The 230,686-nt window shown below is 68.1% G+C and carries 207 protein-coding genes, 1 tRNA gene, 4 pseudogenes and 2 riboswitches (2 of these 214 cut by a window edge); of the genes and pseudogenes, 85 read left to right on the forward strand and 127 right to left on the reverse strand.

Translation table 11 applies throughout. The features are described from left to right. The 3 genes from C8D87_RS35830 to C8D87_RS35840 all read right to left on the reverse strand — a co-directional run. On the reverse strand, positions 1-398 hold the 5' portion of the coding sequence (locus tag C8D87_RS35830) for a MarR family winged helix-turn-helix transcriptional regulator (protein WP_233440151.1). 34 nt of this gene lie to the left of the window's left edge; only the first 398 of its 432 coding nucleotides appear in the window; its start codon is at positions 396-398; its stop codon lies off the left edge, out of view. A gap of 372 nt (positions 399-770) precedes the next feature. Then, positions 771-2,933, reverse strand: a complete 2,163-nt coding sequence (gene uvrB, locus C8D87_RS35835) for an excinuclease ABC subunit UvrB (RefSeq protein WP_112230250.1) — start codon at positions 2,931-2,933, stop codon at positions 771-773. A 55-nt stretch (positions 2,934-2,988) separates the two neighbouring features. After that, positions 2,989-4,074, reverse strand: a complete 1,086-nt coding sequence (locus C8D87_RS35840; protein WP_112230252.1) for a DUF5685 family protein — start codon at positions 4,072-4,074, stop codon at positions 2,989-2,991. Positions 4,075-4,124: 50 nt separating this feature from the next. On the opposite strand from C8D87_RS35840, the gene C8D87_RS35845 reads away from it, so the two are divergent. After that, positions 4,125-4,634 (forward strand): ribonuclease FAU-1 family protein, encoded by a 510-nt coding sequence (locus tag C8D87_RS35845; RefSeq protein WP_109641002.1) that lies wholly within the window; start codon positions 4,125-4,127, stop codon positions 4,632-4,634. Between the two features lie 88 nt (positions 4,635-4,722). Continuing rightward, complete coding sequence (locus C8D87_RS35850; RefSeq protein ID WP_109641003.1) at positions 4,723-5,241, forward strand: ribonuclease FAU-1 family protein; 519 nt, start codon at positions 4,723-4,725, stop codon at positions 5,239-5,241. Here C8D87_RS35850 and coaE read toward each other — a convergent pair. Both coaE and C8D87_RS35860 read right to left on the reverse strand, forming a co-directional pair. Next, entirely contained in the window at positions 5,217-6,365 is a 1,149-nt protein-coding gene (coaE, locus tag C8D87_RS35855) for a dephospho-CoA kinase (RefSeq protein ID WP_112230254.1), read from the reverse strand. The genes C8D87_RS35850 and coaE overlap by 25 nt on opposite strands. 5 nt (positions 6,366-6,370) lie before the next feature. Continuing rightward, a complete protein-coding gene (locus C8D87_RS35860; RefSeq protein ID WP_215732584.1) occupies positions 6,371-7,636 on the reverse strand; it encodes an MFS transporter in 1,266 nt (421 codons plus the stop codon). Positions 7,637-7,686: 50 nt separating this feature from the next. Between C8D87_RS35860 and C8D87_RS35865 the strand changes: the two genes are divergently transcribed. Continuing rightward, positions 7,687-8,082: a MerR family transcriptional regulator gene (locus C8D87_RS35865; RefSeq protein ID WP_109641005.1), complete on the forward strand. Its 396-nt coding sequence runs from the start codon at positions 7,687-7,689 to the stop codon at positions 8,080-8,082. On the opposite strand, the gene C8D87_RS35870 is transcribed toward C8D87_RS35865, so the two are convergent. Further along, positions 8,030-8,647, reverse strand: coding sequence for a hypothetical protein (locus C8D87_RS35870; RefSeq protein ID WP_170155272.1), 618 nt, complete (start codon positions 8,645-8,647; stop codon positions 8,030-8,032). The genes C8D87_RS35865 and C8D87_RS35870 overlap by 53 nt on opposite strands. A gap of 238 nt (positions 8,648-8,885) precedes the next feature. Continuing rightward, on the reverse strand, positions 8,886-10,379 hold the full coding sequence (rpsA, locus tag C8D87_RS35880; protein ID WP_109641007.1) for a 30S ribosomal protein S1: 1,494 nt from the start codon (positions 10,377-10,379) through the stop codon (positions 8,886-8,888). A gap of 180 nt (positions 10,380-10,559) precedes the next feature. Here rpsA and C8D87_RS35885 point away from each other — a divergent pair, with 180 nt between their 5' ends. The 5 genes from C8D87_RS35885 to C8D87_RS35905 all read left to right on the forward strand — a co-directional run bounded on the left by C8D87_RS35885 (position 10,560) and on the right by C8D87_RS35905 (position 15,526). Further along, positions 10,560-11,393: a class I SAM-dependent methyltransferase gene (locus C8D87_RS35885; RefSeq protein ID WP_109641008.1), complete on the forward strand. Its 834-nt coding sequence runs from the start codon at positions 10,560-10,562 to the stop codon at positions 11,391-11,393. Positions 11,394-11,403: 10 nt separating this feature from the next. After that, complete coding sequence (locus C8D87_RS35890; protein ID WP_109641009.1) at positions 11,404-12,324, forward strand: GNAT family N-acetyltransferase; 921 nt, start codon at positions 11,404-11,406, stop codon at positions 12,322-12,324. A 78-nt stretch (positions 12,325-12,402) separates the two neighbouring features. Beyond that, the gene (locus tag C8D87_RS35895) at positions 12,403-13,032 is read left to right on the forward strand and encodes an ATP-binding cassette domain-containing protein (protein ID WP_109641010.1); all 630 of its coding nucleotides are present in this window, start codon (positions 12,403-12,405) and stop codon (positions 13,030-13,032) included. Then, entirely contained in the window at positions 13,029-14,954 is a 1,926-nt protein-coding gene (locus C8D87_RS35900; RefSeq protein ID WP_112230258.1) for a YhgE/Pip family protein, read from the forward strand. The genes C8D87_RS35895 and C8D87_RS35900 overlap by 4 nt, the downstream gene beginning before the upstream one ends. Then, positions 14,951-15,526 (forward strand): TetR/AcrR family transcriptional regulator, encoded by a 576-nt coding sequence (locus C8D87_RS35905; protein WP_109641012.1) that lies wholly within the window; start codon positions 14,951-14,953, stop codon positions 15,524-15,526. The genes C8D87_RS35900 and C8D87_RS35905 overlap by 4 nt, the downstream gene beginning before the upstream one ends. On the opposite strand, the gene C8D87_RS35910 is transcribed toward C8D87_RS35905, so the two are convergent. Next, entirely contained in the window at positions 15,489-16,103 is a 615-nt protein-coding gene (locus C8D87_RS35910) for a DUF4328 domain-containing protein (RefSeq protein WP_112230260.1), read from the reverse strand. The two genes, C8D87_RS35905 and C8D87_RS35910, sit on opposite strands and share 38 nt — an antisense overlap. A 52-nt stretch (positions 16,104-16,155) precedes the next feature. After that, positions 16,156-16,521, reverse strand: a complete 366-nt coding sequence (locus tag C8D87_RS35915) for a DoxX family protein (protein WP_112230547.1) — start codon at positions 16,519-16,521, stop codon at positions 16,156-16,158. A gap of 104 nt (positions 16,522-16,625) precedes the next feature. Here C8D87_RS35915 and C8D87_RS35920 point away from each other — a divergent pair, with 104 nt between their 5' ends. Continuing rightward, positions 16,626-17,075 carry a hypothetical protein gene (locus C8D87_RS35920; RefSeq protein WP_146771963.1) on the forward strand — a complete coding sequence of 150 codons (450 nt, stop codon included), beginning with the start codon at positions 16,626-16,628 and terminating at the stop codon, positions 17,073-17,075. Positions 17,076-17,078: 3 nt separating this feature from the next. On the opposite strand, the gene C8D87_RS35925 is transcribed toward C8D87_RS35920, so the two are convergent. The 10 genes from C8D87_RS35925 to C8D87_RS35970 all read right to left on the reverse strand — a co-directional run bounded on the left by C8D87_RS35925 (position 17,079) and on the right by C8D87_RS35970 (position 24,919). Beyond that, on the reverse strand, positions 17,079-17,591 hold the full coding sequence (locus C8D87_RS35925; protein WP_233442454.1) for a Rossmann-fold NAD(P)-binding domain-containing protein: 513 nt from the start codon (positions 17,589-17,591) through the stop codon (positions 17,079-17,081). Further along, positions 17,588-18,160: a P-loop NTPase family protein gene (locus C8D87_RS35930; protein ID WP_112230264.1), complete on the reverse strand. Its 573-nt coding sequence runs from the start codon at positions 18,158-18,160 to the stop codon at positions 17,588-17,590. The genes C8D87_RS35925 and C8D87_RS35930 overlap by 4 nt, the downstream gene beginning before the upstream one ends. A gap of 83 nt (positions 18,161-18,243) precedes the next feature. After that, a complete protein-coding gene (locus C8D87_RS35935) occupies positions 18,244-18,447 on the reverse strand; it encodes a cold-shock protein (RefSeq protein ID WP_086665400.1) in 204 nt (67 codons plus the stop codon). Between the two features lie 173 nt (positions 18,448-18,620). Then, entirely contained in the window at positions 18,621-19,136 is a 516-nt protein-coding gene (locus C8D87_RS35940; protein WP_112230266.1) for a hypothetical protein, read from the reverse strand. A gap of 37 nt (positions 19,137-19,173) precedes the next feature. After that, positions 19,174-20,229 (reverse strand): Gfo/Idh/MocA family protein, encoded by a 1,056-nt coding sequence (locus tag C8D87_RS35945; protein ID WP_112230268.1) that lies wholly within the window; start codon positions 20,227-20,229, stop codon positions 19,174-19,176. 5 nt (positions 20,230-20,234) lie between these two features. Next, positions 20,235-20,711: a hypothetical protein gene (locus C8D87_RS35950; protein WP_112230270.1), complete on the reverse strand. Its 477-nt coding sequence runs from the start codon at positions 20,709-20,711 to the stop codon at positions 20,235-20,237. Further along, complete coding sequence (locus C8D87_RS35955; protein ID WP_112230272.1) at positions 20,708-21,535, reverse strand: carbohydrate ABC transporter permease; 828 nt, start codon at positions 21,533-21,535, stop codon at positions 20,708-20,710. Before C8D87_RS35955 ends, C8D87_RS35950 begins: the two co-directional genes overlap by 4 nt. Next, entirely contained in the window at positions 21,532-22,374 is an 843-nt protein-coding gene (locus C8D87_RS35960) for a carbohydrate ABC transporter permease (RefSeq protein WP_233440153.1), read from the reverse strand. Before C8D87_RS35960 ends, C8D87_RS35955 begins: the two co-directional genes overlap by 4 nt. Before the next feature lie 2 nt (positions 22,375-22,376). Continuing rightward, on the reverse strand, positions 22,377-23,642 hold the full coding sequence (locus tag C8D87_RS35965; RefSeq protein WP_170166705.1) for an ABC transporter substrate-binding protein: 1,266 nt from the start codon (positions 23,640-23,642) through the stop codon (positions 22,377-22,379). A gap of 11 nt (positions 23,643-23,653) precedes the next feature. Further along, positions 23,654-24,919: a Gfo/Idh/MocA family protein gene (locus C8D87_RS35970; protein ID WP_112230276.1), complete on the reverse strand. Its 1,266-nt coding sequence runs from the start codon at positions 24,917-24,919 to the stop codon at positions 23,654-23,656. Positions 24,920-25,034: 115 nt separating this feature from the next. Here C8D87_RS35970 and C8D87_RS35975 point away from each other — a divergent pair, with 115 nt between their 5' ends. Together C8D87_RS35975 and C8D87_RS35980 are read left to right on the forward strand one after the other, a co-directional pair. Then, positions 25,035-25,940 (forward strand): nucleoside hydrolase, encoded by a 906-nt coding sequence (locus tag C8D87_RS35975; protein WP_112230278.1) that lies wholly within the window; start codon positions 25,035-25,037, stop codon positions 25,938-25,940. Positions 25,941-25,995: 55 nt separating this feature from the next. Then, positions 25,996-26,445, forward strand: a complete 450-nt coding sequence (locus C8D87_RS35980; protein ID WP_112230280.1) for a hypothetical protein — start codon at positions 25,996-25,998, stop codon at positions 26,443-26,445. A gap of 57 nt (positions 26,446-26,502) precedes the next feature. On the opposite strand, the gene C8D87_RS35985 is transcribed toward C8D87_RS35980, so the two are convergent. The 4 genes from C8D87_RS35985 to C8D87_RS35995 form a co-directional block, all read right to left on the reverse strand. After that, positions 26,503-27,972, reverse strand: a complete 1,470-nt coding sequence (locus tag C8D87_RS35985; RefSeq protein WP_146771964.1) for a PLL family lectin — start codon at positions 27,970-27,972, stop codon at positions 26,503-26,505. 130 nt (positions 27,973-28,102) lie between these two features. Then, a complete protein-coding gene (locus C8D87_RS46410; RefSeq protein WP_170166706.1) occupies positions 28,103-28,243 on the reverse strand; it encodes a hypothetical protein in 141 nt (46 codons plus the stop codon). A 24-nt stretch (positions 28,244-28,267) separates the two neighbouring features. After that, positions 28,268-28,732: an NlpC/P60 family protein gene (locus C8D87_RS35990; protein WP_112230284.1), complete on the reverse strand. Its 465-nt coding sequence runs from the start codon at positions 28,730-28,732 to the stop codon at positions 28,268-28,270. A gap of 24 nt (positions 28,733-28,756) precedes the next feature. Beyond that, positions 28,757-29,269 carry a GNAT family N-acetyltransferase gene (locus C8D87_RS35995; RefSeq protein WP_170155276.1) on the reverse strand — a complete coding sequence of 171 codons (513 nt, stop codon included), beginning with the start codon at positions 29,267-29,269 and terminating at the stop codon, positions 28,757-28,759. Positions 29,270-29,345: 76 nt separating this feature from the next. On the opposite strand from C8D87_RS35995, the gene C8D87_RS36000 reads away from it, so the two are divergent. Both C8D87_RS36000 and C8D87_RS46415 read left to right on the forward strand, forming a co-directional pair. Further along, a complete protein-coding gene (locus tag C8D87_RS36000) occupies positions 29,346-29,792 on the forward strand; it encodes a winged helix-turn-helix transcriptional regulator (RefSeq protein ID WP_109641027.1) in 447 nt (148 codons plus the stop codon). Between the two features lie 82 nt (positions 29,793-29,874). Then, on the forward strand, positions 29,875-30,027 hold the full coding sequence (locus tag C8D87_RS46415) for a hypothetical protein (RefSeq protein WP_170166707.1): 153 nt from the start codon (positions 29,875-29,877) through the stop codon (positions 30,025-30,027). On the opposite strand, the gene C8D87_RS36005 is transcribed toward C8D87_RS46415, so the two are convergent. Both C8D87_RS36005 and C8D87_RS46420 read right to left on the reverse strand, forming a co-directional pair. Further along, positions 30,016-33,012, reverse strand: coding sequence for an AfsR/SARP family transcriptional regulator (locus C8D87_RS36005; RefSeq protein ID WP_170166708.1), 2,997 nt, complete (start codon positions 33,010-33,012; stop codon positions 30,016-30,018). The genes C8D87_RS46415 and C8D87_RS36005 overlap by 12 nt on opposite strands. A 139-nt stretch (positions 33,013-33,151) precedes the next feature. Then, a complete protein-coding gene (locus C8D87_RS46420; protein WP_170166709.1) occupies positions 33,152-33,301 on the reverse strand; it encodes a hypothetical protein in 150 nt (49 codons plus the stop codon). 74 nt (positions 33,302-33,375) lie between these two features. Between C8D87_RS46420 and C8D87_RS36010 the strand changes: the two genes are divergently transcribed. Beyond that, positions 33,376-34,590 (forward strand): aminotransferase class V-fold PLP-dependent enzyme, encoded by a 1,215-nt coding sequence (locus C8D87_RS36010; RefSeq protein ID WP_170166710.1) that lies wholly within the window; start codon positions 33,376-33,378, stop codon positions 34,588-34,590. A 7-nt stretch (positions 34,591-34,597) separates the two neighbouring features. Here the strand turns inward: C8D87_RS36010 and C8D87_RS36015 are convergent, their stop codons facing one another. The 5 genes from C8D87_RS36015 to polA all read right to left on the reverse strand — a co-directional run bounded on the left by C8D87_RS36015 (position 34,598) and on the right by polA (position 40,872). Further along, complete coding sequence (locus C8D87_RS36015; RefSeq protein WP_112230290.1) at positions 34,598-35,647, reverse strand: Hsp70 family protein; 1,050 nt, start codon at positions 35,645-35,647, stop codon at positions 34,598-34,600. A 44-nt stretch (positions 35,648-35,691) separates the two neighbouring features. Continuing rightward, a complete protein-coding gene (locus C8D87_RS36020) occupies positions 35,692-36,234 on the reverse strand; it encodes a DUF2716 domain-containing protein (RefSeq protein ID WP_215732585.1) in 543 nt (180 codons plus the stop codon). After that, a complete protein-coding gene (locus tag C8D87_RS46425; RefSeq protein ID WP_170166712.1) occupies positions 36,212-36,721 on the reverse strand; it encodes a hypothetical protein in 510 nt (169 codons plus the stop codon). Before C8D87_RS46425 ends, C8D87_RS36020 begins: the two co-directional genes overlap by 23 nt. Positions 36,722-36,760: 39 nt before the next feature. Beyond that, positions 36,761-37,924, reverse strand: coding sequence for a glycosyltransferase (locus tag C8D87_RS36030; protein WP_112230297.1), 1,164 nt, complete (start codon positions 37,922-37,924; stop codon positions 36,761-36,763). 164 nt (positions 37,925-38,088) lie between these two features. Continuing rightward, on the reverse strand, positions 38,089-40,872 hold the full coding sequence (polA, locus tag C8D87_RS36035; RefSeq protein WP_109641035.1) for a DNA polymerase I: 2,784 nt from the start codon (positions 40,870-40,872) through the stop codon (positions 38,089-38,091). Here polA and C8D87_RS36040 point away from each other — a divergent pair. Then, a complete protein-coding gene (locus C8D87_RS36040; RefSeq protein WP_109641080.1) occupies positions 40,871-41,230 on the forward strand; it encodes a hotdog fold thioesterase in 360 nt (119 codons plus the stop codon). The two genes, polA and C8D87_RS36040, sit on opposite strands and share 2 nt — an antisense overlap. Positions 41,231-41,307: 77 nt before the next feature. Continuing rightward, entirely contained in the window at positions 41,308-42,477 is a 1,170-nt protein-coding gene (locus C8D87_RS36045; protein ID WP_112230299.1) for an alpha/beta hydrolase, read from the forward strand. 52 nt (positions 42,478-42,529) lie between these two features. Here the strand turns inward: C8D87_RS36045 and C8D87_RS36050 are convergent, their stop codons facing one another. The 5 genes from C8D87_RS36050 to C8D87_RS36070 form a co-directional block, all read right to left on the reverse strand. Then, complete coding sequence (locus C8D87_RS36050; protein WP_109641037.1) at positions 42,530-43,246, reverse strand: ABC transporter ATP-binding protein; 717 nt, start codon at positions 43,244-43,246, stop codon at positions 42,530-42,532. Beyond that, the gene (locus C8D87_RS36055; protein WP_170155279.1) at positions 43,243-44,052 is read right to left on the reverse strand and encodes an ABC transporter ATP-binding protein; all 810 of its coding nucleotides are present in this window, start codon (positions 44,050-44,052) and stop codon (positions 43,243-43,245) included. Before C8D87_RS36055 ends, C8D87_RS36050 begins: the two co-directional genes overlap by 4 nt. After that, complete coding sequence (locus tag C8D87_RS36060) at positions 44,049-45,776, reverse strand: branched-chain amino acid ABC transporter permease (protein WP_109641038.1); 1,728 nt, start codon at positions 45,774-45,776, stop codon at positions 44,049-44,051. Before C8D87_RS36060 ends, C8D87_RS36055 begins: the two co-directional genes overlap by 4 nt. Further along, entirely contained in the window at positions 45,773-46,687 is a 915-nt protein-coding gene (locus C8D87_RS36065) for a branched-chain amino acid ABC transporter permease (protein WP_109641039.1), read from the reverse strand. The genes C8D87_RS36060 and C8D87_RS36065 overlap by 4 nt, the downstream gene beginning before the upstream one ends. A gap of 76 nt (positions 46,688-46,763) precedes the next feature. Beyond that, positions 46,764-47,987, reverse strand: coding sequence for a branched-chain amino acid ABC transporter substrate-binding protein (locus C8D87_RS36070; protein ID WP_233440154.1), 1,224 nt, complete (start codon positions 47,985-47,987; stop codon positions 46,764-46,766). Positions 47,988-48,439: 452 nt separating this feature from the next. Here C8D87_RS36070 and C8D87_RS36075 point away from each other — a divergent pair, with 452 nt between their 5' ends. After that, on the forward strand, positions 48,440-49,846 hold the full coding sequence (locus C8D87_RS36075; RefSeq protein WP_112230301.1) for a hypothetical protein: 1,407 nt from the start codon (positions 48,440-48,442) through the stop codon (positions 49,844-49,846). Here the strand turns inward: C8D87_RS36075 and C8D87_RS36080 are convergent. The 4 genes from C8D87_RS36080 to C8D87_RS36095 form a co-directional block, all read right to left on the reverse strand. Continuing rightward, positions 49,827-50,438, reverse strand: coding sequence for an ANTAR domain-containing response regulator (locus C8D87_RS36080; protein WP_109641042.1), 612 nt, complete (start codon positions 50,436-50,438; stop codon positions 49,827-49,829). The genes C8D87_RS36075 and C8D87_RS36080 overlap by 20 nt on opposite strands. A 42-nt stretch (positions 50,439-50,480) precedes the next feature. Continuing rightward, complete coding sequence (locus C8D87_RS36085; protein WP_112230303.1) at positions 50,481-51,299, reverse strand: hypothetical protein; 819 nt, start codon at positions 51,297-51,299, stop codon at positions 50,481-50,483. A 199-nt stretch (positions 51,300-51,498) separates the two neighbouring features. Beyond that, a complete protein-coding gene (locus tag C8D87_RS36090; RefSeq protein WP_112230305.1) occupies positions 51,499-52,101 on the reverse strand; it encodes a signal protein in 603 nt (200 codons plus the stop codon). After that, complete coding sequence (locus C8D87_RS36095; RefSeq protein ID WP_112230551.1) at positions 52,098-52,454, reverse strand: PLDc N-terminal domain-containing protein; 357 nt, start codon at positions 52,452-52,454, stop codon at positions 52,098-52,100. Before C8D87_RS36095 ends, C8D87_RS36090 begins: the two co-directional genes overlap by 4 nt. Positions 52,455-52,987: 533 nt before the next feature. On the opposite strand from C8D87_RS36095, the gene C8D87_RS36100 reads away from it, so the two are divergent. The 5 genes from C8D87_RS36100 to C8D87_RS36120 all read left to right on the forward strand — a co-directional run bounded on the left by C8D87_RS36100 (position 52,988) and on the right by C8D87_RS36120 (position 57,583). After that, positions 52,988-54,574: a thiamine pyrophosphate-binding protein gene (locus C8D87_RS36100; RefSeq protein WP_112230307.1), complete on the forward strand. Its 1,587-nt coding sequence runs from the start codon at positions 52,988-52,990 to the stop codon at positions 54,572-54,574. A 28-nt stretch (positions 54,575-54,602) separates the two neighbouring features. Continuing rightward, complete coding sequence (locus C8D87_RS36105) at positions 54,603-55,985, forward strand: ArnT family glycosyltransferase (RefSeq protein WP_112230309.1); 1,383 nt, start codon at positions 54,603-54,605, stop codon at positions 55,983-55,985. A 99-nt stretch (positions 55,986-56,084) separates the two neighbouring features. Further along, a complete protein-coding gene (locus C8D87_RS36110) occupies positions 56,085-56,918 on the forward strand; it encodes a helix-turn-helix domain-containing protein (protein ID WP_112230311.1) in 834 nt (277 codons plus the stop codon). A gap of 12 nt (positions 56,919-56,930) precedes the next feature. Continuing rightward, positions 56,931-57,101 (forward strand): DUF397 domain-containing protein, encoded by a 171-nt coding sequence (locus C8D87_RS36115; protein ID WP_112230313.1) that lies wholly within the window; start codon positions 56,931-56,933, stop codon positions 57,099-57,101. Continuing rightward, positions 57,098-57,583, forward strand: a complete 486-nt coding sequence (locus C8D87_RS36120; protein ID WP_112230315.1) for a DinB family protein — start codon at positions 57,098-57,100, stop codon at positions 57,581-57,583. Before C8D87_RS36115 ends, C8D87_RS36120 begins: the two co-directional genes overlap by 4 nt. Here the strand turns inward: C8D87_RS36120 and C8D87_RS36125 are convergent. The 5 genes from C8D87_RS36125 to C8D87_RS36145 all read right to left on the reverse strand — a co-directional run bounded on the left by C8D87_RS36125 (position 57,568) and on the right by C8D87_RS36145 (position 66,598). Beyond that, complete coding sequence (locus C8D87_RS36125) at positions 57,568-57,774, reverse strand: hypothetical protein (protein WP_112230317.1); 207 nt, start codon at positions 57,772-57,774, stop codon at positions 57,568-57,570. The genes C8D87_RS36120 and C8D87_RS36125 overlap by 16 nt on opposite strands. Before the next feature lie 21 nt (positions 57,775-57,795). Beyond that, complete coding sequence (locus tag C8D87_RS36130; protein WP_146231825.1) at positions 57,796-58,551, reverse strand: hypothetical protein; 756 nt, start codon at positions 58,549-58,551, stop codon at positions 57,796-57,798. Positions 58,552-58,635: 84 nt separating this feature from the next. Further along, positions 58,636-64,785 carry a PA14 domain-containing protein gene (locus tag C8D87_RS36135; protein WP_233442455.1) on the reverse strand — a complete coding sequence of 2,050 codons (6,150 nt, stop codon included), beginning with the start codon at positions 64,783-64,785 and terminating at the stop codon, positions 58,636-58,638. Between the two features lie 159 nt (positions 64,786-64,944). Then, the gene (locus C8D87_RS36140) at positions 64,945-65,673 is read right to left on the reverse strand and encodes a HEAT repeat domain-containing protein (protein ID WP_112230321.1); all 729 of its coding nucleotides are present in this window, start codon (positions 65,671-65,673) and stop codon (positions 64,945-64,947) included. 7 nt (positions 65,674-65,680) lie between these two features. Then, complete coding sequence (locus tag C8D87_RS36145) at positions 65,681-66,598, reverse strand: LysR family transcriptional regulator (protein WP_112230323.1); 918 nt, start codon at positions 66,596-66,598, stop codon at positions 65,681-65,683. A gap of 81 nt (positions 66,599-66,679) precedes the next feature. On the opposite strand from C8D87_RS36145, the gene C8D87_RS36150 reads away from it, so the two are divergent. From C8D87_RS36150 to C8D87_RS36175, 6 genes are read left to right on the forward strand one after another with little or no spacing between them, the layout of a single operon-like run. Beyond that, positions 66,680-68,164 (forward strand): aldehyde dehydrogenase family protein, encoded by a 1,485-nt coding sequence (locus C8D87_RS36150; protein ID WP_109641054.1) that lies wholly within the window; start codon positions 66,680-66,682, stop codon positions 68,162-68,164. Between the two features lie 43 nt (positions 68,165-68,207). Beyond that, positions 68,208-69,305, forward strand: coding sequence for an NAD(P)/FAD-dependent oxidoreductase (locus tag C8D87_RS36155; RefSeq protein ID WP_211337684.1), 1,098 nt, complete (start codon positions 68,208-68,210; stop codon positions 69,303-69,305). Between the two features lie 10 nt (positions 69,306-69,315). Then, the gene (locus C8D87_RS36160) at positions 69,316-70,446 is read left to right on the forward strand and encodes a Glu/Leu/Phe/Val family dehydrogenase (protein WP_233442456.1); all 1,131 of its coding nucleotides are present in this window, start codon (positions 69,316-69,318) and stop codon (positions 70,444-70,446) included. Next, positions 70,443-71,528 carry a CaiB/BaiF CoA transferase family protein gene (locus C8D87_RS36165; protein ID WP_112230325.1) on the forward strand — a complete coding sequence of 362 codons (1,086 nt, stop codon included), beginning with the start codon at positions 70,443-70,445 and terminating at the stop codon, positions 71,526-71,528. Before C8D87_RS36160 ends, C8D87_RS36165 begins: the two co-directional genes overlap by 4 nt. Position 71,529: 1 nt before the next feature. Further along, positions 71,530-72,690, forward strand: a complete 1,161-nt coding sequence (locus C8D87_RS36170; protein WP_112230327.1) for an acyl-CoA dehydrogenase family protein — start codon at positions 71,530-71,532, stop codon at positions 72,688-72,690. Between the two features lie 34 nt (positions 72,691-72,724). Continuing rightward, positions 72,725-73,336: a TetR/AcrR family transcriptional regulator gene (locus C8D87_RS36175; protein ID WP_112230329.1), complete on the forward strand. Its 612-nt coding sequence runs from the start codon at positions 72,725-72,727 to the stop codon at positions 73,334-73,336. Positions 73,337-73,382: 46 nt separating this feature from the next. Here C8D87_RS36175 and C8D87_RS36180 read toward each other — a convergent pair whose 3' ends face one another. Genes C8D87_RS36180 through C8D87_RS36195 form a run of 4 tightly spaced genes read right to left on the reverse strand, consistent with a single transcriptional unit; the run spans position 73,383 to position 76,213 of the window. Then, positions 73,383-74,075 carry a peptidylprolyl isomerase gene (locus C8D87_RS36180; protein WP_112230331.1) on the reverse strand — a complete coding sequence of 231 codons (693 nt, stop codon included), beginning with the start codon at positions 74,073-74,075 and terminating at the stop codon, positions 73,383-73,385. A gap of 51 nt (positions 74,076-74,126) precedes the next feature. Then, positions 74,127-74,456 (reverse strand): hypothetical protein, encoded by a 330-nt coding sequence (locus C8D87_RS36185; RefSeq protein WP_112230333.1) that lies wholly within the window; start codon positions 74,454-74,456, stop codon positions 74,127-74,129. Positions 74,457-74,516: 60 nt separating this feature from the next. After that, positions 74,517-75,143: a response regulator gene (locus C8D87_RS36190; RefSeq protein WP_112230335.1), complete on the reverse strand. Its 627-nt coding sequence runs from the start codon at positions 75,141-75,143 to the stop codon at positions 74,517-74,519. Then, positions 75,140-76,213: a sensor histidine kinase gene (locus C8D87_RS36195; protein WP_233442458.1), complete on the reverse strand. Its 1,074-nt coding sequence runs from the start codon at positions 76,211-76,213 to the stop codon at positions 75,140-75,142. The genes C8D87_RS36190 and C8D87_RS36195 overlap by 4 nt, the downstream gene beginning before the upstream one ends. A 108-nt stretch (positions 76,214-76,321) precedes the next feature. Here C8D87_RS36195 and C8D87_RS48255 point away from each other — a divergent pair, with 108 nt between their 5' ends. The 5 genes from C8D87_RS48255 (at position 76,322) to C8D87_RS36220 (ending at position 82,769) form a co-directional block, all read left to right on the forward strand. Next, entirely contained in the window at positions 76,322-77,005 is a 684-nt protein-coding gene (locus C8D87_RS48255; protein WP_233442459.1) for an ABC transporter ATP-binding protein, read from the forward strand. Next, complete coding sequence (locus tag C8D87_RS36205) at positions 77,002-78,777, forward strand: FtsX-like permease family protein (protein WP_112230339.1); 1,776 nt, start codon at positions 77,002-77,004, stop codon at positions 78,775-78,777. The genes C8D87_RS48255 and C8D87_RS36205 overlap by 4 nt, the downstream gene beginning before the upstream one ends. Before the next feature lie 54 nt (positions 78,778-78,831). Beyond that, on the forward strand, positions 78,832-79,023 hold the full coding sequence (locus C8D87_RS36210; protein WP_112230341.1) for an antitoxin: 192 nt from the start codon (positions 78,832-78,834) through the stop codon (positions 79,021-79,023). Positions 79,024-79,184: 161 nt separating this feature from the next. Continuing rightward, complete coding sequence (locus tag C8D87_RS36215) at positions 79,185-80,678, forward strand: discoidin domain-containing protein (RefSeq protein ID WP_170166715.1); 1,494 nt, start codon at positions 79,185-79,187, stop codon at positions 80,676-80,678. Between the two features lie 75 nt (positions 80,679-80,753). After that, positions 80,754-82,769 carry an NACHT domain-containing protein gene (locus C8D87_RS36220; protein WP_146771967.1) on the forward strand — a complete coding sequence of 672 codons (2,016 nt, stop codon included), beginning with the start codon at positions 80,754-80,756 and terminating at the stop codon, positions 82,767-82,769. An 867-nt stretch (positions 82,770-83,636) separates the two neighbouring features. Here the strand turns inward: C8D87_RS36220 and recQ are convergent. Both recQ and C8D87_RS36230 read right to left on the reverse strand, forming a co-directional pair. After that, a complete protein-coding gene (recQ, locus tag C8D87_RS36225) occupies positions 83,637-85,643 on the reverse strand; it encodes a DNA helicase RecQ (protein WP_112230559.1) in 2,007 nt (668 codons plus the stop codon). Between the two features lie 39 nt (positions 85,644-85,682). After that, entirely contained in the window at positions 85,683-87,533 is a 1,851-nt protein-coding gene (locus tag C8D87_RS36230) for a Xaa-Pro dipeptidyl-peptidase (protein WP_112230347.1), read from the reverse strand. 100 nt (positions 87,534-87,633) lie between these two features. On the opposite strand from C8D87_RS36230, the gene C8D87_RS36235 reads away from it, so the two are divergent. From C8D87_RS36235 to C8D87_RS36250, 4 genes are all read left to right on the forward strand, one after another. Further along, positions 87,634-88,572, forward strand: coding sequence for an iron-containing alcohol dehydrogenase (locus C8D87_RS36235; RefSeq protein ID WP_112230350.1), 939 nt, complete (start codon positions 87,634-87,636; stop codon positions 88,570-88,572). A 90-nt stretch (positions 88,573-88,662) separates the two neighbouring features. Next, positions 88,663-89,958 (forward strand): alpha/beta hydrolase, encoded by a 1,296-nt coding sequence (locus C8D87_RS36240; RefSeq protein WP_112230352.1) that lies wholly within the window; start codon positions 88,663-88,665, stop codon positions 89,956-89,958. Further along, on the forward strand, positions 89,955-92,408 hold the full coding sequence (locus tag C8D87_RS36245) for a phosphatidylglycerol lysyltransferase domain-containing protein (protein WP_112230354.1): 2,454 nt from the start codon (positions 89,955-89,957) through the stop codon (positions 92,406-92,408). Before C8D87_RS36240 ends, C8D87_RS36245 begins: the two co-directional genes overlap by 4 nt. Positions 92,409-92,472: 64 nt before the next feature. Then, positions 92,473-94,617, forward strand: coding sequence for an ATP-binding protein (locus tag C8D87_RS36250; protein WP_112230356.1), 2,145 nt, complete (start codon positions 92,473-92,475; stop codon positions 94,615-94,617). A 138-nt stretch (positions 94,618-94,755) separates the two neighbouring features. Here C8D87_RS36250 and C8D87_RS36255 read toward each other — a convergent pair whose 3' ends face one another. The 3 genes from C8D87_RS36255 to C8D87_RS36265 are packed head-to-tail and all read right to left on the reverse strand — an operon-like array spanning position 94,756 to position 96,492. Beyond that, complete coding sequence (locus tag C8D87_RS36255) at positions 94,756-95,364, reverse strand: LysE family translocator (protein ID WP_109633329.1); 609 nt, start codon at positions 95,362-95,364, stop codon at positions 94,756-94,758. A gap of 52 nt (positions 95,365-95,416) precedes the next feature. Beyond that, positions 95,417-95,908, reverse strand: a complete 492-nt coding sequence (locus C8D87_RS36260; RefSeq protein ID WP_233442460.1) for a GNAT family N-acetyltransferase — start codon at positions 95,906-95,908, stop codon at positions 95,417-95,419. Further along, complete coding sequence (locus tag C8D87_RS36265; RefSeq protein WP_170166716.1) at positions 95,908-96,492, reverse strand: DUF4232 domain-containing protein; 585 nt, start codon at positions 96,490-96,492, stop codon at positions 95,908-95,910. The genes C8D87_RS36260 and C8D87_RS36265 overlap by 1 nt, the downstream gene beginning before the upstream one ends. A gap of 118 nt (positions 96,493-96,610) precedes the next feature. Between C8D87_RS36265 and C8D87_RS36270 the strand changes: the two genes are divergently transcribed. Next, positions 96,611-97,213, forward strand: coding sequence for a DUF6506 family protein (locus C8D87_RS36270; protein ID WP_112230363.1), 603 nt, complete (start codon positions 96,611-96,613; stop codon positions 97,211-97,213). A gap of 131 nt (positions 97,214-97,344) precedes the next feature. Here C8D87_RS36270 and C8D87_RS36275 read toward each other — a convergent pair whose 3' ends face one another. Further along, a complete protein-coding gene (locus C8D87_RS36275; protein WP_109633338.1) occupies positions 97,345-98,016 on the reverse strand; it encodes a response regulator in 672 nt (223 codons plus the stop codon). Next, on the reverse strand, positions 98,013-99,572 hold the full coding sequence (locus C8D87_RS36280; protein ID WP_233442461.1) for an ATP-binding protein: 1,560 nt from the start codon (positions 99,570-99,572) through the stop codon (positions 98,013-98,015). The genes C8D87_RS36275 and C8D87_RS36280 overlap by 4 nt, the downstream gene beginning before the upstream one ends. Positions 99,573-99,717: 145 nt before the next feature. Here C8D87_RS36280 and C8D87_RS36285 point away from each other — a divergent pair, with 145 nt between their 5' ends. The 4 genes from C8D87_RS36285 to C8D87_RS36300 are packed head-to-tail and all read left to right on the forward strand — an operon-like array spanning position 99,718 to position 105,697. Continuing rightward, positions 99,718-100,692, forward strand: coding sequence for a Bug family tripartite tricarboxylate transporter substrate binding protein (locus tag C8D87_RS36285; RefSeq protein ID WP_112230562.1), 975 nt, complete (start codon positions 99,718-99,720; stop codon positions 100,690-100,692). Then, entirely contained in the window at positions 100,689-101,192 is a 504-nt protein-coding gene (locus tag C8D87_RS36290) for a tripartite tricarboxylate transporter TctB family protein (protein WP_112230367.1), read from the forward strand. Before C8D87_RS36285 ends, C8D87_RS36290 begins: the two co-directional genes overlap by 4 nt. Next, entirely contained in the window at positions 101,185-102,681 is a 1,497-nt protein-coding gene (locus C8D87_RS36295) for a tripartite tricarboxylate transporter permease (RefSeq protein WP_109633344.1), read from the forward strand. The genes C8D87_RS36290 and C8D87_RS36295 overlap by 8 nt, the downstream gene beginning before the upstream one ends. A 43-nt stretch (positions 102,682-102,724) precedes the next feature. Beyond that, the gene (locus C8D87_RS36300; RefSeq protein ID WP_112230369.1) at positions 102,725-105,697 is read left to right on the forward strand and encodes a BTAD domain-containing putative transcriptional regulator; all 2,973 of its coding nucleotides are present in this window, start codon (positions 102,725-102,727) and stop codon (positions 105,695-105,697) included. Here the strand turns inward: C8D87_RS36300 and C8D87_RS36305 are convergent. Then, entirely contained in the window at positions 105,669-106,397 is a 729-nt protein-coding gene (locus tag C8D87_RS36305) for a hypothetical protein (RefSeq protein WP_146771968.1), read from the reverse strand. The two genes, C8D87_RS36300 and C8D87_RS36305, sit on opposite strands and share 29 nt — an antisense overlap. Positions 106,398-106,502: 105 nt before the next feature. Continuing rightward, complete coding sequence (locus C8D87_RS36310) at positions 106,503-107,306, reverse strand: calcium-binding protein (RefSeq protein WP_146231431.1); 804 nt, start codon at positions 107,304-107,306, stop codon at positions 106,503-106,505. Between the two features lie 147 nt (positions 107,307-107,453). Here C8D87_RS36310 and C8D87_RS36315 point away from each other — a divergent pair, with 147 nt between their 5' ends. After that, complete coding sequence (locus C8D87_RS36315; RefSeq protein ID WP_109633352.1) at positions 107,454-107,810, forward strand: helix-turn-helix domain-containing protein; 357 nt, start codon at positions 107,454-107,456, stop codon at positions 107,808-107,810. On the opposite strand, the gene C8D87_RS36320 is transcribed toward C8D87_RS36315, so the two are convergent. The 5 genes from C8D87_RS36320 to C8D87_RS36340 form a co-directional block, all read right to left on the reverse strand. Beyond that, positions 107,807-108,394 (reverse strand): ClpP family protease, encoded by a 588-nt coding sequence (locus C8D87_RS36320; RefSeq protein WP_109633354.1) that lies wholly within the window; start codon positions 108,392-108,394, stop codon positions 107,807-107,809. The genes C8D87_RS36315 and C8D87_RS36320 overlap by 4 nt on opposite strands. Beyond that, the gene (locus tag C8D87_RS36325) at positions 108,391-109,005 is read right to left on the reverse strand and encodes a ClpP family protease (protein ID WP_109633355.1); all 615 of its coding nucleotides are present in this window, start codon (positions 109,003-109,005) and stop codon (positions 108,391-108,393) included. Before C8D87_RS36325 ends, C8D87_RS36320 begins: the two co-directional genes overlap by 4 nt. Positions 109,006-109,062: 57 nt before the next feature. Continuing rightward, a complete protein-coding gene (locus C8D87_RS36330) occupies positions 109,063-109,704 on the reverse strand; it encodes a hypothetical protein (RefSeq protein WP_215732588.1) in 642 nt (213 codons plus the stop codon). A gap of 130 nt (positions 109,705-109,834) precedes the next feature. Further along, complete coding sequence (locus C8D87_RS36335) at positions 109,835-110,749, reverse strand: cellulose-binding domain-containing protein (RefSeq protein ID WP_112230375.1); 915 nt, start codon at positions 110,747-110,749, stop codon at positions 109,835-109,837. Between the two features lie 362 nt (positions 110,750-111,111). After that, complete coding sequence (locus C8D87_RS36340) at positions 111,112-112,395, reverse strand: tetratricopeptide repeat protein (protein ID WP_112230377.1); 1,284 nt, start codon at positions 112,393-112,395, stop codon at positions 111,112-111,114. Positions 112,396-112,612: 217 nt separating this feature from the next. Here C8D87_RS36340 and C8D87_RS49000 point away from each other — a divergent pair, with 217 nt between their 5' ends. Both C8D87_RS49000 and C8D87_RS36355 read left to right on the forward strand, forming a co-directional pair. Next, entirely contained in the window at positions 112,613-113,914 is a 1,302-nt protein-coding gene (locus C8D87_RS49000) for a SigE family RNA polymerase sigma factor (protein ID WP_112230379.1), read from the forward strand. Positions 113,915-114,947: 1,033 nt separating this feature from the next. Then, positions 114,948-115,659 (forward strand): annotated as a pseudogene (locus C8D87_RS36355) (DUF2637 domain-containing protein). Positions 115,660-115,840: 181 nt separating this feature from the next. On the opposite strand, the gene C8D87_RS36360 reads toward C8D87_RS36355, so the two are convergent. The 5 genes from C8D87_RS36360 to C8D87_RS36380 all read right to left on the reverse strand — a co-directional run bounded on the left by C8D87_RS36360 (position 115,841) and on the right by C8D87_RS36380 (position 122,664). Beyond that, entirely contained in the window at positions 115,841-117,250 is a 1,410-nt protein-coding gene (locus tag C8D87_RS36360; protein ID WP_112230383.1) for a Wadjet anti-phage system protein JetD domain-containing protein, read from the reverse strand. Beyond that, entirely contained in the window at positions 117,243-120,242 is a 3,000-nt protein-coding gene (locus tag C8D87_RS36365; protein ID WP_146771969.1) for a hypothetical protein, read from the reverse strand. The genes C8D87_RS36360 and C8D87_RS36365 overlap by 8 nt, the downstream gene beginning before the upstream one ends. 68 nt (positions 120,243-120,310) lie before the next feature. Continuing rightward, entirely contained in the window at positions 120,311-120,937 is a 627-nt protein-coding gene (locus C8D87_RS36370; RefSeq protein ID WP_112230387.1) for a hypothetical protein, read from the reverse strand. Continuing rightward, complete coding sequence (locus C8D87_RS36375; RefSeq protein WP_146771970.1) at positions 120,930-121,331, reverse strand: IclR family transcriptional regulator; 402 nt, start codon at positions 121,329-121,331, stop codon at positions 120,930-120,932. Before C8D87_RS36375 ends, C8D87_RS36370 begins: the two co-directional genes overlap by 8 nt. A gap of 109 nt (positions 121,332-121,440) precedes the next feature. Beyond that, positions 121,441-122,664 (reverse strand): hypothetical protein, encoded by a 1,224-nt coding sequence (locus C8D87_RS36380; protein ID WP_112230391.1) that lies wholly within the window; start codon positions 122,662-122,664, stop codon positions 121,441-121,443. Between the two features lie 416 nt (positions 122,665-123,080). Between C8D87_RS36380 and C8D87_RS36385 the strand changes: the two genes are divergently transcribed. The 5 genes from C8D87_RS36385 to C8D87_RS45415 all read left to right on the forward strand — a co-directional run bounded on the left by C8D87_RS36385 (position 123,081) and on the right by C8D87_RS45415 (position 134,178). Continuing rightward, positions 123,081-126,494 (forward strand): helicase-related protein, encoded by a 3,414-nt coding sequence (locus C8D87_RS36385; RefSeq protein WP_112230394.1) that lies wholly within the window; start codon positions 123,081-123,083, stop codon positions 126,492-126,494. A gap of 569 nt (positions 126,495-127,063) precedes the next feature. Next, positions 127,064-128,512, forward strand: a complete 1,449-nt coding sequence (locus C8D87_RS47220; protein ID WP_215732589.1) for a DUF1156 domain-containing protein — start codon at positions 127,064-127,066, stop codon at positions 128,510-128,512. Positions 128,513-128,595: 83 nt separating this feature from the next. Next, positions 128,596-129,831 carry a hypothetical protein gene (locus C8D87_RS47225; RefSeq protein ID WP_215732590.1) on the forward strand — a complete coding sequence of 412 codons (1,236 nt, stop codon included), beginning with the start codon at positions 128,596-128,598 and terminating at the stop codon, positions 129,829-129,831. Between the two features lie 34 nt (positions 129,832-129,865). After that, positions 129,866-133,168, forward strand: coding sequence for a DUF499 domain-containing protein (locus C8D87_RS36395; RefSeq protein WP_215732591.1), 3,303 nt, complete (start codon positions 129,866-129,868; stop codon positions 133,166-133,168). 566 nt (positions 133,169-133,734) lie between these two features. Next, the gene (locus C8D87_RS45415) at positions 133,735-134,178 is read left to right on the forward strand and encodes a CpaE-like family protein (RefSeq protein WP_146771971.1); all 444 of its coding nucleotides are present in this window, start codon (positions 133,735-133,737) and stop codon (positions 134,176-134,178) included. Between the two features lie 194 nt (positions 134,179-134,372). Here the strand turns inward: C8D87_RS45415 and C8D87_RS36405 are convergent, their stop codons facing one another. Then, the gene (locus C8D87_RS36405; RefSeq protein ID WP_112230400.1) at positions 134,373-134,570 is read right to left on the reverse strand and encodes a DUF397 domain-containing protein; all 198 of its coding nucleotides are present in this window, start codon (positions 134,568-134,570) and stop codon (positions 134,373-134,375) included. Next, the gene (locus C8D87_RS36410; protein WP_112230402.1) at positions 134,567-135,424 is read right to left on the reverse strand and encodes a helix-turn-helix domain-containing protein; all 858 of its coding nucleotides are present in this window, start codon (positions 135,422-135,424) and stop codon (positions 134,567-134,569) included. The genes C8D87_RS36405 and C8D87_RS36410 overlap by 4 nt, the downstream gene beginning before the upstream one ends. 229 nt (positions 135,425-135,653) lie before the next feature. On the opposite strand from C8D87_RS36410, the gene C8D87_RS36415 reads away from it, so the two are divergent. From C8D87_RS36415 to C8D87_RS36440, 6 genes are read left to right on the forward strand one after another with little or no spacing between them, the layout of a single operon-like run. Beyond that, complete coding sequence (locus C8D87_RS36415) at positions 135,654-135,950, forward strand: hypothetical protein (protein ID WP_112230404.1); 297 nt, start codon at positions 135,654-135,656, stop codon at positions 135,948-135,950. A 34-nt stretch (positions 135,951-135,984) separates the two neighbouring features. Further along, positions 135,985-136,314, forward strand: coding sequence for a hypothetical protein (locus C8D87_RS36420; RefSeq protein WP_112230406.1), 330 nt, complete (start codon positions 135,985-135,987; stop codon positions 136,312-136,314). 8 nt (positions 136,315-136,322) lie between these two features. Beyond that, positions 136,323-136,772 (forward strand): hypothetical protein, encoded by a 450-nt coding sequence (locus C8D87_RS36425; protein ID WP_146771972.1) that lies wholly within the window; start codon positions 136,323-136,325, stop codon positions 136,770-136,772. A gap of 4 nt (positions 136,773-136,776) precedes the next feature. Beyond that, entirely contained in the window at positions 136,777-137,079 is a 303-nt protein-coding gene (locus tag C8D87_RS49315; protein ID WP_112230410.1) for a zinc finger protein, read from the forward strand. A gap of 36 nt (positions 137,080-137,115) precedes the next feature. Next, complete coding sequence (locus C8D87_RS36435; RefSeq protein ID WP_112230412.1) at positions 137,116-138,075, forward strand: Scr1 family TA system antitoxin-like transcriptional regulator; 960 nt, start codon at positions 137,116-137,118, stop codon at positions 138,073-138,075. 2 nt (positions 138,076-138,077) lie between these two features. Beyond that, positions 138,078-138,980, forward strand: coding sequence for a DUF5753 domain-containing protein (locus tag C8D87_RS36440; RefSeq protein ID WP_146771973.1), 903 nt, complete (start codon positions 138,078-138,080; stop codon positions 138,978-138,980). A 34-nt stretch (positions 138,981-139,014) separates the two neighbouring features. Here C8D87_RS36440 and C8D87_RS36445 read toward each other — a convergent pair whose 3' ends face one another. The 8 genes from C8D87_RS36445 to C8D87_RS36475 form a co-directional block, all read right to left on the reverse strand. Further along, positions 139,015-139,401 carry a hypothetical protein gene (locus C8D87_RS36445; RefSeq protein ID WP_112230416.1) on the reverse strand — a complete coding sequence of 129 codons (387 nt, stop codon included), beginning with the start codon at positions 139,399-139,401 and terminating at the stop codon, positions 139,015-139,017. A gap of 150 nt (positions 139,402-139,551) precedes the next feature. After that, complete coding sequence (locus C8D87_RS36450; RefSeq protein WP_112230418.1) at positions 139,552-140,064, reverse strand: hypothetical protein; 513 nt, start codon at positions 140,062-140,064, stop codon at positions 139,552-139,554. Continuing rightward, positions 140,061-140,435, reverse strand: coding sequence for a hypothetical protein (locus C8D87_RS36455; protein ID WP_112230420.1), 375 nt, complete (start codon positions 140,433-140,435; stop codon positions 140,061-140,063). Before C8D87_RS36455 ends, C8D87_RS36450 begins: the two co-directional genes overlap by 4 nt. After that, positions 140,432-141,508, reverse strand: coding sequence for a hypothetical protein (locus C8D87_RS36460; protein WP_112230422.1), 1,077 nt, complete (start codon positions 141,506-141,508; stop codon positions 140,432-140,434). The genes C8D87_RS36455 and C8D87_RS36460 overlap by 4 nt, the downstream gene beginning before the upstream one ends. An 82-nt stretch (positions 141,509-141,590) precedes the next feature. After that, on the reverse strand, positions 141,591-143,054 hold the full coding sequence (locus C8D87_RS36465) for a hypothetical protein (protein WP_146771974.1): 1,464 nt from the start codon (positions 143,052-143,054) through the stop codon (positions 141,591-141,593). Between the two features lie 30 nt (positions 143,055-143,084). After that, positions 143,085-143,624: a DUF3558 domain-containing protein gene (locus C8D87_RS36470; RefSeq protein ID WP_170166718.1), complete on the reverse strand. Its 540-nt coding sequence runs from the start codon at positions 143,622-143,624 to the stop codon at positions 143,085-143,087. Positions 143,625-143,643: 19 nt separating this feature from the next. Further along, positions 143,644-144,048: a hypothetical protein gene (locus C8D87_RS46430; RefSeq protein ID WP_170166719.1), complete on the reverse strand. Its 405-nt coding sequence runs from the start codon at positions 144,046-144,048 to the stop codon at positions 143,644-143,646. A gap of 101 nt (positions 144,049-144,149) precedes the next feature. After that, a complete protein-coding gene (locus tag C8D87_RS36475; protein ID WP_170166720.1) occupies positions 144,150-144,926 on the reverse strand; it encodes an ESX secretion-associated protein EspG in 777 nt (258 codons plus the stop codon). Positions 144,927-145,453: 527 nt separating this feature from the next. Between C8D87_RS36475 and C8D87_RS36480 the strand changes: the two genes are divergently transcribed. From C8D87_RS36480 to C8D87_RS45420, 3 genes are all read left to right on the forward strand, one after another. Then, positions 145,454-146,842, forward strand: a complete 1,389-nt coding sequence (locus C8D87_RS36480) for a replication-relaxation family protein (RefSeq protein ID WP_233442469.1) — start codon at positions 145,454-145,456, stop codon at positions 146,840-146,842. A gap of 283 nt (positions 146,843-147,125) precedes the next feature. Next, complete coding sequence (locus C8D87_RS36485; protein WP_112230430.1) at positions 147,126-147,347, forward strand: hypothetical protein; 222 nt, start codon at positions 147,126-147,128, stop codon at positions 147,345-147,347. Positions 147,348-147,717: 370 nt separating this feature from the next. Next, positions 147,718-148,005, forward strand: coding sequence for a hypothetical protein (locus tag C8D87_RS45420; RefSeq protein WP_146771975.1), 288 nt, complete (start codon positions 147,718-147,720; stop codon positions 148,003-148,005). A gap of 89 nt (positions 148,006-148,094) precedes the next feature. Here the strand turns inward: C8D87_RS45420 and C8D87_RS47230 are convergent, their stop codons facing one another. Continuing rightward, entirely contained in the window at positions 148,095-148,406 is a 312-nt protein-coding gene (locus tag C8D87_RS47230) for a hypothetical protein (RefSeq protein ID WP_215732592.1), read from the reverse strand. Between C8D87_RS47230 and C8D87_RS49320 the strand changes: the two are divergent. Then, positions 148,305-149,096: pseudogene (locus tag C8D87_RS49320) on the forward strand (recombinase family protein); the annotation flags it as partial. The gene C8D87_RS47230 and the pseudogene C8D87_RS49320 overlap by 102 nt on opposite strands. 827 nt (positions 149,097-149,923) lie before the next feature. Here C8D87_RS49320 and C8D87_RS36495 read toward each other — a convergent pair. After that, positions 149,924-149,997, reverse strand: a tRNA-Leu gene (locus C8D87_RS36495). Positions 149,998-150,048: 51 nt separating this feature from the next. Further along, entirely contained in the window at positions 150,049-150,330 is a 282-nt protein-coding gene (locus tag C8D87_RS36500) for a metal-sensitive transcriptional regulator (protein WP_109633365.1), read from the reverse strand. Positions 150,331-150,652: 322 nt separating this feature from the next. On the opposite strand from C8D87_RS36500, the gene C8D87_RS36505 reads away from it, so the two are divergent. Next, positions 150,653-150,994: a histone-like nucleoid-structuring protein Lsr2 gene (locus tag C8D87_RS36505; protein WP_030466676.1), complete on the forward strand. Its 342-nt coding sequence runs from the start codon at positions 150,653-150,655 to the stop codon at positions 150,992-150,994. Between the two features lie 111 nt (positions 150,995-151,105). Here the strand turns inward: C8D87_RS36505 and pabB are convergent, their stop codons facing one another. Beyond that, entirely contained in the window at positions 151,106-153,091 is a 1,986-nt protein-coding gene (gene pabB / locus C8D87_RS36510; RefSeq protein WP_112230432.1) for an aminodeoxychorismate synthase component I, read from the reverse strand. 285 nt (positions 153,092-153,376) lie between these two features. Here pabB and C8D87_RS48265 point away from each other — a divergent pair, with 285 nt between their 5' ends. The 4 genes from C8D87_RS48265 to C8D87_RS49425 are packed head-to-tail and all read left to right on the forward strand — an operon-like array spanning position 153,377 to position 154,549. Beyond that, complete coding sequence (locus tag C8D87_RS48265; protein ID WP_112230434.1) at positions 153,377-153,661, forward strand: helix-turn-helix domain-containing protein; 285 nt, start codon at positions 153,377-153,379, stop codon at positions 153,659-153,661. A gap of 34 nt (positions 153,662-153,695) precedes the next feature. Continuing rightward, positions 153,696-153,902: a hypothetical protein gene (locus C8D87_RS48270; protein WP_112230436.1), complete on the forward strand. Its 207-nt coding sequence runs from the start codon at positions 153,696-153,698 to the stop codon at positions 153,900-153,902. After that, a complete protein-coding gene (locus tag C8D87_RS48275) occupies positions 153,896-154,438 on the forward strand; it encodes an IS3 family transposase (RefSeq protein WP_112230438.1) in 543 nt (180 codons plus the stop codon). The genes C8D87_RS48270 and C8D87_RS48275 overlap by 7 nt, the downstream gene beginning before the upstream one ends. Before the next feature lie 12 nt (positions 154,439-154,450). Beyond that, on the forward strand, positions 154,451-154,549 hold the full coding sequence (locus tag C8D87_RS49425) for an IS3 family transposase (protein WP_112230566.1): 99 nt from the start codon (positions 154,451-154,453) through the stop codon (positions 154,547-154,549). A 71-nt stretch (positions 154,550-154,620) separates the two neighbouring features. Here C8D87_RS49425 and C8D87_RS36535 read toward each other — a convergent pair whose 3' ends face one another. Both C8D87_RS36535 and C8D87_RS36540 read right to left on the reverse strand, forming a co-directional pair. Then, on the reverse strand, positions 154,621-155,460 hold the full coding sequence (locus C8D87_RS36535; RefSeq protein ID WP_112230440.1) for a hypothetical protein: 840 nt from the start codon (positions 155,458-155,460) through the stop codon (positions 154,621-154,623). Continuing rightward, positions 155,457-155,954 carry a SigE family RNA polymerase sigma factor gene (locus C8D87_RS36540; protein ID WP_109633371.1) on the reverse strand — a complete coding sequence of 166 codons (498 nt, stop codon included), beginning with the start codon at positions 155,952-155,954 and terminating at the stop codon, positions 155,457-155,459. Before C8D87_RS36540 ends, C8D87_RS36535 begins: the two co-directional genes overlap by 4 nt. A gap of 202 nt (positions 155,955-156,156) precedes the next feature. Between C8D87_RS36540 and C8D87_RS36545 the strand changes: the two genes are divergently transcribed. From C8D87_RS36545 to C8D87_RS36560, 4 genes are all read left to right on the forward strand, one after another. After that, positions 156,157-157,326, forward strand: a complete 1,170-nt coding sequence (locus tag C8D87_RS36545) for a metallophosphoesterase (protein ID WP_325049747.1) — start codon at positions 156,157-156,159, stop codon at positions 157,324-157,326. Positions 157,327-157,434: 108 nt separating this feature from the next. Next, complete coding sequence (locus C8D87_RS36550; RefSeq protein ID WP_112230442.1) at positions 157,435-158,601, forward strand: type III PLP-dependent enzyme; 1,167 nt, start codon at positions 157,435-157,437, stop codon at positions 158,599-158,601. Between the two features lie 34 nt (positions 158,602-158,635). Then, the gene (gene speD, locus C8D87_RS36555) at positions 158,636-159,031 is read left to right on the forward strand and encodes an adenosylmethionine decarboxylase (protein ID WP_030466682.1); all 396 of its coding nucleotides are present in this window, start codon (positions 158,636-158,638) and stop codon (positions 159,029-159,031) included. 29 nt (positions 159,032-159,060) lie between these two features. Then, positions 159,061-159,876, forward strand: coding sequence for a spermidine synthase (locus C8D87_RS36560; RefSeq protein ID WP_109635061.1), 816 nt, complete (start codon positions 159,061-159,063; stop codon positions 159,874-159,876). 57 nt (positions 159,877-159,933) lie between these two features. On the opposite strand, the gene C8D87_RS36565 is transcribed toward C8D87_RS36560, so the two are convergent. Next, positions 159,934-161,982, reverse strand: a complete 2,049-nt coding sequence (locus C8D87_RS36565) for a S9 family peptidase (RefSeq protein ID WP_112230444.1) — start codon at positions 161,980-161,982, stop codon at positions 159,934-159,936. 9 nt (positions 161,983-161,991) lie between these two features. Next, positions 161,992-163,115, reverse strand: a pseudogene (locus tag C8D87_RS49325) (DUF1295 domain-containing protein). A gap of 159 nt (positions 163,116-163,274) precedes the next feature. On the opposite strand from C8D87_RS49325, the gene C8D87_RS36575 reads away from it, so the two are divergent. Continuing rightward, positions 163,275-163,949 carry a hypothetical protein gene (locus C8D87_RS36575; protein WP_112230568.1) on the forward strand — a complete coding sequence of 225 codons (675 nt, stop codon included), beginning with the start codon at positions 163,275-163,277 and terminating at the stop codon, positions 163,947-163,949. Positions 163,950-164,109: 160 nt separating this feature from the next. Here C8D87_RS36575 and glyA read toward each other — a convergent pair whose 3' ends face one another. The 8 genes from glyA to C8D87_RS36615 all read right to left on the reverse strand — a co-directional run bounded on the left by glyA (position 164,110) and on the right by C8D87_RS36615 (position 171,302). Continuing rightward, positions 164,110-165,375 (reverse strand): serine hydroxymethyltransferase, encoded by a 1,266-nt coding sequence (glyA, locus tag C8D87_RS36580; protein ID WP_112230446.1) that lies wholly within the window; start codon positions 165,373-165,375, stop codon positions 164,110-164,112. Between the two features lie 13 nt (positions 165,376-165,388). Beyond that, positions 165,389-166,483: a glycine cleavage system aminomethyltransferase GcvT gene (gene gcvT, locus C8D87_RS36585; protein ID WP_112230448.1), complete on the reverse strand. Its 1,095-nt coding sequence runs from the start codon at positions 166,481-166,483 to the stop codon at positions 165,389-165,391. Positions 166,484-166,582: 99 nt separating this feature from the next. Further along, positions 166,583-166,667, reverse strand: a riboswitch (glycine riboswitch). A gap of 1 nt (position 166,668) precedes the next feature. Beyond that, positions 166,669-166,771, reverse strand: a riboswitch (glycine riboswitch). Positions 166,772-166,816: 45 nt separating this feature from the next. After that, positions 166,817-167,119 carry a DUF3817 domain-containing protein gene (locus tag C8D87_RS36590; protein ID WP_112230450.1) on the reverse strand — a complete coding sequence of 101 codons (303 nt, stop codon included), beginning with the start codon at positions 167,117-167,119 and terminating at the stop codon, positions 166,817-166,819. Between the two features lie 14 nt (positions 167,120-167,133). After that, complete coding sequence (locus C8D87_RS36595; RefSeq protein ID WP_233442464.1) at positions 167,134-167,490, reverse strand: hypothetical protein; 357 nt, start codon at positions 167,488-167,490, stop codon at positions 167,134-167,136. 378 nt (positions 167,491-167,868) lie between these two features. Then, positions 167,869-168,363 carry a transcriptional regulator gene (locus C8D87_RS36600; protein ID WP_109633389.1) on the reverse strand — a complete coding sequence of 165 codons (495 nt, stop codon included), beginning with the start codon at positions 168,361-168,363 and terminating at the stop codon, positions 167,869-167,871. Between the two features lie 164 nt (positions 168,364-168,527). Then, entirely contained in the window at positions 168,528-168,725 is a 198-nt protein-coding gene (locus C8D87_RS36605; RefSeq protein WP_112230455.1) for a hypothetical protein, read from the reverse strand. 319 nt (positions 168,726-169,044) lie between these two features. After that, positions 169,045-170,169, reverse strand: a complete 1,125-nt coding sequence (locus C8D87_RS36610) for a CaiB/BaiF CoA transferase family protein (RefSeq protein WP_112230457.1) — start codon at positions 170,167-170,169, stop codon at positions 169,045-169,047. Continuing rightward, positions 170,166-171,302, reverse strand: coding sequence for an acyl-CoA dehydrogenase family protein (locus C8D87_RS36615; RefSeq protein ID WP_112230570.1), 1,137 nt, complete (start codon positions 171,300-171,302; stop codon positions 170,166-170,168). Before C8D87_RS36615 ends, C8D87_RS36610 begins: the two co-directional genes overlap by 4 nt. 107 nt (positions 171,303-171,409) lie before the next feature. Here C8D87_RS36615 and C8D87_RS36620 point away from each other — a divergent pair, with 107 nt between their 5' ends. The 3 genes from C8D87_RS36620 to C8D87_RS36630 are packed head-to-tail and all read left to right on the forward strand — an operon-like array spanning position 171,410 to position 175,137. Next, entirely contained in the window at positions 171,410-171,844 is a 435-nt protein-coding gene (locus C8D87_RS36620; protein WP_112230459.1) for a GNAT family N-acetyltransferase, read from the forward strand. Positions 171,845-171,900: 56 nt separating this feature from the next. Further along, on the forward strand, positions 171,901-173,103 hold the full coding sequence (locus tag C8D87_RS36625; RefSeq protein WP_112230461.1) for an acetyl-CoA C-acetyltransferase: 1,203 nt from the start codon (positions 171,901-171,903) through the stop codon (positions 173,101-173,103). 3 nt (positions 173,104-173,106) lie between these two features. Beyond that, a complete protein-coding gene (locus C8D87_RS36630) occupies positions 173,107-175,137 on the forward strand; it encodes a 3-hydroxyacyl-CoA dehydrogenase NAD-binding domain-containing protein (RefSeq protein ID WP_112230463.1) in 2,031 nt (676 codons plus the stop codon). Here the strand turns inward: C8D87_RS36630 and C8D87_RS36635 are convergent. Together C8D87_RS36635 and C8D87_RS36640 are read right to left on the reverse strand one after the other, a co-directional pair. After that, complete coding sequence (locus C8D87_RS36635) at positions 175,134-176,084, reverse strand: AraC family transcriptional regulator (RefSeq protein ID WP_109633401.1); 951 nt, start codon at positions 176,082-176,084, stop codon at positions 175,134-175,136. The genes C8D87_RS36630 and C8D87_RS36635 overlap by 4 nt on opposite strands. Before the next feature lie 216 nt (positions 176,085-176,300). Then, positions 176,301-176,807: a DM13 domain-containing protein gene (locus tag C8D87_RS36640; protein WP_170166721.1), complete on the reverse strand. Its 507-nt coding sequence runs from the start codon at positions 176,805-176,807 to the stop codon at positions 176,301-176,303. Positions 176,808-176,903: 96 nt separating this feature from the next. Between C8D87_RS36640 and C8D87_RS36645 the strand changes: the two genes are divergently transcribed. Both C8D87_RS36645 and C8D87_RS45425 read left to right on the forward strand, forming a co-directional pair. After that, positions 176,904-177,254 carry a hypothetical protein gene (locus C8D87_RS36645; RefSeq protein ID WP_109633404.1) on the forward strand — a complete coding sequence of 117 codons (351 nt, stop codon included), beginning with the start codon at positions 176,904-176,906 and terminating at the stop codon, positions 177,252-177,254. A gap of 137 nt (positions 177,255-177,391) precedes the next feature. Further along, positions 177,392-177,781 (forward strand): hypothetical protein, encoded by a 390-nt coding sequence (locus C8D87_RS45425; RefSeq protein ID WP_146771976.1) that lies wholly within the window; start codon positions 177,392-177,394, stop codon positions 177,779-177,781. 44 nt (positions 177,782-177,825) lie between these two features. On the opposite strand, the gene C8D87_RS36655 is transcribed toward C8D87_RS45425, so the two are convergent. Next, positions 177,826-178,854: a LacI family DNA-binding transcriptional regulator gene (locus C8D87_RS36655; RefSeq protein ID WP_112230469.1), complete on the reverse strand. Its 1,029-nt coding sequence runs from the start codon at positions 178,852-178,854 to the stop codon at positions 177,826-177,828. A 75-nt stretch (positions 178,855-178,929) separates the two neighbouring features. Further along, positions 178,930-179,952, reverse strand: coding sequence for a GNAT family N-acetyltransferase (locus C8D87_RS36660; protein WP_112230470.1), 1,023 nt, complete (start codon positions 179,950-179,952; stop codon positions 178,930-178,932). A gap of 112 nt (positions 179,953-180,064) precedes the next feature. On the opposite strand from C8D87_RS36660, the gene C8D87_RS36665 reads away from it, so the two are divergent. After that, positions 180,065-181,264, forward strand: a complete 1,200-nt coding sequence (locus C8D87_RS36665; RefSeq protein WP_112230472.1) for an esterase-like activity of phytase family protein — start codon at positions 180,065-180,067, stop codon at positions 181,262-181,264. Positions 181,265-181,335: 71 nt separating this feature from the next. Here C8D87_RS36665 and C8D87_RS36670 read toward each other — a convergent pair whose 3' ends face one another. The 11 genes from C8D87_RS36670 to C8D87_RS36715 all read right to left on the reverse strand — a co-directional run bounded on the left by C8D87_RS36670 (position 181,336) and on the right by C8D87_RS36715 (position 197,127). Next, the gene (locus C8D87_RS36670) at positions 181,336-182,757 is read right to left on the reverse strand and encodes a GH1 family beta-glucosidase (protein WP_112230474.1); all 1,422 of its coding nucleotides are present in this window, start codon (positions 182,755-182,757) and stop codon (positions 181,336-181,338) included. A 4-nt stretch (positions 182,758-182,761) separates the two neighbouring features. Beyond that, complete coding sequence (locus C8D87_RS36675; protein WP_109635069.1) at positions 182,762-183,586, reverse strand: carbohydrate ABC transporter permease; 825 nt, start codon at positions 183,584-183,586, stop codon at positions 182,762-182,764. Between the two features lie 2 nt (positions 183,587-183,588). After that, the gene (locus C8D87_RS36680) at positions 183,589-184,488 is read right to left on the reverse strand and encodes a carbohydrate ABC transporter permease (RefSeq protein WP_233439396.1); all 900 of its coding nucleotides are present in this window, start codon (positions 184,486-184,488) and stop codon (positions 183,589-183,591) included. Positions 184,489-184,562: 74 nt separating this feature from the next. Beyond that, positions 184,563-185,825 (reverse strand): ABC transporter substrate-binding protein, encoded by a 1,263-nt coding sequence (locus C8D87_RS36685; protein WP_109633415.1) that lies wholly within the window; start codon positions 185,823-185,825, stop codon positions 184,563-184,565. 464 nt (positions 185,826-186,289) lie between these two features. Continuing rightward, positions 186,290-188,806, reverse strand: coding sequence for an ABC transporter permease (locus C8D87_RS36690; protein WP_112230476.1), 2,517 nt, complete (start codon positions 188,804-188,806; stop codon positions 186,290-186,292). A 5-nt stretch (positions 188,807-188,811) separates the two neighbouring features. Continuing rightward, positions 188,812-189,570, reverse strand: coding sequence for an ABC transporter ATP-binding protein (locus C8D87_RS36695; RefSeq protein WP_112230478.1), 759 nt, complete (start codon positions 189,568-189,570; stop codon positions 188,812-188,814). Between the two features lie 118 nt (positions 189,571-189,688). Then, positions 189,689-192,670, reverse strand: a complete 2,982-nt coding sequence (locus C8D87_RS36700) for a helix-turn-helix transcriptional regulator (RefSeq protein WP_112230480.1) — start codon at positions 192,668-192,670, stop codon at positions 189,689-189,691. Between the two features lie 11 nt (positions 192,671-192,681). Next, positions 192,682-192,837 (reverse strand): hypothetical protein, encoded by a 156-nt coding sequence (locus C8D87_RS46440; protein ID WP_170154799.1) that lies wholly within the window; start codon positions 192,835-192,837, stop codon positions 192,682-192,684. 70 nt (positions 192,838-192,907) lie between these two features. Continuing rightward, positions 192,908-195,742: an AfsR/SARP family transcriptional regulator gene (locus C8D87_RS36705; RefSeq protein ID WP_112230482.1), complete on the reverse strand. Its 2,835-nt coding sequence runs from the start codon at positions 195,740-195,742 to the stop codon at positions 192,908-192,910. 321 nt (positions 195,743-196,063) lie between these two features. Further along, positions 196,064-196,255, reverse strand: a complete 192-nt coding sequence (locus C8D87_RS36710; protein WP_112230484.1) for a DUF397 domain-containing protein — start codon at positions 196,253-196,255, stop codon at positions 196,064-196,066. A gap of 23 nt (positions 196,256-196,278) precedes the next feature. Further along, positions 196,279-197,127, reverse strand: coding sequence for a helix-turn-helix domain-containing protein (locus C8D87_RS36715; protein WP_109633428.1), 849 nt, complete (start codon positions 197,125-197,127; stop codon positions 196,279-196,281). A gap of 148 nt (positions 197,128-197,275) precedes the next feature. Here C8D87_RS36715 and C8D87_RS36720 point away from each other — a divergent pair, with 148 nt between their 5' ends. Together C8D87_RS36720 and C8D87_RS36725 are read left to right on the forward strand one after the other, a co-directional pair. Continuing rightward, complete coding sequence (locus tag C8D87_RS36720) at positions 197,276-197,593, forward strand: hypothetical protein (RefSeq protein ID WP_112230486.1); 318 nt, start codon at positions 197,276-197,278, stop codon at positions 197,591-197,593. A gap of 522 nt (positions 197,594-198,115) precedes the next feature. Continuing rightward, positions 198,116-200,329 carry a SulP family inorganic anion transporter gene (locus tag C8D87_RS36725; protein WP_112230488.1) on the forward strand — a complete coding sequence of 738 codons (2,214 nt, stop codon included), beginning with the start codon at positions 198,116-198,118 and terminating at the stop codon, positions 200,327-200,329. Positions 200,330-200,372: 43 nt separating this feature from the next. Here the strand turns inward: C8D87_RS36725 and dacB are convergent, their stop codons facing one another. After that, the gene (gene dacB, locus C8D87_RS36730; protein ID WP_233442465.1) at positions 200,373-201,863 is read right to left on the reverse strand and encodes a D-alanyl-D-alanine carboxypeptidase/D-alanyl-D-alanine endopeptidase; all 1,491 of its coding nucleotides are present in this window, start codon (positions 201,861-201,863) and stop codon (positions 200,373-200,375) included. Beyond that, positions 201,860-203,290, reverse strand: a complete 1,431-nt coding sequence (gndA, locus tag C8D87_RS36735; protein ID WP_112230490.1) for an NADP-dependent phosphogluconate dehydrogenase — start codon at positions 203,288-203,290, stop codon at positions 201,860-201,862. The genes dacB and gndA overlap by 4 nt, the downstream gene beginning before the upstream one ends. 121 nt (positions 203,291-203,411) lie before the next feature. On the opposite strand from gndA, the gene C8D87_RS36740 reads away from it, so the two are divergent. Beyond that, on the forward strand, positions 203,412-203,714 hold the full coding sequence (locus tag C8D87_RS36740; RefSeq protein WP_112230492.1) for a DUF2218 domain-containing protein: 303 nt from the start codon (positions 203,412-203,414) through the stop codon (positions 203,712-203,714). Here the strand turns inward: C8D87_RS36740 and C8D87_RS36745 are convergent. Next, complete coding sequence (locus C8D87_RS36745; RefSeq protein WP_112230574.1) at positions 203,697-204,290, reverse strand: LysE family translocator; 594 nt, start codon at positions 204,288-204,290, stop codon at positions 203,697-203,699. The two genes, C8D87_RS36740 and C8D87_RS36745, sit on opposite strands and share 18 nt — an antisense overlap. Positions 204,291-204,349: 59 nt before the next feature. Between C8D87_RS36745 and C8D87_RS36750 the strand changes: the two genes are divergently transcribed. Next, positions 204,350-204,859, forward strand: a complete 510-nt coding sequence (locus C8D87_RS36750; protein ID WP_109633438.1) for an Lrp/AsnC family transcriptional regulator — start codon at positions 204,350-204,352, stop codon at positions 204,857-204,859. Between the two features lie 60 nt (positions 204,860-204,919). On the opposite strand, the pseudogene C8D87_RS48760 reads toward C8D87_RS36750, so the two are convergent. The 4 genes and pseudogenes from C8D87_RS48760 to pyk form a co-directional block, all read right to left on the reverse strand. Further along, positions 204,920-205,120, reverse strand: a pseudogene (locus tag C8D87_RS48760) (Uma2 family endonuclease); the annotation flags it as partial. A 98-nt stretch (positions 205,121-205,218) separates the two neighbouring features. Further along, positions 205,219-205,548, reverse strand: coding sequence for a hypothetical protein (locus C8D87_RS36760; protein WP_112230494.1), 330 nt, complete (start codon positions 205,546-205,548; stop codon positions 205,219-205,221). Next, on the reverse strand, positions 205,545-206,456 hold the full coding sequence (gene tesB / locus C8D87_RS36765) for an acyl-CoA thioesterase II (protein ID WP_112230496.1): 912 nt from the start codon (positions 206,454-206,456) through the stop codon (positions 205,545-205,547). The genes C8D87_RS36760 and tesB overlap by 4 nt, the downstream gene beginning before the upstream one ends. A gap of 9 nt (positions 206,457-206,465) precedes the next feature. After that, positions 206,466-207,890 (reverse strand): pyruvate kinase, encoded by a 1,425-nt coding sequence (pyk, locus tag C8D87_RS36770; protein WP_112230498.1) that lies wholly within the window; start codon positions 207,888-207,890, stop codon positions 206,466-206,468. Positions 207,891-207,954: 64 nt separating this feature from the next. On the opposite strand from pyk, the gene C8D87_RS36775 reads away from it, so the two are divergent. Beyond that, positions 207,955-208,299, forward strand: a complete 345-nt coding sequence (locus C8D87_RS36775; RefSeq protein WP_112230500.1) for a VanZ family protein — start codon at positions 207,955-207,957, stop codon at positions 208,297-208,299. Here the strand turns inward: C8D87_RS36775 and C8D87_RS36780 are convergent. Beyond that, a complete protein-coding gene (locus C8D87_RS36780; RefSeq protein ID WP_109633450.1) occupies positions 208,247-208,894 on the reverse strand; it encodes a DUF2461 domain-containing protein in 648 nt (215 codons plus the stop codon). The two genes, C8D87_RS36775 and C8D87_RS36780, sit on opposite strands and share 53 nt — an antisense overlap. A 75-nt stretch (positions 208,895-208,969) precedes the next feature. Here C8D87_RS36780 and C8D87_RS36785 point away from each other — a divergent pair, with 75 nt between their 5' ends. Further along, positions 208,970-210,889, forward strand: coding sequence for a helicase-associated domain-containing protein (locus C8D87_RS36785; RefSeq protein ID WP_112230502.1), 1,920 nt, complete (start codon positions 208,970-208,972; stop codon positions 210,887-210,889). 52 nt (positions 210,890-210,941) lie between these two features. Next, the gene (locus C8D87_RS36790) at positions 210,942-213,806 is read left to right on the forward strand and encodes an NACHT domain-containing protein (RefSeq protein ID WP_112230504.1); all 2,865 of its coding nucleotides are present in this window, start codon (positions 210,942-210,944) and stop codon (positions 213,804-213,806) included. 11 nt (positions 213,807-213,817) lie between these two features. Here the strand turns inward: C8D87_RS36790 and C8D87_RS36795 are convergent, their stop codons facing one another. Further along, positions 213,818-214,642, reverse strand: coding sequence for a DNA/RNA non-specific endonuclease (locus C8D87_RS36795; RefSeq protein WP_112230506.1), 825 nt, complete (start codon positions 214,640-214,642; stop codon positions 213,818-213,820). Positions 214,643-214,722: 80 nt separating this feature from the next. Further along, positions 214,723-215,175: a COG4315 family predicted lipoprotein gene (locus tag C8D87_RS36800; protein ID WP_112230508.1), complete on the reverse strand. Its 453-nt coding sequence runs from the start codon at positions 215,173-215,175 to the stop codon at positions 214,723-214,725. Positions 215,176-215,341: 166 nt separating this feature from the next. On the opposite strand from C8D87_RS36800, the gene C8D87_RS36805 reads away from it, so the two are divergent. After that, on the forward strand, positions 215,342-216,574 hold the full coding sequence (locus tag C8D87_RS36805) for a CHRD domain-containing protein (protein WP_112230510.1): 1,233 nt from the start codon (positions 215,342-215,344) through the stop codon (positions 216,572-216,574). Positions 216,575-216,688: 114 nt separating this feature from the next. Here C8D87_RS36805 and C8D87_RS36810 read toward each other — a convergent pair whose 3' ends face one another. The 7 genes from C8D87_RS36810 to dctA form a co-directional block, all read right to left on the reverse strand. Then, positions 216,689-218,017: a SulP family inorganic anion transporter gene (locus tag C8D87_RS36810; RefSeq protein ID WP_112230512.1), complete on the reverse strand. Its 1,329-nt coding sequence runs from the start codon at positions 218,015-218,017 to the stop codon at positions 216,689-216,691. A gap of 13 nt (positions 218,018-218,030) precedes the next feature. Then, positions 218,031-218,606: a carbonic anhydrase gene (locus C8D87_RS36815; RefSeq protein ID WP_112230514.1), complete on the reverse strand. Its 576-nt coding sequence runs from the start codon at positions 218,604-218,606 to the stop codon at positions 218,031-218,033. Positions 218,607-218,723: 117 nt separating this feature from the next. After that, positions 218,724-219,038 carry a hypothetical protein gene (locus C8D87_RS36820; protein WP_109633466.1) on the reverse strand — a complete coding sequence of 105 codons (315 nt, stop codon included), beginning with the start codon at positions 219,036-219,038 and terminating at the stop codon, positions 218,724-218,726. Positions 219,039-219,288: 250 nt separating this feature from the next. Next, complete coding sequence (locus C8D87_RS36825) at positions 219,289-219,720, reverse strand: hypothetical protein (protein WP_146771977.1); 432 nt, start codon at positions 219,718-219,720, stop codon at positions 219,289-219,291. An 89-nt stretch (positions 219,721-219,809) separates the two neighbouring features. Next, positions 219,810-221,315: a glutamate synthase subunit beta gene (locus C8D87_RS36830; RefSeq protein ID WP_112230519.1), complete on the reverse strand. Its 1,506-nt coding sequence runs from the start codon at positions 221,313-221,315 to the stop codon at positions 219,810-219,812. Further along, positions 221,308-225,831 carry a glutamate synthase large subunit gene (gltB, locus tag C8D87_RS36835; protein ID WP_112230521.1) on the reverse strand — a complete coding sequence of 1,508 codons (4,524 nt, stop codon included), beginning with the start codon at positions 225,829-225,831 and terminating at the stop codon, positions 221,308-221,310. The genes C8D87_RS36830 and gltB overlap by 8 nt, the downstream gene beginning before the upstream one ends. Positions 225,832-226,376: 545 nt before the next feature. Then, positions 226,377-227,726 (reverse strand): C4-dicarboxylate transporter DctA, encoded by a 1,350-nt coding sequence (gene dctA / locus C8D87_RS36840; protein WP_112230523.1) that lies wholly within the window; start codon positions 227,724-227,726, stop codon positions 226,377-226,379. 111 nt (positions 227,727-227,837) lie between these two features. Between dctA and C8D87_RS36845 the strand changes: the two genes are divergently transcribed. Next, entirely contained in the window at positions 227,838-228,737 is a 900-nt protein-coding gene (locus tag C8D87_RS36845) for a TAXI family TRAP transporter solute-binding subunit (protein ID WP_112230525.1), read from the forward strand. Here C8D87_RS36845 and C8D87_RS36850 read toward each other — a convergent pair. Then, positions 228,727-230,076 carry a sensor histidine kinase gene (locus C8D87_RS36850; protein ID WP_112230527.1) on the reverse strand — a complete coding sequence of 450 codons (1,350 nt, stop codon included), beginning with the start codon at positions 230,074-230,076 and terminating at the stop codon, positions 228,727-228,729. The two genes, C8D87_RS36845 and C8D87_RS36850, sit on opposite strands and share 11 nt — an antisense overlap. A 49-nt stretch (positions 230,077-230,125) precedes the next feature. Then, positions 230,126-230,686: the 3' portion of a response regulator transcription factor gene (locus C8D87_RS36855; protein ID WP_109633481.1), read on the reverse strand. 102 nt of this gene lie beyond the right edge of the window; only the last 561 of its 663 coding nucleotides appear in the window; its start codon lies off the right edge, out of view — the gene reads right to left on this strand; it ends in the stop codon at positions 230,126-230,128.

Raw genomic sequence — 230,686 nt, forward strand, 5'->3', positions numbered from 1 at the left:
AGCAGCTCCGCGAACACCGCCCGCTCCTCGTCAGTCCAGTCCGCCATGGCCGCCGCGCACGCCGTCTGCCGCGCCCGGTGCAGCTCAGCCGACGTGGCGCGCCCCCGCGGCGTGCGCACGAGCAGCACGCGCCGCCCGTCCGCCTTGTCCGCGACCCGCGACACCAGCCCGGCGTCGACCGCGCTCGTGACGAGCTTGCTGGCGCGTGGCTGATCGACGTGCAACGCCGACGCCACACTGGAAACCGTTGCCTGCGTGCCTGTTCGCTCAGCCATCTCGACAACGTCCAGCACGTCGAAAGCCGGTACGGCCAGCTCGGCGAGCGCTCGGCGTGACTGACTGCGCCGCATCGCGATCAGAGCCTGCTCCACCGCGGCGAGGTGGGAGTCCACATCCACCGTGTGATCATTGCCCTCCTGTGCCGTGACGAAAGCTGTCAGCCGACATCTCACCCCAGAGAGCGATTTCTGCCGCGGGCACTGACCGTCACCCGGCCACTCGATCACCCGCCGCATCCACCGACTTCACTAGGAGCGACACCAACTCGCTCCTAGGGGACAACGGGCGGGACGGTGCACCCGCAGGTGCCGGCGTGTTCCTGCGGACACCGGTGTCGTACCTGGGGCACGTGGCGGAGTGTGTCGCGGCGGAGGCCAAGGCGCGCGAAAGGAGCACGACAATCCATAATGGACAGTCGCGCCGGGACGCAACCACCGAACAAAGGGTTGAGACGGCCTACGGACAGAGCGCGCCACCGGAACGGCGCACTCTCACTTGACCCCTGCCGCGTCCATCCCCCGCAGTTCCTTCTTCAAATCCTGAATCTCATCCCGCAGCCGAGCCGCCAGCTCGAACTGCAGGTCCCGAGCAGCATTCATCATCTGATCAGTCAGCGACTGCACCAGATCCGCGAGCTCCGACCGAGCCATCCCGGCCCGCTCGTGCGAGTGCACAACCCCGGAAGACCTGCCGCCCTCCCCGGTGGCCCGCTTGCCCCGGGACTGGTTCCGCCCAGACCCGCCGACCGGAACCTCGTCCTCGGCCTCGGAGTACACCGCCTCCAGAATGTCGGTGATCTTCTTCCGCAACGGCTGCGGATCAAGCCCGCGTTCTTCGTTGTAAGCGATCTGCTTGGCCCGCCGCCGGTTGGTCTCTTCGATCGCGTGCCGCATGGAGTCCGTGATCCGGTCCGCGTACATGTGGACCTCACCGGACACGTTGCGAGCCGCGCGACCGATCGTCTGCACGAGAGAGGTGCCGGACCGCAGGAACCCTTCTTTGTCCGCATCGAGAATCGCCACCAGCGACACCTCTGGAAGGTCGAGCCCTTCCCGCAGCAGGTTGATGCCGATCAACACGTCGAACTCGCCGAGCCGCAGCTGGCGCAGCAGCTCCACCCGGCGCAGGGTGTCGACCTCGGAGTGCAGGTACCGCACCCGGATTCCCAGCTCCAGCAGGTAGTCCGTCAGGTCCTCTGCCATCTTCTTCGTGAGCGTCGTGACGAGCACGCGCTCGTCCCGCTCCGCCCGTTCCCGGATCGAGTGCACCAGGTCGTCGATCTGCCCCTCGGTCGGCTTCACGACCACCTCGGGGTCGACGAGCCCGGTGGGCCGGATGACCTGCTCGACGAACTCGCCGCCGGACTGCCCGAGCTCGTACGGGCCGGGCGTGGCCGACAGGTAGACGACCTGGCCGATCCGGTCGGCGAACTCCTCCCACGTCAGCGGGCGGTTGTCCAGCGCAGAGGGCAGCCGGAAGCCGTGCTCGACGAGGTTGCGCTTGCGCGAGGCGTCACCCTCGTACATGCCGCCGATCTGTGGCACCGTCACGTGCGACTCGTCGATGACCATCAGGAAGTCGTCGGGGAAGTAGTCGAGCAGCGTCGCCGGCGCCGTGCCGGGGCCGCGGCCGTCGATGTGGCGCGAGTAGTTCTCGATGCCGTTGCAGAAGCCGACCTGACGCATCATCTCGATGTCGTACTGGGTGCGCATGCGCAGGCGCTGCGCCTCCAGGAGCTTGCCCTGGCGCTCCATCTGGGCGAGCGTCGACTCCAGCTCCACCTCGATGTCGCGGATGGCGCGCTCCATGCGCTCCGGGCCCGCGACGTAGTGGGTGGCGGGGAAGATCCGCAGCTCGTCGACCTCGCGGATGATGTCGCCGGTCAGCGGGTGGAGGTAGTAGAGCTTGTCGATCTCGTCGCCGAAGAACTCGACGCGGACCGCGAGTTCCTCGTAGGACGGAATGATCTCGACCGTGTCGCCGCGCACCCGGAACGAGCCACGGGTGAACGACATGTCGTTGCGGTTGTACTGGACGTCGACCAGCAGGCGCAGGAACGCGTCGCGGTCGACCTCCACGCCCGTCTCCAGCCGGATGGAGCGGTCGAGGTACGACTGGGGCGTGCCGAGGCCGTAGATGCACGACACCGAGGCGACCACGATGACGTCGCGCCGGGTGAGCAGCGACATCGTGGCCGAGTGGCGGAGACGCTCGACGTCCTCGTTGATCGAGGAGTCCTTCTCGATGTACGTGTCCGTCTGCGGGATGTACGCCTCTGGCTGGTAGTAGTCGTAGTAGCTGACGAAGTACTCCACCGCGTTGTGCGGGAAGAGCTCCTTCAGCTCGTTCGCCAGCTGCGCGGCCAGCGTCTTGTTCGGCGCCATGACCAGCGTGGGGCGCTGCAGCCGTTCGACCAGCCAGGCCGTGGTCGCCGACTTGCCGGTACCGGTGGCGCCGAGCAGCACCACGTCGCGCTCGCCCGCACGCACGCGGCGTTCCAGCTCGTCGATGGCCGCCGGCTGGTCGCCGGCCGGCTGGTAGTCGCTGACCACGCGGAACTGCCCGCCGGTGCGGACGATGTCGCCGACGGGACGGTGCTCGGAGTGCGCCTTGACGGTGCTCTCCTCTGGCGGGAGCTCGGTTGCGAAAGCCACGGGAAGCACGTTACGCCGGGGGTCTGACAATTTCAGATCGGGCCTGGTCAGGGCCCTAATCGCACGGACAGCAGTTGCAGTCGCAGCAGTCGCACCCGTCGCAGTCGAGCGGGTTGTCCCGCCGCTTGTCGCTCCACGGGCCGGGGAACGGGTCGCGGCAGCAGAACTGGCAGGTCCCGCACATGTAGAGGAACGCCCCGCAGCCGCTGAAACACCCGCGCGGCCGTGGCTGCGGGTTCAGCCTCGGGTACGCCCACAACCCGCTGCCCGGATTCGACCAGCTCGGCTTCTCCGGAGCACGCCGGCGGCCGAACACCCGGATGATCGACTCCTCCAGCTCGTGCACCAGCAGCTTGTGCACGAGCCGCGCGTCGGTGAACTCGACCTCGTCCAGCGCCAGCCGGATCCCCGTCACGGCGTCCAGGCACAGCCTGTGCGCCTCGTCGACCGGCGTCCCGGTGGCCAGCAACGGGTTCCACGCACCCGACGCGCGGTCCTCCTCCAGGTCCTCGACGGCGTCGATCAGGTGCGCCACCCGTCCGAACAGCCGTCCCACCTCGCGCAACGGCTCCGCGTTCTGCGGCCTGCCCGCGATCAGGGCCGTCTGCCCGACGGCGAACGCGGTCGCCGTCTCCGTCGGCTCCGTGACCACCAGCACCGAGCTGCCCAGCCCCGCCGCTGCCTCCACGAGGGGCTGCCGCCGCACCGAGTCGACCATCACCGAGGCGTCGAAGCCGAGATCGGACGCCGTCCCGATCCCCTTGGCGGCCCAGCGCTGCGCCACCGCGCGCCCCGCCCACCCCAGCCGGCCGGTCAGCCCGTCACCGTCGTCCACGTGGTCGTGGATCTTCAACGACGCCAGCACCAGCGACACCGACGCCGCCAGCCGCGCACCGGATCCGATCGCCACGTCCGCGGACTTCAGCCCGCGCAACGCACACGGCCCGGCAGACCGCCGCGAGAGGCCGCTCTGCGCCTCGACCACGGCCGAGATCATCAGCCCGTCGTAGTTGGTGACGAGCCGCGACAGATGACCGTGCTCGTCACGCAACGACAGGCACATCCCGCACAGGTGCGCGAGCCACGCGGACCGCAGCTCAGCGCCCATCCTGTTGCGGCAGGGGCGAATGATCCCGAACATGCGGCGCATCCTAAGTGGCCGTCTCGGGTTTGGATGGCAGTATCGGCCCCGTGGCACACATCCATCCGCCGAAGATCGAGTACTTCGACCTGGACGCCAAGAGCAACACCGATCCCAAGGGACAGCTGCGCAGCGTCGACGAGTACCGGCTCACCCCGACGGGCCTCTACATGTTCCGGCCGCTCAGCGGTCATCCGCAGATCAGCCACTTCGAGAGCTGGTTCCTGCCGAAGCTCAACGTCCGGGTGACCCGCCAGTCCTGGCACCCCGGCCACGAGCGCGACTACGACTTCTACGTCGACGTCGTCGAGATCACCGGGGTGGGCAGCGTCTGGAAGACCATCGACCTCTACCTCGACCTGATCGTCCGAACGGGTCGCAGCGTCACCGTTCTGGACACCGACGAATTGATCACCGCAGTTCAGCACAACCTGATCACCCCGGAACGAGCCCAATGGGCGCTGGAAACCACCTACTCAGCGGTGTCCGGTATTTCAGCGCACGGTCACGATGTGGTCAGGTGGCTCACCTCTTCGGGTTGTCCCACCTCCTGGCGTTGATACACAGAGTGTGTTCGTCATCTGACCGTGACGTAACGAATCGACCCGGCGTGTAACTGCGAGCACTTATTTGACTACCCTCGGCGGCGTGGGAGCGGTCACTACACCTCAGCTGGTCGACGTTGTCGACACCATTTCGGGCGTGCGCACTTATTCGTCCGGTGGCACGCGGACGCTCAGTTCGTGCGAGGTGGAGCGCTGGGGCCTGCGGATCGAGCACCCCACCCCGGAGGACCCGTTCTCGGACGCCGAAATCACCTGGCTGATGCCGGAACTGGGCCTGCGCCTCACGACCTACCGCGCCCGCTCCCGGCACTCCCGCAGCGGCCCGAGCGTGCTGTCCGCGGTCCGGGTCGAGCGCGACCACCGCCACTGGCAGACCACGGACCTGTTGCTGGGCCTGGCGATTCCGGGCGGTACCACGCCCCGCATCGTGCGCAGCGAGGACTTCGCCGCCGCCGTGGCAGGCCGCGTCCTGCGCCCCGGCGACGCCGACCAGGCCCTGCGCACCGTGCACCGCACCCTCGAAGAGCTCAGCAACGTCAACCACAACCTGACGTCGTGGCTGACGTGGCACGGCATCTACGACACCTGGCCGCCCCTGTAGGCCTGCACGCGCGCGACGGCAGCCACCATCCACGGCTCCTTCGCCTCACCGTAGGCAAACGCCGAGGAATCGGCCGCGAATCGCTGGGACAGCTCGAGTTTGAGCGCCGCGTACTCCTCACGAGCCTGCGTGTCGTGCCGCAGCCAGTCGCGGAAGTCGATCGCCCACCGCCAGTTGGCAGCACCCTCGACGCGCAGGTGAAGATTCACCCGCCGCCCCGGATCAGCCCCGGCGTGCAGCCGCTTGCTCCAGTCACCCTCGCCGCGCGGCGTGTCCTCGTACGGCCCCACGTACGGAAACCCGGCGTGCGCCAACGTCTCCCGCAACGAGTCGGCGGTCGCCATGTCCTCGACAGCGAGCTGGAAGTCCAGCACGTCCTTGGCCGCGAGCCCTGGCACCGCCGTCGACCCGATGTGCTCGACCCGCCGCCCGCCGGCAGCCACGCTGATCCGCCGGGCAAGCCGCTTGGCCTGCGCGGGCCACCGCCCGTCGTACGGCACCACGATCGGCGACCCGGCCGCGTAGGACTGCGTCCGCACGTTCTTCTCGAACCCGACCAGCCGGTCCCACAACCCGGTGATGTCCGGAACCTCCCCGGAGTTGTCCAGCCACACGTCCGCCACGGCCCGCCGCTGCTCGTCCGTGGCCTGCGCGGTGATCCGGTTCTCCGCGTCCCGCCGGTCCATCCCCCTGCTCGTGACCAGCCGCTCCAGCCGGGTGGCCGCATCCGCGTGCACCACGATCACGAGGTGGTACGCCGCCGCCAGGTCCCGCTCCACCAGCAAGGGGATGTCGTGCACGACGATCGCGTCCTCGGGAGCCTCGGCCATCCGCTGCCCGGTCAACGCCCCGATGCGCGGATGCGTGATCCCGTTGAGCGTCTGCCGAGCCTCCTCACTGGCGAAGGCCTTGGCCGCCAACGCCGCCCGGTTCAACGTGCCGTCACCGTTGAGCACGTCCTCACCGAACGCCTCGACGACCTCCTTGAGCCCGTCCGTACCGGGCTCAAGCACCTCACGCGCGAGCTTGTCCGCATCGATGACCACAGCGCCGTTCTCGGCGAGCAGCTTCGCGATCGTCGACTTCCCGGACCCGATTCCGCCGGTCAACCCCACCCTGAGCATGCCGGTCAGGTTAGCCGGGCAAGCCCGGCGAGCAGGACCGACACCACCACGGCGACGACCGCCACCGTGCCGAAGCCGCTCGCCGCCCCGACCGTCCCGATCACCGCGACCCCCAGCGCCAGCCCGAACTCCATCCCGGTCTCCGACAACGCCGCCGCCGAGCCCGCCTTCTCCTCCGGCGCGGCACCCACGATCAGGTCCGTGCTCAACGCCATCACCGGCCCCTGTCCCAGGTAGATGACGACGATGCCGAGCACCGCGGCGTGCGGCACGATCGCTAACCCCGCGGCAGCCACGATCAGGGCCACCGACACAGTCCGCCCGGCACCGAAAGCGCCGGCGAGACGCGGAGCGAGCACCGACGTGACGATCATGGCAACAGACGCCGGAAGCAGCAGAAGCCCTGCCCGCAACGGCGAGAAGTGCTGCTGCAACTGCTGCGTCACCAGCAGATAGACCCCAGCCGTCACCGCGGCGTCCGCGACCAGCACCACGACCGCGCGCCCGAACCGCCCCCGGAACAACGCCGTCTCGATCAACGGATGCGCGATCCTCCGCTGCCGCCGCACGAACCAGCCGCCGACCGCAATACCCGCCACCGCCGCAACGACGTCGAAGTGCTTGACGCCGTACACCGTCAGCACCGTCGCCACGAGCACGAGCGCCACACTCGGCAGATCAACCCGATGCACCGGCCCGTGGTGCTCCGGCAACACGAACGGCCCCGCGACCAGCAACAACACCATGACCGGCACCGCCACCAGGAACGCCGACCCCCACCACCACGTCTCCAGCAGCGCACCACCGACCACAGGACCAAGCGCGACACCACCGGACATCGCCGCCGCCCAGATGCCGATCGCCGTACCGCGCCGGTCCCGGAACATCGTGCTGATCAACGCCAACGTCGACGGCATCAACGTCGACCCGGCAACCCCGAGCAACGCCCGAGCCGCGATCAACGTCTCAGGCGTGGGCGCGTAAGCAGCCACCACCGACCCACCTGCGAACGCCGCCGCCCCGATGAGCAACAACCTGCGTCGCCCGATCCGGTCACCGAGCACACCCATCGGAATGAGCAGCGCGGCGATCACGAACCCGTAGCTGTCGAGAATCCAGAGCAGCTCGGTACCGGTGGGCTGCAAGCTCTTCGCGAGATGCGGGGAGGCGAGGTAGAGGATGGTGACATCCATGGCGAGCATCGCCGTGGGCAGCGTGAGCACCGCGAGTCCGAGCCAGGACCGCACGCTCTCCTTTGATCGACTTGTCATGCCCAGACGCTAAAGTCTCACACGGGTGTGAGAGTCAAGGGAGAAATCGCGTGCGAATCGGGGAACTGGCACGGCGCACCGGCGTGAGCCAACGACTGTTGCGCTACTACGAGGAACAAGGCCTGCTCACGCCACAACGACTGCCCAGCGGCTACCGCGTCTACACCGACTCCGACGTGCTGCGTGTGGCACACATCCGCAGCCTCCTGGCCGCAGGCCTCTCCACCGACACGATCGCCGAAGTCCTGCCGTGCATGGGCGTGGACGGCGAGCGGCTGATCGCGTCCATCTGCCCAGAGCTGGTGGACGAACTGCTGGTGGAACGAGCCCGGATCTCCGCGTCGATCCAAGCCCTGCAGGAAGCTCAGTCCGCTTTGGACACGATCATCACCGCTAGACCGGCGGCGTCATCGACTGCTGCGCCAGCACCGGCAGGATCGCCATGAGCTTCTCCTTCGGGATGAAGTTGTGCCGGTTGCGCACCACGAACGTCGACTTGCCGAGCGACCCGACGAGCAACTGCTCCTCTTTCCCCTCGATCAACGTCCCCTTCTGCTTCCCGACGTCAACCTCGGTGATCTTCGCCCCGTCCTGCCGCTCAGCCTCGATGCTCTCCGTGACCCGAGTACGCGCCGTCAAATCGTCCGTGTAGGTGGACAGCCCGATGACGATCTTCGCGTCCGGCAGGTTCTTCTTCTCGGGAATCCCGTAGTAACAATCGATCTTCCCGGTCCGCCCGATCCCGGGCTCCTTGATCCCGATGATGATCCGAGGCTCACCAGGCAACTCCTGCCCGAGCGTCGCGTTCATCATGTCGACCGGCACCACCAACTCGCAGTCGTCCGGCAACGCCCGATCCACCATCGCCGGAACCCGCGACGCCGTGGTGGGCGGGGTGATCTTCGGGATCTGCGGCGGCGGCGCCTGAGTTTGCGGCGCAGAGCCGGAGCAGGCCGCGCAGACCGCCAGCGCCACCGCGCCCAGTGCCACGAAGAACTTGTTCCCACGCATAGGTTTGCCAACCTACACAACGAGGTTGAGCCTCCACCACAGAGTGAACGGGTGGCACCGTCGTGGCCACGCGCGGCACATCTCGCATTGGCGGGTCTGGCACGGAGCCCCAGGAAAACCCTCGCAACCGGCACGTCCGATGCCAACGCACCCACCTGCGGACCCAACAAAAACGGAGGCCCCCACACCCAAAGGGTGCAGGGGCCTCCGTCAGTCAGCTACAAGGAGCTGGAGCGGATCACATACCGCCGGACAGCTTCTCCCGAAGCGCGGCCAGCTGCTCGTCCGAAGCGAGCGTGCCACCGGACTGAGCCGGCGCACCAACGGACGTGGTGCCGGAAGTGTCCCCACCGGAGGTGTAGTTGCCCGCACCCTCGGCCGAAGCCTCTTCCTCAGCCTCAGCGGCCTTGCGGATCTGCTTCATGTGGGCCTCGTAACGAGTGTGGGCCTCAGCGTACTGACGCTCCCACTCCTCACGCTGCTTGTCGAAGCCGTCCTGCCACTCCTGGGTCTCCGGGTCGAAGCCCTCGGGGTAGATGTAGTTGCCCTGGTCGTCGTACTCGGCGGCCATGCCGTACTGGGTCGGGTCGAACTCGGTGTCGACCGTGAAGCCCTCGTTGGCCTGCTTGAGCGACAGCGAGATGCGGCGACGGTCGAGGTCGATGTCGATGACCTTGACCATGACGTCGTCGCCGACCTGGACGACCTGCTCCGGAATCTCGACGTGGCGCTCGGCCAGCTCGGAGATGTGGACCAGGCCCTCGATGCCCTCGTCCACGCGGACGAACGCACCGAACGGAACCAGCTTGGTGACCTTGCCCGGCACGATCTGGCCGATCGCGTGGGTGCGGGCGAACTGGCGCCACGGGTCTTCCTGGGTCGCCTTCAGCGACAGGGAGACGCGCTCGCGCTCCATGTCGACGTCGAGGACCTCGACGGTGACTTCCTGGCCGACCTCGACAACCTCGGACGGGTGGTCGATGTGCTTCCAGGACAGCTCCGAGACGTGGACGAGACCGTCGACGCCACCCAGGTCCACGAAGGCACCGAAGTTGACGATCGAGGACACGACGCCCTTGCGGACCTGGCCCTTCTGCAGCTGGTTGAGGAACTCGCTGCGGACCTCGGACTGGGTCTGCTCCAGCCACGCACGGCGGGACAGGACCACGTTGTTGCGGTTCTTGTCCAGCTCGATGATCTTCGCCTCGAGCTCACGGCCGACGTACGGCTGGAGGTCGCGGACGCGACGCATCTCGACGAGCGAGGCGGGGAGGAAGCCGCGGAGACCGATGTCGAGGATGAGACCACCCTTGACGACCTCGATGACAGTGCCGCGGACCGGCTCGTCCTTCTCCTTGAGGGCCTCGATGGTGCCCCACGCGCGCTCGTACTGAGCGCGCTTCTTGGAGAGGATCAGGCGGCCTTCCTTGTCCTCCTTCTGGAGAACAAGGGCCTCGACCTCGTCACCGACTGAGACAACCTCGGCGGGATCGACGTCGTGCTTGATCGACAGTTCACGCGAGGGGATGACCCCCTCGGTCTTGTAGCCGATGTCGAGCAGGACCTCGTCCCGGTCGACCTTGACGATCGTGCCTTCAACGATGTCGCCATCGTTGAAGTACTTGATCGTCTTGTCGATAGCAGCGAGGAAGTCCTCCTCCGTCCCGATGTCGTTGATCGCGACCTGCTTGGGCGCAGCGGCAACGGGGGCGGTGGTGGTGTCGGTGGACATTAGGTAGGTGGCTCCGGTACGGATTGGCATTAATGAGTGGTAGTGGTGCGCGCGCAGCGTCGCAGCGACCTGGAATCCCCGACCGTTCTGGATCATGGGCAGCACTAACCCACTACGCGGGCGTTATCGTACGCGGCCGCGAGACGTGTGAGCAAACCAGCCCCCATGTGAAGGAGCAGTGTGTCCAACCAGCACGCGAGCGCGGAACAAGCGCTAGGCACGGCCGGCATCGTCAAGCGCGGAGCTGACGCCGCCGAGTCACGTGCGGCGAACCGCATCTGGTGGGACGCGGACGCCGACGACTACCACGACACGCACGGCGACTTCCTGGGTGCGGCCGACTTCCTCTGGTGCCCCGAGGGACTGCGCGAGGAGGAGACCCGTTTCCTCGGCGAAATCGCTGGTCAGCGCATCCTCGAGGTGGGCTGCGGCAGTGCCCCGTGCGCCCGCTGGCTCAAGGCGAACGGGGCCGAAGTCACCGCCTTCGACATCTCCGAGGGCATGCTCAGGCACGCGCGAGAGAACAACGCCAAGACCGGCGTCGACGTGCCGCTCGTCCAGGCCAGCGCCGACCAGCTCCCCTTCGCCGGCGGCTCCTTCGACGCCGCCTGCTCGGCGTTCGGCGCGGTGCCTTTCGTGGCGGACGTTCAGGAGGTCTTCAGCGAGGTGGCCCGCGTCCTCAAGCCGGGCTCGCCGTGGGTGTTCTCGGTCAACCACCCGATGCGGTGGATCTTCCCGGACGACCCCGGACCGCTCGGCCTCACGGTCACGCAGTCGTACTTCGACCGCACCCCCTATGTAGAGGTCGACGAGGAGGGCCGCGCCACCTACGTGGAGCACCACCGCACGCTCGGCGACTACGTCCGGGCGCTCACGGCCACCGGATTCGTCGTCGAGGACCTCGTCGAGCCGGAGTGGCCGAAGGGGCACACGCGCGTCTGGGGGCAGTGGAGCCCGCTGCGGGGCAAGCTCTTCCCCGGCACCGCGATCTTCCGTACGCGCCTGACGTCGTAATCTCACGCTCATGACCTCGGCACGCGGACTCGTGGCGGCCCAGTCAGCACGTTTCGCGTCGCTGGACCCGTTGCTCCCGCCCGCCGTCGAACCGCCGATGGACGGCCACGTCATCACGGCGGCGCTCGCCGACGGCACGCGCGTCGCCGGGGTCATCAGCCACCAGTCGTTCGAGCCGCACTCCATCACCCGGCTGTGGTCGGCAGCGGAGGTGTGGGAGCTGCTGCCGCTGGTCGGCACGAGCCAGGGCATGGACGCGCTGCTCACTCGGTGGCGCCGGCACCTCGACACGCAGGAGATCGGCGAGGACACCGCGTGCGTCGTGCACTGGCCGAGCCGCGACACGACGGCAGCGCGCGCGTTCCTCGACCACGGCCTGGTGCCGCTGTCCGTGCTGGGCGTGCGGCTGAGGACTCCGCCGGTCCGCGTCCCGCGCACGCTCACGATCCGCCGCGCCACCCCGCACGACCTGGAAACGGTGCTGGAGCTGTCGCTCGCGGAGCTGGAGTACTCGTCGTTCGTCGGCTCCACGATCGTGCGCCCGGAGGCACGCGCCCTCAAACGACGCGCCCTGGCCGAACGGCTGACCAACGCGAGCCCGATCTGGCTGGCGGAACGGGACGGCATCGCGGTGGCGCTCGCCGAGTGCGCGATCGTCTCGTCCGAGCCGGGCACCAGCGCGGCGGCGAGGCTGCCGCGCGGGCGCTGGGGCTATGTGAACTGCGTCTCCGTGCTGCCCGGTGCCCGCGGCACCGGCATCGGCCAGCAGCTCGTCGCCTACGCCCACCAGGAACTTCACCGGATGGGCGCGGTCGGCACGTACCTCTACTACAACCCGCCGAACCCGCTGAGCAGCGTCTTCTGGCCGCGTCAGGGTTACCGGCCGCTGTGGACCGTCTGGGAAGTACGCCCCGCCACAGCCCTTAGGTGACCAATGTCCGAGTTGCCAGGCGACCTCGACTGCGCGAGAATTTGTACTGACCGGTCAGTTTAAACGGAAGGTAAAGCCGTGGAGATCCGCGCGGAACGCGCAGGCGTCAACGGGGCACATGGTCCGCTGCTCCGGCCGACTTCGCTGATCGTGAAGCCGGGCGAGCTGACGCTGGTCGCCGGCGAGCCCGGAGCCGGTCACACCGCGCTCGGCCTGCTGCTCTCCGGCCGCATCAAGCCCTCGACGGGCACGGTCTCGCCGGACGCCAGGGCGTTGCGCAAGCAGGTCGTGCTGGTCGACGCCCCCGAGGTGAACGAGCCGGAGGACGCGCTGTCCCTGGCCGCCGTCGTCGGCGAGGAGCTCGCGATGAACGGCATGTCCTCCGGCAAGAAGGCAGTGCACGACTGGCTGGTGGAGCACGCCGCCGACGAGCACGCGACGAAGCGCTTCGAGCACGTGCCGCCGCAGACGCGGTGCGCCGTGATGCTCGAACTGGCCTCCGCGCGGCCCGGCGTCACGACGCTCGTCCTCGACTGCCCCGACCGCTACCACCCCAACCCGCGCGAGTGGTTCGCATTGGCGCACGACTACGTGACCCCAGAACGGTCCGTGGTCGCCCTGTGCTCGAACTCCTCCGCCCACATCCTCGACATCCCGCACGCGCGCCTTGGTGAGGACAACGACACCAAGATGGAGATCACCGCATGAGCGCCCTTCGCATGGCCTTCAACGAACTTCGCCGGGTCACGTCCGGCACCCTGCCCCGGCTCGCGGTGCTCGCGCTGGCCCTGGTGCCGCTGCTCTACGCCTCGCTGTACCTCTACGCCAACAAGGACCCCTACGCGAACCTCAACCAGGTGCCGGCCGCGCTCGTCGTCAAGGACAAGGGCGCCAAGGACCTCAACGCGGGCAAGGAGGTCGCCGACGAGCTGCTGAACGGCAAGAAGTTCAACTGGCACGTCGTCGACAACCCCGCCGACGCCGACGACGGCGTGCGCAAGGGGACGTACATCTTCGCCCTGACGCTGCCGGAGGACTTCTCCGAGGCGCTCACGTCCGCGGAGCAGAACAAGCCCCGCCAGGGCGTGCTGACGCTGACGACCAACGACGCCAACAACTACCTCGGCAGCACGATCGCGAACCAGGTCGTCTCCGAGGTCCGCCGCGCCGTGACCGCGAAGGTCTCCACCGAGGCCGCCGACAAGCTGCTGCTCGGGTTCTCCACGATCCGTCAGGAGACCACCAAGGCGGTGGACGGTGCCACGCAGCTCGCTTCCGGCAACGCCGAGCTGCGCGACAAGCTGAAGGAGCTCGACAAAGGCGTCCAGGAGCTCCGCACCGGTTCCGTGACCGCCGCGAACGGCGCCGCACAGCTGCGCGACGGCACGCACCAGATGCGTTCGCAGGCCTCGGTGCTGCCCGACAGCACCCGTCAGCTCGCCAACGGGGCCCGCCAGGTCGCGGACGGCAACGAGACCGCCGCACGTGAAGCGGAGGAGTACGCCAAGAAGGCCCAGGCTCTCGTCGGTGTGCTCGACCAGGCCAACGGCGACATCGCGACCCGGTTGCGGGCACTGGGCTTCACCGAGGCCCAGGTGCAGAACGTGCTGGGCACGATCGGCCAGGTCCGCAAGCCCGTCGACGACGCCAACGGCAAGGTCCAGGGTGCGGCCGGCGACCTGCGCAAGCTCGCGAACGGCGCGGACCAGGTCGCCGACGGCGCCGAGACGCTCGCCTCGAAGATGCCCGGTCTGTACGACGGCATCGTGAAGGTCGACGACGGCGTCACCACGCTCGCGGACGGCAACGCGAAGATCCGCGACGGCCTGCAGCAGGCCGCGACGGGCACCCCGCAGTTCGTCGACGGCTCCACGAAGCTCGCGGACGGCTCCGCGCAGCTGCGCGACGGCCTGACCGGCGGTGTGAACAAGATCCCGAACACGGACGACCCGACGCGGGCGGCCATCGCGCAGGCGATCGGTGACCCGGTGGCGGTGAAGGGCCTCTCCCAGACGAAGGCCGCCACGTACGGCGCGGGCCTGGCCCCGTTCTTCCTCGGCCTGGCGACGTGGATCGGCGCGTTCGTGCTCTTCCTGCTGCTGCGACCGTTGTCACGCCGTGCGCTGGCCGCTGGTCAGTCCGCGCTGCGAGTGGCGCTGGGCGGCTGGTTGCCGGGTGCGCTGCTGGGCGTCGTGCAGGTGCTGGTGATGTTCTCGGTGGTGCGGTTCGTGGTGGACATCGAGCCGTCGAACCCCCTCGGCACGTTCGGGTTCCTCGTGCTGATGTCGCTGACGTTCGTGGCGATCCTGCACGCGCTCAACGCCGCGTTCGGCGCCGTCGGCAAGTTCCTCGGACTGATCCTGCTGATCCTGCAGCTGGTCAGCGCGGGCGGCACGTTCCCGTGGCAGACGATCCCCGTGCCGCTGTACCCGCTGCACTACGGCCTGCCGATGGGTTACGCGGTCGACGGCCTGCGCCACCTGATGTACGGCGGCGACCTCGGCAGCGTGGGTCACGACGCTTTGATCCTTCTCGCCTGGCTGGTCGGAGCCCTAGCCTTGTCGTCCGTGGCGGCCTACAAGCAGCGGGTGTGGACACCTTCCAAGCTGAAGCCGGAGCTCGTGCTGTGAGCGCGCGAACGACAGCGACCAAGCAGAAGCTCTTCGACGCGGCGTTGAAGCTGGTCGGCGAACGGGGCGCGGCCTCGGTGACGGTCGACGAGATCGCCGCGGAGGCAGGCGTCGCCAAGGGCACGATCTACTACAACTTCGCCTCGAAGGACGCCCTGGTCGAGGCCCTGCTGCGGCACGGTGTGGAGATCCTCGCGAGCAGGCTGCGGGCGGCCGAGGGTGCGGAGGACTCGCTGGAGGCGCTGGTCGACGCGATGCTCGGCTTCTGGGCCGAGTACCCGGCGTTCGGGCAGCTGCTGGTCTCCGAGCTGTGGCGGACACCAGGCCAATGGCACGGCACTCTCTCGCTGCTGCGCGACGACATCGTGTCGATCGTGCGCGGTCAGATGAAGCGACTGTCCGACGCGGGCCGGCTGCCGGAAGGCGTCGAGCCCGGCACCGCGTCGGCGGCGTTGTTCGGCACTCTCCTCGTGATCGCGCTGGACTGGCAGGTGTTCCAGCCGGAGCGGTCACGGGCGGAGGTGCGCGACTCGGTCATGCTGCTGGTGCGGGGGATGCGGTCGGCCCGCTGACCTGCACGGCGTTCAGCTGCCGGATCATCCGGGCGGCGAGCACCGCGGCTGCGACGGACAGGGCCGCGGAGATCGTGGCGAACACCGTGAGCTCGAACACGTACTTCGGCGGCAGGGAGATCGAGAAGTTCGGCAGCAGGAAGCAGAGCCACCACAGCAGCACCAGGCCGCTCGTATCGCGGTGCTGCAGGCCGAGCATGGGCTGTGACCGGTCGGACCCGCGCCAGATGTCCTGCATCACCGCGTAGGGGATGCAGAAGTTCTCGATCGGGATGAACCAGCCGACGAACACCCACACGTTCCTGAAGCGGTGCCGCTGGTCGGACGTGATGGCCTCGGAGTTGTGCCGAGCCCTGTTCATCCACACGATGAAGGCGATCGCCGCGCCGACGAACCCCACCAGCAAGGCCCACGAGAGCACCCGTCCCACCGCGGCGCCGAGCGGCGTGAGCTCCACGGCATCGACGGTGAGCCACGCCAGAACCGCGACGAGGACCTCGGTCAGTGCGACGACTCCGATCAGGACGGTCGCCACGACGCCTGCTCCGTGCACGGGCCGGAGAACGCCTTCGGTCATGAGAACTCCCCCAGAATCAACGAGTCCCCGACGTCGGCGCGGAGCTACCTCGTCAAACGCCCAGTCGCCCCCAGGCGACGAACACGCACAGGGCGAACAGCACCACGTTCGTCGACACGGCGCGCACCTCCTTCAGCCTGGTGTGGCTGACCGCCGCTCCCACCATCACCACGGCCAGCCCGATGGCCGCCGCCGGTGTGAGTTCGGGCGCGATCCCCGTGAGCCCCGGCAGCAGGAGCCCGGCGACCGCCGCCAGCTCCAGCGCCGCCACGATCCGGATCACCGGGAGCGGGAAGAACACCACCCCGGTCTGCCCGGTCGCGATCATGCGGTCCTTGGACTGGGTCGACTTGAGCGTGCCCGAGATGAGGAACACGACGGCCAGCACGCCCTGAGAGATCCACAATGCGATGTTCATGCCGTGGAGACGACGCGGCGTCTCGATGTGTGACAGCCGCACCGCCCGATCGAGCTACACCTTTGGTCATGCGGGGCTAAATGGCCGCCGGTACGAACGAAGACATGCCGAAACCGCCAAGCATCCTCGTCGCGCTGCTCGCGTGTGCCGCGCTCACGACGTCCCCGGCCGTCGCCGCCGAACCCGTGACCGCCACCGCCGACTTCCAGGAGGCGCTGTTCTCCCCCGTCGACGGCGTCCTCGACTTCGAGGAGACAGCCGACGGGATCAAGGTCAAGGGCACGTTCCAGAAGGGCTTCTCCTCCGGACGGCCCGACGACTACCTGCTGCAGGTCCTCGACAACGCGACGGTGATCGTGGACTTCAGCGAGGAGTTCCGCGATGTCGCCGACATCAAGTCGCCGGCGGTCGCGGAGTTCGAGTTCACCACGAAGACCAAGCAGAAGATCGCCGACATCCGCAACGAGCACGTGGTGGTCCGCCAGCTCGTGGACGTGGCGGCCGGCATCAAGGTGCAGGCGGAGATCGGCCGGGCGAAGGTCCAGAAGGGCTGACGCTCAGCGGGCGTCCTCGTGGTGCAGCGAGGGCGCCCGTCCCTCCAACGCCCGTTCGACGGCATCCAGGACGGCACGGCTCGTGCGCTGCGCGGCGTCGTGCGCGAAGTGGCCGAGCAACACCTGCTGCGTCGGGTTCGGCAGCACCGGGTCCGGCACCGGCGCGCACGTGTGCACCTCCACCACCGGCGCGCCCTCTGCCAACAGGTGCCGCACGGCCCGCAGGACGCCCTCGCGGTAGCTGTCGTGCACCCACGCGACCAGCAGGTTCACCGGCCGGCCTGCCAGCTCGTACTCGACCTCCGAGGCCAGCGCGTCAGGCTTGGTCCAGTCGGCCTTGACCCACGTCGGACGGTGTCCGCGTGAAATGGCCGCCCGCGCCGCCCTGCCAGGCCCCTCGTCGGCCATCAGGGGCCGCGTCCGTGACGGCAGCACGACCTGCCATCCGCGTTCCACCAGCCGTTGCGCGCAGCCGGCCAGCATCCCCGTCCCGCCGAGCACCAGCGCCGTTCTCACCGAGCACGCTCCCGTCCGACCGACGCCAGCGGGCCGGCCAGCCACCGCTCCACCTGCGCCTGCCCGCACAACCGCACGACCACGATCTCGTCGACCAGGGCGAGCACCCTGGCCCGGTTGCGCCGGTAGGTCTTCCAGCCCCACCGCAGTATGTGCTCGGAGTCCGTGAACACCGACCACAACGACGGTTCCTGGTTACCGTTCCACAACTCCACGCGGCACGCGCGGCGTCTGATCGTGCGGCCGACGAGCCGTCCCATCACCGTCGCGAACGGGTGGTCGAGCCACACCAACGTGTCCGCGCGGTCCAGCAGGACGGGCCGCACTTCCTTGTACTGGAACTCGGTGACCCACGTGTCGTCGTCCGCGAACGCCGCCACCTCGGTGGCGAACTCGGGTCGCGGCGTCCACCGTGGCCCCCAGTAGAGACTGTCCAGCTCCACTCGCCGCAGGTCGCGCTTCTCGGCGATGCGCAGGCAGAGCGTCGACTTGCCGGATCCGGCGTTGCCGGCGACGAGGATGCGCCGGGGCACGTGCGGCAGCGGATCGGCTGGTCCGAGCAACGGCATCGGGCCAGGGTAGGGGAAATCGACTGATCACAACACGAACGCAGGGCCCCCGGAACACCGGAGGCCCTGCGTTGTGAACGACGTCAGAGAGCGGTGACGTTCGTCGCCTGCGGGCCCTTCTGGCCCTGCGTGACGTCGAACGAGACCTTCTGGTTCTCCTCGAGGCTGCGGTAGCCGCCGCCGTTGAGGGCCGAGTAGTGGACGAAGACGTCAGCGCCGCCGTCCTCGGGGGCGATGAAGCCGAAGCCCTTTTCGGCGTTGAACCACTTGACGGTGCCGTTTGCCATGTACTGCTGCTCCTTCAATGCTGAAGAACGAACCGCACTGTGCGGCCGCTCCGTGGTTGGTCGTGAGCCGACCCGCCCCAACCGCTAAGAAGGAGAAGCGCTCGCAACTGAAGTTTGGCGAGCGTGAAATGACACGAACACAAAACTGCAACCGAAGAGTCAGTGTAGCGTACTCAGCGACGTTTGCGCTGAGGTACCGCGAACCGGAGCTGCATCAGCGTCACCCGCAAGATCAGGAAGCACGCGAGACCGGCCGCCGCCACCGCGCACAACGTGGACAAAGTCGAAAACACCACGTAGACCGGGGTGTCGAGCAGCAACGACTCGAGCACGTCACAGAGCACCATCGCGAGGAACGCGTACTGCCACGGCTTGATCAACGGGCTGGCCACCCGCTCCTCGAACGGCACGTCGCGCTGGCCGGGGTCGCTGGCCTTCCAGATCTCCCCCATCATCCGCACGCCGTGCAGGGCGATCGCCTCGGCGTTGTGCGTGGCGTTGCGGAACCAGAGGATGAACGCCACCGCCGCGGGCACGAGCAGCACGATGGCGAGGAAGCTCCACGAGGACGAGCCGCCCCGCCAGTCGACGGCCGTGCCCCAGACGGACGCGACGGCGACCAGCGCGATCAGACCCTGGCTGACGTACCCGGTCACCCGGACGTCCTTCAAGTCGATGTAGGTGTCCAACGCACAACTCCCGAACACTGGCGGACCCGGCGGGAGACTACCGCCCGAAACCGCAGCCCAGCTCGGCGAAAGTCGCGATCTTCTCCGCGGCGCGCACGACGACCTCGTCGATGCCGTCCAGCACCACGCGGTCACCGGTGCGGCGGGCGGGCACCAGCGGCACGTCCGCCTTCCCGCAGGCCTCGACGACCGACGTGAACGCCCGCGCGGCCGCCAGGGGCGCGACGAGGGGTTCGCCGGTCTGCCGGTGCCGGATCAGGTTCTCCAGGAGGTCGACGGTGGGCGGCACGGCCATCCGGTGGTCGTTCACAGTCAGCCGGTCGTCGTCGTACCACCACACGGCCTGGCCCAGCGAGCCGTGCACGAGCACCACCGGTGGCAACGATGTCGACGCACAGAGCGTGGACGCGACTACGACCGGTGGCGCGCCATCAGCCGTGACGCGCACGCACGACGTGTCGTCGGCGGTGATCGTGTCGCGGCACCGGAACAGCTCCAGCTCCACACCGATGTCCGTGCGCTCTTCCACGTCAGCCAGCAACAGGGCGTTCTGCAGGGCGTGCGCGAACGGGTTCACCAGCGTCCCGTCCTCGCCGTGCCGCCCAGCCCACGTGGCCCGCTCGTAGTAGGAGTCCGTGCGCACCCAGCGGCCGGCGGCGCCGATGCCCGAGATGTCCCCGAGCGCGCCGGAGCCGATCAGCGAGCAGAGCCGCCGGTACGAGCCGGTGCCCTGGGACTGGAACCCGACCTGGCACACCAGCCCGCGGTCGGCGGCGGCCGAGGAGATCTCGTCGAAGTCCGCCACCGAGAGCAACGCAGGCTTCTCCACCATCACGTCGCAGCCCAGCGCGAAGGCCGACAGCACCAGGTCCCGGTGCGTCGACGGCGGCGAGGAGATCACCACGACCTCGGGGTGCAGCTCGGCGGCCAGCGACGGCAGATCCGGGTAGGACGGCACCGGCACCTCGACGTCGGTGACATCCGCCACATCGACGACACCGACGAAGGTGGCAACCCCGTCGTGACCGAGCCGGAGCAGGTTCTCCACGTGCCGCGCCCCGTGCCCACGCGCCCCGACCAGCGCAACACGCATCGTCCTCACCCTTCTCGGGTGGACTCCGCAGCCAGCGCCAGGGGTCCGGCGATCACCAGCGCCAGCGGAGGCAGGGCCCACACCAGCACACCGGCGACCACCAACGCGGCCATCAGCATCGGCTCAGGTGCCTCAAATATCAATCCGCCGCGCCAACCAAGACATGCATGCGACAGCGACCAGGCCCCGATCGCGGCAGAACCGGCCACAACGGCGAGCCGGACGGGCAGCGGCGCCGGCAGCACCGTGACCACGAGGATCACGTCCACCACCAGCACCGCCCACAGCACCGCGAACACGACACCCGGCACCCACTGGACACGCAGCAACGACCAGAACCGTCCCGCCGGAAGACCGCCCCGCAGGACGGCACACCCCGCTCCGAACGCCGAGAACGCGGTCACCAGCGGGAGCGAGGCCACGAAGACGAACAGCCCGACCAGCAGGGCGTCGGCGAGAACCTCCAGCCGCTCGCGCGTCATCCCTTCAGTCCCGTCGTGGCCACGCCGGCTACCAGGAACCGCTGGAACGCCAGGAAGAACAGCCCGATCGGCACCAGCGACAGCACGGACATCGCGAACATCGGCCCATAGGAGGACGACGACGTCTGGTCGATGAACAGCCGCAAGCCCATCGGGATCGTGTAGTTCTCGGTCGACGACAGGTAGATCAGCTGCGAGAAGAAGTCGTTCCAGGTCCAGATGAACGTGAAGATCGCGGTCGTCACCATCGCCGGGCGGGACAGCGGCAGCACCACGTACCGGTAGCTGCGGATCGGCCCGCACCCGTCGATCTTCGCCGCCTCGTCCAGCTCGCGGGGGATGCCGCGCATGAACTGCACCATCAGGAACACGAAGAACGCGTCGGTCGCCAGCAGCTTCGGCAGGATCAGCGGCACGAACGTGTCGATCATCTCCAGCCTCTGGAACACCACGTACTGCGGGATCAGCGTCACGTGCGCGGGCAGCATGATCGTGACCAGCGCGAACGCGAACAGCGGGCCGGAGAGCCGGAACCGCAGCCGCGCGAACGCGTAGGCCGCGAGCGAGCACGACACGACGTTGCCGATCACCGCACCCGACGCGACGATCGTGGAGTTGCCGAGGAACGTCCAGAACGACTCGCCGCCCGCACCCTCCAGCGCGCCCGCGTACCCGTCGATGGTCACGCGGCCGGGAAAGAGCGAGCGCAGGTTGGCGACGAGGTCCTCGACCGGCGTGAGCGACGCCGAGATCAACCACACGATCGGGTACAACACCAGCGCCAGCGCGGCCAGGCACAACAGGAAGACGGCGACCCGCTTCAACGTTCGTCTCCGTAGAACACCCAGTACCGCGAGGTCCGGAACAACACCGCGGTGATCACCGCGACCGCCACCAGCAGCACCCACGCCATCGCCGACGCGTAGCCCATGCGGAACTCCGTGAACCCGCGCTCGTACAGGTAGAGCGTGTAGAACAACGTCGAGTCGGCGGGCCCGCCGCGCCCTCCGCTCACGACGAAGGCCTGCGTGAACGCCTGGAACGCGTGGATCGTCTCCAGCACCAGGTTGAAGAACAGCACCGGCGACAGCATCGGCAGCGTGATCGACCACAGCCGCCGCCACCAGCCCGCGCCGTCGACCGCGGCCGCGTCGAACAGGTCGCGCGGGATCTGCTGCAGCCCGGCCAGGAAGATCACCATGGGCGCGCCGAACTGCCACGCGGACAGCAGCACGATGGTGATCAGCGCGTGGTCCGGCGTGTCGACCCAGGTGTCGAAGATCGCCCGCCACGCCAGTGCCAGCCCGACCGAGGCACCGAGCAGCGACGGCGCGTAGAAGGCCGAGCGGAAGAACGCCTGCCCCTTGCCGCGCAACGAGTTCAGCAGCAGCGCGACGGCCAGCGCCAGCACGAGTTTCAACGGCACCGACCACGCGACGTACCGCAGGGTCACGCCGACCGAGTGCAGGTAGCGCGGGTCGTCGCCGAACAGCTTGGCGTAGTTGCCGAAGCCGACCCACCGCGGCTCGTTGAACAGGTCGTAGTCGGTGAACGACAGGTACAGCGACACGACCATCGGCGCGACCGTGAGGCCGATCGCGCCGAGCAGCCACGGACCGAGGAACAGGTACGCGACGCTCTGCGAGCGCCGTTGAGCGAGCACCACTACTTCAGTGCTTCTTCTGCGTCGCGCCAGAACTCGTCCAGCGCCTGGTCGATCGTCTTCTTGCCGAAGACGACCTCCTCGTGCTTGCGCTGCATCAGCTTGTAGATCGTGCCGTCGCCCTTGGGCGGTGCGGCCGGGGCGTTGCCGAGCTTGGCGTCGACCGACTTCTGGTACTCGAAGATGACCTTGTTGGCGCCGCTGAGGTTCTGCGCCACGGCTTCGCGGATCTTCAGGTTCGCCGGCAGGCCGCGGTTCGCGCCGAGGATCTTGCCCGCGTCGGGGTCGTTGAGCAGGAAGTCGATCAGCTTGACCGCCGCGTCCTTGTGCCTGGTGCGGGCGGACGCGCTGATCAGCTGCGACGGCTTGCGGTAGGAGCCGAGGGTTTCCTTGCTGTCACTGGGATACGGGCCCAGCTTGAGCTCGTCCGGGCGGACCGTGTTGTAGCCGCCGTAGAGGCTGTCGTAGCTGTGCTCGGACGCCGAGAGCCTCTTGCCCATCGGCGTCTGCTCGGCACCGGCGTTCAGCGTCGTCACCAGTTCGGCCGGGGTGGTGGCCCCCGCGTCGCGGAAGTCCTTGGACAACTGCCAGAACGCCTTCAGGTCGTCCTTCGCGTAACCGAGCTTGCCCTCGTCGGTGTACAACGCCTTGCCGCGCTGCCGCAGCCAGGTCTCGAAGACGTCCTCGGTGCCGCCGAAGTCCGTGGAGCCCGCGACCTTGCCGCCGGTGCTCGCCTGGATCTTGGCCGCGACCTCCTTGTAGTCGGCCCAGGTCCAGCCGATCTCCGGCGGCTTGACGCCGGCCGCCCCGAACAGCTTCGGGTCGTACACGATCGTGGTGGAGTTCTGCGCCAGCGGCATCGCGACCTGCTTGCCCTTGAGCTTGCCGCTGCCGATGAAACCCTGGTCCCAGTCCGCGGTGCGGATCTCCTTGCCCACGTACGGGGTGAGGTCGAGCAGCACGTTGCGGCCCGCGTACTCGTTGAGGTAGCGGTAGTCCATCTGGATCACGTCCGGCGCGTTGCCGCCCGCGATCTCGGTGGAGAGCTTCTCGAAGTAGTTCTGGAAGTTCTGGAACGACGTCGAGACCTTGATGTTCGCGTTGCGGCTCTCGAAGAGCCGTACCGCCTCGTCGGTCACCTTGGCGCGGTCGTCGTTGCCCCACCAGATGAACCGGATCTCGGTCTGGCCGTTGCTCGCGCCGCCGCCACAGCCGGATGCCACCAGTAATGCGCCCAGCGTCAAGCCCACAACCTTGTGCGCTTTCACGGATCTCCCTTTCAGCGGAGGTCGATGACGTCGACGACGTGCACCGGTTCCCCGGTCTCGAAGCTGCGGTTGGCGGCGAAACCAGTCAGCAGCGAGAGAGTGCCGTCGTAGTGCGTTGCCTTGCGTCCCAACGGGTCTTCCTGCCCGTCCGGCCCGTACAGCGCGTCGACCATGCGTTGGTCGGCGCCGCCGTGACCGTCCCGGTCGTACTCCAGCGGGATCTCCTCCCGCTGCTCGAACAGTCGTTGCACGGAGAGCTTCGCCCACCCCTCCTCCGGGTTGGCGTTCACGCCGTGCACGGCCGGATTCTGGCTCGACACCCAGGAGTTCTCGACGACTTCGAGTTCGAGACGCCCTTTGCTGCCGTTGACCATCAGCCGGTAGCCCTCCCACGGCGAGTAGGCCGTGAGGTGGTAGGTCAGGTTCGCCCCGCCGGCGTAGCGGACGATCACCGACATGTCGTCCTCAATGGACACACCGGGGTCGAACGGGTTCTGGTCGCGGCGGTAGCCGTCCTCGTGCCGTGCGTCGACGTAGAGCTTCTTCAGCCAGGCGTTCTGCTCCAGCTCGAGAGCGAACCGGTCGTCATGGGAGTAGCCGTGCCGCTTGCCGTTTTCCTCGCCGTAGAAGAACAACCGGCCGTGCGCGTACACGGTTTCCGGCACCGAGCCGACCCACCAGTTGAGCAGGTCGAAGTGATGCGTCGCCTTGTGCACCATCAGGCCGCCGGAGTTGGCCTTGTCACGGTGCCAGCGGCGGAAGTAGTCGGCACCGTGCCGGGTGTCGAGCAGCCACTCGAAGTGGACCGACCCGATCTCGCCGACGGCGCCGCCCGCGAGCAGCTCGCGGACCTTCTCGTGGATCGGGTTGTAGCGGTAGTTGAACGTGACGGTGACGTTGCCGTCGTTGCGGTGCACCGCGTCCAGAATCTTGCGCGCCGACGGCACGTCCGTCGTCATCGGCTTCTCCGTCACGACATCGCGGCCGGCGTCCAACGCCTCCACGATGTACGTGACGTGGTGCCGGTCGACTGTGGTCACGACGACCACGTCGACCTGCTGTTCGTCGAGCATCTTCAGAAACTCGTCCGCGCCGTACGCGGGAACCGGCTCGACCCCCAGATCAGCGAGCCGGTCGTTGTGGACGTTCATCCGGGTGCGGTTCACGTCGGCGAACGCGACGAGCTGACAGGTGTTCGCGTGCTCGACCGCGATGGCGTGCACGTGCCGCTCGGCCCGTGCCCCCGTGCCGACCACCGCGTAACGCCTGCGGACCATGCAAACCTCCCCGGTAAACGGTTTCCCCACGCTAGCCGGACCGGCCCTGACCTCGTCAAGAGTTCCGCGAAAACCTTTTCGGTTGTTTCATGGACGTGAAAGGGAGGATGGGGTCATGCCGATCCCTGTGGTGCTCGACTGCGACCCCGGCCACGACGACGCGATCGCGATCCTGCTCGCGGCAGGAGCGCCTGGGATCGACCTGCGCGCGATCACGACCGTCGCAGCAAACCAGACGCTCGACAAGGTCACCCTGAACGCTCAGCGGATCTGTTCGGCCGCCGGAATTTCGGTGCCGATCGCGCGTGGCTGCGCGCGGCCGTTGGTACGCCCGTTGTACGTGGCGGAGGACATCCACGGCGAGTCCGGGATGGACGGTCCGGCGTTCGGCGCGGTGTCCGTCGGCGTGGTCGAGGATCACGCGATCGACGTGATGCACGCGAACATGCCGGCGACGCTGGTCGCGACCGGGGCGCTGACGAACGTGGCCGCCTACCTGACCCGACACGGCACTTCCGCCGTGCGCGAGATCGTGTTGATGGGCGGGTCGACCGGGCGCGGCAACACCACGCCGTACGCGGAGTTCAACATCTTCGTCGACCCGGAGGCCGCGCAGATCGTCTTCACGAGCGGGGTGCCGCTCACGATGATCGGGTTGAACGTGACCCACCAGGCGTTGGTGACACCGGAGGTTGTCGCGCGGCTGAACGGTTTGGGCCCGCTGGGGCGGATCTGCGGTGACCTGATGACGTTCTTCGCCGCGACCTACCGCGAGGTGTTCGGGTTCGAGGCGCCGCCGTTGCACGACCCGGTGGCGGTGGCACGGGTGATCGACCCGACGCTGGTGACGTGTGTCGAGGCCTTCGTGGGCATCGAGACGACGGGGACGTTCACGCGCGGCGCGACCGTCGTCGACCTGCACGGGCGGTTGGGGATGGAACCGAACGCCCGCGTGGCCGTCGGGCTCGACGTGGACCGGTTCTTCGACGTGGTCGTCGACGCTGTGGGACGGCTCACGTAACAGCTTTGACGACGTAGCGATGACACGTACAAGTGCACAAACCTGGGGGATTTTCATGACTGACTCTGTTCAGCCTGCGCAGCCGCAGTTCGAGGCACACACGCCTGCCTTCCCGCAGCAGCCCGAGGCGGCGCTCCCGGCCCCGGTCCCGCCGGCCGCGCCGAAGCCGAAGAAGACCGGCGTCGTGGTGCTCGCGATCGCCGCGGTGCTCCTGCTCGGTGCCGCGGGCACGTTCGGCGCGCTCTACTTCACGGAGAAGGGCCGCTCGGCCGACCTGTCCAAGCAGGTCGAGGGCAAGGACCGCGAGATCACGGACCTCACGAAGAAGGCGAAGAGCGCCGACGACCTGGCGACCGCCGCCACCGACGAGCGGCGCAAGCTCGAGAACGAGATGAACTCGATGAAGGCGTGCCGCGACGCCGCGCGCGCGGTGACCGAGGCGGGTATCGCCCAGGACGAGCAGAAGATCACGCAGGCGATGCTGGGCATGATGACGAAGTGCTGAGCTGAGAACGAGAAGGGCCGCGACTCACCGGAGTCGCGGCCCTTCCTGCGTTTCAGGTCAGCTGATGCCGTGGTCGCTCAGCAGCGCCCACTGGCTCCAGCCCGCCTTCTCCTTGTAGAAGCGGCGGATCAGCTTGCCGTCGTCGGTGCGCGCGAAGACCTCGACGGTCTTGGTCTGCGCGTGGTACATCGCGCTCGGCGCCTCGGCGACCTTCGTGTTGCCGAGCTTGGCCCACGTCGTGAAGCCGTTGGCGGTGGCGCGGGAGTGCTCGACGATGCCGCCCTCACCGAGCTGCACGACGTCGATCGAGCCGGTGGTCGTGTTGAACACCGCCGACGGAGCGCCGGTGCCCTTGCCGCCCAGCGACTTCCAGACACCCGCCGCGTACTGCTCGACGCTGCCGGACGCGGTGCGCACGAAGACCTGGTCGACCGCGACGCTCGGGTCGCTCACGATCTTCGTCTCGCCCTGGTCCTGCCAGGTGGTGCCGTCCCACTTGACGAGCTTGTCGTCGGCGGAACGCGCGTAGACGTCCTTGTCGGCGACGGCCGGGTTGCCCTGGATCCTGCGGTCGCCCAGCTGCGCCCACTTGTCCGTGAAGCGCAGCAGCACACCGTCCGCGCCGCGCGCGAGCACCTCGACGGCCTTGCTCTTGTCGTTCCACACCAGCACGGGCTCGCCGGCCACGGCCGTGTCGCCGAGCGCGACCCACTTGCCGTCGACGCGGCGGTAGACCTTGCCGTCGGTGCCGCGCGCGAACACCTCGACGATCTTCGTCTGCGGGTTCATCAGCGCGACCGGGTCACCGGCGAAGAGCTCTGGCCCGAGCTGCTGCCAGCCGTTCCAGCGGCTCGTCTTGTGGAAGTTCGTGATGATCGTGCCGTCGGCGGCGCGGGCGAAGACCTCCAGCTGCTGCTGCCCGGTGTTGGAGATCTGCGGGCCGGCGTTGACGACCGGCTTGTCCGTCACCGGGGTCTCGCTGGTGGTCTTGTCGCCACCGGCCTCGACGAGGCCGTTGTAGCGCAGCGGCACGTACTGGCGCGCGGTGGCGGCGCTCCAGACCCGCTGCACCGGGCGAGAGCCGTCCGGGCCCGCCTGCTCGCGCACGATGGGACGCGTCTTGGCCGCGTCGGCCCAGCCGATGAACAGCGCGACGTGGTTCTCGCGGTCGTTGAGCGCGTCGCCGGGACGGAGGTCCTCCCAGTCGATGCGGTGCGCGACCTGCTCGAGGATGTGAGTCGTGTAGGACATGCGCAGGCCCCAGGCCATCGACACGAAGCCCGAGCAGTCCGTCCGGTAGGCGCCGTACCTGTTGCCGAAGCAGTCGCTCTGGCTGTAGGGCACACGGGCGCTGATCCACGTGCGCGAGCGCGCCAGGATCTCGGCCCGCGTGATCTTGGAGTTCGCCGCGTACGTCCCGCAGCTGACCCCGCCCTCGGCAGCGGCGACCGCGACGTCTGGCATCGCCAGCGTCGAGCCGAACGTGATGGCCGCCGCGGCGGCCGCCAACATCCCCCACGATCTCATGCCGGTCACCGTAGCAAGGTGATGTGAAGTTTTGGTCCAGTCGAACGTCCCTAGTTCGGTCCCTCCGCCCGGTCGGGTGATGATCCTGAGCTGCGGGTCGCCGCCTGGTGGCACGAGGTGAGCGGGCCGGTCAGGACCTCTCGGCGCCTTTCAGCCGGTCAACGGTGAAAGGCCGCCCGAACCCGCGGGCGGCGAACTCCGCCCGAGCGGCCGCCGCGATGCCGCCCGCACGGGCGAGGTCGCCTTCCTCCACGGCCAGGAGCGCGGTCACCGGTTGCACAGTCGGCTGGACCGTTCACGCTTCGAGAACGTTGACGTAGCGGCGTGGCGTGTACAGCCGCGCCCCGGTCTCGTAGGGGTAGGTGACGGAACGCAGGCGGGTGCGGTGACCACCCGCCTGTTCGTACGCCCAGTACCGGCCGGATTCCTCCGCCCACGCCGCGAAGATCACGACGTGCCGGGTCTCCCTGGTGCCTTCCGAGCGGATGATCACATCCCCCGCCCTGAGCTCCTCCGGCGTGATCAGGCTGCTCACGAGAACCAGGCCGCGCGTGTCCTGCCCACCGTGCCGGGCTTCCGGTTTGCCGGGCAGTCCCCACGCCATCGACACGAACCCGGAGCAGTCGGCGCGGTAGATGCCGTGCTCGTTCTGGTGAAACCTCGTCTGGCTGTACGGAACCGAGTCGCGCAGCCACGAACAGGCGCGCTCCACGATCTCGGAGCGGCTGATCAGGCGGCCGGCGGCTCGTGCGGTGGTCACGCGCCCATCGTCGGCGCGCGACCTCTAAAACTCCTGCAAGCTGTCTATAAGATCGGCATCGGTGATCTCGGCGGTCACCCAGGCGAGTGGGTAGCTCAGCCCGATCGTGTCAATTTCCCTGGTCAGACGCACACCGGGCAGGACCTTGCGGGCGAGGGCGAGCATTCCCTCGTTGTCCGGCAGCACGTCACCGCGGAGCTCGGCGACACCCATCCTGGCCGCGATCGCGGTCAGCTCCTCCAGCAGACGCCTGCCGACACCCCGGCGTTGCCACAGGTCGACGACGGCGACCGCGATCTCCGCACGGCACTCGCCGGTCTTGATCACCCTGGCGATGCCGACGGGGTCGCCACCGATGAGGGCGCACACGGCCGCGTGCCGCTCGCCGTCCACGTCGACCAGCACCCGTCGGGCGGACGCGGTCAGTCGTGGCGTCGGGGCGTGAAACCGCAGGTAGCGGCTTCGCGCGGACAGTCCTTCGAACACCGCGTCGACAGCTTCCGGCGCGGTGTCGCGGTTGAGCTCGGTGACGCGCATGAGGATCGACCCCCTGAGTTCGGAATCCGAACTGTATCTGAGTTCGAAAAACGAACGCAAGGGATATCCTGTGTTCATGCCGTACGCGAGTTTCGCCAGCATGCCCTGCGCCCTGGGCCGTCCCGCGGCGCTGCTGGGCGAGCGCTGGACGCTGTTGCTGCTTCGCCAGGTCTTCCTGGGCACCCGCCGCTTCGAGGACTTCCAGACGGCGATGGAGATCTCTCGCAGCGTGCTGACAGACCGCCTCAACGTGCTGCTGCAGGAGGGCGTGCTCAAGCGCGTGCCCTATCAGGAAGACGGCCGCACACGGCACGAGTACCGCCTCACCGAGAAGGGCAGGGACCTCTACCCGGTGCTCATGGCGCTGCGCACGTGGGGTGAGAAGTGGATGGCTCCCGAGGAAGAGGAGTCGTTCCACCTGCACCACCGCGACTGCGGCGGCGGTGTGCGCGCGAAGGTCGAGTGCACGGACTGCGGTGCGGAGCTGACCGCGCGCGATGTGCAGGTGACGGCCAGACAGTGAGCTTGTACTGACAACCGTCGAAGCAGACATCGCCGGCCACGACCACGGCGCCGACTTCTTCCCAATACGCACGGCGATGCGCATGCAGGCGACGGTCTCCGTGTCGTTCGACGGCGGCCCCGAGCTGGTCGTCCGCACCCACGACGCGGACGGCCTCGCCCAGCAGGTCTCGCTGAACGTGGCCGTCCCGCCGGGTGCCGGCAGCGCCGAGGTGTCGTGGCGGCTAGAGGGCTGAGCGCCACCGAGCGGCGCTCAGCCCTTCCAGCTCCTTCGCCTCACGCGCGCCGAGCTGGGCGAACAACTCCTTGGCCCGCAACCACATCTCGTCGTCCCGCGCGGCGGCCGCGAGATCGCGCATGGTGCGCGCCTGCCAGAGCGGCAACCCCAGTTCCCGCCACTGACCCAGCGCGTCCTCGAGGAGCGCGACGGCGTCCTCGTCCTTTCCTCGCGCCAGCGCGGCTTCGCCGAGCGTCCTCGTCACCAGCGCGACACCGAACCGGTCGTGCTGCCGCGCGCACACCTCCAGGCACTCGGCCAGGAGGTCGTCGACGCCGTCCAGTTCGCCCGCCCGCAGCGACGCCTTCGCCAGCGACTGAGCCGCATACGTGGCACCGAGCTCGTCCCCCGCCTCACGCAGGATCTGCTCGGCCTCCCGGCTCAGGGCGACGGCCTCCGCGAACGCTCCCGCCGCCCGGTGGCACAGGCTGAGTCCGCGCAACGCCAGCGCTTCTCCGCGCTGGTCGTCCTGCGCCCGGTAGAGCTCCACGCACCGCTCGAACGCCGTGATCGCCTCGCCCAGGTCGCCGTGGTCGCGGTGGATCGCCCCGACGCCGTAGCTCGCCGCGGCGACGACTCCGTCGTCGCCCAACGCGATCGCCTTGTCGAGCAGCTCACGGGCGCGCTCGAACTCGGCCAGGTCGCGGTACACCGTGCCCATGCCGACGTGCGCGACGGCGAGCGTCTCGGGTTCGCCGATCTCGGCCGCGATCTCCGCCGCCTGCTGGAAGTTCGTCAGCGCCGCCGCGAAGTCGTCCTGCTCGTACCGCAGCTGCCCGAGCCCGGCCAGCAGCACCGCCTCCGCCCGCCGGTTGCCGCGTTCCCTGGCCGACCGCAGCGCCACCTCGTGCGTGCGCTGCCAGTTGCCGAACTCGTTGCGTGCCGCGAAAGGCGACGACAGCAGCGACGTGATCACCGTCGTCGTCAGCTCGTCGACGCCGAGGTCGTGGGCCCGTTCGACGGCGCGCACCACAGCGGCCGTCTCGGAGTGCAGCCAGCCGGTGGGGTCCTCCTCGACGTCCTCCGCCAGCCGCGGGTCCACCTCGATCGTGGTGTGCAGCTGAGGCCGCAGCCCCAGCGTCACGCGTGGCAGCTTCTGCACACCGGTCTCCACCAGCGCGAGCCACGTCGCGAGCGTGCGCGTGACCGCCTCGGTGACCTCCTCCGCGGGCTCCTTCGCGGCCTGCTCGGCACCGAAGAGCTGCACCAGGTCGTGGAACCGGTAGCGCACCCTGCCGATCTGGTCGACGCCCGCGACGTCCACCAGCCGCAGGTCCACCAGGTGCTCGACGACGTCTTCCGCGTCGTACGGCGAGATGTCCAGCAACGGAGCCGCGATCCACGCGCCGAAGTCCGGCAGGTCGAGCAACGACAGCAGGTGGAACGCCTTGCGGTGCCGCACGTCAAGCTCGGAGTAGTTGAGCTTCAACGACGACCGGATCGCGAGGTCACCGGTCTCCAGCTCGTCCAGGCGCCTGCGCTCGTCAGACAACCGATTGGCGAGCGTCTTCAACGGCCAGTGCGGCCGCGCCAGCAGCTTCGCAGCGGCCGCTCTGAGCGCGAGCGGCACCCCGCCGCACAGTTTCGCGATCCCTTGCGCCGCTTCTGGTTCCGCACCGATCCGCTCGGCACCGACGATCCGGCTCAGCATCTCCTCGCTGACCGTCTCGTCGAAGAAGCCCAGCTCGATCGGCTCGGCCCCCTCCAGCCCGGTCAGCCTGCTGCGGCTGGTGATGATCACGAAGCAGTTCGCGTTGCCCGGCAGCAGCGGCCGGACCTGGGCCTCGCTGCGGGCGTTGTCGAGCACGATCACCAGCCGGCGGTCGGAGACCGTGCGCCGGTACAGCTCGACACGCTCGTCCGGTGCGACCGGCTGGTCCTGGCCGGAGATGCCGAGCAGCCCGAGGAACCGCCCGATCACCTCCTGCGGCTCCAGGTCCCTGCCCGCGCCGCGCAGGTCCGCGAACAGCTGCCCGTCCGGATACGACTTCCGCAACAGGTGGGCCGCGTGCACGGCCAGCGCCGACTTGCCGGCGCCACCGAACCCGGACACGACCACGGTCGGCGTCGCGGTGCGGTCGTCCTGCCCCCCGGTGAGGGCCAGCACGCGCTTCAACGTCTCCTCGCGTCCGGTGAAGTCGCTGATGTCAGGCGGCAGGTGGTGCGGGACGACCTGCTGCACAGGCGCGACCGGCACCATCGCCACCACCGTGCGCTGCGGGGCGGTCTCGATCGTGCCGTTGAGGATCGCCGTCTGCAGGTCCCGCAGCTTCTCGCCCGGTTCGATGCCGAGCTCGTCGCGCAGGTACTCGCGGGCCTCGCGGTAGACGTTGAGCGCGTCCGCCTGCCGTCCCGCGCGGTGGAAGGCACGCATGAGCAGCTCACGCGTGTCCTCACGGGCCGGGTGCGCGTTGGCCAGCGACGACAGCCGCGTGATGGCGTCCTCGACCCGGTTCTGCGCGAGCTCGCACCGGCCGAGCCCTTCCTCGGCGCTGAGCCTGGATTCCTCGAGCGTCATCGCGTGCCCGCGGGCGAACTGCGCGTCGACACCGTGCAACGCCGGACCGCGCCACAACGAGAGCCCGTGCTGGTAGTGCGTGATGGCCGTGGCCGGGTCGTCGGCCCGTTCCGCCTGCCGTGCCGTGGTCAGGTGCCTGTTCAACTCCTCGACGTCGCTGTCGACGTCGAGGAGGTACCCCGGAGCCCTGGTGACCAGCGCCTTGCCGACCGCACGCCGCAGCGACGACACGTAGGTGTGCACCAGCGCACCCGCTGTCTGCGGCGGTGACTCGTCCCAGATCAGGTCGATCAGCCGCTCCACCGGCACCACCTGCCGCGGCTGCAGCAGCAAGGCGGCGAGCAACGTCCGCGGTTTCGGCCCGCCGAGACTCACCTGCCTGTCGCCGACCCACACCTCGATCGGCCCAAGTACGAGCGCTCGCACGCTCACACCCCCCATCCCCCGGTCAACCCCAGGCGCTACGAGGATGCCTCATCCTCGCTCATGGCGACACGTTTCAGCGTGCGAAGGATCGGCGCGGTCTCCGACTCGCGCACACCGTCAAGGCTGCCGATGCGCTCGGTCAGGTACCGGTAGAGGTCTCCACCGAGGCCGAGCTGCGGACCGCGCTGGAGGACGCGGGCTGGGAGATCACCCGCTTCGAGCCCGGCACCATCGCCGTGGCCGGCGTCGACGCCCTGCCCGCGCTGCCGGTGTGGGTCGTGGAAGCCACCGCGACGAGTCGAGATGCCTTCGCTCCCGGCAAAACGCTGCGCAATCCGGTGCGGGAGCGGTTCTATGGGAGGCATGGATCGCCGTGACTTCCTCGTGGGGACCGGGCTACTCGCCGTCACGCCGTCCGCGGCGTCGGCCGCGCAGGGTGCGGTGGACTGGGGCGCGGTGCGCCGGGAGTTCCGCCTGGACCCCGCGCTGATCAACCTGGGGCTGTTCTACCTGGCCTCGAACCCGCGCGAGGTGCGCACCGCGGTCGAGAAGATCAAACGCGAGCTGGACGCCAACTCGCACGACTGGACCGCGGCGAGGTTCGGTGAGGTGGCAGCCGCGCTCGGGCAGTACGTCGGCGGCAGTCCCGAGGACATCGCACTCGTCCCGAACACCACGACCGGGCTCTCCATCGTCTACGGGGGCCTGCGGCTCCGCGCGGACCAGGAACTCCTGCTCAACGACCAGGACCACTTCTGGCACCGGCAGGCGGCCGAACTGGCCGCGCACCGCGCCGGCGCGCGGATCCGGGTCGGCACGCTCTACGAGAACTCGGCGAAGGCCACCGAGGACGAGATCGCGACCCGGCTGAGGAGCTCGATCACGCCGCAGACCCGTGCCGTCGGCATCACGTGGGTCCAGTCCAGCACCGGCCTGCGCATGCCGGTGCGGGCCTGCGCGCAGGTCGTGGCCGAGGCGAACCGCGGACGCGCGGAGGCCGACCGCTGCCTGCTGGTCGTCGACGGCGTGCACGGTCTGGCCGCAGTCGACGACGACGCAGCGCGCATGGGCGCCGACGTGTTCGTCGCGGGCACGCACAAGTGGCTGTTCGGGCCGCGCGGCACCGGCATGGTCTGGGTGAACCCGGCGGTCGCGAACCAGATCGACCCCTTGCTGCCCGGCCTCGACGGCCGCAGCCCCACGTCGTTGCTCGGGCCAGGCGGGTTCCACGCGTTCGAGCACCAGTGGGCGGTGCCGGCGGCAGTGCGGTTCCACCAGCGTCTCGGCCGAAACCGCGTCGCGGCGCGCATCACCGAGCTCTCGACCCGGTTCAAGGACGGCCTCGCCGAGATACCCGGCGCCGTCATCCACACGCCACGCGACCCGAAGATGTCCGCGGGCATGGTGTGCTTCGACGTCGCAGGGCAGAGCGGTCAGCAGGTCGTGGATCGCTTGGCGCAGAAGCGGATCCAGATCACCACGGCGTCGTACCGGATCCCGTACGCCCGGATCGGCACGGCCATCCTCAACACACCGCAGGAGATCGACCGCACGCTGAAGGAGATCCGCGCCCTCTAGTGCGGCACTAGAACCGGGGCAGCACCGCCGTTCCCGGTGGCGCCAGCTCCACGCTGGTCGTCTCCATCATGACCTTCGGCTGGTTCATGGCCTCGTGCGCGGCCCACCCGCCCATGACGGCGACCGCGAGCAATCCGGCGGCGATGAACGGCGTCGTCGGAATCCGCCGCTTCGGCTTGGCTTCCTCGCGCGGTGCCGGCACCCACACCGTCGGCTCGTCGGCCGGTTCGGGTTCCAGCTGCCGGGCTTCGAGGAAGGCACCCGTCGCGGCGGCGCCGTCGGGAGCACGCAGCACCGGGATGCCCAGCCGTTCCGTGATCTCCTTGACCACCAACGGAATCCGCGCCGATCCACCGACGAGCAGGATGACGTCGGGCTCGCACAGCCCCGCGGCTCTGACGACTCGTTCGAGTGCCGCGACGGCCAGCTCGACGGACGGCCGGATGATCGCCTCGAACTCCAGCCGGCTGAGCCTGACCTCACGCACCTCGGCGCCGACCACGACCGGAATCCGCACCTCGGGGTAACTGCCGAGCAGTTCCTTCGCCTCGACGCAGCTCCGCACGAGCTCGGGGCTGTGCGTCCCGATCTTCGCGGTGACGTGCTCCACCACCAGGTCGTCGAGGTCGAACCCGCCGATGTCGACCCGCTCCGGCCGCCCGGCCAGCAGGAACACCCCTTGCTTGCGCAGCATGGTGACGTCCGCCGCGGTGGCACCGAAGTCGAACACGGCGACCGCGCTGTGCTCGGGCATCCCCGCGCAGGCGTCGAACGCGATCGCCGCGGCGTGCGGCGCCGGCACGAACAACACGTCCGCGCGCCCCTCGTCGATCAGGTCCTGCCTGAGCTGTTCGAGGTGCTCGTGCGGCCAGCTCAACGGGTGCGTCATCGCGACCCGGCTCGACGCCTCCCCGTAGCGGGCGGTGAGATCGTCGAGGAGCTGCGCGATCTCCTTGGCCGGGGCGTGCGGGTGCCGCCGGGCGGCGGTCGTGACCCCCCGTTCGGTGGCGACGGTGGTACCTGCGGATCCGAGATCGAGCCCAACCTGGTACGACATGTGCGGGTCACCCCTTACGCGCGGACACCCACAACACGTACGTCTCAGTTGGCCCGGTTCACCCGGCCTCCGGTGCGCAGCCGCGGCAGCACGCGTCCAGCGCTCCCCTGCGTTTCCTGGAGGAGATCGGCACCCCACACGCACAGCGAGTCCTCCCACGGATGCGCGAACGTGCCGAACCGCAGGTCGAACGTGGTGTTGATGGCGTAGTCACCGTCGCCGGCAACGGGCTCGCGCCACCTCGGCTGACCTGGCCCGTCCACGCGGCGCAGGTCGGCCGCACTCCCGAGGTGGTACGGGTCGGCCGAGAAGATCAGCTCGCCGGGTGCGGTGCACGCGGCGATCGCCTGGATCTCGGCCGCGGCGTCGAGGTGCTCCGCCCAGGTCACCGAGTCCTCCGGCTCGGCGAGGGCGGGGAAGGTGTGCGTGCTCGGCCGGAACGTGAACTTCCGCCTGAAGCGGTCCAGCAGATCCGCGTATTCGACCTCGCCGACCGGTCTGATCGGCCGCGTCGTGGGGTGCGCTCCGCCAGGCGCCCAGCGGAACTTGCGGATCGTGGTCAGCTCACGAAATCGGTGCTCCGCCACGAGAGCGCGCACCGCACTGGTGCATTCGATGAGGAGGTACCGCTGCCACCGGGGCCGGGCTGGCACGACGAAGTGCAGGAACGGACTCGTCCTGACCTTCGAGCCTCCACAGCACACCGGCGAGCTTTTGCTCGTGCCGCAACACGTACCACGTCGGGATGGCGAGGTGGTCCGCCCAGATCCGACGCGTGGCCGGACTCGCCTGCCGGGTTTCGTCGATCTCCGCCTCGCTCTGGGCGACGCGCACCCGGCCCGGCAACCGCGTGGTGGACAGGGCCTCGCTCGGCGTGGTGATCATGACGCTGACCGGCTCGTCCTCGGTGAAGCCCGCCCGCGTCAGCTGCCCGGCGAGGCCCGGCGCCGCGTGGTGCCGGTGGATCCGCCACTCGACGGGCTGACTCCGTTGTGCGGCAAGGGCCTTCTGACTTTCGACCAACGCGTCGAGGTCGGCGGACGAGGACGCCGTCCTGCTCCCGGACCGCGCCAAGGGGCGTCCGGCTGAGTCTGCGCTCGTTGTTCGCCCGAATCATGCGTTGAGGCCCATCAGGCGTTCGGCGGCCACCCGCGCACCGTCCGTGCGGATCTGCGTGCCCACCTTGGCGGCTTCCTCCGCCAGCTCGAGGGCTTCGGCGAGGACCTCGGCCGTCACAGCTTCCGCCGAGCGGCCGATGTTCAGCCGCTCGACCTGGTTGCCCCAGTAGTACTGGTCGTACATGTGGGGCAGCACGATCTGCGGTGTGCCGGCCGCCGCGGCCGTCGTGGTGGTGCCCGCGCCGCCGTGGTGCGCGATCGCGGCGACGCGGCGGAACAGCGTCTGCTGGTTCACCTCGCCGATCGCGAGGCAGTCCGGGGCGTCGTCGGTGAGCCGCAGGTCGGCCCAGCCGTGCTGGAGGACCACCCGCTTGCCGAGTTCGCGGGCGGATTCGATGGCGTGACGGGCCGTCTCCTGGGCGCCGCGCATGCTGCCGAGGCCGAAGTAGATCGGCGGTTCGCCGTCGGCCAGGAAGGCTTCGAGCTCCGGTTCGAGCGGACGTCGGTCGTCGGTCAGCCACGCACCGGTCTGCACGAGCTCGCCGGGACCTGGCCACGGGCCGAGCACCGGGTCCGCGGCGAGCCACGGGGCGTCGCCGAAGATGTGGTCGCGGACGTCGTCGATCGGGCCGAGCCCGAGCTCGGCGCGCTCGGTGTTGAGGACATCGCGCGCGAACGCGAAGAGGTGGCGTTGCTGCTCCCACTGCGCGAGGTTCTCCTCGGGAGTTCCGTTCACCGGAACACGGCCCAGCATCGCGGGCGGCGCGTGGTGCGGCGAGGGCAGCGTGTTCGCGCAGAAGCTCGTGTACACGTAGTGCGCACCGAGGCTTTCCGCCACCGAACGCGTGGCGTGCTGCAACGCGCCGCCCGCCACCAGGACGTTCGCTCCCCGCGCCGCCTGGCCGATGACCCGGAACTGTTCCCTCACCGACTCCTCGGCCAGCCTGCGCAGCTCGTCCGGCGTGCGCTGCACGGCCGTGGCGGTGCGCAGGACCGGACCGACCGGCGTGAAGTCGATTCCGCTGCCGGTGACGAGCTCCTCGAAGTCCGGCGGCGCGACGACCCGCACGTCGTTGCCCAGCTCCTTCAGCTGCACGGCCAGCGCGGTGACCGGCTGCGCCTCTCCCCGCGAACCGATCGTGGACACCAGAAACCGCATGGTGAAACCCCCTCAATCCCCTGGTCAGGGCACGAATTGTGCGGGTTGCACGGGGTCTTGCGGCAAGTCCCCCAGTGCGTTATACGTTCCAATGGGGGGAATTCCACGACAGCGCACAGCCCGCCACCCGAGCCGGAGCTCAGGCGACGGGCTGCTTCAGTCGGCTAGTGGGCGGCGTCGTCCCAGGAGCGGCCCACGCCCACCGAGACTTCCAGCGGCACCCGGAGCGGGTAGGCGTTGCCCATCTCGTTGCGGACCAGGGCCTCCACGGCCTCGCGCTCGCCGTCGGCGATCTCCAGCACCAGTTCGTCGTGGACCTGCAGGAGCATGCGCGACCGCAGGCCGGACGACTCCAGCGCGCGGAACACGCCCAGCATGGCCACCTTGATGATGTCCGCGGCGCTGCCCTGGATCGGCGCGTTGAGGGCCATGCGTTCGGCCATCTCCCGACGCTGGCGGTTGTCCGAGGTCAGGTCCGGCAGGTAGCGGCGGCGGCCGAGGACGGTCTCGGTGTAGCCGTCCTTGCGGGCCTTCTCGACGATCTCGTTGAGGTAGTCGCGAACGCCGCCGAAGCGGGAGAAGTAGGCCTCCATCTGCTCGCGGGCCTCTTCGGTCGGGATGCGGAGCTGCTGCGAGAGACCGAAGACGCTCAGGCCGTAGGCGAGACCGTAGGACATGGCCTTGATGCGACGGCGCATCTCGCCCGTCACCTCGGAGGTGGGGATCGAGAACGCCTGCGACGCCACGTAGGTGTGCAGGTCCTCACCGCTGTTGAACGCCGCGATCAGGCCCTCGTCGCCGGACAGCGTGGCCATGATGCGCATCTCGATCTGGCTGTAGTCCGCGGTCATCAGCTCCGCGTAGCCGTCGCCGACGACGAAGGCCTGGCGGATGCGGCGGCCCTCGTCCGTGCGGATCGGGATGTTCTGCAGGTTCGGGTCCGTCGAGGACAGCCGGCCCGTGGCGGCGATCGTCTGGTGGAACGTCGTGTGGATGCGGCCGTCGTCGGCGACGGACTTGAGCAGTCCGTCCACAGTGGACTTCAGTCGCGTGACGTCGCGGTGCGCGAGCAGGTGCTGCAGGAACGGGTGCCCGGTCTGCTCGAAGAGGTTCTGCAGCGCGTCGGCGTCGGTGGTGTAACCGGTCTTGGTCTTCTTCGTCTTCGGCATGTTCAGCTCGTCGAAGAGGACCGCCTGCAGCTGCTTCGGGCTGCCGAGGTTGATCTCCTTGCCGATGACCGCGTACGCCTCCTGGGCCGCGTCCTTCACGCCAGCCGCGAAGTGCGCTTCCAGCTCCGACAGGTGCTCGACGTCGATCGCGATGCCGACGGCCTCGACCTCGTCCAGCACGTTCATCAGCGGCAGTTCGAGATCGGCCAGCAGGCCGGCGCCGCCGATGGTCACGAGCTCGGCGTCCAGGCGGTCGGCGAGCTCGGCCACCGCACGCGCGCGCAGGATCGCGCCGGTTGCGACCTTCTGCGCTTCCTCGGACTCGTCGGTCAGCAGCGACAGCTGGCCGTCGCCCGACTCCTCCGCGCGCAGCTCGCGCTTGAGGTAGCGCAGCGCCAGGTCGTCCAGGGCGAACGAACGCTGGCCGGGACGCACCAGGTAGGCGGCCAGTGCCGTGTCCGAGGTGAGGCCGCGCAGCTTCCACCCGCGGGCGCGCACCTGCCGCAACGGCAGCTTCAGGTCGTGGCCCGCCTTGGCCACGCTCTCGTCGGCCAGCCACTCGGCGAGCGCCTTGTCATCGGCCTCGTTCAGCTGCGTGACGTCGACGTAGCCGCCCTCACCGGAGGCCGTGCACAGCGCGACGCCCTCGATGTCGTTGCCCACGACCCGCAACGCGAAGCCGACGCGCTGCTTGCGGGCGTGCTGGTCGAGCCACTTGGCCAGCGTGCCTGCCGGGATCGCGCCGCCGGAGACCTCGAAGCCCTCCTCGGCCTCGGGCTCCGCGGTCGTGAGGGTCTGGAAGAGACGGTCGCGCAGGACGCGGAACTCCAGCTCGTCGAACAGCCGGTGCACGGCATCGCGGTCCCACTGCCGCACCTCGAGGCCGTCGATCTGGTACGGCAGCTCCAGGTCCTTCACCAGCTCGGTCAGCTGGCGATTCATGATGATGTTCGCCAGGTTGCCGCGCAGCGCCTCTCCGACCTTGCCCGGCACCTCGTCGATGCGGTCGACCAGCTCGTTCAGGCCGCCGAACTGGTTGAGCAGCTTGATGATCGTCTTCGGGCCCACGCCCGGCGTGTTCGGCAGGTTGTCCGACGAGTCGCCGCGCACCGCCGCGTAGTCGGCGTACTGCTCGGGCCGCACGCCGTGCTTCTCCTCGACGTACGCCGGGGTGAACCGGCCCATCTCGGACACGCCCTTGACCGGGTACAGCACCGTCACCTTGTCGTTGACCAGCTGGAACGCATCCCGGTCTCCGGTGACGATCTCGACCTCGAAGCCCTGCTCCACTGCCTGCGTGGTCAGCGTGGCGATGATGTCGTCGGCCTCGTAGCCCTCCTTCTCCATCTTGCAGATCTGGAGCGCGTCGAGGACCTCGCCGATCAGGGAGACCTGGCTGCGGAACTCGTCCGGCGTCTTGGAGCGACCGGCCTTGTACTCGGGGTACTGCTCGGAGCGGAAGGTCTTGCGCGACACGTCGAACGCCACGGCGACGTGCGTGGGCTTCTCGTCCCGCAGGATGTTGATCAGCATGGACGTGAACCCGTACACGGCGTTCGTGACCTGCCCCGTCGCCGTCTGGAAGTTCTCGGCGGGCAGGGCGTAGAACGCGCGGTAGGCCATCGAGTGACCGTCGATGAGCAGGAGCCGCTTCACGTCTGAGGGAGTCACGAGCCCGAGTCTAGGGTGGGGGTCTGACACTTTCGCTTGAGCCCTTGGAGCCCGTGTGATCCCCGACCTGCCCTCCGACCTCGAAGCCGAACAGCTGGCCTCCCGCATGGGCATCGAAATCACCCGATGGGATGTCCAGGAGATGATCGGGACGATGCCGGTGAAGGGCAACCGCCAGCCGTTCGGCCTGTTGCACGGCGGCGCGAACGCGGTCCTCGCCGAACAGCTGGGCTCCGTCGCGTCGGCGATGCACGCGGCGCAGTTCGGCTCCGTCGCGGTGGGACTGGAGCTGTCCTGCACCCATCACCGGGCCGCGACCGACGGCGTCGTCACGGGCGTCGCCCGTCCCATCCACCTCGGCCGCAGCACGACGACGTACGAGATCGTCGTGACCGACGAAGAGGGCAAGCGCACCTGCACCGCGCGCCTCACGTGCCTCCTGCGCCCCAAGGCGCCCGGAGCCTGAGCACGGGGGTGGGCCCCACCCCCGACTCTGCGGTCAGCACCACTGACTCCTCCTGATCCGAACGAGATCGTGGTGCCATGACCTTCCCGACTCGATTGACAGCAGCAGCCCTGTGCGGCGCGGTGGTCGCTTTCGTCCCGGCCACCGCGTCCGCTCACGCGGGCCGCGGCGCACTCCTCGACGTCGTCCCGGTGTCCACGATGGACACCAGCCAGCTGGTCAGCTACCTGGGGGACTACGACCTGGACGCCTCCCGCGTCCGCTTCGGTGTGGACGCGAAGCGCATCGTGTACCGCACCATCGACCCGGCCGGAAAACCGACCACGGCAAGCGCTCTCGTCGCCTCGCCGCGCAACAACGGCAGATCACCGCGCCAGGTCACCTGGTTGCACGGCACCACCGGCTACCGGGGCTCGGTGGCGTCGGTCGCGGACGGCAACGACCGCGCGGCCGCGCTGCTCTTCGCCTCGGCCGGCTACCTGACCACCGCACCGGACTACCTGGGCCTGGGCACCGGCCCCGGCTTCCACCCCTACGCCGACGCGCCGTCGACCGTCACGGCGTCGGTGGACGCCTTGCGGGCGACCAGGAAGCTGGCCGCGCGGCTGGACCTCCGTCCCGACCCCCGCGTCATGATCACCGGCCACTCGCAGGGCGGCCACGCGACCATGGCGCTGGGCCAGGCCCTGCACCGCGGCGCCGATCCAGGGCTGAAGCTCGGCGGCCTGGCACCGATCAGCGGCCCGATGAGGCCGAGCCGGCTCGTCGCCCAGGGCGCCAACGACGAGATCGCGAACGGCGTCGCGTACCTGGCGTACTGGACGGTGGCGTGGAACCGGCTGCACCACCTGTACGACCACCCCGCCGAGGCGTTCAAGGACCCTTCGATCGAGGGTCTCTTCGACGGTGAGCACCGCAACGAGGAGATCTTCTCGAAGCTGCCTGGCACGATCTCCGAGCTGTTCACCGAGTCCTACCTGGCGCGCGTCAAACACCCGACCGGCGTGCTGCGCGCGAAACTGCGCGAGGCGGACGGCTACTGCGACTGGCGCCCGCGGGTGCCGGTGTCGATCTACTCGTCCACCGGCGACGAGGACGTGACGATCGAGACCTCCGCCCACTGCGACCAGCGTCTCGAGCAGTACCACGCCCAGAGCACGCTCATCGACCTCGGCGCGGACGTGAACCACGGCAGGGCCGCCAAGCTCGCCCTGCCGCGCATCCTCGCCGAGTTCGACCGCGGGTGAACGAAAGCGGGGCGGAGGACAAGCCTCCGCCCCGCTCCCGCAACACAGAACTTCAGTGCGCCTCACCGAGGTACGCGTCACGCACCCGCTGGTCGGCAAGCAGCTGGTGACCTGGACCGTCCAAAGTGGTGCGTCCGAGGTCGATCACGTAACCGTGGTCCGACAACGCCAGCGCCGCCAGGGCGTTCTGCTCCACCAGGAGAATGGTGGTGCCCAGCGACTGCAGCTCCTTGATGGTGTCGAAGATCTTCTGCGTCATGATCGGCGACAGACCCATCGAGGGCTCGTCGAGCATCAGCAGACGGGGCTTCGACATCATCGCGCGACCGATGGCCAGCATCTGCTGCTCACCACCGGAGAAGAGCCCTGCCTTGTTGTGGCGCCGCTCCCCGAGGACGGGGAACAGCTCGTAGACCCGCTCCATGTCGGCCTGCACGCCGTCGTCCTTGCGGACGTACGCGCCGAGCTGGAGGTTCTCCTCCACGGTCATCCGCGGGAAGAGCCGCCTGCCCTCCGGGCAGTGGGCGATGCCCTCGCCGAGGATCGCGTGCGCCGGGTCGTTGTGGATCGGCTTGCCCTGGAACAGGATCTCGCCGGACGCCGGACGCAGCAGACCGGAGATGGTCCGCAGGGTCGTGGTCTTGCCCGCACCGTTCGCGCCGATCAGCGACACGATCTGGCCGGCCTCGACGGTGAAAGAGATGTCGCGGACGGCCTCGATCGCGCCGTAGGCGACCGAGAGGTTGCGGACTTCGAGCAGCGCGGTCATGCCTGCTCCCCCTTCGCTGCCTCGATGTCGAGCTCGACTTCCTCCGGGGGCTTGCCGAGGTAGGCCTCGACCACCCGCGGGTCCGCCCGCACGACCTCGGGGCTGCCCTCGACGAGCAGCTCGCCCTGCACGAGCACGGAAACCGAGTCGCACAGCCCGAAGATGAACTTGATGTCGTGCTCGATGACGACGACGGACACACCCGTCTCGCGGATGCGGAAGATCAGCTGCTGCGTCGCTTCCGTCTCCTGCGGGTTCATACCCGCCGTGGGCTCGTCCAGCAGCAGCACCGCCGGGTCCGTCGCCAACGCGCGCGCGATCTCCAGACGGCGCTGGTCGCCGTAGGGGAGGTTGCGAGAGAGCTCGTCGTCCGGTCCGCGAAGACCGACGAACTCCAGCAGCTCCCGCGAACGCTCGCGCGCCGCCTTCTCCCCGCGGTGGTAGGCGGGGCCGTGGAACAGCGACGCCAGCGGGCCCTGCTTCATCCGCACGTGCCGGCCGACGAGCACGTTCTCCAGCACGGTCATGCTGGGGAACAGGCGGATGTTCTGGAACGTGCGGGCGACGCCCGCGTCCGTCACCTTCGCCGGGTCGCCGGGCAGGGTGTTGCCCTTGAGGAGCACCTGGCCCGTGGTCGGCGTGTACAGACCCGTCAGGCAGTTGAAGAACGTCGTCTTCCCCGCGCCGTTCGGGCCGATCAGGCCGACGATCTTGCCTTCTTCGAGCGTCAGGGTGACGCCCTTCAACGCCTTGAGGCCACCGAAGACCATCGAGACGTCACGCGCTTCCAAAACCGGCGTGGTCACGCCTTCGCCTCCTTCGACGCCGCGTGCACCTCGTCGACCGGCGCACCACCAACATCCTCATCAGCCAGCTCCGCCCGGCGGTGCCGGTCGGGGATCAGGCCCTGCGGACGGAACCGCATGATCAGGATCAGCGCGAGGCCGAAGATCATCAGGCGGAACTCCTCGAAGTCACGCAGCTTCTCCGGCAGCACGAACAGCAGCGACGCACCGAGCACGGCGCCCGGGATGGAGCCCATGCCGCCGAGGATGACCGCCGCAAGCAGCGTGATCGACTCGAGGAACTTGAACGACTCGTAGGACACCGTGGCGTTCTTGTGCGCGAACACCGCACCCGCGAGGCCCGCGAGCGTGGCGCCGATGAGGAACGCCAGGATCTTCGCCTGTCCGGTCCGGATGCCCATCGCACGGGCAGCGTCCTCGTCCTCGCGGATCGCGATCCAGGCCCGGCCGATGCGGCTGAACTTGAGGTTCGCGAACACCGCCATGGTGGCGGCCACGAGAAGGACGATCAGGATGTAGTAGAGCACGCCGGCGGGCAGCTTCACCGCGCCGATCGACAGCTCCCGGTTGAACTCCTTGCCGAACAACGACAGCGCCGGAATGCCCGGGATGGCGTTGGAGCCGTTGGTCATGCCACCGATGTCGTTCTGCGCGGAGCGGGTGAAGATCTCACCGAACGCCAGCGTCACGATCGCCAGGTAGTCACCGCGGACCCGCAGCGTCGGCGAACCGACGATCGCGCCGAAGATGCCGGCGACGACGGCGGCGATCACCGCGGCGACCGGGAACGGCAGCTCGATGCCGAAGTTCGCGGCGGCCGCTCCGGAGAAGTTCGCCGCGACGAGCGCGCCGATGCCCATGAACGCCACGTACCCGAGGTCGAGCAGACCCGCGAGACCGACGACGATGTTCAGGCCGATCGCGGTGGCGGCGTAGATGCCGATGTTCGCCGCGACCGTCATCCAGTACTCGTTGCCGGCGTCGGTGAACGGCAGCAGCAACGCGCACGCCGCCAGCACGATCACGCTGAACACGCGGTGCTCTTCGGACAGCACCGAGAGCCAGCGGATGAACCCGACACCGCTCAGCGCACCGAGCACACCACCGGCGAACCCGAGGAACGACAGGAAGATCGCGCCCGCGTACGGGTTCGACGTGCCGACACCACCGGTGGTCAGCATCGCGGCGACGGCCAGGAGCACGCCCGCGAACGACACCAGCAGCACCAGGTACGCGACCGGTGTGGGGGGCTTGAACTTCCACTCGCCGACCGGCGTGATGCCGTAGCCGTAGCCCGCCAGGATCGTCAGCACACCGGCGACCAGGCCGGCGACGCTGCCGAACGCGGTCGCGCCGTCGAGGGCCGTGATGGCACCGAGGCCACCGCCCTTGGCCGTGATGTACGCGCCGTTGATGAACGAGACGACCGCGACGCCCCAGCCGAGCGCCCGCACGACGCGACCCCTGGACGGGATCGGCGCGAAGGCCGCGACCAGGATGAGCACGCCGAGCAGCAGCAGGTGCCAGCGGAACCCGGTGACGGCGAACGGAGCGTCGAAGAACTGCAGCGTCGACTTGTCCGGCCAGTTGCCGTCGTTGAGGGTGAAGGTGACCCACGGCAGCAGCGCCGCGACGATCGCGAGCACACCGCCGACCGCCGCGAGCGGCTTGGCGAAGGGTGCGAGCGCGGAACGCTTGCCAGAAGTAGTGTCGACCGTGCTCATGCGCGCACCCTTTCCGGCTCACCGAACAGACCCTGCGGGCGGAAGACGAGCACGAGGATCAGCACGATGAAGATCCACACGTAGTCGTACTGGGTGCCGCCCGGCATGTACTGACCGGCCAGGGTCTTGATCAGACCGATGATGAACGCGCCGATGACCGCACCGCGGATGCTGCCGACGCCGCCCAGGACGGCCGCCGTGAAGGCGAAGATGCCGTTCTGGAAGCCCATGTCGATGTTGATGTTGCTCAGGTACCCGCCGAACATGACGCCCGCGACGCCCGCGAGCACGGCGCCGAAGACGAACGTCAGCACGATCACGCGGTCGGGGTTGACACCCATCAGCTTCGCGGTGTCGGGGTCCTGCGCGGTGGCGCGCATCGCCCGGCCCATGCGAGACCGGTTGATGTAGGTCTGCAGGAGGATCGAGAGGCCGACCGACAGCACGACGAGCAGCACGCCGGTCCACGGCACGCTGATGGTGCCGAGGGAGAGGTTGCCCTCCGGGAAGACCTTCGGGTAAGGCAGGTTCGACGTGGCGTTCGGGTACCAGACGCGCACGGCTTCCTGCAGGAACACGGACACGCCGAGCGCTGTGATCAGCGGTGCCAGCCGGGGCGCGTTGCGCAGCGGCCGGTAGGCGAACCGTTCCATGATCACGGCGACGACGACCGCGACCACGATGCCGCCGACGAACATGAGCGGCAGAGCCACGGCAGGCGACTTCTTGAGGTCGTCAGGAAGAAGCGTGAACGTGGCGAGGCCCCCGTACGAGGCCACCATGAAAACCTCGCCGTGGGCGAAGTTGATCAGCTGGATGATGCCGTACACCATCGTGTAACCGAGAGCGATCAGGGCGATCAACGACCCCTGAACGATCCCGTTCACCAGCTGTTGGAGCAGGACTGACACGACTACCTCCGTAGACGGCGGGGGCGAGCAAACAACGCCCGCCCCCGCCGTAGCTTCAATCGTTTATCAGTAGTCGTCAGCCGGTGAACTCGCCGGTCTGAACGTCCTTCCACTTGCCAGAGGTGACCTGGTAGACGGTGAGCACCTTGTTCGTGCTGTCGCCGTACTGGTCGAACTTGATCTCACCGGTGGCACCGGAGGCGCTGTACTTGCCGACGTTGGTCAGCATGTCCTCGCGCTTCGACTCGGCCCAGTCACCGCTCGAGAGGGTCGCGCCGAGGGCACCGATGATCGCGTTCGCGGCGTCGTAGGAGAACGCACCGTAGGCGGCGTAGTCCTCCTTGCCGAACTTCGCCTTGTACGCGTCGACGAACGCCTTGGCGGTCGCGAGCGACTCGACCGGCGCGCCGACGGAGGTGGCGAGGTCGCCTTCCTTGCCGCCGAGCTCGATGAACTTGCCGTCGTAGATGCCGTCGCCGCCCATCAGCGGGACGTTCAGACCGGCGCTCGCCATCTGCTTGGACAGCGGACCCGCGGCCGGGTACTCGCCGCCGTAGTAGACGGCGTCAGGCGCGAGGCCCTTGATCTTGGCGATGACGCCGGAGAAGTCGGTGTCCTTCTCGCCGACGGTCTCCTGGCCGACGATCGTGCCGCCCTTCTTGGCGACCTGCTTCGACAGCTCGGCGGCGAGGCCCGCACCGTAGGTCTTGCCGTCGGTGACGATGGCGATCTTCTTCTTGCCGGCCTTCTCGACGAGGTAGTTGGCCGCGTACGGGCCCTGCAGGTCGTCGGTGGCGCAGACGCGGAAGTAGTTGTCGAACTGACGCTTCGGAGCGGTCAGGAAGTCGTTGCCCCTGGTCAGCGACGGGTTGGTGTTCGCGGGCGACACCTGGGGGATCTTCTTGTCCCGCAGGATCGGCTGAACGGTCTGGGCGACAGACGAGTTCAGGGTGCCGACGACACCGACGACGTTCGGGTCGGTCGCCAGCTTGGTCGCGGCCTGCGCGCCCTTGGCGGGGTTCGCCTCGTCGTCCTGCGCGGAGACGGCCAGCTTGTAGCCCTTCACCGTGCACTTCTTGTTGGCCTCGTCCACGGCGAGTTCGGCAGACTGCTTGATGCCGATGCCGAGAGCGGACAGGTTGCCGGACAGCGGGGCGACAACACCGATGGTCAGAGTGCCCTTCGACGTGTCGCAGCTGCCCCCCGCGTTGCCGCCTTCTTGCTTGTTCGACCCACAAGCTGCGAGAACGAGCAGCGTCGAGCCGACAATGGCTGCGGACTTCACAAGGTGCTTACGCACGTGAGTCCCTCCTCTATCCCTGCTCCCGGCGGGCGCGAGTTCTCCGCGCACCGCTCCACGACCCCTCCTCCTGAGGGATGGCCGGAACCTAGGCGATGATTGTGACCCCAGTCATCAAACCCAATGGGCTCGTGACCATAACGCAACGCGGCGTTATGTTTTCCTTAAGCAATCTCACATACCGTAACCTTCGTTCACTCTTTGGACCCCTGCCATAACGTGTGCATATGACTCCGCGTCGTCGGGTGATCGCTGCAGTGGGAGCCGCCGTAGTGGTCGTCGCGGCGGTGCTCGTGCTTCGCCAGACCGATGACCCGACGAAAAAGCGCAGCTCGGAGCCTGTTCGGCTGACGGAGTACGCGACGGATTTCGTCAAGTTGCCGTCTCGATCGGCGCGTCCCGAGCCGCCGTCCTCCGTATGGAGTAACCACGGCAGGGTGCAATGGACGCCCGTGCCCGGCGTGTCGGGCTACGAGGTCTTCGGCAGGCTCGTCGCGTCACCCGAGATCGCGGGGCACGGCCGGCCCGACGTGCGGGCGGTGGACGCGTTCGGCCAGCGATCGCTGCCGGTCAGGGCCGAGGAACGCGCTGACGACGACTCGTGGCGCCGGGCGGTCATGGAGTGGCTGGACGACTTCGACGACTCGCACCTGGCCCGCCGCTACCACCTGAGCGGCCGCGAGGGCTGCGTGAACCCCAGCCACGGCTCCAGCCGTCTCGTGCTCGACATGCCGTGCGGGAACGACACGGCGGTGTTGCGCGCGCGGACGCTGTTGCAGCTGAACGAGTCTGACGAGCTGGGCCGCGTCGCGGTGGTGACGGACGCGGCCGGACCGCGCGGGAAGCTGGTGCTGGACCTGGTTCCCGGCACGCCGGACCGCGTCGGACCGGTTCCTCCCGCCGACGCGGTTCGCGTGGTGGTGGACGACTCCGTTTCACCCGGCACGCGTGGCGCGGGCGTTCTCCATCGGTTCGAAGTCGTGCTGACGCGCGGCGGCCTGCTCGTTCTGCAGGACGGCGTGCAGATCGCCGGCTCCCCGGTCGTGCCCAAGTGGCGCGAAGCGAGCGTCCTGATCGGTGTCACGCCGCCGCCAGCCCGTCCAGGCCGCGTGGAGATCGACGCCGTCGGCATCACCGGGCGAACGCCGATACCCGAGGTGAGCGAGACATCGATCGTGGCGGGGACGTTGCGCGTGCTGGAGTCCGACGAGGAGGCGCCAGGCATAGGCGTGGCGCGCGCACCGTTGCACAGGGCTGAGTCAGCGCGGTTGCAGGCAACGGTGCGGCTCGGCGACGGCGGTGATCCGAACGGCCTGGTCGCCCAGCTCGGCTCGGCCCGGTTCCCGCTGCGACCGGTGGTGAGCGGCTGGTCCGGGGCGCAGGACAGCGAGCTGACGGTGGCCGGGGACGTGCCGGCCGAGCTGCTCGGCCCTGCCGGGCCGGACGCGCTGACACCGTTCGTGCTGCGCATGCCCGGTGCCTCGCAGGCCCAGGTGCTGGAGAGCTACCTGGAGGTGCCGGGGTTGTCGTCGGTGAAGCTGCCGAACGCACCGGACGAGCCCGCGCCCGTGCTGCCCGTCATGACCGCCGAGTTCGCGTCTGTGACACCGGGCGAGGCGACGCTGGTGGTCACCCTCGACGCGGCCCCCGCGCGATCAGTGGCGCCGGTAGCGGGGTTCGAGGTGTACGTCGACAGCGGTCACGTGGCGACCATGCCGATGCCGGGCGGGATCGGCGGCAGGCACGAGCTCCAGCTCTCGCTGAAAGGCAGCCACAACGTCGAAGTCCGCCTGCGCCCCGAGAACCCCGAGGCGCAGACGGACTCCGTGTGGCTGGAACTCAGCCGAAGTTCTCGATGACGGCTTCCGCGACGGCCTTCATCGTCGTGCGGCGGTCCATGGCGGTGCGCTGCACCCACCGGAACGCCTCCGGCTCGCTCAGTCCCTGCTTGGTCATGAGGATGCCCTTGGCCCGCTCCACGATCTTGCGGGTCTCCAGGCGTTCGGTGAGCCCTGCGACCTCCTGCTCGAGGGCGGCGAGCTCGCTGAACCGGCTCATGGCCAGCTCGATCGCGGGCACGAGGTCCCGCTTGGCGAACGGCTTGACCAGGTAGGCCATGGCACCGGCGTCACGGGCGCGTTCGACCAGGTCGCGCTGGCTGAACGCGGTGAGGATCACGACCGGCGCGATCCGGTTGCCCGCGATGTGCTGCGCCGCCTCGATCCCGTCGACCTTGGGCATCTTGACGTCCAGGATGACCAGGTCCGGGTTGAGCTCGGTTGCGAGCTTGATGGCCTCTTCACCATCAGCGGCCTCGCCCGCCACGTCGTAACCCTCTTCGCGCAGCATCTCCACGAGGTCGAGGCGAATCAGCGCCTCGTCCTCGGCGACGAGCACTCGGGGAGCCTTGCGCGTGGCTTCGGCTTGGGCCTCGGCAGCCTGCTGGGTCACCGGGGTCCTCCTGACGATCGTTCCTGCGGGCGAAAGCGCAGTCTACCGGCGTGCAGCCCCCTGATCAGGCTCGCCAGCCGTGACGGCAGACACGAACTCCTCAGGCCACGGGTAGGTCCGCATGTTCTCCTCGACGTCCTGAGCGGGCGCCTCGGTGCGGCGGAGCGTGATCTCGCGGGCGGTGCCGAACTCCGGATGGGCGAGCCTCGCCCTGATCTCGTCCTCGGCAGGTCCGCCCGGCCACTCGACGAACCACCCCGTTCCCATGGGAAGTGCTCGCAACCAGCTCGCGTCATGCCACAGGTGTACCCGGCGCAGTAGTGCGCTCCCAGTGGCCGCTTCCGGCGTCTCCTCGTCGTTGCCGCCGCCGTCGGTGTACTCGACGCCGCGGAACTCGTGCATCCAGCGCACGTACCGCATGCCCAGTTCCCAGGCGCTTTCGTCGACGCCGGCGAGCACGACGCCCGCGTCACCGGTGGCCAGTTCGGCCGATCGCCGGTACTGCCGGTGCGTGAGCCGCGCGACGCCCATGCCGTAACCGGCCTCGGTCCTCGGCAGCAACTCGAACAGCAACGGGCCCAGTGCGCGTTCGCTCAGGTGCAGCTTCGGGGTCTCCCTCGGTTCCACCGTCCGGAACGCGTGGGAGGGCCTGATGATGCTCGCAGGCGGCATCAGCTGGAGCATGCTCGCCGCGGTGCAGCCCGCGAGGAGCACTTTGGCCTCCAGCTGCCGCTGGGCCTCCGTGGTCGCGTCGGGCAGCAGCTCCCCGCCGCGCACGGCGGGCACCGCCTGGGACAGGTTCTCGCCCGTGTAGGCGCGCCGCAGATCGGCGAGCTGGTCCGTGATGGACAGACGTGCCATGACAGCAGTCCTCGTTTCCGCCGCCCGGCTCGGCACGACAAGGACGCATGTGCACGCGTCTACGTGGTCGGTTCGCTTCGGTGAGCAGGAGTTGCTGAACACTGCGGCGGAGTACGCCGCTCGCTGCCGGGGAGCGGCTCCAGCCTCACGTCTGCTCGGACGCCGCTGACCACGTTACCGGACCAACGCACGCGGTTTTCTAGTCGGCACCCACGATCAGCTTGTACTTGACGTCCACCTCTTTGCCGCCGGCCGAACCGCGGATGATCAGCTCGTGCTCGCCCGACGCGGGCGGGTTGATCCACGCGTACAGGCCGCACCCGACCGAGTTGATCCGGCCCGCCTGGGTGCCGAACGGGTTGCCCGCGCGCGCCTCGTAGGTGAACGGGGTGGCGGACACCCTCGTCAACGCCTGCGTGGAGCCGTCCATCAGCACCTCGCCCTGGGCGTTCTTCATGAACCGCTCGCACTCGGCGACATCGCTCGCGAGGTTCACGACCGGCGCGAGCAGCGGCTTGTCGGCCGGCACCCGGCACTGCCGCTCGACGGGGCCCCCGCCGAGCGACCCGGCGAGCATCCAGACCTCGACGGGCTGGTCGCGCATGCAGAACCGCCCGGAGGTGTCGGACACGGGGTTGCTGTTGGAGGGCTGGGAAGCCCAGGTCCACCAGAGCGCCTGGAACTCACCGGGCGCCAGTTTGTCCGAAGTGGACGTTTGAGGTGCTGTGGGTGGGGCCGCCATCTGCGCGTTGCCGCCGCAACCGGCGAGCAGAACAACTAAGAACAGCAGGACTTTCCTCACTGGTTCTCGCGTCCCTTGCGTCGTTGTTCCTCCGCGCGCTCACGGCAGCGGCGCAGGAACTCCTCGTCGTCGTCAGCATCGGTGGCCGCGAACCGCCCCGGCCGGTTGTACTCGGAAAAAGCAGAAGCATCGCGCTCGTACGCACCGAAGCGCGCGCGTCCGGCCCCCACCACCGGACGGCCCGCCACGAGCCATGCGATCGAGCCCACCAACGGGAACAGCAGGACCAGGAGAAGCCAGAGCATCTTCGGCAGATTGCGAACCGAGCCTTCGTCGGTCGTGATGACATCCACGACGGCGAAGATCGTCAGCAGCAACGTCACCACTCCGAACAGCCCACCGAAGTACAGCATCTCCCACCCCCAGGTCGTGCGGTCGCGCACATCGTGGCACAAGGGGCCACTCCCTGAACATGGTTCACCCTTCAATCACCCCCGCCCAATTCGCACAGCTGTGAAGTTCACCGAAACAAGGGCCGCAACCCCGCCTTAACACGCGCATTTCATTCCGCTATTTCCGCCCCCGCACCACCTGCGACGTCGCAGCTGGCCGCAGTGCTACCCGAGGTGGAATTCGCCTAGCCACACGGGGCGGGCGGGCATCGGCGCACTCAGCTGAACAGATCTGCGGTCATGGGCCGACCCGAGCAACCAATTCACCCCAGAGGGTGAAATGACGCGGCGGCAGGTGCCAATTCCGAGGGCACCGTCACACCGGTCCGGATTCCGCTTGCTCGATTCCGCACGGCTCGATCGAACACTTTCGCGGAGCCGATCCCCCCGCGAGTACCGGAACGTTCACACGAGCCGTGCCGTGCGTGAGGCTGAGCACCAGACCTGCTGCACGGCCGTTGCCCCAGCCGTAAGCGCGCCTTAGCGTCGAGTGCATGCCAAGGGGTGCCGAGAGTCTGCTGGAAGTGCTGGCCACGCACGACGTCGAGGTCGTGTTCGGCCTGCCCGGCGTGCACAACCTCGCCATCTGGGAGGCGCTGCGGCGGTTTCCCGGCATCCGCATGATCGGGGTGCGGCACGAGCAGACGGCGGTCTACGCGGCGGACGGCTACGCAAGGTCCACGGGCAAGCTCGGCGTGGCGGTCGTGACGACCGGTCCGGGTGCCGCCAACACGCTCGGCGCCACCGGCGAGGCGTGGTCGTCGGGCAGTCCGGTGCTGGTGATCGCCACGGACATCCCGTCCACGCTCCGGCAGCCGGGGGTCCACCGGGGCGTGCTGCACGAGACCCGGGACCAGAAGGCGATGTTCGGGCCGGTCACCAAGGCCGCGTTCGACGTGCCCGCCGCGCAGGAGCTGGGCGCGTGCACCGACAAGGCGGTCCAGCAGGCACTGCAAAGCCCGCACGGACCCGTTTATCTCGGCGTGCCAACGGATTTCCTGTCCGCCGAGGTGCCGCACCACACGCCGGTGAAGACCGAGCAGGCCGGCCTCGCCCCGGACCTCGCGGAGGCCGCGGAGCTGATCGCCGGGGCGCGGCGGCCGCTGATCTGGGCCGGTGGCGGCGCCGCGCGGTCCGGCGCCGGGACCGCGATCGCAGCGCTGGCGGCGAAGTTGCAGGCGCCGATCATCACCACGTACGGCGCGCGTGGGCTGACCGACAGCCGTTGGGTCGTGCGGGGGCCGGTGCACGCGCCGCCCGTCGGGAGGTTGTGGGACGAGGCCGATCTCGTGATCGCGATCGGCACCGACTTCGACGGCATGATGACGCAGAACTGGTTGCAGCCAAAGCCGCGCAACCTCGTCGCGATCAACATCGACAAGGCGGAGGCGAACAAGAACTACCCGGCGGACGTCACGGTCGAAGGCGACGCGGCCGCGGTCACCGCGGCACTGGCGGCCGCAGTGGCCGGCAAGAAAGCCGTCGTCGACGTCGATGCCGTCAACGCCGAAGTGCGCACGTTGGTGGAAACCGACTCTCCCGAAGCCGCGAAGCTGTTGCGGGCGCTCGAAGGCGAGACGGCCACGATCGTCGCGGACATGTGCATCCCCGGTTACTGGATCGGCGGCTTCCACCACGTCACCAGGCCGCGCGGGCTGGCCTACCCGGTCGGCTGGGGCACGCTCGGGTTCGGTTTCCCCGCGGCGATCGGCGCGGCCGTCGGGCAGCGCACGATCGCGGTGGTCGGTGACGGCGGATTCCTGTTCGCGTGCGGGGATCTCGCGACGTTGAAGCAGGAGAACCTGCCGCTCACGATCGTGCTCGTCGACGATGGCGGCTACGGGATGCTCCGGTACGACCAGCAGATCGCCGGCCACGCCATCAGCGGGGTGGAACTGACCAGGCCCGACTTCGCGAAGCTCGCGGAGAGCTTCGGGATTCCCGCGGTGACGCTCGACGGCTTCGACGGGCTGCGGGCGGAGCTGGCCGCCGCCGCGGGTCCCACCATGATCGTGGTCAACGCCGGCCTGCGGCCTCCGATCAACACTTCTCCCCGCTGGTACCGCAAAAAGGCCACTTGATCAGCTGCCCGCTCGGTAGCGTCCAGCCATGAGACGTGGGCTGGGGATCGTGCTCGCTGTGCAGGCAGTGGTGCTGACCGCGTTGTCGGGACGGTACGGCTTCCACCGGGACGAGCTGTACTTCATCGCGGCGGGCAAGCGGCCGGACTGGGGCTACGTGGACCAGCCGCCGATCACACCGATCCTCGCCCGCGCCGCCACGGAGGTGTTCGGCGAGACGCCGGTCGGGCTGCGCGTGATCGCCACACTGCTCGCGCTCGCCATCACGGTGGTGGTCGCACTGATCGCGAAGGAACTGGGCGGTGGCGCGGTCTTCGCGGCCGCCGCGTCGGCGACGTCGACGTTCGTGCTCGCGGTGAGCCACATGCTGTCCACGGCCACCGTCGACCTGTTGATCTGGGTGCTCCTCGGTTACTTCGCGATCAGGCTGCTGAAGACGAAGGACGGACGCTGGTGGCTGGCACTCGGCGCGACCGCAGGCGTCGGCCTGGCCAACAAGTGGCTCGTGCTCCTGCTGCTGGCCGCGCTGGCGATCGCGCTGCTCGCGGCCGGACCTCGCGACGTCCTCCGCACCTGGTGGCTGGCCGCCGGACTGGTGGTGTGCGCGGTGATCGCCGCTCCGGTCGTGGTGTGGCAGGCGCTGCACGACTTCCCGTTGCTCACGGTCGCACGCGGCATCAGCGAGGACGACGGCGCCGAGAACCGCATCATGTTCGTCCCCATGCAGCTGCTGATGCTGTCCCCGTCCCTCGTGCCGGTGTGGGTGGTCGGGTTCCGGAACCTGTGGCGTGACAGGACTTTCCGGTCGCTCGCCCTGGCCTACCCGATCCTGTGCGTGCTGTGCCTCATCACGGGCGGCAAGCCGTACTACGCGGTGCCGTTGTTGTTGGTGCTCATGGCGGCAGGCGCACGCCAGGCGCAGGAATGGTTGCTGCGCCGCAAGGTGATCGGCGGCGTGCTCGTGACGCTGAGCGTCGTGCCCGCCGTGATCGGTTCCCTGCCGGTCCTGCCGCCTGGTGCACTCGGCCCGGTCCTCGCCGTCAACCCGGAACAGGGCGAGCAGGTCGGCTGGCGCGAGTTCGCCATCACCGTCCAGGACGCGTTCTTCGAGAATGATCGCCCGGTCGTGATCACCCGCAACTACGGCCAGGCCGGCGCGATAGAGGCCTACACCCAGGTTCATGCGTATTCCGGGCACATGTCCTTCTACGACTGGGGACCGCCCAGGTACCCCAACATCAACAAGGTGATGCTGGTCGGATTCAACGACCCTCCGCTCACGGGCTGCAAGCGCGTTGCCCAGCACCACAACGTCGTCGAGAACGAAGAAGACGGCACGGTCATATGGGTGTGCAACGCACCATCAGAACCATGGGACGCCTTCTGGCCAAAGCTGCGCCACTACTACTGACCACATAGGACATTGGAGCACTTCCAACACCGACCCCTCTTCGGCTGAATATGGCCGAACCTGTTGGAATCGGCCAACGTTTGGCCCTAGCTTTCTTTTATGCCAAAGAGAGACTCCACGGTGCGCGGACGGGAGTTCGGCGCGGGCGTGCGCGAAGCCCTGCGCAAAGCAGGCCTCACCGGACGCGCCGCCGCAGAACTCGCCGGCTGGGATCCGGCCAAGCTGTCCGACATGCTCAACGGCAAGGGCGGCGTGACCGAGGGCGACCTCCACCGTCTGCTCGGCCTGTGCCGCACACCGCTGGACGAAACCGAGCACCTGGTCGCCCTGTTCCACGAGACCAGCCAATCCGGCTGGCTTCAGGTGCATGGCGAGAGACAGCCAGTGCTGCCGCGCACGCTCGGTGAGCACGAGGCCGTTGCCACCGAGATCATCTGCTGGAGCATGAACCTCATCCCGGGATTCCTCCAGCTACCGGATTACCTGCGCGCCCTCATCGCGGGCAATCCCAACTCTCCGCAGGAGGAAGCCGACCAGCGCGTGGCGGCTCGTGTGGCACGCCAGCAGCAGCTGATCCAGCGCCGCTGCAAGATGACGTTCTACATCCACGAGCAGGCGCTACACCTCCCTGTCGGCGGCCCCGACCTGATGGTTGATCAGCTGGACCACGTGACGACCATGAGCATGCGCCCGTACATCACATGTCGCATCGTGCCCACCTCGATCGGGGCGCACGCTGGCCAAGCCGGATCCTTCACGTTCATGAAGTTCGCCAAGCTGGAGCCGGTCGTGTTCATCGACGCCGAGAACCACGGAGTGTTCTTGGACGACAAGGACTCCGCCAAGGCGTACACGAACATCCTCAGGTCGCTCGATCAGACCGCGTTGGATGAGGAACAATCCAAGGAGTTGATGGAACGCATCATCTCGTGAGGAGCCCGTCAGATGACCGAATGGCGAACGAGCAGCTACAGCGCCAACGGCACCGACTGCGTGGAGGTTGGTCGCCGCGTCGGCATCAGGGACAGCAAGGCCCCTGTCACCCACCTCGCGATCGGAACGTCCGCGTGGTCGGCGTTCCTGGAGGCCACGAAGGCTGACAAACTCGTCCGGTGACCCGTACTTGGCCCTCAAAGCTCGCGACGGACGAAGGCGCACTCGCCTGGGAGTTCCTGGACTTCCTGCGCAAGACCGCCGTGCTGAAGGTCGAGGGCCTCACCCGCGACCAGGCCGTGGCCGCCCCGGTCGCCACCTCTGAGAAGCTGACCGCGCTGGGCGTGCTCAAGCATCTCGTGGCCGTCGAGCGCTACTGGCTGTGCATCGCGGGCGCAGGTCTGGACCTGCCGTCGTTGTGGGAGGGCACCCCGGACCCGTCCTGGGACCTCACCGACGACGACACCCCGGAATCGCTCATCCAGGCCTACCAAGAGGAATGGGCCAACGCCGAGGCCCTCAAGCAGCGCCGGCCCGACGACAACGCCGCAGACGGCGAACGCACCGTGCGGTGGATCCTGGCCCACGTGGCGCAGGAAACCGCGCGCCACGTGGGCCATCTGGATCTGCTCCGCGAGCTGGCGGACGGTCAGACCGGCGAATGACGCCTAGATCCGCACCGGGCGGGCTTCTGCTCGACCGGCCGGTCCTTGCGCCCCGAGCCCTGCCACAGCAGCTGTCCGCCGAACACCGCAACGACCACCATCACCGAGCGTTCCGGCGCTGGTAGCGCGTCGTACGCCTGCACGCAGCCGATCATGAAGGCCGCGAGGACGAGCAGTCGCAGCACCGTCATCCTCGACAGGCCCCGCCAAGCTCAGCAGGCGACCTCACCCGGCCACAGCGGAGTCAGCGCGACGACCGCGCCTGCCAGCGCGTCGTCGACCGCAGCTTCAGCTGCCGGAGAAAGACCGCCCTTCCGTCGCGTGTGGACCAGGCGCTCGCGCAACGCCGGCACGGACAGGGCCGCGGCGGCATTGCGCACCACCGCTTCATCCCCGTGCGACAAGCACCGAACGAGTCCATCACCGACCAGGTCCTCTGCCTCACGAGCCAGAGCGCCGTCCCTGGCCAGCCGTCGGACCGCCGCAGCTGCCGCCACGCGAATCTTCGGATTCCGGTCCGTCAGCCTGGTGGCGACCAGCTGCGCGGCCGCCGGATCGGCCGTGTCACCGAGCCCGGCCACCGCTACGCCCCGACGGTGCGACCACAGGTGTTTCACGTCGCGGGCCAGGTGTTCAACCGGTTTCAGCTGCCTGAGCCGGGGAATTCCGTAGGCGCACAGCACCGAGCTCCGATAGGGATTACCTCGGATCGCCCAGTCCGCGGAATCCCCTTTGCGCCCCTTGCCGAAGAACTCCAGCACGTACGACGGATCGCGATCCGGGCGACGCTCCGCGAGGATGCGGCACAGGACCGAAGCCAAACCCATCGACCGGCTGTGAGCCTCCAGCAGAGCCTCGATCCGGGCGTCGACACTCATGTCGTCGGACTCGACCAGAGCACGGATGCTCTTTCCGAGGTCCGGTGAACTCTGCACCAGCACTTCGGAAAGAGCGGCATCGATGTTCATCAGGTCCCACCACTCCACAACATGCCGAAACGACCGGGCGGGACACCTCACAGCGCCCCGCCCGGTCTGCCTATTCCTGGCCGATCATCGTCCGAAGAACCCCATCGCACATCCGATGCCCGATATGGCCATCCTGACATAAGGGGAGTTGACGGTCCCCAGCGTGCGTTCCTTGATCAGTGTCATGTTCGCTTTACATCTCTGCACGCGCGGGTGGTACTTGATGTTGTTGTACAGCCTCCCCGCCTTGCTGGCCTGGAAGCGTTCCTTTCCGCTCTTGAAGACGCCTTTGGCCCGGGTCACCACCTTCGGTGCCGTGGTCCGGATCCAGCTGCCGGCCGCGACGACCTTGCGACCGGTCCACTTCATGCCGCCCCAGATCCGGGGAGCCCACTTGACTCCCCACTTCACGCCCTGCCGGACAGCGAAGCGGGCGAGGATGGGCAGGCCGATGCGAAGCCCTGCCACGGCGAGGAAGAGACACGGCGGACACCTGCCGTCGAGGTCGTTGGCGTTGACCGGGTCGCCGTTGACGTAGTCGTAGTCGTTGGCGGACCCGCCCTCGACCGGGTCGACGGACAGGAACCGGCCGAGCAGCGGGCTGTACGGACGGGCACCCATCTGCACGAGCGACAACGCTCCGGCGTGTTCGTAGGGACGCTGGTGCTGTCCCAGCCAGCCGTAGTCCATCTGACCGGGCTGGTTGTCCGGCACGGCATCCGTGTCGACCTTGCCGTCACTGGAGATCGGCTCACCGAACGGCGTGTAGTGCCGCAGCTGGCCGACCTGGCCGCCCGCACCGTCCGTGGTGAGGATGATGTCGCCGCGCACCGACGGGTGGTCGTACGTGCGGCTGTCACCGCTGATCGTCAGCAGTACGCCACCGGCCAGCGTGATCGAGCGGGTCAACAGCTTCTTGTCCTCACCGAGCACGAGGTCTGCGGTGTCACCGTCCGCGGTGTGGGCGTACAGCACGACCTTCTGGTCATCGCCCTGTTCCACGCCGCGGCGCACGATCCGATCGCCGGCGTCGCGCTGGTACGCGACGGCGGCGGGGTCCGCGCCGACCGAACGAGCGCTGATGTTGCGGCCCGCCGTGTCCCACGACAGGTGCGTGGTGGAACCGTTGACCGTGTACTCGGTCGTGTTGCCGCTGTCGTCGTACTTGATGCCGGACACCGCGTTCGCACCGGTGGTGGCCAGCAGCCGGTCAGCGCCGTCGTAGCAGTAGTTCGTCGTCTGCGTACCGGCGGCCGTCTCGTCGATCAGCTTGACACGGTTGGTGTTCAGACCGGCGTTGCCGACCGAACCGGCGGGACACCCTTCCACCGCGGACGTGAAGTCGTAGGTGTATTTGTGCCCGTTGACCACCGCCTTGGTGAGCCTTCCAGCCGTGTCGTAGATGTAGTTGTGGCCGCCGGGTCCGGCGTCGTAGCCGTTGAGCGTCTCGTCGACGATCGTGCCCGCACGGGTGCGCGTCACGGTCGTCGGAATCTCGGCGCCCTGTTTGGTCCTCCATGTGAGCGACGTGATCTGACCAGGACCGTCCTTGCCGATCGCGGCCAACGAGGCACCGTTGGCGTAGGCCACCGACTTCAGATCACCCGCCGCGTCGTAGGTCGACGTGGCCAGCAGGGAGCCGTCGAGCGACACGGTCAGGAGCCTGTCCGCGTCGTCGTAGGTGTTGACGACGGTCTGCGCCGGGTTGAGCGGCAGGTTGACCTTCTGCGACGCCAAGCGGCCCGCACGGTCGTACTTGCTCTCCGTGCGAACGCCGTGGACGTCGGTGTACTCGACCGTGCGACCGATCATGTCGACCTTGGTGGTGACGGTGCCGTTGTGGTCCGTCACGCTCGACACGAGCGGATCGCCGTTCACCGCGTGGTTCGTGGTCACGACACGCTCGCCCGCTGAGGCGCTCGCGGGGTGCTTGACCTGGACGACCCGGTCGCGTTCGTCGTACGTGGTGCACGTCCACTTGCCTGCGGTGCCCTGAGCCACCACGCGACCCGACGCGTCGAAGATCTGCTCGTCCTCACGCGCCGCACCAGTCGCCGGAGCGGGAGACTTGGTGAGCTTGGCGAGCCCACCCTGGTTGATCGCCTCCACCTCGGGGGTGCAGGGGTTGTCCCGCGTCTCCCGGTCGCCGTAGTGGACGAAGGTCGTCTGAGCGCCTGTGGGCGAGGTCTCAGCGATCTTGCGGAGGTAACCGGTGCCCACGGCCTCGTACGTGGTCTTGACCGACTGACCCTTCTGAGTCGTGGTGGTGACCAGACCGTAGGCGGCGTCGAGCCCGTTCTCGCCGAACTTGCTGGACGAGACCTGCGGCTGCAGACCGAGGGACTCTCCCTTGGTGGTGGACGTGGTGTGGCCGTACTTCGGCTTCATCCCCGCCGCGGGCACGACCTGCTGGGTACCGCCTGGCGTGGTCCAGTGCAGTTCGAGTTGCGCGAGAGATCCGAGGTCGTAGTACTCAACGCGGATCTTCTTGGCAGCGCCGGCCGACGGGCTGTTGACCGTCGCCTCCCGCCACTTGGCACCAGTGTCGATCCAGTCGTCGATGACGATCGCATCGTCGACCCACACGCGGACACCGTCGTCGGCCACGACGCGGAGCTTGTAGTTGCCCGCCTCGGGGAACACGATGTCGCCGGTCGCCCGCAGCGAGAAGCCGTCCGCAGGGATGCCCGTGACCGGCACGGCTTCGCCCCAGTTGCGGGCGAACGTTCCGTCAGCGGCCAGGCCGGTCTGGAACACCTTCGGTGTCCCGACCATGTCCTTGTTGTCGTAGAACGACACCGCCAGACCGTTGAGTCCCTCGTCGAAGGCGGTCTTCGAGTGCGGAACGGTGGCGGCGCACTCCGCCTTGAGCTCCTGGCCGTTGAAGCACGACGCCGGACCCGGACCGAAGTTGTCGGTCGGGCGGTCCTGCGCGTCGTACAACGTGGTCGACACCCGTCCGGCGGCGTCCGTCGAGGTCAGCAGCTGATCCTTGACGCTCCACGTCTGCGAGGTCGTCTTGCCGGTGGCGTCCGTGCTGGACAACAACCGGAAGGCGTCGTCGTAGACCACCTTGCGCGAGAACCCGATGACCGGGTTGAGCCCCGCGATGTCCACGAACGACGTCTTTGCGGCGGCGTCGTACCGGTACGAGTGGTAGCCGCGTTCCTCGCCATGCGTCGTGTACGGCTGGTAGATCGTCCGGGCCACTGGCTTGGTCGCCGTGTGGTCGTAGTAGTGAACGATGTAGTTCGCCGCGTCGGTGTTCCGGTTCGCGTGGTCCTGCGAGACCCAGTCGGCGGCGCGGCTGTCCCGCATGCCGTCGAGCAGGCCGTTGGACGTGAAGCTGAACTGGGTCATCTCACGACCCGGGTCCTCCACCGCAACGAGATGTCCGCGGTAGTAGAACAGCTTCGTCTGGGTGCCGTCCCAGTAGACGATGCGGCAGAGCATCTGCGACGGCGGCAGACGTTCCGCGTCCGGCGGAGGCGTGGCGCCCGCGTAGCAGTCGTCACCCGGCCGGTTGTAGTACAGCTTGTGCGAACGACCCGAGACCGGGTCCTTGATCTCCTTCAACCGCGACGGCGAGCCGTCGTAGATGTACTGCAACGCGGCCGGCTTGCGGGTGTCGACGGCGCTCGACTGCGACTCCAGCTTGCCCGCCGAGTTGAACACGTACACGTCGGTGCCGTAGGTCAGCGTGATGCGCCCTGCCGTGTCCATCGCCAGGGTGCCCACCTCGCCGTCCGGCGGGGTGTAGCCACCGGTCGACTTCTTCGTCCAGGTGTGCTTGGCACCGGACGCGTCGGTCAGCACGACGTTCTGGTCGGTGACCTTCGCCTCCGTGAACGTCGAGCCCGTGCCGTCGAGGTCGGCGCTCAGCATCCAGCCCTTCGGCAGCGCGGGCAGGTCCGAGGAGTGCAGCCAGTCAGCGGGAATGATCTGCGCGGGCACGGTGGTGCCGTCGGTCGTGCGGGTGAACAGGCGCAGGTACGCCCAGCCACCGACCTCGGCCAGCTCGACCTTGATCGGCACGCGCTGGCCGGCGGTGAGCTGCACCTCCTTCGCGACACCCCAGTTGACGTCGCTGCAGCAGCCCTGGTCGTAGACCGAGTTGCCGTTGATCCACACGCGCAGCCGGTCGTCGTGCACACCGGCGAACTGGTAGGTGCCGGTCGCCGGTGCCTGGAAGTAGCCCTCCCACCGTGCGACGAACCAGTCCTTCGGCAGCGCGGGCGCGAACGGTGACGTGTCACCCCAGTCCACGTTCACCTGCGGCTCGGTGCGCACGAGGACCGGCTCCTGCTGCGGGCTGATCTCGCCGTTGTGCGACAGGTCCGGGAAGTACGACGCCCGCAGGCCCTTCTGCTCCTGCTGCTGCGAGTTGTAGGTCATCGACAGACCCGCTTGGCCACCGACCGTGTTGAACGTCGGTGACTTGATGGACGTGGTCACGTTGCCGTTGGCCAAGTTCACCGAGATCGGCCCCATGGTGTCGTCCGGAGCCGGTCCCCTGTTGCCGATGCGCTGATCGACCTTCAGGTGGAACACCGCACTCGGGATCCTCGACGTGGCACCGCTGACAGCCTTCGCCTGCCACGTGTAGGCGACACCGTCCTGCAGCACGCCGGACGGAACCGTCCACTTCGGAGTGTCGAGGCAGCCGGAGTCCACCACGACGCCGGACTTCGCGTCCGCGCCGGTCGCGACGGTGAAGCAGTACCTCACCTGCTCGCCATCCGGGTCGCTGACGGGGCTGACCTCGAGGGTCGGCGTCGTGTTGGTGATCACGCTGTGGTCGGCGGGGCCGACCAGGGTCGGTGCGGGTGGCGCGGAACCAGTGTCGACGGTCAGCGTCGCTGTGGCGTACTTGTACGTCCAGACACCGGGAGCCTCGTGGCCGGTGACCATGAAGGTCGCCATGTGCTTGATGTCGGCGATGTGCTGCAGGAAGCTGACGAGGCTGTCGCCGGTCAGCGTGCCGACCTGCCCCACCAAGCCGCTCGCCAGATGCCCACCGAGACCGTTGAAGTCCATGGCAGACGCGTGGTAGAGGTTCGCCGGCCAGGTCTTGTCCGGGCTTCCCGGTGTCCGCTGGTTCGCCAGGTCCAGCTTCGCACCGACGATCCGCTTGCCGTACAGGTTCTCGTAGTTGAACCGGATCGCGGAACGCCAGTACTTGTCGCCGTTGTCCTGGACGTTGCCGAACTGGACGTTGCAGTTGCTGCACCAGTAGCCGTCGGACTTGTACGACTCCGAGTACGCGACGCCGTAGGTGAACGTCGGGTCGACGCTGACCGGGTAGACGCGCTTGGAGTCCTTCAGCCACGCCTCGTCCACCGCGACGGTGAGCACCCAGTCCTTGCCGGACTTCTCGACGGTGTAGGTGCCGCCGGTCATGGCCGGTGGCTTCGTCTCACCGTCACCGGCCGAGTCCCACGTGACGATCGGCGGCATGACGATCTTCGGGGCACCGCTCGCGTCCCGCAGCTCGACCGTCTGCTGCCCGGTCACCACCGGGGTGAGAGCGCCGGTCTTGAGGGTGAATCGCCACTTGTTGGTGGACGGCGCCTTCTTGAGCTTGATCGTCTCTTTGAGAGAGCCGGGAGTGACCTCGTAGGTGAGGTCGGTGTCCGGAGTGACGTCGGAGTACTCCGCCATCTTCTCGGTCACCTTGACCTTGCGGTCCTTGGCCGGCTTCTGCTCCGGCGCCAGCGTGACCTTGTGGCCGTCGACCTCGACGGTGACCAGCGACGGATCGTCCGCGGCGCCACCGAGCGTGGGCTTGAGCGGGTGCGCCTTCGCCTTCACGCGGCGGGTCGGGGTGTCGGCGACGAGGGTGGTGTCCACCGGGCGCCAGTTGCCGAGCGCGTCCTTGACGTTGCGCGGCTCGGTCGACTGCTTGATCGTCCGCGTGCCGTCCGGGTTCTCGTACTCGTCGACGAACGTCGAGCTGGAGACCACTTTGGACTTCTGCGGGTCGAAGCTGCTCTTGCCGGTGCCCATCAGCGGCGTGAAGTCCGCCTTCGGGTCGGCGGGCTGGATCGGTGGTTGCTTGACCTCGGCGCCCTTGAGCACCGGGAGTGCGGTCGGATCGATCGCCGTGGACTTGGGCGGAGGCGCCGCGAACGCGGGTGCCTGCGCCAGTGAGAAGGTCAGAGATGCTACGAGGGCAGCCGCGATCCCCCGTGCTCTTCGAGCACGGGAAGATCGCGCCGCATCGCGACGCGTCATCAGGTGTATCCCCCAGGCTTATGGGGAGAGACGTGAGCTTCCGCCGCCCACACGCCCCCCAGCGTTGACGCGCCGTAGCATGCCGAACCCGGACATATGTGAGCAATGGGCCGTTCAGGCTAACTTGAGCTCCGTGGGCGGGGAATCACACTCTGTGCATCACTCTTCGCCCGGCCAGAGCAGCAACAGCGGTGCGAGCACGCCGTCGAGGGCGTTGTCGACGACGGCGCCGGCCAGAGGCATCAACGTTGCCCGCGCGTGCAGCAGGTCTTCGCGCAAGGCCGGGAGCGCCAGTGCGGCAGCCGCCTGTTCGATCACCTCTTGGCGGTCGTGGTGCAGGCAACCCACCAACGCCTGCGCTGCCGGCCCGACCTGGACGCCCGCTTTCGCGAGCCGGCGGATCGCTGCCGCGGCCTCGATGCGAACCCACCACTTCGGGTCGCGCAGGCGGCCGATGATCGGCGGCAGGGCAGCCGGGTCGGCGGTGTCACCGAGCGCGGTGACGGCTATCTGCCGACGAGTCGCCAGCCAGTGCGTCGCGTCGGACGTGATGCGTTCGACCGGATTCGCCTTGCGCAGCCTCGTGATTCCGTAGAGCCACACCCACGGGCTGCGGTAGACCTCGTGCCCGAGCAGACGGCGGACCGGGCCGTCGGTCTCGGCGTAGAAATGACGGAGCGCGTATTCCGGGTCCCGGAAAGGATCACGTTCCGCAAGGACGCGGCAGAGCAGCGGGCGTGCCGGGCCCGCGTCGTCGAGACTGCCGAGGATGATTTCCTCGACACCTGGTTCGTTGCTGTCGATCAAAATTCTGATGTGCGCACGAAGATCCGGCGAACCCCACTCCCGGATCCCAGCCAGCGCCCCATCGCTGCTGAGTTCCCCCATTTCTCCATCATGGCGGATTTATGTAGCCGCCCACAGCGTTTTCACAGACTTCACGGAGAGCGTTTACCGCGTCACGCAGCAACGGGTTGGTATTCGCCGTGCGGTGGACAACGTGCACGTGCCTGCGCAACGGCTTGTGCCGCAACGGCATCGCGTGCGTGCCGGGTAGCGCTTTGTAGCCGAGCGCGGGCACCAGCGCGACACCGACACCGGCCGCCACGAGCGACTGCACGACCTCGTAGTCGTTGCTACGGAAAGCAATTCTCGGCGCGAAACCCGACGCCGCGCACAGCCGCGTGAGACACGTGGCGCCGGACGTGCCGTCGCGCGACGCGATCCAGCGTTCGTCTTTGAGATCTTCGAGTTTGACGTTGTTTTTCGCTGCCGAATGATCGGCCGGAACCATGACCAGCAGTGATTCCTCCAGCAACGGCACCACCGTCAGTTCTTCCGGCCACGTGCGCGGGACGAGGTCGTAGGCGTACACCAGCGCGAGATCCAGTTCGCCGGTCAGCACGAGCGGCAGCACGTCCTCCGGCTCGGCCTCGTCCAGAAGGATCTCGGCGTCCGGCAGGTCGGCCGACAGCTTCGCCAGAGCCTTGGGCACGACCCGCGAGCTCGCCGTGGGGAACGTGCCGATGCGCAGGCGCCCGCGCAGACCCTGCACCATCGCCTTGACCTCGTGCTCGAACCCGTCGAACGCGGCCAGCAGCTCACCACCCCGGTCCGCGATCAGCAGCGCCGCACTGGCCGGCCTGATCGAGTGCGCCTCCCGTTCGAAGAGCGTCACGCCGACAGCGCGTTCGAACGCCGAGATCTGCTGTGACACGGCCGACGACGTGTAGCCGAGACGGCGGGCCGCCTCGGCGAACGAACCCGTCTTCACGACCTCGACGAGCGTGCGGAGATGCACCGGGTTGAGCATCAGGTCAGCTTATGCTCGACCTCGCGAGGTTTCATTCTGCAACCCCTGGCGGAACCACCGGGTAACTACCAGGGTGGGTGCATGCCCTATGTCTCCACGAACCCGTCGAACACCTCCGACGTGGTCACCGAGATCGAGCTCGGGACCAGCCGCACCTTCGTCGACGCAGCACAGCGGGCCAAGGCGGCACAACGCGCGTGGGCTCGCGTGCCCGCACCCGTGCGCGGACAGGTCATCGGCAACATCGGCCGGCTCGTCGAGGCGAACTTCGAGCCGCTCGCCCAGCTGGTGACCCGCGAGATCGGCAAGCCGATCGCGGAGGCACGCGGCGAGGTGCAGGAGATCGTGGACACCTGCAACTTCTTCCTCGGCGAGGGCAGGCGCCTCTACGGGCACACCGTGCCGTCGGAGATGGCGGACAAGCAGCTCTTCACCTTCCGCAACCCGGTCGGTGTCGCGGCGATCATCACTGCCGGCAACTTCCCCGTCGCCGTGCCGTCCTGGTACATCGTGCCCGCGCTGCTGTGCGGCAACTCGGTCGTGTGGAAGCCCGCCGAGTACTCCGCCGCGTCCGCCCAGGCGTTCTACGACGTGTTCCAGGCAGCCGGCATCCCCGGCGGGGTGTTCGAGATCGTCTTCGCCGAGGGGACGGAGACGTTCGACGGCCTGGAGCAGGCGCTGCAGCAGGGCCTCGTCGACAAGGTCGGGTTCACCGGGTCCAGCGAGGTCGGTGTGCGGATCGGCGAGCTCTGCGGACGCCACCTCCAGACGCCGTGCCTGGAGCTGGGCGGCAAGAACCCGATGGTCGTCACCGAGGACGCCGACCTGGACCTGGCCGTGCAGGGCGCGCTGTTCGCCGGCTTCGGTTCCGCGGGCCAGCGGTGCACCTCGCTCGGCACGGCGATCGTGCACGAGTCGGTGTACGCCGAGTTCCTGTCCCGGTTCACCGAGGCGGTCTCCGGCGCCACCGTGGGCGACCCGACCGGTGATGTCCTCTATGGACCGTTGCTGGACGAGAAGTTCGCCCTGGCGTACGAGAAGTACCTCGGCTGGATCGGCGAGCACCACACGGTGCACGGCCCGACCGGCCGCATCACGGCTTCGAACCCCCGCAAGGGCTTCACCGGGGAGAACGGTCTCTTCTACCACCCCGCAATCGTTTCCGGTGTGCGTGCCGACGACGAGCTGTTCCTCCAGGAGACGTTCGGGCCGATCGTCGGCGTCATGAAGTACTCGGACCTGGACGAGGCGATCGAGCTCGGCAACAAGCCGGGCTACGGCCTGTCGTGTTCGATCTACACCACGGACCCGAACAAGGCCTTCCGGTTCCGCGCCGGCATCTCCGCCGGCATGGTGAGCGTCAACAACTCGACGTCCGGGGCCGAAGCGCACCTGCCGTTCGGCGGCAACGGCAAGAGCGGCAACGGCTCCCGGCAGTCGGGCGTGTGGGTGCTCGACCAGTTCACCCGCTGGCAGTCCATGAACTGGGACTACTCCGGGAAACTGCAGAAGGCGCAGATGGACACGCTCGCGATCGAGGCGAACCTTGACTACCGGCTCGGCTGAGCTGCCAAGTCAGGCCGAGGTCGTCGTCATCGGCGGCGGGGTGATGGGCACATCCATCGCCTTTCACCTCGCCGAGGCAGGCGTCCGGGATGTCGTTGTCGTGGAGCGGGATGAGCTGGGTTCCGGCTCCACCTGCAAAGCAGCGGGTGGAGTGCGCGCCCAGTTCTCCGACGAACTGAACATCAGGCTCGGCGCCCGATCACTCGAAGCGTTCCAGCGCTTTCCGCAGCGTCCCGGGCAGGAGATTGATCTGCACCAGGTCGGCTACCTGTTCCTCCTTTCCACTCGGGAACACGTCACGGCGTTCGAGCGCAACGTCGACCTCCAGAACTCCCTCGGCGTACGCAGTCGCATGCTGACTGTCGAGGAAGCTCAGCGGATGTCGCCGCTGATCGAAACGGACGGCCTGCTCGCGGCGACCTTCTCGCCGGACGACGGACACTGCACTCCTGAGTCCGTGGTCCTCGGCTATGCCACCGCGGCCCGCCGGTTCGGTGTCCGTTTCCACACCAGAACCACCGTGAAAGCGATCGTAGGGACGGGGTCTGACACTTTTCGCGTCCAGACCGACCGCGGCGAGGTTTCGACGGGGACTTTGATCTGCGCGGCGGGTGCCTGGTCGCGTTCGATCGGCGAGATGGTGGGCGTTGACCTGCCGGTTTCTCCCTTGCGGCGACAGGTCATGTTCACCGAGCCCATGCCGGAGCTACACGATCGGGTGACGCCCTTCACCATCGACTTCGGCAGCACCTTCTACTTCCACCGCGAGGGCCCCGGCCTGCTGTTCGGCATGTCCGACCCGGACGAGACGCCGGGCTTCAAGCTGGACATGTCCGACGCGTGGCTGCCGCGCCTCACCGAGGCGATCGGACGGCGGGCGCCGCGGCTGCTGGACGTGGGCGTGCGCAACGGGTGGGCCGGGCTGTACGAGGTGACGCCCGACCACAACGCGTTGATCGGCTCCGTCGGCAGGTTCTTCTACGCCACCGGTTTCTCCGGGCACGGCTTCCTGCAAGGGCCCGCGGTGGGCGAGGTCGTGCGCGACCTCGTGCTGGATCGTGAGCCCTTCGTCGACGTGTCCAGTTTGGACGCCTCCCGGTTCGCCGCCGACCAGGCGCGGCCCGAACTCAACTGCGTGTGAGGGAATGCTGATGGACGTTCTTCAGCTCATGGACGAATGGGGCCCAGAGAAGGTCGTCTGCGTGTCCGACCGGCGCACCGGCATGAAGGGTGTGCTCGTCATCGACAACACCGCACGCGGCATGGGCAAGGGCGGTACGCGGATGAGCCCCGGCGTGACCGTCACCGAGATCGCCCGTCTCGCGCGCGTGATGACGTGGAAGTGGGCCGGGGTCGACCTGTTCTTCGGCGGGGCGAAGGCCGGGATCGTCTTCGATCCTTCCTCTCCCGACAAGGAAGCGGCGCTGCGGGCATTCGCTCGCAAGCTCTCCAACGAGGTGCCGCGCGAGTACGTGCTCGGGCTCGACATGGGCCTCACCGAACGGGACGCCGCGATCGTCCAGGACGAACTGTCGGACCGCGGCGCTATGATGGGCGCACCGGCTCAACTCGGCGGTCTTCCGTACGACGAGCTGGGCGTCACCGGGTTTGGCGTGGCCGAGGTGGCGGACGAACTGATGGCGGTGAACGGCTCGCTGCGCGGCAAGCGCGTCGCCGTTCAGGGTTTCGGCGCGGTTGGTGCCGCGGCGGCCCGACGCTTCGCCGAACTCGGCGCTGTCGTCGTCGCCGTGTCGTCGGTGCACGGCGCGTTGGTCGATCCCGACGGCCTGGATGTGGCGCGGCTGCTGGATCTGCGGGCTTCGTCCGGTGATCTCGCGGTCAAGGAGTACGGGCCGGTGCAGGCGCTGGATGCCGAGCTCCGGGTGCCGTGCGACGTGCTGGTGCCGGCCGCGATGCAGGACGTGATCGACGCGGATCTCGCGGGCGAGCTCGACACCACCCTGGTGGTCGAGGGCGCGAACCTGCCGACTTCCGTTGCGGCGCAGGAGGTGCTGGCCGCGCGCGGCATCACGGTGGTGCCGGACTTCATCGCGAACGCGGGCGGCGTGGTCGCGGCGGCGTTCGGGATGGACGCGCGGTACTCACCCTTCCCGGTGAACCCCGCGACCGTGCTGGACGCGGTGTCGGAGAAGCTGAGGGCGAACGCGGTGCGGATCGTCGCGGAAGCCCGGGATCGTGGCACCACGACACACGTGGCCGCGCGCGAGCTGGCGCAGGAACGCGTGCTGACCGCGATGAAGCTGCGGGGGCGGGTCGCATGAGCTCGCTCGACGGTGTCGTGATCGCGGACTTCAGCCGCGTGCTGGCCGCGCCGTACGCGACGATGATGCTGGGCGACCTCGGCGCCGAGGTGATCAAGGTTGAGCAGCCCGGTCGTGGCGACGAGACCCGCACGTGGGGTCCGCCGCACTTCGAGGGCGAGGCGACGTACTTCCTGTCCGTCAACAGGAACAAGACGTCCGTGCAGATCGACCTGTCGACGCGGGCAGGCCGGGAGCAGGCGCGCGAGCTCATCGCGCGGGCGGACGTGGTGGTCGAGAACTTCAAACCGGGCACCATGAAGAAGTTCGGGCTGGACTACGAGTCGTTGGGGCGTGACGACCTCGTCTACTGCTCGATCTCGGGGTTCGGTTCGGGCAAGGGCGCCGACCTGCCCGGCTACGACCTGCTCGTGCAGGCCGTGGGCGGGTTGATGAGCGTGACCGGGCCCGGTCCGCAGGAGCCGGTGAAGACCGGGGTGGCGCTGGTGGACGTCCTGACGGGGTTGCACGCCTGCGTCGGCATCCTGGCGGCGTTGCGGCATCGGGAGGCGACCGGGCAGGGGCAGCTGGTCGAGCTGGACCTGCTGTCGGTGTTGTTGTCCAGCATGGTGAACCAGAGCGCGGGCTTCACGCTGGCCGGTTCGATCCCGCAGCCGATGGGCAACCGGCATCCGTCGATCGCGCCCTACGAGGTGTTCCCGACGATCGACCAGCCGATCGTGCTCGCTGTCGGCAACGACAGGCAGTTCCGCCGGCTGTGCTCGGTGCTCGACGTGCCGGAGCTGGCCACGGATTCGCGGTTCCTCACGAACCCGGATCGGGTCGAGCACGTCGACGAGCTGTTCGAGGCGCTGTCGGCGCGGCTGCGGACGCGTCCGGCACAGCACTGGTTCGAAACCCTGACGCCCCTTGGTGTTCCGTGTGGTCCGGTGAACGACATCGCGCACGCGTTCGCACTGGCGGAGTCGCTGGACCTCAACCCCACCGCGACGATCGGCGACATGACGCTCGTCGCGAACCCCATCCGCCTCTCGCGCACGCCGGTCACCTACCGGCTGCGCCCGCCGAAGCTGGAGCAGTGAAGTGCAGGACCCGTTGCAGTTGCTGGACATCCCGTCGTTGCTGAGCGACGAGGAGCGCGACATCCAGGCCACCGTCGCGGCGTACCTGTCCGATCACGTGCGGCCGCACATCGCCTCCTGGTTCGAGGAAGGCGTGCTGCCGCGCGAGCTCGCGCGGGAACTCGGCAAGCTCGGGGTGCTCGGCATGCACCTCGAGGGGTACGGGTGCGCGGGGACCTCGGCGCTGGCGTACGGCCTCGCGTGCCTGGAGCTGGAGGCAGTGGACAGCGGCATCCGGAGTTTCGTGTCGGTGCAGGGTTCGCTGTCGATGTTCTCGATCTGGAAGTACGGGTCGGAGGAGCAGAAGCAGGAGTGGCTGCCGCGGCTGGCCGCGGGTGAGGCGATCGGCTGCTTCGGGCTGACCGAGCCGGACTTCGGCTCGAACCCGTCCGGAATGCGCACGCGAGCCGTGCGCGACGGGTCGGACTGGGTGCTCAACGGCACCAAGATGTGGATTACCAACGGCGGCCTCGCGGACGTCGCGACCGTGTGGGCGCAGACCGAGGAGGGAGTTCGAGGATTCCTCGTCCCCCGCGGCACGCCGGGATTCTCGACCCAGGACATCAAGCACAAGTTGTCGATGCGAGCATCGGTCACCTCCGAGTTGGTCCTGGAGGACGTGCGGCTGCCGGACAGCGCGCGCCTGCCGCTCGCGACTTCCTTGCGCGCTCCCCTTTCCTGCCTGAACGAGGCCAGGTTCGGAATCGTGTTCGGTGCTGTCGGCGCGGCGCGGGACTCGTTGCAGGCGGCGCTCAGCTACTCGGGCACGCGCATCCAGTTCGACAAGCCGATCGCCGCGTTCCAGCTGACGCAGCGCAAGCTCGCCGGCATGTCCGTGCAGGTCAACAACGCGATGCTGCTCGCGCTGCACCTCGCGAGGCTCAAGGAGTCCGGCACGCTGAAGCCGGAGCAGATCAGCGTCGGCAAGTACAACAACGTCGAGGCGGCCATCGCGATCGCAAGGGAAAGCCGGACGATCCTCGGCGCGAACGGCATCTCGCTGGAGTACTCGCCACTGCGTCACGCCAACAATCTGGAATCCGTTCTCACCTACGAGGGCACTTCGGACATCCACCTGCTATCCATCGGCCACGCGTTGACCGGAATCGCCTCATTCCGATGATCCTTCGTCCTATCCTGCAGGCCGCAACGGGTTCGTGGGGTGGGAGGACGTTCTGCCGGAAGAGACAAGCAGCCGCAGCGATGCGCGCCGCAACCGCAAACGTTTGCTGGATGCCGCGACGCACGTTCTGCGGACTGAACCAGAAACGGCGACGATGCAGTCCATCGCGCGCAAAGCGGCGCTTTCGCAAGCGACGGCCTATCGCCACTTCCCGTCCGTGGAAGCGCTCGTGGTGGCTTATCACGAGGACGTCATCGCGTCGTTGATCGAGCACGGCGAACGGTGTCGCAAGACCGGCAAGGAGTTGTTCGAACACCAGGTCGCGCGCTGGGTGAAGCTGCAGAACGTGCACGGCCCGGTGATCGTGCGGTTCTGGTCCCGGCGCGGGTTTCTGGAACGGCTGCAGTCCGCTGACGCACTGACCACGCTGTCGTGCAAGGCGTGGGACCGGGCCCTGCACGGCGTGTTGATCGACCTGGCGTTGCCGGACGCTTTGCTTTCTGTGGCGCGGTTTCTGCACAACGCGTTGTTCGACCCGCGGGAGATCATCGACCTGACGAATGCCGCCGGACTACCTGACGAACAGGTGGTCCGGCGGCTCTCGGACGCGTTCTACGGCGCGTTGTCGGGCTGGGCGGCGCACTAGTGGCTTGGCCCGGAACGTCGGCTGGGCGACGTTCCGGGCCACGCCACTAGACGCCCAGCGGGAACACCCACTTCAGCTCGGACTTGAGGTTCGGCCGGCCGTCCAGCGGGTTCTCCCCCGCGATGCCACCGGCCGCGATCTTGTCCAGCGTCTTGAGGCCCTCGGGCAGGATCTGGCCGAACACCGCGTAGTTCGGGCGCAGGATGCTGTCGGTCTGCACCAGGAAGAACTGCGAGCCGTTCGTGTCCGGGCCGGCGTTGGCCATGGCGAGCGTGCCGCGCGGGTAGATGCGGCGCAGGCCGGTCGGGTCGTTCGGCGCGGGCTTGAGGTCGGTCGGCAGCTCGTCGGCGTACTTGTAGCCGGGGCCGCCCTCACCGGTGTTGGACGGGTCGCCGCACTGCAGCACCTTCAGCGTCGGGTACGCGGTGAGGCGGTGGCACTCGGTCTGGTTGTAGAAGCCACGATGTGCCAGGTGGATGAAGCTGTGCACGGTGCACGGCGCTTTGGTGCGGTCGAGCAGCAGCGGGATGTCGCCCTGGTTCGTCTTGACCTTCACGAGGACCTTGCCCTTGGTGAACCACGGGTCGTGCGGCATGGACACCGGACGGGCAGGAGGTTCCTCCGGCGTCGCGGTGTAACCGCAGTCGGGCCGTGCTTCTGGCTGCGCGGACGCTGTTCCGGTCGTCATGAGTCCGGCGGCCACTGCCACCACTGCCAGACCAGCTGCGATTCGCCTCATGCGCGTTTCCTAGTGGAGCTGGTGGCAGTCCGGCAAGGTTTAACGGATCACTCAGTTGTCGGTGTCCTCGGTGATCTCGTACTCGCAGGTCGTCTCCTTGCCGGCGGTTGAAATTTCTTTTTCCTTCTCGACGCGGAGCCTGCAGGTCACCTGGTTGTCCGACGTCACCCTCAGCGTGATCTTGCCGAGTGCGTTGGCCAGCATCGCGCGGTTCTTCACCGGCAGGTCAACGGTTTCGGTGTAGGAGTGGCCGCCGGGGACACTGAGCGAGATCTCGGCCTTGCCGGTGCCTTCGACGTCGTAGAACGCCTCGTAGGTGTAGCTCTTCTGGCCACACGCCGTGAGCGCCAGCGCGGGAATCAGCAGGAGGAGTTTCTTCATGGCTCGAATTCTGGTGATCGGCTCGCGCTGACACTTCTGTCCGCGGACGGGTTGTGGGTCCTACTTTTGGCCGACCAGGCGGGATTCCCACGCCCAGGCGGCGATCTCGACGCGGTTGCGGGCGTCCAGTTTGGCCTGAACGCTCGCCAGGTGCGTCTTGACCGTGCCTATCGAGATGAACAGCTCCTGGGCGATCTCGGCGTTCGTCCTGCCCACGGCCGCGAGCTTCACGACGTCGAGCTCGCGCGCGGACAGGTTGTGCTGCTGATGGGGTGTCGGCGAGTTCATGTGCTGCAACAGCCGAACGGTGACTGACGGGCTGATGAGCGCATCGCCTGTGACGGCCGCACGAACCGCTTCGATGAGCAGGTTGGGGCCGGCGTCCTTCAGGAGGAACCCGCACGCACCGTTCTTCAGCGCTGTGTGCACGTACTCGTCGTGGTCGAACGTCGTGCACACCACGACGTGGACCTCGTTCGCGATCTGTTTGAGCGCTTCGAGTCCGTCCATGCGGGGCATGCGGATGTCCATCAGCGCGACGTCCGGCTTGGTGCGGCGTGCCTCGGCGACGGCCTCGACGCCGTCCCGTGCCTCCGCGACGACCTCGATGTCGGGCTCGGCTCCGAGAATCATGCCGAACCCGGTGCGCACCATCGCCTGGTCGTCCGCGACGAGAACCCTGATCACGCGGTCGCCTTTCCGGTCGGGAGTGCGGCGTCGACGACCCAGCCGCCGTCGATGCCGGGCCCCGCCTTGATCCTGCCACCGAGCGCCTGGACGCGTTCGGCGAGTCCGATGAGGCCGAAGCCGTTGCCCTGCCTCGCGGGCTTGCCGTCGTCGGCGATCCTGACGGTGACCCAGTCCGGTGTGGCCTGGATCCGGACGTCCACTCTGGTCGCTTCCCGGGCGTGTTTCCTGATGTTGGTCAACGACTCCATGACCACCCGGTGGACGGAGCTGGCGACCTCGATCGGCAAGACGCCGGTGTCGCCGTGAACTTCGAGGGTTGCTCGCGGTTCGGCCTCGACGAGAGGCTCGATGTCGACGATGCCCGCGACCGGCGCCACGGGGACGTCGTCGCGGAGCATGCCGACCATGCGGCGCATGGCTGTCATCGCCTCACCGCCGGCCTCTTCGATGCGTTCGAGTGCCTGTTTCGCCTGCGCCGGGTTGCGTTCGACGATCCGGCTCGCCCCCTGGGCCAGCACGACCATGCCGGTGATGTGGTGACCCACGAAGTCGTGCAGGTCCCTGGCGAACTCGGTCTTCTGCTCGGCTTTGACGGCCGCGACCTGTTTCTCCCGCACGTTGTCGAGCAGGCGGACGTAGCCGACGACCGCGAGCACGCCGGTGGCGACCACCAGCAGGCCCATCGCCAGGGTCAGCTCGGTGCTGCCGAGCGGGAACCGCAGGGGCTGGGTGACCAGCGCGACGCCGATCAGGCCGACCAGCGGCGCGTCCCACCACGACCTGGCCCGATGGGTGGTGACGGCCAGGACACCGGTCAGCGCCAGACCCTCGGCCAGACCGAACTCCTTTTCGAGCGGGTTGACCACGGTGAACGTGAGGCACGCGGTCGCGGCGAGAGCGGCCAGCGCCCGGTGGGGACGCAGCCAGGCGAACGAGGCCAGCACGATGCAGCCGAACGCGGCCCAACCGGTCCACGGATAGAGGCCGGGTGCGTTGAACAGGCCGTAGTAGGCGTCCACGAACGCGGTGACGACCAGTGCGGCGATCGCGCCGGACCTCCAGAGCATGGCCATGACCTTAGGCACGGGGGCACGGTCCGCAGATCGGCCGAAAGGCAGAGGCAGACCCCGCTCGGGACGGAGGTTTCCGGCTGCGTGCCGGACTTTGCTGGTCATGTGAACAACTTTGCTTCCGCCGCGGTCGACCTCGTGAAGGTGTACGGCTCCGGCGACACCGCGGTTCGAGCACTCGACGGGGTGACCGCCGGGTTCCCGCCTGCCGCGTTCAGCGCGATCATGGGGCCGTCCGGGTCCGGGAAGTCGACCCTGATGCACTGCCTGGCCGGGCTCGACACGGCCACGTCCGGCGCGGCGTTGCTGGGCGGGAAGGATCTGACACGGCTTTCGGACAACACGCTGACCAGGGTGCGCCGGGACCGGATCGGGTTCGTCTTCCAGGCGTTCAACCTGCTGCCGACGCTGACGGCCGAGGAGAACATCCTGCTGCCGTTGAACCTGGCCGGTCGGCGCGCCGACCGCGCCTGGTTTCGGCAGCTCGTGCAGGCGCTGGGGCTGTCTCCACGGCTCGCGCACCGGCCGTCGGAGATGTCCGGCGGGCAGCAGCAGCGCGTGGCGTTGGCGCGCGCTCTGGTCACGCGGCCTGAGGTGATCTTCGCGGACGAGCCGACCGGGAACCTGGACTCCACGTCGTCCACGGACGTGCTGAACCTGCTGCGGCAGGCGGTGCGGGAGTTCGGGCAGACGATCGTGATGGTGACGCACGACGACCGTGCCGCCTCGTACGCCGACCACGTCGTGCGGATGGCTGACGGACGGGTAGTGCAGGCGGTCGCGGCATGAGGAGGTTCCTGCCCGTCCTGTCGATCACGATCGCGGCGTTCTTCGCTTACTCGACGGTGCTCGCGAAGGAGATCACCGAACGCGCGCTCGCGGTCAAGGCCGCCCAGTTGGTCGAAGTGTTCGCGTTGCTCGGTGCGTTCGTCACGGTCGCGATGATCGTGGCGGCGCTGGTGTCCACTTCGACGTTCCGGATCGTGTTCGCGCAGCGGATGCGTGAACTGGCTTTGTTGCGGGCGATCGGTGCCACTCGGGCCCGGTTGGCGCGCGGGCTGGTCGTCGAGGGAGCTGTGGTCGGGTTGCTCGCGTCGATCGCGGGGGTCGCGCTGGCGGCCGGAGCCGGGCAGCTCGTGCCACTGGCCGGTCTCCCGGCGCCCGGCTTTCCGCTGATGCCGGCACTGATCGTGGTCGCGGGCTCGTTCGTGCTGACGACATTGGCCGTGCTGGCTCCCGCGTGGTCGGCGGCCAAGGTCTCGCCGTTGGAGGCACTGCGCACCTCGGCCGTTCAGGACACGGAGAGCCGGATCGGCGGGCTGCGCTGGGCGCTCGGGATTCTGATGGCCTCGGGTGCGGGCGTGCTGCTGGTCAGCGTCGTGGCGGACGGCCTCGCCACCAAGAAGCGGCCGGCTGGGATGACCGACGAACTGTTGCTGCGCACCACGATCAGCGGCGCGTTGGCGTTCGGCGCGTTGATCGCGCTCGGGCCGGCGTTGATCGCGCCGGTGCTGCGGATGATCAGCGTTCCGTTGCGGCGCAGCACGATCGGGTCGCTGGCGGTGCACGGGGTGGGTGGTGCGCCACGCCGGGCCGCGTCCGTCACCGCGGTGGTGGCGCTGGGGGTCAGCCTGATCATCGCGACGCTGACGGGCGCGAACACGTTGCAAGGCCTCGGGAAAGCCGAGATGGCGAGCGCGTACCCGGCGGAGCTGGAGATCATCGGACCGGTCGACGCGGCGGCGCTGCGGGCGGCCGGGCTCACCGACGTGTTGCCGTACCGGCGCACCGAGATCACGGTGAACGGGCGGCTCACCATGCGCGGCACCGATCTCGACCTGACCAAGCTCCGTGACCTCGAGGACTTCCGCGTCGACACCGGCACGCTGGCCGACATGGGCCCGCGCGAGATCGTCCTCTCCACCCACACCGCGAGCAGCCTCGGAGTGGCGGCGGGATCGCACGTCGACGTCAACGGCGTGCAGATGACGGTGGCGGCCACCGTGTTCGGCGGTGTTCCGCTCGGCAGCGCGCTGCTCCACGCGTCCGATGTGGACGATGATCCGGTAGGCGCACTCGCCAACGGCCCGAAGGAACGCGTGCCGGCGGGTTTCGAGGTCGAGGAGCTGAGCGAACGCCGCCTGGTCCAGCAGAACCGGTTCACCACATTGGTGGCAATCGCGGTCGGTTTGCTGTTCCTGACCATGTTGATCGCGGTCGTGGGAGTAGGCTCGACCACGGCGTTGTCGGTGCTCGAACGGACCCGCGAGTCCGGACTGCTGCGCGCGATCGGCTTGACCCGCAAGGAACTCGGCCGTCTGATCACGACCGAGGCCGGGCTGTACGGGATCGTCGGCGCGCTGATCGGACTCGCCCTCGGGATTCCCTACGCGTGGCTCGCGATCATCTCACTCGGCGTCGAATGGCCGTTGCAGGTGCCCGTGGTCGCCGTCGGCGTGGTGATGCTCGTCCTCACCGCACTCACAGCAGGTGCGGGGCTGCTGCCTGCCCGTCGTGCGGCGCGAGTGAGCCCCGTGGCAGCACTTCACTCGATCCAGTGAGGTGTGCCGGGTACCAGACCGGGTATCCACATTGCATCGGGAGGTGATGCAGTCATGGGCTTCGATGAACTGAAGGACAAGGCGAAGGACCTGATCGGCCAGCACGGGGACAAGGTCGACCAGGGTGTCGAGCGTGCCGGGCAGTTCGCCGACGAGAAGACCGGCGGCAAGCACGGCGAGCACATCGACAAGGGCGAGGACAAGCTCAAGGAAGGTCTCCGGAATTTCGGCGATCGGCAGCAGTGATCGCACGAAACCGGTACCGCGGAAAGTGATGCCTCCTCACCGTTGACAGGCCTGCCACCATCATCCGTGGGAGCGCTCTCACGCGCTCGTTCGGAGGGTTGGCAATGAGGCTCACTCGACAACGAACATCCATCGCTCTGGCAGCGGCCAGCGTGCTCACGGTGAGCGCGCTGGCCGCTGTCGCTCAGCAGACCAGCGCCGCGCTTCCACCTCCCCCTGCCGGGTGGACGCAGGTGTTCGGCGACGACTTCACCGGACCCGCGAACTCGTTGCCCAACACGGGAAACTGGCGGTTCTCCCTCGGCCACGGCTATCCGGGCGGACCACCGAACTGGGGCACCGGCGAGATCGCCGCACACACGAACAACCCCGCCAACGTGTCGCTCGACGGCGGCGGAAACCTGCGCATCACGCCGCGACGTGACGGAGCGGGCAACTGGACGTCCGCACGCATCGAGACCAACGCGCAGAACTTCAAAGCACCCACCGGTGGTGTGCTGCGGATGGAAGCGCGGATCCAGATGCCGAACGTCTCCGGTGCCGCGGCGCTGGGGTACTGGCCCGCGTTCTGGGCGCTGGGTTCGCCGTATCGCGGGAACTGGTGGAACTGGCCCGGTGTCGGCGAGTTCGACATCATGGAGAACGTCAACGGCGTCAACCGCGTGTGGGGCGTGCTGCACTGCGGTGTCTCGCCCGGCGGGCCGTGCAACGAGAAGAACGGCATCGCGAACAGCCGTCCGTGTCCCGGCGTCTCGTGTCAGGGCGGCTTCCACGCGTACCGGTTCGAGTGGGACGCCTCCACGTCACCGCAGCAGCTGCGCTGGTACGTGGACGGCGAGCTGTTCCACCAGATCAACCAGAACCAGCTGCCCGCGGACACGTGGAACGCGATGACCGGGCACGCCGGGTACTTCATCATCCTGAACGTCGCGATCGGCGGCGAGTTCCCCGACAACTACTCCGGCACGCGGACACCGGGTCCTGGCATCGTGCCGGGTATTCCGATGGTCGTGGACTACGTGGGTGTGTGGACACGGGGTTCCGGCGGCGGACCGACCACGACCACAACTCTTCCGCCGACGTGCGGGCCGTTGCTGTCGCGGAACCGGCCGACGTCGGCGTCCAGTGTGGAGAGCGGGAACCAGGCGGCGGCGTTCGCGGTCGACGGGTCGGCGTCGACGCGCTGGTCCTCCGCTCACAGCGAACCGCACTGGTGGCAGGTCGACCTCGGGTCCTCGCGCGCACTGTCCCGCGTGCGGATCAACTGGGAGGTCGCGTACGGACGGGCGTACTCGATTGAGCTGTCCGACAACGGCAGTACGTGGCGCGAGGCCCATTCCACGTTCACCGGCTCAGGTGGAATGGAGGACATCGCGATTTCTGGTACCGCGCGCTACGTCAGGTTCAACGGCACTCAGCGGGCGACCGTGTACGGGTTCTCGTTCTGGGAGTTCGAAGTGTTCGGCGCCTGCGGAACCACCACATCGACTGAACCGCCCGGTGGCGGCGCCTACCCAGCGTGGGCATCTGGGACTGCTTATGCGGTTGGTTCGCGTGTGAGTTACGCCGGATTGGACTATCAGTGCCTGCAGGCACACACGTCGATCCCCAGTTGGGAACCGCCGGACGCGGCCTCGCTCTGGCAGCGCCTCTGAGTCACTTCCGCGATCCCGGCGGCCCGGTTACCGTCGTTCGCCGGGATCGCGGAGGTGAAGGTGGATCCGAGCGGGGTGACAAGAGCTGCACGACTGACCGCGTTGGCGGCGTTGTGCCTGGTCACCGTCGTTTTACTGCTTCCCGCAGCCATCAGCGTGAGCACTGGCGGGGCCGTGCCGGGGTTGCTCGGCGAGTTCGCCCGGTGGCTGTGGCCCGCCGTCGGGGCAATGGTGCTCGTCGCGATCGGTCTTGCGATCTGGGAACGTGTGCGCGGCCACGAGACGAGCAACCGCACCGCTGCCCTTGGCCGCGTCGAGGCGCACGTGAAGGCGTTGCTCGCCTCCTCCCTGGCCGCCCAGACACAGATCAAACTCGGCGTGCTGCGCCAGCCGCGGCTCTCGGTGCGCGTGGACGGCGAGGCAGTCTCCTCTTCGGACTTGGAAGCCGTCTACGACCGTCTCGGCCACACCATGGTCCTCGTCGGACCGGTCGGCAGCGGGCGGTCGACGTTGTTGCGCGAACTCTGCCTGGTGCTGGTCGAACGAGCGCGCAACGACCCGGAAGCGCCCATTCCCGTTGTCGTGGACTTGGCGACGTGGCGCGCGTACGGCACCCGCAAGCCGACCGAGTTCACCGCGTGGCTGCTGCGCGAGATGAACCGCCGCTACGGCATCAGCCGCTCAGCGGGCACGATCTGGCTGCGCCGCGAGCGAGTGGCCGTGCTCATCGACGGGCTGGACGAGGTGCCGCGCATCGACCGCGCGCATTGCGAGTCCGAGCTCGCGCCGTTCGCCTCGGTGGTGTGCTCGACCGAGCCGATCGAGAACCTGCCGTCGGTCTACGTGGAACCGCTGTCACGCGGACAGGTGCTGGAGTACATCGCTTCCGTCAGCCCCCGCCTCGACGGCTTGGAATCAGCCCTGACGCCGGCGATCTGGGAGCGGCTGGACTCGCCGCTGGCGCTGAACCTGCTGGCGCTGACCCACCTCGATCGTCAGGTCGACACGATCGGCACCGACTTCGTCGGTTCCTTCGTGGTGGAACGGCTTTCCGCCCAGCGCGCCGCGGGCCCGACCATCCGCGCGCTGAAGTTCCTGGCGCGGTTGGGCAGGCCAGACCTCGGCGCGCCCGTACACATGCCTCACCGCCGTTGGTGGCTTCCACTGCTGCCGACACGTCCGCTCTGGTTGCTGTTCGTGCGCGCGGTGCCTGCCGCATATGCCGGTGGCGTGTGTGCCGTGGCGTTTCTGACGGGCCTGCAGCTCGGCTTGTGGCCCGCGTTGGTGTTCGTGGTCGCGGCCTCTTCGTTGCTCGTGTTGGTGAACAGGGTTCCGCGCGTCTTCCATCCGCCCGGACGCGCGCACGGCCTCCTGACTGCCGTACTGGGGTTCTTGGCGGGAGTGTTCGCCGGATTGCTGGTCGGGCTTGCCGGTTTGTGGTTGGGCGGCATAGGAACGCCGTGGCCGTACGCAGTGGCGTACGTGTTCGTCGTGGTGGCTGCTTTCTTCCTGGCGCTGGGCTTCGTACCGGGTGACGCGCCCATACCGTGGGCCGTGCTGATCGCTGCCGCGCCGGGTGTGTCGATGATCTGGACCGGCCCGTACGCGGTGCTGGCGGGCATGGGGATGGGCTTCTCGGCAGGTGTGGCGGGCGGTGTGTTCGCGGCCGCGGTGGGACGCGTGTGGCGCACGGTGCGTCCGGGACAACAGCAACGAATGCGGCTGGGGAGGCCGTGGTGGATCCAGCCGGCGGTCCCGATGCTGGGCTTGGTCGGTGCGCTGGGCGGGCTCGGTGCTGTCGGATCCTGGGGCACCGCGCTGGGCGTGGCACTGGGACTTCTGGTGACGCCGACCGCCGCCCGTGACTACGTCTGGCCGTTCGACGCACTCGCCGAGGTCGCCGCCGAGGGCCTCACCCGCCCCCTGTCGCTGGGCGAGTTGTCGTTCCGGCGCAAGGCTTTGCTGCACCTCGCCCAGGACCGGCTGCTGCTCACCCGCGTCGACGGCGAGTACCGGTTCGCGCACGTGGCGCTGCGGGATCATTTGGCATCTTGTGACCCAACCGCGCTGGTTCGCGCCACGCGCCGTTGAACCTTCCCTCTCTGCGGGCCGTACGGCCTGACAGAAGGGTCGGGTGTTGCGCATGCGCTGGTCGAAGGGCTGGATCGCGGCCGCCGGGGTGGTCTCGGTCGTCGCGGCCGTCGGGGGCACGGCCTTCGCCCTTGCTGGATCTGGAACTCCTGCTTCGCAGACCGGGGTCGCGGGGAAGGAGGTGTGCGCCGGGCAGCCCGTCGGGGTTGTCGAGTCCGGTGGACCGGCTGGGGTGTTGTCGGATCAGTTCCCGGTGGGGACTTCTTTGCGGATCACCAACTTGGCCAACGGGCGGGCTGCGACCGTTGCTGTTGCCGAAGGGTCTGTCCGGGCGGTTGCCGGGGTTCCTTCCGGTGTGGCTCCTCGGGTTTCGAACAGTGCGGCCCCTCGGGTTTCGAACGGTGCCGCTGCCGGGGCTTCTGCCGGTTGTGTTGTGGTGAACCGGGCCGCGTTCGAGTTGTTGCGGTCGTCGGATTCTGGGCAGGGTGAGAAGGAAAGCGTTCTCCGGCGTGTTCGGGTGGAGATCGTGGGAAATGCTCCTGCGCCGGTTCAGTCTTCTACACGGTCTTCTGCTGCCAGGGTTCGAGCCTCCGGGGTGGTTGGCTCGGTTGTTTGTGATGGGGCGACTGTCGGGTTGTCGACTGTTGGCGGCGCGCCTGGGGCGTTCTCGTCCTCGTTGCCGGTGGGGACTTCGATTCGGGTCACCAACTTGGACAACGGGCGGCAGGCGACTGTCCGGATCGTTGGGGTTGGGTCTGGGTGTGTGGTGTTGAACAGTGCGGCTTTTGAGTTGGTTGGGGAGGCTGGGAAGAGTTCGATCAAGCGGGCGCAGATAGAGAAGGTGACCTGACGGTTGGGCTGAGTGGCTCACCAGTCCATTGGCTCGTCCGGTTCTTCTGGTTCTGGCCACTCGTCTTCGCCCGTGCCGGAGCCCCAGGCCGCGCCGCCCTTGCTCGTGGTCTTGGGCGTCGGGCTTTTGGCTGAGGGCGGAGTGGTGGAAGCGGGTGCTGTGCCGGTGGGGGCGGCGGCTGGCGCGGCGGCCACCACTTCCAGGATCTGGTCGCCGTACTTGGTCAGTTTGGCCTGGCCCACGCCGCTCACGCCGCCCAGCTCGGTCAGGGAGGCTGGGCGGGAAGCGGCGATGGCTTTCAGCGTGGCGTCGTGGAAGATGACGTAGGCCGGGACGCCCTGTTCGCGGGCCTGTTGGGCGCGCCACTCGCGCAGGGTTTCGAAGAGCGGGGTGGCTTCTGGGCTGAGGTCGACCTTGGGCTTGGCCGAGGCGGCGGCCGAGGTGGCGGTTCTTGTGCTTGAGCGGGCCGGGGTCGGGTCCTTGCGCATCAGGACCTGGCGTTTGCCGCCCAGGACTTCGGCGCTGGTCTGCGTCAGGACCAGGGTCGAGTACTCGCCTTCCACGGCCAGGAGGCCTTGGGCCAGCAGCTGGCGGACCACGCCTCTCCATTCGCTTTCGTTGAGGTCCTCGCCGATGCCGAAGGTGCTCAGCTGGTCGTGGTCGAACTGGATGACCTTGGCGGTTTTGCGGCCCAGGAGGATGTCGATGGCTTGGCCCGCGCCGAACTTCTGGCCCCGCTCGTTGCGCAGGCGCCAGACGGTGGAGAGGACTTTCTGCGCTGCGACCGTGCCGTCCCAGGATTCCGGTGGGGTCAGGCAGGTGTCGCAGTTGTCGCAGGGGACGCCGGACTGACCGAAGTAGTCGAGCAGCATGGTGCGGCGGCACGTGATGGTTTCGCAGAGGGCGAGCATCGCGTCGAGGTGGGCCTGCGAGCGGCGGCGGAAGGCCAGGTCGCCTTCTGAGGACTCGATCATCTTGCGCTGCTGCACCACGTCGCTGAGGCCGTAGGCGAGCCAGGCGGTGGAGGGGAGGCCGTCGCGGCCCGCTCGGCCCGTTTCCTGGTAGTAGCCCTCCACGGACTTCGGGAGGTCGAGGTGGGCCACGAAGCGAACGTCCGGCTTGTCGATGCCCATGCCGAAGGCGATGGTGGCGACCATGACCATGCCGTCCTCGCGGAGGAAGCGGGCCTGGTTGCGCTGGCGGGTCTGGGCGTCGAGGCCCGCGTGGTACGGGAGGGCCTGGATGCCGTTGGCCACCAGGAACTCGGCGATCTTCTCGACCGAGGCGCGGGAGAGGCAGTAGACGATGCCGGCGTCGCCCTGGTGCTCACCGCGCAGGAGGTCGAGGAGCTGCTTCTTCGGCTCCTTCTTCCCGACGATGCGGTACTGGATGTTGGGGCGGTCGAAGCTGGAGACGAACTGGCGGCCCTCGCCCAGGTCGAGGCGCGTGAGGATCTCCTTGGCCGTGACCTCGGTCGCGGTGGCCGTGAGGGCGATGCGCGGCACCTTGGGCCAGCGTTCGTGCAGGTGGGTCAGCGAGAGGTAGTCGGGGCGGAAGTCGTGGCCCCACTGGGAGACGCAGTGCGCCTCGTCGATCGCGAACAGGGCTATCTCGCCCTGGTCGAGCAGGCGCAGGGTGGCCTCGGACGTGAGGCGTTCCGGCGCCAGGTAGAGCAGGTCCAGCTCGCCCCGGACGAACTCGGCCTCGACCATGCGGCGCTCGTCGAAGGACAGCGAGGAGTTCAGGAAGCCCGCGCGCACGCCGAGGGCGCGCAGAGCGTCGACCTGGTCCTGCATCAGGGCGATGAGCGGGGAGATCACCACGCCCGTGCCCGGCCGGACCAGGGCTGGGACCTGGTAGCACAACGACTTGCCACCGCCGGTCGGCATGAGCACGAGCGCGTCGCCGCCCGCGATCACGTGCTCGACGATGGCGGCCTGGTCGCCGCGGAACTCGGGGTACCCGAAGACGCGCTGCAGGACCTGCAGCGCGTCTCCGAGAACGACACCGTCGGTTGAACCCATGCCGCCGATGCTAGCGAGCAGCACCGACAGTCCCGGCCGCTAGCCCAGCGCGCTCGTCGTACCTGCGGAAACGCTGGTGGCGGTCATCGGATCAGCGGATGCCGCCGGCACCGAGCCGCGCATCGGGACGCGCACCGACGTGCCCGCCAGGTCGACGGTCAGCCTGGGCAGCTGGCTCGGGCGCACGATCGCGCTCGAGTCGGTTCCGCCGATCAGCAGGCCCAGCCGGTGGCCCGCCGGGATGACGTGGTCCGTTGTGGACAGTCGGAACGTCATGCTGTACTTCGTTCCCGGCGTGATCGTGCGCGGAGTGGAGAGCGACGCGTAGTTCGCGAGATCCGCCCACCCGCGCGCGATGATCTGCGCGTCGACGTTGCCCGTCGTTGCCTCCGTGTTGCGGTAACAGGCGTCATCGCCCGCACGGCTCTCACCCCAGCACGACTCCGTGGTCAGGGTCCGGATGCCCTCACCGGTCCGCACCCGAGCCGGGCCGTAGTCGACGAGGTACGCCGTCAGGTGCGCGGTCGGCGTCGACGACGACACGGTCACCGTGATCGACGACGTACCCGCGACGCGCAGGTCCGACGTCAGCGGTGCGGTCGAGTAGATCACCCGGCCGGTGTTCGAGCCGGAGAGCCAGCTCGACGGCGTCGCGCTGCCGTTGTCGGTGAACGCGGCCGTACCGGTGCCGGGCGACGTGCCGAGGCCCGAAGAAGAAGGACGCAGTACGGTGCCAACGGTGCCCGCGGGCGGCCACGTCTGGTCGTCCGCCCACTGGTTCGGCGCGCGCTCTGCGGAGACCTGCGGTTCGTTCTCGATGCCGTTCGGCACGTTCAGCAGCCAGCGGTCGAACCACCGGTGCAGCGTCGCGACCCACTCACCGCGCCGGAAGTCGAACGGGTCGACGTGCGCGGTCTGCGAGAACCAGAGCTTCTTCGGCACTGTCGCGGGCACCGCGTCCCAGAACTGGCCGTACTGCAGCGTCTTCACGTTCAGGTCGTTCAGCCCGTGGATCGCGAAGATCGAGGCCTTCACACGAGAGGCGTTGCGCACGAAGTCACGTGCCTGCCACATCGCCGTGTAGTCGCCGTTGGCTGGGGAACCGTTCGTCATCTGCGTGCGCACCGCACCACATCGTGAGCTCGCGTTGGCGTTCTCGAACCGCGAACCCAGCCCGGTCGGCGAGCTGTAACCGGGATACGCGACGCCGTCCGAGCGGAACCAGTCGTACCAGGAGCTGATGGCCGCGATCGGCACGATGGTCTTCAGCCCGTCGATGCCGGTCGCCGCCACGCCGTTCGCGATCGAGCCGTCCCACGACTTGCCGATCATGCCGACGGCGCCCGTCGACCAGGAGGCGGTCTTCGTCGCGGTGCCGGTCAGCGTGGTGTAGCCGGTGCGACGGCCGTTCAGCCAGTCGATCACGGCGGTGCCGGACGCGATCTCCGACTGGCCGCCGACGTCGACGCAGCCGCGCGACCGGTTCGTGCCGAGGAAGTCGACCAGCACGACGGCGTAGCCGCGCGGCACGAAGTAGTTGTCGTAGAAGAGCGGGAACTTCACCGGCACGCCGGCGGAGTCGTAGGTCTTGACCTCGCTCTCGTTCCCGCGGCCCGCACTCTGGTAGTACGGGCTGGCGTCCATGATCACGGGGACGCGCCCGGTCGTGGACGGCCTGATGATGTCCGCGGTCACCCGGTCACGGGTGCCGTCGCCGTCCAGGTCGAGGCCTGAGTCGACGTAGACGGTCTCGCGGACCGCGTCGGCCATCGAGTGGATCGGTGCGGACACGCCGCCGGACAGGGTGAACGCCGGTGTCGCCGCTGTGGCAGGGATTGGCGTCAGGGTCAGGGCCCCTGCTAACGCCACTACAACACGAACACGCTTCATGAAGATTCACGCTATGGAGTGACACTGTCACCCGTCAGAGCCGAAAGGATTGATCCTCAGCGGTTGCGGCAACTACTCCCGGTGGCGATATTCGACCCCTGTGAGCTTCACCTTCGAACCGGCGCGCACCCGCGTCGTCTTCGGCCGCGGCACCGCTGCCTCCGTGCGAGCCGAGGCCGAACGGCTCGGCGCGACGAAGGCCCTGCTGATCGCACGGCACGGCGGCGACAGGGTGGCGGCCGAGCTCGGCCCGCTGCTCGCGGCCCGGTTCACCGGCGCGACGATGCACACGCCGGTCGAAGTCACGGAGCGCGCGCTCACGTTGTTGCGTGAGCACGGCGCGGACTGTGTGGTGTCGGTCGGCGGCGGGTCGAGCACGGGGCTGTCGAAGGCGCTCTCAGTGCGCGCGAACGTGCCGCAGATCATCCTGCCGACGACCTACGCGGGTTCCGAGGTCACGCCTGTGCTCGGGGAGACGGCGTCCGGGCTGAAGAAGACACGGCGCGACGCGGCGGTCCAGCCCGACACGGTGATCTACGACGTCGACCTGACGCTCGACCTGCCGTTGGACATCACGGTGACAAGCGCGCTCAACGCTCTCGCGCACGCCGTCACCGCGCGAGGCAACGAGAACCCGTTGATCGACGCCATCGCCACGAAGGCGATCGAGGGCGTTCTGCACGCTTTGGCCGGAAACCCCTCCACTGTGGATGCCCGGACGGAGCTGCTGCGGTCGGCCTGGCTCGCGGGAACGTGCCTCGCCAGCGTCCCCATGGGACTGCACCACAAGCTCGCGCACGTTTTGGGCGGTTCGTTCGGTTTGCCGCATGCAGCTACACACACGGCGCTGCTCTCTCACACAGCGCCGGCCGACCTGGCCGAAAGAGTGCACAACGCGGCCACTCGGTTCGGTGCGGCGACCTCACTGCGGGAACTGGGGATCGCGGAGTCCGACTTGTCCCGTGCTGCGGAGATCGCCGAGCACCCCGACGCGCTGCGGGTGCTGACGAACGCGTGGCACGACGCACCAGCCGGTTGATGGGTTGTCATTCTTAAGGCTGATGTTCACACCCTTGGAGCAAGACCAATCTCCGATGTGAACCTGAAGATCTGCTGATGAACTGAGATCATGCTCAGCCCTCTGGATCTGTCCCTGGTAAACGGGCCGATCCCCATCGCCGCGACCGTCGCCGCCGCTGTTGCGCTGACGTGTCTCGCAATCAGGAAGAACCGGACCTGGTGGACCAGGGTCCTCCCGATCGTGGTGCTGACGTGCGCGGTGGTCGTGACCGGGCTGGCGTACGTCGTCGACCACGTGTGGAAACCCTGGCCGGAGCCGCTGCCGGTGATCCTGACGGTCTGGGCCGGCGCCGCATTGGTCGCGCTGGCGCTGGCGGTCGCACGGCTGCGCGCAGGCCGGTGGTACGTCCGGGTGCTGGGCATGGTGCTGGCGCTGGGCGTCACCGCGAGCGCGATCGTCGCCACGAACGCGCACTTCAGCCAGTACCCCACCATGCGCGCGGTGCTGGACGTCTTCAGCAACAAACAAGTTGATCTGAACCAGGCCGCTCCTCCTCCGTCCAGCGTGGTCGAGGAGCCCGCGGGCAAGAAGCTGGCCGACGTCTGGAAGAAGCCGAAAGACCTGCCGGACAAGGGCACGGTCTCGGAGACGGTGATCCCCGGCGGGTTTCCGGCGCGTCCCGCGTGGATCTACCTGCCGCCCGCGTACGCCGCGACGCCTCGTCCGAAGCTGCCGGTCATCGTGCTCATGGCGGGTCAGCCCGGCAACCCTCGCGACTGGTTCGACGGCGGCCGGATCCACGACAACCTGGACACGTTCGCGCGTGAGCACGACGGACTCGCGCCGATCGTCGTGGCGGTCGACCAACTGGGCACGCCGATGGCGAACCCGCTGTGTTTCGACTCGGTGCTGGGACAGTCCGAGTCGTACCTGGCTCGCGACGTGCCCGCGTGGATCAAGCAACGGCTGACCGTCGACGAGCGCCGCGAGGCGTGGACCGTCGCAGGCTTCTCTCAAGGCGGCACGTGCGCGATACAACTCGCCGTGCGCGCGCCGGACGTGTACGGAAACTTCGCCGCCTTCGCTCCTCAGAACGAGCCCTCACTCGGCACGCGACAGGAAACGGTGAAAGCGGCGTTCGGCGGCGACGAGGCGGCGTTCGTCCGGGTGAACCCGATGGACATCCTTGCGCGTCAACGTTTCCCGCAAAGCGCGGGCATCATCTTCGAAGGCCGGGACGACTCGTACCGCAATGCGGTGCACGAGGTGTTCGAGGCTTGCCGCAAGGCCGGAATGGACGTGCTGTGGAAAGAACTTCCCTACGGTCACGACTGGAAGGTCGCGCGGGAGGGCTTCTCCGGGCTGGTGCCGTGGTTCGCGGAGCGGGCGGGACTGGTCAGATGATCAGCCGACTGTTCCGCACCGCACCTCTGACGTGCTCATTTCTGATCGTTTTCTGGTCTGTCGGTGCGTTGACCGGAGGGGTCGCCGGGCCTGAGCACGAGCTGCTCACGTGGATCGGGTTCGGGACGGACAGTCCGCTGTGGACGGTGTTCAGCTCGGCTCTGTGGTCGATGGACCTGCTGGGTTACATGGCGACCACGGTCCTGTTGCTGGTCTTCGGACCGCTGACGGAGCGTTCGCTCGGTGGACTGCGCACGGCGGCGATCTTCCTCTCGTCGCACGTGATCGGCTCGCTCCTGGGTGTCGGGGTGGTGCTGATCGGCCGGGACGTGCACTGGTCGTGGCTCGAGTCGCTGGCGGGCGAGGTCGCGGCAGGGCCGTCGATCGGCGGGGTGGGGCTGGCGCTCGCACTGACGTTCCGGATGCCGCCGCTGTGGAGGCGCCGCGTCCGGTTGCTGATGATCTTGTCGGTGCTGGTGCTTACTCTGTACTCAGGTTGGCTCGAAGATCTGCTCAGGCTGTCCGGTGGCGTGTCCGGGCTCCTGATCGGAGCGTTGTTCCTGAAGAGCGGGGCCGTGCACCGGCCACGTGCGTTCCAGGAGACGCGGGTGCTGGTGGCGCTGCTGGTCGCGGCGTCGGCACTCGGACCGGTGGTGGCGATGATGTCGCCGTCCCCCAACGGTCCGCTGTCGTGGTTCGCGGACGTCGTGGCGGTCGTGCAGCCGTCGCAGGACGATGTCGACGCGTGGTGCGGCTCGGACGCGGTCGAGGTCTGCCGGACGATGCTGGTTCAGTTGTCGTACGACAGGTTCCCCGCGCTCGTGATGTCGCTGCTGCCGGCGTTGCTGCTGCTCGTGCTGGCGGAAGGGCTGCGGCGCGGCCGGCGGTTCGCGTGGTGGTCGGCGCTCGTGTTCAACGTGGCGTTCTCCGCGTTCATCGGGTGGTACGTCGTCGATGCCGCGCAGGTACCGGACAGCGGTGCGCTGGAGATCGTGTTCTCCTTCAGCGTCCCGATGCTGGCACCGCTCGCGATCACGGCCGTGTTGTTGTTGACGCGCAAGCACTTCGCTGTGCGTCTGCCTCAGCACGCAGTCAGGAAGTTCTGGCGGTTCACGGCGGGCAGTGTCGCGTTGCTCTCGGCGTTGTACGTCTTCGGCGGGTACCTGGTCCGCGACCAGTTCTCACCGGAGCCGGGTTTCGCCGCGCTGCTCGCGGACCTGCCGGCGCGGTTCCTGCCGCCGGGCTACCTGCTCGGCCTCGTGCCGCTGCAGTTCAAGGCGGACGGGTTCGCCGGCACGCTGCTGTTCGAGTACACGGGCGTGGTGTTCTGGCTGATCGTGCTGGCCGGTCTGCTGATGGCGTCGTGGCGGGCGTGGCCGTCGTCGTGCGAGAAGCAGGCGGCGCACGCCCGTGAGCTGATGCGGCGCTACGGCGGTTCGTCGTTGTCGTACATGACGACGTGGCGCGGCAACCAGTACTGGTTCACGCCCGACGGCGAGACGGCCATCGCGTACCGGGTGGTCGCGACGATCGCGCTGACGGTCGGCGACCCGATCGGTCCGGCACGGCTCGACGCCGTGCGCGGGTTCGCGGAGTTCTGCGCCCGCAACGGCTGGACGCCGTGCCTGTACAGCGTGGGAGCGGAGACGAGGGAGGCGGTCGAGGAGCTCGGGTGGTCGGCGGTGCAGGTCGCCGAGGACACCGTCATCGAGCTGGACGAGCTGAGCTTCACGGGCAAGAAGTGGCAGGACGTCCGCACGGCGTTCAACAAGGCCGCGAAGGCGGGCATCACCGCCGAGTGGTGCACGTACGCCGACGCGCCGTACGCGATCACCGACCAGATCCGGTCGATCTCGGCGGAGTGGGTGGCGGACAAGGGCCTGCCCGAGATGGGCTTCACGCTGGGCGGGCTGGAGGAGCTGACCGGCGACGGTGTCCGCTGCCTGCTCGCGGTCGACGGCGACCGCACGGTGCACGGCATCACGAGCTGGCTGCCGGTGTACCAGGACGGCGAGATCATCGGGTGGACGCTCGACTTCATGCGCCGCCGCACGCACGGCTTCCGCGGCTCCATGGAGTTCCTGATCGCCTCCGCCGCACAACAACTCAAGACCGAGGGCGCCCGGTTCCTGAGCCTGTCCGGCGCGCCACTGGCCCGCCTGGATCGCGGTGAACGACCCAGGGCGCTGCAGCGCGTCCTGGACTTCACCGGGCAGGTGCTGGAGCCGGTGTACGGGTTCCGCTCGCTGTTCGCGTTCAAGGCGAAGTTCCAGCCGTCCTACCGTCCGATGTTCATGGTCTATCCGGATTCGGCGGCGCTGCCTCGCATCGCGAACGCGGTGAGCCGCGCCTACCTCCCGCATCTCAACGCACGCCAGGGACTTCGTCTCGCAACCAAGATGATCATCCGTCCCCGTGGACGCGTGACCACGCATGGTCGAACCAACTAGTCCGAAAGGGTGGTGAGCCGATGCTCATCATCACGGCAGGGCGCCACTGAGCGAAGATGCGCCGATGACCGTGCGGGGCACCATGCCTGCCCACACCACGACGTTCATCGGCCGGCGGGCGGTGCTCGCCGAAACCGAGGCACTCCTCGGCAAAGCCCGGCTGGTCACGCTGGTGGGCCCCGGAGGGGTCGGCAAGACGCGCATCGCCGTGGAGACCGGGCGTGCCGCGGCGCGGGCAGCGGTGTTCCAGCACGGTGTTCGGGTGGTACCGCTCGCGGGTCTCAGGGATCCGGCGTTGCTGGCACGCGCGGTGGCGGCCCAGCTGGGGATCGTCGACAACTCGCCGGTCGCGGGGCTCGGGCGGCTCGTGGAGTCGTTGTACGACAAGCACTTGTTGCTCGTCCTCGACAACTGCGAGCACCTGCTGGAGGCCGTGCGGCATCTCGTGCACCATCTGTTGCGGGACTGCGAGGGGCTGACGATCCTCGCGACCTCGCGGGACCAGCTCGGCGTCTATGGCGAGCATCTGGTGCGGGTGCCGCCGATGAGCGCGGACGACGACGCCGCACCGCTGTTGCTGGAGCGAGCGGAGGCTGTGCACGACCTGCCGGACGTCGCGGCACTGGACGGGCTGCCGCTCACGATCGAACTGGCGGCCGGGCTGTCGCCGGTGGACCAACTCGAGCAGCACGTCACGCTGGAGCAGATGCTCGAGCGGTCGGCGAGTCGATGCACGGACGGGGAACGGCGGCTGTGGGCGGCGTTGTCGGTGTTCCCGGCGGACTTCGACATGGCCGCGGCCGAGGCCGTGGCGGGCGAGTTGGAGCCGTTACCGGCGTTGGTTCGCAAGTCGATCGTGGTGGCGACCACCAGCCAGGTCACCGGGTTGACCCGCTATCGGTTGCACGGCACCGTGTCGCAGTTCGGCGCGCGTCTGCTCATGGACGCGGACGAGCCGTTGCGGCGGTATGTGCTGCACTACAGCGCGTTCGTGGACGAGGCGACGCGCTCGTGGTTCTCGCCGGACGATGCACTGTGGACCGCCAGGCTGCGGGAGGAGTGGCCGAACGTCCGCGCCGCGATCGGGCAGGCGCTGGCGACTCCCGGGTTGGCCGAGGTCGGCACGGTCATGGCGATGAACGTGCAGCGCACCCGTTTCACGTTGTTCGCGGGCATGCTCGGCGAGGCACGTGACCTGCTCGCGGCGGCACGCGAGGTGATCACCGAGCCGCGGTTGCGCACCTCGCTGCTGGCGCACTGCGCGTACCTCGCGCAGGCGCAGGGCGACATGTCGGCGGCGATTCCGTTGATGCAGGAGGCTCGTACGTTGCCGCGGCGGCCGGTGACCGACGTGCAGCTGCTGCTCGTCGAGGCGACGCATCTCTTCTTCGTGGAGGGCTCACCGGACTGTGTGCCGTTGTACGCGCACGTCGTCGAGCTGTGCAGGCGATACGCGTCGCCGGGTGACACGTACATCACCGAGCTGATGCACGCGATGGCGACGTGTTTCCTGCTGGACGCCGAGGCGGCGAACAAGGCGACGACCAGCCTCTCCAGGCTGGCGGAGAGCAACGGCGTGGAGTGGTCGCACGCCTGGGGTTTGTGGCATCACGCCCTGTACGAGCTGTTGCACGGCGACCCGGCGCAGGTGCATCCGCTGGCGGTGGAGTCGTTGCGAATCCAGCTGACGCTCGGTGACACGTGGAGTCCTGCGCACGGCCTGTGGCTGCTCGCCTGCACGTGTGCCGAGCTCGGGGCGTACGACCGTGCGGCGCGGTTGCTCGGTGCGTTGCGTTCGCAGGAGCGGGTCTCGCGGATCTCGTTCGCGAGCATGAGCCCGTTCCACAAACTGCTGGAACGCGCGGACCGGACCGTCCGCCGCGCACTCGGCGACGACTACCCGGTGATCACGACGCTGGGCGCGGACCTGCGGTACGAGCAGGTGATGGAGTTCGCGCTCGAACCGGTGCCGGACTCCGAACGCCGGCCGGCCAAGCCCGCGCTGCCGGGCGGGCTGACCAGGCAGGAGTTCACGATCGCCGGCCTGGTCGCGGAAGGACTCACGTCGAGGCAGATCGGGGCGCGCCTGTTCATCTCGCCGCGGACGGCGGACCGGCAGGTGGTCAACATCCGAGCGAAGCTGGGGCTGCCGAACCGGGTGTCGCTCGCGGCCTGGCACCGGTCGGCGACCGACACCGGCGGCCGGTGAGCGGGCCGCCGGTGTGAGTCCGAGCGCGACGAACAGCCTTGGCACTCACACGGCACCTATGGCGCCCCACCACACACACGGCGCCTGCCGGGTTCCCCCAATATCAATATTAGTGGTGGGGTCTGACGGTTTTCGGGGTCAGCGGGCGTCCGCGGCCGTCTTCACGCCGAACGCGATGAGGGCGGTGGCGGAGAGACGGTCGAGCAGGTTTCGCTGGCGCAGCATGAAGGCGCGCGCTCGGCCGGCCGCGGTGATGAGGATCGGGAACCACAGCAGGCCGATACCCAGGTGGATCGCCACGAGGACGGCGCCCCACGCCGGCTGGCCCACCGGGAGGAACTGCGGGAGCAGTGAGATGTAGAAGACGCCTGGCTTGGGGTTGAGCAGGTTGGTGAGGAGTCCTACCCGGACGGCCGCGCGGGTGGACGGGACCGGGGCGGGTTCGTCGAGCTCTGCTGGGCGGCGGGAGTTCCACAACGCCTTGGCACCCAGGTAGATCAGGTAGGCGGCGCCGAGCCAGCGGACGATGTTGTAGGCCAGTTCGGACGCCTGCAGGAGTGCGGTCAGGCCGACCAGGCCCGCGGTCGCCCACACCAGGCAGCCCAGGGTGCTGCCGACCACGACGCCCATGGCGGCGCGGCGGCCCACCAGCAGGGCCGTTCGCAGCACCAGCAGGGTTTCCAGGCCCGGCGTGATGACGGTGAGCAGCGCGACGAGCGTGAAGCTCAGGAGTGCGGTCGTCGACATGCGGTCATGAGAACACGGGAAGGCCGCGCCGCAGGAGGAATTGATCTGGGCGTCACCGGGCGGTGGCGCGGCTCACAGGCTTGGTGTAGCGGTGGGCGGGCACAGGGATCGGGCCGTCCGGGTGGGGTGCCCGGTGGTCGAACAGGCCCTCGTCGGTCCAGCCCTGGCGCTCGTAGAACCGCCGCGCCCGCGCGTTGCCCGCCACGACCGCCAGCCACGCGACGGGGTACCCGGCGGCGGCCACGGACCGTTCGGCGGCGGCCAGGAGAGCGGACGCGACGCCGGAGCCGCGGTGGGCCGCGGAGACGTAGACCTGCTCGACCTCGGCCCCGATGACCATCACGAATCCGGCGACCTCGCCGTTCACGGTCGCGACGGTGGTGTGCGGAACGTGGTCCAGCGCGCGTGGTTCGAAGGACTCCTCCGGGCGCGCGTCGACGAGCTGCTGCGGCACGTTGCCGAGGTGTGCGTCGCACCAGCCGGGGTACCAGATCCTGGCGACCGCCGGAGCGTCCGCCGGGGTTGCGCGCCGCAGCTCCATCATCAGCGGTGCCAGGCCCTGACGCCCAGGCGGCCGGTGCTGCCGAGGTCGATGTGGAGGTTCCTGCCGGGTGTGGCGGGCAGCAGCGACTGGAACGTGGCACCCGGCGAGGCCGCGATGTCGACGTGTGTGCTCACCTGCGGCGGGTCGACCGTCGTGTGCCTGTTCTTCCACATGAACGCGGTCTTCGCGCGCTCGCCCGGCTGCACCACGATCGGCTGCGGCGGGTTGTCGAAGCCCTCGGCGGCCGAGGAGATGCCGCCGGAGCCGTTGACGATCTCGACGTCCAGCGGCTGCCAGTGCTCGTCGAGCAGTTTGACCTGCGGATATCCGTTGAGCTCCACCGGCTGTGTGCCGCAGTTGACCAACTCGATGGACATCACGCGCAGGCCCATCGCCGCGTCGCCGGCGCCCTCGACGAACTGCAACCCGGTCGCACACGGCGGTTCCGCCGACGTCGGTGTGGCCAGGGGAACCGCCTGCGCGCCCGCTGGTGCCGGCAACGGCAGCGCGTCCGGGCGCGATCCGCACCCGGCCAGGCCGGCGAGCGCAGCGAGCACCGCGAGAATCCTGCCCCCAGTTCTCATGCGACCGATCATGCCACAGGCGCGGAACCGCCCTCCGGGAATGAACCGGATCCCCTGTTCCGTTGGACCCGGCAGCAGGACCAAAACCTCTACCATACTTGAGACTGGGGAGCCAATCATGAGCGAGGAAGCCAACTACGACGGAGTGTTCGTGTTCCTGGAGCCGGGTTCGGACCCTGCCGTCGACCGTCAGGTGATCGAGCACAGCGCGGACAGCCGCACGTTGCTGGTGTGGGTGCCGGACGCGGAGAAGGCGGCCGAGGTCGCGGCGAGCGCGGTGGACGACCACGGCGCGCGGCTTGTGGAGCTGTATCGCGGTTTTGACTTGCGCGGAGCGGCACGGGTGATCGAACGCGTGGTGCCACGGGCGCCGGTCGCGGCCGCGGGTTACGAACGCGGCACGGCGAAGACGGAGATTCGGCGCAGCGCATCCATTTACGAGGCTGCAAACGCCGATCCGTCGAAGCGTGTGCTGCAGAAGCACGGTGACGGGTGGACCGTTGTTGTTGGTGCGTCGCTTGAACAGATGCCCGACGTGGCGGAGCAGTTGGTCGACGAGGGGGCGGACCTCATCGAGATCTGCGGTGGCACCAACCTGACCGCGGCTGCTGCCGTCAGGGAACGGCTGGGCGACCGCGCTCAGGTGAGCCTGGTCAGCTGGCCCTTCGAGTCGGTTCCGGGCGCGGCGGCGTACCGGGCCGCGTACGAGGCGTCGAACTAGCGGGCTGATGTTGGGTCCACACCCGCAAGGCGCGGGGCGCCGTCGGCGCGCTCTGCTGTCGCATGTGGACTGAGGACGAAGCAGATCTCCTGCCGCGCCTCGAAGAGCAGCTGGCCCGTGAACGGAACAGATCAGGTCAACCGGTACCCGTGCGCCGGGCGGTTCGCCATGCCGTACCGCGGCTGCACCTCGGCCTTCCCGATCGTCACGAGGTGCTCCAGATAGCGGCGCGCACTCACGCGGGACAACCCCGCTCGTTCGCCGACCTCCTGCGCCGAGAGGTCGTTCTCGCTGTCCCGCAACGCATCCGTCACGAGCCGCAGCGTCACGGCCGACAGGCCCTTGGGCATCGACAGCGTGCGGGGGCGGTTGTGCATGAGCTGGTCGACCTCGTCCTGGTCGAGCATCTGGCCCAGCCGCTGCACCTCGTTGCGCTGGGCCAGGTACTCGCGCATCCGGTCGATGAAAGCCGTGCGCGTGAACGGCTTCACCAGGTAGTTGTCGACTCCTCTGGACATGGCCTGCCGCACGGTCTCCCGTTCGCGCGCGGCCGTGACCGCGATGACGTCGACCGGCGGGCCGCTGCGAGCGCGCAACCGGGCGAGCACCTCCAGCCCCGACATGTCGGGCAGGTGGATGTCGAGCAGCACCAGGTCCGGGCGCAACGACTCCACCGCCCGCAACGCCTCGCCGCCGCGGTGCGCCTCCCCGACGACCTCGAACTCGGGCATCGCCTCCAGGAAGCCGCGGTGGATCGCGGCCACGGCGAAGTCGTCGTCGACGACGAGGGTCCGCACGCTCATCGGTTCCCCGTTTCCGGCAGCCACACGTCGAACGACGCGCCGCCCAGCTCCGAGTCGGTGATCGCCACGCGGCCGCTGCGCCGGGTGACCACCCTCGACACCAATGCGAGTCCTATCCCCCGGTCGGCGTCCTTGGAGCTGACGCCCAGGTCGAAGATCCGGCCGCGTTGCGACTCCGCCACTCCCGGACCGTCGTCGTCCACGACCATCCGCACTCCCCGGTCGGACGAACGGACCAGCACGCGCACGGTGCCTCCGGTCTCCACGGCGTCCACCGCGTTGTCCACCAGGTTGCCCAGCACGGTCAGCGCGTCGTCGCCCGCGCGGATGTCCACCGAGCTCTCCGGGTCCAGCCGCAGTTCCACGCCGCGTTCGTGTGCGGTGGAGGACTTCGCGAGCAGCAACGCCGCCAGCGCCGGGTCCGCGTTCGCGCCGTCGATGATGTCCGCGGTGATCGAGCCCGCTCCGCCGACGCGTTCGATGTAGGCGACGGCGTCGGCCGGCCGGTCCAGTTCGAGCAGCCCGCCGATGACGTGCAGGTGGTTCGAGAACTCGTGGGCCTGCGCCCGCAGCACTTCGGTGACGGTGCGCTGGCCGTCCAGTTCGCGCAACGCGTCGTGCAGCTCGGTGCGGTCGCGCAACGTCAGCACGACGCCGACGGCACGGTCGTGCGTCTTGGCGGTCATCCTGTTCGCGACCAGAACCCGTTCTCCCGCAAGGACGAGCCGGTCCGCCACGTCGTCGTCGCCGCGCGCCAGGTCCAGCAGGCCGTCGTCGAGGACCTCCGCCGCCGGTTGGCCCCCCGGATCGTCGGTGAGGCCGAGCAGGCGCATCGCCTCGTCGTTGACCAGGGCCAGCTTCTCCTGGTCGTCCACGGCGACAACGCCTTCGCGGATGCCGTGCAGCATCGCGTCCCTGGTCTCCAGCAGCTGCGCGATCTCGGCGGGTTCGAGCCGGAACGTGCGGCGCCGCACCAGTTGCGTGATCAGGGCCGCGCCGAGCACTCCGACCAGTGCGGCGGCGGCCAGCCAGCCGATCAGCTCCGGCAGGTCCTCGGCCAGGTCGTCGGACAGCTGGCTCTCCAGGATGCCGACCGACGCCATGCCGATGATCCGTCCATCGGCCGCGCGCACCGGCACCTTCGCCCGCAGGGACGTGCCGAGCGTGCCGGTCTCGGTGCCGACGAACACCTCACCGGACAACGCGGTGCTCGGGTCGGTGGAGACGCGCTCGCCGATGCGCCGCGGGTCGGGGTGGGCGTACCGGACGCCGTTGCGGTCCGTGACGACCACGTACGTCACCTGTGACGCCTTGCGGATCAGTTCCGCCAGCGGCTGGATGGTCGCGGTTGGGTCCGGTGAGTCGAAGGCCTGCACGACCGTGGGCAGCCGGGCCACGCTCTCCGCGACCGACAGCATCCGGTCCTTGTACGCCTCGCGGATCCGGTCGCTCTGCAACTTGGCCGCGAGCAGCCCGGCGGCACAGGTCGTCATCAGCACGATGACCACCTGCAACACCAGGAGCGAGACGCCCAGCGAGACGGACCGGCGAAACATGGAGTGCATTCTTGCTCAACCTGTGTGAAACAGGTCACGAACAAAACGACCAATACGTCTTTTACGACCGATGCTCGGCTTCTCACCCCGCGGCTACCTAGCGTTCCCGCCCAACGTCGGCAACGAAGCTGAGGAGTTGGGCTCGATGGGTACAGGCTGGAGACGTTCGGCGGTGGTCGCGGCCGTCGGACTGGCGCTCGCGGGGTGCGGGCAGGCGGCGAAGAGCTCTGGCGGCGGTGACGCCATCGGCAAGCTGGAGATCATGGCGCCCGCCGACCCCGGCGGTGGCTGGGACCAGACCGCCCGCGCGATGCAGACCGCGGTGTCCGGGGCGAAGCTCGCGGGTTCCGTCCAGGTCAGCAACGTCGGCGGCGCGGGAGGCACGGTCGGGCTGCAGAAGCTGTCCACCGAGCGGTCCGAGTCGTTCCTGATGATCACCGGCCTGGTCATGGTCGGCGCGGTGGAGACCAACTCGGCGAAGACGCGTCTCGAGGACACCACCCCCATCGCCCGGCTGACGGCCGAGGACGAGGTGGTCGTAGTGCCCGCGGACTCGCCGCACAAGACCATCGACGACCTGCTGAAGGCCGTGGACGAGAAGGGCAAGGGGGTGTCGATCACCGGCGGTTCGGCCGGCGGCACCGACCACATCCTCGCCGGGCTGCTGCTCAAGGCCAAGAACATCGACCCCGCCAAGCTCAACTACGTGCCCTACTCCGGCGGCGGCGAGTCGCTGGCGGCGTTGCTGGGCAAGAAGGTCGACGCGGGCATCTCCGGTGTCGGCGAGTACCGGGAGCAGATCAAGGCGGGCAAGCTGCGCGCGCTGGGCACTTCCGGGCCGGCCGCGCACCCGGACCTCAACGCGCCGACGTTCAAGGATCTCGGCGTCGAACTGATCAACTGGCGCGGCGTGGTGGCGCCGGGCGGGATCTCGGCCGCGGCCAAGGATCGGCTGACCAAGCTCGTCACCGACATGCACGCGAGCCAGCAGTGGAAGGAAGAGCTCACCAAGAAGGGCTGGACCGACACGTTCCTCACGGGCAACGAGTTCTCCACGTTCCTGTCCAAGGAGATCGGCCGCGTGAAGCCGGCGCTGCAGGACATCGGGCTCATCAAGTGATCCCGGAAAAGTCCTCTGCAAAAGTCGAGGAGTACGCGTTCGGCGGTCTGGTCGCGGTGGTCGGGGCCTTCACCCTGATCGACGCGACCACGATCGCCGCTCGTGCGGACAACGCGGTCGGACCGCGCGCTTTCCCTTACGCCGTAGGGGCTTTGCTGATCGTGACGGGCGTGGCGGCAATCGTCGCCACGGCCCGCGGCAGGCTCGGCCAGGCCGAAGAGGGTGAGGACGTCGACACCGGCGTCCGCACCGACTGGGTCACCGTGGCCAAGCTGGTCGCCGTGCTGGTGGCGCATCTCGTGCTGATCGATGTGGTCGGCTGGCCGGTCGCGGCGACCGTGCTGTTCTTCGGGGCGGCGTGGACGCTCGGCGCGGTGTGGTGGCGCGCGTTGCCGATCGCCGTCGTGCTGGCGCTCGTCGTCCAGGTGGTGTTCGCGTACGGGCTGGGCCTGTCGCTGCCCGCCGGGATCTTCGAAGGGGTGCCGTTCCTCGATGGGTAGCCTCACCGCACTGCTGGAGGGCTTCGCGACCGCGGCGCAGCCCGAGTACCTGTTGTACGCGTTGCTGGGCGTCACGCTCGGCACGGCCGTCGGCGTGCTGCCGGGCATCGGGCCGGCGATGACGGTGGCACTGCTGCTGCCGCTGACCTACACGCTTGACCCGACCGCGGCACTGATCATCTTCGCGGGCATCTACTACGGCGGCATGTACGGCGGGTCGACGACGTCGATCCTGCTGAACACACCGGGCGAGTCGGCCTCCATCGTGACGGCGCTGGAGGGCAACAGGATGGCGCGCGCCGGACGTGGCGCGGCGGCACTGGCGACGGCGGCGATCGGGTCGTTCGTGGCGGGCACGATCGCCACGGTGCTGCTGACACTGCTGGCACCGACCATCGCGGACATCGCGGTGACGCTCGGGCCGGCGGACTACGTGGCGCTGATGGTGGTGGCGTTCACGACCGTGGCCGCGCTGCTCGGGTCGTCACCGTTGCGCGGACTGGCATCGCTGGGCCTCGGTCTGTTCATCGGCCTGGTCGGCACCGACACGCTGACCGGGCAGCAGCGGTTCACCCTCGGTGTGCCGACGCTGGCCGACGGCATCGACGTGGTCGTGGTGGCGGTCGGGATGTTCGCGGTGGGCGAGGCGCTGTACGTGGCGTCCCGGCTGCGGCACGGACCGATCGAGGTCATCCCGGTCGGCGGGAAGTGGATGAACCGCGAGTTCTGGGCGCGGTCCTGGAAACCGTGGCTGCGCGGCACGTTCATCGGGTTCCCGATCGGCACCGTGCCCGCCGGTGGCGCGGACGTGTCGACGTTCCTGTCCTACGCGGCCGAGAAGAAGCTCTCGAAGCGGCCGGAGGAGTTCGGCAAGGGCGCGATCGAGGGCGTGGCCGGTCCGGAGGCGGCCAACAACGCCGCCGCGGCAGGCGTTCTCGTGCCGTTGCTGACGCTGGGCCTGCCGACGACCGCGACGGCGGCGGTGATCGTGGCGGCGTTCCAGAGCTACGGCATCCAGCCGGGACCGTTGCTGTTCACCAACAACTCGGCGATGGTGTGGGCGTTGATCGCGTCGCTCTACATCGGCAACGTCATGTTGCTCGTGCTGAACCTGCCGCTCGTGAAGATCTGGGTGAAGGTGCTGCAGATCCCGCGGCCGTACCTGTACGCGGGCATCCTGCTGTTCGCGGCGCTGGGCACCTACGCGGTGAACTTCGTGGTGGACGACCTGATCGTGCTGATGGTGATCGGCGTGGCCGGGTTCTTCATGCGGCGCCACGGTTATCCGGTCGCCCCGCTGGTCGTCGGCATGATCCTGGGCCCGATGGCGGAAGAGCAGCTGCGCCGCACGTTGCAGATCAGCGAGGGCTCGTTGGCGGCGTTGGTCACGAGCCCGTTCGCGGCGATCGCGTACAGCGTGCTCGTCGTTCTTCTCGTGGTGGCAACCGTGATGCGCTTGCGGCGCAAGAAGTCCGAGGTGCCTGTGTAACACAAACGGCACGGCGGCGATCCTGGAGCGTGGGAGGACTACGGTGATCCGGCGGCCCAGGCTCGAGGGGCTGCTCTGCACGACGAGGCTCACGACTCTCGTCGCACCTGCCGGTTACGGCAAAACGACCCTGTTGACCCAGGCGCACACCGACCGTCCGGTGGTGTGGCACACCTGCCAGGAAGGCCATCGGCTGTTGCAGCCGATGGCCTCCGCGCTGTCGGCCGGGTGGACCAGCGTCCCGGCGGTGTCCGGCGAGGACGAGGCCGGGCGGACGCACGCCATCGCAGCGCTGCTGGCCGATGCCTGGCCGGAAGACGTGCTGGTCGTGCTGGACGACATCCATGTGCTGAGACAGGGCGATTCGGCCGCGCAACTGCTGGAGGCGCTCTGTCTCCAGTTGCCACCGACGGCTCGCCTGGTGTTGTCCGGACGTTCGTTGCCGCCGTTCTCGTTGCGGCGCTTGAAGGTCGACGGGGAGCTGACCGAGATCAACGCGGCCCAGCTGGCGTTCACGGCCGAGGAGACCGCGGTGGTCGCCGGCCACGACGTGCACGACGTCACCGGCGGGTGGCCGATCGCGGTGCGGCTGGTCGCGGAGACGGGCACGGTCGAGGAGCTCGCCGATCTCGTGGGCGAAGTCGTTGGCAGAGAACCGGAACAGACTCGCGCTCTGCTGAGGACGGCGGCCGCGTTCGACCGGTTCACCGCCGACCTGCTCGTCGAGCTCGGGCATTCCGGGGCGCCGGCGATCCTGCCGGACCTCGCCCGGCGCGGGTTGTTCGTCGAGCACGTCCGAGCCGAGCCGGGGTGGTTCGCGCTCGTACCGCTGGCGCGGGAGTTCCTGGAGCCCGCGGCCGGCGTGCACCGGGCGGCGGCGCGCTGGTTCACGTCACGCGGCGAGTACGTCCGCGCGGTGGATTCCCTTGCCGCGCTGGAGGACTGGCCCGGCGTCACGGCTCTGCTCGACGACGTGCTGCGGACCGGCGGTGCGGACGCCGTGCTCACCGCGACTGGCCTGGTGCCGGAAGACCGGCGCACGGCCGTGGTGTGGCAGCTCGAAGGTGTCGCGCACCAGTTGCGCGGCGAGTGGCGGCAGGCCGCCGACCGGTTCACGAAGGCCACAGAGGACGGGCTGACCGCGGAGCTGGCGTGGCGCATGGCGTGGATCCAGCACCTGCGCGGCGGACCGCAGGACGCGTTGCAGATCTGCGACGGCTACGTGCCGGACGGCTCCGATCCGACGGCGGAGTCGATGCTGCTGAGCACAGCCGCCAGCGCGCACTGGGCGTTGGGAGACCTGGAGGCGGCGGCGGCCAAGGCGACCGGCGCGTTGCGTACGGCGACCAACGACTGCGCGATCGGCACCGCGCACACCGTTCTCGCGATGGTCGCTGCGGCACAAGGAAAGCGTGACGAGCTGACCGAGCACTACGACATCGCGCTCGACCACGCGCAAAAGGCCGGCGACGTGCTCGGTGTCATCCGCATCCGGTCGAACCGGGCCTCGCACCACGTCGAGGCGGGCGAGCACCGTGCCGCGTTGCGGGAGATCGAGGAGATGCTGCCGCTCGCGGACGTCACCGGGTTCGCGACGTACCGGGCGATCGGGCTGCACAACCGCGGCGAGGCGTTGCTCGGTCTGGGCCGGCTGGACGAGGCGGCGGCGGACTTCCACGCCGCGCAGAAGGTGTTCGACCAGGCCGGGAGCTGGCTCGCGGCGGCACCGCTCGTGTACCTGGGCGAGGTGCATCGGCTTCGAGGCGACCGGGCGCTGGCGGGTTTCGCGCTGCAGGAGGCGTTGCGGCTCGCGTCGGCGAAGAACACCGTGCCGCACCTCGTTCTCGCGCACGTCGGGCTGGCCGAGCTGTTCGCCTGTGACGACCCGGATCTCGCACGGGAACACGCCCGCAAGGCGTTGGAGCTGGGTGAGAGCGTGACGGCGCTGCTCGTGCTGGCGCGGCTCGACGAGGCCAAGGACCTGTGCCAGGAGGCGGCGGAGATCGCGACCCGGCGCGGTGACCGGGCGGGGTTCGCGAGGGCGTTGCAACTGCGGGGAGTTCTGGAACGCGACTCGGTGCTGCTCGACCAGTCGCTGACGTTGTGGCGGGAGATCGGCGATCCGCTCGGCGAGATCAGGGTCCGCACGGCGCAGGCCGCGCTCGTTGGTGGCGCGGCAGGTGAACAGCTCGCCGGTGAGGCACGTCAGCAGGCCGCGGATCTCGGCGCCCGCGTGCTCGCCGAAGCCGCCGCCGCTGTTGCCGAGACGTGCCGGAAGGCGAGCAGGCCGGAGCTGTTCATCCAGACGCTGGGCGGGTTCCGGGTGCTGCGCGACGGTGAACCGCTGCCGCCCGCCGCGTGGCAGTCGCGCAAGGCCAGGGACCTGGTGAAGATCCTCATCGCCCGGCGCGGGCGGCCGATCACCCGTGAGGCGCTGGGCAACCTGCTGTGGCCGGACGAGGAACCGGAGAAGGTCGCGAACCGCCTGGCGGTGGCGTTGTCCACGGCGCGCAGTGTGTTGCGGGCCGGCACGGGAATCGTGGCCGAGGGCGACGCGATCCGGTTCGACCCGGACGTGCTGCCCGTCGACGTGGTCGCGTTCCTCGCCGACGCACGGGCCGGACTCGCCGCGGCACAACGGAACTCGTCCGAGGCCCGGTCACTGCTGGCGGCCGCGGAGTCCGCGTATCACGGCGACTTCCTGGAGGAGGATCCTTACGAGGACTGGGCGGCACAGCTGCGCGAGGAAGCCCGGTTGATCTACCTGCAGGTGGTGGCGGTGCTCGCCGCACGGGCCGAGTCCGGAGGGGAGTACGCGCTGGCCAGCAGATACTGCCTGCGCGTACTGGAACGCGACCCGTACGACGAGCCGGCGCACCTGATGCTGGTGCGCGTCCTCGCCGCCGCAGGGAGTCACGGCGAGGCTCGGAGGTGCTATCAGACCTACGTCACGCGGATGCGCGAGATCGAAGTGGATCCGCGCCCTTTTACTGCGAGCACACGACGTAGGGCGTGATGGACCAGCGGATGGCCTGGCCCTGGGCGTCCGCTGCCTCGCCGGTGACGGTTGCGCCGTAACCGGCGGGGACGACGTCGTCGATGATGGCGCCGGCGACCGCACCGCCGGCGCTGACGACCTGCTCGTCACCTTGACACGCAACGGACTTCGAGGCCGTCTTGGTCATCACGACCGTCGAGCTGCCGCCGCGCAGCACGAGCCCCGGCCGAGTCCCGCAGATCGCGTGCGCCGTGACGTCCACGTTGCCGGACGCCTCGACCAGACCGCCCTGGAGGTTGTTCCTGGGCGCCATCTTCGTGAAGTGCCCGCCGTCGGTCTCCCCCGCGACACCGAGCACCTTCTGGTCGCCGGAGCAGGCCGCCTCGGCGTTCTTCGTGCCGCTCTTTGACACCAGCGTGTACTCGCCGGGTGCGCAGTTCGCCCGGACCGTCACCGTCCACGGCTGCACGGTCCCCGCACCGTGCTCGACCGCCGTGACCTCCACCGCGGTGAGATCCGCGCTCGGCCGCACCCGCGTGATCGTGGTCCGCTGACCGGTCACCGAAGCGCCGGTGCCGACGACCTTGGTACCGCTGGGGCAGCTGACCGAGACCGTCTTGCCCGCCGACGATGCCGGGCTGGTGGCCTGCACCGCCACGAGCTCGTCGCTTTCCGCGTTCGGACCGGTCAGACTCAACACGAGCAGGGCCGTGCTCATCACCTTCACGTCCATCCCCCTTCAGGTCCGCGGGCCCTCTCTGCCCGCGGACCCGAACGATGCCGCGCTCGCTTAAAGCGGTCTTAAGGTCCGTGTTCGCGCAGGTCAGGGACAGCTGACGAGAACGTCGCCCGCTGCGGCGTCGAGGCAGGTGTCCACGCCGAGGCCGCCGTTGAGCGTGTCGTTGCCGGCCAGGCCCCAGATGAGGTCGTTGCCGTTCAGCGCCGAGATGTTGTTGACCGCCGCGCTGCCGACGAGGTGGTCGACGAAGTTGGTGCCGGTCAGGTTCTCCACGTCGCTCGCGACGTTGTCCTTCAGCGCCAGCGAGTCGTAGCCGTCGTCGGTGCCGGAGCCGATGGTGACCGAGACACCCGAGTTCGGGTGCAGCGCGCTGCCGGACAGGTAGTCGACCCGGTCCGTGCCGAGGCCGCCGTAGACGAACACGCCACCGCGCTTCGGCCGCAACGTGTCGGTGCCGTCGCCACCGCTGATGGTGCCCCTCGCGCGGGTCTCGATCACGTCGTTGCCCGCCTCGCCGTACACGTTGGCCGGCATCGCGTCCGCATTGGTGTTGTCGTAGGCGATGTTGATCCGGTCGTTCAGGTCGTTCGCCCTGACCTGGATCGACGTGATCAGCTTCGTGGCGCCGAGCTCGTACAGGCAGTTCACGTTCGTACCGCTCAGCGCACAGCCCGCGCCGACGGCCAGCAGGTCACCGGAGTCGGTGATGGTGAGCCGGTGGTTCACGGTGTCCAGCCCGACGGTGATGTTGTTCGTCTTGCCGGCCTCCGCCTCGACGATCAGCACGTGGTTCTGCACGTACACCGTGGTGTGCGGCGCGGCGTGCGCGACGGCCGGCATGGCGACCGCGGCGAGGGCGGCGGCGCCCAGACCGATGAGCATTCTCATGCTGTTCTCTCCCCTTGGTGGACATTGCCTTGCGGGGAACAGCCTGCTCAGCGCCCTTTCGGCCACCTTCGAGTGTTTTTAGGGCTGTCTTTCTGCTCGTAGCAGAACGGCCCTTTGCTGTGGTCGCGGTGCTGTCACCATGACGACATGGCGGAGATCCTGGACTTCAATCGCACTCCCGAACCGCTGTGGCGCGAGGCCCTGGGCCGGAAGCTGCGCGAGGCCAGGGAGGAACGCGGCGACCGCCTGGTCGACGTCGCCGAACGGGCGGGCATCTCGGTGCAGTACCTGTCCGAGATCGAACGCGGCCGCAAGGAGCCGTCGAGCGAGATGATCGCCGCGGTCACCGGTGCGCTGGGCATCGACCTGGCCGACCTGCTGATCGGGATCGCCGGCCAGGTCCGTCACTTCCACCGCGTCCAGCACTTCCAGACGTCGCGTCCCATCGGACGACCGTCGGGCCCCGTGCTCTCGGCAGGTCCCGTGCTCATGGCCGTCGCCTAACGCTGTTCGAGCACCAGGTCCGCGAGGCCGTACTCGACGGTGCCCGCCGCGTCGAACACGCGGTCCCGGTCGGTGTCGTGGCGCAGCTCGGCCACGCTCCGGCCGGTGTGCCTGGCCAGGATCTCCTCCAGCTGCGTGCGCACCCTGACCACCTCGTCCGCCGCGAGGATCAGGTCGGGGATCGTGCCACGCCCCTGCGCCGCCGGCTGGTGCAGCACGACCCTGCTGTGCGGCAGCACGGCCCGGCGTCCCTCCGCACCCGCGGCCAGCAGCACCGCACCGGCCGCCACCGCCTGCCCCACGCACGTCGTCGCGACCGGGGCCTTGATGTAGCGCATGGTGTCGTAGAGCGCGAGCATCGCCGACGGGTCGCCGCCCTCACAGTTGATGTAGAGGTTGATCTCCATGTCCGGGTTGTCCGACTCGAGGTGCAGCAGCTGCGCGATCAACGCGTTGGCGACCCCGGAGTCGACGCCGGTGCCGAGGTAGACGATCCGCGAGCTCAGCAGGTGCGAGTAGACGTCCATGATCCGCTCGCCACGCGCGTCCCGCGTGATGACGTTGGGAATCGTGTAGGTGCTCATGCGACAGCCCCCGAGTGCAGTCCCAGCTTGTGCGTGCGGACGGGTACGACCTGCGCGAGATCGTTGACGACGTGGTCGATGAACCCGTAGTCGAGCGCCTGCTGAGTGGTGAACCACCGGTCGTGCAGCGAGTCGGTGAAGATCCGGTCGAACGGCTGGCCGGTGTCCTCCGCGATCAGCCCGAGCACGGTGTCCCTGGTGTACCGCAGGTCGTCCGCCTGCACCTCGACCTCGACCGCGGAACCGGCGATGCCGGCGCTCCCCTGGTGCATCAGGATCCGCGCGTGCGGCAACGCGAACCGCTTTCCCTTGGTACCGGCGGAAAGCAGGAACTGCCCCGCGCTGCACGCCAGCCCGAGCGCCAGCGTCGCGACGTCACACGGCACGAGCCGCATCACGTCCCGGATCGCCAGCATCGAGGGCACCGAGCCGCCCGGCGAGTTGATCCACAGCGCGATGTCCTGCCGCGGGTCCTCGCTCGCGAGCGACAGCAGCTGCGTCGCCAGCACCGTCCCGTTGTCGTCGTCGAGCGCGCCGTCGAGGATCAGGACCCGCTGACTGAAGAACCGTTCCCGCAGCCCTGGGCTGAAGAGCCTCTCGTTGTTCGTCATGCCACCGACGATGCCGTTGCGCTGCCGTGGTTCGCCGGTTTCTCTGCTGTGGGCAGATCAGCTCTCAGCAGGCACGAAGGCGGTGAGGGTCAGACGCCATCGCACGACTCCGCTGCCGGGCACGACCGCCACGGCACGAGCGGGGTCGTCGCGGTCGAAAGTGCGGCCGAGCATGGGTTCCACGCCGACGCTGCGGTACGGCTCGTCCGCCGGCCAGCCGCGAAGGTTGCGCCACAACGCGATGGAGACGGGTTGACCGGCGCACTCGACGAGCAGGTCGAGCTGGTGATCTCCATCCACCACGCGGATCTGGCCGTGTTCCAGGACCGCACCGGTCGCCGTGCCGTCGTCAGGCCCCAACGCGGCAAGGCCCGCCGGCCAGTCGCGCAGCACGGGCGCCGGATCGGTGATGAGCACCGGAGTGCCCGCGGGCGCGAGCAGACGCGCGGCGGGGCTGACGTCGAGCAGGGCGTGTGCCGCCCACACGAAGCGGTAGCCCGGCTCGGCGGTCAGTTCGTAGTCCGCGATGACCGCACCGTCGTGGGAGCCGATGTGGCGGCGGAGCGTGAACTCCGGGCAGACCACGCCGGTCTCGTCCCACGGTCTGCTCCACGCGTCGCCGTGGTCAGGTGTGCCGCGGACGGTCGGCACGCACTCCTCCAGGCCGCCCGCGTCGACGAACGGATCGCCCGGCCGCACGCTCGCGCGAGCGGCGTCAGGGCGATGCCACAGCCACTCGCGGCGGGCCGTGCGGAGCGACGTCCAGCGGCCGCCGAGAGCGTTGTCGACCTCGGCGTACAGCGGTGTGACCTGCAGGATTCACCCCTCCTCAGCCCGTTGCGCAGGCCCTTCCGTTGAGCGTGAACGACCTGGGGGCGGTGTTCCGGTCACGGAAGGACCCCAGGAATCCTATGGATACTTCGCCGCCCGGCGCGATCGTCGCCGTGTAGTGGACGTTGGCCGCGCTGACGGCCGCGCCGTGCTGCGACGAGCTCGCGTTCCACATCTGCGTGACGGACTGACCGTCGCTGAACGACCATCTCAGCGTCCAGCCGTTGACCGGGGTGCGGCTGGTGTTCTTGATCGTGACGCCACCTTGGAATCCGCCAGGCCACTGCCCGGTGATCCGGTAGGCGACCGTGCACGGCGGCGCGGGAGGAGGCGCGGGAGCCGGAGCGGGAGTCGGGGCAGGAGGCGGAGACGTCACAACGGGAGGCGCGTTCGTCGCCGTGGTGGACTTCGTCGGCTGAACACGCTTCGGAGGCGTCGTGCTGGAGGCGGTTGCGGTCGTCGTCGTGACGTCCATGCCGTTGCAGGGCAAACCCCACAGACCGCGGTTCTCCCTGGCCGCGGCGGCTTCAGCCTCGGCCAGCACGCCGGCAGCACCTTGCGCGCGCAGCACACCCTCCCGCACGGCGAGGAGTGCGTAGTCGGTGCCGTCCTCGAGCCACAGGTTCACTTCGCCGGGGATGAGCGAGGTGACGCGCACCGGCCGGGACAGCAATGTTTTTGCCGCGAAAGCATTTGCGGCGGCGGCCCAGCATTCGGCGGGCGGCGCGAGCAACGAGATGAGAACGCGCTCACCGCCCTCCAGTTCGACGGTGCGGCCGTCGATCACCTGACGCACGAACGTCGGCACGTTCTCCTGCGCGTCGGTGATCAGCGTCGGCGGTTTCGACGGCACGCGGGTGACCGCGGGCGGCGCCGGGCTCTCCGCCGTGCACGCGCACGCGCAGAGAACCATGAGAAGAGACAAGAACTTCCGCACCACCAGGGACTCCCGACGCGGTCGTTGAAACTTTGACGACCGTATCGCTCAGCGGGCGTTGCTGAATCCGCCGTTCGGCCTTGATCAACTACGCGAAAGGAGGTGTGGACAGTCCTCACGCGACCGTCTCGGGGCTGCACCTCGACGACTCCGGCGTAACCGTCCTGCTCGACTGACGCGGCGCGCGGGTCAGTGGCCAGCCGCTTGCCTGCTGCTCGCCCGTCCGCACCGGACTGCCCGCCTGCCGTACCTCACCGGTCGCCTGGCTCGCCACGGCCGGCGCCGCGGCGAACGCGAGCGCGTCGCCCTGTTGTCCTTTGTGGAGGGCTTTGATCCGGTCAGCCCGCCACGCCTCGGGCGACGTAGAGCTGCATACCGTCGAAGTCGAGAGTCACGTGGTAGGGCTTGTAGAAGCTGTGGGCGATGTCGCCGAGCACGTCGAAGCCGTGCCCGTCGTGCAGGTTCCGCTCGCTCGCGACGCTGTAGGCACCCGTGGCCGTGGCGTTGCCGAGGCGAACCTCCTTCGGATAGCACGGGTGGACGACCACCGCCCTGCCGCCGGCCGAGGACTCCTCCGGACGGTCGTGGTCGACGCGGATGCGCAGATCCTCGGCCACGGCCAACGACATGCCCGCGACGTTGCTGCCGGTCCCGCCGATGTTCAGGCCCACGACCCGCGGCCCGGAGCCGGCGAAGCTGCCCCTGCTGAACACCAGGTGTTCACGGACCAGCCACAACGGCAGCGGCTCCGCACCGGCCCGGTGCGCGGCGGCCCGCACCTGCCTGGCCGCTTCCGGAGTCCTGCGACGCAGGATCAGCGACCGGCCCGCGTAGTCGATCGTGGTGAGGAAGTGCTGGAAGATCGACGTCCCGAAGATGCCACCCTCCGAGTCCGGCCCCGGCTCCTCGTCCGACCAGTGCACGGGAAGGTTGCGCAGTTCGACGCCGCCCAGCCGGAACGACTCCAGGTAGCCGTAGTAGAACCACATGGTTCTGCCCTCGAACTCGTACTGCTGCTTCGTCACGGCCTGCAGCCCGGCCTCCGCGGCCACCTTCCCCGACAAGCTCAACGGCCCGACGCGGGTGTAGAACGAGAACCGCCTCGGCCGTCCGCCGTTGACCGAAGCCTCCACCTGCGGAATCGGGTCCATCTGCTGCCACGGCAGCCGCGCGATGTCGCCGCTGATCTGATACGGCTCGCCACGGACCGCCTCGTACCACTTGGCATCGGTCTCCAAGCCGGCCGCTCGCCAGTGCGGCGCGGCGACGGACAACTTGCCCTGCCGGTTGTAGCAGTCGGCCAGCAGCCGGTTGTTCCCCTGGTCGCCGGGCGCCAGGGCGACCGCCGTGCCGAGGTACTTCTCGGCGTCGGCGAACTTGTTGCTCAACAGCGCCACATGTCCTCGCCGGCTCGCGGCGTGCACGTTCTTGGGGTCGTTCCGCAGGATTTCCTCGTACGCGCGGCCCGCCTGTTCGAACTTCCCCGCCCTGAACAGCGCGTCCGCGGCTCCTCCGGTGCCGGCCTGTGCTTCGCCCATCAGCGGCGTGGCCGCGGCGGCGCCGGCCATGACGGCGGCGGCGCGCAGCACCGAACGCCGGTCCCAGTTCCCCTCAGTAGCCATGGAGCCAGTCAAGGGAGTGCGGTGTTGCCGGGGCGTATCAGGTTTTCGATATGGCGGCGATATGCACTGACCATCCGAAGTGGACGAAAAGCGGCCGCCCGTCCGTGATCACCCCGAACCGATCCCTGATCCACCCCCGAGCAACCTTCTGGCACGGTGCAACCCCGGATGACCGAAGTGCGTAGCAAGGGCGATGCAGAGCCGAGGAGGACACGCAGTGCGACGGGACAACGAGTTCGCGGAGTTCTTCACGAGCCGTTTCGACGCGGCACGCCGCGCGGCGTACGCGCTGTGCGGCGACTGGGGAGACGCCGAGGAGATCGCCCAGCACGCGTTCGTGCGGATGTACGTGCACTGGTCCAGGGTGCGCAGCGAAACCGCCGACGCCTACCTGAACACGGTCGTGACCAGGTTGTTCCTGGACACCCGCAGGCGCGTCCGCGGCCGGGAGCACCCGGTGGCCGACCCGCCGGAACAGGCGGAGCACGCCGGCTTCGCGCCCGACGAGCGGCAGGCGTTGCTCAGCGCCCTGCGGCAGGTGCCCGCACGGCAGCGGGAGGTGCTGGTGCTGCGTTTCCTGGAGGACATGTCCGTCGAGCGGACCGCTGACACGCTCGGCTGCACGGCCGGCACCGTGAAGAGCCAGACCGCACGGGGCCTGAACACTCTCCGCGACGCGTACCGCGCCGAACTGGGCGATCCCGCGCCCGCTCCGCAGACGTCGGTCGACGACGTGATGCGCCGAGGACGCCGCCGAGTGTTCGCGCAGCGGGCAACCGGTGTCGTGGGCGTCCTCCTGGTCGTCGCGGGAGTCGGCGTCGGCGCGACCGCGTTGAGCTCCGCACCCACCACGCCGCTGCCACCCGCGGACACCATCACCGTCACGACCACCACACCTACGACTGTTCGCGCCGAGGTCGGCTGGCCGAGGCTCAACGAGCCCACCCGGACTCCCACGCTCACCATGAGCCCGATGTCCGGCGTGCCCCCGATGATGTGCGAGCAGAAGGGAACACCGCAGCTGGCGGGTTGGCCGGGCATCATCGAGGCACCCGGCAACGTGCGTGCCGCGTTGGAGCGGGCGATCTCCGGTCCGGTCCAATACCACGTGACTCCGCCGAGAAACCCCGGCGAACGCAATTCCCACGCCCTGTGGGCGAACGCGGGCCACGGCAGCATCTGGTTGCGGGCGGGCACGTTCACCGGCAGCCCGCTGGCTCACGCGGACGACCAGAAGTGGGCGATGGGCGACTGCGTGGCACCGAAGAGGCACGTTCTCGCGAACGGCACTGTCATCCAGCTGCACGTGGTCCAAGAGGGAATGCCGGTGCCGACGCTCAACCAGCTGCTGATGATCTACACGCCGGCGGGCCGGACTTACCAGATCTCGTTGTCCAACCACAGCGGCGAGTTCTTCCTGAACGAGGGCTTCGACCAGGAGAAGGGCGGCCACCCGGAGCTCCCGCTGAGCGAGCAACGCCTGGCCGAGATCGGCCAGGCCGTGGCAGAAGCCGCCTAACCCCACCGCCACACCGTGCTGGCCTCTCCAAACGGGGGGCCAGCACATCCGCATGCCGTCATTGAGCCGATGCCGCCACCGCAGAATTCCAGCCGACCGCCACCACCCGGAGATTCCACAATGGAATCCCCAGGCCAAGCGAAGCGACACCCACGGACCAACAACCACGGCCGAGAGCTAAGCGAAGCGGAAACCCTGACAGGGCCGAGCAAAGCAACGACCCCCAGCAAGGCAGGCGAAGCAAGAACCCCGGCAGGGTGGCGCAAAGCAACAACTTTGGCTGGGCCGGGCAGAGCAACGCCCCCGGTAGGGGCCGGCAAAGCGACAACCATGGCTGGGTCGAACGAACGTGACGACCACAGCGGAGTCGAGCGAAGCGACGACCATGGCCGGGTCAAGCAGCGCAACACCCCGGTAGGGCTGGGCGAAACAACAGCCCTTGGCTGGGTCGGGCGAAGCGAAGACCCGACGACGACCAAGGCCAGGGGTCGAGCGAAGCGAAGACCAGGCGGGGTCCCAGGAACGGGGGTCGAGCGAAGCGAAGACCAGGCGGGGGTCCGGGGGCTGGGGTCGAGCGAAGCGAAGGCCCGGCGGGGGTCCGGGGGCGCAGCGCCCCGGCTGGGGTCTGGGGGCTGGGCCCCCAGAAAACACCACGATCGAGGCAAGGTCTGCGCATTCCGCAGACATAGGACACCCGAAGATCGTGCCCCCGGCGCGCCTCGTACAACATCTACACACTCCCGCACCCGTCGTGAGCTGCAGGTTTCCGCCACCATGGAAGTGCCACGGGGGCGTCGCCGTCGCTCTGGCGGTGATGCGAAATGAGCCGAAACAAGATCATTTACGGCCTGAACGACCTGCAGGCCGACGGCCTGGCTTGCCCACAGTGTGGAGCGAACTACCTGCAGGTCATGATTGCGTCGGTGCCCGTTGGGCACTCAGTGACCGGCTCCCAGGTTCACGCCTGTGTCGGGCAGTGTGCCGAGTCAGTCAGGGCAGCGATCGAGGCTGGGCACCGAGTAGGTGGTGCGCGATGACCGCCACCGCTGGTCGCGATCGTTCGTTGTGGGTGCAGTGCGCGTGCACAGCTCTGGTCGCGCTAGGCGCGGCGTACGCCTCGTATCGGCACGGACGTGAGTTCGCGCTGCGGTTTCGGCGCGGACGAGACGACCGCGGCGATCTGGCCGCTGATCGTGGACGGCTTGTTGACCACGGCGACGGTGGAGCTGTGGAAGACCGGTCGCGGTAGCGGGCGCTGGAAGGCCTGGCTGGCGTTCGTGTTCGGCATCGTGCTGTCACTTTGCGCCAACGTGGCCGCGGCCCCGGAGTTGAGTGTGTTCGCCGTGGCGGTCGCGGCGTGTCCGCCACTAGCACTTCTCCTCGCGGTCGAGCTGCTCAACCATGCACTGAAACGCCGACGCGCCGAGAGCGCGAACGAGACCGGAACCGAGAACAACGAGAACAGTGACGAGAACGCCGGCGTGGTACGTCTCGCGGCGATCTCGGACGACTCCCTACCGTCAGCAGAACCGACCGCCGAGCAGCGGATGTGGACGTACTTCCATGCGCAGGTCGCACGCGGCCGGATGCCATCTGGCGCGGAATTGGATCGTGCAGCGGGAACGAACAACTATGGTCGCCGGGTACTGCGCCAGTGGCACGAGAAGGGCCGAATCAGCTCCACGGCTGCTCAACTGCGCCAGCAAGACCCGCCAACCTGCGACACCATGAAGAATCGATTCTGAGAAAGCGGCGTCGACTGCGTGTGAGCCCTGGGACAAGCTCGCCAAGGTCGTGTATTGATCATGCGGTACCTCGCGAGATCCGCAGACATCTCTGGTGTAGTGCCGATCAGCGCTGTGGGAGAGCGCGAGTAATCGACGACATCGGGCGCGGGATATCGGTACCTGAGCCGTCTTCATCTGTTCAAGGCGCCTCGTCAGCGCTTGACTCAAGTTGGCGCAGCTGAAAACCTAGCGTCGGGAGGACCTGCCTATGCAACGACTCCTGTTCCCGGCCATCGCCGGTCTTTGCGATTTCGCAGGCGATTGGCTGCAGCAGACGAGGGCCGCTGGCGGCGATGTTTGCTGCGAGTTTGCGACCGCGTTCCAGCTGTTGAGGTGTTTGTTTGCGGAACGGGCCGGCTTGCCACAGGGCGACATCCATGCCGATCGGAGTGATCGTGCGGTCGAGCCGCGCGGACAGGTTGGCGATGATGCTCAAGCCATCGGCGTCCAGGTCACACCAAGCAGCCATCGGCACTTTGCCGAACGCAGACAAGACTGCCGCCAACGGATTGCTGGCGTATCCGCGTCCCCAGACGCACAACCAACGGCTGACTACTTCCTGAAGACCACAAACCTGCTCGAACGTGTCCTTATTCTCGACCACGAACACGCCGCGGACTGCTGAGATGTCGACCGTACCGACAAGCCTAATGCCGCCCGCAGGCACTCCGATCCATGGTTCGCTCGTGCGCGCATCAGCGACAACGCTTCCGACCCGCCACACCAGCGGTCCCCGCATCAGGACCTCCACGTCGGCCTCACGTACGGCCAGCGCGAATGGCATGTCCACGAGGTTGGCGAAAGCAGCCGCGCGCTCAGGGGTCCACCGCTTGGAGTCGTTGAAGGCATGGCTCGCGATGTCCTTGGCCGTAGGCGGGTCGTCTACGCCACCGGTGGCGAACCAGTAGCAGGCGGCACGGATCGCCGCTTCGTAAACCGACCACACGGTCGTCGCGCATTTGGACCCGCTGGGAACGCGCAACGGGCTGCCTGGCTCGACCACGGCGAGCAGTCGCTGTTCGCCGTGGAGTTCGTGGACATCTTGCATGAGGGCGCACAATTCGCTGCGGGCAGTATCGGGATCCGGCCTGCCCGTGAGTTCTTTGAGGTAGTCGTCAGCTGCCGCACGCCAGGCTTCCGTGAGCCTGAACGACTGAGGCCGGTAGTCGAACCCATGGACAGTGCAGCGCAGCACACCGAGGCCGCTGCGCACCAACTCCATGGCGGCCTGCCAGGCTTTGTCGCCGAACTGCGTCACCATGCCTGGCCAACGTCGCTCAGCGTCCGTACGCAGGACCCAGATGAGATCCTTTGTGGACAGTGACGCGGGAAGTGCGAACGGGACGGCTCGAGCCCGCGGCAGCAGGTCGACCCGGCGAACGCTGACCCTGCCCTTTCGGTCACGCGGCACACGGTAGGACTCCGGCGAGCCCGGAGATGCGGACTTCGGCACCGTGAAGGCCGCCACGTCGTGTGGCAGCGCCGGCAGCGGAACCTCGATGCGTCCCGCGCTCTCACCAAACGGAAAGTCGGGGTTCGGGTCAGTCATCGCCTTCCTCCTTCTCTCGCCCCGACCGGATGTGACCAGCAGTCAACTCAACCTGCTCGGACATCTCGTTGAATCCCCACACACGGGTCGGCCGGTTGTACGCGTCCGATTCGCTGACGTGGGAGAACCAGAGCAGCTGACCACAGACGTCAGCGGCGTCCACCAGAACACTGTCCTGGCAGGTGCCGAGGATGGTGACACGGCTCTCCTGCGCCACTCGCTTGAGAGCCCGGAGAACGTCCTTTCGGTTGACCTCGCCGAGGCTGTTGCCCAGCTCGTCGAGCACGAGCACCCTGCCATGCGTCTCGGAGTCAGCGAGGACGGCCGCGAGCACCAGTTGCACCGCGTACACCTTGACCTGAGCACCGTTGGCGACTTCGCGATAGGACACGTGGCCACCACTGCGAGACCGCTTCCACCTTGGTGTGACTTCCCAGACCCATTCTGCCGCGCCATCAGGCACGGAGGTGGCGACGTGCAGGTCGGCACCGTTGCCGCCGCGTGCTTCGTCGAGTCGGTTGAACGCGTTGCTCACGCGGGACAGGATTCCTTCGACCCGCTGGGAGATCATGTCCTGCAGCACCCCGAGTCGCATCTCGGCATCCGCGAGGTCCAGTTCGAGTCCGTGGTGGATCCGCTGGTGTTCAGCGCGCTGCTCGACGATGCGTGTCCTCGTGACTTTGTCCGCGCCAGCTATGACGTCGAGCTTCGTGCGTAGCGGAAGCGCGATGGTGGTCAAGGCAGTCTGAGGTGCTTTCCCGCCTTCGTGCCGTGCGAGTGCGACTCGAAGTGTGACGCACTCGCGCAGCTCGTCAGGCGCGGATTCGGCGTCGAAGGGGTCGATCCCGAACAGCCGCAGGGCCTCGGTTAGGCGTTCGACGGCATCGAGCCGCAGGTCCGCTGGATTTGACGACGTCTGCTCGTCGTACGGATTGTCTGTGTCGTCTGCATCGGTTGGCCGAAGTGCACGCCACTCTTCGACGTCGAGGTCTTGCCGCCTCTTCTTGCGGTTCATGAGATTTGTGAGTCGAGCCTTCTCAGTCTCACGCAACGCGGCTAGCTTCACGTCGAGCGCAGCGATCATGTGCTGGTACCCGCTCAGCGCATCTCGTGCCGATTCCCATTCGCTCTGACGTCGTTCCTCCTCTCCTTCCGCTGTCACAAGGGCGCCATCCAATGTGGCGATCTTGCTCGCGAGTTCTTGCTCCTCGCTGTTCACAACTTCCAGGCGTTCGGCTGCGACTGCGGAGTCGTGCCGTGCCACGGCGAGCGCCAGCGCCGCCTCCGCGAGCTGCACGTGACCAGCGGCAATGTTTAGCTTTTCACGCGCTGCCGAGAGCTCTCGTCGCAGCCGTGTGAGCACGGCGTCATGACCGGTCTGCGGCTCGGCGAATCCGCCGGTCACGGTCAGGCCCAAGACGGAGTCCAACGCGCCTGGCGGTGAGAAGAGCGTGTCGAACCGATTGCTCAAGGCGTGCAGGAACGCTGTGACGGGCAATCGGCACCGCACCCCGTCGGGAAGCGACCCCTCCTCGTCATCGGTGGTGATGATGAGGGCGCCTGGGACATCGGCAATCACGTTGCGTGCTTCTTCAAGGAGGTCGTGCTCGACCACGACAGCATCGCGGTAGGCCCAGAGCCTCGGTTCCCAGTCGCGGCGAACGGCCTCGTCGACCTCCAGCACGTCGAACAAGGCAACGCTGTCGATCTGCTGGGCTCGCAGCGCATCGATGATCTGCCCTGCGTTGCCGGCCCGTCCCTCCTCGGCTCGTTGGAGTTCCGCCTGCGCATCGCCGACAGCTTGATCAGCCGCTTCCCGCAGGATCTGCTTCCTGTTGCGATCTTCAACGGCCTTGTCGCGCTCTACCAGTGTCTCGACGGCTGAACGACCATCCCAGTCGGTAGCGCCCCCGAGAAGGCGGTTTCGCTCGTCGACCAACAACGTGTGACGCTCAGAGACCCGCGTCCGGTTGAGGCGGAGGTCGCTGGTGTGCTTCTTCGCCTTGGTCCACGCATCGCGTCTGCGTGCTTCGTCGCCGCTGAGGTCGGTATTGCGTCGCAGGCCCGCGAGCTCGTCCTCCGCGGCCTTTGCCTGCGCAGCCGCTGCACCGTGCTGCTCGGCGAGGGCTTCGATTTCCTCGGCTGCAAGGCGGTCGGCCTTCTGTACTTGTGCGTACATGAGGGCGACGTACTGTCGCCAACTCGTCTCTGCCGCGGTGAGTTCGGCACGTGCCGCGTCGCGGTCATCGATCGCACGAAGATCGGCTGTGTCTCTTGCGTCGCGCTCCGCGGCTTGCGCCAGCGACGCGTCCCGCTTCCTCCGTTGCTCGAGCACCTGGCCCCGCTGTTCGCGTTCTTCGTCCAAGTGCCCTTTCGACCCGGACAGCGCGATCAGGGATTCACCGATGTCCTTGGGGGCCATCTCGGTCATCTGCTGGCTCAGCAACGACGGCACGGGCGGGCGCAGCGGTGTGTCGAGGTAGGCGAGGCAGCGGGGAGAGTCCCCGTACAACACCTCCGCCATGCGTGAGGCGGAAATGGGCTCGTTCCCCCGGAGGGACTGCCAGATCGAGTCAGCCTGCAGATAGCGCTGTTGCTCGTCAGGATCGTTCGCCAGGTGCACACCGTCCGCCCACCGGACCTGGAAGTACGGCTTCGACGTCTCCAGCCGGATCCATACGGTGACCGCCGTCTGGTGTGGATCGTCGTCGTCAGCGAACACACCGATGATGTAGCCGGTTGAAGCGTTGTGCCCGAGACCCTTGACACCCGCGGAGTCAGCGCGGAACAACACCCCGGCGGCGATCCGGCCACCGCGGTGGTGCAGCTGCCACTGCGGATCGGCGAGCAAGATCGAGACAGCTGCCAGAAAGCTGGTCTTTCCTGACCCGTTGGAGTCGCCGCGAGGTCCTTGCCCAGACACTGCGATGAAGGTGCCGGGCACCAGAGGGACCGGGTGGGTCGTCAAGCGGGCGACATCGATCGTCTGCACAGTGACGAGGTTCCGGGAACCGATCACCCCACGGTTGCTCGTGCGAGGAATCGCCAGGGGGCTGTTCATCAGTGATCGCCTTCCGGATTGGGAGTCTTTGCGGCACGGAGCCTGCGGATGGACAACGCTAGGTCTCCGTGCGGTTCGGCGAGGAGGATCAGCTCCTCGAACAAGATCGTCGTTGCGGCGGAGGTAAGCCGTTGGAACTGTGGACCGGGAACGATGCCTCCCGACACGCCGCGCACGAGGTCACGAGCGCGTAGTTCCCGGATCGCCGCGCGTACCGTTCCTGGCCGGACCTTTCCCGTTTCGAGCAGTGACGGCGCGACGGGGTGCTTGCCAGTCCACATCGATTCCGCTGTCACGTAGCCCTCGGCGCGGGGGATGGCCACACAGAAGAGCAACACCATGGCCAACACGGCCCGCTGGTCAGCAGGAAGCTGCCCGATCCCCAACCGGATCAACTGCTCCCGCACGCCATCGTCATAGCCCGAGAGGAATCCACCGAGGGTTTCCACGAGCGAGCGACCGCCGGCGGCCAGCACCTGCTCTACGACATGCCGCAGCTGAGGATCCAGTAGTGCCCGGAAATCCTTGGCTTGCACCGGGAACCGGGCTGACTCGACCGCCGCAACCGCCGTGAGGACTTCGTCCCTTCGGGACGGCGTGAGCGACTCCAACAGCCGTTCAGTCACTCGTGTCTCCCTTGGGCGCGGGAAGTTGGTCGTGCTCGCGACGTAGTCGTGCGAGGTCGGAGTCTCGCCACACCGCCACGGCGGGGCCGAGCCGCACCAGCCCATCGCCGAAGTCCGGGGCGAGGTACCCCCAGCTGCGCAGGCAGTTGATGAACCGCGTCACTTCCTTGACTCCCAAAGGTTCGAGCGTCTCGCGCAGGACGTGCACAGTGGTCGGTTCTCCAGGGAAGGGCGGGGCGTCCGGGTCCGGCCAGCAGCAGCTGAGGCAGGCGGCGAGCGTGAGAATGGCGTTGTCGGTCGCGCCGGGTGGCCCGCCAGCGTCATCCGGCGCGAGAGGGCTGTCCAGTTCCCAGCCAAGTGTCAGTTCCGCACCCGAGGGCTCGCGAAGCTCCACCAGCCTCCGTCCGGCCCTGCCCGCCGCGATACCGAGTTCCCTAAGCTCGACAGGATCTTGCGGTGCGCGAATAGTTCTCCAGACCCGCATCGTCGCCATAGTGACTGGATCAGTCATCGGGCGTCTCCTCCTCGTAGATCAGGCGGATCGGGGTGACATAGCTGACCAGTCCGGTGGCATCGACGTGCAGGACGTCGGAGAGCGACACGGTGAACGGCAGCGTCTTGTCTGCTGCGGCCACCAACACGTCGGTGACCAGCTTGATCGCATGTGGCCACGGCACCGACCTGATCGCGTCGGTCAGGTCGACGGCTATCTGGCCGCGCAAATGCAGCCGCAGGGTGGCTTCGCGCCGTTCACGCAGGCGCGCACGTCGTTCGCGCGCTTGTTCAACAGGATCATGATCGTCTGACAGGTCCGGTGCACTCGGAGGCCGTTGTCGTGGTTGACGAGGACGGAATCGCTCGAGGGCACCGAGAACCTCATCTGGGGTGATCGACGCGTCCGCTGGATCGAAGACCAGATCGGCGAGAACCTCGGCCAGCTTGTTCTGCGGCGAGTGCAGCGCGGCGGTGCGGTACTGCTCCGGCTCGAGCATCGAGAAGTCGCGGTCCGCGCTGACTCGCCGGAGCAGACGATCGACGAGCTCATTCGCCGCTGCGGAATAGCGCAGTGCTTGGGTGATCAACTTAGAGCTGGATCCGCCAAGTTCGGGGAACCGGCTCTCGACCACTGCGACGAGCTCCCGTGCCTCCGTCAGCAGTCGGTCCGCTGAGCGGTGGTTGTTCCTGCCGCGCAACAGTTCCTCGACGGGACGGTCGCGTAGTTGCACCAGCTCTCCCGCGCTGATCGAGAGCGCACGCCGGAGCGTCAGCAGCTTGGTCTCGACGTCCTCACGGCTGACGAGGCCAGCAAGAATCTCCTGCCGGGTCTCATCGAGCAGGATGAGGATCTCCTGGATTCCGCGGCCGCGACGCAGGCGCTCGAAGACGAGCAGCGCGGCCACGGCCGACGGATTGAAAAGCAGCCGACGGAGGAACGCGTGGTCCTGCGGGCGGGTCAGCATGCCCATGGCCTTGAACACGGCCACGCGGCTCTCGAACATGCCAGGACCGGCTTCCTTGCACGCGGCTTCGAGTTCGGCGACCGTCAGCCCCGCTCCTGTTTCGTCGAGGTCACCGAACGCCTCGTAGACAGCGTGTGCCCAGCGCAGCAATCGCACGTCCTTGATTACGGCGTCTGAGGCGTGAGCGACCGGAGCAACGAATGCACACAGGCGCGCCAGAAACGCCGAGTCGGACTCGTCGTCTTGGTTCGAGAAAAGATCATCCACGGCGTGGGCATCCTTCACTTCGAGATGGCTCGAAATGAAACCACAGACCTCCCCGCATCTGTTAACCGAGATCTCGAACTACTCCATCGAGGTGAAGGCGTCCACTCGGCTGGATCAGCCAAATGTTCTCCAGTTCATTCAGGATGAACTGGAGAAAGTTGGCGTGGACACAAAGTGTCACCTTTTTGTCATGTTTCTGACCATCGCTTCCAGGGCCGAGTTCTCAGCCGAGCGGCGACCGAAAGGGCTACCGACCGACGCATCAGTTGATCTGACAGTGCGATGGATCTTCGTCCACTACGCTCAAAGGCCGACGCTTGTGCGAGATCCGTGACATGCGACCGCGTGTGGGTTCGTAACAGCGTCGCTGGAACTCTCGACTTAGAGTTGGCAGTCTGTCGGCGAGGAGGTCATGCGTGCAGCTTGACGAGGTCAAGCCTGGGTTGCGACTGGAGGGGCTCATCCCTGCCGAGGTCGTCACCGTCCTCGCGGTACAGCACCACGGTGCCGACGCGCTGGAACTGACCTACAAGACCGCTGCTGGTGGGCTCGGGCAACAGGTGGTGTTCCGGAAGGACGTGGGCGCGCTGTCGGTCGCCCGGACCGGGAGCCGTAGCTTCAACGCTCCGGCGAACGACTTCAAGCTCGTTGCCGAGGCCCAGCGCATCAAGCTCGCCGGCTTGTTCGATCCCATGCTTGCGGTGGCTACCAGTGATGTCCGGCCGCTGCCGCACCAGATTCGAGCGGTCTACGGCGAACTACTCCCGCGCACGCCGCTGCGGTTCCTCCTGGCAGACGACCCCGGCGCCGGTAAGACGATTATGGCTGGGCTCTACATCAAGGAGCTCATGCTTCGCGATGACGTGCAGCGATGCCTCATCATCGCGCCAGGCGGCCTCGTCGAGCAGTGGCAGGACGAGTTGTTCTTCAAGTTCGGGCTTCGCTTCGATCTGCTGACCAACCAGCTGATCGATGCGAACGTCAATCTCAACGTCTTCGAAGCGAACCCGCTACTGATCGCGCGCATGGACCAGCTTGCCCGCAACGAAGAGCTACAGGGGCGGTTGAGCGAAACCGAGTGGGACCTGATCATCGTCGACGAAGCGCACCGTATGGGAGCGCATTTTTTCGGCGGCAAGCTGCAGAAGACGAAGCGCTTCCAGCTCGGTGAGCTACTCGGCGAGTTGACTCGTCATTTGTTGCTGATGACGGCCACTCCCCATTCCGGCAAAGAGGAGGACTTCCAGCTCTTTCTCACCCTGCTGGACCGTGATCGGTTCGAGGGCAAGCACAGGACCACCGCCGATACCAGTGGCGTCATGCGCCGGATGGTCAAAGAGGATCTGCTTACCTTCGAGGGCAAGAAGCTGTTTCCTGAACGTGTCGCTGAGACCGTTCCCTACGAGCTCACCGCCTCTGAACAGCACCTGTATGAGGAGGTCACCGAGTACGTCCGCACCGGGATGAACCGGGCGGAGAAGCTCGATGGCAAGCGCAGGAACACGGTCGGCTTCGCGCTCACGGTTTTGCAGCGCCGTCTTGCTTCCAGTCCTGAGGCGATCTACCGCAGCCTGGTTCGTCGCTCACGACGCTTGGAGCGCAAGAAGCAGGAGATCCTCAGCGGCACTTATCAAGAGGCTGAGCCAACTATTGACCTCGACGGCCTCGACGCGGACGACTACAACGCCGAGGAGATCGAGACTCTCGAGGAGGAGTTGCTCGACGCCGCCACCACCGCGCGTACGGCGAAGGAGCTCGACGTCGAGCTGGCCGAGTTGGCCGAGCTGACAGCGCTGGCGAAGAGGGTGCGCGATCTCGGAACTGACCGCAAGTGGACCGAGCTTTCCGCAATCTTGCAGGACAACGCTCTCACCACGGACAAAGGCGGCTGGCTGCGGAAGTTCATCATCTTCACCGAACACCGTGACACCCTCGACTACCTCCAGGGCCGAATCAGCTCGCTCCTAGGCCGTCCAGATGCCGTTCGGGCCATCCACGGTGGTGTCCGCCGCGGCGAGCGTCGGCAGATCACCGAGGAGTTCACCAAGAACCGCGACTGCCAGATTCTCATTGCCACTGACGCGGCAGGTGAGGGACTGAACCTCCAGGCTGCTCACTTGATGGTCAACTACGACCTCCCCTGGAACCCGAACCGGATCGAACAGCGGTTTGGCCGGATCCACCGCATCGGCCAAGAAGAGGTCTGTCGCCTCTGGAATCTGGTGGCCTCCAGCACCCGCGAGGGCGAGGTCTTCAGCCGTTTGCTGTTGAAGATCGAAGAGATGCGCAAGGCCTACGGCGGGAAGGTCTTCGACGTGCTCGGTGAAGCCTTCACGGAGACACCGCTCCGTGACCTGCTGATGGAGGCGATCCAGTACGGCGAGCGTCCAGATGTCCGGGCGAAGATGCACAAGGTCATCGACGCCAGCGTCGGCGACGGAATCAAGGAACTGCTGGAGGAGAGGGCACTCGCCGCGGACCACTTGGCGGAAGCCGACCTTGCGGCGCTGCGCGCAGCAATGGATGAAGCTCGCGCTCGACGCCTGCAGCCGCACTACATCGAGCTGGCGTTCAAGGCGGCGTTCACTCGGCTTGGCGGGCGGATCGCCAAGCGCGAACGCGGTCGCTATGAGATCGCGAACGTGCCGGCGCTCCTCCGGGCCGGTAAGCACGGACCTGTTGCGACTCGTTATGACCGCGTCACCTTCGACCTGGCCCAGGTCGCTCCTGCGAATGATCTGGTCCGCGCCGATCTCCTTGCTCCAGGCCATCCGTTGCACGACGCGGTCATGGACGAGGCGATCAAGCAGTTCGGCGGCATCCTCAACTCGGGCACGGTGTTGGTGTCCTCGCAGCTTGAGGAACCGCACTTGCTCGTGGGTGTCATCGAAGAGGTCGCGGACGCGACCGGCACCAGCGTTGCGCGTCGCTTCGGCTACGCGTTTGTCGACCGCTTCGGCACCGTGACCGCGGCCGGTCCTGCTCCCTACCTCGACTGTGTCGCCGCACCGGAAACGCCTGCCGTCGCGGCGGCACGTGCCCTGCGCTGGCTAGCTGAGGCGGAGGACAAGGCCACGAGTTGGATCATCGCTAATCGGTTGCCAGAGCACCTCGCCGAGGTTCAGCCCCGGCGCCGGGCCGAGCTGACGAAGATCCGGAACCTGGTCACCAAGCGGCTCTCGTCCGAAAGCGAACGTCTACTCCTGGAAGCCGCGGTCGCCTCGGAGCAGGAGCAGAAGGGCGAGAAGCCCAGGGAGTCTTCAGACAGCCTGAATCGCAAGGCTGTGGAGCTCGACGTACGGCTGCGCCGCCGACTCGAGCTACTCGACCAGCAAACCCTGATGTCGACGAAGCCGCCTCTCATCGTCACGGCTGCCCTCGTCTTGCCGATCGCGCTGCTCGAAGATGACCTACCGGCTAGCGCCCCGATCCACGCCAAGGAGACCAAGGAAGTCGAACGTCGTGGCGTCGACCTGGTGATGGCGTGTGAGCGGAAGCTTGGCCGCGAACCGATCGAGCAGGCCTTCAACAACCCCGGTTTCGACATCCTGTCCACGGCGTCGACCGGCGAGACGTACCGGATCGAGGTCAAGGCTCGCCTCGACGGCGCCAAGGATTTCTTCGTCACCCACAACGAGGTCATGACCGGAAAGAATGCCGTGCCCCGCTACCGTCTCGCCCTGGTGAGAGTCGATCCACGCGGACCACAGCACGATGAGGTCCGCTACCTCGATAACCCGTTCGCCACCACCAACCTCGGCGATTTCGAGGCCACCGGTATCCGGGGTGATTGGGCCAAGTCGTGGACCAAGGGAACGGCACCCTTCTGATGGTGACGACTCCCCAAAGGACCCTTGTCGCGGTTCTCGCCAACCCTCCGCTCACCGATGGCAAGAGAACCCTGCGTCGGGTGGCGTTGGCGGCTGAACTGCTTGGCTTCGAGGACGTTGCGGTGGCGAACCTCTTCTCAGTGCCATCGCACGCGACCGGTGCCATCGCCGAACTCGGAATCTCGGAGGACGGCTGGCTGAAGGCAAGACCCCCACTCGAAGCCTCTCTTGGCGTGGCCGACGGCGTTCTGCTTGCGTACGGAGCGACCTCACCGACTGGAGGAGCGCGTCTTCAGTTCCGCAGCCAGATCGCCTGGCTGCGTGACCGCCTCGCTGCCAGAGCTCTGCCGACCTGGCACGTCGGTGACGGACCGCGACATCCGTCCCGATGGCAACGATGGACCTACCGAGCGCACCCCGAAGTACCGTTCCCCGAAGCTTTGCGTAACAGTTTTGTCCCGGTGCACGTCGAATGTGTAGATGGTCCCGTCAGGTGCGGGACAGGCAAGTCGCGGTAGTGAAACACCGCTTGGTCGAGCCCAGCAGGGCTCAGAGGGTCGAGGAAGTCCTTGCAGAAGCGCAAGCTGATCGAGGTGGCGCTGCCGCTGGAGGCGATCAACCGCGAGTCAGCGCGGGAGAAGTCGATCCGCCACGGTCATCCGTCGACGCTTCATCTGTGGTGGGCCCGACGGCCGCTCGCGGCGGCTAGGGCGGTGCTGTTCGCCCAGCTCGTCGACGACCCATCCTCGCGGCCTGACGAGTTCCCGACCGAGGAGCTGCAGCGCAAGGAACGCGCACGACTGCACAATCTGATCGAGCGGCTCGTCGTCTGGGAGAACATCCGTGACGAGAAACTGCTCGCTGAAGCACACGCCGAGATCCTCAAGTCGACCGACGGCAACCCTCCGGCGATCCTCGACCCCTTCGCCGGTGGCGGCACCATCCCCCTCGAAGCGCAACGCCTTGGGTTGAAAGCACACGCCTCCGACCTCAACCCGGTCGCGGTCCTCATCAACAAGGCACTGATCGAGATTCCGCCGAAGTTCCGTGATCAGCCGCCGGTGTTTCCGGGGCTAGCCGACTCCCAGATTCGGCAGTGGAAGGGCACAGAGGGCCTCGCCGCCGATGTCCGCGCCTACGGCGCCTGGATGCGAGATGAGGCCGAGAAGCGGATCGGCCACCTCTACCCCAAGGCCACCCTCTCCGACGGCACCAAGGCCACCGTCATCGCCTGGATCTGGGCTCGCACAGTCACCTGCCCCAATCCTGCTTGCGGCATCGAAATGCCTCTCGTGCGGACCTGGTGGCTCGGCAAGAAGAAGGGTAAGGAGGCGTATGTCGTCCCTTCGGTCGTCTCAGCACCCGCCCATCCCTCACGACAGCGTGTGAAGTTTGAGATTGGCCACGATAAGGCGGGCGCGCCGACTGCTGTTGCGGACGGCACAGTTTCCAAAACCGGTGCACGATGCGTCGCGTGCGAGACCGCCACTGACCTCAAGTACGTGCGCGCGGAAGGTCGTGCCCGCCGAATTGGTTCGCAGCTGATGGCAGTTGTTGCCGAGGGTAACCGGCAGCGCATCTATCTGGAGCCCACAGACAAGCATCGAGTTGCTGCAGCTGCTGATCGCCCTACGGACTTGCCGGACTCGGCGCTGCCCGAAGAGGCGCTAGGCTTCCGTGTGCAGGCCTACGGCATGACGAAATGGGTCGATCTTTTCACCAATCGCCAACTCGTCGCGCTAACAACTTTCAGCGAGCTGGTCTCCGATGTACGTGAGCGGATCATCGCCGATGCCGGCACCGCGTCGTACGCCGACGCCATCGCGACGTACCTAGGCATGGCAATCAGCCGCACGCTCAACAAGTCGACGTCCATCTGCTCTTGGGACAGCAGCCCAAAGATGGAGGCGGTTCGTGGACTGTTCGCTCGTCAGGTCATACCGATGGCATGGGACTTCGCCGAAGCGAACGTTCTCGGCTCGTCGTCTGGAACTTTGCAGAGGACGTCGAGTGGGTAACACGCTCACTGGAGCGTTTGCCAATAAGTGGGCTGCCAGGCAGAGCTCGACAGGATGACGCCGCAAGTCGCGACTATTCCTCGATGCTCATTAACACAGATCCGCCATACTACGACAACATTGGCTATTCGGATCTGTCAGACTTTTTCTACGTGTGGCTGCGTCGTTCACTCCGCTCGGTTCAGCCTGGACTGCTCTCGACGATGCTTGTTCCAAAATCCGAGGAACTGGTTGCGAATCCGTACCGTCACGACGGCAAACAAGGAGCGCAAAGTTTCTTCGAGAACGGTTTCCGCAAAGTATTCGCCCATGCTCGCGAGACTGCGACAGAGGACTGCCCAATTGTCGTCTGGTACGCGTTCAAGCAGAGCGAATCTGATGAGTCAGGTGAGGCCTCGACAGGCTGGGAGACCTTGCTCGAGGGCATGATCCGCTCCGGCTGGATGATCACTTCAACGTGGCCCAACCGGAGCGAACTCGGAAACCGAATGCGAGGCCAGGCATCCAATGCCCTCGCCTCGTCGATCGTGCTATCCCTGCGGCCGCGGCCTGATAGCGCACCAATGGCCGACCGCCGTGAGTTTATCGCCTCATTGGAGAATGACCTTCCTGATGCACTGCGCAAGCTTCAGCAGGGGCAGATTGCGCCTGTAGATTTGCCCCAGGCTGCGATTGGTCCAGGAATGTCGGTGTTCAGTCGCTACGGTGGCGTGATTGAGAACGATGGGTCTAGAATGACCGTTCGCTCAGCGTTGGCGCGGATCAACGAGATCCTCGACCAGGTACTGGCCGAGCAGGAAGGCGATTTCGACGCGACGACACGTTTCGCAATCGCGTGGTATCGCCAACACGGATACGGGGTCGGCAGGTTCGGTGACGCGGACAATCTCGCACGGGCTCGGAACACAAGCGTGGACGTGATGGATCGGGATCAGATCTTGATGAGCCGGGCAGGCAAGGTTCAACTGATCAAGCCAGCAGATCTGCCGAGCGATTACGACGTTTTCAACGATAGTCGTATCAGCCACTGGGAAGTACTGCACCATCTGATCAGGATTGTGGAGGGTGATGGCATCGCCCGCGCTGGAGAGTTCCTCCAGGCAGCCTTGAGTCGCCAAGACGGCATCATTGACGCTGACCTTGTCAAAGAACTCGCCCACTTGCTATTCCGCATCGCCGAGGGCAACGGTTGGACCAAAGACGCGCTGAGCTTTAACAACCTCGTCACGAGCTCGCCAGAAATTCTCGAAGCGACGCGGGTGGCGAAGAAGCACGTTCAGGTGCAGGGGGCGTTCGATTTCTCCGAGGGGGACGACTAGCATGGCAGTGAGTAACCGGGACCGCATTGGCCAAATGTTCGACTTGCTGGCGCCCAAGCTGGATGCCTTCCTGTCCCTGATCCTCGACCCGCAACTTGAGGCTGGGCGCACGTGGGTCGACATCGTGACCACTGTTGACAACAACAACGCTAGGGACGTTCACCGTGGCGACCCGTCGGTCCAGCTGAAAGTGGTCACCCAGGACTACACGCACCGATACCGGCGCAACTGGCGTCCGCTGGCGGCTCACCTGAACCGCACTCATCAGGCCTACGCCGCCGAACTACTGCAGGTACGGCACACCTGGGCACACATGAGGTCGTTCACCGACGACGACGCCTACCGAGCCCTCGACACCGCCCAGCGGTTCGCCGTCGCCATCGGCGCCGTCGACACGGGCGAGGAGATCGCGCGTATCCGACTCAACTTGCGCCGCGTCACCGCGGACAAGGACGACAAGAAACTCCTCAAGTCGGCGGTCGACAACCCCGAGGCGGCTGGGCTCAAGCCGTGGCGTGAGGTGCTTCAGCCGCACGATGACGTGGCGACGGGCAACTTCCACGCCTCCGAGTTCGCCGCTGACCTGTACAAGGTCGCTACGGGCGGCGAGGCGGACTCGGACTATGCCGATCCGGTGGAATTCTTCAAGCGCACCTATCTAACCGAAGGCCTCCGCGATCTCATCGGTCGCGCAGTGCGCAGGCTGTCCGGTGATGACAATGCCTCGCCGGTGATCAACCTGCAGACCAACTTCGGTGGCGGGAAGACCCACTCGATGCTGTCCCTGTGGCACATCGCAGCTGGACTACCGGTTAGCGATTTCCCGCAGGAGACCCAGGAACTGCTGAACGCCAACGGTTACACCAGCGTACGAGTCAACCGCGTCGCGATCGTGGGCAACCACCTCAGTCCCTCCGGTGCCACAAAGGAAGACGGAACCCAGGTCAACACCATCTGGGGTGAGCTGGCGTGGCAGCTCGGTGGCGCGGAGGCTTTTGCGATCGTCGCCACCGCCGACAGCAACCGGACCCATCCGGGCAAGGCGTTGCACGAGCTGCTCGCGAAGTACGCCCCGGCGGTGATCCTGATCGATGAATGGGTTGCCTACGCTCGCTCACTCGTGGGTCGTGACGACCTCGCCGGCGGCACCTTCGATGACCAGTTCACCTTTGCCCAGTCACTCACCGAAGCCGCGAAGGGCACCTCGGGGGTTCTCCTCGCGATCTCCATCCCTGCCTCCGAGAGCAGCGACGGCGCAGAGATCGTCGCCGGCAACGCCGAGGAGGTGGGCGGCGCCAACGGTCTTGACGCGCTGAAGCGACTGCAGAACGTCGTACGCCGGGTGGCTGAGCAGTGGCGACCGGCGTCCTCGGACGAGGCCTACCACATCGTGAAGCAGCGTCTGTTCAAGCAACCTGACGCGGCCGCGCTCGCGGCGATCGGCGCAACCGCGCGCGCCTACGTGGAGATGTACCGCAAGTACATTGACGACTTCCCCCGCGAGGCTCGGGATTCGGCGTATGAGAACCGGATCAAGCGGACCTACCCGATCCACCCCGAGCTGTTCGACACCCTCTACGAGGAGTGGTCTTCGCTCGAGCGCTTCCAGCGCACCCGCGGCGTGCTGCGGTTGATGAGCACGGTGATTCACGCTCTCTGGACCGGCGAGGACGCCGCGCCGTTGATCATGCCAGCATCGATCCCGTTGGCTACGGCGAACGTGAACGCCGAGTTGACCCAGTACCTGCAGGACTCCTGGAAGACGATCATCGATGCGGACGTCGACGGCGCCAACTCGGAACCGGTCCGGATCGACAAGGAGAAGCCGCTCTACGGCCAGCGAGCGTTGACCAAGCGGCTCGCTCGTGCGGTGTTCTTCGGTGCTGCACCGACCATCGCACCCGGCTCGACCCACAAGGGCATCAGCACCCAACGGGTCTTTCTCGGCACCGCAGTTCCCGGCGATGTCCCTGGCAACTTCCACTCCGCACTCACCCAGCTCGGCGACCGGGCGACCTATTTCTACTCCGGCTCTGGGAAGTACTGGTACGATCTGCAGCCCAACATCACCCGCACCGCGAAGGATCAGGCCGAGCGTCTGCACCCGGAAGAGGTCTGGGCGGAGATCGTCCGCCGGCTCAAAGGCCAGGCCCAAACCCGCGGCGACTTCACGGGCGTGCACGTGTGTCCAGAGAGTCACGCCGACATCCCCGATACCGATGAGGCCCGGCTCGTCATCCTCCACCCAAAGGTCGCGCACAAGCGCGGCAACGAGTCGCCAGCGAAGGAATTCGCCCAGAAGGCCACCGAACAGCGCGGCAGCGCTAATCGGACCCACCGCAACATGTTGGTCTACCTCGCCGCAGATGAGGCTCGACTGGAAGAACTCGGCACGGCGACCCGCGACTACCTCGGCTGGAGTCATGTGCTCGCTAACGAGGTAGATCTCGATCTGACCCAGAACCAGCGGAACCAAGCCGCGCAGCGGCGCGGGCAGGCCGATCAAACGGTGACCGCTCGCCTGCTGCAGACTTTCGTTTGGGCGTTGGTTCCTGCCCAGCCCGACCCCGGCGCACCGTTCGTCCTTCGTGAGACCAAGGTCGAAGGTCAGTCCGACTCGCTGGCTGAACGAGTCTCGCGCCGCCTTGGTAATGACGGAGACCTGTCCACCCGGCAGGCTGCAGCGACGATCCGCCTGGCCATTGGCAAGGTGCCGCAAATTTGGAAGGACGGCCACGTCTCCCTCGGCACGCTTTGGGGGCTCTACAGCCAGTACCCCTACCTGCCGCGCCTGCGCGACCGCCGCGTCCTCGATGAGGGCATCATCGATCTGCCGATGATCTGGCAGACCGACGCCTTCGCCCTCGCCACTGGCTACGACGAAGAAGCTGGCCGCTACATCGGCCTCTGGACCCCGGACGACAAACGAGTCGCTCCCGCGGCGACTGACTCGCTCCTGCTCGTCCGCCCCGACGTCGCCGTCAGGCAGCGTGATGCCGAAGTGCCTGACACAGCGAGTAGCCCGACCGCGTCCACCGAGGGAGACGCCGCTAAGTCCTTCGAGCCGGACCCCGATCACCCCGGTGTCTACCACCGGAAATTCAAGACCCGCTTCTATGGTGTCAAGACACTTAACACCGATAAGACCGCGATGGATTTCAAGAATATCGCCGAGGAAGTCATCGCTCACTTCCGTGCCGAGGCGAGCACCAATCTCACCGTACGGATCGAGATCGAAGCAACCGATCCCTCCGGCTTCGATGAGAGCAAGGTGCGGACGGTCTCGGAGAACGCCCGCACTCTCAAGTTTGATCAGTCCGGTTTTGAGGAAAGCTGAGCGAACAGGCGAAGGTCATAAGTCCAGGATCTTGTCGTAGCTCGGCAGAGGCAGCGATAACAACAGCTTCCTGTCACTCACCGCGGGGCACCGCATGGAGTGTTCCGTGCTGACTTAGGCAAACGCGCTACTCCAGGCCGCGCTCACCCTTCAGGAGTGAGTGCGGCCTGGCCGCAGCTCGCCATGCCTCTGATGGCTCCACGGACAGCCAACCATCCCGCCACCTACTTCGATGCACCGGCCAACTCTCGGGCAGGTTCGCCATCGAAGATGGCTGCCAGCTCACAAGTCCCCGCAGGCGCTGATCAGCCTCCTCCAGGCCAACTTCAAGATCGCAAGTTATCCACAGGGTGTCGCCGCTGACCAGAGCGCTAGCTGCAGACCAAGTAGCCTTGTCACGGGCAAGCCAGCCTGATCGAGAGGTTCTAATGGTCGATCCCGTAACACCCCTGTGTTCGCTCTTGCAAGCGTCCGGGTATGCCGTTTTTGAATGCGGGAGGGCATTCCGCGGTTGCAGTTGAAGTGTCCTCAAATGCAAAGCTGAATGATCACTTTGCTGCAAGTTCTTGGAGTTCACGATGTTCGTTTCAACCTCAGCCCTCCTGATCACCACCCGTGCCGGGCTGCGTGAAGCCGTAGCCCTGAACACCGCTGGCTTCAAGGTCGCAGTCCGTGCACCCGACCGCCTTGCCCTACAAGCCTGGTCACGTGCGCCAGCGGTTCTGATCGACAACTACGTCGCCCAAGCCGTGACTGAACTCGGGTTGCCGCGCCGTTCAAATCTCCACCTGCTCGTAGACGATGGAGCCCAATGTCACGTTTGGGTGAATGCAGTGAAGCTCAATGTCGAACGCGTGATGGTGTTGCCTGACGCGTTTCCCGCCCTGAAGGAGACGGTACGGGCGGCAGGTCGCGATGCTCCGGCCGTGACGGTCATCGCTGCACCACTGGACGGCCGCGGTCACCGCGAAACTGAGGGGCTGCGACGACTTCGTGGAGCGGGAGCGTGAGCCCTGCACAACGTACGGCTTCCTGAGCCAGCCCTTGGCATCCGGATCTCTTCCACCGACTCACTTCTGCCCTGCTAGTCACATCACCGCATTGGCGGGCGCATCTTCCGCCTGCTGCCATGTGAGCCTGACGGCGAGCATTGGGACGAAGTGCTGGATGGACAGCCCGTGAGCCGACCATCCAGCACTTGCTGCTACTGCGGATAGCTTGTTCTGCCCTTAAGGTCGTCAAGGAAGCTGCAGAATGCCGTGCGCTGGAACCGCAACGGTTCCGCATCTGGGTTCTTGGAGTCGCGGACACCGACGTCATCGGTACTAACGGCGAGTTCCACGCACTCGTTGCCGCCTCCTCCCGAGTAGCTGCTCTTGCGCCACATGGAGTTGCTGCTCATTGTCTGCCGAGCGCCCCTATCTGTCGGCCGATGCGCGCTGCCGTCTCGGTGGGCGACAACGCAACGAGGCTCACGTCGTCGAACATGGTGGTGAAGCGGACTACGTCAGCTTCATTGTCCACCCATGCGCCTCCGGCCGGGTATTCCAGGTAGACGCCCGGCGGATCGACCGGACTCGGGAAGCTGATGATCGTGCACGGCCCGGACATACTGCCGTAAGCGCCAGCGGTCTTGGGGATGATCTGCAAGGTGACGTTCGCTCGTGCGCCCACGGTCAGCAGGTGGTGAAGCTGCTCCTCCATCACGTCTGGACCGCCCACCTCGCGCTCGATGACGGCTTCGTCGATCAGCGCGTGAAGCTGCAGTTCGCCGTTTTCAAGCCTTTTCTGCCGGTTGAGACGCGTGTTGACGTGGCTGTCGAGCCGCACATCCTGCCTGTAGAACCGGTGAGCGGCCGCCTCAATGGCGCGAGCGTAGGACTTCACCTGGATCAGGCCGGGCACGACCAACGACTGAACGGTGCGCACCTTGTCGGCTTCGAGTTCGGCACGGATGAACGTGCGGAAGGCCTTCGTCGAGCCCGCAGGCAGGCGCACGCGCGGAGGCTCGTCGCTCGCGTTCTCCCACAACTGGGCCGCGGTGTCGCGGTCCTGCTCGCCGGCGTCGTAGAACGCGCACAGGGCGGTAACGCTCGCCCAGTTCGGCAGCACGTGTCCCGACTCGTACCGGCTGATGGTGCTGTCGGAGGTCTTGAGTTCCTTCGCTGCCTGCAGCAGTGACTTGCCGGCTGCGTCGCGGAGGGTCGCGAGGTGCTGGCCGAGACGCTTCTTGGCTCGAGTTGGTGCGGCTGCCATGCAATGAGCCTAGCGCGGGAATAAGTCGTGCAGTTGCACGAGTTAGACCCGATCGGGCTATGTCTATCGTGCGACTGCACGTTATATCTTGCATGTGTCGGCGGGACTGCTGGCCCCTTGCACGGGGCTTGGGCCGTCGCGTGGTGGTGAAGCGCCCGCGCAGTCCCGTCGGCCCAAGCAGAAGTGCCCAGTAAGGGCACCCAGGGCTCGACGGAAGGGGTGTCGGGTGATGGACGTGGTGTTCGACGAGCTGCACCGCAGGGTGACGAGTTATCTGGCGACCGTGAAGAACGTGGCCGCGGACGGCGGCGACGATGCCGCGCTGGTCATCGCTCGCAGTGAGCTGCCGCTGATCGTTGACGCCTTCGACGCGCTGTTTGGGGGCACGCCCCGGACGAGAACGGACTTTGCCGCCAGTGTCGCCGCGCTGGCCGGTGGTGGCGACGGCGTCGGGTGCCGTGCCGGGTGTTCCTACAAGCCCAGATCGCTCTGTTTCATCCCGCCGGCCACGGCCGCCACGCCCTGACGAGGGCCGAGCTGTGAACGCCTGTGCTCTTGAGGTGGTCACGCAGATGCGGCGCCTGCGGCATCTGCACCAGGTGCGGGGCTGGTCCTTCGATCCGGTCCGGTCGCCCGATCCACCGCCTGAGCTGGTGGAGCTGATCTATTCGTTCTGCCACGGTCAGTGGCTCGACGTGCTGCGCGTCAGATCGGACACCGACGCCCAGGCCGGGCGGTTCCTCGCCGAGTCGATGGTCGTTGGCGGTCGTCTGCGGGCGTGCTGGCTGGCGATGGGCACGCTCACCGAGGTGCTGGACGGCTTGGACGAGCTGCCACCGCCGATATCGCGGCTGGCTCCCTGTCTTCTCCTCCCCGCGATCGTGAGGTGACTATGTCCGTGCCCCGCAACGCAACTCGTCTCGGCATCGGCGTCCGAGAGGGACCGCAGACCGAGTTCGAGGCTGCCGCACAGTCCTATCAGGACGACCACGGCTGGACGGTCGGCATGTACCGCACAGGTGTGTGGCTGGTGTCCGGCCGCGGGGTCGACGCGCTGGACATGCCCAGCAAGCTCGGAGAGCGCGTCCGCACCGCCCTGGGGGACTCGGTACCGCTGTTTGAGTCATCTGACGACCATGGCGTGCGCTGGGTGTTCCTCGTCGTGTCGCACGCCGGTCCTACTCTGCCGGAGCTAACCGAACTGGGCGTTGATCACGTCCGGGCAGGGCGGTGCGTCGATCTGCCGCCCAGCCGGTTCGGACCGCACCGGCTGCGGTGGATCTCCGAGCCAGGTGCGCCGGTTCCTGACTTCGCGACCGTGGTGCACGCGGTCCTCCAGGCGAGGTGATCGCATGTGCTCCCTACCGGAAACGACACCGCCGGAGCGCAAAGTCGTCGCGGTGAGCGGTCTTACGCCGCCCCGCCCCTTCTGCTGGCTGCCGTACCTCGGCGCGCGACATGCGATTCCGCGGACGCTGGCGGCTCCTGGTTCCTGCGGAGAGGCGTTGTGCGGCGCTGAGGTTGTGGTTCCGGAGAAGCCGCCGCCGAAGTACCCGGACGGGTTGTGGAGCGAGTGCCCACGCTGCGATTGGCAGTGGCGTCAGCAGACAGGTCTGACGCAACGGCCGTCGGCGACTCAACACCACCAGACGTGAACCTCGAAGTACGGATCAAGAACGGGTTGATGACACATGGCGCTGGATCTGGTCGCCGGAAGAGCAAGCCTGGAAGTCCGGGCGTTGAGCCGGACCGTGCTGGGCTGGCGGACGAAACGCGGTTGGTCTCTGAAGGAGCTGGGTGAGCTGGTCGGCTTCTCGGCCGCCAAGCTGTCGCAGCTCTGCAGGGCCGTTGTGCGCATGTCTGCGCTCGAAGTCGTGGCGATCGGCGCCGCGTGCGGCGCGTCCGACGAGGAAGTCGAGCTCTGCGTTCGCGTGGCACAACGCGCTGTCGACCCCACTATGTGGGATCGGATCAACGGTGACGCGTGGGCACGGCTGACGTGGACCCCGTGGGAGGTCATGGCCGAAGCGAGCGAACTGGTGATCGTGGTGGACGACGTGCTGCCTGAGCTGGTGCGCGTCGACTCCTACCACGTGGCCCTCTTGGAGTCCGGGGCCGTCGCAACCGAGCTTGACCTCGCGCTTCAGCAAGAGGTTCTCAAACGCCTGGGAATGGATACTCCGGAAGCCGCGCGACCGGGCAGCCCGCGACGATTGCATGTGCGGCTGGTCGTGCCCGAGTCGCGGCTCAACGGCAGCGTCGGTGGCGCGCGGGTGATGGGCGACCAGCTGGAGCGCTTGGAGGAGCTGAGCGAACTGCCAGGGTTCGAGTTCCGAGTTGTGGACGGTGACGCGGGGCCGTACTTCGGCCAAGGCGTGTCGTTCACGATGATGCGGTTCGTCGAGAAGCGTTTCGATGACGTCGTCCTCCTGCACACTCTGCACGGCGGGGACACCTGGCTTGAGTCCGCGGCCGAACGCGAGCCGTACGAGCGTGCGCTGGTCGCGCTCGACGGCGTTGTCCGATCCGAGGAGGAGTCCGCTCGTCGGCTCAGTCACGCTTCGCTACGGCTTCGGGATCCCTTGCCGGGCAACGGCTCTGGAGAGCAGCAGCGCCACCTGCAACTGGTTGCCGATCGGGCGGGGAGGTAGCCGTGCCAAAGCGGTTCTCTACCGCGCGTGGTCGTGAGTTCGGCGTTGGGCTGCGAGCGGCCATCGCGGGTGCGGGGCTCACGTCGCGTGCTGCTGCTGAGATCGTGGACTGGGACGAGGCCAAGGTCTCGGACGTGGTGAACGGCAAGGGCGGCGCCACCCAGCTCGAGGTCGCCGTGCTGCTGGGTGTCTGCCGCGTCAACGCCGAGGAACTCATCCACCTGTTGACGCTCTACGCCGAGACCCACATCCGGGGTTGGTGGCAGCAGCACGGCAGGTGCTCGCCCATCCGCCTGCGCACGGTCGTCGAGCACCTGAAGGTGGCCAAGACACTGGTCAGCTGGCACACGCACCTGGTGCCGCTGTTTCTGCAGACAACCGACTACCTGCGTGAGGTGCTACGGGCATCCTCGACCGCGCCGGCCGACGAGCTGGCGGAGCGCGTGCAGGCGCAGCTGGCGATGCAGTCCTCGGTCCAGCGCAACGTGAAATGCACGTTCTTCCTCCACGAGTTCGCGCTGCACCTGCGAGTCGGCGGCGCCGAGGTCCACGCCGCACAGCTGCTACACCTGTTGTTCATGGCGAACCGACCGAACGTCAGGATCCGGATCGTGCCCGCGGCTCACGGCGCGCATGCGGGGCTGGCCGGGCCGTTCACCCAGCTGACCTTCGCCAAGTACGAGTCTCTGGTGTGGGTCGAGACCGAGAACTCGAGCCTCCTTGCCGAGGCGAAGGACGCGATCGACGGCTATGAGACGGTCGTCCGCGCACTCGAGGAGCAGAGCCTGGACGAAGCGGAGTCAACCGCGTTGATCATGCGCCTGTATGAGACCTTTCAGCCCGCTGACGGCCACGCGGCTACTGCGGAAATGCGTTTGACCGAGCCGTTCCCGCCGCTGGCTTAGATGATCGAGCTGAGGTCTCGTTGCAGGCGTAGTGTCATCGGCTGACTCCGCCTGGTGTCAGGGGATCGCGAAACAGCTTGCGTCCCTTGAAGAAGGCGATCCCCGTGATGGTGACCGGCGCTACCGCCAGCATCAGAGCGAGGATGCCCTGGGGGAGTGGGAGGCGTGTGGCGACGAAGGTGAAGACGAGCAGCAGCGGCATGGTCAGGAAGATCGAGAATCCCCACATGCCGCCCAGCAGTCGCCGGACGATCTGAGCGCCGACCATATTGAGGTACTCACCTTCGATGTAGTCCAGCGAACTTCCCCACACACCGAGCGACGAGATCAGCGGGCTGGACGCGTAAACGAGTCCTGCGACGCCGGCTGCGCACCAGCCCGCCCACCGGTCCGAACCGAACAGCTGCAGTGCCAGCACCATGACCCCCGCTACGGCGAGCAGTGTGCTGAGCAGGAGGCTGATGCCGAGTCGTCGACCGCCCGAACGGATCTCGACGGCTCGCTACGCGGAAACCCACACCCAGCGGGGCTCCGGCTCGGACGAGGGAATGAAGATCGGGTAGCTCACGTGTTACCGGATCGCGTCGGCGATTGGGGCCGCCGCGGCGGCGGTCTTCCGGCAATCGGGGTCCAGCTCCGTTGGGGTCTCCACCTCGACGATCCCGCCTGCGGTGTTGTCGAACGCCGCGGTGCAGTGCGCGGAGCTGCGCACGACCCTGATGTCCACGTCCTTAGGGCTGCGGGTGGTCAGGTCGGTGCGTCCCAGCGAGCGGGTCCACTGGTCCAGCGACATCGACACGCGACGTGCCACGAGCTGGCGGCTCGTGGCACCCTCGCGCCAGATACATCCCTTGCCGTCCTGATACCTGCCGACGACGTCACCCACGAGCGCGCGAACCTCAGCGGGCGCTGGATCGCGCTCGCACACCGACCGGAGCCGCTCGTCCAGCGACTGCTGCCGTTCCTGCTCACCGCCGCCGAGCACCAGCCGGAGCACGGCCCCTGCCAGCACCACGACGGCGAGCACCACGACGAAGTAGACCGGCCACTTCTGCTTGCGTGGCAACCAACTCGGCTGGTTCATCGGCGCCGATAGGTTTCGTCGCTGAAGTCACCGTCGTCGTCGAGCAAGCGGGACGGCGGCCTGCTCGGCGGCTGCGGCGTGGCCTCCGGGGCGGAGGACTTGTTCTCGTAGGCGTCCGTCACCGCCTGTTTGAGAGCGGCCAGCTCGGACGGATCAGCGTTGCGCAGCGCCTCACCGGCCTGCTCCATCCGCCCGTACAAGGCGCCTTCGAAATCCTGCCCGCTCGCCTCACCCAAGGCCCGACGCAAGTCAGTGGCGCCGCCGAGCACGTCGCGAGCCAGCCGAGCGAGGGCGGGCGAACTCTGATCACCAGCCAGCGTCGTCAGGACAGCGCGGCGGAGGTCGGCTTGGAAGTCGTCCACGATGGTCACCTCGGCGCGGTGTAGGGCTCAAGGGGCAGGCGGCGGATCTGGTAGCCGTCGAACGACGTGCCGTGGATGTTCTTCAACAATCCGACCAGGCCCTCGAGCACGTTCTTGAAGTTGCTGATGATGTTCGCGACCTCGGCGAGCCTGGCGGTCAGGCGCTCGATCGCGATACCGGCCAGCACCCAACCGGCGATCCCGGCGCCGTAGAACTCGACGGTCGCCGTGCCGACGCCCGCAGCGATCGCGGCGGTGATCGCCCAGTCGATCGCCGAACTCATCAGCCCCGACGCCGCCTTGTACATGTCGGCGGCGCCGTCCGCGGCCTCGACCAGCTTGTCCCGCACGAACCGGCAGAACTCCGCCTGCCCGTGCAGGGACTCGGAAAAGTGCTGCAGGTAGGTAAGGCATGCGCCCGCAGCGTTGCCGTGCCACTCGTGTGAGAGGTCCTGTGCGGCCTGCACGACGTTCACCGAGAGGTCTTCGAACCCGTGGCGCATGCTGTGCCAGGCGTCCGCGACCGAGCGGATCTTCGCCCAGTCACCGGTCCAGTCCCGCATGACCGGTTCGAACGGATCCCACCCGGACAGTGACACGATCGCCTGCCGCACGAACGCCGTGATGCTCAGCCCCACCGCGTCCAGGATGTCCATCTGCCAGCGGAACTGCCCGGAGTACTCGCCCGGTGGCGACAGCCTGCCGCTGGGCACGCGGCGCGGCGCGAACGGTGCCGCGGCCTCGCGTTGATCCGGCGGGAGGACGTCACCGCGTTCCTTGCCCTGCATGGTCGAGTCCAGCTGCAGGGCGGAGTCGCGATCGGTCGACTCGTACATGGCCGCGGTGCTCGACAACGCGCTGCGCGAATCGTCCAGCAGACGGCTGACCTTGTTCAACGACTCGTTGAGCTCGGACACCATCGTCGGGTAGACGTCCCCGAGCAGCGTGAGCAGTCCGCCCCAACCGATCTTCGCGTCGATCTCGTTGCGCTCGTAGGTGCGCATCGCCTCGACCTCGTGGACCTGACCGTTGAGCAGCTGCGCATAGCCACACAGTGCCTCCGGCTGTACCGCGAACGTCACGCATCCTCCTCGTGCACAGCGATCACGAAAGCTCTCCGTACCTCGGCCAGCTCACGGCTGGTGAGGTGGTGCCGTCGGCGGTTCACTCGCCGATCACCGGGGGCGTCACCAAGCCCAGATCACCCACGATCTCGTTGCCGTTGTCCTCGTTGATCAGATACGAGGGAGTGTTCCGCTCGATGTCCTCGCCGCCCTGCCCCTTGGCTGCACCAGTTCCCATGCCACCCATCGCACCGGCACCCGCACCACCACGTCCGGCAGCACCGGCAGACGACGCGCCGCCGCGAGTCGCGGTTCCCTCGTTACCAGCCATGACACCGGCCGACCCGCCAGGCCCGAACCCCTTGGCGGCGTTGGGATTGCCGAGACCGGCAGCGCCTGGCACACGGCCGCCGCCCGTACCGCCGGACACACGGCCGCTGCCCACTACGCTGCGCCCGCCCGGTCCACCACCGGTCCGGCCGCCCGTACCACCCAGGCGGTCCTTGCCGCCGGGATTGCCGGGCAACGGTCCGACCACATTGAGGTTGCTGTTACCGAGCTGGCTGTTGCCGCCCTGGTTGCCCTGGTTCAGCCCGTTGCCACCAAGGTTGTTGTTCAGGCCGCTGGTGTTCGTCGTGCCAGTACCGACCGTCGGCGGCGCCGTCCAAGACGTGTTCGTCGTGTCATTGCCGACCCGCGAGGTCGGTGTGCTGCCTTGACCGGTGAAGCCAGGGTTCGGTGCGATCGGCGGCCTGCCGGGATCGGCCGGTTCCTTCGGCGGCGCCGGGGGCTCGGGCGCGAACGCGGGCTGAGCCGCAGCGGTCTGCGCCACCGTGCGGTCGTAGGTCTCCACCGCCCGCGCGGCCTGCTCATGATCGGCCTGCTGCTTCTGGAACGCCGCCTGGTCCGCCGCCGCCTGCTGCACGAACTGGATAGGGTCGGTGATCGACATCAGCCGCTCCCGCGACGCCGCCGGATCGAAGGGCTGCGCGGGCGGTGGCGGCACGTTGTTCTTCGCGTCGGCCAGTGCTCGCGCCTGCTGGGTGAACAACGTCCCCGCGAGCTGTGCGGCGGTGCCGGTCTCGCCGGCGCGGTTGCCCATGTTGGCCAGCGCCTGCCGGGCACCGTCACCGGCCTTGCCGGTCCAGTCGGCCTCGCTGCTGCCGATCGCCGTGGCGACGTTGTCGTTGAACGTGGCCAGCTCGTTGCCGATCTGCGTCCACACGTCGGCGATCTCACCGATCGCGCCAGGATCGACCCCGTTGTTGACCGATTCGTGCAGCTGCTGGTGCGGGATGCCGATGTAGTGCGCATCCGGCTGTGCGGGAGCCGACCGCGTCAGCACCTGCCCCTTGAGCTGTGCCGCCTGCGCATCCAGCACGTCGTTCACCCGGTTCGGCGCCTCGACCAGCTGCATCACCACCCCCAGGAACGGGCCGTACCGCTCCTGCACCTCGGCGGTGACCCGCTCCTGGACCTGCTGGCCGGTCTGTACCTCGGCGTGGCGCTGCACGCCGTACCGCGAGTACACATCGGACGGTCTGCCCGGCGCTCCCTCGTTCATCCCCCGCAACCCCTCTCCTGACAGCACCCGCTACGGCAATTTCGGCTCGACCAACTCAGCGATCTTCAACGCGCGCGGACAGGGATCACCTTGACCGTTCAGGGTGACGTCGACCCGTGACGATGACGTCACGCCCACAGCGACGATGCAGCTGCCACCAGCCGCCACGAACTTCTTGGCCTGGTGCCGACCGATCGTCACATCAGTCACCTCTCCAGGTGCCTGCACGCCGGTCAAGCCCACATTTGTCCGAATATCAACCGAGAGGCTCGCGAGCTTCGGTTTGAATGCGCAGCCCTTCGCGGAGCCGACCTTCTCCGGAGTTGGTTCCGCGTTCAGCGGTCCCATTACCTGCTCCGCTTCGCTCCTGGTGAGCAGGCTGCAGGGATCAGTGTCAGCCAACGAACCGGTTGCCTTCGTCGAGGTCGGCGAACTCGTCGTGCCTTCACTGAAGGTGGAGCTACCGGTATCCGGGGTTGGCTTGGGATCACCCGGAGTTGATCCGGTGCACGCGGAGACAGCGAGCAGCACAGCGGCGGCCAGGCCTGTCAGGACGATCCGAGTGTTCACGTGTTGCTTCCCTGGTAGGTCAGGTGGAGAGAGTGGAGCCACCGGCTTTGGCGATGCCTTGCTTGGCGTCCTGGTCTGCGGTCTGGTAGGTAGCCATCGCCTTCTCGACGTCGGAGCGCATCTGCTCCAGTTCCTGCTTGAACTTCGTCGCGGCGGTGATGAAGCCCTGGGCTGGGTCAGTGGCGATGCTGGCCAGGAATGGCTTGTAGACCTGCGCGGCGGGCGTCGTCCCTAGCGGTGGCTCCTGACTGATGCGGTCTGCCTTCGCGAGGGCATTTGTCACGCCCTCGTACAGCTTGTCGATGGCCTTGATCAGGGCCTGGCCGCCGTGTTCGTTGACACCGACACCGTCGGCGACCGAGGCCGAGAAGGCGGCCACCGAGTCGCTGAGGCCCTTCATCCCGGCGAAGAACGCCTCCGGCATGATCGATCCCCTCTTCCACGCTGAGTCGTCTCACGGTAACAACTAGTGGCGGCCGTGTCCGCCGGATCCGACGCACCGCACACGTCGCTGGTTCCACGGGGTTACTGGTGTGAGTCGATGATCCGGTTCAGGTGCCGGTCGAGAGTGGTCTGGTCAGCAGGCGTGTAGGTGGCCGCGAGCCGACCGTCCGGAGCGGTGGTCGGAATCACTGCATACCGCCCGGCGTCGGTGTCTAGATAGTTGATCGTTCCTAGTTCGGTTTCACGCCCGTTACGGCCACGCGCGGAGACCGAGAAGTACCCAGCGCCCAGGCGTGGACGGCGCAGGATGTCCTCGGCCGCGGCCCGCCGTCCGGCCGGCGAGGGACCGGTGGCCTTCACCTGGGTGCGGAACGTCATTTCGGAGAAGTCCTCCTCCACCCGCCGTCGTGCTGGTGCCGAGGTATCGGTCACGGTGACTGAGACGCCCGGACCGGAACGCATCGGGGGCAGTAGACGCACCAGACCGGGCACGATCGCGTCGGGCTGGCACAGCCGGAACACGACCGTCTCCCCCTGCTGCTCAGCAACCACGCCCGTGCGGTCATCGGTCACGGCGAGCGCCACGGGCTGGGCCTCACCAGCGGTGCCCATCAGCGCGACCATCAGGTGCCCGCGGGCGAACACGTGCAACGCCTCCACCAGCTCCGGCACGAACTCCCCACCTCGGACCAGCCCGCGGGCGACGAGGTCCTGATGCACGGCCTCGACCAGCCGGATCCGGTCTTCCCGTGTCGCGCCATGATGCGGGATGGCGAACGGGAACCTCCGCACAGTGATCCGCAACGCCTCGCCAAGCACGTCCAGCGCCGCGAACGAACACACGATCTCCCCCGACACCCTGTGACCACCCCTTGCCTGTGCACCGGCTCTCCACGGTGCGTGACCGGGCGACATACTGCCAGTCGAACATCCATCAGCAGAGCGTTACCAGCCACATTCCCGCGAAGATCGCACCGACGGACGACACTGCAGGCAGCGGGACGCGTGACCGATCCGCTCCAGCGGCCTCGACTCGACGAACCCGGCCTCACCGCCGCGCAACGCGCCAAATCGGACGCCCTCCGCTTGCGCCGATAGCGCAGCAGGCATCGAGCGGCGGCAGGCAGAGCAGGTGACAGAGCGGTCTCGGTTGGCCGCCTCATGTCCGAAGTCGACCCGAAAATCGACAGTTGAGTGGTGCACGAGCTTGCCCCACGATGGAAGGGACAACCGGTCGTGATCACCGCTTACGCGAGCCAGACAGGCCACAGCGCGATAACAGGTGAATCACATCCTGATCACTGCTGTCAAAAACAGCCCCGAAATCCGGAGTTGAGGGGTGCCAGGGAGAACCTGGCCGCTCCGGACGGAAAGCGGTGGTGATCATGGTGGACGGTGCTGACCGCGCTGTCGGTCGAGGCGTGGTCGGTGCGGATGGGTTAGCGTTTGGTTCCACGTCTGGGTTGGCGCAGCCTTGGCGTTCTGAATCCGCCACCCCACCCGCCGAGGCGACTGCTAATAAACCTGCTGGTCAGCGGTGGTACCGACGGGAGCGGGCGGAAGGCCGACTGGGGAGTGATCCTCACCCATCCACACATCGGGGGCGCGCGGGGCGCGGCGGCCGGCGGGCCGGGGAACCAGACGCGGGCCTGTGGTTCCGGCTGGTCGATCGGGACCGACGCCTGCTGGTGTTGCTGGCCGAGCACAAGGTGCTGACCACGAACCAGATCGCCGCGATCGAGTTCCTGTCGGTGCGGCGCGCGCAGGACCGGTTGCGGCACCTGCGCGAGTTGGGCATGGTGTTCGCGTTCCGTGAGTCCTATTTGCGCGGCGGAACGAGCCAGACCCGATTCGCGCTGGGCTACCTCGGCGCGCGGGTGATCGCGGCGCAGCGCGCGGAGAAACCGCCCTCGCCGAAGGCGTACACCGAGAGCCTGGAACGGCTCGCCCTGTGGCCCAAGCTGGATCACCAGCTCGGAGTGAACGACTTCTTCTGTGCGCTGGCAGCCCGCCGCAATCCGGCCCGGCTGCGCGAGGCGGGCCGGAGCGATGAGGTGAGCGGGCTGACGCAGTGGTGGTCCGAACACCGCTGCACCGAGTTCTTCTGGAAGTACCTGGGCGGTGGCCGGGACGCCCGGCTGCGCCCGGACGGCTACGGCTGCTGGGAAGAGCACGGGCGGACAGTGCGGTTCTTCCTCGAACACGACACCGGCACCGAGTCCCTGGCGAAGGTCACGAGCAAACTCGACGACTACGCCGCCTTCCCAACCGGCGCCTTCGGCGTTCTGCTGTTCTCCGTGCACTCCGCCCGGCGCGAGCACGCCTTGCGGGTAGCGCTGCGCCGCGCCCTCCCAGGTGGCGATCCTGGGTTCGTGATCGCCACCGCGGCCCGCGACGGCAACACTTTCAGGAACACCGACGGTCCGGCGGGGCCGGTCTGGGGCCTGTGGACGCCGGCGGGCGGCGACAGCGTGCCACGCCGGCACAGGTTGGCCGAGCTGCCGCAACGTGGCCCCTCGGTCGCGCACCGCGCCTCGAACGCCAGCCAGCCGCTCAACGAGGCGGCGTTCGACTCGAACGACCGGGAGATGTCGCGCCTCATCAACACACCCCAGCCTGAACCAGCTCACCCCGCAGGCTATGGGGACGACGATGACGATCTCGACGACGTGACGCTCTACGGCGACGCGGACGATGACGATGTGTACCGCGTGCCGACAGACCTGGCACCGCCGGGAGCGAAGCGGCCACTTCGGACACGCTGGTCCGCCTGAAACCCTCTCGTCCCAAGAGAGTTCGTGCGGATCGGTTGCCCGGAGGAGGTGAACGACACTGACGTTACGGCGAGAACGACGGCCGCGCCGGTCCACACCGAGACGCGGAGATGGCCCGAGACGAGATAGCGAGACCGGCGAGAACCCAGTCTCGCAACGGTCGAGAGGTCTCGCCTGATGTCTCGGTTGGACAGAGAAGAGTTTCAGCTGGCCAGCAACCACTGGCCCGACGGCTGCTACGCCAGTCGGCCGTCAAGCGAGCTCGCGGACACCGAGGTGCACCATGCCCCAGCACACGCCCGACCACACCGAACATGACCACCAGCACGACGGCGATGGAGCCACCAAGTACCCACGCCGTCCCAAACGGTCAGCCATACAGGACACCTGGTACGTGGAGCGGATCGCCACTGAGCCGATGACCGCCCAGCAATACGACCTCGCCGTCACCGCCCTGGCCACACTCATCGCGCAGTGGCTCACCAACCAGGAAAATGCGATCTAGGTCTCGTACCTTCGTTCTCCTGAAGTTCTTTTCCCACAACATGTTCCGGACTCGCGTCGAACGTCCGCCTGTCTCGCCTCGGTGAGACCAGCAACGAGACAGCGAGACAACGCCGAGACGGCAGCGAGACACCTGGTCTCGCTCGTCTCAGCCGGTCTCGCCGATTGTCTCGCTGCACCAAGGGCAACAACGTCTGGAGCGCAACACACAGCCGGTGATCGCCGGCCCCGACGGGTGCCGCAGTGCAGTCGGGGAGTCGAGGCCCACCAGCTGGCTCTGCTGTTCGACGCCACAACCTGGCCTGCCGAACAACCGCCCGCGACCTCACGCGCACCAGGAGCGTGCTCACGGGCATCTGGAGGTGCCTCCGATGGACCCCCAACCGCACGACGAGGCGATTGTTGTTCCGCTGCCTCGAAAAGCACCCGATGGTGACATCGAAATCCCGCCCCATGACGTCCCTGACCAGGTCGTATGGCGGTATGATGGGACAGGAAAGCGCACGAAGAACTGGACTTTCTCCGGTCACGTGCGCTACGTGAGTGGCGCCGAAGGCGATCGTTTGCACGGCGAGCTGAACGCCGTGATCCACGACCTCCTCGACTGGGCCATGACCCAGGAACGCGCTGAACAGCCCGACGAACGGGAGGCTGCATGAACACGCCGAACAACCCCGAAATAGACCCGCCCGCACCGGCACTGGCCGCACGGTTCCCCGCGGCGCTCACTGTGGTGCCGTCCGGGCCGTCAGGGTTGTCGGACTACGCGGTCTCGCCGCTCGGCATGCCGACAGCCTTGCTGCGCAACGAAGTCCGAGTCGCCTTCCTTGCTCGAACGTCCACGGACGACCAGCAGGATCCGCGCCAGTCCATGTTGCGGCAGCTCGGAAACTGCAAGGCCGCCATCCCTGAGTCGTGGGTGATCGTCGCGCACTTCTACGACGTCGAGTCCGGCCGCATGGAACTCGACCAGCGCGGCCGTGGCGAGAACTACGAGCGCTACGACATCCCGATCGCTCGTGACGGCGGGGTCACCGACCTGCTCGACGAAGCCACTCATCCAGGCCGCCGGTTCGATGTCGTGATCTGCGAGAGCGTCTCGCGAGTCGCCCGCCGAACCTTCGAGGGCCTCTCGATCGAACGGGAGTTGGAACGAGTCGAGGTCCCGCTGTTCGCCTCCAACGAACCGATCACACTGGCCGGGAGTCGAGCGCAGCGAATTCTGCAGCGGCGGATCAACCAGTCAGTGGCCGAGTACGAGGTGCTCAACACCCTCGAACAGTCTTGGGGTGGGCTATGCACGCACGTGCGAGAAGGCTGGAACATTGGCAAACCGCCGTACGGCTACAAGGCCAAGGTCTACCGCCATCCCAATCCCACCAAGGCCGCCAAGGGACAGACCAAGACACGGCTCGAGCCCGACGGTCTCCAGGGCGAGACTGTCACGCAGATCGCCGCGTGGCGCTTTCACGAAGGCCTCGGCTACGACACCATCGCCGACCGCCTGAATGCCGACCCCGCCAAGTACCCGCCGCCCGAACCGCCCGGCAAGGTCCGGGCACGCGGCGCCTGGGGCAAGACCAGCGTCTACGAGATCCTGCGCAACCCCAAGTACACCGGCTACCAGGTGTTCAACCGTCGTGCCTCCCGCTCTCGACGCGGCAAGATCAACGACCCGGTCAAGTGGGTGTGGTCCACCGAGCCCGCGCACGAACCGCTGATTCCGAAGTGGATGTTCGACGAGCTCAACGCACGCAGGCAGGTCAAGCGAGGCTCACGCGACGGCAACGAGTTGAACACCCATCCAGCTACCGCGCGCACCTACGTGTTGCGCGGCATGGTGTTCGACTCCTGTGGGCGCCGGATGTTCGGCAGCCAGCGCGGTGAGCGCGCCTACTACCTGTGCTGGCCGCGCAACAACAACCGCGGCCGCCCCGACAACTACCCCGACCACGCCAAGACGGTCTACATCCGCGAGAGCAAGCTGCTCGACGCGATTGCCGCGTTCTACGCTGACAGGGTCTTCGGCCCACATCGCCGAGCCATCCTCGCCGCCGAGCTCGCCACAGTCGACGACCGGCAAACGCAGGAACGCCAGGCCCAGCGAGAGCGACTGCAGCGCAGCATTGCCGATATCGCTCGCCGCCAGGACACCATCCTGCGTCAGGCTCAGAGCGGTGATCCTGATGACCCGTTCAGCCGAGGACTACGCCAGAGCTACAACGACCTCGAAACCGAGAAGCAGGCCGCCCTGGCCACGGTCACGGACCTCGACGCCGTCGACGAGGCCGAGCCGACCAAGCCCAGCGAAGAGGACGTCAACCTGATCGACGCGCTCCCACAGCTACGGATCGACCTGGCCATGGCACCCGAGAAGCTGTTGCGGAAGCTGTTCGACACCACCCAGCTGACCATCCGGCTACATCCGGACAGCAACTACGTGACTCTGACCATCAAACTGCCGGCCGACCGGCTCACCGCCATCGCCGGAGCTGCGGAAAGGATCGACGAAATGTCCCAAGACCCACAGAAGCCCGTGACCAGCATGGTCACGGGCTCCTGTGTGGACGTTGTACGTGCCCCCGGTGCGACTCGAACGCACACTGGACGGATTTTGAGTCCGCTGCCTCTGCCGATTGGGCTACGGGGGCGTAGCTGTGTGAACTCTAGCGGATCACGCCAGTGAGTTACGCGCGGGGCCGCTATGACTTCACGAGCCGCCCGATGGCTGCTGAGGCCTCTGCGAGCTTCTCCTCGGCCACGGGGCCGCCTTCTGCGGCTGCCTGGGCGACACAATGCTTCAAGTGCTCGTCGAGCAACCCGAGCGACACCGCCTGGAGGGCCTTCGTGGCGGCGGCAATCTGGGTCAGGACGTCGATGCAGTATTCGTCGTTCTCGACCATGCGCTGCAGGCCGCGGATCTGTCCCTCGATGCGGCGCAGTCGCTTGAGGTATGCGTCCTTGTCCGCGGTGTACCCGTGCATCGCTCCTGACCTTCCCTACCCCTGGCGGGTATGTCGAGGATACCTGGACCGGATGGGGTGCGTTATGTGCAACGCTGCTCCGTCAGCGGGAATGGTGAAGCGTCCGGCAAGCCCAGCAACGGGCCGAAGTGAGACGACTAGCTGCACATTTTGGACCCATAACACCCGTGTGGTTTACCGGGTAAATGCCCCGACCGGGCGGTTGGGGTCACATTTTAGCGGCGAAAGGTTCGCCGTTTTTCCTCGTGTGGACTATGGTGTTGTCGGAGCACGTGGTTACGTCGAGGATCCGCGTGCTATGTGAGTACCCAACGGAGGAACAGTGGCACAGCAGACCGTCGTCCAACTCATCGACGACCTCGACGGCGGAGAAGCCGACGAGACCGTGACCTTCGCACTTGACGGTGTCGAGTACGCCATCGACCTGTCGAAGGGAAATGCGGAGCGGCTTCGCGAGTCGCTGGCGGACTTCGTCGCCAAGGCTCGTCGTGCGGGTGGCCGCAAGCAGCGCAAGGGCACCGGCAAGTCCACGGTGAAGGCCAGTGACAAGGCTGAGGCGCAGCGTATTCGTGACTGGGCTCGCGCGCAGGGGCACCAGATCTCGGACCGCGGTCGCATTCCGCAGAACCTGGTTGTGCAGTTCCAGGAAGCGCACGCTTCCTGACCTGCGCGAACACGCGAGGTTTCCACACGTCGGCCGGGCTACCGGCCGACGTGTTAACCATCAGGGGTGAGTACAACCCGGTTCGTTCACACCATCCCCCGGAACGTGGGATCAACGACCGGGAAAGTGCGCTCCGAACAGGCGTGACACCGCAGTGGCCTTGACCGCTGTCTCCTCGAATTCCTCGTCGGGGTCCGACAGCGAGATGACTGCTCCGCCGACGCCGAAACTGAGCCGGTCGCCGTTCGCGACGAGCGTTCGGATGACGATGCTGAAGTCGGCGGCGCCGTTGAGCGAGAAGTAACCGAGCGCTCCCGAGTACACCCCGCGTGGACCGGCTTCCAACCCATCAAGGATCTGCATGGTCCGGATCTTCGGGGCGCCGGTCATCGATCCACCGGGAAACGCCGCCTGAACACATCGGACGGCAGAACTGTCCGGCCGAAGGCGTGCCCGCACGGTGCTCACCAATTGGTGCACGGTCGCGTAGGTCTCGACGTCGAACAACCGCGTCACCTCCACCGAACCGACTTCCGCGCACGTGCCGAGATCGTTGCGGACGAGGTCCACGATCATCAGGTTCTCCGCCCGGTCCTTGACCGAACGGGCCAGTGTTGTGCGCAACATCTCGTCGTCACGCGCATCAACACCTCGGGGGCGTGTGCCCTTGATCGGCGAAGACTCGGCCACACCATGTCTGTCAACCCGGATAAATCGTTCGGGTGACGTGCTGAGCACGGAGAGTTCACCGAAACGTAGCAACGCTCCGAACGGAACGGGATTTGCGGCGCGAAGCAGCCGATAAGTGTCCCACGGGTTGATCGAGCCACGCCACGACATCATGTTCGTCAGGCACGCCTCGTAGGTCTCCCCCGCCGTGATCGCTTCCTGGCACGCGCTGATCAGCTTCAGGTAGTGCGCGCGCGGATGGCGCAACGTCACCGCTGACACGACGGGCTGCGCAGGTTCCCCCAACGGCCGCAGATCGGCCAGAGCGGCCGAAACCTCGCCAAACCACGCGTCATCGGTCAGCGACAGCAAATAGACGCGTTCATCAACGTGATCGATGACCACCGCACGGTCAGCGAACATGAGCGACGCGTCTGGCTGTTCCGCGCGATGGGCGTAGTCGCCGCCGCACTCCGCCTTCAGCTCGTAGCCGAGATATCCGACCCACCCGAGTGCGAAGTCGAACGGCACGTCCGGCTGTTCGACGCCTCGCGCCGCGATGTCGTCGTCCATCCACGAGAAGAAAGACGGGCAGGGCAGGCGCACGCCATCGACCGTGAGCACCTGATCCGGCACGGAGTACTGCGCAACACGCGCGAGAGGGCCCGAAGCATCCCCCATGAACGAGAAACGCCCGCGAGGCCCACTGTCCAGCCAGAACGCGGTCTCAGAGGCCCCGTAGAGCGCCGCGAACGCTTCCTCCGCGTTTACGGCCACGTCGAGCCGCCGGACGTGCACAGTGCGCTTCTGAGGCTCTGGACGAACCAGCACCGGTTCCGGTATGGCGGCGGTCCGCGCCGGCGTCAGCGCGCCGAAGTTCGCGAGCATCTCGCGGCCGAAATCGGTGCAAATCGACTCGGGGTGGAACTGCACGCCCCACGCGGGCCGGTCGAGAGCGCGCACACCCATCAGCACGGAGTCGCCGCTCCACGCGATGGCCTCCAAAGTGGAAGGCAGATCCGTGACCGCCAGCGAGTGGTACCGCACGACGTCCAACGGCGAGGGCAACCCGGCGAACACGTCGACGCCCGTGTGGGTGATCGGGGAAACGATCCCATGACGCGGCACGGGCGCAGGGCCGACAACAGCGCCGTAGGACAGGCACAGCCCCTGATGACCCAAACACACGCCCAGCAAGGGGATCTCGGCGTGGTCGATCACCGCGCGGCAGATGCCGAAGTCCGCGGGGTTGCCCGGCCGGCCGGGTCCCGGCGAGATCACCACGTTGTCGAACGAACGCAGCGAGGCAAGCCGAAAGCGCGGGTCGTCGTTGTGGACGACCACGGGCTCGACACCGTTCACCTCAGCGAGGTGATGGAAGAGGTTGAACGTGAACGAGTCGTAGTTGTCGATGAGGAGAGTGCGCATTGCAGGAAGGCACTCTACCTGCCAAAACACCCGAAAAGAGCAACGAGAGAGGGCGGCCACAGATGAACCGCTCCCCGGAAGTTGGACTGGGAATCCAGTTCCGACTCTCTGGGGAGCGGTTCGTTGCATCCACGAAGTTCGTTGTCTGAGTGGCAGCGGGAGGCTGCTGTCGCGTTGTTCGAGGCCAGGTAGGGGGAGAAGGCCGTGTCGACCCGGTTGGGGGTGTCGGAGACCGCGGTACAACGCTTGCGTGATCGGTGGAGGCTGCGAGGCGCGGGAGCGCTGATGATGAAACCGGGCAAGCGGTCGTTCACGTTCGAGTTCAAGCTCGAGGTCGTGCGCCGGTTCGTCGACGGTGGGGTGTCCGCGCTCGAGCTGGCGCGCGAGTACGACCTGTCCTCGCCCAAGCTGGTCGAGGGCTGGGTCAGGTCGTATCGGCGTGACGGTGAGGAAGCGTTGCGGCCCAAGCCGAAGGCCGTCCCGCCGCTGCCCCGGACCCGTCCGGGCTCAGCGAGCTGGAGCGGTTGCGGGCAGAGAACCTGCGCTTGTCGGCGGAGAACGCCTACCTGAAAAAATTGCGGGCCTTGAGGGAGCAGGGGCGAGGGTGAAAACCCAGGTCATCGCCGCCTTCAAGGCCGACTACGCGCTGCCGGTGCTGCTGGCGGTCGCCGGCCTGGCCCGGTCGACGTTCTTCTACCACCAGGCCCGCCCGGACCGGCCTGATCCGCAGGCCGGGCTCAAGACCGCGATCACCGAGGCCTTCGAGGCCGCCGCGGCCGCTACGGGCATCGGCGAATCCACATCATGTTGACCCGTGCCGGCTGGCAGGTGGCCAAGAAGACCGTGCTCACGCTGATGAACACCCTCGGCCTGGTCTGCAAGGTCCGACGGCCGCGGAAGTACCGGTCCTGGCTCGGGCAGACCGGCACGACCGCCGAGAACGTGCTCAACCGCCAGTTCAGCGCCGAGGTCCCGGACACCAAGTGGGTCACCGACGTGACCGAGTTCCGCATCGGTGACCGCAAGCTCTACCTGTCGCCGATCATCGACCTGTTCGACCGGTCCGTCATCGCCTACACCTGCGGCCCGTCCCCGACGCTGGAGCTGACCAACTCCTCCCTGCGCCAGGCGATCGCCACCCTGCCCGCCGCAGCCACGCCGCTGGTGCACTCCGACCAAGGGTTCCAGTATCAGCACACCTCCTGGCGGACACTGCTCGACGACGCGGGCCTGACCCAGTCAATGTCCCGGCGAGCCAACTGCCTGGACAACTCCATCGCCGAGAACTTCTTCGGCCACCTCAAGGAAGAACTGTTCCACCACAACAGGTTCGACACCGTCACCTAGTTCACCACAGCGCTGGACGACTACATCGACTGGTACAACACCACCCGCATCTCGACCACGCTCAAGGGCCTGAGCTCGGTCGAACACCGAGCCCAGGCCCTCGCGGCCTGACCTTCAGTTAGCCAGTCCAACTTCCGGGGAGCGGTTCACAGACGTGACCGCCCTCCTGGATCGAAGCGGACTCAGTCACCCATGCGGAACCGGGGATCCGTCGCCAGCTCGGCCAGCTGCTCCTCCGTGAACAACGGCCCGTCGAGCTCCGGGTAGTCACCACCCAGGTACTTGTCGTCCTGCGCGATCGTCACGACCTGACCGTCCTGGGCCCGGTAGGTGGCCCACTTGTCGAACTGGTCACGGCCGCTCGGATTGCTCTGCACGACACCGACCTTGAGGCCCTTGACGTCGACCACCCGGCACGGCCCGCCCATGCCCCAGAACGCCCTGGCGAGGGCGCACGGGTCGGTCGGCAGCTCGGGGTCGGGAGTGGACGACTCGGCGAGCAGCCAGCCCACCTTGCCGTCCTTGCGCACGGGTGTCTGAGCCATGTACTCCCAGACCTCGGGCACCTCGCCGCGGTCGGACGCCACCTGTCCCTGGGTGCGCTGCATGTCACCCCCGGCGTACGAGGGGTCCTGGTACTTGAGCTGCGGGGCGTCGTACCCGGCCGGCACCACGCCCTTGAGCTCCTCGAGCAGCTTGTTCGCGCGGTCGGCCTGTGGTCCTTTCGTGGCCGTGCGGTCGCTCTGCCCCTCCGGCCACCTGCCGGGCCAGGCGGCGCTGCTGCTACTGCTCGGCGCCGCGCCCGTCATGTACTCGGTGGTGGCCTTCGGGTTGAGCGCGAACGCCGTCCCGAGACCGACCCCGACCACGAGCACCGCGACCAGCGCACCGGTGATCGACGACCGCCGCTTCGACCTGGCCTTGCGCGCCGCTTCCAGCGCCCGGCCGGGGTCCATCGACGGCGGCGGGCTGCTCGCCACCACAACGTCCTCGAAAGCCCGTTTGAGGTCCTGTTCGTTCATCGAACCCTCTCCTGCTGTGAGAGCAGGCCACGCAGCGTCTGCAGCCCCCGCGCGGCCTGACTCTTTACCGTTCCTTCCGAACACTTGAGGACAACTGCCGTCTGTTCGATCGACATGTCCTCCCAATACCGCAGGACGAGGCACGCACGCTGTTTCGGAGGCACCTTCGCCAGAGCCTCCAGCAACACCATGCGTTCTTCGGGGTACGTGCCCGGTGGAGCCGCCGAGTCGGTGAGCTCGTCGCTCGCCGACTCGAACCGGAACCACCCGCGCCGTCGCTCGGACAGGAACGTCCGCACCAGAATCTGCCTGGTGTAGGCGTCCAGTGCCTCGTGCCGCTCGATCCTGCGCCACGCCAGGTAGAGCTTCGTGAACGCCTGCTGCACGAGGTCCTCCGCGCGATGCCAGTCGCCGCACAGCAGGTAGGCCGTGCCGCGCATGGCGTCGGAACGGGCCGCGAAGTACTCCTGGAACGCGGCGTCCCGATCACTCATCAGGTTTCCCCCTAATCTGCGGTACCGGGTTACTCACGCCACCTGCGGCCCGGAGGGTTGCACGGACCTCACACGTTTTTTCTGTCACCGGTACGGCCCAGCGTGCCACCGCCTGTGACGGTGCGCGTGCCGAAAGTGAGATCGCGGCCGCCGGGCGGGCTCCGGCGATCACACCCGCGAGGGCGAAACGCATACTTGTGCGGTGATTTTCCTGTTGCTCCTCGGAGTTCCGACCGCGTTGGGCCATCTGTACCTGTGGCGCCGGCTGGTCGTGGACACCACACGTCCGCGCACGCTCGGGCGCCGCATCGGCACGCTCGCCGTCATCGGGGCGTTCGTGCTGCTGATGAGCGCGCTGGTCGTGACGCGACGGGTGCCGCCGGAGTACGGGAAGTTCTTCGCCTGGCCGGGCTTCGTGTGGCTCGCGCTGCTGTTCTACCTGGCCATCGCGCTGGGCATCGCCGAGATTCCGCGCCGGATCCTGCTGAAGCGGGCCACGCTCGTGCCCGCCGCGGTGGGCGCCGAGCCGGTCGAGGTCGTGCCGGACCCGTCGCGGCGGCTGTTCATCTCGCGGTCGGTCGCGATCGGCTCCGGCATCGCGGCGGGCAGCGTGGTCGGTTACGGCATGACGCAGGCGCTGGGCGCGCCGCAGCTGCTGAACGTGCCGGTCACGCTGGACAAGCTCCAGAAGTCCCTGTCGGGCTTCCGGATCGCGGTTGTGAGCGACATTCACCTCGGCCCGCTGCTCGGGCGTTCGCACACCGAGCGGATCGTGCGGATGATCAACGAGCAGGAGGCCGACCTCGTCGCGATCGTCGGCGACCTCGTGGACGGCACCGTCGCGGAGCTGGGTGAGGCCGCGGCGCCGTTGCGGGACCTGGTGTCGAGGCACGGCAGCTTCTTCGTGACGGGCAACCACGAGTACTTCTCCGGGCACGAGCAGTGGATATCGGAGATGGAACGGCTCGGTGTGAACCCGTTGCGCAACGAGGGTTTGACAGTTGCCGGTGGGATCGAGCTCGTGGGTGTGAACGACATCATCGGCAAGTCCTACGGCGACGGGCCGGACTTCGAACGCGCTCTCGCCGGCCGTGACCGGAACAACCCGCTCGTCCTGTTGGCACACCAGCCGGTGCAGGTCAGCGACGCGTCTTCACACGGCATCGACCTCCAGTTGTCCGGCCATACACACGGCGGACAGATGGTGCCGTTCAACTTCGTCGTGCCGGTGCAGCAACCCAGCGTCGCGGGGCTGTCGAAGGTGGACGACACGTGGCTCTACGTCAGTCGTGGCGCGGGCTTCTGGGGTCCCCCGGTGCGCGTGGGCGCACCACCGGACATCACGATGATCGAACTGCGCACTGCTGGCTAAGTCACACTCGGCCGGACTGGATTGCGCACATGCGGTGTCGAGGCCGTAGAGTGGACGGCCGTGCCCGCGTACGGACCGCGAGGCGGATGAAGGGGGAACCCTGGGGAAATGACCGAGAGCTTCGCCGTTGACCGGCGTTACGAGGCAGAGGCTCGTATTCGGCGTTTCCTGGACCAGGAGAACCCGTCGACACCGTGTCTGGTGATCGACCTCGAGACGATCCGCGCGCGCTACCAGGCGATTCACGCGGCACTGCCGTCAGTCGACATCTTCTACGCGGTCAAGTCGAACCCCGAGGCCGACGTGGTGGGCACGCTGGTGTCGGAGGGTTCGCAGTTCGACGTCGCGTCGCCCGCGGAGATCGACCTGTGCCTGGCACGCGGCGCATCACCCGCGTCGATCTCCTACAGCAACCCCATCAAGAAGGCCGCGGACATCGCGTACGCCTACTCGCGCGGGGTGCGACTGTTCGTGTCGGACAGCGAACAGGACGTGCGGTTCGTGGCCGAGCACGCGCCGGGCTCGTCCGTGCTCGTGCGGATCCTCGTCCACAGCAAGGGTTCCACGTACCCGTTCGGCAACAAGTTCGGCTGCGATTCCGAGATGGCGACGGATCTCTTGCGGCTGGCGCACCAATCAGGACTCGTTCCTTTGGGTGTGGCCTTCCACGCGGGTTCGCAGCAGATGTCCGTTTCGGGCTGGGACTCCGGTATCGCCGACGCCGCTCTGATCGCGTCAAAACTGCGTGCGGAAGGCATCGAGACCACCACCGTGAACTTGGGCGGCGGCCTCCCGGCGGTGTATCAAGAAGACACGCCGGCGCTGGAGGCGTTCGCCTCCGCGATCGAGGCGTCGCTCGCGCGGCACTTCGGCGCCGAGCGCCCGCGGGTGATGATCGAACCGGGCCGCGCGATCTCCGCGGAGGCCGGGATGATCCGCTCCTCGGTGGTGCTGGTGTCGCGGAAGTCCTATTCGGACGAACGCCGCTGGGTGTACCTCGACATCGGCCGCTACCAGGGCCTCGCCGAGACCGAGGGCGAGGCGATCGCGTACCGGCTGCGCACCTCGCGCGACGGTGGCGAGCTCGGCCCGGTGGTGCTGGCCGGCCCGACGTGCGACGCGGACGACGTGATCTACCAGCACACCCGCTACGACCTGCCGCTCGACCTGAGGGCCGGCGACCACGTGGACATCCTCCACTCGGGCGCCTACACCTCCTCCTATTCGTCCGTGTGCTTCAACGGCTTCCCGCCGTTGGCCACGTACTGCATCTAAGTCCGTTTGTACTTCACATAGTTTGGAGTGATTGATGTCCGAAGCGCCCTGTCAGACCGAGGAAACCGTCGGTTTGTTCGCGGGACAGCACGTACTTGCAGAGCTTTCGGGTGTGAGCGCCGATCTGCTCGACGACGAGCAGTTCCTCCGACACGCCCTTGGTGAGGTTCTCACGCAGGCCGACGCAACGGTGCTGGAGGTGATCTCCAAGAAGTTCGATCCGCAGGGGGTCACCGTGCTGGCTTTGCTGTCGGAGTCCCATGCCTCGATCCACACCTATCCCGAAGTGGGTTCGGTGTTCGTCGACGTTTTCACCTGCGGTACTCGTGCGAAACCCGCGCTGGCCGTCCAGCTCCTCGCTGACGCTCTGGGCGCCGCTCACGTGAGCACGGATCTCGTCACTCGTGGCATCAAGGAGCACGCCGCGTGAACACCATCAACGAGCCGCTCGCCGACGGCATGACCCGCCACTGGCGCGTGGACGAGGTGCTGGTCGACACCAAGACCGACTTCCAGCACCTGGTGATCGCCCGCACGGCCCAGGGCGTGTCGCTGTTCTGCGACAACGACCGCCAGTCCACGGAGTTCAGCCAGCTGACCTACCACGAGGCCCTGATGGTGCCGGCGCTTCTGCTGGCCGACCAGGTCGAGCGCGTGCTGGTCATCGGCTCCTCCGAGGGCGTCGTGTGCCAGATGGCCGTTCAGCACGGCGCGTCGGTCGTCGACCACATCGACATCGACGAGCAGGCTGTGAAGCTGTGCGCCGAGCACCTGCCGTACGGGTACACGCTCGACGAGCTCGCCGAGGCGGAGAAGGGCACCGGCCCGATCCGCGTGCAGTACATCGACGGGTTCGAGTACATCCGCACGACGTCGGAGAAGTACGACATCGTGCTGGTGGACCTGCCCGACGAGCGTGAGGAGGAGGCGCAGCACAACCGCTTGTACGGCGCCGACTTCCTGCGCATGTGCAAGGCCCTGCTGCGTCCGGGCGGCGTCGTCGTCAACCAGTCCGGCTGCCAGACGATGTGGCGCAACACCACGCTGATCCGCTCCTGGCAGCGGTTCAACGAGGTGTTCGACACCGTCGCCTACTACGGCTCGGACGAGCACGAGTGGGCGTACCTGTTCGGGCGTGCCGACGTGGTCGAGGACCCGACGGCGCTGATGGTCGAGCGCCTGAAGACGGCCGGGTACCAGCCGGAGTCGATCGACGACCTCGCGTTGGTCGGCAACAGCATCCCGCCCTACCGGGTGCGGCAGTCGCTGGCCTGACGGTTCGGCTTGGAGAGGGGCGCTTCCCGTTGCGGGAGGCGCCCCTTTCGCTGGTTCTCAGGCCAGGGACTGCTTGAGGAAGTCGACCTGCAGCAGGAGCAGGTTCTCGGCGACCTGTTCCTGCGGGGTCATGTGCGTGACGCCCGAGAGGGGCAGCACGGTGTGCGGGCGGCCCGCGGCCAGCAGGGCGTTGGACAGGCGCAGGGTGTGCGCTGCCACCACGTTGTCGTCGGCCAGGCCGTGGATGATCATCAGCGGGCGGGTGAGCTTGTCCGCGTCGGCGATCAGGGAGTTCGAGTCGTAGACCTCCGGCTTGTCGTCCGGGTGGCCGAGGTAGCGCTCGGTGTAGTGGGTGTCGTAGAGGCGCCAGTCGGTCACCGGGGCGCCGGCGATGGCCGCGTGGAAGACGTCCGGGCGGCGCAGCACCGCCAGGGCGCTCAGGTAGCCGCCGTAGGACCAGCCCCGGATGGCCACGCGGGTCAGGTCCAGGTCGGGCTCGACGGCCGCGGCCGCGTGCAGGGCGTCCACCTGGTCTTCCAGGGTGGCACCGGCGAAGTCGTAGGCGATGGCGCGTTCCCAGGCGAGACCTCGGCCCGGGGTGCCGCGGCCGTCGGCGACCAGGACCGCGAAGCCCTGGTCGGCCAGCCACTGCGAGGCCAGGAACGAGTTCTGCGAGGACAGGACGCGCTGGGCGTGCGGGCCGCCGTACGGGTCCATGAGGACGGGCAGCTTGGTGCCCGGCGTGTGGCCGGACGGGAGCAGGAGGGCGGCGCGGATGTTGCGCTCGCCCAGGGTCAGCAGGCGCGGAGACGCCTTGAGCACCGGGGTTTCCGCCCACGACTCGATCACGTGAGCTCCGGCGGTGGCCTTCGCTCCGAAGCTGTCCAAATTGGCCGATACGAACACAGTTGTGTCACCGCCGCGAATCGCGGTGTGCACACCGTCCTCTGTGGACAGTCTCTCGACGGTTTCGCCCACCGAGTAGACGTGGACCTGGGTCGGGTCGTCGGCCGAGGCGGCGATCAGGATGGAGTCGTCGGCGATGTCCAGGACGCGGCGCACCTGGAGGCCGGTGGTCACGATGTCGTCGTCCAGCTGGAGGGCGTACTCGTCGCCGTTGCCGACGATGCGCACGAGACGGCCGTCCGGGGTCCAGGCCGGGGCGCCGCCGGTCACCTCGATCCACGTCGGGTCGGTCTCGGTGACGAGCTCGGTGACGGCGCCGGTCTCGGGGGCCAGCGAGTAGATCTTGCGGGTGCGCTGGTCGCGGGTCTGGGTGGTGATCAGCGGGGCGCCGCCGGAGGACCAGTGCACGTCGTTGAGGTAGTCGAACTCGAGCAGCACCGGGACGAAGGTGCCGTCCAGCGACACCACGTGAAGTGACACGGTGGCGTTGGGGGTGCCGGCGGCCGGGTAGGCGATCTCGGTGGCGGCGGTGGCCGGGTTGGCGGGGTCGGCGATGTACCAGCGCTGCACCGGGGCGTTGTTCACGCGCGCGGCGATGAGGCGGGTGCCGTTCGGCTCCCACCAGTAGCCGCGGTAGCGCGACATCTCCTCGGCCGCGATGAACTCGGCCAGGCCGAACGTCACGTCCTCGCCGTCGGGCACGGCGACGGCGTAGTCGTCGCCCGAGTCGAGCTCGGCCACCCGCAGCGTGCCGCGGGTGACGTATGCCACACGCGAGCCCGTCGGGTCCACGCGCGGGTCGATGACGCCGCCGTCCGTCGGCAGCTCGCGGACGGCCCCCTTCACGAGGTCGGCCACGAACAGGCGGCCGGACAGGGCGAACGAGGCGACCGCGGCGTCCTTCGAGAGGGCGTAGGCGATGATGCCCGCGCCGGACTCGCGCGTGCGCTCGCGGCGGGCCTTCTCCTCGGCAGGCAGGTCCTCCGGGTCGGTCAGCAGCGTCGCCGGGTCGACGAGCAGCTTTTCGACGCCGGTGGCCGTGTCGAGCTCCCAGAGGCCGTTCGCACGGCTCGTGGCCGTGGCCGGGCGCAGGAAGAAGACACGTGCCCCGTCTGACGACACCGCGAAGGTCCTGGGGGCGCCTACGGTGAACCGCTGAGTGCGCGCCTGTTGGCGCGGGAAGGAGATGTCATTGCCCACCCGCCCACACTAACCCGCGGCCCTTCGCCTGGCCGGTGGCGCGAGGCTTCTGCCTGGCGCGATACAGACCCGACGGGGGTTGCGCACGACGGCGGCACGGTACCGCTGAACGCGGCCTCCGCGAGGGAGCCACGCCGGAGGAACCGAGCCGATGACGGGAAACCCGGACCGCTCCGCAGGACCCGCGCCCCTGCTCCACGCGACCGCAGGGCGGCAACGGCACGAACCCGCTCGTGCGCCGGACGTACTCGGCGTAGCCGGGACGCCGAGACACGATGTCCTTCTCCAGCAACAGTTTGCCGAACCCTTCGCGAGCAGCCACGTCATGATCATCGGACCGATGATCGTGAGCGCGGCGGGGCCACGAGTGCAACGCGAGCAGGTACAGGCCCACCACACGACGGCGTCGCCGAAGTAGTTGGGATGCCTTGTGCAGCGCCAGAGTCCGCGATCCATCACGGCGCCCTTGTCGCCGGGTCCGAGCGGAACCGGGAGAGCTGCCAGTCGCCAACGGCCTCGAAGGCGAAGCCGACCATCCACACGCCAGTGCCCACCCAATCCAGCACTCCGAACGGGGCCGAACGATGCCGCGTGGCCCGCACCGGCAGCGGCACGACCCACATCAGCGCGGCCTGGATCAGGTGGACGCGGTACATGCGCAGGCGCGGACTTCCGTTGGCACGCCTCAAGATGTCCTGGTAGCGAGGATCTTCGCCCTCGCCGGAGTTGCGCACGAGGATGTGCGCTCCCAGGCGTAGACCCCACACCACCGTCAGGGCCGTCACGAGCCACTGCCGAGTTGGTTCGCCCTCCGCGAACACGAGCGTGATCACCACGATCACGGCGAAGCCAGGGCCCCACGCGGAGTCGATCAGGTCGTAGCGCTTGCGCCCGTCCGCGTACAGGAACAACCCGCTCAGCAGCAGGACGACCGCGAGAAGGCTGACCGGGAAACTCACCGCGCCGCCCGCGAGGTCGAGCCGCCACACCCTTTGCCCGGCCCTCGCCGACCAGTGCGACCACCTCGTCCCACCGGCGGCACGGGTGTGGTGCCGTCCTGCGGGCCCGCCGTGCGTCCGTCCCCCGCCCGAATTTCGATCGGCAGCGGCGCACCGCACCATCCGTTCGGCCATTCGTGCCAGCTGACCAGCGACGACCACCCTGCGCCTCCTGCGCAACCTGGCTCCGCCAGACGTTCGAGTCGGCAAGAGGTTCGGTTCGTTTCTGAACCGAGACGCAACCGGGCCCGTATGGCCTCGATAGAGCGAACGACGGACAAGGAGGACATGAGTGTGATCCGACGTAACCGCATTGCCATCGGGCTCGCCGCGGGACTGGCAGTTGTGCTGGGTCTGGGTGTCTGGAGCGCCACGGGAAGTGGCACGAACTCGAAACCGGTGGCACAGACCGAAACCGACCTGGGCGTCCTCGGTGACTACGGCGACGTGGGTCAGGCCCCGGTACTCCAGGAGCCCGCTCAGGCGCCCGAGACCCCTGTCCAGCAGCAGGCACCGGAAACCCCGACCCCGGCCGCGCAGCCTCCCGCCGCGCAGCCTCCGGCGGCCGCTCCGGTCAGCTCCGTGAAGCTGGTCGGCAAGGCTGTCGACAAGATGGGCATGGTCGTCCAGGACGGCGACGGCCGCACGATGTACCGCTTCGACAAGGACACCAAGGCGCCTGACGCCAAGTCCAACTGCAACAACCAGTGCGCAGTCACGTGGCCGCCGCTGCTGTCGGACACGATCCCGCAGGTCGAGGGCATCGACCCGAAGCTCGTCTCGCTGATCACGCGCGCGGACGGCAAGAAGCAGGTCGCCATCGACAACTCGCCGATCTACGCGTACTCGCTGGACCCGGGACCGGGCAAGTGGGCCGGCCAGGGTGTTGGCAAAACCTGGTTCGTGATCCAGCCCGACGGCAAGCGCAACGTGGAGTGCCTGCCCGCCGGTGTGACGGCGACGCCGTAACCCCAAAGCATCCGATTAGGACGATCCATCTGAGGCACACAACACCCTGACACGGTGACACCCCGGCCCTGGGGAAGGGGCCGGGGTTCCCGTCGTTTCGCTCTCGGAACACAGAAGGGGCGCCCGCCGGAATTCCGGCGGGCGCCCCTTCACGTGTGGATCAGAGCGTCGGGTACAGCGGGTGCTTGGCGGCCAGCACCTCGACGCGGGCACGTAGCTCGTCGAGCGCGGCACCGGGCTTCAGGGCCTCCGCGATCACGTCGGCGACCTCGGTGAAGTCCACCTCGCCGAAACCGCGGGTCGCGAGCGCCGGCGTACCGATCCGCAGGCCGGAGGTGACCATCGGCGGGCGCGGGTCGTTCGGGACGGCGTTGCGGTTGACCGTGATGCCGATCTGGTGCAGCACGTCCTCGGCCTGCTTGCCGTCGAGCTCGGAGTTCACCAGGTCGACCAGCACCAGGTGGACGTCCGTGCCGCCGGTCAGCACCTTCACGCCCGCGGCCGCGACGTCCGGCTGCGACAGGCGCTCGGCGAGGATCTTCGAGCCCTCCAGCGTGCGGCGCTGGCGGTCGGCGAACTCCGGCGAGGCGGCGTGCTTGAACGCCACGGCCTTGGCCGCGATCACGTGCTCCAGCGGACCGCCCTGCTGGCCGGGGAAGACCGCCGAGTTGATCTTCTTGGCGATGTCCGCCTCGTTCGACAGGATCACGCCACCACGAGGACCGCCGAGGGTCTTGTGCGTGGTCGTCGTCGTCACGTGCGCGTGCGGGACGGGCGACGGGTGCAGGCCCGCGGCCACCAGGCCGGCGAAGTGCGCCATGTCGACCATCAGGTAGGCCTCGACCGAGTCGGCGATGCGGCGGAACTCGGCGAAGTCCAGCTGGCGCGGGTAGGCGGACCAGCCGGCGACGATCAGCTTCGGGCGGTACTCCTGGGCGAGGCGCTCGACCTCGGCCATGTCGACGCGGCCGTCGGAGTCGGAAACGTGGTACGGCACGACGTTGTAGAGCTTGCCGGAGAAGTTGATGCGCATGCCGTGCGTCAGGTGGCCGCCGTGCGCGAGGTCCAGGCCCAGGATCGTGTCGCCGGGCTGCAGCAGCGCGAACATCGCGGCCGCGTTGGCCTGCGCGCCCGAGTGCGGCTGGACGTTGGCGAAACCGGCGCCGAACAACGACTTGATGCGCTCGATGGCGAGGCGCTCCACGACGTCGACGTGCTCGCAGCCACCGTAGTAGCGGCGGCCGGGGTAGCCCTCCGCGTACTTGTTGGTCAGCACCGAGCCCTGCGCCTGCAGCACCGACACGGGCGTGAAGTTCTCCGAGGCGATCATCTCGAGAGTGCTCTGCTGGCGCGCCAGCTCGGCCGCAACGGCCTGCGCGACCTCGGGGTCGTACTCCGCGAGGGAGGCGTTGAACTGGTCGGACATCTGGAAGATCTCCCTACTTGGCACGCTTGTAGAACGGAAGTGCGACGACCTCGACCGGCTGCTTCTTGCCGCGGACGTCCACCAGCAGTTGGGTGCCGGGCTCGGCACTCGCCTTCGTCACGTAGGCCATGGCGACGGAGTAGCCGAGGGTCGGGGACAGCGCGCCCGACGTCACCTCGCCCACGACCTCGTCGCCGTTCAGCACCGAGTAACCGTGCCGCGGGGCGCGGCGCTCCGGCGTCTTCAGTCCGACCAGGACCGAGTCCACCCCGGACTCGGCGACCTTCGTCAGCGCGTCGCGGCCGACGAAGTCGCCCGGCTTGTCGAGCTTCACGACGCGGCCGAGGTTCGCGTGGTACGGGGTGAGAGAAGTCGTGAGTTCGTTGCCGTACAACGGCATCCCGGCCTCGAGGCGCAACGTGTCGCGGCAGCCGAGACCACACGGCTTGAGCTCGTGCGCGGCACCGGCCTCCAGCAGCGCGTTCCAGACGGCGGGAGCGTCCGCGGGTGCCAGGAAGAGCTCGAAGCCCTCCTCGCCCGTGTAGCCGGTGCGAGCCAGCAGCGCGTCGACGCCGGCGACCTTCGACGGGTAGGACGCGTAGTACTTGACCGTCGAGAGGTCGGTGCCGGTCAGCCCGGCGAGGATCTCGACCGACTTCGGGCCCTGGATCGCGATCAACGCGTAGTCGGTGGACTTGTCCGTGACCACGGTGTCGAAACCGCCGGCGCGCTCGACGAGCGCCTCGGCCACCACCGAGGCGTTGGAGGCGTTGGCGACGACCATGAACTCCTCGTCGCCGAGGCGGTACACGATCAGGTCGTCGATCACGCCGCCGTCGGCCTGGGTGATCATCGTGTAGCGCGCCTTGCCGACCGCCAGCGCCGAGATGTGGCCGACGAGCGCGTGGTCGAGCGCCTCGCCCGCCTGGGCTCCGGTCAGCACGATCTCACCCATGTGCGTGAGGTCGAACAGGCCCGCGGTGGTGCGCACGGCGTGGTGCTCGGCGAGCTCGCTCGAGTAGCGCAGCGGCATCCGCCAGCCCGCGAAGTCGGTGAACATCGCGCCGAGCTGCTCGTGCTCGGCGTTCAGAGGCGTGAGGCGGGACATCAGAACGCTCCTCCAGGGTGCGCCGAAGAGCCGGACGAGGCCGGCTGAGGCAACAGAAGAATGACACGGTCCATCGGAGACTCCTCTTCCAGAGCAGCCTCCCCCTCTGTCATGAGCCTGAGAGCTTCACCACCGGAGTGGCTTGCACCGTGGGCGAGGCGCTGGCGCCTGCTTTCCAGAGTTGCCTTCGTCGTGCGGTACCTGTGCCTGAGAGATTCCGGGGAGGAGTTGCTCCTTCGGCGCCTTCCGGAGATCGAACTCTGGAGAGGTCTCTTCCGCGCGACATCGACGGCCGTGTTCAGTTGGTAGCCCCAGACGCTAGCAGGCCAAACGTCACAGCGGCACGCCCTGCGCCGTCTTCTCGACCACCTTGCGCTCGGCCCAGAACGACAGGAACGGGACCGTGCCGGCGAGCAGCACGAGAGCGGTGCCCTTGATCGACCAGCGCAGCTTCAGCGCCAGGTCGACGGAAATCACCAGGTAGATGGCGTAGAGGAAGCCGTGGACGGGGCCGACGACCTTCATCATCCCGCCCATGTCCGCGGCGTACTTCAGCACCATGGCCACGACCAGCAGCAACAGGAAGACACCGACCACGTAAGCCATGACCCTGAACCGGGTCAACGCACCCTTCATCTGCCCGCCTTCGCTCAACGACCGTCCCGCGCGTTGAGGTCCGCGAGCATGCGGTTGTAGGCCGCGAGCTCCGCGTCTTCTTCGTCGTCGAAGTGCTCGACAGGCGCGGGTTTGACGGCGTCAACCGTAGTCACCGGCCGTGGAGCTGCCGCAACCGGCTCCGGTGCGGAGAGAGGCTCGTCACGGCGCTGGCGCGCCAAGCGGCGGAAGCGCCACACCATGAAGAGCGGGAAGACGCCGAAGAGCGGCCACTGGAGCACGTACCCGAGGTTCTGGAACGTGCCGCTGGCGGACTCGAAACGCTGCCACTGCCAGTACGCGAGTCCGCAACAGGCGATCAGTGCGATCAGGCAACCAAGGCCGATCAACACTCGCTGAGGTGTAAGGAGGCCGCGCACGGCCTCCAGACTACTTGGGTAGGGCTCCCGCCTCCGAGAGCCTGCCCTCGAATCACTTGGGTAGAACTCTCGCCACGGAGAGCCTGCCCTCGAATCACTTGGGTGAGGCCTCCACCGGGAGGCCGACCCGTTCAGGGATCCGCTCGAGGTAGGGGCCTCCGCATCAGAATCAGGAGGCCGACCCGTACAAGGATCCACTTGAGGTAGAGGCCTCCTCGTCAGGAGGCCGAACCGGTTGGGGGTCCGGGGGCTTGCCCCCGGCGGGGGTGTGGGGGCTCGGCCCCCACAGAACACGCGGAACGAACTCCGGCGAGCGCTCTCCGCGAGCACACCTCGCCCGTTCGTTACGCCCTACGCCACGCCGTCCCGGCGCTGCCTCTGCAGACGTGCGACACACCAAGCCGCGGCAGAGCCACGGCGGAGGTGCTGGAGAACCGTCATCGGTCCCAGGCGCCTCCCGAGGTCGGCAGGGGTCAGGCCCGCCGCGCGGTAGTCGAGCGCGCGCTGGTCCAACGGGCTGATGCCCGCGTCCCACCACTGCTCGGCCTCGCTGACGTCACCTACCAGCTGCCAGTAGCTCGCTGCGGCGGCGAGCAACGCCTCGGGTGCCTCCGGCGCCCGCTTGCGCATCGCGGCCACGTAGGCCGGATCCGCCGAGTCGACCTTGACCAAGCCACGCGACCCGCCCTTGCTGCCTCCCCGCTGCACGGGGATGCCGGGCGCCGAGGGGGGAGCCTCCGCGAGCCACGCGTTCTTGATCCGGTTCACCTCCTGCATCTCTGCGTCATCAGACCGTTCAGCCGCCCACTGCTTCAACAGCTCGTGGACCCCGGAGTCCTCGACCATCCATGCCTCCTCGTCGGTCGGGGATCGGCCATTGCAGCGGAAGGTATTCGGTAGGTCTGACAATCGCCAGACCCTGAATCGCCAGAACACCCGTTACCAGTGCGTGATTGGCCTCATTCCACCCATCCGGTCCAACGTGAACGGTCGAGGATCACCCTGAGTCACTAGCTGATCGGGGTCGCGGTCCCGAAGAGGCTCCTGATGAAGGTGATGATCGACTCCGCGCCCTGACGCAGCCAGCCGAGGACCTGCTGGACCGCGCTTGCGGACTCCTCGGGCCGGGTGATCAGGAGGAACAGCACCAGCGCGACGGCCGCCAGCACTAGCACCTTCTTGAGGTTCACAGGTACCTCTCCGTCCATGTCGCTCACAGATGAGGCGGCGGACCGCCCGTGTCACCCGACATGGTCCCTCATTCACCCGTGCGATGAACAACGACCACGCCCAACTGGTCCCAGGATCCACCGGCGGCGCACGCCTGCACGACGGGGAATGTCACCCGAATGGAGGCTAAAGAGATCCCTGTGCAGCGCCGATGTCCTGGGCACGAGGTGAACACGGACACCCTCGCATCCCACAGCTTGGACCAGACACTGTTGCACTGGGTCTCACCCGGATGCCGCTCCGCCGGCATCACGCTCTGTCACCCCGTCGTGTCCTTATAAATGCGCACCCGAGCATTCACCCAATTACTCCTGACCGCCGCAGTTCCATAATTTGAGCGTCCGCCACACCCATGTCGGCAAGCACTTCCCCGGTGTTCGCCCCGGCCGAAACCGGAGCCGCGGGAACCGCCGCCGGAGTCCGGTCGAAGCGGGGAGCCGGCGCCGGGTGCCGCGCGCCGGAGACGTCCACGAACGTGCCACGTGCCTCGTTGTACGGGTGCCGCGCCGCCTCGGTGGGCGTGAGCACCGGCGCCAGGCAGGCGTCCGTGTCCCGAGCGAGGTCGGCCCACTCGTCACGCGTCCTGGTCTTCACCGCCGCCGCGATGCGTTCGCGCAGCTCAGGCCAGTTCGCCGGGTCGTTGCGCGAAGGCGCGTCCTCCAGGCCCAGCACGCGCACCAGGTCGGCGTAGAACTTCTCCTCCAGCGCGCCCACGGCGACGAAGCGCCCGTCCGCGGCCTCGTAGACGTCGTAGAACGGCAGTCCGCTGTCCAGCATGTTCTCGCCGCGCCCGCCCTGCCACATGCCCGCGTGCTTCATCCCGTGCAGGAACGTCGTGAGCAACGCCGCCCCGTCGACCATCGCCGCGTCGACGACCTGGCCGCGGCCGGAGCGCTCGCGTTCGTACAGCGCGGCCAGCACGCCGAGAGCCAGCAGCAGCCCTCCCCCGCCGAAGTCGCCGACGAGGTTGAGCGGCACGACCGGTGGCCCACCGGCGCGTCCGATGGGGTCCAGCGCGCCGGCGATCGCGATGTAGTTGATGTCGTGCCCTGCCCGGTCGGCGAGCGGCCCGTCCTGGCCCCAGCCGGTCATGCGTCCATATACAAGGCGCGGGTTGCGGGCCAGGCACTGCGCCGGGCCGATGCCCAGCCGCTCCGTCACGCCCGGACGGAAGCCCTCCACCAGCACGTCCGAGCGTTCGACCAGCCGCAACACCAGCTCGGCGCCCTCCGGCCTGCGGGTGTCGATCGCGACCGAGCGGCGGTTGCGGCCCAGGAAGTCGCCGGGAACCGTCGAGCGGCTCCCCGGCTTGTGCACCTGGATCACGTCGGCGCCGAGGTCCGCGAGCACCATGCAGCCGAACGGCGCGGGCGCGAGACCGGCGAGCTCGACGACCTTGAGTCCTGCCAGAGGCCCGCTCACAGGGACCTCGCGATGATTTCCTTCATGATCTCGTTCGTGCCGCCGAAGATCCTCTGCACGCGGGCGTCGGACCAGGCACGTGCGATCGGGTACTCGTTCATGTAGCCGTAGCCGCCGAAGAGCTGCACGCACTCGTCGACGACCTTGCCGAGCCGGTCACTGGCCCACCACTTCGCCATCGCCGCAGTCGGCACGTCGAGCTCACCGCGCAGATGCTTCTCGATGCACTCGTCGATGAAAGCCCTGGTCACAGCCGCCTCGGTGGCGCACTCGGCAAGCTTGAACCTGGTGTTCTGGAACTTCATCAGCTCCTTGCCGAACGCCGTGCGCTCCTTCACGTACTTCAGCGTCACGTCGACGGCCGCCTCGATGCCCGCGATGCAGCAGACGCCGATGATCAGACGTTCCTGCGGCAGCTGCTGCATTAGCTGGATGAACCCGAGGCCTTCCTGGTCGCCAAGGAGGTTCGCGACGGGCACCCGGACGTCGTCGAAGAACAGCTCGGCGGTGTCCTGCCCCTTCATGCCGACCTTGTCGAGCACGCGGCCGCGCCGGATGTCGTTCTCCACCACGATCAGCGAGATGCCCTGGGCGCCCTGGGACGGGTCGGTCTTGGCGACCACGACCACGAGGTCGGCGTGCACGCCGTTGGTGATGAACGTCTTCGAGCCGTTGATGACGTACTCGTCGCCGTCCCTGACGGCCTTGGTGCGGATGCCCTGAAGGTCGGAGCCCGCGCCGGGCTCGGTCATCGCGATCGCGCCGACGCACTCGCCGGACGCGAGCTTGGGCAGCCAGCGCCGCTTCTGATCCTCGGATCCGTAGGAGTTGAGGTAGTGCGCCACGATCCCGCTGTGAACGCTGTTGCCCCAGGCGCTGTCACCGGCGCGTGCCTGTTCTTCGAGCAGCACGGCCTCGTGTGCGAACGTGCCGCCGCCGCCTCCGTACTCCTCAGGGATGCTCAGGCACAGCAGCCCGAGGTCACCGGCCTTGCGCCACAGGTCGCGGTCGACCTGCTTCTGCTCGGCGAAGCGTTCCTGGTGCGGCGTGACCTCCTTCTCCATGAACGTGCGGGCGAGCTGGCGCAACTGGTCCAGGTCGCTGTCCATCCACCGCGATCGACGCTCTGCCATGAGTTCCACGAAACCACCGGGCGGTGATCCACGCCATGACCGGCGCGCCAGGCCGTCACCCGAAAAAGTGAGCGAAATTCCCACCCCGATCGGACAGACTGGCCGGCATGCAGATCCACCAGGTCACGCCGGACGAGTGGACGCTGTGGCGTGACGTCCGCCTGGAGGCGCTGGCCGCGGATCCAGCGGAGTTCGGGTCGACGCTGGCACGTGAGCAGGAGTACGGCGAGGACGACTGGCGCGCGCGCATCGTGGGAGGCCTGAACCTCGTCGCGCTCGACCCCGGTCCCGTCGGCCTGGTCGGAGCCACCTCGAAACCCGGCGACCTCTACCTCTACTCGATGTGGGTCAAGAGCTCCCACCGCGGCCGGGGCATCGGAGAAGCGCTGGTCAGGGCCGTGCTGGCGTGGGCGGCCGAGGAAGGCTGGAAGCGCGTGCGGCTGCGGGTGTGGGAGCACAACCTGCCTGCGCGCAAGCTCTACGAGCGGCTGGGTTTCGTGGATGCCGGCGAACCCGAGCACATGGAGTTCGTCGTGAGCTAATCGGTCACCCTTCACGGTCATGGCCAGCTTGAGAGGCCGGGCCTAGCGTGGGTGCCATGAGCGAAGCCTTGATCTTCGACGCGGTGCGCACGCCGCGCGGCAAGGGGAAGCGCGGGTCGCTGCACAGCGTCAAGCCCGTCGCGCTGGCCGCCGGTGTGCTGCGCGCGCTGTCCGAACGCAACTCCCTCGACACCTCCGCGGTGGACGACGTCGTGTTCGGCGTGGTGTCACCGCTCGGCGAGCAGGGCGGTGACATCGCCCGCACCGCGGTCCTGGCCGCCGGGTGGGACCAGCGGCCGGCGGGTGTGCAGCTCAACCGGTTCTGCGCGTCCGGCCTCGAGTCGGTGAACCTCGCGGCGGCGAAGGTCGCCTCCGGGTTCGAGGACCTGGTGGTCGCGGGTGGCGTCGAGTCGATGTCGCGGGTGCCGATGGGGTCCGACGGTGGTGCGTGGGCGATCGACCCGCAGACGAACTTCGACCTGTCGTTCGTGCCGCAGGGCGTGTCCGCGGACCTGATCGCGACGCTGGAGGGCTTCTCGCGCACGGACGTCGACACGTGGGCCGCCCGCTCGCACGCGCTCGCCTTCGAGGCGCAGAAGAACGGGTTCTTCGAGCGCTCGGTCGTGCCGGTCGTCGACCAGAACGGCACCGTGCTGCTGAAGGAGGACGAGACGATCCGGCCCGAGTCCACTGTGGAGTCGCTGGGCCGGTTGAAGCCGAGCTTCCAGTTCCACGGCGACCTCGGCTACGACACGGTCGCGATCGACCGCTACCCCACCGTCGAGCGCATCAACCACGTGCACACGCCGGGCAACTCGTCGCAGATCGTCGACGGCGCCGCGGCGATGCTGATCGGTTCCGAGGCCGCCGGGCGTGCGCTGGGACTCACGCCACGTGCCCGGATCGTCTCCGTCGCGGTCGTGGGAACCGAGCCGACGATCATGCTGACCGGCCCCGCGCCCTCCGCGCGCAAGGCGTTGGACAAGGCCGGGCTCTCGGTCGAGGACATCGACCTGTTCGAGGTCAACGAGGCGTTCTCGTCCGTCGTGCTGAAGTTCCTGCGGGACATGGACATTCCCGAGGACAAGGTCAACGTCAACGGCGGTGCGATCGCGCTGGGCCACCCGCTGGGCGCCACCGGTTGCATGATCCTCGGGACGCTGCTGGACGAGCTGGAGCGCCGGGACCTGCGCCGCGGTCTCGCCACGCTGTGCGTGGGTGGCGGCATGGGTATCGCGACGATCATCGAGAGGGTCTGACAGATGCCGTTCCACTACGAGAAGGACGCCGACGGCATCGTCACCCTGACGATGGACATGTCCGGTTCCGCCAACGTCATGAACACCGAGTACCAGGAGCTCATGGGCGAAGCGGTCTCGCGGCTCGAAGGCGACGAGATCACGGGCGTGATCATCACGTCCGCCAAGAAGACGTTCTTCGCCGGCGGTGACCTGAACGTGCTGATCGCGATCACGCCGGAGAACGCTTCCCAGGCGCTGGAAGGCGTCGAGGAGCTCAAGTCGCAGCTGCGGCGGCTGGAGAAGCTCGGCAAGCCGGTCGTGGCGGCGATCAACGGATCCGCGCTGGGTGGCGGGTTCGAGATCGCTTTGGCGTCGCACCGCCGGATCGTGCTGAACGACGACAGCATCCGGATCGGTCTGCCGGAAGCCACCTTGGGCCTGCTGCCCGGTGGCGGTGGCGTGACGCGCATGGTCCGGCTGCTCGGTGTGCAGAAGGCGTTGCCGTTGCTGATGGAGGGCAAGCAGCTCCGGCCGGAGCGCGCGCTGCAGGCCGGGATCGTGCACCAGCTCGTCGGGACGCGCGAGGAACTGCTCTCCGAGGCGCGGGCCTGGATCGTCGCGAACCCGGCGCCGGTGCAGCCGTGGGACGTGCCGGGTGTCGGTGTGCCGGACCTGAAGTTCGGCGACCCCAACAGCTACGGGCTGCTGGGCGCGGCGCCTGCCGTGCTACGCAAGAAGTCGCACGGCGCGTACCCGGCGCCGGAGAAGATCATGGCGGCGGCGGTCGAGGGTGCGTACGTCGACTTCGACACGGCGCTGAAGATCGAGGGCCGCTACTTCGTGGAACTGGCCGCCGGTCAGGTCTCCAAGAACATGATCACCGCGTTCTGGTTCAACCTCAACGAGGTCAACGGCCGCGCGTCCTCGTCGGGCAGGCGCGTGACGAAGCTCGGCGTGCTGGGCGCGGGCATGATGGGCGCTGGAATCGCCGAGGTGTCCGCGAAAGCCGGGATCGAGGTGATCCTGAAGGACGTGACCCTCGAGGCGGCCCAGAAGGGCGCTGGGGGCCTGGACGGCATCAGGCCGACCGACTCCGACGACGACCTCGCGGGCTGCGACCTGATCATCGAGGCGGTGTTCGAGAACCGCGAGCTGAAGAACAAGGTGCTGGCGGCCGCGGAAGCGCAGGCGTTGCCGGACGCGGTGATCGCCTCGAACACGTCGACGCTGCCGATCACCGGTCTCGCCACGGCTGTTCCGGACGCCGAGCGGTTCATCGGCCTGCACTTCTTCTCGCCCGTGCCGAAGATGCGGCTCGTCGAGATCATCCGCGGGGAGAAGACGTCCGAGGAGACGCTGCAGCGGGCGCTCGACTACGTGCGGCAGATCGGGAAGACGCCGATCGTGGTGAACGACTCGCGCGGCTTCTACACCTCGCGGACGTTCGGCACGTACGTGATCGAGGCGATCACGATGCTGTCCGAGGGCGTGGCGCCGGCGTTGATCGAGAACGTGGCCAAGAAGGCCGGTATGGCCGTCGGACCGCTGGCCGTGTCGGACGAGGTGACGCTGTCGCTGCAGCTGAAGATCCACGACCAGACGCTGGCCGACGACCCCTCGCTGGTGTCGGACAGCGCCGCCCACGACCTGATCCGCGAGATGGTGTCGTTGGGGCGCACCGGAAAGGCCGGCGGCGCCGGCTTCTACGAGTACCCCGCCAACGGCTCGAGGAAGTTCCTGTGGCCGGAGCTGACGACGCGGTACGCCAAGGCCGACGCCGGGGTTTCCGAGCAGGACGTGCGGGACCGGCTGCTGTTCGTGCAGGCGCTGGAAACCGTGCGGTGCCTGGACGAGGGCGTGCTGACGTCGGTGGCGGACGCGAACATCGGCTCGATCTTCGGGTTCGGGTTCGCGCCGTGGAGCGGCGGCACGTTGCAGTTCATCAACTCCTACGGCGTGCAGGCGTTCGTGGAGCGGGCGGACTACCTCGCGGACACGTACGGGGAGCGGTTCCGGCCGCCTGCCTCGCTGCGGGAGCGCGAGAAGTTCTAGGCGCGGTAGGAGCCCGGTGAGGAACCGGTCCACCGCTTGAAAGCCCGGTGGAAGGCGCTCGCCTCGGAGAACCCGAGGCGCAGCGCCAGCTCCTCCACCGACTCCCCGCCCCGCACCAGCGAGGCCACCGCCTGGTCGCGCAGCAGTTGCTCGCGCACCTCGCGGAACGACGTCCCTTCGGCAGCGAGGCGTCGTCTCAGCGTGGGCGCGCTGACCCCGAGGCGTGCCGCCACCGCCTCCAGCCCGCTCACGCCGCTGCCGAGGAGCCTGCGGACGTGGCCCGCCGTGTCGGCGCCGTAGTCCCGGCGCGACAACAACTCCGCGGGCGAGTGCCGCAGGAACCTGCGCAGTCCCGCCTCGTCCTGCACGACCGGCATGCGCAGGAACTTCGGGTCGAACGAGATGGCGGTGGCCCCGGCGCCGAAGGTCAGCGGGCAGCCGAAGATCAGGTGGTACTCGGCGGCGTGGGCCGGTTCCGGATAGGCGAACTCGGCTTCCCGCAGGGGAATCCGGCGGCCGATGAGCCACGACGAGAAGCGGTGCCACAGCACCAGCAGCGACTCGGTCAGGAAGTGGTCGGGGTCGCCGGGGACGTGCAGGGAGAAACGGCCGTCGTCCAGCGAGAGCTCGAGCGGTTCGTCGAAGAGGGCGTAAAAGGCGAGGCCGCGTCTCAACGCCGATTCGAGATCCGGGCAGTGCACGGTGAGCAGGCACATCATCGCGAACGTGCCGCGTTTCGACGGGCGCGGGCCGAAACCCATGAACTCGTCGTCGAGGACTTCCCAGAGGGTCTGGATCAGCTTCGTGTACTGGGCGGGCGTGACGCGGGCGCGGTCGTCGGCGAGAAGGCTCGGCGGAATGCCGGCGCCGGCGAGGACCTCGGACGGCGACGGGCACGCGCGCAGTGCCGCGCGCACGTAGTGGATGGCCACTGTCCGGGTGTGCACGAACCACAGTAAAACGCCACCAGCGGTGACGCGGCTCCGGGGAGAGTTGGAGCCGCGTCACCGCCGGCGAGGGCCCACCCAGTGAGCCGTGCTCCTCGCCAACAGGGCTTCCGCACGCCCATCGGCAAGGGACGATGTTGTGTCCTGACGTTAACGCTATGTGGTCTAGACCAGAAAAGTCAATAGTGCGAAGAGAGCACGTCCGAATCAGATGTTTCAGGCTTGTTCCAGCGGTGCCACGGCAAACCCCGCGGAGAACCGCTTGCACCAGATCACGACGCTCCGAATGGCGGACACGTCGACACCGGCGGGAATTTCGTACACCTGGTCGCCACGATTTCCCTTCAACTTGCCGAGACTGGTGAATCCTTCACCGAACGTTTTCTCGGACGAGCTCGACGGGTGGGGCGAGAGGTAGACGTACAGGTCAGGGCCGTCACTGGTGTTCAAGGACGCGAACTGCACAGAATGCGCGCCGCCGGGCAGTTTGATGAGGCTCGCCTTACCGGTGGTGGCGTGTTCAAGTGAGCGCCACTCACCCGTCGCGACCTCTTTCGCCACTTCCGCGACGGGCGCCGGAGCCTGCGACGCCGACGTCTGAGAAGTCGGTGCCTGAGAAGACGTCGATGCAGGCACGAGCAGCGCGTCGTGCGTTTCGCGAACCGTGATCAGCCGCCACGGCTGGAACAGGTACAACCCGACGCCGAGCGCGACGACCAGCACGACTGCGACGGGGATCAGAAATCGGCGTTGGGGCATACCGAAAATACTGGCTCAAACCGGACCGGAAAGAGCTTACGGAGTTGTTAGGGTCCTGCCGTGGCGACGCAGGCGAGGATCGGCCAGGCCGTGCTCGGAGTCCTCATGGTCGGCTGCGCGCTGACCGGGCTGTTCCCCAGACCCGTGCCGCTGCTCTTCGCCATCGCCGCGGTCGGCACGGCCAACGCGGCGTTCCCGTTGATGCGCACGTTCGGCTCGGCGTTGCTGGGTGGCGTGGCGGCGTCGTCGATCGCGCTGTCGTCGGTCCCGTTCGTCACCTGCTCCTCGGCACGCTTCACCGATGTGTTCACCTGCACGGGTGACGCTCCGACGTGGCACATGACCGGGACCGTGCTGGTGGCAGGCCTTGCCGGGGCCAGTTTGGTGCTCGCCCGGATCACAGATCAATGACGGCGATCACTCAACCGGGGGCGTCAAGGAGCCGATAAGGCAAGCAGGTGAGCGTTCTCCTGCGACCGGCCCAACCGGTAATCTGCCGAGGAGCGTGATCGCCTGACTTCCAACCGTGAGCATTGAGGAGGACCGCTGTGCGCGCACTGTGGGCCGCAGGTGGCTCCGCCGTGCTCGGGTCCGCGTTGCTCGGGGTGCTGGTGGGAATGGCGCTCCACGGCGTTGCCGACGACGATCCGCTGAGCAGGACACCCTCGTCCACGTGGGTCAAGTCCACGGCGAGCACATCGTCGAGCACACCGGAGAGCTCCACTCCCGAGAGCAGCGCACCGCCGAGTTCCAGCAGTTCGGCACCGAGCACGCACCAGACGCCGAAGAAGACCACGACCCCGCCGCCGGCCGCGACCAACCCGGAGCCGCCGCCACCGCCCGCGGCGGTCACCACGACGACGACGCCGTCGTCCGGATGGCCGTGCAGCCCCCTCAACCCGCTGCCGCCGCCCACCTGCAAGAACCTCAGCAACTGAAAAGGGTCCGCCAGCGCACCGGCGGACCCTCTGCACAGCGTTGGTCAGGCCGACTCGCGGCGCACCAGAACCGTCGGCAGCATCTGCTTCTTCGTCTTCACGGTCTCGTCGCGCAGCAGCTTCATCAGGTGCTCGACCATGTGCTTGACCTGCTCGTCCGAGTCCTGCCGCACCGACGTCAGCGGCGGCGACGTGTGCTCGGCGATCGTCGCGTGGTCGTCGAAGCCGACCACCGCGACGTCCTCCGGCACGCGCTTGCCCGCCTCCTGCAACGTTTCCAGCGCGCCGGCCGCCATCAGGTCGGACGCCACGAACACGGCGTCCAGCGAAGGCACCTTCGCGAGCAGCGCGGCCATCGCCTTGCGACCGCCCTCGCGCGTGAAGCCACCGTCCTCGGTGACCTTCGCGGCGCCCTTGTCGTCCAGGCCGAGCGCGGACTTGAAGCCGTTCAGGCGGTCGATCGCGGACAGCTCGTCCGCGGGACCCGCCACGTGCACGATCTTCTTGCGGCCGAGCGACTTGAGGTGCTCGGTGGCGAGCACTGCGCCACCCTCGTTGTCGTTGTCAACCAGGTGCATGCCGCGCAACGAGCCCCACGGCTTTCCGGCGTAGACGACCGGCAGCGGCAGCTTCTTCACGATCGACACGAGCTCGTCGTTGCGGTGCGGCGCGAACACCAGGGCGCCGTCGACGTGGCCGCCCGCGAGGAAGCGGTGTGCGCGGGCCTGGTCGTCCGGCGAGTGCACCAGCATCAGGACCATCTGCACGTCGACGTCCGCCAGCGCACGCGCGCCCGCACGGATCAGCCGGGCGAAGTGCGGGTCGTCGAAGATCTTGGGCTCCGGCTCGGAGAACACCACGGCGACCGCACCGGTGCGACGTGTCACCAACGCACGAGCGGCGCGGTTCGGCTGGTAGCCCAGGGCCAGCACGGCGGCGTTGACCGCCTCCAGCGCCTCGGGGCTGACCCGCGGCGACGCGTTCAGCACTCGTGACGCCGTGGCGCGGGAGACCCCGGCCCTCGCGGCCACGTCCTCCAACGTCGGACGCGCGTGGATGGACACGAGCACCACCACTCCTCGATGAAAACCTTTGAGTCGCCGGTCAGCTTAGCTGGAAGCGATCTCCGAGGAGGGTTTCCGCGCTGTTCATCGTGTTTTTTCAGCCACAAGGTCCGTGATTGGGGTCGAAAGTGCACGGCCGCGCGGCGCCATCGACACCCGCAGGAGCCCGTCCTCCCGGCGTGTCGTGGTGTCCAGACCAGCTCGTTCGGCGGTCCTCACCAGCGAGTTCTCCGACGGCAGGCACCACGCGACGAGCTCGCGGAAGCCCGCGGCACGGGCGTCCTCCGCGAGTGCGCCGAGCAGCGCAGTGCCCACTCCCCTGCGCTGCCACGCGTCCTCGACGAGCAACGACACCTCGGCGGACGTCGGCTCGCCGGTGTGCAGGAGCTGCCCGAGCGCCACCACCTGGTCCGCGCACTGCGCGAGGATCGTGGTGCCACGCGGCGGGTTCAGCAGCCGGTGCAGCCATCGGCGCGGCACCGTGCGCATGCCGGAGTGGTAGCGGTTGAACAAGGTCTTCATCGAGCAACGGGTGTGCAGCCCCGCGACGGCGTCTTCGTCCTCGTTGGTTCCAGGCCGCAGAACCAGTGCCACGCCGTCATCGCTGAGCACTCCTCGCATCGCGGGTGCCGGTGCGTCGAGCAGGTCCAGCAGGGCCTGGCCGCGGGCGAGCTCGACCTGGGTGAAGCCGGCCCAGCCGCGCCGCGCCGCCAGCTCACCGAGCTGGACCTGGCCGTCCGCGGCCACGCCGTGCGTCACCGCGTCGGCCGACAGCACCTGGCGGAGGGCCTCGGCGACGCGGGACGGGTTGGAAAGCGCCATCCTGGCCGCACGCAGCACGGCCGTCGGCTCGTCCACGAGATCCCGAACGTCGGCGCGGGTGATGCCCGCGCACTTGCCGCCTTCCGAGCGGACGGCCTCGATGAGATCGGCGGGCAGCACGCCGGGAGCGGCCCGCACCACGATCTCGTCGAGCACACCGCCGGGCACGGGGATCACCTGCAACGCGAGGACGTTGCAGTCGGCCGCGGCCAGCCGGACTGTGACGCGCGCCAGCGCGCCGGGACTGTCGCTGAGTTCGATGCGCATGCGCCAGGTCGTGGTCATGCCTCCAGAATTCCCCCGAGCTGTTGCCTCGATGCGAACGACGGGTAAACCGCTCCGGATCACATCACCGGAAGAGGGGTGAGGGTCAACTGTGACGACATAGGGTGCCGCCATGAGGAGAACTCTGGCCGCAGGCCTCACCCTGCTCACCGTCACCGCGCTGGCCACGCCCACCACAGCCGCACCCGCTGCCGCGCCTCCCGGAGGCCCGAAGCAGGCCACGCTGACGAACTTCGCCTCACTCCCCGCCGAGACCTACCTGCCCGGCAGCGAGCCGAGCGGCGCCGCACTGGGGACGAGCCCGATCAACGGGATCACGCCGCCGTTCGCCGACCAGCCGATCCAGGGCTTCAGCGGCCTTGTCCGCAACAGCGACGGCACGTTCGACGCCATCTCCGACAACGGCTACGGCACGAAGGCCAACAGCGCGGACTTCCTGCTGCGCATCCACCGCATCGCACCGGACTTCGCGAAGAACACGGTCGACGTCCTCGGCGGCATCACGCTGACCGATCCCAACGGCCACATCCCGTTCCCCCTGACCAGGCCGGACCGGGTGATCACCGGCGCGGACATCGACATCGAGTCGGTCACCCGCGGCGCCGACGGCACGTACTGGATGGGCGACGAGTTCGGCCCGTACCTGCTGCACTTCGACCGCGCCGGACGGCTGATGGCGCCGCCGGTGCCGCTGCCGGGTGTCCGTGCTCCCGAGAACCCCGCAGGCAACCCGAACATCGGTGGCAGCAAGGGTTTCGAGGGCATCACGCTCTCGCCGGACGGCAAGACGATCAACGCGCTGCTGGAGGGCACGGTCGCCGGTGACACGCCGGGTACCTTGCGTCTCAACGAGTTCGACATCGCGAGCAACAGCTTCACCGGCACGACGTGGCACTACCAGCTGGAGAGCCCGAACTTCGCCATCGGTGACGCGATCGCCGTCGACCGGAACCGCCTGCTGATCATCGAGCGGGACAGCGCACAGGGCGTCGACGCGATCGTCAAGCGCGTCTACCTCGCGGACAAGCGCGACAAGGACTCCGACGGCAAGCTCGACAAGACGATGGTCGCCGACCTGCTGAACCTCGCGAACCCCAAGCACATCGGCGGGCACGCGGACCCGTTCAAGTTCCCGTTCGTCACGATCGAGGACGTCACGATCATCGACGACCGCACGATCGCGGTGCTCAACGACAACAACTTCCCGTCGTCGTCGGGCCGCACGCCGGGCAAGCCGGACGACAACGAGTTCATCACCATCCGGCTCGCGGAGAACCTGCACGCCGACCCTCGGGTGCTGCGCCGCAGGTAGAACGAGAGAGCGCTCTCACCTGCGGCACAGAGGTGTCCGCAGGTGAGAGCGCCAGACCCCCTCGGTCCGGCCTAGATGGTGTAACCGTGCGCGGGAAGCCCGTTCTGCCCGATGATCCGGGACAGCGTGGCCGCGCTTTCCTTCACCGTGCGCTGCTGCGTTTCGAAGTCGACGTGCACGATCCCGAACCGCTGCGAGTACCCGGCCGCCCACTCGAAGTTGTCGAGCAGCGACCACGCGAGGTAGCCGCGGACGTCGGCGCCTTCCGAGATCGCCCGGTGCACCGCGCGCACGTGGTCCACCAGGTACTTCGTCCGCTCGACGTCGGCCACGCGGCCCATCGGGTCGACGACGTCGGGGAACGCTGACCCGTTCTCCGTGACCACCAGCGGCACTCCGCCGGCGTCACGGGACAGCCGCACCAGCAGCTCGGTGAACGCGTCGGCGTTCTGCTCCCACCCGAACCCGGTCAGCTCACCCCGCGGAGGCTGGATGGATGCGCCGCGCAGGCCCGCGTGCGGCCCGGCCGGCACGAAGTCCGGGTCGGCCGGCGCGACGCGCGTCGGGCTGTAGTAGTTCACGCCGATCCAGTCGATCGGGGTCGCGATGGTCTCCATGTCGCCGTCGCGCACCACGTTCGTCCAGTCGCCCAGCCACGACGTGTCCTGCAGGACGTCGAGCGGGTAGCCGCGGCCGCAGATCGGGTCGAGCAGGATGCGGTTCTGCAACCCGTCGACCTTGCGCACGGCATCCTGGGAAGCGGCTGAGTCGTCCTCACCCCAGACGGTGCTGAAGTTCAGCACGATCGACAGCCGGTGCGACTCGGGTGCCTGCGCCCGCAACGCCTGCGTGGCGAGGCCGTGGGCCAGCAGCAGGTGGTGCGCCGCTTCCAGGGACGCCACCGCGTCGGTGACGCCCGGCGCGTGGATTCCGTTGCCGTAGCCCAGGAACGCCGACACCCACGGCTCGTTCAGCGTCGTCCAGGCCTGCACCCGGTCACCGAGCCGGTCGTGCACGATGGCGGCGTAGTCGGCGAAGCGGTAGGCGGTGTCCCGGTTGCGCCAGCCGCCGAAGTCCTCCAGGACCTGCGGCAGGTCCCAGTGGTACAGCGTCACCAGCGGCTGGATGTCCTTCTCCAGCAACGAGTCCACGAGGCGGTCGTAGAACGCGAGGCCCCGCTCCTCCACCGCACCGCTGCCGGTGGGCTGGATTCTTGGCCACGCGACGGAGAACCGGTACGCGGCGAGGCCAAGTGAGGACATCAGGTCCACATCGGACTTGTACCGGTTGTAGTGGTCGCAGGCCGGGTCACCCGTGTCGCCGGCCAGCACCTTGCCGGGCGTCGCCGCGAACGTGTCCCAGATCGAGGCACCGCGACCGTCCACTGTGGTCGAGCCCTCGATCTGGAACGCCGCGGTTGCCGCTCCCCACAGGAAGTCCGGTGGGAAGGTCAGCACCTCCTGCCCGACCTCGACCTCCGAGTCGGTCGTCATTCACTCATCCCTTCACCGCGCCCTGCATGATGCCGCCGACGATCTGGCGCGACAGCAGGACGAAGATCGCGATCACCGGCAGCACCGCGAGCGAGGCACCGGCGAGCATCAACGAGTAGTCGGTGTAGTAACCGCTGGCCAATGTGGACAGCGCCACCTGCACCGTCGGGCTGTCGTTGGGATCCAGCACGATCAACGGCCAGAAGAAGTCGTTCCAGGCCGTCATGAACGTGAACATGCCGAGCACCGCCGCCTGTGGCCGCACCGCGGGGAAGCCGACGTGCCAGAACGTCCGCAGCACCGAACAGCCGTCCATGCGCGCCGCCTCGATCAGCTCGAACGGCACGGTCTCCTCGCACGCCTGGCGCATCCAGAAGACGGCGAACGACCCGATCAGCGCCGGCACGATCACCGCCTGCAGCGTGCCGTACCAGTCGAGGTCGGACATCAGCATGTACAGCGGGATCACGCCGAGCTGCGTCGGCACCATGGCGGTGCCGAGCACCACGAGGAACAGCGTGTCGCGTCCCTTGAACCGCAGCCGCGCGAACGCGAACCCGGCGAGCGTGCCCAGCACGACGTTCGAGATCGCGACGGTCGCCGCCACGACGAACGAGTTCTGCATGGCGAGCCAGAAGTCGACGGTGTCGAAGACCCGCGTGATGTTCTCGACCAGGTTGCCGCCGGGGACCAGCGGCGGCATCTTCTCGCCGAGGACCGAGTTGTCCTTCGACGCCACGATGAACGAGTAGTACAGCGGGAACACCGAGGCCGCCAGCACGGCGACCAGGAACCCGTAGAGCAGAGGGCCTGCCTTCGCGTTCTTCATGATCACCCCTTGCCCGCGATGCGCCGCGTCAGCGAGAAGTTGACGATCGCGACCAGCACGACGACCAGGAACAGCATCCACGCGACGGTGGCCGCGTAACCCGCGTCGAACAGCCGGAAACCCTTCTCGTACATGTAGAGCACCAGCGTCTGGAACTGCCGGTCGGACCCGCCGGTGGAGTTGTTGGCGGCGAAACCGGGGTCGAACAGCGCGGGCTCGGCGAACAGCTGCAGGCCACCGATCGTCGACGTCACCACGGTGAAGAGGATCGTCGGCCGGATCGACGGCACGGTGATCGACCAGAACATCCGCCAGCGCGACGCACCGTCCAAAGTGGCCGACTCGTACATGTCCTTCGGCACCGACTGCATCGCCGCCAAGTACAGCAGCGCGTTGTAGCCGGTCCAGCGCCACATGACCATCGTGGACACCGCGAGGTGCGACGCCCAGGTCTCCGCGCGCCAGTCGACCGGGTCGATGCCGACGAGGCCGAGCAGGAAGTTCACGATGCCGAAGTCACGGCCGAAGAACTGCGCGAACACCAGCGCCACCGCGGCGACCGAGATGACGTTGGGCAGCAGCACACCCGCGCGCCAGAACGCCCGCCCCCGCAACCCCCGGTCGAGCAGCGCGGCCAGGCCGAGCGCGGCCAGCAGCTGCGGCACCGTCGACAGGACGAACAGGCTGATCGTGTTGAACAGCGCGTTCCAGAAGTTGGCGTCGGCGAACAGCCGGACGTAGTTGTCGACACCGACGAACCCCTGGTTGCCGTCGATCAGCTGCCAGTCGTGCAGCGACACCCACGCCGTGTACACCAGCGGGTAGAGCCCGAAGATCGCGAACACCACGAAGAACGGCGCGACGATCAGGTACGGCGTGTACTTCGCGTCCCAGTGGTTCAGCCGGAAGCGCTTCGATCGGCCAGAAGAAGGAACCGAGGCGGCCGGGGCCACCTCGGTCTCCGTGCGGACAGCCGTCACTTGGCGGCGTCCTGCGCTTCCTTCAACGCCTGCGCCCACGCCTCGGCGGCAGACTGCTTGCCCTGCTCGACGCGGGTGAGCGCCGTGCCGAACACCGGTCCGACCTTCGAGTCCTTGGTGCCGCGGTAGGTCGGCTTCAGCGACTCGGCGGAGGTCGCGAAGATCTGTCCCACCGGCGCCTTGTTGAAGTACTCGTTGACGGTCGCCTGCACCTCGGCGTCCTGGTAGACCTTCGGCTGGCTCGGCAGGTTGCCGGTCTCCTTGAAGATCCGCTTCTGCTGCTCGGGCGCCGTCAGCCACTTGGCCAGCTCGTAGGCCTCCTTGGGGTGCTTGCTCTGCTTGGGAATCGCGAGGAACGAGCCACCCCAGTTGCCGCCACCGCCGGGCGCCGTCGTCACGTCCCACTTCCCGGCCGCCGCGTCACCGGCACCGGCCTTGATCAGCGCGAGCGCCCAGGCCGGGCACGTCGTGGTGGCGAACGACCCCTGCTTCAGCGCGACGTTCCACTCCTGGCTGAACGGCTCGAGCGCGCCGGTCTGGCCCTTGGTGCCGAGCGCCGCCGCCGTGTCGAACGCCGTCTTGACCTTGTCGTTCTTCTCCGCGATGTACGAGTCGTCCTTCGCGAAGTAGCCCTCCTCGGTCTGGTCGAGGATCGCCTTGTAGACGTTGCGGCCGGTGTCGACGAACTTCACGTTCGGCGTCCTCGCCGTGAACTGGTCGGCGACCTTCGCGTAGTCGGCCCACGACGGCCAGAGCTTCGCGACCTCCTTGCGGTCCGTCGGCAGCCCGGCCGCCTCGAACAGGTCGCGCCGGTAGCAGAGCCCGAGGCTGCCCATGTCCGTGCCCAGCCCGAGCACGAACTCGCCGCCGTCCGCGGTGCCCTGGTTCCACTTCCAGCCGGCCCACTGGTCCTTGAGGTCCTTCGCCCCGTACTCGGCGAGGTTCACGAACTTGTCCTTGGAAGCCCGGAACTGGCTCACCACGCCCTCTTCGAGAGCGACGATGTCCGCCGCACCACGCCCACCCGCGAGCTGGGTCGCGAGCTGCGTGTTGTGCTGCTCCATCTTGACCTTGCGTTGCTCGATCTTGATGTTCGGGTGCGAGGCCATGTACTCCTCGATGAGCTTGTCGTACCCGAAGTCGGAGAACAGGCCCAGCGACAGCTCGACCTTGCCGTCAGCCCCGGAACTCCCGCCGCACCCCGCGGCCAGAACCATCACGAGGGTCGCAGCGACGCTGCCGACCAGACTTCTGCTCATCCGTCCTCCTCGACGGGCGGCGCCATGGGCGCTGCTGACAGTTGTGAGAGCGCTCTCACACTCAACCGGAGAGGCGCGGGTGTCAAGCGGTCGACATCGTTCCGTAACTTTGTGGAGGGTGGCAACAAAAAGCTGTGCCGGAACTGCGAGCGTCTCGGTTCGGCGGCCGCGAGCTTGGTGGAGACGACGAAGAGGGACGACCGGGCCCTCGCTCCGGTCGTCCCTCACCCCAGGTAGAGGGGTTTTCTGGCCGAAAGTGACGCGCGCGGTCAAAATTTTTCCCGCAACTTTCGGTTGAGATGTGGCTGCAGCGGGTAACGGCCCGCACCGTGAAAAACAGCGGAGGCCCGGTGCCCCGACAGCACCGGACCTCCACCGATCCCCCGGTCGCGCGGCCCCTGTTTCCGCGCGACCGAACCCGCCTGACCCGACGGCCCCCGACAGCCTGGGCCAGGCGTGGCGTCCTACGCCTCGGCCATGCCCGCGACCACGGAGTTCCTGGCCGCACGGCGGGCCGGCAGAGCGGCGGCGATGATCGCCGCGACCACGGCCAGGCCCAGCATGATGCCGATCTGGCCGAACGGGACGGAGAAGCTGATCTGGAACTCCGAGTTGGAGATCGCCTCGACCAGCAGCCACCCGAACCCGGCGCCGAGCAGGACGCCGACGACCGCGCCGATCAGGGCCATCAGGATCGACTCGACCACCAGCATCTGCCGCAGCTGGCCTCGGGTGAGGCCCAGGGCCCGCAGCAGAGCGGACTCGCGGGTGCGTTCCAGGACCGAGAGCGTCAGCGTGTTCGCGATGCCGAACAGGGCGATGATCAGCGCCAGGCCGACGAGGGCCCAGATGAACAGCAGCACCTGGTCGATCTGCGCGTTCAGCTCCGCCTTGGTCTCGGCCGCGGAGTTCAGCACCGCGACCGGCGACGTGGCGATGACGCGTTCCAGGTCGGCTCGGGCGGCTGTGATGTCGGTGCCCGGCGCGAGCTTGACCAGCAGCTTCTGGTAGCCCTTGGGGGTTTCCTTCAGCAAGGACTGAGCCGAGGACAGCGTCACGATGCCGGCGCCGTAGCTGTTGCCCTTGATCAGCGCGACGACCTTGAAGTCCCTGTCGTTGATCTTCAACGTCGACCCGATCGAGAGGCCCGAGTCCTTGGCGTCCTTCTCGCGCAGGGCGATCTCGTTGTCCTTGAGCCCGGTCAGCGTGCCGCCGGCCAGTTCGGGACGGACCAGGGAACCGAGGGCGTCGGCCGGGTAGCCGGTGACGTCGGCGTACTTGAGCTTGTCGGACTCGCCGTAGGCCTGGACCTCCGGCGCGATCTTCGCGACGTTCTGCACCTTGGCGAGCTCGTCGGTGAACTTCTGGGTCAGCGGCTGGCTGTAGACGTTCGAGCTGACCTCGTAGTCGGCCGGGAAGCGCTTGTCCACCTGCTGGTTCATGGTTTCGCGGCCACTGCCGGCCACGACCGTCACCATCGCGACGATGGTCACGCCGATCATCAGCGCCGCGGTGGTGGCGGCGGTGCGCTTCGGGTTGCGGCCCGCGTTGGCCGAGGCCAGCTTGGACGGGACGCCGCGCAGCGCCTTGCCGAACAGGCGGTTGATCGGGCCCACGTACAGCGGGCCGACCAGCAGGATCGCGAGCAGCAGCACCATCGTGGCGCCGCCGGTGATGAACATCGCGGGCTCTTCCTTCTCCTGCTGCAGGCCGAAGTAGACCGCGGCGCCACCGATCAGCGCGATCAGCGTCGCGACGATGATCCGGACCTTGCCGGTGCGGGCCACGTCGTCGTGGCTGTCCGGCTGCGAGCGCAGGGCGGCCACCGGGGCGACCTTCGTGGCGCGGCGCGCCGGCAGCACGGCCGACAGCACGGTCACGATCACGCCGACGCCGAAGCCGGCGGCGATGGTCACCCACGAGATCGGCAGGCGGATCTGGACGTCGCCCGCGTTGGGGCCGTCGAACGAACCCACCAGCGCCTGCAGGCCCGCGGAGACGCCGAGTCCGCCGAGTATGCCCAGCACGGACGCCGCGAGGCCCATGAAGACCGCTTCGGCGAGCACGCTGCGGAACACCTGGCCGCGTTCCGCGCCGACGCAGCGCAGCAGGGCGAGCTCCTTCGTGCGCTGGGCGACGAGGATCGTGAAGGTGTTGTAGATGACCATGCCCGCGACGACGAGCGAGATGGCCGCGAACGCGAGCAGAAACGTCTTGATCTCGCCGGCGGCGTCACCGACCTGGGCCAGCGTCGCCTGGGTCAGCTGCTCACCGGTCTGCACGTTGTAGCCCGAGCCGATGGCCTTGTTGATGTTGTCGACGAGCTGCTGCTGCGTCACGCCGTCCTTGGCGACGGCCACGATCTCGTAGATGCGCTGGTCCGGGATGACCGAGCGCAGGCCCTCCGGCGACACCACGACGTGGTCGCTGCCGGACATGGAGATGCTGCTGGCGCCCTGCTGGTAGGTGCCGACGATCGCGAACGAGTGCTCGGCGTTCTCCCTGTCGAGCAGCTTGAGCTTGTCGCCGACCTTGAGCTTCGCGATCTCCGCGGTCTTCACGTCGATCGCGGCCTCGTCGGCCTTGGCAGGGAACCTGCCGTCCTTGAGGTTGAAGTCGCGCAGCTTCTCCGTCGTCGGCAGCGGCTGGACCAGCGCGTTGCGCGCCTTGTTGTCGCTGCCGAGCAGTGCCGCGCTGCCGAACTCACGGGAGTCCGCGCCCGCCACCCCGGACGTCGAGCGGACCTTCTGCAGGACGTCGGCGGGAATGCCCTTCTCCATCTGCGGACTGTTGTCCTGCAGGTGCACCGCCGCGTCGACGTTGCGGGCGCTGCGGGCGAAGTTGTCCCTGGTCTGAGCCTCGACGGCGTCGCCGAGCACGAGCGTGCCCGTCACGAACGCGACGCCGAGCGCGATGGCGATGCTGGACAGCACCAGCCGCGCCGTGCGGGCCCGCAGGCCCGCGAGGATCGTCTTCAGCATCTACCTCACGCCCCCAGGTGCGTGAGAGCGTTGACGACGGACTCGGTGGTGGGCTGGTGGATCTCGCCGGCGAGGCGGCCGTCGGCCAGCAGCACCACGCGGTCCGCGTAGCTCGCGGCCACCGGGTCGTGCGTCACCATGATCACGGTCTGGCCCAGCTTGCGCACCGACATGCGCAGGAAGTCGAGGACCTCGGCACCGCTGCGGGAGTCCAGGTTGCCGGTCGGCTCGTCGGCGAAGATGACCTCGGGACGGGCGACCAGGGCGCGGGCACACGCCACGCGCTGCTGCTGGCCACCGGACAGCTCGGTCGGGCGGTGGGTCAGGCGGTCGCGCAGGCCGAGGACGTTGACGATCGTGTCGAACCACTGCTTGTCGGGCTTGCGGCCGGCGAGCTCGAGCCCGAGCAGGATGTTCTGCTCGGCGGTCAGCGTCGGCAGCAGGTTGAAGGCCTGGAACACGAAGCCGACGCGGTCGCGGCGCAGCTTGGTCAGGTCCTTGTCGTTGAGCTTGGTGATCTCGGTCTGTCCGATGTGGATCGTGCCGCCGTCCACCGTGTCCAGTCCCGCGAGGCAGTGCATCAGCGTGGACTTGCCGGAGCCGGACGGGCCCATGATCGCGGTGAACCGGCCGGCCTGGAAGGCGACGTCGATGCCGTCGAGCGCCCGCACGGCGGTGTCACCCTTGCCGTAGATCTTGACCAGGTTGTGGGCCGCCGCGGCGGTCGTGCCGACTGCGCCCACTTCGGACACCGGTGCAGACATGTCGCTTGCCTTCCTCACAGGGATGTTCCTTGACGAGGAAGAAGCTATGAGTCAGCTGAGTGCGCGGACATCAACTCCGCGACGCGTTGCGCATCAGCCTGAGGTATGACAACCAGGCCTATTCCAGCAGACCCCGGTCGTACGCGATGGCCACCGCCTCCGCACGCCGGGAGGCCCCCAGCTTCGCCATGATCCGGGAAAGGTGCACGGAAACGGTCTTCTCGCTGATGTACAGCTCCTCGCCGACCTCGCGGTTCGTCCGTCCGGACGCGACCAGTGCGAGCACCGCGCGTTCACGAGGGGTGAAGAGGTCGAGGTGCTCCCGCGCGGGTTCGTCCGCCCTGAGGGTGATGCGGGCACGCTTGGCGCACGACGCCACGGCTTCCTGCAGCGGCACGGCCTTGAGCCTGGTCGCCACCTCGTCGGCGAGGCGCAGCTGTTCCGCGGCTTCGTCGCGGTGGTTCTCCTTGGCCTCCGCGCCCAGCAACGCCTCCGCGAGCCGCCACCGGCACAGCGCCTGCTCGAAGACCAGGCCGTAGCCGAACCCGTCGACGGCCTTCCGCCACAGCTCCGGGTCGCCGGGACCCTGGAGCCGGGACTCCTCGGCGTTGGCGCGGGCCAGCCAGGCGCGTCCTTCCGGCCCGAGGGTGCCGGCGCGCGGCTTGCCGTTCCGCGCGGTCAGCCGCACGTGCTCGGCGAGCTTGCGGCCCGCTTCGACGGCGTTCTCCTCGGCCTCGGTGTCCCGCTTGCGACGTGCCTTCGCGGCGACGTCCGCGTACGCCGCGATGCCGATCGCGCCGATCCGGATGTCCGCGAGCACCCAGGGGCCGCCGAGCTTGCGAGTCCACTCCAGCGCGTCCGTGACCCGCTCGACGGCGAGCTCAGGCCTGCCGCGCCACAGCGCGACCTCCGCGCCCGTGCCACCGGTGATCAGCGCGATCTGGATGTCGCGGTGCCAGTCGCTGCGCAGCTTCGTGATCAGCCGCTCGGTCTCGGCCAGCTCGCCCCGCCCGACCGTGAGGTGCGTGCGCGCCGCCGCCAGCCGGGCCAGCACCGTCGACGACACGGACATGCCGGGCGGCTCGCTGGCCCACGCCGCGTAGTCCCAGTCGCCGATGTAGTAGTGCACCAGCAACTGCAGGATGCGGATCTCCAGCCCGAACATGCTCCAGGTCAGGCCGGTCTCCTTGGCCCGGTTGCCCGCCTCGTTGAACACGCGGGCTGCCTCGGCCAGTTCACCCTGGTCGTAGTGCATCAGGCCGTAGTAGTACCAAGCCCTCAGTTCGTTGTTGAACGCGCCGACCTCACGCGCGCTCTTGATCGCGCGCTCGAAGCTCTCCTTGGCCTCGGCGTGCCGCATCGCGTGGTCGTCGAGGATGGCCAGCGTGCCCAGCGCGTCGGCGACCGCGCCGGGAGCGTTCGCCGTCCTGCCGTCCGCGATCGCCAGCTCGGCGGCCTCGCGTGCGGCAGCGTCCTTGCGTTGCTGGCGCAGCGACGACGCCTTGCCCGCCAGCACACGGGCGCGGGTGGGACTGGGTTCGCGGTCGTACACGAGGTCGAGCGCCTTCGCGATGACCGTGAAGTGCTCCTCCTCGTTGCCGTCCAGGATCGACAACGCCTGCGCGAGCCGCAGCCACACCTCGGCTGCCTCCTCCGGTGTCTGCTCGGAGGTGAGCGCCTTGGTGGCGCTGCGGGCGAACGCGACGGCCCGCTCCGGCTGCCCGGCCGTGCCCGCGACCCAGGAGGCCCGCCTCAGCAGCACCGCCTCGTCCACATCGGACGGACGATCGGCCGCCGCCACCGCGTTCCACAGGTTGAGCGCCTTTTCCAGGTACCGCAACGACTCCGCAGGTGCACCGGCGCGTTCGGCCTCCTTGGCCGCCTTGATCGAGGCCCTCAACGCCTGCGGCAGGTCGTGGCTCTGGAAGGCGTGGTGCGCGAGGGCTGCCGCGGCACCGCGTTCGTCCAGGTGCTCTGCCAGGTAACGGGCATAGGCGGCATGCAGCCGCACCCGCTCGCCCGGCAGCAGGTCTCCGTACACGGCCTCCCTGAGCAGGGCGTGCCGGAAGATGTAGACCTCGTCGTCGTTCACGACGAGCAGGTGGTGCTGGACGAGCTCGCGCAACGCGGTGTCGAGGTCGACGTCGGACATGCCCGCGACCTCGCGGAGCCGGTCGTGCCGGACCCGGCGGCCCCGCACCGAGGCGACGCGCACCACGTGCTGGGCTTGCGGGCTGAGGCGTTCGACCCGGCTGAGGAGCACGTCGGCCAGCGCGGACGGCAACGACGACCGGTCGTCGCAGGTGGCCACCGCGATGAGCTCTTCCGCGAAGAAGGCGTTGCCCTCCGAACGTTCCGCGACCTGCTGCACGACGTCCTCGGGCAGGTCGTCGGACAGCGCCTCGACGAACCGGCGGGCGTCCGCCGCGTTGAACGGCGAGAGGTCGAGGCGTTCCACCGCGGGCAACCGGACCAGCTCGGACAGCAAGGGCCGCAACGGATGGCTGCGGTGCAGGTCGTCCGCGCGGTAGGTGCAGACGACCAGCAGGCGCTGGGAACGCAGGCGGGACAACAGGAACGACAGCAGGTACCGCGTGGAGGCGTCCGCCCAGTGCAGGTCCTCGACGACGAGCAGCACGCGCTGGCGTTCGGAGAGATCGCCGAGCAGCCCCAGCACGGCGTCGAACAGCTGGAGCTGACCGACGTCCTGCTCCGGCCTGCGTCCGGGGAGGAGGCCGGGCGCGGTCATGCCCTCGGTGCCGGGCTCCCGTTCGGCGGGAAGTGCCAGCTGGGGCAGCAACATCGCGAGCGCCGGGCGGTTCGTGATGTCCTTGAGGGTGCCGAGCGCCTCCGCGAACGGCAGGTACGGCAGGCCGGTCTCGCCCGCGTCGAGGCACCGTCCCATGAGGACGAGCGTGTCCTCGGCGCTGGCGGCCAGTTCGTCGATCAGCCGCGTCTTGCCGACACCCGCGTCGCCCGCCAGCAGCACCGCCCCCGCGGTGCCCTCACCAGCCCGAGCCAGCGCGGCGCGCAACCGGTCCAGCTCGCGGTCGCGCGCGACCAACGGGATTCCTGAACCGAGGCGTGCCACGAGTGGCATGCTCGCACATGTCATGCGCCGGTGCCGCCGGCTTTCGCAGTCGTGGGGTGGATCACTCGCCGCAGCCACGACGGCAGCGGGCCGTGCGACCGCTGCCAGTTGCAACGAGCGTTGCCGCGCCGGTACTCGATCTCCGCTTTGATCGCCTCAGGGGTCCATTCCGTCATGACCACGAGGTTCGTCCTGAGGCCTCACCTCAGGCATCGGGCGATCACGCAGTCCTGCCCGGCGAACCCCTTACCCCACCGTCACCGCGCGGGCTCTGGCCAGGCGAGCCCTCACCCCGTCCGCCTCGGAGGCTCCCAGCTCGGTGAACAACGCGAGCGCCCGCTGCCAGTGCGCCGCCGCCCCCGCCGCGCCGAGCCGGTCGAACACCGCCGCCAGCCGGTCGTGTGCCAGCGCCTGGTGGTACGGCGACACCGCGTCGCACGCCACCGCCAGCGCCAGGCGAGCCGATGACAACGCGCCGTCGGTGTCGCCGGTCTCCAGCAACGCCGTGGAGATGTCGACGTGGCACGACGCCTCGCCGCACTGTTCGCCCACCTCGTGGTACATCCGCAGGGCGACCCGCAGCCAGGGCATCGCGTCGTCGAAGCGCTGCGTCGTCAGGTACAGGACCCCGAGGTGGTGGTGGGCGTTGGCCTCGGCCCACTTCGACCCGGCGACCCGCGAGATCTCCATGGCCTCGCGGTAGTGCGCCTCGGCCTCGGCGGCACGACCGAGGTCCTGCAGCGTGCCGGCGATCGTGGTCAGCGCTCGGGCCTGTTGGTGCACGTCTCCCTTGCGGCGGGCCACTTCCAGGGCGCCGCGCTGGGCGTGCAGAGCCTCGTCGTGCCGTTCCAGCTGCACCAACGCCACGCCCAGGTTGAACTGCATGACGAACCGGGCGTCGTCGTCGTTCAGCGCTGTGGCGGCCTGCAACGCGGCTTCCGTGATGCGCAACGAGGTTTCGCGCTCCGTTCGCAGCCACAGGTACCGCGACAACGTGTACGGCAGCTGCCAGGCGTGGACGTGCCAGCCGGCGGCGAAGGCGAGTTCCGTGGCCGCGATCAGGTTGGCACGTTCGGCGTCGAACCAGGCCATCGCGTCCGCCGCACCGGACAGCGCCGGCACGTGGACCGGGCGGTGCTCCGGCGCCACCAGGACGCTGCCGCGGTTGATCGGGAGCATGCCGTCGGCCAGGTCCGCGCAGTGCAGGTAGTAGTCGAGCATGCGACCGGTGGCGGTACGGCGTTCCGGTTCGGAGAGCTCGCCGGCCAGGGTCTTGGTGTAGACGCGGACCATGTCGTGGGCCACGTACCGGCCGGGCTCGCCGACGGACAGCAGGTTGGCGGCGGTCAGCGCGTCCAGGGCCCGCTGGGCTTCCGTCAGCGGGACGTCACCCATCGCCGCGACGACGTGGGTGCTGAGGTCCGCGCCGGGGTGCAGGCCGATGATCGCGAGCAACCGGGACGGCAGCGGCGGCAGAGCACGGCGTGAGGCGTCGAGAGCGGCTCTTACGGTGCCCTCACCGTCCTCCAGGCCGAGTGCGGCGAGCCGTCCGTGCTCGTCCTGCAGCTCCTCGACGAGCTCGGCCACGCGCAAACGAGGGGACACGGCGAGCCGGGCGGCGGCGATGCGCAACGCCAGCGGCAGCCCGTCGCACAGCTCGGCCAGCTCGCGGAAGGCGTGCGTCTCGATGTCCGAGCGTCCGGCGATGCGACCCAGGACGTCCACGGCGGCGTCCTGGTCGAGCATGTCGAGCTCGATCAGCTTGGCCTCGACCTGGGCGACCAGGCCGACCAGGCGGCGGCGCGAGGTCACCACGACGCACGAGGGCGCGCCGGGCAGCAACGGCAGCAGGTCGGCTGAGCTGCGGACGTTGTCCAGCATCACCAGCATGCGGCGGTCGGCCAGCAGCGTCCGCAGCAGGGCAGAGCGTTCGTCCACCGAGACGGGGGTGTCGCCGGCCGGCACACCGAGGGCGCGCAGGAACCGGTTGAGCACCTCACCGATCTCCAGCGGCTCCCGGTTCGGGTCGTAGCCGTGGACGTCGACGTAGAGCTGGCCGTCCGGGAACTCGTCGCGCACCCGGTGCGACCAGTGCAGCGCGAGCGCCGTCTTGCCCACACCCGCGGGACCGGTCACGAGCAGCACCGGGCCGTCATGATCACGCAGCAGCGCGTCCATGAGCGCCTGCTCGGCGTCCCTGCCGATCAACGCGACGGGAGCACGCGGGAGCTGCGCGGGAATCGTCACCGGCGCGGGTTCCGGGGCGGCTGCCTGCGGGGGCACGCGCACCGGCGGGCGTTCCGGCTCCGGGCTGTCGCCCGCCAGCACGGCCTGGTGCACGCGGCGCAGTTCGGGGCCGGGCTCGACCCCCAGCTCCTCGATCAGCACGCGACGGGCCTCGCGGTAGGCAGCCAGGGCCTCCGCCTGCCGGCCGGCCTGGACCAGCGCGCGCATCAGCAGGCCGTGGCCGCGTTCGCGCAACGGGTGCTCGGCGACCATCGAGGTCAGCTGGGACACCAGCTCGGATCCCTGTCCGATCGCCAGGCCCAGTTCGGCGCGTTCCTCCAGCACGGCCAGGCGGCGTTCCACGAGACGACCGCGTTCGACGTCGGCGAAGAGGCCGGAGACACCGCCAAGGGGCTCGGCGCGGAACAGCGCGAGGGCGTCGTCCAGCTCGACCGCGGCTCCGGCGAGATCACCCGCCGCGCGCATGCGGTTCGCGAGCAGGACCTGACGTTCGAACACGTCGAGGTCCAGCGCTCCGGACTCGACGCGCAACAGGTAGCCGTCGCCGACCGACGTCAGCAGCTCGGCCGGGGCCCGGCGAGCGCGGGCCGGCTCCAGCGCTCTGCGCAGTCCGGCCACGTAGGTCTGGACCAAATTCACCGCGCTGGAGGGCACGTTGTCGCCCCAGACCGCCTCGATGATCTGCCCGCGGCTGACCGGTGTGTTGCGCGCCAACAGGAGCACCGCGAGGACGGCGCGCTGCTTCGCCGCACCGAGATCAACCTCTTGACCTGCGCGAACGACTCGGAGAAGGCCGAGAACCTCGAACCGCAGGGGCTCCTCGCCGTGCGTCACCGACCTGTCCTTCGCCTGGTGGTCACCTGGAGCTTGAAGATCACTTCAGTCGGGCTCCAGTCGTGCTGTAGAAGGCATTCTTACGCTTAGCGTGTCCAACCAACCACAGACGGCGAGATCAACGGAAACCGAGATCGAGCAGTCGGAGCAGGTTGGACCGGACAGCGGAACACCCGCTGCTCCCCATGATCGACGTGGGCCGGCCGGCGTGCAAGGGGCATCCAGCCCGCGGCGGCGGAACGCCGGCCGGCCCACGTCCCCTAACGCGAGAAGGCCTCCGGCTGGACTTCCAGCCGGAGGCCTTCTTCGTTCGGATCTGGATCAGCTGACAAAAGAGCCGGTCTTCGCGGCGGCGAGGAAGGTCTCCCATCCGGCGTCACCGAACTTCAACCGCGCCCCGTCCGCGTTCTTGCTGTCACGGACAGCCGCACCAGACGAGACGAGCGCGATCTCCACGCACTCGGGCCCACCGGCGGACGAACGGCTGCTCTTGCGCCAACGCAAGCTTTCCACTGTCTGTTCACTCCCGGTCGCAGTCACGCGAGAGTGCGAGCGATCTCGGTGATCAGGGTTGCTGATTCCCTCGGGCTCAGGGCGGAGTTCACCAGCCGCTCGAACATCTCGGCGTACCAATGGACGTCTGACTGTTGCTCCAGATAGACGCCACTCCTTGTGCTTTCGATGTACACGACTTCGGGGTCGAGCTGCTCGGGAAAGCTCAGGATGACGAACGGGCCGTCCATCGCAGCGTGACCACCGGCGCTGAACGGCACGACCTGCATCGTGACGTTCGGCAGTGCACCGACTTCGAGAAGACGCGCCATCTGGGTGCGCATCACCCCGGCGCCGCCGACGAGCCTGCGCAGGGCCGCCTCGTCGATCACGACGTGCAGGCGCAACGGGTCGTCTTCGCTCAGCAAGGCCTGCCGTGCCTTGCGCAACCGGACTCGCCGGTCGATCTCCGCGGTGCTCGCACCCGGCAGCACCTGGGAGATCAACGCCCTCGTGTACGCCTCGCACTGCAGCAGGCCCGGGATCATCAGTCCCTGGTAGGTCCTGATCGAGTCCGCGTCGGCCTCGTACCCCACGTAACGACCGGGCACGATGTCGCCGAACTCGTCCCACCACGCCTTGCGGCGGGCCTCCCTGGCCAGCTGGACCAGTTCGTCGAGGGTGACGGTGTCCGCACCGTAGGCGGTGAGCATGTCCCGCACGTCGCGCGGGCTCACCCCCACCCGGCCCGTCTCGATGCGGCTGATCTTGGAGGCAGAGCACTCCAGCCGCTCGCCCACCTCCTCGATCGTCAGCTCGGCCGCTTCGCGCAGTCGCCTGAGCTCGCTCACGAGCCGTCGCTTGCGCAGGGTCGGGCTGCTACCCCGTGGCATCCACACCTCCTGGTCCTGTCTCAGTTTGAGAGCAAAGGAGGTCGCCGCAAAGGGACGTCATCCATTCGTGTAGTGCAACTTGCAGATCGCAGTTGGGTCACGCCAGGCTGCATGGGCTGCTTACGCAAGGACTGGAGCTCTGAGCCTGATGGCCGTCACGGTGTTCAGCCAACTGGACAAGTCGCTGCACTCACACCTGGCCACACTCACCGAACTGGCTCAGCACGGCGACGACCAGACGGCCCTCGTGCTCGCCAGGGTAGAGCTGCCGAGGGTCGTCGCGGTGGTCAAGGCGCTGCTGGACGAGCACCAGCCCGACGAGCACGGCCGGTGCGCTACCTGCAAGCGCGGCTGGTTCTCCCGCAGGCTGCCCGCACCGTGCCGTGCCTATCTTTCGGCGCAGCTGATCCTGACCGTGGTGGGCCAGGAGACTTCACACGGCAAGCACCTGCGCTCGGTAGGCTGAATTTCGGAACTCGATAGTTCTTCAGTTCCTGGGCCGGCTCCGCACCCCCCGACCGGAGCCGGCCCGTCTGGCGCCGTGGCCGTCAACCTTCACCGCGTCTCCGCCGCTCAGCAGGGCGCCTCGCGGCACCGGCCCCACGTCCACAGCCAACCAGGATGAGAACGCGGGGCCGGCACCACGATGCACCCGTCTGACCGACGGATACGGAGCAAAGGCTGACGGTCACGGCACCATGCCATCACCTCCAGTGACGTTACGGGTCAAGATCAACACGGTTGGCTGAAACTTCTGCCACAGCACCGATTCCGCCGCCATCATGGTGGCGACGCGGCCTGATCTGACCCGATGCCTGTGCCGACACGGAGGTGCTCCCGTGCCGACCCCGCATGACCGCGCCGACGCGCTCGCTGCCGTTCGGCCGCGCCGCTTGCTGCCCTTAGGGCGCCTCTAGCGAACTCCCCTCCCCTCGCCCTGTGCCGCGCGCAGGGCCATGCCCCTGTTCCTTGAAAGGGAAACGTCGTTGTGAACCATCTGCAGAAGTCCGACGCCGGCGATCACACCCCGCACGGTCCACCGCTGGTTCTCCGGCACGACCTGCCCGCGAGCTTCGTGCTGTTCCTGATCTCGATCCCGCTGTCGCTCGGGATCGCGCACGCGACCGGCGCGCCGCTGATGGCCGGGATCATCTCCGCCGTCGTCGGCGGCGTGGTGGTCGGCGCGCTCAGCGGGGCGCCGTTGCAGATCAGCGGACCTGGCACCGGGCTCGTGGTGATCGTGGCCGGGCTGGTGGCGCAGTTCGGGTGGGCTGCCACCGCGGCGATCACACTGGCCGCGGGCGTGCTGCAGCTGGCGCTGGGACTCACCGGGATCAGCCGGCTGGTGATGTCGCTGTCCCCCGCCATCGTGCACGGAATGCTCGCGGGCATCGGCATTTCCATCGCCGCCGGGCAGCTCGTGGTGGTGCTGGGCGGCACGGCGTCGTCGTCCGTGCCCGAGAACGTCGCCCTGCTGCCGGCGGAGCTGGCGGGGTCGCACGTCGGGTCGCTGACGGCCGGTGCGGTGGCGATCGCGGCTTTGCTGCTGTGGCCACGGGTTCCGCGCGCCGCCGCGGTGCCCGCGCCGTTGGTGGCGGTGGGCGCGTCGACGCTGCTCGCGTACGTGCTGCAGCTGGACGTCGCTCGAGTCGACCTGCCGGACAGCCACGCGCTGGTGTTCCCGGAGATGCCGCGGGGCAGTGCCGGAGCGGTCGCCGCGGCGGTCGCCACCGTGGCGGTGGTGGCGAGCATGGAGTCGTTGCTGTCCGCGGTCGCGACCGACCGGCTGCACGACGGGCCGCGCGCCCGGCTGGACAAGGAACTGATCGCGCAGGGCACCGGGAACGTGCTCGCCGGCGCGCTGGGCGGGCTGCCGATCAGCGGTGGGCTCGCCCGCAGCTCCACGAACGTCGCGGCGGGCGCGAAGACCCGGTACAGCGCGATTCTGCAGGGTGTGTGGATCGCCGTGGCGGTGCTGGCGTTCCCCGTCGCGCTGGAGCAGATCCCGCTCGCGGCGCTGGCGGGCGTGCTCTTCGTGGTCGGGTTGAAGCTCGTGTCGCCGGACCGGATGCGGACGCTGTGGCGGCACCAGGAGTTCCTGGTGTACGCGGCGACCGTGCTCGGCGTCGTCCTCTTCGGACTGCTGGAAGGCGTGGTCGTCGGCCTCGCCATCGCGCTTCTGCGCGCGTTGTACCGGTTGACGCACTGTTCGGTGCGCGTCGAGGGCAACCGGGTGTGCGTGCGCGGATCGCTGGTGTTCCTCGGGGTCGGGCGGCTCGTGCGCGAGCTGCGCCGGTTGCCGCTGGGCCAGACCGTGGTGCTGGAGCTGCACATCGACTACCTGGACCACGCGTCGTACGAGGCGATCAACGACTGGCGCGAGGGCTACGAACGGCTCGGCGGGCTGGTGCGCGTCGACGAGGTGCACGACACCTGGTACGACCAGGCGGACCAGGGCAAACCGGGGCGGCGCAAGACGTTGCCCGGCCCGTTGCCGCGCTGGTTCGCACCGTGGTCGCACTGGCAGGGCTCGCCGGGCTCGGTGCTGCTGCCGGCGCAACGGTCCTCGGTCGAGGGCGATCCGATGATCCTGGGAATGCACGAGTTCGAGCGGCGGTCGGCACCGCTGGTGCGGCCGTTCCTGCACGAGCTGGCGCTGCGCGGGCAGCAACCACAGCAGCTGTTCATCACCTGCGCGGACTCCCGCGTGGTGCCGAACCTGATCACCACGTCCGGGCCGGGTGATCTCTTCTGCGTGCGCAACATCGGGAACCTGGTGCCGATGGTCTCCGCCGAGGACAGGTCTGTCGGCGCGGCGATCGAGTTCGCGGTCGAGGTGCTGAACGTCAGCTCGATCGTCGTTTGTGGACACTCCGACTGCGGTGCGATGAAGGCACTGGTGCGGGGAACCGCCGCGCGCGGCACGCACCTGCACTCGTGGCTGCGCAACGCGGAACCGTCGCTGATCCGGTTCCACGCGCCGACTTCGCCCGGCTGCGCGGAACTGCCGGTGGCGGACCGGCTCGCGGTCGCGAACGTCGCGCAGCAGCTGGACAACCTGCTCGGCTACCCGAGCGTGCGCGAGGCGATCACCGCGGGCACCCTGACGTTGAAGGGCATGTACTTCGACATCTCCAACGCCCGCGTCTACCTGGTCGACCCGGACCGCAACGGGCTGGAGCCGGTGCCTTCACCGGCCTAGAAACCCCGGAGCCGCCTCGGTTTCCCGGGGCGGCTCCAGTTCTCTAGCAGCTGCCGATCCACGAGCACTCGACGTCGTAACGTTCCTGAGGCGCCGACTCGATCCTCGGTGTGGCCACGCCGGCGCCGCCGTCCGAGGCCAGGCGCACGACGATCCTGTCCTCCACCGTCTTCGGGTTGACGGACCGCAGGACGTTGTTCTGCACCACCGAGAACACGAGCTCCCGGTTGTCCTGCGTCCTCACGTAACCGGACAGGGACGAGACGCCGGTGAGCGATCCCGTCTTGGCCTTCACGTTGCCCGCGGCCGGGGTGTTCTTCATGCGGTTGACGAGCGTGCCGTCGACACCGGCGACCGGCAGCGACGCCTGCCACGCCGCGAACCACGGCTTGGTCTTCGCCTTGAGCAGCAACGAGGCGAGGTCGTCCGGCGAGAACTGGCTCATCCGCGACAGGCCGGAGCCGTCGAAGACCTCGACCGAGTTCGGGTCGACGCCGAGACCCGGCCACGTGGTGCTGAGCTGGCGGACGCCGTTCGAGAACGAGCCGCCCGCAGTCTTGACCAGCACCTCCGCCAGCATGTTGTTGCTGTTCTTGAGCAACGGCACGTTCAGCTGGCTCAGCGGGGCGGACTCGTCGGACGCGAGCACCGCGGCACCGGCCGGCGCCTTGGCCCGCTTGACCCCGCCCGTGACGACGATCCCGTTCTGCTTCAACGCCTTGCGGAACACCGACGTGACGAGCCCCGCCGGATCCTTGACCGTCGAGAGCCTGGTGGTCTCGACGGACGTGGAACCGCTGACCCTGATCACGTTCGTGCCGTGCTCGCGCTCCACGGAGATGCCCGCGGTGCCGGTCGTCGCCGTGGAGACGATCTGCACGTGGTCGTTGGCCGGCTCGACGCTGACCACGGCCGGGGCACCCGCCGCGGCACCCGGCTTCACGCGCACGATCACCGTGCCGGCGCTGAACTTCTCGTCCGGCGACAGCGTGAGCGCCGACGTCTCCGCGTTGTACGAGTAGGGCTCGTCGTCCCACGCCCAGCCGGTTCCGTACGGCTGAGCGTCGAACTTGGTGTCGTCGACGACCAACGCGCCGTTGACCACCTTGACCCCGCTGGCTTTCAACGTGTCCGCGAGCTGCTGGTAGCGCTTCTGCGACATCGTCGGGTCACCGCCGCCGCGCAACACCAGGTCGCCGTTGAGCACCGGCCCGAACCTCGTGCCGTTCGACACCAGCTCGGTCTTCCAGCGGTGGTCCGGTCCCAGCAGGTCCAGCGCCGCGGCGGTGGTGACCATCTTCATGTTCGACGCGATCTGCGAACGCCGGCCGCTCTGCCTGGTGTAGACGACCTCACCGGTGGTCGCGTCCCGCACGATCACGCCGACGTCGGCGCCCTTGAGCGCCCCGACGGCGAGAATCGCGTCGAGATCGGCGGTCAGCGCTTCGTTGCCGACCGCCACCGCGCCGCCGCTGGACGTCAGGGTCAACCCTGCCGCCACAGCGACGACCGCCCCCAGTAAGTGAAATTTCACGCTTCCACCTCGGTCCTGTCTCCCGACCACAGCGTGTGGAAGCTACCGGGCTTGTCGGTGCGCCGGTAAGTGTGCGCGCCGAAGAAGTCCCGCTGTCCCTGGACGAGGGCGGCGGGCAGGCGCTCGGAGCGAAGACCGTCGTAGTAGGCCAGCGCGGACACGAACCCCGGCGTCGGCACACCGGATTCGACCGCACGGACCACGACCCTGCGCCAGGCTGCTTCCGCGTTCTGCACCGCGTCGCGGAAGTAGTTGTCCACCAACAGGGACGCGATGTCCGGGTTCGCGTCGTAGGCCTCGCGGATGCGGTTGAGGAACTGCGCTCGGATGATGCAGCCGCCGCGCCAGATCGTCGCCATGGCGCCGAGGTCGATGTTCCACTCGAAGTTCTTCGATGCTTCGCGGATCATGTCGAAGCCCTGCGCGTACGCGACGACCTTCGACGCGTAGAGCGCCTGGCGCACGTCGTCGACCAGTTCGGCGTCCGGCTTCGCCACGACCTCGCTGGCACCGAACGCGTCGCGCACGGCCTTGCGCTGGTCGGTGTGGCCGGACAGCGAGCGCGCGAACACGGCCTCGGCGATTCCGGTGACCGGGACGCCCAGTTCCAGCGCCTCCTGCACGGTCCAGCGGCCGGTGCCCTTCTGCTCAGCCGCGTCCTCGATGACCTGCACCAGCGGCGTGCCGCCCGCGTCGACGTGCTTGAGGACCTCGGCGGTGATCTCGACCAGGTACGACTCCAGGTCGCCGGAGTTCCACTGCGTGAACACCTCGGAGATCTCGGCGGGAGTCTGCCCGCCGACGCGGCTCAGCAGGTCGTACGCCTCGGCGATCAGCTGCATGTCGGCGTACTCGATGCCGTTGTGCACCATCTTCACGAAGTGCCCGGCGCCGTCCGGCCCGACGTGCACGCAGCACGGCTGACCGTCCACCTTGGCCGCGATCTCCTCGAAGACCGGGCCGACGTGCTTGTACGACTCGGCGGGACCGCCCGGCATGATGCTGGGGCCGTTGAGCGCGCCCTCCTCGCCACCGGAGATGCCGGCGCCGACGAACAGCAGCCCCTTCTCCTTCAGCGCGGCCTCACGGCGGCGCGTGTCGGCGTAGTGGGCGTTGCCGCCGTCGATGACCATGTCGCCGGGCTCCAGCAGCCCGCTCAGCTCGTCGATGACGGCATCGGTCGGGCCGCCCGCCTTGACCATGATGATGATCTGGCGCGGCGTCTGCAGGCTGTCCACGAGATCCTGCAGCGTCTCGGCGCCGACGAAGTCGCCCTCGTGACCGTGCTCCTCGAGCAGGGCCTTCATCTTCGCGGGCGTCCGGTTGTGCACGGCGACTTTGAAGCCGTGCCGCGCGAGGTTGCGCGCGAGGTTGCTGCCCATGGTGGCGAGACCGGTGACCGCGATGCGTGCTTTGCCTTCCGTCATAGCGGACAGCCTGCCGTGTTCTCTCTCGTTTCGCGAGACGTCACAGGGTCTTCTCAGACTCTGTTTTGCCAGGTGAACCGCGTCACGCTGCGGTACGTATGGCTAGGCGTAAGTTGGCTTCATGACCGAATTCACGAGCGTGGGACGCTCGGCGACGGACCGTGCCTCCAGGTACGGCTCGCAGCTGGTGAAGCACTTCACGCACAAGGACCTGGAGGGGTCCTGGGAGGACGGACGCGGCTTTGTCAGGTTCTCGCTGGGGCTGGCGGAGTTCACGGCCGCGGACGACGCGTTGATCATGCGCGTGGTGTCTTCGTCGGAGGACGACGTGGCGCGGTTGCGCGACGTCGTCGAACGGCACCTGGTCCGGTTCGGAAACCGGGAGGAGCTCACCGTGTCCTGGGACTCAGGCAGCCAGGACTGACGCTGCCATACCGATGAGAGCGGTACCACAGACCCGCTCGAACGTCGCGCGGATCTTGGGCTTGCTCAGCAGCGCGCCCAGCTGACGGGCGAGCGGCACGACGATCACCCAGAACATCGCGAACACCCCGACGGTGACCGCGCTGAGGAGCGCGGCCTGCGGCAGCGGCGCGCTGCGCGGGTCCATGGCCTGCGGGATGAGGCTCAGGAACGTGAGCATCACCTTGGGGTTCAACAGGTCGCACAGCATGCCGCGCAGGAAGACGTTGCCCTTGTGCTGCTGTTCCTGCGTGGCCTTGCTCGCCGTCCTCAAGGTCATGAACCCGACGTAGGCCAGGTACAGCGCGCCGATGACCTTGACCACGAGCAACGCCGTCGGCACCGCGGCCACCAGCGCGCTCAGGCCGATGGTGGCGAGCGTGGCGTGGATCATCAGCCCGGTGATCACACCGAGCGCCGCCTCGACCCCCAGGCGCAGGCTCCGCACCGCGTTGCCCATGATCAGCACGAGGTCCGGCCCCGGCACGATCATGATGATCAGGAGAGCGACCAGGAACGACGTCCACGCGATGTGCATGGGCTGATCGTCGTTCACTCGTTCGAGCGAGTTCCAGCTAGTCAGTACGATATTCGGTCATGCGCGAACAAGCCGAACTCGATTCGGTCGACTGGCACATCCTGGAGGAGTTGCAGAACGACGCGACCCTGCCGAACCGGACACTGGCGGAGATCGTCGGCCTGGCGCCCTCGTCGTGCCTGCAGCGGGTGCGGCGGCTGCGTGAGCTCGGGGTGATCACGGGATGCCACGCGGTGGTCGACCCGGCCACGACGGGGCTGCCGCTGGAGGCCGTGGTGTCGGTGAACGTGCGGCCGCACACCCGGCCGGTGGTGGCGGCGTTCCGGGCGTTCGTGATGGCTCAGCCGGAGACCCGGTCGATCTTCCACGTCTCCGGGCAGGCGGACTTCCTCATCCACATCGCTGTCGCGGATTCCACGCACCTGCAGGCGTTCCTGATGGACAAGATCGCGTCGCGGACCGAGGTGCGGAACCTGACGAGCTCGGTGGTGCTGGAGCGGGTGGAGACGCGGGCGTTGACGCCGCCGGCGAACCTGCGGCCGACTCACCGGCGGCGTCGAGCGGACTAGCGCAGGCGAGCGAGGGCGTCGAGGTCGAACGTCAGCGTGGCCGGACGGGCTCAACTCAACCTTGCCCGTGCCGTCTTCGACGGGCTTGTAGACCCCATCGACAAGTTCGAACGCCACCAGCCTGACGGGTTCGTCAAGCTCAACGAGCCAGTAGTGGGCGATGCCGACTTTCGCGTACTGCGTCGGCTTCGTGACTCGGTCGGCGCGCTCCGACCCGGGTGACACGATCTCGACCGCAAGCACCACGTCCGCCGCCGCAAACCGCTTCGGACCGCGGACCGCCGCCTCGGTGGTCCGGCAAGGGCTTGGTCACTCAGGCAGGTGGTTCGAACTGGTGTACGAGGTCACTCCCGATCGGGTTACTGGTCGTCGTCGTCGAACGGCTCGTGGTGCCAGCGCCACCCGGCAGTGCCGTCTCCGTGGACGTGGAGCCAGAACTCGGGCACCGGTTCTCCGTCCGGATACGTCATCGTGAGCGACTTCCGGATCTGGTGGTAGCAGGCGTCGGCCCGTTCGGGGTCCTCGTCGTCGATGGCTCGCTCCTGGTCGGCGAAGACCGGCCGGAACTCCTCGAAACCGGGCAACGTCTCGATGGTCGCGTGCATCCACGGGAAGTCTCCGCCCGTCACCGTCAGGCGGGCGATCTCCTGACCCTCGTGGTGCAGCCGCCAGACATCACCGGTGTTCACTCGTCATCGCCGGAAGGCTTGAGCACCCGGATCAGGCCCTCCTGCACCACCGTCGCCACCAGCTGCCCGTCCCGCGAGAAGAACTGCCCGGTGGCCAGCCCGCGGTTCCCGGACGCCGACGGCGAAGCTGTGTCGTACAACAGCCACTCGTCGGCCCGGAACGGCCGGTGGAACCACATCGCGTGGTCCAGAGAAGCACCGACGACCTTGTCCAGTCCCCAGTACACGCCGTGCTTGGCAAGAACCCCGTCCAGCAGGGTCATGTCCGACGCGTAGGTCATGATGCAGATGTGGAGCATCGGGTCGTCCGGCAGCTTGCCGTCGGCCTTCATCCACACCCGTGACGCGGCCTCGCCCGGACCGTCCTCACGCGACTCCCACGGCGGCTCGGTGACGTACCGCACGTCGATCGGGCGCGGGAACTTCGACGTGTGGAGCCCGTAGCCCGCGGCCGACTCGGTCCACGTGGCCAACGACTCGGGGTCCGGCACGGCCGGCATCGGGGAACCGTGCTCGACGCCCTGCTCCTCCAGCTGAAACGAGGCGGAGAGGGCGAAGATCGCCTTGCCGTGCTGCACGGCGACGACGCGGCGCGTGGTGAACGAGCGGCCGTCGCGGATGCGGTCCACCTCGTACACGATCGGCACGCGCGGGTCGCCGGGCCGGATGAAGTACGAGTGCAGCGAGTGCACCCGGCGTTCGGCCGGGACGGTGCGACCGGCGGCGACCAGGGCCTGGCCCGCCACCTGCCCGCCGAAGACGCGCACGGGCGACTCGGCGGGCGACACACCGCGGAAGATGTTCTCCTCGATGCGTTCCAGGTCGAGCAACGCGACCAGGTCGTCCACTGCGGACTGTCCGCTCAGGCCCGACGGGCTCATCGCAGCGGCGCGGGCGGCCTCTGTCACGAAGTACTCCTAGGCGTGGTCGTCCTCCCCCAGCCGGTGCACCCGGATGAGGTTCGTCGACCCAATGGTGCCAGGAGGCGAACCGGCGACGACCACCATGAGGTCACCCGGCTGGTAACGACCGATCTCCAGCATCGAGCTGTCGACCTGGCGGACCATCTCGTCGGTGGACTCCACCTTCGGGACCAGGAACGTCTCGGTGCCCCACGTCAGCGAGAGCTGCGAGCGCACCGACTGCTCCGGCGTGAACGCCAGCAGCGGGAGGTGCGTGTGCAGCCTGGCCAGCCGGCGGACGGTGTCGCCGGACTGCGTGAAGGCGACCAGGGCCTTGGCGTTGAGACGCTCGCCGATGTCGCGGGCCGCGTACGAGATCACGCCGCGCTTGGTGCGCGGGACGTGGGTCAGCGGCGGCACGACGACGGACTCGGTCTCGACGGCCTCGATGATGCGGCCCATGGTCTTGACCGACTCGATGGCGTAGCGGCCGACGGAGGTCTCGCCGGAGAGCATCAGGGCGTCCGCGCCGTCGAGGACCGCGTTCGCGACGTCGGACGTCTCGGCGCGGGTCGGGCGGGAGTTGCTGATCATCGAGTCCAGCATCTGGGTCGCGACGATGACCGGCTTGGCGTTCTCGCGGGCGATCTGGATCGCTCGCTTCTGCACCAGCGGCACGCTCTCCAGCGGCAGCTCGACGCCCAGGTCACCGCGGGCGACCATGACGCCGTCGAAGGCGAGGACGATGGCCTCGAGGTTGTCCACGGCCTCCGGCTTCTCGATCTTCGCGATCACCGGGAGGCGCTTGCCTCCCGAACGGTCCATGACCTGGTGGACCAGGTCGATGTCCGCCGGGGAGCGCACGAACGACAGAGCGATGAAGTCCACGCCCAGCTGGAGCGCGAACTCGAGGTCCTCGATGTCCTTCTCCGACAGCGCGGGCACGGAGACGTCCATGCCGGGCAGCGAGAGGCCCTTGTTGTTGCTGACTGGCCCGCCCTCGGTGACCTCGCACACGACGTCGGAACCTTCGACGTCGACGACCACGAGGCCGACCTTGCCGTCGTCCACGAGCAGGCGGTCGCCGACCTTGGCGTCCTTCGCGAGCTCCTTGTACGTCGTCGACACGCGGTCGTGCGTGCCTTCGACGTCCTCGACGGTGATGCGGACCACGTCGCCGGTGTTCCAGTCGACCGGACCCGCGGCGAACCGGCCGAGGCGGATCTTGGGGCCCTGGAGGTCGGCGAGGATGCCCACCGCGCGGCCCGACTCGTCAGCCGCTGCGCGGACCATGTCGTAGACCTGCTTGTGGTCGGCATGGCTGCCGTGGCTGAAGTTCATCCTGGCCACGTCCATACCGGCCGCTACCAGGTCGCGGACCTTGTCCGGCGTGCCAGTGGCGGGACCGAGGGTACAGACGATCTTTGCGCGTCGACTCACGTCTGCAGAGACTAGTCCTGGTTCCTGGACCGATCCCGAACTACCCGCCGGTAATGTTCCGACAATGGGTCGAGTCCTTCCCTTCGTGACCGCAGCGTTGCTCAGTGTCGTCATTTTGTTCACCCCCGAGTCAGGTGTGCCCACCGCGCCGCCGGGTACGGACAAGGTCATCCACGCGCTGCTGTTCGCGTTGCTCGCGTTCACCGGCATTTACGCGAAGATTTCTCGCATTTTGCCGCTGCTCGTGGTCTACGCCGGCGTTTCGGAGGTGCTGCAGGAGCTGATCACGCCCCTGCACCGCAGCGGCGACGTGCTCGACGCGCTGGTGGACGTGCTCGGGATCGGGCTGGGCTGGGCTACCGCGACCTGGCTTCGCTCACGCCGACGTGGTCCTCGCACCACGCGTTGAAGTCCTTGAGCTGCCGCCACGACTTTCGGACGCGGTCGAGGCACGCGGGCTCGTGCAGCACGTCGTCCGGCTCCCAGACCTTCCGCACGTAGATCGACCGGTGCTTGAGCAGGTCGAGGTGCGGGTGGTCGTCGGCGAACCCGCGCGGCCTGGACCTCATCACGTCGCCGCACAGCGTCCAGCCCTGCTTGACCAGCTTGTCGACGATCTTGCGCAGCAGGACGCCGTGCGCGTCGACGGAGGCGCGGTAGCGGGCGAGCTGGTCGGACGCCATGTGGAACGACCCGCCGCCGGTCATCAGTCCCTCGGGACTGATCTGCACGTAGTACGCGCCGCCGCCACGTCCCTTTTCGATGACGCCGCCGCAGTGCGTCTTGTACGGCGTCTTGTCCTTGGCGAACCGCACGTCCCGGTACGGGCGGAAGACCTTGCCAGGACCGAACTCCTTCTCCAGCGCGGCGAGCAGCGCCTCCATCGGCCCCCGCACGTCCCGCAGGTACGTCTCCTTGTTGTCGTCCCAGTACGCCTTCGAGTTGTCCAGTTCCAGACCGTCGTAGAAGTCGATGGCGTACTCGCCGAAACCGCTGAACGTCACCGCAACAGCCTAGGCGGATCGCCCATGCGCGTGAAATTCGTTTGAAGGCACACGATCACGGCCATAATCAGATGAATGGCCCGCCGTATCAACGCGCTCGCGACCTGGCTTCACCAACTCGAGCCGGACGAGGTGGCCGCGATACTCGTGCACCGCCGCGACGTGGCGGACCGCTACATCCGGACGTTGAAGGACCTCGCGACGCAGCTCACCGACTCGGACTCGGTGCACGCCGCGGAGGACACACTGGACCAGGGCGCGATCGACGTGCTGGGCGCGATCGTCGCGATGGGCAACTCGGGGACGATCGACCTGGTCTGCACCGAGCTGCACTGCTCGGTCGGCGACTTCGAACGGGCCTTCGGACAGCTCAAGGAACGGGCGCTGGCGTGGCCCGATGGCGCGCGGCTCATCGCGGTGAACTCGGTGCGGGCCACCGGCGCGGCAGGTGGTCAGCTCACGCTGCGGCCGAAGACCCCGCGCGTGCGCAAGGCGTCGGCGGTCTCACCGGTGGTCGCCGCCATGTCCACTGTGGACGGTGTCGCGCGGCTGCTCGCACACTGCGAACAGGACAGTTTCGACGCCCGCTACACCGGTGGCGTGGCGACCGTGGAGATTCGCCGGGTCGCGCGGGCGTTACGGGTCGCCGACTCCGTCCTGCGCCTCTGGCTGGAGCTCGCGGTCGAGGCTCAGCTGATCGGCATCGAACGCCACCGGCTGCTGCCGACCAAGCACGGTGACGACTGGCTCGACTCGCATCCCGGCACACGGCTCGCGGCGCTGGTCAACGCGTGGCGGCGGATGGATTGGCGGCCGGAGCCGGACCAGGCGCGGGCGGCGTTGCGCGACTACACCGGTGCCGCGGGGCTCGCGTTGCGGCGCACCGCGCTGGAGCGGTTCTCGGCCGACGTCGCGTTCGCGGACACCGGCGAGCTGGTCGACGACCTGGTGTGGGAGCGGCCTGCCGTGCACGACCCGCGCGCGACGGCGGCGGTGATCAGCGAGATGGAGTCGCTGGGACTGGTGGCCGGCGGCGCGCTGACGCCGCTGGGTGTGGCGGTGCGGGAAGGCGGCGACATCGAGGCCGCGGCGAGCGGCCTGATGCCACCCGCCGCTGGGAAAGCCGCGTTCCAGACGGACATGACCGCCGTGGTGAACGGGCTGCCGTCGCCGGAGCTGAGCGCGACGCTGAACCTGGCGGCGGACCTGGAGGACAACGACGCCGCAAGGGTGTGGCGTCTGTCCGCCGGTTCGGTGCGGCGCGCGTTGGACACCGGGCTCACCGCCGAGGAGCTGCTGGCGAAGCTCGCCGCGGTGTCGGAAGCGCCGTTGCCGCAGGTGATCGAGTACCAGGTGCAGGACGTGGCGCGACGGCACGGGCAGCTGACGGTGACCGACGTGGCGAGCTGCCTGCGGGCCGAGGACCAGTCGCTGCTGCAGGAGATCGCCAGGTCGAAGCGGCTGGCGTCGCTCAAGCTGCGGTTGCTGGCGCCGACCGTGCTGGCCTCCGCGCGGCCGATGGCGGAGACGCTGGCGGCGTTGCGCCGGGCCGGTTACGCGCCGACCGGGGTCGACACCGGTGATCAGTCCATTGTGGAGCAGGTGGAACGGCTGCGTGCACCGGCCCGCGGCGAGCGCAGGCCGGACCGGTGGTGGCGCACCGAGCTGGACGACCTGGAGCTGACCCAGCTCGCGATCCGGCTGGTCGAGCAGGAACGGCCGACCGTCGGCAGGGGCACGCCGCGGGCCAGCGCGGCGCGGATGCTGCGCGACCAGAACGTCTTCCTGCGCGACGAGGAGGTGCTGATCCTGGCGACGGCGCTGGTCGCGGGGCACCAGGTCGAGATCAAGTACGCGAGCGGCCCGCGGCAGCTGGAGACGCACGTGATCACGCCGGCCAAGCACCTGGAGGGTGTGCTGACCGCGGAGTGCGAGGACGGGTCGACCCGCGAGTTCGCGATCGGGCACGTCCGCAAGGTCGTGGTGCCGGTATGAACAGCAGGTGAAGTTCCGGCCGGCCCGGTGATCACGCGCTGATACTGGCGGTGTGGCCGATCCGTTTTCCGCCGGACTGCTGATGGTGCTCGAGACCGTGCTGGAGCGCGTGCTGCTCGGTCTCTTCGACGTCGTGCACAAGGGGGCCAGGAACAAGAAGCGCCGGCGAGAGCTGACCAGGCCGGGACCGCTGGTCGAGCGCGTCAGCTCCGAGCTCGCCCGCGGTGAGCTCAGCGCCGTCGAACAGCACGAGTGGCAGGCCGCCGTGGACGCGGTGCGCGAGTCCATCGAGGCTTCGCTGCCGTTGCGGGAGGGCGAGGCGCTGCGGGTGATGCTGACACCCGAGTCGTTGCGCGCGTACGTGCTGTCCAGGTCGGAGAAGATCCGGCGGGCGGCGGGCCTGTCCGACCACGCGACGGCCGTCTACGACGCGTTGCTGCTGCGGGTGTGCGTCGCCGTGGTGGAGCTGGTGTGGTCGCAGCCGGAGTACGCGCGGCGGCTCGCGGTGGAGATGTTCCGGATCGGCAAGGCGACCGCGGATGCCGTGGCACGCCTGGCCGACCAGCAGCAGCTGGCCCTGGTGGCGGCACACCGGGACTTCGAGGACCGCTACGCCGACCAGGTCGCGCACTCGCTGGGCGGGCTGGAGCTGTTCGGGGTGTCGCGCGGCCGGGCGCCGCGGCGGCACTCGTTCGACACCTCGTACGTGTCGCTGGCGGTGGCACGGGTCGGCGACACCGACGAGCTGACCGGTGCCGGGTTGCCGGTGGCGGCCGCGCTGGCGGACACGCCTCGGGTGCTGATCCGCGGCGGTGCGGGCGCCGGCAAGACGACGTTCCTGCGCTGGCTCGCGATGAACGCGCTGGGCGAGACGCGGACGTCGGACAACGAGTGGCTCGGGCTGGTGCCGTTCTTCGTGCCGCTGCGGCAGTACCCGGCGCTGCCGAAGCCGGAGGAGTTCATCTCGTCGACCGCCTCGATGATCGAGGAGGAGAAGCCGGCCGGGTGGGTGACCGCGCGGCTCAAGGAAGGGCGCGCGCTGGTCCTCGTCGACGGTGTGGACGAGCTGGTCTCGGAACGGCGGGAGGAGGCGCGCCAGTGGCTGTGCCGGCTGGTGAACGCCTATCCGGAGGCCCGGTACGCGATCACCACCCGCCCCTCCGCCGTGCCGGAGGACTGGATGGAGGAGTGCGGCTTCGCGGCGTTCGACCTCTTGCCGTTGAGCGACAAGGGTGTGCGGGACTTCGTCGAGGCCTGGCACACCGCAGCCCGCGACGAGCCGGGGATGACGCGGGACGCGCGGGTGTGGCTGACGGAGTGCGAGACGCGGCTCATCTCCACGCTGACGCGGCGGCCGGATCTGCGGCGGCTGGCGTCGAGCCCGTTGCTGGCAGGGCTGTTGTGCGCGTTGCACCAGGACCGGAACATGCACCTGCCCCGCGATCGGCGGTCGCTGTACGAGGCGGCACTGGACCTGTTGCTGGTGCGGTGGGACGAGGACCGCGGGCTGGCGCTGCCGTCGTTCTCCAAGGAGGAGCAGCTGGTTCTGCTGCAGCGGTTCGCGTACTCCTTGGTGCGCAACCGGGAGCTGATGGTGCCGCGCTCGGAAGCCGTGCACCGGCTCGGGAACGCGATGCGCGGGCTGCGGTCGCACGACCTCGACCCGGACGAGGCGATGCAGCGGTTGCTCGAACGGGCGGGGCTGCTGCGGGAGGTGTCGTCCGAGCGGGTGCAGTTCGTGCACCGAACGTTCCGGGACTACCTGGCGGCCAAGGAGGTCGTGGACGCCGGTGACCTGAACCTGTTGGTGGACAGGGCACATCTCGACGAGTGGCACGACGTCGTGGTGATGGCGGTCGCCCACGCCAGGCCTCGTGAACGGGCCCGCGTGCTGATGGATCTGCTGGCGGGCAACGACGACACGCGCAAGGACGAACGCGGAAGGGACAAGCTGCGGCTGCTCGCGCTGGCGTGCCTCGACCAGGCCGACGTGATCGAACCGGAGACCGCACGGGCGCAGGTGACGGCGGCCGCCGCCTCGCTGATCCCGCCGAAGAGCTTCGCGCACGCCGACGCGCTGTCCGAGGCCGGGTCGTTCGTCGTGGACCTGCTGCCAGGACCGGAAGCCGCCGAGGAAGCCGCGTACGTCGTGCGGACGCTCGCAAACATCGGTGACGAGGGCGCGTGGGACCGCATCGCGGAGTTCGTGGCCGTGGATCACGCGATGGTCATCGACGAGCTGCTGCGGGCGTGGCGGAACACACCGGACGCCGAGAAGTACGCCAGATCCGTGCTGTCCAAAGTGGACTTCGGCGATCGGCGCGTCGACGTGCGGGGCTGGCACCGGATCCAGTTCATCATGCACCTGGAGAAGCTGCGGTACGTGCGGTGCATCGGCAACATCAACCCGCTCGACCCGCTGGGCGTGATGCCGTCGCTGCACCGGCTGGAGCTGTGGCAGAACGAGGTCATGCGCGACCTCTCGCCGCTGACTGCTTCCAGGTCCTTGACGGAGCTGCACCTGAGCCGGTGCCGCCCGCTCGGCCGGATCGACCTGACGCCGGTGAAGGACCTAGGCGAGCTGCACCTGCACTTCAGCCGGGTCGAGCTGGCGTCGCTGGAGGGCGGAACGCTTCGGCGCCTGCAGATCCGCGACTCGGCGATCGACGACGGGCTGGCCGCACTGCCCTCGTTGCCGGCACTGCGCGAGCTGGCGATCGACCACCGCCCGCCCTACTCGCTGGCAGGGCTGCAGCGGTGGCCGACCATCACCGTGCTGGAGGTGTTCGGGGTGCCGTCAGCGGACGACCTGCGGGTGCTGCCGGCGTTGGAACGCCTCGTCGTGCACCAGCCGGAGTCGCTCGCCCGGCTGGAGGAGTTGCGCGGGCAGCTGCCTGGAGTGCGCGTCACGACATGACGGTGAGCGTCTCACCACTGGATGTCGGCGAGGCTCCCCAGCGGCTTGCGCTCCGTCTCGTCGAGCAGCTGCACCGACGCAGTGTCGGCGGCGTGCAGCTCGGCGGGGAAGGTGAGGCTCACGCGCTTCTCCAGCTCGGTCAGCGACACCTGGAACACGCGGAACTCGTCCAGGTCGAGCGCTTCTGCCAGGACGAGGTTCTGCGTGAGCAGGAAAGCGCTGCACCGCAGCTCGCCGTTCACCACGAACGCGATCGCCTTGTAGAACTCGCGCGGGATCGCGACGCCGCGGAACACCCGGTCGTCGGCGTTGAAGACCGGGCCGCCGTAGACGCTGACCTTGAGGTTGTCCACGTCGACGTCGGCGAGCACCGCCTCTTCCAGCCGGCCCCAGAGCCCTTCCTTCGTGCTCTGGTTGAAGTCGTCCATCTGCGGCGTGATGTTCGTGAAGAAGAACGAGTCCCTGTTCGCCCTCTGCGCCTCCGCCTTCGGGCCCCAGAGCAGGTCGGCGCGGCGGGCGAGGTGGCCGCGGTCGAGCCTGTTGTCGCGGTAGAGCTCGTCGCCGGTCTGGAACTCGGCCGGAATCCGCGGGTCCTTGATGAACGGGATGTTGCTGCGGCTGAGGGCCTTCAGGTCACCACCGTCGATGTTCCACGCGACCCAGCTCGCGAACTTGCGCGACTTGCTCATCGCGAGCGAGAAGTGCGTGTAGTCGATCGTGGTCGAGCCGTTGAGCTCGACCGCGTCGGCTGCTCCCGATTCGGTCAGGACCGGGATTCCGGCGTCGGTGCCGAGAAACGTCGCGTCGAAACCGATCTTCACGGCTGTGCTGGTCATGGTCGCCCCCTACTGGTTCATCTTCAGGGTCGACTCCTCTCATATCGCCGTTACCCGGATACACCCGAACGGCCCAGTGTTCACGAGGTCTTCTTGACCAGTTTGCCGTCCGGGGCGATCGCGAACCACTCGTCGTCGACGCCCTGGCCGTTGAGGTCACCGGGAACCTGGTCTCCCACGTAGTAATAGAGCGGCCACTTTCCGTACACGGCCTGGGAGCTCTCCTCGATCTGGGAGACCAGCGTCGTGTCCGCACCGTCCTTGGCCTCCACTTCGGACTGCGCGGTGAGGGCGGGCCAGACGGCGATGCAGTCGGCGTCGCACGCGCTGGACTTGTTCTCGTCCTTGGTGAACGCGTAGAGCGTGCGTCCCGACTGGTCGACCAGGATCGGCCCGAGATCGGACTGCGCGATCTTCACCTCGGCCTTCACCGGCACCTCCTGCTGCGCAACCTGTTGCGGCGCCTCGTTTCCGCAGGCCACCAGCGTCGCGAGCAGTGCCGGCAAAGCGAGAATTCCCATACGTGCGCGCATCTTCTTCTCCTAGCGGTGCGTCCTGTTCCGACGTCGACACGTCCGCGGACGCCGTTCGGTTCACCGGCACGAACTTTGTTTGAACCGAATCCGATCGGCATCCGTGTTGGTGGCGTCGGGTCCGCCAGACCCCCGACTCCCACTGAGGAGCCTTGGAGTACATCCCATGTCTGCCAACAAAACTGTCGCTGCCGCATGCCTGCTGGGCGCTGCGCTCGGCCTGGGAGTGGTGGCACCGGCGTCCGCCGCCCAGGACGCCGTGACCGTGAAGATCACCAACCAGGCCGGCTACGAGGCCACCTTCTGCGCCGCGGACGTCCTCGAAGGGCGTTGCCTGGACGGCGCGAAAAAGGGCGAGTCGCGCACCTTCACCGTGAAGCCGGGCAACGGCCCGATCGAGGTCCGCGTGGTCGTGAAGAACGGCGGTTCGGTCTTCCAGAACTTCACCGCGGACGGCCCCGCGCTGAACATCGACGCAGGTGGTTCGGCCGACAAGCCGACCGCCACCAAGGCCGGTGGCGGCCACGGTGGGCACGGCGGCCACAACCCCGCCCCCACGCAACCGGCCCCGGACCAGGCCAAGCCCAGCCCCGTGAAGGGCAAGCCCCTCTTCTTCTCCGCCGACCTCGACGGCAAGCAGGAAGTCCCCACGCCGGGCGGCCCTGCCGTGGGTGACGAGGACGGATCCGCCAGGGCGCTGGTCGAGGTCCGCGGTGACCGGGTGACTTATGCGATCGAGTGGAAGAAGACGGCCCAGCTCACGCTCGGCCACCTCCACCAGGGCGTGGCCGGCCAGAACGGCCCGGTGAAGGTCAACCTCTTCACGACGCCGATGCCGGAGACGCTGTCCGCGGCCGCCGGCCAGACCGTGGTCGACCCGAAGCTGGCCGACGAGATCCGCAGGAACCCGGCCGGTTTCTACGTGAACCTGCACAGCACCGACCGGCCTGGCGGCGCTGTCCGCGCCCAGCTCAAGCCGCTCGGCAAGCAGGTCAACCCGCTCGACATCATCAAGGGCGGCAAGCTCCGCGCGTTCTCCAACGGCCGCAACGAGGTGCCGGTGCAGGACGGCCCGAAGGTCGGTGACCCCGACGGTCAGGCCATCACGTTCGTGCAGCCCAGCGGCACCGGTGTGGACTTCTCGCTGGCGTGGGTGAACATCGAGGCGCCGACGCTCGGCCACGTGCACCAGGGCGCCAAGGGCGTCAACGGCCCGGTGAAGATCACGTTCTTCGGCACGGCCGTCCCGAACGGCGTCTTCGCGGTGTCCGGCACGGTCGCCGGCGTCGACAAGTCCGCTCTCGACGCGTTGAAGAAGTCGCCCAAGGACTTCTACTCGAACATCCACACCGGACAGTTCCCCGGCGGCGCGGTGCGCGGCCAGTTCACGACCCACTAGCAGTCTCGGGACCATCTGAACAGAGGCGCCGCGACCGCGACCCCCACGGTCGCGGCGCCTTGCCCTTTACGGAGTACGGTGCGGACGGTGAACAACGCCGCAGGCAAGGCGCCGCTATCTCCCGACCAGCTCGACGGTCCTGCCAGCGCGGCGCGACTCGTCGACCCACTGGTCGATGGCCTGCCCGCAGGCCTGGTCCAGGTGCCGGACCCCGCTCAGGTCCATCCGGACGTGCTCGCGGTCGACCCGGTCCAGCGCGTCCAGCAGCCGGGGCAGTCGCAGGAAGGTCGCGTTTCCCTTGAGCGCGACCCCGTCCTTGGTGATGGTGACGGACAGGCGGGACACGTCCCAGGCCGTCTTCACGACGGCGGCCAGCAGGCCGATGAGCGTCCCGGTCAGCAGGTCCGTGGCCACGATGAGCCCCGCGGTCAGCACCAGCACAGCGCCTTCCGCCTTGTCGGTGCGCCACAACGTGATCACCTGCCTGCCGCCGAGCAGCTTCCACCCGGCGTGCACCAGCACCGCGGCCAGCACGGCGACGGGGATCAGCGTCAGCAGTCCGGGCAGCAACACCACGAACATCAACAGCCACACGCCGTGCAGCACTCGCGAGGCCCTGGTTCGCGCACCGGCCTGGACGTTGGCCGCGCTGCGCACGATGACCGCCGTCATCGGCAACGCCCCGAGCAGGCCGCAGATCGAGTTGCCCACGCCCTGCGCCACGAGCTCGCGGTTGTACCGCGTGCGCGGCCCGGTGTGCATGCGATCAACCGCCGCCGCGCTGAACATGCTCTCCGCCGACGCCACGAGGGCGAACACCACCGCGGTACCCACGACTCCGGTGTCCAGCAACGAGAAGTCCGGCAGGTGCACGTCCGCCGAGAGAGTGCCGACCTCGATCCGTGCCACCGGCGAGCCGGACACGGCCGCCACCACCGTGCACACGACCACACCGACGAGGATGCCGGGCACCAGACGTAACCGGGTTCGTTGCCACAGCAGCATGATCACCACGGTGAGCAGGCCCAGCGCCAACGCCACCGGCGACACCACCAGGTGCTTCACCTGTCCGAACACCAGCACCAGCCCGATGCCCGCCAGCATCCCCTGCACGACCGACGGCGAGATCGCGCGGAACCACCGCCCGCACCGGGCCAGGCCCAGCGCGATCTGCAGCAACCCGGCGCCGAGAACGATCACACCCAGCGCCTGGATGCCGTGCTGTGCCACGGCATCCGCCACCAGCACCGTGAGCCCCGCCGCCGGCCCGCTCACCTGCATCGTGCTCCCCGGCAACAGCCCGACGACGATGCCGCCGACCACACCGGTCACGATGCCGAGCTCGGCCGGCACCCCGGACGCCACCGCCACACCAACGCACAGCGGCAGCGCCACGAGGAACACGACGACCGACGCGCCGAGATCGGCCCAGTACTTTTTCATGTCCGTGCAACCCTTACAGCGGAAGGAAAGCGTGCTCGGCACACGCGGAAACTTCACCGGTCTCGATGTCGTAGAACCAGCCGTGCACCCGCAGCTCACCCGCCGCCACCTTCTCGGCGACGAACGGGTACGCCAGCAGCACCTCGAGCTGCCCCCGCACGTGCTCCTGCCCCTCGGCTCGCATCGCCGGATCACCCGGCTGCCTGGTCCGCTGCTGTGGCCGCAGCCATCCCCGCATCGCCGGCAGGTGGTCGATCTTCGCGCCGTTCAACGCCGTGACCGCACCGCAGTGCGAGTGACCGCAGACGACGATCTCGCTGACCCCGAGCTGCAGCACCGCGAACTCGATCGTGGCCATCTCGCTGGACGGCGCCGTCAGCGAGTACGGCGGGATGACGTTGCCCGCGGTACGCAACTCGAAGAGCGAGCCCGGCTCGGCCCCGGTGATCTCGGCCGTCACGATGCGCGAGTCGGCACACGTGATGAACATCGTCGTGGGCTGCTGCCCGGCCGCGAGCCTCTTGCCGGCGGCGCGCGACCGCGACTTGGCGTGTGCGCGGGCATGCTGAACAAAGCGGTGGAAGTCCATGGAAATCCCTCACTGCCGATGAGATGTGTTCGGTTCTGATCAGTGTCATTTGTCCTGGCACGATCCGGTTTTGAGCCGACGAGAAGCGTGTCGGCTCAAAACCGGAGGCGGGACCGATCAGTTCCGGAACACCTGCAGTGCGGGCGGTGTGCGCCAAACCGTCATGGGTTCGGCCGCGGACACCAGCACGACGCCGGCCACCTCGCGGGGCGCGAACACCGGCACCTCCGCCGGACGCGCCACGCTGGACACCCGCTCGACGGACGCGGCCGGCACTCGCAACCGGCTCGTCTCGCGCTCCTCTCGGGGCGCTTCCTCCTTGGGCACAGAGGTCTTGGACTTCGGCGGCGGCGCGCCGATCGACGCGGGCGTGACGGCCGGGGCCAGCACGGCGCACAGGGCGATCACGACGGCCAGCAGAACGCTGCGCATGCTCACCCACCCCCGACCGAGATGATCTACGGCCTCCAGTTTCGCCCGAACCGGACAACCTTCGCGATATACGAGACGTAGATCGCCCGTATCAAGCACCAGTTTCACCCGAAAGTGCTTCCGGGTTTCACGCGCTGAAACGGCCCGTCGAGCCGTACAGAAGCGGCGTCACGGTGCCGTCCTCACGATCGGGTGCGGCAGGCGGCGGAGCTCTACCGCGGTCAGGGCAGGGACGCGCAGCTCGCGGAGGTCACCGCGCTGCTGGGCTGATGCCGAACTTCTCCTCGACCAGCCGCCAGAACGCGGGCACCGCGTCCGCGACCGGGTGCTGCTGAATCTCCTCACGCCCGTGCCTGCGTTTCTTGCGGCCGAAGAAGGTCAGCGCGAAGCAGCCGTCGTCGACAGGCGCCATGGTCGACGGGGAGATCACCTTGATGGTCTCGTAGTGCCCGTTCTTCGTCTCCAATGACACCACGACGAGGTCGTGCATCGAGGTGATCACGCCCAGGCGGTCCGCCACGCCGCTCGCACGGACACTCGCGACTATGTCGCGCAGGTACTGGTGCGACTCGAATCCTTCGTGGTCCCGACGCAGTTCGTCGTACCACTCCGCCACGGCGTCCCAGGTGGTGCCGCGGACCTCACCGCGGATCGAAGCGAACGCGAGCGGGAACACCTTCATGCGCATCGAGACTAGAGAAGGCGAACGCCCCGGTCGACGTCGTTGTCGGCCGGGGCGTCATGCTGCTCTCCGCGGGTCTGACGCCGTTGTCAGACCACAGCGAGCGGAAGCTGGTTCGGGATGACCGGCGAAGGCAGGTTCGAGGAGCCCGTGAGGAAGTTGTCCACGGCGTGCGCCACGGACCGGCCCTCCGCGATCGCCCACACCACGAGCGAAGCGCCGCGGTGCGCGTCGCCGCACACGAACACGCCGGGCGCGGTCGTCTGCCAGTCGGAGCCGCACGAGATGGTGCCCCGCGTCGTCAGCGAGATGCCGAGGTCGTCCAGGAGCCGCATGTGCTCGACGCCCTCGAAGCCGATCGCCAGCAGCACCAGGTCCGCTGGCAGGACCTCGACCTCGTCGGACAGCGGCACGACCGAGCGGCGGCCGGACGAGTCCTTCTCGACGCGCACCTGCTGCAGCTCGATGAAGCGCACGTGACCGTCGTCGTCACCGACGAAGCGGCGGACCGCGACGGTGAAGCGGCGTTCGCCGGCTTCTTCGTGCGCCGGGTACGTGCGCAGGATGTGCGGCCACACCGGCCACGGCGAGCGCTCGTCGTCGCGCACGGTGGGCGGCATCGGGTACTGGTCGAGCTGCGTCACGGACAACGCGCCCTGGCGGGTCGCGGTGCCGTAGCAGTCGGCGCCCGTGTCGCCACCGCCGATGACGATGACGTGCTTGCCCTCGGCCGAGATCGACGACGGGCCGTCGCCCTCGCACGCGCGGTTCGCGGGGACCAGGTGGTCCATCGCGAGGTGAATGCCCTCGAGCTCACGTCCGGGGGTCGCCTTGTCGTCCCGGCCGCGCAGCGCGCCGACGGCCAGCACGACCGCGTCGAACTCGGCGCGCAGCTGCTCGACGGTGATGTCGACCCCGACCTCGCAGCCGGTCACGAACTTGGTGCCCTCACGACGGAGTTGCGCCAGGCGCCGGTCGAGGACCTTCTTCTCCATCTTGAACTCGGGGATGCCGTACCGCAGCAGGCCGCCGAGCCGGTCATCCCGTTCGTACACCACGACCTCGTGCCCGGCACGGGTCAGCTGCTGGGCGGCGGCCAGACCGGCGGGGCCGGAGCCGACGACCGCGACGCGCTTGCCGGAGGACACGGCGGCGGTCGACGGCTGGACGTAGCCGTTCTCCCACGACATGTCCGCGATCGTCTCCTCGACGCGCTTGATCGCGACGGCGCCACCCGCGTCGTGCGAGATCGCCAGCACGCAGGCGGCCTCACACGGCGCCGGGCACAGCCGGCCCGTGAACTCCGGGAAGTTGTTGGTGGCGTGCAGGCGGTCCGAGGCGAGCTCCCAGTCGCCGCGGCGGACCAGGTCGTTCCACTCGGGGATCAGGTTCCCGAGCGGGCAGCCCGCGGTTCCGCTGTGGCAGAAGGGAATGCCGCAGTCCATGCAGCGCGTCGCCTGCGTGCGCACGGCGTCGTTGCGCTGGGCGGGGTCTTCCTGGAGGTAGACCTCGTTCCAGTCCTGCAACCGTTCCGGCTTCGGACGCTTCGGCGCGTCGGAGCGGGAGTACTTCATGAAACCCTGTGGATCAGCCACGAGACGCCTCCATGACAGCCGCGTCAACGTCCCGGCCCTCGGCGCGGGCGAGGCGCATGGCCTCGAGAACGCGCTGGTAGTCGCCGGGCATGACCTTCGTGAACGCACCGGCTCGACGGGTCCAGTCACCGAGCAGCGAAGCAGCGACGGCAGAGCCGGTGTGCTTGTGGTGCCTGGTGACGGCGTCCTTGAGCCAACGCAGGTCCTCGGCGTTGAGGCGCTGCAGTTGCACCATCTCCTGGTTCACCGACAACGGGTCCAGGTCGAGCACGTACGCGATACCGCCGGACATGCCGGCCGCGACGTTGCGCCCGGTCGGCCCGAGCACCACGGCCCGGCCACCGGTCATGTATTCGAACGCGTGGTCGCCCACGCCCTCGGCCACCAGCAGGGCGCCGGAGTTGCGGACGCAGAAGCGCTCGCCGACGCGGCCGCGCAGGAACACCTCGCCGGACGTGGCGCCGTAGCCGATCACGTTGCCCGCGATCACCTGGTCCTCGGCGCGGAACGGCGCGTCGTCGTGCGGGCGGACGATGATCCGGCCGCCGGACAGGCCCTTGCCGACGTAGTCGTTCGCGTCGCCGACCATCTCCAGCGTGATGCCGCGCGGCAGGAACGCGCCGAGCGACTGGCCGGCCGAGCCGGTCAGCTTCACCCGGATCGTGTCGTCCTCCAGGCCCTCGCCGCCGTAGCGGCGGGTGACCTCGGCGCCGAGCAGCGTGCCGACCGTGCGGTTGACGTTGCGGACGGGCAGCTCCAGGTTGACCTGGTGCGCGTCCTCCAGCGCCGCCTCGGCGAGCTGGATCAGCGTGCGGTCCAGCGCCTTGTCCAGGCCGTGGTCCTGGTCGCGGATCTTGCGCTTCGCCGTCGGGTACGGGGTTTCCGGCACCTCGAAGACCGGGTCCAGGTTCAGGCCCGCGGTCTTCCAGTGCTCGATCGCCTCGTCCTTGTCGAGCAGCTCGGCGTGTCCGACGGCCTCGTCGATCGTGCGGAAACCGAGCTCCGCCAGCAGTTCCCTTGCTTCCTGCGCGACGAACTCGAAGAAGTTCACCACGTGGTCGGCCTGGCCGGTGTAGCGGGCGCGCAGGTCCGGGTTCTGCGTGGCGACGCCGACCGGGCACGTGTCCAGGTGGCAGACGCGCATCATCACGCAGCCCGCGACGATCAGCGGTGCCGTGGCGAAGCCGAACTCCTCCGCGCCGAGCAGAGCGGCGACCACGACGTCGCGGCCGGTGCGCATCGCGCCGTCGACCTGGACGGTGATGCGGTCGCGCAGACCGTTGAGCAGCAGCGTCTGCTGGGTCTCGGCGAGGCCGATCTCCCACGGCGTTCCCGCGTGCTTGAGCGAGTTCATCGGCGAGGCACCCGTGCCGCCGTCGTAGCCGGAGATCAGCACGACGTCGGCGTGCGCCTTGGCGACACCGGCCGCGACCGTGCCGACACCGATCGACGAGACGAGCTTCACGTGAACCCGCGCCTGCTCGTTCGCGTTCTTCAGATCGTGGATGAGCTGCGCCAGGTCCTCGATCGAGTAGATGTCGTGGTGCGGCGGCGGCGAGATCAGGCCGACGCCCGGCGTGGAGTGCCGGGTGCGCGCGACCCACGGGTAGACCTTGAAGCCGGGCAGCTGGCCGCCCTCGCCGGGCTTCGCGCCCTGCGCCATCTTGATCTGGATGTCCGTGGAGTTCACGAGGTACTCGCTCGTGACGCCGAACCGTCCACTCGCGACCTGCTTGACCGCCGAACGGCGCTCGGGGTCGTACAGGCGCTCGCGGTCTTCGCCGCCCTCACCGGAGTTGGACCGGCCGCCGAGCCGGTTCATCGCGATGGCAAGGGTTTCGTGCGCCTCGGCCGAGATCGAGCCGTACGACATGGCGCCGGTGTTGAAGCGCTTGACGATCGAGCTGACCGGCTCGACCTCGTCGATCGGGATCGGCGTGCGGCCCTCGGTGCGGAACTTGAACAGGCCGCGCAACGTGCCGCCCAGCCGCGAGAGGCGCTCGACCTCCGCGGTGTAGCGGCGGAAGACGTCCTCCTTGCGCGTCTTCGTGGCGTGCTGCAGCAGGAACACCGTCTCCGGCGTGAACAGGTGCAGCTCGCCCTCGCGGCGGTACTGGTAGTCGCCACCGACCTCGAGCCGGCGGTGCACGCGGTCGGTCGGGTTGTCCGGGTGCGCGCGGCGGTGGCGCAGCGCGACCTCCTCGGCCAGCACGTCCAGGCCGGCCCCGCCGAGCTTGGACTGCGTGCCGGTGAAGTACTCGTCCAGCAGGTCGTTCGACAGGCCGACCGCCTCGAAGACCTGCGCCGCGGTGTAGGCGCCGACCGTCGAGATGCCCATCTTCGACATGATCTTCAGGACGCCCTTCACGAGCGCCTTGACGTAGTTGCGGATCGCCTTGTGCGCGGGGACGCCGGTGATGGCGCCCTGGCTGATCAGGTCTTCGATCGTCTCGAACGCGAGGTACGGGTTCACCGCGGCGGCGCCGTAGCTCAGCAGCGCGGCGACGTGGTGGACCTCGCGGCAGTCGCCGGACTCGACGACGAGCGCGACGCGCAGGCGTTCCTTGGTGCGCACCAGATGGTGGTGCACCGCGGAGACGAGCAGCAGCGACGGGATCGGCGCCATGCGGTGGTCGGAGTCGCGGTCGCTGAGCACGAGCGTGCGCGCGCCGTTCGCGATGGCCTCGGAGGCCTCCCGGCGGACACGTTCGATGGCAGCCGCGAGAGCTTCGCCGCCGCCGTCCACCTCGTACAGTCCGGAGAGGACGGTGCAGGCGAAGCCCGGCAGGTCGCCGTCGTCGTTGATGTGGATGAGCTTGGCGAGCTCGTCGTTGTCGATGACCGGGTAGTCCAGCGTGACGTGGCGGCACGACACCGGGCCGGGGTCGAGCAGGTTCTGCTCAGGGCCCATCACGCGCTTGACGGACGTGACGATCTCTTCACGGATCGCGTCCAGCGGCGGGTTGGTGACCTGCGCGAAGTTCTGCACGAAGTAGTCGTAGAGCAGCCGGGAACGCTGCGACAGCGCGGCGACCGGGGTGTCCGTACCCATGGAGCCCAGCGGCTCCTGGCCCGTGATCGACATGGGCGTGAGCAGGATCCGCAGCTCCTCCTCGGTGTAGCCGAAGGTGAGCTGGCGGCGCAGGACGGACTCGTGGCTCTGCACCACGTGCTCGCGGTCCTGCAGGTCGGCGAGGTCGAGCAGGCCGGCGTGCAGCCACTCGTCGTAGGGCAGCTCCGACGCGAGGTTCGACTTGAGCTCGTCGTCGTCGATGATGCGGCCCTCGGTGGTGTCCACCAGGAACATGCGGCCCGGCTGGAGACGGCCCTTCGCGACCACCTGGTCGGACGGCACGTCGAGCACACCGGTCTCGGACGCCAGCACGACGCGGCCGTCCGCGGTCTGCCACCAGCGGGCGGGACGCAGGCCGTTGCGGTCGAGCACCGCGCCGACGATCTCGCCGTCGGTGAAGGTGACACAGGCCGGGCCGTCCCACGGCTCCATCAGCGAGGCGTGGAACTGGTAGAACGCACGGCGCTTCGGATCCATCGTGGCGTGGTTCTCCCACGCCTCCGGGATCATCATCAGCACCGCGTGCGGCAGGCTGCGGCCACCGAGGTGCAGCAGCTCCAGCACCTCGTCGAAGCTCGCCGAGTCGGACCCCTCGGGGTCGCAGATCGGGAAGAGCCGGGCGAGGTCACCGGGAATGAGATCGCTGTCCAGCAACGCCTCGCGGGCGCGCATGCGGTTGCGGTTGCCGCGGACGGTGTTGATCTCACCGTTGTGCGCGACGAACCGGAACGGGTGCGCGAGCGGCCACGAGGGGAACGTGTTCGTGGAGAAACGGCTGTGCACCAACGCGATCGCCGTGTAGAGGCGCTCGTCGTGCAGGTCCGGGAAGAACGCCGGCAGCTGCTCGGTCGTCAGCATTCCCTTGTAGACGATCGTGCGCGCGGACAGCGACGGGAAGTACACGCTGCCCTCGTGCTCGACCCGCTTGCGCAGGCAGAAGGCCAGGCGGTCCAGCCCGATGCCCTCCTCGTCCCGCGTGCCCTTGACGAACAGCTGCGCGAAGTGCGGCGCCACCGACATCGCGGTCGGGCCGACGTTGGCCTTCTCCGGGTCGACCGGAACGTCGCGCCAGCCCAGAACCTCGAGGTTCTCCTCCTCGGCGATGCGCTCGATCTCCCGCATCGCCTTCGCGCGTTCTTCGGCCTCAAACGGCAGGAAAGCGATTCCCGCCGCGTACCGCCCGCGTTCCGGCAGGTCGAACTCGACCACAGCACGCAGGAACTCGTCCGGCAGCTGCAGGAGGATGCCAGCACCGTCACCCGAGGTGGGTTCGGCGCCGGCGGCACCGCGATGCTCCAGGTTCGCGAGCGCTGTCAGGGCATCGATCACGATGCCGTGCGAACGCCTGCCCTGGATGTCGGCCACCATGGCGACACCACAGGCGTCGCGCTCGTCAGACGGGTCGTAAAGACCCTGGGGGCCGGGGATGGCGGAGAAGATCACTGCGCAGACCTCCTTCGTCGTCCTCGCGTAAAGAACTAAAGTCCTCGTGCTCAGACCTCGAACCAACAGGTGGAGCACGGGACGACGATGGCCCGCGTGTTGACGCGACTTTAACAGCCGCGAAACCCAGGTACACCCGCCAATGGGTGATCTAGGTCATGGATGTGTAACGATTCCCCACAGCTGAGCGACATTGCGGCCGACATCGGCGTTCGTTACAGCCGGGTTAGCGTAACCGAACGTTCAACATCAGCGAGTCCGATGAGAGTTCCGTGACATTCACGGTTTACCACTGGATCCGCTGGGTAACCGAGCCTTCTGGCTGGTCAGCCGCCTGCTGTCTCAGTTAGCGGACGCTCACACCACGGCCTGTGACCGGGTGCGCACCGTCCATTCCGGCGGCCTCCGATTGTTCCCCACCAAACGAGACCGAGGCCCCGTTCACCCCGCGCCGCATGCGGGGAGAGCGAGGCCTCGGCATTCATGAGGACCTGCTGGTCTCGTGGCCGGGGACGGGAAGAGACGTCCCCGGCCACGGACGTTTCTCAGTGGGCAGCGGCCACCTTGTCCGCCTCCGAGTGCTGCTTCGCCAGCAGGTCGTCGACGTCGACCAGGTCGGGGTTGTTCAGCACCTCGTTCAGGCGTTCCTTGTCGAGGCCCTTCTGCCAGGCGGCGACGACGAGGGAGCCCACACCGTTGCCGATCACGTTGGTGATGGCGCGGGCCTCGGACATGAAGCGGTCGATGCCGACGATCAGCGCGATGCCGACGGCGGGGATGGCGCTGTGGGCCTCGAAGGCCTGCAGCGACGCGGCCAGGGTGACGAGGCCGGCACCGGTGACGCCCGCCGCGCCCTTCGACGCGATCAGCATGAACAGCAGCAGGCCGATCTGCACGCCGAGCGACACGTCGTGACCGGTGGCCTGGGCGATGAAGATCGCGCCCATCGTCAGGTAGATGCACGTGCCGTCGAGGTTGAACGAGTATCCCGTCGGGATGGTGAGACCGACGACCGACTTCTGGGCGCCCGCCGCCTCCAGCTTGACCAGCATGCGCGGCAGCACCGACTCGCTGGACGACGTGCCGAGCACGATGAGGATCTCGTCCTTGATGTAGCGCAGGAACTTGAACAGGCTGAAGCCGGCGAACTTCGCGACGAGGCCGAGCACCACGATGACGAAGAGCAGGCACGTGGCGTAGAAGGAACCCATCAGCCACAACAGCTTGCCGATGACGCTGCCGCCGAACTTGCCGACGGTGTAGGCGATACCGCCGAAGGCACCGATCGGGGCGACGTACATGACGATCTTGATGATGCCGAACATGACCTTGGCGACGGTGTCCATCGCGGACACGACCTTGGCGCCGCGCTCACCCATGCCGGCGACCGCGATCGCCACGAGGATTGCGACGACGAGCACCTGGATCAGCTGGCCGTCGGTGAAGGCGCTGACGAACGACTTCGGCACCAGGCTGAGGATGAAGCCGGTGACGCCGGTTTCGGCGCTCGCGGCGGACTTCAGCGTGGCGTCGGCCTGGCTCGCGTTGAGCGTGATCTCGCCGCCGTGGTGACCCGGCTGCACGATGTTCACGACGACGAGGCCGATGGCGAGAGCCACCGTGGTCATCGCGGTGAAGTAGAGCAGCGTCCGCAGCGCCAGCCCGCCCGCCTTGGCCAGGTTTCCGAGACCGGCGATGCCGACGATGATCGTCGCGAAGATGGTCGGCGCGATGACGACCTTGACGAGGTTGACGAACAGGTCGGCGAGCCACTTCATCTCGGATGCCTGTTTGGGGAACAGGAAGCCGACGGCGGCGCCCAGCACGATGGAGACCAGCACCCAGAAATACAGGTGCTTGTAGATCGGTTTGCGGCCTGTGGTGGTGGTCGCCACTGTTCCTCCTCGAACATCGCGTTGGGAGTGAGGGTGAGCCGCGCCACGGGCAGCGACAAGGCAACGCACGGAAACTTCAGACAGCTCTGACGTAACGGCTAGTCTTCATCTGTGTCGCTCAGCCGTCGCACACTTCTGCTAGGGGCAACCCTCGCTTTCGCGGGGTGCACCCAGCGCAAGGTCGAGGCGCCTCCGGAACTGGTGCTCGCGACCGGGCCGGACGGCGCGGTCTTCCGCGAGGTCGGAGGCGCGCTGGCGGAGGCACTGGCCGAGCAGCTGCCCGGCACGAAGGTCATCCCGCTGCCGACCGCCGCGTCGGTGGAGAACCTCCGGCTGCTGAGGTCCGGTGCGGCCCAGCTCGCCCTGTCCTCTTTGGACCCCATCGACAACCCCGGGAGCGTTCGCGCGGTCGGGCGGCTCTACGACAGCTTCATGCAGATCGCGGTGCCCGCGATCTCGCCGATCGAGAGGTTCCGCGATCTGGCCGGCAAGCGGATCTCATTGGGGCCAACGGGTTCTGGCACCGAGTTCACCGGCACCCGGATGCTCAACCACTTCGGTGTGTCCGCATTGGACGAACGGATGGCGCACTCGGAGGCCTCGCGCCGGGTGGCCGAGGGCTCCCTGGACGCGATGCTCGCGCTCACCGGCATCCCGACGTCCGCGATCACCGACCTGCGCGGCAACGTGCGGCTGATCGACATCCCGGCGGAGGCGACCGAGTTCGCCGACGCGTTCCGCGGCCCGTACATCCCGGCGACGATCCCCGCGAAGACCTACGAGGCGCTGCCGTCGAACCGGACGTTCGCGGTACCGAACCTGCTGCTCGCCCACGAGTCGCTGAGCGCGGACGTCGTCGAGGTCGTGACCCGCACGGTGTTCACCGAGACCGCGCGGATCGTGGAGGGCCACCCGGAGGCGGCGCGGATCAACGTCCGCACCGGCATCGCCACCGGCGAGGTGCCGCTGCACGACGGTGCCGCGCGGTGGTTCCGTTCGGTCAAGCGCTGAGGGCGACCTTCACGTCCAGCCCCGGCCCGGCGTCGTGCAGGGTGAGCGTGCCGCCCGCCGACTCGATCAGCTCCGCGCAGATGGCGAGCCCCATCCCGGTGCCCGCGATGTTCTGGTGCTTGGTGGCGCGCCAGAACCGCTGCAGGGCGTGCTCGCGTTCCTCGCCGGTCAGGCCCTCACCGTTGTCGATGACGTGCAGCTCGCCAGGCTTGCCGGTGATCCGGACCTCGGTGGCGCCCGCGAGCCGGACCGCGTTGCTGACGAGCTCGTCCAGCACGCTGCCGAGCCCGCCGGGCGGTTCCTGCATGGTGAGGCCGGGCGGGACGTCGACGTCGAGCGTGATGCCCGACTTCGCCGCGAGCGCCTGCCAGGCGGGTTTGTGGGTCACGAGCAGCTGGTCGATGTCGACAGGCTCGGTCTTGCGCGCGCTGTCGAGGCGGGTGGCGGCGAGCAGCGTGTCGAGCACGCGGCCCATCTCCTCGGCCTCGTCGACGGCGATCTGGTGCGCCTCCCTGCCGTGCTCGCCGTCCACGTGCGGCGCGAGGTTGTCGACTGCCAGCCGGAGGCTCGCCAGTGGGTTGCGCAGCTGGTGCGATGCGTCGGCGACGAACGCCTTTTGCCTGTTCAGGGCCTTCCCGACGACGTCGACCATGGTGTTGAAGCTTCTGGCCAGCCTGCGCAGCTCGGGAGGCCCGCCGACCTCGTCCGCGCGCACGTCGAGGTTGCCCGCCGCGACCGCCGCGGTGGCGTCGTCGAGCCTGCGGACCGGCCGGAGCACCCACCGCGACATGGGCCAGGCGGCGGCGACCACGGCCAGCATCGGCGCGAGCCCGGCCAGCGCCATGAGCCCCCACTGGCGCAGCACCTCGGCTCTGAGCGCTCCCGTCGACGAGATCGTGACGACCGCGGCGACCGCCTCGCTGTCGCGCCCGACCGGCTCCACGACGACCATCGGGCCCGTCCGCCACGGCCAGCCCGAGTAGTCGGTGTCGGGCTGGATGCCGTTGAGCGCCTCGTTCAGGACCGCGACGACCTCGGGGTCGTTGGTCGGGTTGAAGCCGCGGCGCGAGGTGAGCAGGAGCCGCTTGTCCGCGCTGACCAGGGCGACGGGGATGTCGAAGAGCTGGTCGTAGCGCTGGATCTCCAGGTCGAGCGGGAGGAGCCGGTCCGACTGCAGGGCGCTCTCGGCCAGCGAGGCGAACCGTCGCGCGTCGCTCAGGCGGTCGAGGTAGGTGGTCTGCGTTTCGCGCTGCACCACCGCGGACGCCAGCGGGATGCCGAGCGCCGCGACCAGGGCGACGAGCAGCGGGACGGTGATGACGAGCAGTCGGCGGAGCATCAGCCGCGATTGTTCCGCACCTGCCTGTGCGTTGTCTTGCGGAGCTACGTCACCCCGCCAGCCGGTACCCCACGCCCCTGACCGTTTCGATCTTGACGTGCTCGCCGAGCTTGCCGCGCAACGCCGCGATGTGCGTGTCCAGCGTTCGTGACGGCGCCTCCCAGTGCGCCTGCCACACCTGGTCGACGATGAAGTCGCGGCTCACCACCTCGCCCGCCCTGGTCGCGAGCAGGGCGAGGAGGTCGAACTCCTTGCGCGTCAGCGACAGCGGCGTGCCCGCGAGCGTGACGGCTCGCGTGGACGTGGAGATCTGCAGCTCGCCGACCTGGATCGGGCCGTCGCTCTCCGGCTCTGCGCGGTGGGTGCGGGTCCTCCTGAGGACGGCTTCGATGCGCGCCAGCAGCTCGGACGTACCGAACGGCTTCACCACGTAGTCGTCGGCGCCCGCACGCAGCCCGAGCACACGTTCGCGCTCCTCGCCACGCGCCGTCACCGTGATCACGGCGGTGCCCGGACGGTGCCGCAGCTCGCGCAGCACGTCCAGGCCGTCGCCGTCGGGCAGGCCGAGGTCGAGCAGCACGACGTCAGCCGGTGCGGCTCGCAGCGCGTC

The sequence above is a fragment of the Lentzea atacamensis genome (assembly GCF_003269295.1).
GTDB classification, from domain to species: domain Bacteria; phylum Actinomycetota; class Actinomycetes; order Mycobacteriales; family Pseudonocardiaceae; genus Lentzea; species Lentzea atacamensis.

What these genes read in the sequence shown, in the direction of transcription:
- C8D87_RS35840 (WP_112230252.1), bottom strand. Translation starts at nt 4,074, where the DNA reads ATGTTCGGGATCATTCGCCCCTGCCGCAACAGGATGGGCGCTGAGCTG.
- coaE (WP_112230254.1), bottom strand. Translation starts at nt 6,365, where the DNA reads ATGCTCAGGGTGGGGTTGACCGGCGGAATCGGGTCCGGGAAGTCGACG.
- C8D87_RS35860 (WP_215732584.1), bottom strand. Translation starts at nt 7,636, where the DNA reads ATGACAAGTCGATCAAAGGAGAGCGTGCGGTCCTGGCTCGGACTCGCG.
- C8D87_RS35870 (WP_170155272.1), bottom strand. Translation starts at nt 8,647, where the DNA reads ATGCGTGGGAACAAGTTCTTCGTGGCACTGGGCGCGGTGGCGCTGGCG.
- rpsA (WP_109641007.1), bottom strand. Translation starts at nt 10,379, where the DNA reads ATGTCCACCGACACCACCACCGCCCCCGTTGCCGCTGCGCCCAAGCAG.
- C8D87_RS35890 (WP_109641009.1), top strand. Translation starts at nt 11,404, where the DNA reads ATGACCTCGGCACGCGGACTCGTGGCGGCCCAGTCAGCACGTTTCGCG.
- C8D87_RS35900 (WP_112230258.1), top strand. Translation starts at nt 13,029, where the DNA reads ATGAGCGCCCTTCGCATGGCCTTCAACGAACTTCGCCGGGTCACGTCC.
- C8D87_RS35910 (WP_112230260.1), bottom strand. Translation starts at nt 16,103, where the DNA reads ATGACCGAAGGCGTTCTCCGGCCCGTGCACGGAGCAGGCGTCGTGGCG.
- C8D87_RS35915 (WP_112230547.1), bottom strand. Translation starts at nt 16,521, where the DNA reads ATGAACATCGCATTGTGGATCTCTCAGGGCGTGCTGGCCGTCGTGTTC.
- C8D87_RS35920 (WP_146771963.1), top strand. Translation starts at nt 16,626, where the DNA reads ATGCCGAAACCGCCAAGCATCCTCGTCGCGCTGCTCGCGTGTGCCGCG.
- C8D87_RS35930 (WP_112230264.1), bottom strand. Translation starts at nt 18,160, where the DNA reads ATGCCGTTGCTCGGACCAGCCGATCCGCTGCCGCACGTGCCCCGGCGC.
- C8D87_RS35935 (WP_086665400.1), bottom strand. Translation starts at nt 18,447, where the DNA reads ATGGCAAACGGCACCGTCAAGTGGTTCAACGCCGAAAAGGGCTTCGGC.
- C8D87_RS35945 (WP_112230268.1), bottom strand. Translation starts at nt 20,229, where the DNA reads ATGCGTGTTGCGCTGGTCGGGGCGCGTGGGCACGGGGCGCGGCACGTG.
- C8D87_RS35950 (WP_112230270.1), bottom strand. Translation starts at nt 20,711, where the DNA reads ATGACGCGCGAGCGGCTGGAGGTTCTCGCCGACGCCCTGCTGGTCGGG.
- C8D87_RS35970 (WP_112230276.1), bottom strand. Translation starts at nt 24,919, where the DNA reads ATGGTCCGCAGGCGTTACGCGGTGGTCGGCACGGGGGCACGGGCCGAG.
- C8D87_RS35975 (WP_112230278.1), top strand. Translation starts at nt 25,035, where the DNA reads ATGCCGATCCCTGTGGTGCTCGACTGCGACCCCGGCCACGACGACGCG.
- C8D87_RS35980 (WP_112230280.1), top strand. Translation starts at nt 25,996, where the DNA reads ATGACTGACTCTGTTCAGCCTGCGCAGCCGCAGTTCGAGGCACACACG.
- C8D87_RS35985 (WP_146771964.1), bottom strand. Translation starts at nt 27,972, where the DNA reads ATGAGATCGTGGGGGATGTTGGCGGCCGCCGCGGCGGCCATCACGTTC.
- C8D87_RS35995 (WP_170155276.1), bottom strand. Translation starts at nt 29,269, where the DNA reads ATGCGCGTCACCGAGCTCAACCGCGACACCGCGCCGGAAGCTGTCGAC.
- C8D87_RS36000 (WP_109641027.1), top strand. Translation starts at nt 29,346, where the DNA reads ATGCCGTACGCGAGTTTCGCCAGCATGCCCTGCGCCCTGGGCCGTCCC.
- C8D87_RS46415 (WP_170166707.1), top strand. Translation starts at nt 29,875, where the DNA reads ATGCAGGCGACGGTCTCCGTGTCGTTCGACGGCGGCCCCGAGCTGGTC.
- C8D87_RS36010 (WP_170166710.1), top strand. Translation starts at nt 33,376, where the DNA reads ATGGATCGCCGTGACTTCCTCGTGGGGACCGGGCTACTCGCCGTCACG.
- C8D87_RS36015 (WP_112230290.1), bottom strand. Translation starts at nt 35,647, where the DNA reads ATGTCGTACCAGGTTGGGCTCGATCTCGGATCCGCAGGTACCACCGTC.
- C8D87_RS36030 (WP_112230297.1), bottom strand. Translation starts at nt 37,924, where the DNA reads ATGCGGTTTCTGGTGTCCACGATCGGTTCGCGGGGAGAGGCGCAGCCG.
- C8D87_RS36040 (WP_109641080.1), top strand. Translation starts at nt 40,871, where the DNA reads ATGGGCATCGAAATCACCCGATGGGATGTCCAGGAGATGATCGGGACG.
- polA (WP_109641035.1), bottom strand. Translation starts at nt 40,872, where the DNA reads ATGCGGGAGGCCAGCTGTTCGGCTTCGAGGTCGGAGGGCAGGTCGGGG.
- C8D87_RS36045 (WP_112230299.1), top strand. Translation starts at nt 41,308, where the DNA reads ATGACCTTCCCGACTCGATTGACAGCAGCAGCCCTGTGCGGCGCGGTG.
- C8D87_RS36050 (WP_109641037.1), bottom strand. Translation starts at nt 43,246, where the DNA reads ATGACCGCGCTGCTCGAAGTCCGCAACCTCTCGGTCGCCTACGGCGCG.
- C8D87_RS36060 (WP_109641038.1), bottom strand. Translation starts at nt 45,776, where the DNA reads ATGAGCACGGTCGACACTACTTCTGGCAAGCGTTCCGCGCTCGCACCC.
- C8D87_RS36085 (WP_112230303.1), bottom strand. Translation starts at nt 51,299, where the DNA reads ATGGCACGTCTGTCCATCACGGACCAGCTCGCCGATCTGCGGCGCGCC.
- C8D87_RS36095 (WP_112230551.1), bottom strand. Translation starts at nt 52,454, where the DNA reads ATGCTGTACTTCGGTGGGCTGTTCGGAGTGGTGACGTTGCTGCTGACG.
- C8D87_RS36100 (WP_112230307.1), top strand. Translation starts at nt 52,988, where the DNA reads ATGCCAAGGGGTGCCGAGAGTCTGCTGGAAGTGCTGGCCACGCACGAC.
- C8D87_RS36105 (WP_112230309.1), top strand. Translation starts at nt 54,603, where the DNA reads ATGAGACGTGGGCTGGGGATCGTGCTCGCTGTGCAGGCAGTGGTGCTG.
- C8D87_RS36110 (WP_112230311.1), top strand. Translation starts at nt 56,085, where the DNA reads ATGCCAAAGAGAGACTCCACGGTGCGCGGACGGGAGTTCGGCGCGGGC.
- C8D87_RS36115 (WP_112230313.1), top strand. Translation starts at nt 56,931, where the DNA reads ATGACCGAATGGCGAACGAGCAGCTACAGCGCCAACGGCACCGACTGC.
- C8D87_RS36125 (WP_112230317.1), bottom strand. Translation starts at nt 57,774, where the DNA reads ATGACGGTGCTGCGACTGCTCGTCCTCGCGGCCTTCATGATCGGCTGC.
- C8D87_RS36130 (WP_146231825.1), bottom strand. Translation starts at nt 58,551, where the DNA reads ATGAACATCGATGCCGCTCTTTCCGAAGTGCTGGTGCAGAGTTCACCG.
- C8D87_RS36135 (WP_233442455.1), bottom strand. Translation starts at nt 64,785, where the DNA reads ATGACGCGTCGCGATGCGGCGCGATCTTCCCGTGCTCGAAGAGCACGG.
- C8D87_RS36140 (WP_112230321.1), bottom strand. Translation starts at nt 65,673, where the DNA reads ATGGGGGAACTCAGCAGCGATGGGGCGCTGGCTGGGATCCGGGAGTGG.
- C8D87_RS36145 (WP_112230323.1), bottom strand. Translation starts at nt 66,598, where the DNA reads ATGCTCAACCCGGTGCATCTCCGCACGCTCGTCGAGGTCGTGAAGACG.
- C8D87_RS36150 (WP_109641054.1), top strand. Translation starts at nt 66,680, where the DNA reads ATGCCCTATGTCTCCACGAACCCGTCGAACACCTCCGACGTGGTCACC.
- C8D87_RS36155 (WP_211337684.1), top strand. Translation starts at nt 68,208, where the DNA reads ATGGGCACATCCATCGCCTTTCACCTCGCCGAGGCAGGCGTCCGGGAT.
- C8D87_RS36160 (WP_233442456.1), top strand. Translation starts at nt 69,316, where the DNA reads ATGGACGTTCTTCAGCTCATGGACGAATGGGGCCCAGAGAAGGTCGTC.
- C8D87_RS36165 (WP_112230325.1), top strand. Translation starts at nt 70,443, where the DNA reads ATGAGCTCGCTCGACGGTGTCGTGATCGCGGACTTCAGCCGCGTGCTG.
- C8D87_RS36180 (WP_112230331.1), bottom strand. Translation starts at nt 74,075, where the DNA reads ATGAGGCGAATCGCAGCTGGTCTGGCAGTGGTGGCAGTGGCCGCCGGA.
- C8D87_RS36185 (WP_112230333.1), bottom strand. Translation starts at nt 74,456, where the DNA reads ATGAAGAAACTCCTCCTGCTGATTCCCGCGCTGGCGCTCACGGCGTGT.
- C8D87_RS36195 (WP_233442458.1), bottom strand. Translation starts at nt 76,213, where the DNA reads ATGCTCTGGAGGTCCGGCGCGATCGCCGCACTGGTCGTCACCGCGTTC.
- C8D87_RS36205 (WP_112230339.1), top strand. Translation starts at nt 77,002, where the DNA reads ATGAGGAGGTTCCTGCCCGTCCTGTCGATCACGATCGCGGCGTTCTTC.
- C8D87_RS36210 (WP_112230341.1), top strand. Translation starts at nt 78,832, where the DNA reads ATGGGCTTCGATGAACTGAAGGACAAGGCGAAGGACCTGATCGGCCAG.
- recQ (WP_112230559.1), bottom strand. Translation starts at nt 85,643, where the DNA reads ATGGGTTCAACCGACGGTGTCGTTCTCGGAGACGCGCTGCAGGTCCTG.
- C8D87_RS36230 (WP_112230347.1), bottom strand. Translation starts at nt 87,533, where the DNA reads ATGAAGCGTGTTCGTGTTGTAGTGGCGTTAGCAGGGGCCCTGACCCTG.
- C8D87_RS36240 (WP_112230352.1), top strand. Translation starts at nt 88,663, where the DNA reads ATGCTCAGCCCTCTGGATCTGTCCCTGGTAAACGGGCCGATCCCCATC.
- C8D87_RS36245 (WP_112230354.1), top strand. Translation starts at nt 89,955, where the DNA reads ATGATCAGCCGACTGTTCCGCACCGCACCTCTGACGTGCTCATTTCTG.
- C8D87_RS36250 (WP_112230356.1), top strand. Translation starts at nt 92,473, where the DNA reads ATGACCGTGCGGGGCACCATGCCTGCCCACACCACGACGTTCATCGGC.
- C8D87_RS36255 (WP_109633329.1), bottom strand. Translation starts at nt 95,364, where the DNA reads ATGTCGACGACCGCACTCCTGAGCTTCACGCTCGTCGCGCTGCTCACC.
- C8D87_RS36260 (WP_233442460.1), bottom strand. Translation starts at nt 95,908, where the DNA reads ATGATGGAGCTGCGGCGCGCAACCCCGGCGGACGCTCCGGCGGTCGCC.
- C8D87_RS36265 (WP_170166716.1), bottom strand. Translation starts at nt 96,492, where the DNA reads ATGAGAACTGGGGGCAGGATTCTCGCGGTGCTCGCTGCGCTCGCCGGC.
- C8D87_RS36270 (WP_112230363.1), top strand. Translation starts at nt 96,611, where the DNA reads ATGAGCGAGGAAGCCAACTACGACGGAGTGTTCGTGTTCCTGGAGCCG.
- C8D87_RS36275 (WP_109633338.1), bottom strand. Translation starts at nt 98,016, where the DNA reads ATGAGCGTGCGGACCCTCGTCGTCGACGACGACTTCGCCGTGGCCGCG.
- C8D87_RS36280 (WP_233442461.1), bottom strand. Translation starts at nt 99,572, where the DNA reads ATGTTTCGCCGGTCCGTCTCGCTGGGCGTCTCGCTCCTGGTGTTGCAG.
- C8D87_RS36285 (WP_112230562.1), top strand. Translation starts at nt 99,718, where the DNA reads ATGGGTACAGGCTGGAGACGTTCGGCGGTGGTCGCGGCCGTCGGACTG.
- C8D87_RS36295 (WP_109633344.1), top strand. Translation starts at nt 101,185, where the DNA reads ATGGGTAGCCTCACCGCACTGCTGGAGGGCTTCGCGACCGCGGCGCAG.
- C8D87_RS36305 (WP_146771968.1), bottom strand. Translation starts at nt 106,397, where the DNA reads ATGAGCACGGCCCTGCTCGTGTTGAGTCTGACCGGTCCGAACGCGGAA.
- C8D87_RS36310 (WP_146231431.1), bottom strand. Translation starts at nt 107,306, where the DNA reads ATGAGAATGCTCATCGGTCTGGGCGCCGCCGCCCTCGCCGCGGTCGCC.
- C8D87_RS36315 (WP_109633352.1), top strand. Translation starts at nt 107,454, where the DNA reads ATGGCGGAGATCCTGGACTTCAATCGCACTCCCGAACCGCTGTGGCGC.
- C8D87_RS36320 (WP_109633354.1), bottom strand. Translation starts at nt 108,394, where the DNA reads ATGAGCACCTACACGATTCCCAACGTCATCACGCGGGACGCGCGTGGC.
- C8D87_RS36325 (WP_109633355.1), bottom strand. Translation starts at nt 109,005, where the DNA reads ATGACGAACAACGAGAGGCTCTTCAGCCCAGGGCTGCGGGAACGGTTC.
- C8D87_RS36335 (WP_112230375.1), bottom strand. Translation starts at nt 110,749, where the DNA reads ATGGTTCTCTGCGCGTGCGCGTGCACGGCGGAGAGCCCGGCGCCGCCC.
- C8D87_RS36340 (WP_112230377.1), bottom strand. Translation starts at nt 112,395, where the DNA reads ATGGCTACTGAGGGGAACTGGGACCGGCGTTCGGTGCTGCGCGCCGCC.
- C8D87_RS36360 (WP_112230383.1), bottom strand. Translation starts at nt 117,250, where the DNA reads ATGACTGACCCGAACCCCGACTTTCCGTTTGGTGAGAGCGCGGGACGC.
- C8D87_RS47225 (WP_215732590.1), top strand. Translation starts at nt 128,596, where the DNA reads ATGCTCATTAACACAGATCCGCCATACTACGACAACATTGGCTATTCG.
- C8D87_RS36395 (WP_215732591.1), top strand. Translation starts at nt 129,866, where the DNA reads ATGTTCGACTTGCTGGCGCCCAAGCTGGATGCCTTCCTGTCCCTGATC.
- C8D87_RS36405 (WP_112230400.1), bottom strand. Translation starts at nt 134,570, where the DNA reads ATGAGCAGCAACTCCATGTGGCGCAAGAGCAGCTACTCGGGAGGAGGC.
- C8D87_RS36410 (WP_112230402.1), bottom strand. Translation starts at nt 135,424, where the DNA reads ATGGCAGCCGCACCAACTCGAGCCAAGAAGCGTCTCGGCCAGCACCTC.
- C8D87_RS36415 (WP_112230404.1), top strand. Translation starts at nt 135,654, where the DNA reads ATGGACGTGGTGTTCGACGAGCTGCACCGCAGGGTGACGAGTTATCTG.
- C8D87_RS49315 (WP_112230410.1), top strand. Translation starts at nt 136,777, where the DNA reads ATGTGCTCCCTACCGGAAACGACACCGCCGGAGCGCAAAGTCGTCGCG.
- C8D87_RS36435 (WP_112230412.1), top strand. Translation starts at nt 137,116, where the DNA reads ATGGCGCTGGATCTGGTCGCCGGAAGAGCAAGCCTGGAAGTCCGGGCG.
- C8D87_RS36445 (WP_112230416.1), bottom strand. Translation starts at nt 139,401, where the DNA reads ATGGTGCTGGCACTGCAGCTGTTCGGTTCGGACCGGTGGGCGGGCTGG.
- C8D87_RS36450 (WP_112230418.1), bottom strand. Translation starts at nt 140,064, where the DNA reads ATGAACCAGCCGAGTTGGTTGCCACGCAAGCAGAAGTGGCCGGTCTAC.
- C8D87_RS36465 (WP_146771974.1), bottom strand. Translation starts at nt 143,054, where the DNA reads ATGAACGAGGGAGCGCCGGGCAGACCGTCCGATGTGTACTCGCGGTAC.
- C8D87_RS46430 (WP_170166719.1), bottom strand. Translation starts at nt 144,048, where the DNA reads ATGCCGGAGGCGTTCTTCGCCGGGATGAAGGGCCTCAGCGACTCGGTG.
- C8D87_RS36480 (WP_233442469.1), top strand. Translation starts at nt 145,454, where the DNA reads ATGGTGGACGGTGCTGACCGCGCTGTCGGTCGAGGCGTGGTCGGTGCG.
- C8D87_RS36485 (WP_112230430.1), top strand. Translation starts at nt 147,126, where the DNA reads ATGCCCCAGCACACGCCCGACCACACCGAACATGACCACCAGCACGAC.
- C8D87_RS45420 (WP_146771975.1), top strand. Translation starts at nt 147,718, where the DNA reads ATGGACCCCCAACCGCACGACGAGGCGATTGTTGTTCCGCTGCCTCGA.
- C8D87_RS47230 (WP_215732592.1), bottom strand. Translation starts at nt 148,406, where the DNA reads ATGAGTGGCTTCGTCGAGCAGGTCGGTGACCCCGCCGTCACGAGCGAT.
- C8D87_RS36500 (WP_109633365.1), bottom strand. Translation starts at nt 150,330, where the DNA reads ATGCACGGGTACACCGCGGACAAGGACGCATACCTCAAGCGACTGCGC.
- pabB (WP_112230432.1), bottom strand. Translation starts at nt 153,091, where the DNA reads ATGCGCACTCTCCTCATCGACAACTACGACTCGTTCACGTTCAACCTC.
- C8D87_RS48265 (WP_112230434.1), top strand. Translation starts at nt 153,377, where the DNA reads ATGATGAAACCGGGCAAGCGGTCGTTCACGTTCGAGTTCAAGCTCGAG.
- C8D87_RS48275 (WP_112230438.1), top strand. Translation starts at nt 153,896, where the DNA reads ATGTTGACCCGTGCCGGCTGGCAGGTGGCCAAGAAGACCGTGCTCACG.
- C8D87_RS36535 (WP_112230440.1), bottom strand. Translation starts at nt 155,460, where the DNA reads ATGAACGAACAGGACCTCAAACGGGCTTTCGAGGACGTTGTGGTGGCG.
- C8D87_RS36540 (WP_109633371.1), bottom strand. Translation starts at nt 155,954, where the DNA reads ATGAGTGATCGGGACGCCGCGTTCCAGGAGTACTTCGCGGCCCGTTCC.
- C8D87_RS36550 (WP_112230442.1), top strand. Translation starts at nt 157,435, where the DNA reads ATGACCGAGAGCTTCGCCGTTGACCGGCGTTACGAGGCAGAGGCTCGT.
- speD (WP_030466682.1), top strand. Translation starts at nt 158,636, where the DNA reads ATGTCCGAAGCGCCCTGTCAGACCGAGGAAACCGTCGGTTTGTTCGCG.
- C8D87_RS36560 (WP_109635061.1), top strand. Translation starts at nt 159,061, where the DNA reads ATGACCCGCCACTGGCGCGTGGACGAGGTGCTGGTCGACACCAAGACC.
- glyA (WP_112230446.1), bottom strand. Translation starts at nt 165,375, where the DNA reads ATGTCCGACCAGTTCAACGCCTCCCTCGCGGAGTACGACCCCGAGGTC.
- gcvT (WP_112230448.1), bottom strand. Translation starts at nt 166,483, where the DNA reads ATGTCCCGCCTCACGCCTCTGAACGCCGAGCACGAGCAGCTCGGCGCG.
- C8D87_RS36590 (WP_112230450.1), bottom strand. Translation starts at nt 167,119, where the DNA reads ATGAAGGGTGCGTTGACCCGGTTCAGGGTCATGGCTTACGTGGTCGGT.
- C8D87_RS36600 (WP_109633389.1), bottom strand. Translation starts at nt 168,363, where the DNA reads ATGGTCGAGGACTCCGGGGTCCACGAGCTGTTGAAGCAGTGGGCGGCT.
- C8D87_RS36605 (WP_112230455.1), bottom strand. Translation starts at nt 168,725, where the DNA reads ATGGACGGAGAGGTACCTGTGAACCTCAAGAAGGTGCTAGTGCTGGCG.
- C8D87_RS36615 (WP_112230570.1), bottom strand. Translation starts at nt 171,302, where the DNA reads ATGGCAGAGCGTCGATCGCGGTGGATGGACAGCGACCTGGACCAGTTG.
- C8D87_RS36620 (WP_112230459.1), top strand. Translation starts at nt 171,410, where the DNA reads ATGCAGATCCACCAGGTCACGCCGGACGAGTGGACGCTGTGGCGTGAC.
- C8D87_RS36625 (WP_112230461.1), top strand. Translation starts at nt 171,901, where the DNA reads ATGAGCGAAGCCTTGATCTTCGACGCGGTGCGCACGCCGCGCGGCAAG.
- C8D87_RS36630 (WP_112230463.1), top strand. Translation starts at nt 173,107, where the DNA reads ATGCCGTTCCACTACGAGAAGGACGCCGACGGCATCGTCACCCTGACG.
- C8D87_RS36660 (WP_112230470.1), bottom strand. Translation starts at nt 179,952, where the DNA reads ATGACCACGACCTGGCGCATGCGCATCGAACTCAGCGACAGTCCCGGC.
- C8D87_RS36665 (WP_112230472.1), top strand. Translation starts at nt 180,065, where the DNA reads ATGAGGAGAACTCTGGCCGCAGGCCTCACCCTGCTCACCGTCACCGCG.
- C8D87_RS36670 (WP_112230474.1), bottom strand. Translation starts at nt 182,757, where the DNA reads ATGACGACCGACTCGGAGGTCGAGGTCGGGCAGGAGGTGCTGACCTTC.
- C8D87_RS36675 (WP_109635069.1), bottom strand. Translation starts at nt 183,586, where the DNA reads ATGAAGAACGCGAAGGCAGGCCCTCTGCTCTACGGGTTCCTGGTCGCC.
- C8D87_RS36685 (WP_109633415.1), bottom strand. Translation starts at nt 185,825, where the DNA reads ATGAGCAGAAGTCTGGTCGGCAGCGTCGCTGCGACCCTCGTGATGGTT.
- C8D87_RS36690 (WP_112230476.1), bottom strand. Translation starts at nt 188,806, where the DNA reads ATGCTGAAGACGATCCTCGCGGGCCTGCGGGCCCGCACGGCGCGGCTG.
- C8D87_RS36695 (WP_112230478.1), bottom strand. Translation starts at nt 189,570, where the DNA reads ATGTCTGCACCGGTGTCCGAAGTGGGCGCAGTCGGCACGACCGCCGCG.
- C8D87_RS36700 (WP_112230480.1), bottom strand. Translation starts at nt 192,670, where the DNA reads ATGCCACTCGTGGCACGCCTCGGTTCAGGAATCCCGTTGGTCGCGCGC.
- C8D87_RS46440 (WP_170154799.1), bottom strand. Translation starts at nt 192,837, where the DNA reads ATGACGGAATGGACCCCTGAGGCGATCAAAGCGGAGATCGAGTACCGG.
- C8D87_RS36715 (WP_109633428.1), bottom strand. Translation starts at nt 197,127, where the DNA reads ATGCCACGGGGTAGCAGCCCGACCCTGCGCAAGCGACGGCTCGTGAGC.
- C8D87_RS36720 (WP_112230486.1), top strand. Translation starts at nt 197,276, where the DNA reads ATGGCCGTCACGGTGTTCAGCCAACTGGACAAGTCGCTGCACTCACAC.
- gndA (WP_112230490.1), bottom strand. Translation starts at nt 203,290, where the DNA reads ATGACGGAAGGCAAAGCACGCATCGCGGTCACCGGTCTCGCCACCATG.
- C8D87_RS36740 (WP_112230492.1), top strand. Translation starts at nt 203,412, where the DNA reads ATGACCGAATTCACGAGCGTGGGACGCTCGGCGACGGACCGTGCCTCC.
- C8D87_RS36745 (WP_112230574.1), bottom strand. Translation starts at nt 204,290, where the DNA reads ATGCACATCGCGTGGACGTCGTTCCTGGTCGCTCTCCTGATCATCATG.
- C8D87_RS36750 (WP_109633438.1), top strand. Translation starts at nt 204,350, where the DNA reads ATGCGCGAACAAGCCGAACTCGATTCGGTCGACTGGCACATCCTGGAG.
- C8D87_RS36775 (WP_112230500.1), top strand. Translation starts at nt 207,955, where the DNA reads ATGGGTCGAGTCCTTCCCTTCGTGACCGCAGCGTTGCTCAGTGTCGTC.
- C8D87_RS36785 (WP_112230502.1), top strand. Translation starts at nt 208,970, where the DNA reads ATGGCCCGCCGTATCAACGCGCTCGCGACCTGGCTTCACCAACTCGAG.
- C8D87_RS36795 (WP_112230506.1), bottom strand. Translation starts at nt 214,642, where the DNA reads ATGACCAGCACAGCCGTGAAGATCGGTTTCGACGCGACGTTTCTCGGC.
- C8D87_RS36800 (WP_112230508.1), bottom strand. Translation starts at nt 215,175, where the DNA reads ATGCGCGCACGTATGGGAATTCTCGCTTTGCCGGCACTGCTCGCGACG.
- C8D87_RS36805 (WP_112230510.1), top strand. Translation starts at nt 215,342, where the DNA reads ATGTCTGCCAACAAAACTGTCGCTGCCGCATGCCTGCTGGGCGCTGCG.
- C8D87_RS36810 (WP_112230512.1), bottom strand. Translation starts at nt 218,017, where the DNA reads ATGAAAAAGTACTGGGCCGATCTCGGCGCGTCGGTCGTCGTGTTCCTC.
- C8D87_RS36815 (WP_112230514.1), bottom strand. Translation starts at nt 218,606, where the DNA reads ATGGACTTCCACCGCTTTGTTCAGCATGCCCGCGCACACGCCAAGTCG.
- C8D87_RS36820 (WP_109633466.1), bottom strand. Translation starts at nt 219,038, where the DNA reads ATGCGCAGCGTTCTGCTGGCCGTCGTGATCGCCCTGTGCGCCGTGCTG.
- C8D87_RS36825 (WP_146771977.1), bottom strand. Translation starts at nt 219,720, where the DNA reads ATGAAGGTGTTCCCGCTCGCGTTCGCTTCGATCCGCGGTGAGGTCCGC.
- C8D87_RS36850 (WP_112230527.1), bottom strand. Translation starts at nt 230,076, where the DNA reads ATGCTCCGCCGACTGCTCGTCATCACCGTCCCGCTGCTCGTCGCCCTG.